Origin of the sequence: Megasphaera coli (genome assembly GCF_900095855.1) — a bacterium.
Taxonomy (GTDB): domain Bacteria; phylum Bacillota; class Negativicutes; order Veillonellales; family Megasphaeraceae; genus Megasphaera; species Megasphaera massiliensis_A.
In genome coordinates, this window is record NZ_FMIY01000002.1 from 1380132 (window position 1) to 1610000 (window position 229869).

General features: G+C 49.2%; 218 protein-coding genes, 1 tRNA gene, 1 other RNA gene and 1 pseudogene (1 of these 221 cut by a window edge). 162 read left to right on the plus strand and 59 right to left on the minus strand.

All coding sequences use genetic code 11. From position 1 onward, the window contains the following. Positions 1-1280: the beginning of an S-layer homology domain-containing protein gene (locus tag BQ2674_RS08345; protein WP_083222320.1), read on the minus strand. It extends 4150 nt beyond the left edge of the window; only the first 1280 of its 5430 coding nucleotides appear in the window; the start codon lies at positions 1278-1280; the stop codon falls past the left edge of the window. Positions 1281-1647: 367 nt separating this feature from the next. Between BQ2674_RS08345 and BQ2674_RS07225 the strand changes: the two genes are divergently transcribed. The 13 genes from BQ2674_RS07225 to BQ2674_RS07285 all read left to right on the plus strand — a co-directional run bounded on the left by BQ2674_RS07225 (position 1648) and on the right by BQ2674_RS07285 (position 10474). After that, positions 1648-1872 (plus strand): hypothetical protein, encoded by a 225-nt coding sequence (locus BQ2674_RS07225; protein WP_075573117.1) that lies wholly within the window; start codon positions 1648-1650, stop codon positions 1870-1872. Between the two features lie 72 nt (positions 1873-1944). Further along, positions 1945-2157 carry a DUF1659 domain-containing protein gene (locus tag BQ2674_RS07230; protein WP_075573118.1) on the plus strand — a complete coding sequence of 71 codons (213 nt, stop codon included), beginning with the start codon at positions 1945-1947 and terminating at the stop codon, positions 2155-2157. A 22-nt stretch (positions 2158-2179) separates the two neighbouring features. After that, positions 2180-2407: a DUF2922 domain-containing protein gene (locus BQ2674_RS07235; protein WP_075573119.1), complete on the plus strand. Its 228-nt coding sequence runs from the start codon at positions 2180-2182 to the stop codon at positions 2405-2407. An 86-nt stretch (positions 2408-2493) separates the two neighbouring features. Then, positions 2494-3102: a sigma-70 family RNA polymerase sigma factor gene (locus tag BQ2674_RS07240; protein ID WP_205407619.1), complete on the plus strand. Its 609-nt coding sequence runs from the start codon at positions 2494-2496 to the stop codon at positions 3100-3102. A 172-nt stretch (positions 3103-3274) separates the two neighbouring features. Next, positions 3275-3374: signal recognition particle sRNA small type (gene ffs / locus BQ2674_RS07245), an RNA gene on the plus strand. 77 nt (positions 3375-3451) lie between these two features. Then, positions 3452-5221 (plus strand): DNA polymerase III subunit gamma/tau, encoded by a 1770-nt coding sequence (gene dnaX, locus BQ2674_RS07250; RefSeq protein ID WP_075573121.1) that lies wholly within the window; start codon positions 3452-3454, stop codon positions 5219-5221. Between the two features lie 24 nt (positions 5222-5245). Next, complete coding sequence (locus BQ2674_RS07255) at positions 5246-5563, plus strand: YbaB/EbfC family nucleoid-associated protein (protein ID WP_075573122.1); 318 nt, start codon at positions 5246-5248, stop codon at positions 5561-5563. Continuing rightward, positions 5563-6153 carry a recombination mediator RecR gene (recR, locus tag BQ2674_RS07260; RefSeq protein ID WP_075573123.1) on the plus strand — a complete coding sequence of 197 codons (591 nt, stop codon included), beginning with the start codon at positions 5563-5565 and terminating at the stop codon, positions 6151-6153. Before BQ2674_RS07255 ends, recR begins: the two co-directional genes overlap by 1 nt. A 7-nt stretch (positions 6154-6160) precedes the next feature. Next, positions 6161-6406 carry a pro-sigmaK processing inhibitor BofA family protein gene (locus BQ2674_RS07265; protein WP_075573124.1) on the plus strand — a complete coding sequence of 82 codons (246 nt, stop codon included), beginning with the start codon at positions 6161-6163 and terminating at the stop codon, positions 6404-6406. A 13-nt stretch (positions 6407-6419) separates the two neighbouring features. After that, positions 6420-7511: an efflux RND transporter periplasmic adaptor subunit gene (locus BQ2674_RS07270; RefSeq protein WP_075573125.1), complete on the plus strand. Its 1092-nt coding sequence runs from the start codon at positions 6420-6422 to the stop codon at positions 7509-7511. A 19-nt stretch (positions 7512-7530) separates the two neighbouring features. Next, a complete protein-coding gene (locus BQ2674_RS07275) occupies positions 7531-8295 on the plus strand; it encodes an IclR family transcriptional regulator (RefSeq protein ID WP_075573126.1) in 765 nt (254 codons plus the stop codon). Positions 8296-8338: 43 nt separating this feature from the next. Then, positions 8339-9283, plus strand: a complete 945-nt coding sequence (locus BQ2674_RS07280; RefSeq protein ID WP_328585488.1) for a DUF2156 domain-containing protein — start codon at positions 8339-8341, stop codon at positions 9281-9283. Between the two features lie 18 nt (positions 9284-9301). Then, entirely contained in the window at positions 9302-10474 is a 1173-nt protein-coding gene (locus BQ2674_RS07285; protein WP_075573388.1) for a GNAT family N-acetyltransferase, read from the plus strand. Positions 10475-10584: 110 nt separating this feature from the next. Here the strand turns inward: BQ2674_RS07285 and BQ2674_RS07290 are convergent, their stop codons facing one another. From BQ2674_RS07290 to BQ2674_RS07300, 3 genes are read right to left on the minus strand one after another with little or no spacing between them, the layout of a single operon-like run. After that, positions 10585-11493 (minus strand): phosphotransferase, encoded by a 909-nt coding sequence (locus tag BQ2674_RS07290; RefSeq protein WP_075573127.1) that lies wholly within the window; start codon positions 11491-11493, stop codon positions 10585-10587. A gap of 30 nt (positions 11494-11523) precedes the next feature. Further along, positions 11524-12315, minus strand: coding sequence for a response regulator transcription factor (locus tag BQ2674_RS07295; RefSeq protein WP_075573128.1), 792 nt, complete (start codon positions 12313-12315; stop codon positions 11524-11526). A 15-nt stretch (positions 12316-12330) separates the two neighbouring features. Continuing rightward, positions 12331-13533 (minus strand): histidine kinase, encoded by a 1203-nt coding sequence (locus BQ2674_RS07300; RefSeq protein WP_075573129.1) that lies wholly within the window; start codon positions 13531-13533, stop codon positions 12331-12333. 340 nt (positions 13534-13873) lie between these two features. Between BQ2674_RS07300 and BQ2674_RS07305 the strand changes: the two genes are divergently transcribed. The 26 genes from BQ2674_RS07305 to BQ2674_RS07430 all read left to right on the plus strand — a co-directional run bounded on the left by BQ2674_RS07305 (position 13874) and on the right by BQ2674_RS07430 (position 35814). Further along, the gene (locus BQ2674_RS07305; RefSeq protein ID WP_075573130.1) at positions 13874-14173 is read left to right on the plus strand and encodes a BMC domain-containing protein; all 300 of its coding nucleotides are present in this window, start codon (positions 13874-13876) and stop codon (positions 14171-14173) included. Between the two features lie 22 nt (positions 14174-14195). Continuing rightward, a complete protein-coding gene (locus tag BQ2674_RS07310; protein WP_075573131.1) occupies positions 14196-14489 on the plus strand; it encodes a BMC domain-containing protein in 294 nt (97 codons plus the stop codon). Between the two features lie 17 nt (positions 14490-14506). After that, on the plus strand, positions 14507-16009 hold the full coding sequence (locus BQ2674_RS07315; protein ID WP_075573132.1) for an aldehyde dehydrogenase family protein: 1503 nt from the start codon (positions 14507-14509) through the stop codon (positions 16007-16009). After that, entirely contained in the window at positions 16010-17149 is a 1140-nt protein-coding gene (locus BQ2674_RS07320) for a 1-propanol dehydrogenase PduQ (protein WP_075573133.1), read from the plus strand. Between the two features lie 97 nt (positions 17150-17246). Beyond that, the gene (gene cutC / locus BQ2674_RS07325; protein ID WP_205407620.1) at positions 17247-19724 is read left to right on the plus strand and encodes a choline trimethylamine-lyase; all 2478 of its coding nucleotides are present in this window, start codon (positions 17247-17249) and stop codon (positions 19722-19724) included. Between the two features lie 98 nt (positions 19725-19822). Next, complete coding sequence (gene cutD / locus BQ2674_RS07330; protein ID WP_075573134.1) at positions 19823-20782, plus strand: choline TMA-lyase-activating enzyme; 960 nt, start codon at positions 19823-19825, stop codon at positions 20780-20782. 20 nt (positions 20783-20802) lie between these two features. After that, positions 20803-21153 (plus strand): ethanolamine utilization microcompartment protein EutS, encoded by a 351-nt coding sequence (eutS, locus tag BQ2674_RS07335; RefSeq protein WP_075573135.1) that lies wholly within the window; start codon positions 20803-20805, stop codon positions 21151-21153. Next, positions 21150-21593, plus strand: a complete 444-nt coding sequence (locus BQ2674_RS07340; RefSeq protein WP_075573136.1) for a EutP/PduV family microcompartment system protein — start codon at positions 21150-21152, stop codon at positions 21591-21593. The genes eutS and BQ2674_RS07340 overlap by 4 nt, the downstream gene beginning before the upstream one ends. A gap of 26 nt (positions 21594-21619) precedes the next feature. Beyond that, positions 21620-22276, plus strand: coding sequence for a hypothetical protein (locus BQ2674_RS07345; protein ID WP_075573137.1), 657 nt, complete (start codon positions 21620-21622; stop codon positions 22274-22276). Beyond that, a complete protein-coding gene (gene eutJ, locus BQ2674_RS07350; RefSeq protein WP_075573138.1) occupies positions 22273-23118 on the plus strand; it encodes an ethanolamine utilization protein EutJ in 846 nt (281 codons plus the stop codon). The genes BQ2674_RS07345 and eutJ overlap by 4 nt, the downstream gene beginning before the upstream one ends. A gap of 4 nt (positions 23119-23122) precedes the next feature. After that, positions 23123-23431 carry a BMC domain-containing protein gene (locus BQ2674_RS07355; protein WP_075573139.1) on the plus strand — a complete coding sequence of 103 codons (309 nt, stop codon included), beginning with the start codon at positions 23123-23125 and terminating at the stop codon, positions 23429-23431. Beyond that, entirely contained in the window at positions 23428-23688 is a 261-nt protein-coding gene (locus tag BQ2674_RS07360; RefSeq protein ID WP_075573140.1) for a EutN/CcmL family microcompartment protein, read from the plus strand. The genes BQ2674_RS07355 and BQ2674_RS07360 overlap by 4 nt, the downstream gene beginning before the upstream one ends. A 28-nt stretch (positions 23689-23716) precedes the next feature. Continuing rightward, positions 23717-25048, plus strand: a complete 1332-nt coding sequence (locus BQ2674_RS07365) for a 4Fe-4S dicluster domain-containing protein (protein ID WP_205407621.1) — start codon at positions 23717-23719, stop codon at positions 25046-25048. Continuing rightward, the gene (locus BQ2674_RS07370; protein ID WP_075573142.1) at positions 25041-25589 is read left to right on the plus strand and encodes a BMC domain-containing protein; all 549 of its coding nucleotides are present in this window, start codon (positions 25041-25043) and stop codon (positions 25587-25589) included. The genes BQ2674_RS07365 and BQ2674_RS07370 overlap by 8 nt, the downstream gene beginning before the upstream one ends. Before the next feature lie 26 nt (positions 25590-25615). Continuing rightward, positions 25616-26245, plus strand: coding sequence for a cupin domain-containing protein (locus BQ2674_RS07375; protein WP_075573143.1), 630 nt, complete (start codon positions 25616-25618; stop codon positions 26243-26245). A gap of 24 nt (positions 26246-26269) precedes the next feature. Then, a complete protein-coding gene (locus BQ2674_RS08785; protein WP_075573144.1) occupies positions 26270-26872 on the plus strand; it encodes a BMC domain-containing protein in 603 nt (200 codons plus the stop codon). A 35-nt stretch (positions 26873-26907) separates the two neighbouring features. Beyond that, positions 26908-28395: an acetaldehyde dehydrogenase (acetylating) gene (locus tag BQ2674_RS07385; RefSeq protein WP_075573145.1), complete on the plus strand. Its 1488-nt coding sequence runs from the start codon at positions 26908-26910 to the stop codon at positions 28393-28395. Further along, entirely contained in the window at positions 28395-29033 is a 639-nt protein-coding gene (locus BQ2674_RS07390; RefSeq protein ID WP_075573146.1) for a phosphate propanoyltransferase, read from the plus strand. The genes BQ2674_RS07385 and BQ2674_RS07390 overlap by 1 nt, the downstream gene beginning before the upstream one ends. Positions 29034-29065: 32 nt before the next feature. Then, positions 29066-29362 (plus strand): ethanolamine utilization microcompartment protein EutM, encoded by a 297-nt coding sequence (gene eutM, locus BQ2674_RS07395; protein ID WP_075573147.1) that lies wholly within the window; start codon positions 29066-29068, stop codon positions 29360-29362. Between the two features lie 191 nt (positions 29363-29553). After that, positions 29554-30015: an IS200/IS605 family transposase gene (gene tnpA, locus BQ2674_RS07400; protein WP_075573148.1), complete on the plus strand. Its 462-nt coding sequence runs from the start codon at positions 29554-29556 to the stop codon at positions 30013-30015. Positions 30016-30279: 264 nt separating this feature from the next. Beyond that, positions 30280-31347 (plus strand): hypothetical protein, encoded by a 1068-nt coding sequence (locus BQ2674_RS07405; RefSeq protein WP_075573149.1) that lies wholly within the window; start codon positions 30280-30282, stop codon positions 31345-31347. Then, complete coding sequence (locus BQ2674_RS07410; protein ID WP_075573150.1) at positions 31347-31610, plus strand: hypothetical protein; 264 nt, start codon at positions 31347-31349, stop codon at positions 31608-31610. Before BQ2674_RS07405 ends, BQ2674_RS07410 begins: the two co-directional genes overlap by 1 nt. 66 nt (positions 31611-31676) lie before the next feature. Then, entirely contained in the window at positions 31677-32558 is an 882-nt protein-coding gene (locus BQ2674_RS07415) for a 5'-nucleotidase, lipoprotein e(P4) family (protein WP_075573151.1), read from the plus strand. 183 nt (positions 32559-32741) lie between these two features. After that, positions 32742-33479 (plus strand): hypothetical protein, encoded by a 738-nt coding sequence (locus BQ2674_RS07420; RefSeq protein WP_235828834.1) that lies wholly within the window; start codon positions 32742-32744, stop codon positions 33477-33479. A 206-nt stretch (positions 33480-33685) separates the two neighbouring features. After that, positions 33686-34714 carry a YadA-like family protein gene (locus tag BQ2674_RS07425; RefSeq protein WP_235828835.1) on the plus strand — a complete coding sequence of 343 codons (1029 nt, stop codon included), beginning with the start codon at positions 33686-33688 and terminating at the stop codon, positions 34712-34714. A gap of 314 nt (positions 34715-35028) precedes the next feature. Then, complete coding sequence (locus BQ2674_RS07430) at positions 35029-35814, plus strand: short-chain-enoyl-CoA hydratase (RefSeq protein ID WP_075573152.1); 786 nt, start codon at positions 35029-35031, stop codon at positions 35812-35814. A 46-nt stretch (positions 35815-35860) separates the two neighbouring features. Here BQ2674_RS07430 and BQ2674_RS07435 read toward each other — a convergent pair whose 3' ends face one another. Beyond that, complete coding sequence (locus BQ2674_RS07435) at positions 35861-36061, minus strand: zinc-ribbon domain-containing protein (RefSeq protein WP_075573153.1); 201 nt, start codon at positions 36059-36061, stop codon at positions 35861-35863. A 158-nt stretch (positions 36062-36219) separates the two neighbouring features. Here BQ2674_RS07435 and BQ2674_RS07440 point away from each other — a divergent pair, with 158 nt between their 5' ends. After that, complete coding sequence (locus BQ2674_RS07440) at positions 36220-36792, plus strand: phosphatase PAP2 family protein (RefSeq protein WP_075573154.1); 573 nt, start codon at positions 36220-36222, stop codon at positions 36790-36792. A gap of 51 nt (positions 36793-36843) precedes the next feature. On the opposite strand, the gene eno is transcribed toward BQ2674_RS07440, so the two are convergent. The 4 genes from eno to BQ2674_RS07460 all read right to left on the minus strand — a co-directional run bounded on the left by eno (position 36844) and on the right by BQ2674_RS07460 (position 42039). Further along, on the minus strand, positions 36844-38139 hold the full coding sequence (gene eno / locus BQ2674_RS07445; RefSeq protein WP_075573155.1) for a phosphopyruvate hydratase: 1296 nt from the start codon (positions 38137-38139) through the stop codon (positions 36844-36846). A 21-nt stretch (positions 38140-38160) separates the two neighbouring features. Continuing rightward, positions 38161-38529: a DUF488 domain-containing protein gene (locus BQ2674_RS07450; protein ID WP_075573156.1), complete on the minus strand. Its 369-nt coding sequence runs from the start codon at positions 38527-38529 to the stop codon at positions 38161-38163. An 86-nt stretch (positions 38530-38615) separates the two neighbouring features. Beyond that, entirely contained in the window at positions 38616-39881 is a 1266-nt protein-coding gene (locus tag BQ2674_RS07455; RefSeq protein WP_075573157.1) for an RNA polymerase factor sigma-54, read from the minus strand. 85 nt (positions 39882-39966) lie between these two features. Then, positions 39967-42039: an OPT family oligopeptide transporter gene (locus BQ2674_RS07460; protein ID WP_075573158.1), complete on the minus strand. Its 2073-nt coding sequence runs from the start codon at positions 42037-42039 to the stop codon at positions 39967-39969. A 203-nt stretch (positions 42040-42242) separates the two neighbouring features. On the opposite strand from BQ2674_RS07460, the gene pepD reads away from it, so the two are divergent. Beyond that, positions 42243-43694 (plus strand): beta-Ala-His dipeptidase, encoded by a 1452-nt coding sequence (gene pepD / locus BQ2674_RS07465; protein WP_075573159.1) that lies wholly within the window; start codon positions 42243-42245, stop codon positions 43692-43694. Positions 43695-43963: 269 nt separating this feature from the next. Continuing rightward, on the plus strand, positions 43964-47482 hold the full coding sequence (nifJ, locus tag BQ2674_RS07475; protein ID WP_075573161.1) for a pyruvate:ferredoxin (flavodoxin) oxidoreductase: 3519 nt from the start codon (positions 43964-43966) through the stop codon (positions 47480-47482). A gap of 68 nt (positions 47483-47550) precedes the next feature. Here the strand turns inward: nifJ and BQ2674_RS07480 are convergent, their stop codons facing one another. After that, positions 47551-48738, minus strand: a complete 1188-nt coding sequence (locus tag BQ2674_RS07480) for a M20 metallopeptidase family protein (protein WP_075573162.1) — start codon at positions 48736-48738, stop codon at positions 47551-47553. A gap of 259 nt (positions 48739-48997) precedes the next feature. Between BQ2674_RS07480 and BQ2674_RS07485 the strand changes: the two genes are divergently transcribed. Genes BQ2674_RS07485 through BQ2674_RS07495 form a run of 3 tightly spaced genes read left to right on the plus strand, consistent with a single transcriptional unit; the run spans position 48998 to position 51273 of the window. Further along, positions 48998-49663: an amino acid ABC transporter permease gene (locus BQ2674_RS07485; protein ID WP_075573163.1), complete on the plus strand. Its 666-nt coding sequence runs from the start codon at positions 48998-49000 to the stop codon at positions 49661-49663. A 32-nt stretch (positions 49664-49695) separates the two neighbouring features. Continuing rightward, positions 49696-50502 (plus strand): transporter substrate-binding domain-containing protein, encoded by an 807-nt coding sequence (locus BQ2674_RS07490; RefSeq protein WP_075573164.1) that lies wholly within the window; start codon positions 49696-49698, stop codon positions 50500-50502. Positions 50503-50520: 18 nt separating this feature from the next. Continuing rightward, positions 50521-51273, plus strand: a complete 753-nt coding sequence (locus BQ2674_RS07495) for an amino acid ABC transporter ATP-binding protein (protein ID WP_143696406.1) — start codon at positions 50521-50523, stop codon at positions 51271-51273. 69 nt (positions 51274-51342) lie between these two features. On the opposite strand, the gene BQ2674_RS07500 is transcribed toward BQ2674_RS07495, so the two are convergent. Beyond that, positions 51343-51954 carry a hypothetical protein gene (locus tag BQ2674_RS07500; RefSeq protein ID WP_075573165.1) on the minus strand — a complete coding sequence of 204 codons (612 nt, stop codon included), beginning with the start codon at positions 51952-51954 and terminating at the stop codon, positions 51343-51345. A gap of 156 nt (positions 51955-52110) precedes the next feature. Between BQ2674_RS07500 and BQ2674_RS07505 the strand changes: the two genes are divergently transcribed. The 7 genes from BQ2674_RS07505 (at position 52111) to tnpA (BQ2674_RS07535) (ending at position 62978) form a co-directional block, all read left to right on the plus strand. Beyond that, on the plus strand, positions 52111-52623 hold the full coding sequence (locus BQ2674_RS07505) for a nitroreductase family protein (protein ID WP_075573166.1): 513 nt from the start codon (positions 52111-52113) through the stop codon (positions 52621-52623). Between the two features lie 65 nt (positions 52624-52688). Continuing rightward, positions 52689-56435 carry a phosphoribosylformylglycinamidine synthase gene (locus BQ2674_RS07510; RefSeq protein WP_075573167.1) on the plus strand — a complete coding sequence of 1249 codons (3747 nt, stop codon included), beginning with the start codon at positions 52689-52691 and terminating at the stop codon, positions 56433-56435. Between the two features lie 25 nt (positions 56436-56460). Further along, positions 56461-57417 carry an L-lactate dehydrogenase gene (locus tag BQ2674_RS07515; protein WP_075573168.1) on the plus strand — a complete coding sequence of 319 codons (957 nt, stop codon included), beginning with the start codon at positions 56461-56463 and terminating at the stop codon, positions 57415-57417. A 119-nt stretch (positions 57418-57536) separates the two neighbouring features. Next, entirely contained in the window at positions 57537-60005 is a 2469-nt protein-coding gene (gene gyrA, locus BQ2674_RS07520) for a DNA gyrase subunit A (protein ID WP_075573169.1), read from the plus strand. 55 nt (positions 60006-60060) lie between these two features. Next, a complete protein-coding gene (locus BQ2674_RS07525) occupies positions 60061-61164 on the plus strand; it encodes a pyridoxal phosphate-dependent aminotransferase (RefSeq protein WP_075573170.1) in 1104 nt (367 codons plus the stop codon). Beyond that, a complete protein-coding gene (locus BQ2674_RS07530) occupies positions 61164-62321 on the plus strand; it encodes a YkvI family membrane protein (RefSeq protein WP_075573171.1) in 1158 nt (385 codons plus the stop codon). Before BQ2674_RS07525 ends, BQ2674_RS07530 begins: the two co-directional genes overlap by 1 nt. A gap of 192 nt (positions 62322-62513) precedes the next feature. Then, entirely contained in the window at positions 62514-62978 is a 465-nt protein-coding gene (gene tnpA, locus BQ2674_RS07535; protein WP_075573172.1) for an IS200/IS605 family transposase, read from the plus strand. A 176-nt stretch (positions 62979-63154) separates the two neighbouring features. Here the strand turns inward: tnpA (BQ2674_RS07535) and BQ2674_RS08420 are convergent, their stop codons facing one another. Continuing rightward, entirely contained in the window at positions 63155-63328 is a 174-nt protein-coding gene (locus BQ2674_RS08420) for a hypothetical protein (RefSeq protein WP_162493021.1), read from the minus strand. On the opposite strand from BQ2674_RS08420, the gene BQ2674_RS07540 reads away from it, so the two are divergent. From BQ2674_RS07540 to BQ2674_RS07565, 6 genes are all read left to right on the plus strand, one after another. Next, complete coding sequence (locus BQ2674_RS07540) at positions 63296-63997, plus strand: AzlC family ABC transporter permease (protein WP_075573173.1); 702 nt, start codon at positions 63296-63298, stop codon at positions 63995-63997. The genes BQ2674_RS08420 and BQ2674_RS07540 overlap by 33 nt on opposite strands. Beyond that, complete coding sequence (locus tag BQ2674_RS07545; RefSeq protein ID WP_302442032.1) at positions 63990-64319, plus strand: branched-chain amino acid transporter permease; 330 nt, start codon at positions 63990-63992, stop codon at positions 64317-64319. Before BQ2674_RS07540 ends, BQ2674_RS07545 begins: the two co-directional genes overlap by 8 nt. Before the next feature lie 123 nt (positions 64320-64442). Then, a complete protein-coding gene (locus tag BQ2674_RS07550; RefSeq protein ID WP_075573174.1) occupies positions 64443-65138 on the plus strand; it encodes an MBL fold metallo-hydrolase in 696 nt (231 codons plus the stop codon). A 45-nt stretch (positions 65139-65183) separates the two neighbouring features. Then, positions 65184-66455: a DUF445 domain-containing protein gene (locus BQ2674_RS07555; protein WP_075573175.1), complete on the plus strand. Its 1272-nt coding sequence runs from the start codon at positions 65184-65186 to the stop codon at positions 66453-66455. A 3-nt stretch (positions 66456-66458) separates the two neighbouring features. Further along, on the plus strand, positions 66459-67745 hold the full coding sequence (locus BQ2674_RS07560; RefSeq protein WP_075573176.1) for a DUF445 domain-containing protein: 1287 nt from the start codon (positions 66459-66461) through the stop codon (positions 67743-67745). Positions 67746-67873: 128 nt separating this feature from the next. Beyond that, the gene (locus tag BQ2674_RS07565; RefSeq protein ID WP_075573177.1) at positions 67874-69277 is read left to right on the plus strand and encodes an FAD-binding oxidoreductase; all 1404 of its coding nucleotides are present in this window, start codon (positions 67874-67876) and stop codon (positions 69275-69277) included. A 2-nt stretch (positions 69278-69279) separates the two neighbouring features. Here the strand turns inward: BQ2674_RS07565 and BQ2674_RS07570 are convergent, their stop codons facing one another. After that, positions 69280-70197 (minus strand): 4Fe-4S cluster-binding domain-containing protein, encoded by a 918-nt coding sequence (locus tag BQ2674_RS07570; RefSeq protein WP_075573178.1) that lies wholly within the window; start codon positions 70195-70197, stop codon positions 69280-69282. A gap of 104 nt (positions 70198-70301) precedes the next feature. Next, entirely contained in the window at positions 70302-72179 is a 1878-nt protein-coding gene (locus BQ2674_RS07575) for a carbon starvation CstA family protein (protein ID WP_075573179.1), read from the minus strand. 261 nt (positions 72180-72440) lie between these two features. Between BQ2674_RS07575 and BQ2674_RS07580 the strand changes: the two genes are divergently transcribed. The 12 genes from BQ2674_RS07580 (at position 72441) to BQ2674_RS07635 (ending at position 84391) form a co-directional block, all read left to right on the plus strand. Continuing rightward, positions 72441-72764 carry a thioredoxin family protein gene (locus BQ2674_RS07580; RefSeq protein ID WP_075573180.1) on the plus strand — a complete coding sequence of 108 codons (324 nt, stop codon included), beginning with the start codon at positions 72441-72443 and terminating at the stop codon, positions 72762-72764. Positions 72765-72913: 149 nt separating this feature from the next. Continuing rightward, on the plus strand, positions 72914-73747 hold the full coding sequence (larC, locus tag BQ2674_RS07585) for a nickel pincer cofactor biosynthesis protein LarC (RefSeq protein WP_075573181.1): 834 nt from the start codon (positions 72914-72916) through the stop codon (positions 73745-73747). A gap of 94 nt (positions 73748-73841) precedes the next feature. Beyond that, entirely contained in the window at positions 73842-74831 is a 990-nt protein-coding gene (locus BQ2674_RS07590) for a DNA polymerase III subunit (protein ID WP_075573182.1), read from the plus strand. Next, positions 74832-75680: a PSP1 domain-containing protein gene (locus BQ2674_RS07595; protein WP_075573183.1), complete on the plus strand. Its 849-nt coding sequence runs from the start codon at positions 74832-74834 to the stop codon at positions 75678-75680. It abuts the gene before it with no gap. Further along, complete coding sequence (locus BQ2674_RS07600) at positions 75670-76404, plus strand: tRNA1(Val) (adenine(37)-N6)-methyltransferase (RefSeq protein WP_187364817.1); 735 nt, start codon at positions 75670-75672, stop codon at positions 76402-76404. Before BQ2674_RS07595 ends, BQ2674_RS07600 begins: the two co-directional genes overlap by 11 nt. 12 nt (positions 76405-76416) lie before the next feature. Continuing rightward, the gene (rsmI, locus tag BQ2674_RS07605) at positions 76417-77259 is read left to right on the plus strand and encodes a 16S rRNA (cytidine(1402)-2'-O)-methyltransferase (RefSeq protein WP_075573184.1); all 843 of its coding nucleotides are present in this window, start codon (positions 76417-76419) and stop codon (positions 77257-77259) included. Between the two features lie 34 nt (positions 77260-77293). Next, positions 77294-79231, plus strand: a complete 1938-nt coding sequence (gene metG / locus BQ2674_RS07610) for a methionine--tRNA ligase (protein ID WP_235828836.1) — start codon at positions 77294-77296, stop codon at positions 79229-79231. Beyond that, a complete protein-coding gene (locus BQ2674_RS07615) occupies positions 79231-79998 on the plus strand; it encodes a TatD family hydrolase (RefSeq protein ID WP_075573186.1) in 768 nt (255 codons plus the stop codon). The genes metG and BQ2674_RS07615 overlap by 1 nt, the downstream gene beginning before the upstream one ends. A 172-nt stretch (positions 79999-80170) precedes the next feature. Next, positions 80171-81076, plus strand: coding sequence for a LysR family transcriptional regulator (locus BQ2674_RS07620; RefSeq protein ID WP_075573187.1), 906 nt, complete (start codon positions 80171-80173; stop codon positions 81074-81076). 139 nt (positions 81077-81215) lie between these two features. Continuing rightward, positions 81216-82412, plus strand: coding sequence for a DNA polymerase IV (locus BQ2674_RS07625; RefSeq protein WP_075573188.1), 1197 nt, complete (start codon positions 81216-81218; stop codon positions 82410-82412). Between the two features lie 6 nt (positions 82413-82418). Continuing rightward, complete coding sequence (locus BQ2674_RS07630) at positions 82419-82706, plus strand: hypothetical protein (protein ID WP_075573189.1); 288 nt, start codon at positions 82419-82421, stop codon at positions 82704-82706. A gap of 377 nt (positions 82707-83083) precedes the next feature. Beyond that, on the plus strand, positions 83084-84391 hold the full coding sequence (locus BQ2674_RS07635; RefSeq protein WP_075573190.1) for a branched-chain amino acid transport system II carrier protein: 1308 nt from the start codon (positions 83084-83086) through the stop codon (positions 84389-84391). 53 nt (positions 84392-84444) lie between these two features. Here the strand turns inward: BQ2674_RS07635 and BQ2674_RS07640 are convergent, their stop codons facing one another. The 3 genes from BQ2674_RS07640 to BQ2674_RS07650 all read right to left on the minus strand — a co-directional run bounded on the left by BQ2674_RS07640 (position 84445) and on the right by BQ2674_RS07650 (position 88313). Then, complete coding sequence (locus tag BQ2674_RS07640) at positions 84445-85284, minus strand: Mrp/NBP35 family ATP-binding protein (RefSeq protein WP_075573191.1); 840 nt, start codon at positions 85282-85284, stop codon at positions 84445-84447. A gap of 115 nt (positions 85285-85399) precedes the next feature. After that, positions 85400-86695: an L-cysteine desulfidase family protein gene (locus BQ2674_RS07645; RefSeq protein ID WP_075573192.1), complete on the minus strand. Its 1296-nt coding sequence runs from the start codon at positions 86693-86695 to the stop codon at positions 85400-85402. 25 nt (positions 86696-86720) lie between these two features. Then, positions 86721-88313, minus strand: coding sequence for a gamma-glutamyltransferase family protein (locus tag BQ2674_RS07650; protein ID WP_075573193.1), 1593 nt, complete (start codon positions 88311-88313; stop codon positions 86721-86723). A 138-nt stretch (positions 88314-88451) separates the two neighbouring features. Here BQ2674_RS07650 and BQ2674_RS07655 point away from each other — a divergent pair, with 138 nt between their 5' ends. After that, on the plus strand, positions 88452-89399 hold the full coding sequence (locus BQ2674_RS07655; RefSeq protein ID WP_075573194.1) for a diacylglycerol/lipid kinase family protein: 948 nt from the start codon (positions 88452-88454) through the stop codon (positions 89397-89399). 121 nt (positions 89400-89520) lie between these two features. Here BQ2674_RS07655 and BQ2674_RS07660 read toward each other — a convergent pair whose 3' ends face one another. From BQ2674_RS07660 to fusA, 8 genes are all read right to left on the minus strand, one after another. Continuing rightward, positions 89521-90135, minus strand: a complete 615-nt coding sequence (locus tag BQ2674_RS07660) for a flavodoxin family protein (protein WP_083222322.1) — start codon at positions 90133-90135, stop codon at positions 89521-89523. A 30-nt stretch (positions 90136-90165) separates the two neighbouring features. Then, positions 90166-90588: a MerR family transcriptional regulator gene (locus BQ2674_RS07665; RefSeq protein ID WP_075573396.1), complete on the minus strand. Its 423-nt coding sequence runs from the start codon at positions 90586-90588 to the stop codon at positions 90166-90168. Between the two features lie 116 nt (positions 90589-90704). After that, the gene (locus tag BQ2674_RS07670; RefSeq protein ID WP_075573195.1) at positions 90705-91562 is read right to left on the minus strand and encodes an aldo/keto reductase; all 858 of its coding nucleotides are present in this window, start codon (positions 91560-91562) and stop codon (positions 90705-90707) included. Between the two features lie 211 nt (positions 91563-91773). Beyond that, positions 91774-92004, minus strand: a complete 231-nt coding sequence (gene rpsR / locus BQ2674_RS07675) for a 30S ribosomal protein S18 (protein WP_075573196.1) — start codon at positions 92002-92004, stop codon at positions 91774-91776. Positions 92005-92050: 46 nt separating this feature from the next. Further along, positions 92051-92482 carry a single-stranded DNA-binding protein gene (locus BQ2674_RS07680; RefSeq protein ID WP_075573197.1) on the minus strand — a complete coding sequence of 144 codons (432 nt, stop codon included), beginning with the start codon at positions 92480-92482 and terminating at the stop codon, positions 92051-92053. Between the two features lie 17 nt (positions 92483-92499). Continuing rightward, positions 92500-92784 (minus strand): 30S ribosomal protein S6, encoded by a 285-nt coding sequence (rpsF, locus tag BQ2674_RS07685; RefSeq protein WP_075573198.1) that lies wholly within the window; start codon positions 92782-92784, stop codon positions 92500-92502. Between the two features lie 147 nt (positions 92785-92931). After that, positions 92932-94272 carry an acetyl-CoA hydrolase/transferase family protein gene (locus tag BQ2674_RS07690; protein WP_075573199.1) on the minus strand — a complete coding sequence of 447 codons (1341 nt, stop codon included), beginning with the start codon at positions 94270-94272 and terminating at the stop codon, positions 92932-92934. 117 nt (positions 94273-94389) lie between these two features. Further along, positions 94390-96462 (minus strand): elongation factor G, encoded by a 2073-nt coding sequence (gene fusA / locus BQ2674_RS07695; protein ID WP_075573200.1) that lies wholly within the window; start codon positions 96460-96462, stop codon positions 94390-94392. A 182-nt stretch (positions 96463-96644) separates the two neighbouring features. Between fusA and BQ2674_RS07700 the strand changes: the two genes are divergently transcribed. Further along, positions 96645-98012, plus strand: a complete 1368-nt coding sequence (locus BQ2674_RS07700) for an aminopeptidase (RefSeq protein ID WP_075573201.1) — start codon at positions 96645-96647, stop codon at positions 98010-98012. Between the two features lie 60 nt (positions 98013-98072). Here the strand turns inward: BQ2674_RS07700 and BQ2674_RS07705 are convergent, their stop codons facing one another. From BQ2674_RS07705 to iorA, 4 genes are read right to left on the minus strand one after another with little or no spacing between them, the layout of a single operon-like run. Further along, a complete protein-coding gene (locus BQ2674_RS07705) occupies positions 98073-99410 on the minus strand; it encodes an acetyl-CoA hydrolase/transferase family protein (RefSeq protein WP_075573202.1) in 1338 nt (445 codons plus the stop codon). Positions 99411-99444: 34 nt separating this feature from the next. After that, positions 99445-100641, minus strand: coding sequence for a pyridoxal phosphate-dependent aminotransferase (locus BQ2674_RS07710; RefSeq protein ID WP_075573203.1), 1197 nt, complete (start codon positions 100639-100641; stop codon positions 99445-99447). 39 nt (positions 100642-100680) lie between these two features. After that, positions 100681-101256, minus strand: coding sequence for an indolepyruvate oxidoreductase subunit beta (locus tag BQ2674_RS07715; RefSeq protein WP_075573204.1), 576 nt, complete (start codon positions 101254-101256; stop codon positions 100681-100683). A 1-nt stretch (position 101257) separates the two neighbouring features. Continuing rightward, positions 101258-103036: an indolepyruvate ferredoxin oxidoreductase subunit alpha gene (iorA, locus tag BQ2674_RS07720; RefSeq protein WP_075573205.1), complete on the minus strand. Its 1779-nt coding sequence runs from the start codon at positions 103034-103036 to the stop codon at positions 101258-101260. Between the two features lie 216 nt (positions 103037-103252). Between iorA and BQ2674_RS07725 the strand changes: the two genes are divergently transcribed. Further along, positions 103253-105148: a sigma-54 interaction domain-containing protein gene (locus tag BQ2674_RS07725; protein ID WP_075573206.1), complete on the plus strand. Its 1896-nt coding sequence runs from the start codon at positions 103253-103255 to the stop codon at positions 105146-105148. 91 nt (positions 105149-105239) lie between these two features. On the opposite strand, the gene BQ2674_RS07730 is transcribed toward BQ2674_RS07725, so the two are convergent. The 11 genes from BQ2674_RS07730 to BQ2674_RS07780 all read right to left on the minus strand — a co-directional run bounded on the left by BQ2674_RS07730 (position 105240) and on the right by BQ2674_RS07780 (position 116646). Then, complete coding sequence (locus BQ2674_RS07730; protein WP_075573207.1) at positions 105240-106187, minus strand: 2-hydroxyacid dehydrogenase; 948 nt, start codon at positions 106185-106187, stop codon at positions 105240-105242. 42 nt (positions 106188-106229) lie between these two features. Then, positions 106230-106784 carry a 3'-5' exonuclease gene (locus BQ2674_RS07735; RefSeq protein ID WP_075573208.1) on the minus strand — a complete coding sequence of 185 codons (555 nt, stop codon included), beginning with the start codon at positions 106782-106784 and terminating at the stop codon, positions 106230-106232. 123 nt (positions 106785-106907) lie between these two features. Beyond that, on the minus strand, positions 106908-108050 hold the full coding sequence (locus BQ2674_RS07740; protein WP_075573209.1) for an ABC transporter substrate-binding protein: 1143 nt from the start codon (positions 108048-108050) through the stop codon (positions 106908-106910). 39 nt (positions 108051-108089) lie between these two features. Then, positions 108090-108716 (minus strand): hypothetical protein, encoded by a 627-nt coding sequence (locus tag BQ2674_RS07745; RefSeq protein WP_075573210.1) that lies wholly within the window; start codon positions 108714-108716, stop codon positions 108090-108092. Positions 108717-108744: 28 nt separating this feature from the next. Continuing rightward, positions 108745-109632, minus strand: a complete 888-nt coding sequence (locus BQ2674_RS07750; RefSeq protein WP_075573211.1) for a radical SAM protein — start codon at positions 109630-109632, stop codon at positions 108745-108747. Positions 109633-109716: 84 nt separating this feature from the next. Continuing rightward, positions 109717-110430 (minus strand): uracil-DNA glycosylase, encoded by a 714-nt coding sequence (locus BQ2674_RS07755; RefSeq protein WP_075573212.1) that lies wholly within the window; start codon positions 110428-110430, stop codon positions 109717-109719. Further along, positions 110427-112055 carry an ArnT family glycosyltransferase gene (locus tag BQ2674_RS07760; protein ID WP_075573213.1) on the minus strand — a complete coding sequence of 543 codons (1629 nt, stop codon included), beginning with the start codon at positions 112053-112055 and terminating at the stop codon, positions 110427-110429. Before BQ2674_RS07760 ends, BQ2674_RS07755 begins: the two co-directional genes overlap by 4 nt. Then, positions 112052-113629 (minus strand): ArnT family glycosyltransferase, encoded by a 1578-nt coding sequence (locus BQ2674_RS07765; RefSeq protein ID WP_075573214.1) that lies wholly within the window; start codon positions 113627-113629, stop codon positions 112052-112054. The genes BQ2674_RS07760 and BQ2674_RS07765 overlap by 4 nt, the downstream gene beginning before the upstream one ends. Beyond that, entirely contained in the window at positions 113626-114219 is a 594-nt protein-coding gene (locus tag BQ2674_RS07770; RefSeq protein ID WP_075573215.1) for a DedA family protein, read from the minus strand. Before BQ2674_RS07770 ends, BQ2674_RS07765 begins: the two co-directional genes overlap by 4 nt. A 94-nt stretch (positions 114220-114313) precedes the next feature. Continuing rightward, complete coding sequence (locus tag BQ2674_RS07775; RefSeq protein WP_075573216.1) at positions 114314-115378, minus strand: acyltransferase family protein; 1065 nt, start codon at positions 115376-115378, stop codon at positions 114314-114316. An 80-nt stretch (positions 115379-115458) separates the two neighbouring features. Beyond that, entirely contained in the window at positions 115459-116646 is a 1188-nt protein-coding gene (locus BQ2674_RS07780) for an amidohydrolase (protein ID WP_075573217.1), read from the minus strand. Between the two features lie 228 nt (positions 116647-116874). On the opposite strand from BQ2674_RS07780, the gene BQ2674_RS07785 reads away from it, so the two are divergent. From BQ2674_RS07785 to BQ2674_RS07810, 6 genes are all read left to right on the plus strand, one after another. Beyond that, positions 116875-118443 carry a ClC family H(+)/Cl(-) exchange transporter gene (locus tag BQ2674_RS07785; protein WP_075573218.1) on the plus strand — a complete coding sequence of 523 codons (1569 nt, stop codon included), beginning with the start codon at positions 116875-116877 and terminating at the stop codon, positions 118441-118443. Between the two features lie 264 nt (positions 118444-118707). Then, the gene (locus tag BQ2674_RS07790) at positions 118708-119208 is read left to right on the plus strand and encodes a peptidoglycan-binding protein (RefSeq protein ID WP_075573397.1); all 501 of its coding nucleotides are present in this window, start codon (positions 118708-118710) and stop codon (positions 119206-119208) included. A 121-nt stretch (positions 119209-119329) separates the two neighbouring features. Then, positions 119330-120703, plus strand: coding sequence for a bifunctional UDP-N-acetylglucosamine diphosphorylase/glucosamine-1-phosphate N-acetyltransferase GlmU (gene glmU, locus BQ2674_RS07795; RefSeq protein WP_075573219.1), 1374 nt, complete (start codon positions 119330-119332; stop codon positions 120701-120703). A gap of 62 nt (positions 120704-120765) precedes the next feature. Then, entirely contained in the window at positions 120766-121731 is a 966-nt protein-coding gene (locus tag BQ2674_RS07800) for a ribose-phosphate diphosphokinase (RefSeq protein WP_075573220.1), read from the plus strand. A gap of 21 nt (positions 121732-121752) precedes the next feature. Next, positions 121753-122319, plus strand: a complete 567-nt coding sequence (gene pth / locus BQ2674_RS07805; protein ID WP_075573398.1) for an aminoacyl-tRNA hydrolase — start codon at positions 121753-121755, stop codon at positions 122317-122319. 48 nt (positions 122320-122367) lie between these two features. Further along, positions 122368-123195 (plus strand): D-alanyl-D-alanine carboxypeptidase family protein, encoded by an 828-nt coding sequence (locus BQ2674_RS07810; RefSeq protein WP_075573221.1) that lies wholly within the window; start codon positions 122368-122370, stop codon positions 123193-123195. A 69-nt stretch (positions 123196-123264) separates the two neighbouring features. On the opposite strand, the gene rbr is transcribed toward BQ2674_RS07810, so the two are convergent. The 3 genes from rbr to BQ2674_RS07825 form a co-directional block, all read right to left on the minus strand. Continuing rightward, complete coding sequence (gene rbr / locus BQ2674_RS07815) at positions 123265-123801, minus strand: rubrerythrin (RefSeq protein ID WP_075573222.1); 537 nt, start codon at positions 123799-123801, stop codon at positions 123265-123267. Positions 123802-124022: 221 nt separating this feature from the next. After that, complete coding sequence (locus BQ2674_RS07820; protein WP_075573223.1) at positions 124023-124613, minus strand: DUF1700 domain-containing protein; 591 nt, start codon at positions 124611-124613, stop codon at positions 124023-124025. Further along, complete coding sequence (locus BQ2674_RS07825; protein ID WP_075573224.1) at positions 124610-124891, minus strand: hypothetical protein; 282 nt, start codon at positions 124889-124891, stop codon at positions 124610-124612. The genes BQ2674_RS07820 and BQ2674_RS07825 overlap by 4 nt, the downstream gene beginning before the upstream one ends. 124 nt (positions 124892-125015) lie before the next feature. Between BQ2674_RS07825 and BQ2674_RS07830 the strand changes: the two genes are divergently transcribed. The 15 genes from BQ2674_RS07830 to uraA all read left to right on the plus strand — a co-directional run bounded on the left by BQ2674_RS07830 (position 125016) and on the right by uraA (position 138361). Further along, positions 125016-125855, plus strand: coding sequence for a mechanosensitive ion channel family protein (locus BQ2674_RS07830; RefSeq protein ID WP_075573225.1), 840 nt, complete (start codon positions 125016-125018; stop codon positions 125853-125855). A 32-nt stretch (positions 125856-125887) separates the two neighbouring features. Beyond that, the gene (locus tag BQ2674_RS07835) at positions 125888-126100 is read left to right on the plus strand and encodes a DUF951 domain-containing protein (protein WP_075573226.1); all 213 of its coding nucleotides are present in this window, start codon (positions 125888-125890) and stop codon (positions 126098-126100) included. A 122-nt stretch (positions 126101-126222) separates the two neighbouring features. Then, a complete protein-coding gene (locus BQ2674_RS07840; RefSeq protein WP_075573227.1) occupies positions 126223-127467 on the plus strand; it encodes an ATP phosphoribosyltransferase regulatory subunit in 1245 nt (414 codons plus the stop codon). 22 nt (positions 127468-127489) lie between these two features. Further along, positions 127490-128110: an ATP phosphoribosyltransferase gene (gene hisG, locus BQ2674_RS07845; RefSeq protein WP_235828837.1), complete on the plus strand. Its 621-nt coding sequence runs from the start codon at positions 127490-127492 to the stop codon at positions 128108-128110. Next, on the plus strand, positions 128085-129374 hold the full coding sequence (gene hisD / locus BQ2674_RS07850; RefSeq protein ID WP_075573229.1) for a histidinol dehydrogenase: 1290 nt from the start codon (positions 128085-128087) through the stop codon (positions 129372-129374). Before hisG ends, hisD begins: the two co-directional genes overlap by 26 nt. Continuing rightward, positions 129367-130440 (plus strand): histidinol-phosphate transaminase, encoded by a 1074-nt coding sequence (hisC, locus tag BQ2674_RS07855; protein ID WP_075573230.1) that lies wholly within the window; start codon positions 129367-129369, stop codon positions 130438-130440. Before hisD ends, hisC begins: the two co-directional genes overlap by 8 nt. Further along, positions 130433-131017 (plus strand): imidazoleglycerol-phosphate dehydratase HisB, encoded by a 585-nt coding sequence (gene hisB / locus BQ2674_RS07860; RefSeq protein WP_075573231.1) that lies wholly within the window; start codon positions 130433-130435, stop codon positions 131015-131017. The genes hisC and hisB overlap by 8 nt, the downstream gene beginning before the upstream one ends. 1 nt (position 131018) lies before the next feature. After that, positions 131019-131633, plus strand: a complete 615-nt coding sequence (gene hisH / locus BQ2674_RS07865; protein ID WP_075573232.1) for an imidazole glycerol phosphate synthase subunit HisH — start codon at positions 131019-131021, stop codon at positions 131631-131633. Positions 131634-131637: 4 nt separating this feature from the next. Continuing rightward, positions 131638-132357, plus strand: a complete 720-nt coding sequence (gene hisA / locus BQ2674_RS07870; protein ID WP_075573233.1) for a 1-(5-phosphoribosyl)-5-[(5-phosphoribosylamino)methylideneamino]imidazole-4-carboxamide isomerase — start codon at positions 131638-131640, stop codon at positions 132355-132357. Between the two features lies 1 nt (position 132358). Then, positions 132359-133123 (plus strand): imidazole glycerol phosphate synthase subunit HisF, encoded by a 765-nt coding sequence (gene hisF / locus BQ2674_RS07875; RefSeq protein ID WP_075573234.1) that lies wholly within the window; start codon positions 132359-132361, stop codon positions 133121-133123. Beyond that, the gene (gene hisIE, locus BQ2674_RS07880) at positions 133124-133831 is read left to right on the plus strand and encodes a bifunctional phosphoribosyl-AMP cyclohydrolase/phosphoribosyl-ATP diphosphatase HisIE (RefSeq protein WP_075573235.1); all 708 of its coding nucleotides are present in this window, start codon (positions 133124-133126) and stop codon (positions 133829-133831) included. A gap of 8 nt (positions 133832-133839) precedes the next feature. Next, positions 133840-134964, plus strand: coding sequence for an HAD family hydrolase (locus tag BQ2674_RS07885; protein ID WP_083222324.1), 1125 nt, complete (start codon positions 133840-133842; stop codon positions 134962-134964). A 212-nt stretch (positions 134965-135176) separates the two neighbouring features. Continuing rightward, entirely contained in the window at positions 135177-135848 is a 672-nt protein-coding gene (gene trmB / locus BQ2674_RS07890) for a tRNA (guanosine(46)-N7)-methyltransferase TrmB (protein ID WP_075573236.1), read from the plus strand. A gap of 4 nt (positions 135849-135852) precedes the next feature. Continuing rightward, complete coding sequence (locus tag BQ2674_RS07895; protein ID WP_075573237.1) at positions 135853-137082, plus strand: FtsW/RodA/SpoVE family cell cycle protein; 1230 nt, start codon at positions 135853-135855, stop codon at positions 137080-137082. A gap of 10 nt (positions 137083-137092) precedes the next feature. Beyond that, positions 137093-138361, plus strand: a complete 1269-nt coding sequence (gene uraA, locus BQ2674_RS07900) for a uracil permease (RefSeq protein WP_075573238.1) — start codon at positions 137093-137095, stop codon at positions 138359-138361. A gap of 271 nt (positions 138362-138632) precedes the next feature. Here the strand turns inward: uraA and BQ2674_RS07905 are convergent. Both BQ2674_RS07905 and BQ2674_RS07910 read right to left on the minus strand, forming a co-directional pair. Next, positions 138633-138708 (minus strand) — tRNA-Thr (locus BQ2674_RS07905). Positions 138709-138890: 182 nt separating this feature from the next. Then, a complete protein-coding gene (locus BQ2674_RS07910; protein WP_075573239.1) occupies positions 138891-139598 on the minus strand; it encodes a helix-turn-helix domain-containing protein in 708 nt (235 codons plus the stop codon). Positions 139599-139978: 380 nt separating this feature from the next. Between BQ2674_RS07910 and BQ2674_RS07915 the strand changes: the two genes are divergently transcribed. The 14 genes from BQ2674_RS07915 (at position 139979) to BQ2674_RS07980 (ending at position 154684) form a co-directional block, all read left to right on the plus strand. Beyond that, positions 139979-141271 carry an amino acid permease gene (locus tag BQ2674_RS07915; RefSeq protein ID WP_235828838.1) on the plus strand — a complete coding sequence of 431 codons (1293 nt, stop codon included), beginning with the start codon at positions 139979-139981 and terminating at the stop codon, positions 141269-141271. A gap of 243 nt (positions 141272-141514) precedes the next feature. Next, positions 141515-141865 (plus strand): hypothetical protein, encoded by a 351-nt coding sequence (locus tag BQ2674_RS07920; protein WP_075573240.1) that lies wholly within the window; start codon positions 141515-141517, stop codon positions 141863-141865. A gap of 110 nt (positions 141866-141975) precedes the next feature. Next, positions 141976-142656, plus strand: a complete 681-nt coding sequence (locus tag BQ2674_RS07925; RefSeq protein ID WP_075573241.1) for a DUF805 domain-containing protein — start codon at positions 141976-141978, stop codon at positions 142654-142656. 233 nt (positions 142657-142889) lie between these two features. After that, positions 142890-144176 carry an MFS transporter gene (locus BQ2674_RS07930; protein ID WP_075573242.1) on the plus strand — a complete coding sequence of 429 codons (1287 nt, stop codon included), beginning with the start codon at positions 142890-142892 and terminating at the stop codon, positions 144174-144176. Between the two features lie 17 nt (positions 144177-144193). Continuing rightward, positions 144194-145585, plus strand: a complete 1392-nt coding sequence (locus BQ2674_RS07935) for an FAD-binding oxidoreductase (protein ID WP_075573243.1) — start codon at positions 144194-144196, stop codon at positions 145583-145585. Between the two features lie 87 nt (positions 145586-145672). Beyond that, entirely contained in the window at positions 145673-146854 is a 1182-nt protein-coding gene (locus tag BQ2674_RS07940; RefSeq protein ID WP_075573244.1) for an aminotransferase-like domain-containing protein, read from the plus strand. Positions 146855-146930: 76 nt separating this feature from the next. Next, a complete protein-coding gene (locus BQ2674_RS07945; protein ID WP_075573245.1) occupies positions 146931-148187 on the plus strand; it encodes an MFS transporter in 1257 nt (418 codons plus the stop codon). A 60-nt stretch (positions 148188-148247) separates the two neighbouring features. Beyond that, on the plus strand, positions 148248-149711 hold the full coding sequence (locus tag BQ2674_RS07950) for an amino acid permease (protein WP_075573246.1): 1464 nt from the start codon (positions 148248-148250) through the stop codon (positions 149709-149711). A gap of 32 nt (positions 149712-149743) precedes the next feature. Then, on the plus strand, positions 149744-151081 hold the full coding sequence (locus BQ2674_RS07955) for an acetyl-CoA hydrolase/transferase family protein (RefSeq protein ID WP_075573247.1): 1338 nt from the start codon (positions 149744-149746) through the stop codon (positions 151079-151081). Between the two features lie 43 nt (positions 151082-151124). Then, on the plus strand, positions 151125-151343 hold the full coding sequence (locus BQ2674_RS07960) for a 4Fe-4S dicluster domain-containing protein (RefSeq protein WP_075573248.1): 219 nt from the start codon (positions 151125-151127) through the stop codon (positions 151341-151343). 11 nt (positions 151344-151354) lie between these two features. Then, positions 151355-152416, plus strand: a complete 1062-nt coding sequence (locus BQ2674_RS07965; RefSeq protein WP_075573249.1) for a 3-methyl-2-oxobutanoate dehydrogenase subunit VorB — start codon at positions 151355-151357, stop codon at positions 152414-152416. Position 152417: 1 nt separating this feature from the next. Then, the gene (locus tag BQ2674_RS07970) at positions 152418-153161 is read left to right on the plus strand and encodes a thiamine pyrophosphate-dependent enzyme (protein WP_075573250.1); all 744 of its coding nucleotides are present in this window, start codon (positions 152418-152420) and stop codon (positions 153159-153161) included. A gap of 15 nt (positions 153162-153176) precedes the next feature. Beyond that, on the plus strand, positions 153177-153713 hold the full coding sequence (locus BQ2674_RS07975; protein WP_075573251.1) for a 2-oxoacid:acceptor oxidoreductase family protein: 537 nt from the start codon (positions 153177-153179) through the stop codon (positions 153711-153713). 197 nt (positions 153714-153910) lie between these two features. Next, entirely contained in the window at positions 153911-154684 is a 774-nt protein-coding gene (locus tag BQ2674_RS07980) for an IclR family transcriptional regulator (RefSeq protein WP_075573252.1), read from the plus strand. A gap of 11 nt (positions 154685-154695) precedes the next feature. On the opposite strand, the gene rarD is transcribed toward BQ2674_RS07980, so the two are convergent. From rarD to BQ2674_RS08000, 4 genes are all read right to left on the minus strand, one after another. Continuing rightward, positions 154696-155643 (minus strand): EamA family transporter RarD, encoded by a 948-nt coding sequence (gene rarD, locus BQ2674_RS07985; protein WP_083222325.1) that lies wholly within the window; start codon positions 155641-155643, stop codon positions 154696-154698. Between the two features lie 37 nt (positions 155644-155680). Then, positions 155681-157048 carry a uracil-xanthine permease family protein gene (locus BQ2674_RS07990; protein WP_075573253.1) on the minus strand — a complete coding sequence of 456 codons (1368 nt, stop codon included), beginning with the start codon at positions 157046-157048 and terminating at the stop codon, positions 155681-155683. An 8-nt stretch (positions 157049-157056) separates the two neighbouring features. Next, positions 157057-158415, minus strand: a complete 1359-nt coding sequence (gene guaD, locus BQ2674_RS07995; protein ID WP_075573254.1) for a guanine deaminase — start codon at positions 158413-158415, stop codon at positions 157057-157059. Positions 158416-158566: 151 nt separating this feature from the next. Further along, positions 158567-159796 carry a dicarboxylate/amino acid:cation symporter gene (locus BQ2674_RS08000; RefSeq protein ID WP_075573255.1) on the minus strand — a complete coding sequence of 410 codons (1230 nt, stop codon included), beginning with the start codon at positions 159794-159796 and terminating at the stop codon, positions 158567-158569. Positions 159797-160116: 320 nt separating this feature from the next. Between BQ2674_RS08000 and rpmG the strand changes: the two genes are divergently transcribed. From rpmG to BQ2674_RS08115, 24 genes are all read left to right on the plus strand, one after another. Further along, a complete protein-coding gene (gene rpmG, locus BQ2674_RS08005) occupies positions 160117-160266 on the plus strand; it encodes a 50S ribosomal protein L33 (protein WP_075573256.1) in 150 nt (49 codons plus the stop codon). Between the two features lie 36 nt (positions 160267-160302). Further along, positions 160303-160539 carry a preprotein translocase subunit SecE gene (secE, locus tag BQ2674_RS08665; protein ID WP_075573257.1) on the plus strand — a complete coding sequence of 79 codons (237 nt, stop codon included), beginning with the start codon at positions 160303-160305 and terminating at the stop codon, positions 160537-160539. A gap of 13 nt (positions 160540-160552) precedes the next feature. Further along, positions 160553-161092: a transcription termination/antitermination protein NusG gene (nusG, locus tag BQ2674_RS08015; RefSeq protein ID WP_075573258.1), complete on the plus strand. Its 540-nt coding sequence runs from the start codon at positions 160553-160555 to the stop codon at positions 161090-161092. Between the two features lie 86 nt (positions 161093-161178). Then, entirely contained in the window at positions 161179-161604 is a 426-nt protein-coding gene (rplK, locus tag BQ2674_RS08020; RefSeq protein WP_075573259.1) for a 50S ribosomal protein L11, read from the plus strand. A gap of 62 nt (positions 161605-161666) precedes the next feature. After that, complete coding sequence (gene rplA, locus BQ2674_RS08025) at positions 161667-162383, plus strand: 50S ribosomal protein L1 (RefSeq protein WP_075573260.1); 717 nt, start codon at positions 161667-161669, stop codon at positions 162381-162383. A 177-nt stretch (positions 162384-162560) separates the two neighbouring features. Then, positions 162561-163109 carry a 50S ribosomal protein L10 gene (gene rplJ, locus BQ2674_RS08030; RefSeq protein ID WP_075573402.1) on the plus strand — a complete coding sequence of 183 codons (549 nt, stop codon included), beginning with the start codon at positions 162561-162563 and terminating at the stop codon, positions 163107-163109. A 47-nt stretch (positions 163110-163156) separates the two neighbouring features. Continuing rightward, positions 163157-163531 (plus strand): 50S ribosomal protein L7/L12, encoded by a 375-nt coding sequence (gene rplL, locus BQ2674_RS08035; protein ID WP_075573261.1) that lies wholly within the window; start codon positions 163157-163159, stop codon positions 163529-163531. A gap of 363 nt (positions 163532-163894) precedes the next feature. Then, positions 163895-165334 carry a glucose-6-phosphate isomerase gene (locus BQ2674_RS08040; protein WP_075573262.1) on the plus strand — a complete coding sequence of 480 codons (1440 nt, stop codon included), beginning with the start codon at positions 163895-163897 and terminating at the stop codon, positions 165332-165334. A 4-nt stretch (positions 165335-165338) separates the two neighbouring features. Next, complete coding sequence (gene galE, locus BQ2674_RS08045) at positions 165339-166331, plus strand: UDP-glucose 4-epimerase GalE (RefSeq protein WP_075573263.1); 993 nt, start codon at positions 165339-165341, stop codon at positions 166329-166331. After that, on the plus strand, positions 166328-166915 hold the full coding sequence (locus BQ2674_RS08050; protein ID WP_143696407.1) for a hypothetical protein: 588 nt from the start codon (positions 166328-166330) through the stop codon (positions 166913-166915). Before galE ends, BQ2674_RS08050 begins: the two co-directional genes overlap by 4 nt. Positions 166916-166930: 15 nt before the next feature. Further along, a complete protein-coding gene (locus BQ2674_RS08055) occupies positions 166931-168064 on the plus strand; it encodes a type II secretion system protein GspD (RefSeq protein WP_083222326.1) in 1134 nt (377 codons plus the stop codon). A gap of 88 nt (positions 168065-168152) precedes the next feature. Then, on the plus strand, positions 168153-168641 hold the full coding sequence (locus tag BQ2674_RS08060) for a QueT transporter family protein (protein WP_075573404.1): 489 nt from the start codon (positions 168153-168155) through the stop codon (positions 168639-168641). 38 nt (positions 168642-168679) lie between these two features. Then, positions 168680-169615: a CobW family GTP-binding protein gene (locus BQ2674_RS08065; RefSeq protein WP_075573265.1), complete on the plus strand. Its 936-nt coding sequence runs from the start codon at positions 168680-168682 to the stop codon at positions 169613-169615. 1 nt (position 169616) lies between these two features. Further along, positions 169617-171161, plus strand: a complete 1545-nt coding sequence (locus BQ2674_RS08070) for a permease (protein WP_075573266.1) — start codon at positions 169617-169619, stop codon at positions 171159-171161. Continuing rightward, positions 171158-171904, plus strand: coding sequence for a TIGR03943 family putative permease subunit (locus BQ2674_RS08075; protein ID WP_075573267.1), 747 nt, complete (start codon positions 171158-171160; stop codon positions 171902-171904). The genes BQ2674_RS08070 and BQ2674_RS08075 overlap by 4 nt, the downstream gene beginning before the upstream one ends. A 221-nt stretch (positions 171905-172125) precedes the next feature. After that, complete coding sequence (locus BQ2674_RS08080) at positions 172126-172749, plus strand: MotA/TolQ/ExbB proton channel family protein (RefSeq protein ID WP_075573268.1); 624 nt, start codon at positions 172126-172128, stop codon at positions 172747-172749. Then, on the plus strand, positions 172749-173153 hold the full coding sequence (locus BQ2674_RS08085) for an ExbD/TolR family protein (RefSeq protein WP_075573269.1): 405 nt from the start codon (positions 172749-172751) through the stop codon (positions 173151-173153). The genes BQ2674_RS08080 and BQ2674_RS08085 overlap by 1 nt, the downstream gene beginning before the upstream one ends. Before the next feature lie 4 nt (positions 173154-173157). Next, positions 173158-173619 carry a hypothetical protein gene (locus tag BQ2674_RS08630; protein WP_235828840.1) on the plus strand — a complete coding sequence of 154 codons (462 nt, stop codon included), beginning with the start codon at positions 173158-173160 and terminating at the stop codon, positions 173617-173619. A 70-nt stretch (positions 173620-173689) separates the two neighbouring features. Beyond that, positions 173690-173902, plus strand: coding sequence for a TonB family protein (locus tag BQ2674_RS08635; protein WP_235828841.1), 213 nt, complete (start codon positions 173690-173692; stop codon positions 173900-173902). A gap of 56 nt (positions 173903-173958) precedes the next feature. Next, positions 173959-174798 (plus strand): pyridoxamine 5'-phosphate oxidase family protein, encoded by an 840-nt coding sequence (locus BQ2674_RS08095; protein WP_075573270.1) that lies wholly within the window; start codon positions 173959-173961, stop codon positions 174796-174798. Between the two features lie 198 nt (positions 174799-174996). Next, positions 174997-179766 (plus strand): TonB-dependent receptor plug domain-containing protein, encoded by a 4770-nt coding sequence (locus BQ2674_RS08100; RefSeq protein WP_075573271.1) that lies wholly within the window; start codon positions 174997-174999, stop codon positions 179764-179766. A 307-nt stretch (positions 179767-180073) separates the two neighbouring features. Beyond that, a complete protein-coding gene (locus BQ2674_RS08105) occupies positions 180074-185023 on the plus strand; it encodes a TonB-dependent receptor domain-containing protein (protein ID WP_392397682.1) in 4950 nt (1649 codons plus the stop codon). 331 nt (positions 185024-185354) lie between these two features. Further along, positions 185355-185570 (plus strand): UPF0236 family transposase-like protein, encoded by a 216-nt coding sequence (locus BQ2674_RS08110; protein ID WP_075573273.1) that lies wholly within the window; start codon positions 185355-185357, stop codon positions 185568-185570. Positions 185571-185926: 356 nt separating this feature from the next. Next, entirely contained in the window at positions 185927-186907 is a 981-nt protein-coding gene (locus tag BQ2674_RS08115; protein WP_075573274.1) for a hypothetical protein, read from the plus strand. 75 nt (positions 186908-186982) lie between these two features. Here the strand turns inward: BQ2674_RS08115 and BQ2674_RS08120 are convergent, their stop codons facing one another. Further along, complete coding sequence (locus tag BQ2674_RS08120; RefSeq protein WP_075573275.1) at positions 186983-188425, minus strand: sodium:proton antiporter; 1443 nt, start codon at positions 188423-188425, stop codon at positions 186983-186985. Between the two features lie 201 nt (positions 188426-188626). On the opposite strand from BQ2674_RS08120, the gene BQ2674_RS08125 reads away from it, so the two are divergent. Further along, the gene (locus BQ2674_RS08125) at positions 188627-189073 is read left to right on the plus strand and encodes a universal stress protein (RefSeq protein WP_075573276.1); all 447 of its coding nucleotides are present in this window, start codon (positions 188627-188629) and stop codon (positions 189071-189073) included. A 62-nt stretch (positions 189074-189135) separates the two neighbouring features. Here the strand turns inward: BQ2674_RS08125 and BQ2674_RS08130 are convergent, their stop codons facing one another. Further along, complete coding sequence (locus BQ2674_RS08130; protein WP_075573277.1) at positions 189136-190152, minus strand: LacI family DNA-binding transcriptional regulator; 1017 nt, start codon at positions 190150-190152, stop codon at positions 189136-189138. 155 nt (positions 190153-190307) lie between these two features. Here BQ2674_RS08130 and BQ2674_RS08135 point away from each other — a divergent pair, with 155 nt between their 5' ends. Beyond that, positions 190308-191393: a nicotinate-nucleotide--dimethylbenzimidazole phosphoribosyltransferase gene (locus BQ2674_RS08135; RefSeq protein WP_075573278.1), complete on the plus strand. Its 1086-nt coding sequence runs from the start codon at positions 190308-190310 to the stop codon at positions 191391-191393. 38 nt (positions 191394-191431) lie between these two features. Here BQ2674_RS08135 and BQ2674_RS08140 read toward each other — a convergent pair whose 3' ends face one another. Beyond that, entirely contained in the window at positions 191432-193309 is a 1878-nt protein-coding gene (locus tag BQ2674_RS08140) for a PrpR N-terminal domain-containing protein (RefSeq protein ID WP_075573279.1), read from the minus strand. Positions 193310-193563: 254 nt separating this feature from the next. On the opposite strand from BQ2674_RS08140, the gene BQ2674_RS08145 reads away from it, so the two are divergent. The 6 genes and pseudogenes from BQ2674_RS08145 (at position 193564) to BQ2674_RS08170 (ending at position 200203) form a co-directional block, all read left to right on the plus strand. Continuing rightward, positions 193564-194745, plus strand: coding sequence for a CaiB/BaiF CoA transferase family protein (locus tag BQ2674_RS08145; RefSeq protein WP_235828842.1), 1182 nt, complete (start codon positions 193564-193566; stop codon positions 194743-194745). Positions 194746-194761: 16 nt separating this feature from the next. Then, complete coding sequence (locus BQ2674_RS08150; protein WP_075573281.1) at positions 194762-195661, plus strand: hydroxymethylglutaryl-CoA lyase; 900 nt, start codon at positions 194762-194764, stop codon at positions 195659-195661. A gap of 39 nt (positions 195662-195700) precedes the next feature. Beyond that, entirely contained in the window at positions 195701-196972 is a 1272-nt protein-coding gene (locus tag BQ2674_RS08155; protein WP_083222328.1) for an SLC13 family permease, read from the plus strand. A gap of 169 nt (positions 196973-197141) precedes the next feature. Beyond that, positions 197142-198071: pseudogene (locus BQ2674_RS08160) on the plus strand (IS30 family transposase). 132 nt (positions 198072-198203) lie between these two features. Continuing rightward, the gene (locus BQ2674_RS08165) at positions 198204-198944 is read left to right on the plus strand and encodes an SLC5/6 family protein (RefSeq protein WP_075573282.1); all 741 of its coding nucleotides are present in this window, start codon (positions 198204-198206) and stop codon (positions 198942-198944) included. Positions 198945-198991: 47 nt separating this feature from the next. Beyond that, a complete protein-coding gene (locus BQ2674_RS08170) occupies positions 198992-200203 on the plus strand; it encodes a pyridoxal phosphate-dependent aminotransferase (protein WP_075573283.1) in 1212 nt (403 codons plus the stop codon). Between the two features lie 71 nt (positions 200204-200274). Here the strand turns inward: BQ2674_RS08170 and BQ2674_RS08175 are convergent, their stop codons facing one another. Continuing rightward, complete coding sequence (locus tag BQ2674_RS08175) at positions 200275-201123, minus strand: aldo/keto reductase (protein ID WP_075573284.1); 849 nt, start codon at positions 201121-201123, stop codon at positions 200275-200277. A 12-nt stretch (positions 201124-201135) separates the two neighbouring features. Beyond that, a complete protein-coding gene (locus BQ2674_RS08180; RefSeq protein ID WP_205407623.1) occupies positions 201136-201786 on the minus strand; it encodes a DNA-3-methyladenine glycosylase family protein in 651 nt (216 codons plus the stop codon). Positions 201787-201984: 198 nt separating this feature from the next. On the opposite strand from BQ2674_RS08180, the gene BQ2674_RS08185 reads away from it, so the two are divergent. The 5 genes from BQ2674_RS08185 (at position 201985) to BQ2674_RS08200 (ending at position 205847) form a co-directional block, all read left to right on the plus strand. Next, positions 201985-203148 carry a PIG-L family deacetylase gene (locus BQ2674_RS08185; RefSeq protein WP_159427209.1) on the plus strand — a complete coding sequence of 388 codons (1164 nt, stop codon included), beginning with the start codon at positions 201985-201987 and terminating at the stop codon, positions 203146-203148. 64 nt (positions 203149-203212) lie between these two features. Continuing rightward, positions 203213-204238, plus strand: coding sequence for a glycosyltransferase family 2 protein (locus BQ2674_RS08190; protein WP_075573286.1), 1026 nt, complete (start codon positions 203213-203215; stop codon positions 204236-204238). A gap of 113 nt (positions 204239-204351) precedes the next feature. Next, positions 204352-204474 (plus strand): CD1871A family CXXC motif-containing protein, encoded by a 123-nt coding sequence (locus BQ2674_RS08670; protein WP_262359924.1) that lies wholly within the window; start codon positions 204352-204354, stop codon positions 204472-204474. Beyond that, entirely contained in the window at positions 204467-205312 is an 846-nt protein-coding gene (locus BQ2674_RS08195; protein ID WP_075573287.1) for a 4Fe-4S binding protein, read from the plus strand. The genes BQ2674_RS08670 and BQ2674_RS08195 overlap by 8 nt, the downstream gene beginning before the upstream one ends. Then, a complete protein-coding gene (locus tag BQ2674_RS08200; protein WP_075573288.1) occupies positions 205305-205847 on the plus strand; it encodes a TlpA family protein disulfide reductase in 543 nt (180 codons plus the stop codon). Before BQ2674_RS08195 ends, BQ2674_RS08200 begins: the two co-directional genes overlap by 8 nt. Before the next feature lie 136 nt (positions 205848-205983). On the opposite strand, the gene ychF is transcribed toward BQ2674_RS08200, so the two are convergent. Together ychF and BQ2674_RS08210 are read right to left on the minus strand one after the other, a co-directional pair. Then, positions 205984-207090 (minus strand): redox-regulated ATPase YchF, encoded by a 1107-nt coding sequence (gene ychF / locus BQ2674_RS08205; protein WP_075573289.1) that lies wholly within the window; start codon positions 207088-207090, stop codon positions 205984-205986. 20 nt (positions 207091-207110) lie between these two features. Then, complete coding sequence (locus tag BQ2674_RS08210; RefSeq protein ID WP_075573290.1) at positions 207111-208085, minus strand: diaminopimelate dehydrogenase; 975 nt, start codon at positions 208083-208085, stop codon at positions 207111-207113. A 311-nt stretch (positions 208086-208396) separates the two neighbouring features. On the opposite strand from BQ2674_RS08210, the gene BQ2674_RS08215 reads away from it, so the two are divergent. The 17 genes from BQ2674_RS08215 to BQ2674_RS08295 all read left to right on the plus strand — a co-directional run bounded on the left by BQ2674_RS08215 (position 208397) and on the right by BQ2674_RS08295 (position 227385). After that, a complete protein-coding gene (locus BQ2674_RS08215) occupies positions 208397-209122 on the plus strand; it encodes a class I SAM-dependent methyltransferase (protein ID WP_075573407.1) in 726 nt (241 codons plus the stop codon). A 13-nt stretch (positions 209123-209135) separates the two neighbouring features. Further along, positions 209136-210047, plus strand: a complete 912-nt coding sequence (locus BQ2674_RS08220) for a metal-sensing transcriptional repressor (RefSeq protein WP_075573408.1) — start codon at positions 209136-209138, stop codon at positions 210045-210047. A gap of 13 nt (positions 210048-210060) precedes the next feature. Continuing rightward, the gene (locus tag BQ2674_RS08225; RefSeq protein ID WP_075573291.1) at positions 210061-210882 is read left to right on the plus strand and encodes a CpXC domain-containing protein; all 822 of its coding nucleotides are present in this window, start codon (positions 210061-210063) and stop codon (positions 210880-210882) included. Between the two features lie 48 nt (positions 210883-210930). Beyond that, positions 210931-215781, plus strand: coding sequence for a nicotinate-nicotinamide nucleotide adenylyltransferase (locus BQ2674_RS08230; protein WP_075573292.1), 4851 nt, complete (start codon positions 210931-210933; stop codon positions 215779-215781). Further along, on the plus strand, positions 215778-216746 hold the full coding sequence (locus tag BQ2674_RS08235; RefSeq protein ID WP_235828843.1) for a lactate/malate family dehydrogenase: 969 nt from the start codon (positions 215778-215780) through the stop codon (positions 216744-216746). The genes BQ2674_RS08230 and BQ2674_RS08235 overlap by 4 nt, the downstream gene beginning before the upstream one ends. A gap of 15 nt (positions 216747-216761) precedes the next feature. Then, a complete protein-coding gene (locus tag BQ2674_RS08240) occupies positions 216762-217856 on the plus strand; it encodes a flavodoxin family protein (RefSeq protein WP_075573293.1) in 1095 nt (364 codons plus the stop codon). Between the two features lie 74 nt (positions 217857-217930). Further along, positions 217931-218947, plus strand: a complete 1017-nt coding sequence (gene pta, locus BQ2674_RS08245; protein ID WP_075573294.1) for a phosphate acetyltransferase — start codon at positions 217931-217933, stop codon at positions 218945-218947. Between the two features lie 92 nt (positions 218948-219039). Next, positions 219040-219855 (plus strand): polyphenol oxidase family protein, encoded by an 816-nt coding sequence (locus BQ2674_RS08250; protein ID WP_075573295.1) that lies wholly within the window; start codon positions 219040-219042, stop codon positions 219853-219855. A gap of 95 nt (positions 219856-219950) precedes the next feature. Next, positions 219951-220631 carry a YggS family pyridoxal phosphate-dependent enzyme gene (locus tag BQ2674_RS08255; protein WP_075573296.1) on the plus strand — a complete coding sequence of 227 codons (681 nt, stop codon included), beginning with the start codon at positions 219951-219953 and terminating at the stop codon, positions 220629-220631. 13 nt (positions 220632-220644) lie between these two features. After that, the gene (locus BQ2674_RS08260; RefSeq protein WP_075573297.1) at positions 220645-221127 is read left to right on the plus strand and encodes a cell division protein SepF; all 483 of its coding nucleotides are present in this window, start codon (positions 220645-220647) and stop codon (positions 221125-221127) included. Between the two features lie 20 nt (positions 221128-221147). After that, the gene (locus tag BQ2674_RS08265) at positions 221148-221933 is read left to right on the plus strand and encodes a YlmH family RNA-binding protein (protein ID WP_075573298.1); all 786 of its coding nucleotides are present in this window, start codon (positions 221148-221150) and stop codon (positions 221931-221933) included. Between the two features lie 29 nt (positions 221934-221962). Beyond that, entirely contained in the window at positions 221963-222463 is a 501-nt protein-coding gene (locus tag BQ2674_RS08270; RefSeq protein ID WP_075573299.1) for a DivIVA domain-containing protein, read from the plus strand. Positions 222464-222545: 82 nt separating this feature from the next. Next, complete coding sequence (locus tag BQ2674_RS08275; RefSeq protein ID WP_235828844.1) at positions 222546-222941, plus strand: hypothetical protein; 396 nt, start codon at positions 222546-222548, stop codon at positions 222939-222941. Between the two features lie 57 nt (positions 222942-222998). Then, entirely contained in the window at positions 222999-223907 is a 909-nt protein-coding gene (rapZ, locus tag BQ2674_RS08280) for an RNase adapter RapZ (RefSeq protein WP_075573301.1), read from the plus strand. 12 nt (positions 223908-223919) lie between these two features. Continuing rightward, entirely contained in the window at positions 223920-225263 is a 1344-nt protein-coding gene (locus tag BQ2674_RS08285) for a gluconeogenesis factor YvcK family protein (protein ID WP_075573302.1), read from the plus strand. Positions 225264-225271: 8 nt separating this feature from the next. After that, the gene (gene whiA / locus BQ2674_RS08290; RefSeq protein WP_075573303.1) at positions 225272-226189 is read left to right on the plus strand and encodes a DNA-binding protein WhiA; all 918 of its coding nucleotides are present in this window, start codon (positions 225272-225274) and stop codon (positions 226187-226189) included. 11 nt (positions 226190-226200) lie between these two features. Beyond that, complete coding sequence (locus tag BQ2674_RS08295) at positions 226201-227385, plus strand: hypothetical protein (RefSeq protein WP_075573304.1); 1185 nt, start codon at positions 226201-226203, stop codon at positions 227383-227385. 20 nt (positions 227386-227405) lie between these two features. Here the strand turns inward: BQ2674_RS08295 and BQ2674_RS08300 are convergent, their stop codons facing one another. The 3 genes from BQ2674_RS08300 to BQ2674_RS08310 are packed head-to-tail and all read right to left on the minus strand — an operon-like array spanning position 227406 to position 229619. Continuing rightward, positions 227406-228194 (minus strand): basic amino acid ABC transporter substrate-binding protein, encoded by a 789-nt coding sequence (locus BQ2674_RS08300; protein ID WP_075573305.1) that lies wholly within the window; start codon positions 228192-228194, stop codon positions 227406-227408. A 13-nt stretch (positions 228195-228207) separates the two neighbouring features. Then, positions 228208-228843: an HAD family hydrolase gene (locus BQ2674_RS08305; RefSeq protein ID WP_075573306.1), complete on the minus strand. Its 636-nt coding sequence runs from the start codon at positions 228841-228843 to the stop codon at positions 228208-228210. A gap of 5 nt (positions 228844-228848) precedes the next feature. Then, positions 228849-229619: a basic amino acid ABC transporter substrate-binding protein gene (locus BQ2674_RS08310; protein WP_075573307.1), complete on the minus strand. Its 771-nt coding sequence runs from the start codon at positions 229617-229619 to the stop codon at positions 228849-228851. Positions 229620-229869 lie beyond the last annotated feature (250 nt).

Consider the following 229869-nt stretch of genomic DNA (forward strand, 5'->3'; position numbering starts at 1 on the left):
GAGGAACCGAGAATAATGCTGTGATCGGACCGGCTGGTAGCGCGGCGGTTGTTCCCGATGACAACGATGTCTTCCAGCATATCGCCGGCCGTTCCGCCAACAGTATTTTCAGAACCGATCACGGTCGCATGAGTAACGTGGTGTACGTCATTTTTATAGCCGTTGATAAAATTATACTTGCTGACAGCCCCGCTGGTTCCTTTCAGCGTGTTGTTCACGCCGATGATCTGAGACGCCTGCACATAATCTGCCGTGTTGCCGGAGCCCAGGACAGTCAGGGCACCGCCGCCATTGGAATTCTTAATGGCCTCGCGGAATTTGTCCGCAACGGTTTTCGCCGAACTCATTGATTGATCCGGCGTGAACGAGATTGTGTCAACGGAATTGGTAATCGCATTTCCCGCACCCAGGACCACAGACCCGTTCGTATTGAACGTGCGGTTGGCCGTGCCGAGGATATTGTTGGCGACGCCGGCATTGGCGCCGGTCGAGCTCTTGGATTCAATCGTGTTCAGCGAGCCGGTTACGGTAGCCCCAAAATTGGCCCACTTATCCTTTGTATAGTCGCCGGTAACCGCCGTATAGGCGCCGGTTACGGTGGAGAAAGCGCCGAAATTGAAGCTGTTTGTTCCCAGCGTCGTGGAATTCATCTGCAGATTGGCGTTATGCATACTGCCGGCGGCACTGTCCGCCGCACCCGTATCGATTGTCGTGTCACCGATGACGCCGCGGTAATTATGGGCTCCTATCATCAGGCTGCCCGAACGGGCATAAGAATTTTCGCCGATAGCAATACCGCCCGCCAAATTGGAGGGGGCAGCAGGCAGACTGCCGTTAAGCGCGGTCTGTCCCATCAGCATGGATCTTTCCGTGGAGCCGAACATATTTTGTACATGCGCCTTTTGTCCGAAAACAATGCTGCCGCCTTGGTTTAAATAATTTTCGATAAGCGAATTGTTTCCAATCGCGATCTCACCTTCAGCTGTAGACGGAATGCCGCCGTGCATCCGCATATGCGCATCCTTGCCGATAGCGATACTCGTATCTCTTGAGGCATTGCTGCCGGTACCTATCGCCACGCCCGGACCTTCGCCGGCAGGATTTGTCGCCGGTGTTGCCAGTGCGGTGCCGCCAATACAAAGACAAGCAACCAAAGCTGCCAGCATCGTTTTATGTTGTCCCGAAACAGCGGTACTGTGTGCATAACGGGAAACCAACTCCGAAACGACAACGTAGCGACCTTTTGCATTGCTCCAGATAACCTTGTAAATTCGATTCATACGTTCACACTCCTTTTGGTATAATGTTTTTGAATTGACAATATAATGTCTTGACTTTGTGATAACTTCCTAAATTGTATCAAAAATTTAAAACTTGTCAATAATTAAACAATAATATGTAAGTATTAATTGCTTGATTATAAACTGAAATTGAACGCACAAAACTTTACGGATCGTCTCGTAATTATGATTTAGATGTCCAATCGGAATAAGAGCAGGCAGTGTGTCTGTGAGCCGGTCTGCTCGGACAATGTTCAATTTTGAATTGTATTTTATGATAAAAAACTAAAAAAGGTGAATAAAATGGCGACTTAGTTTGCTTTATAAGTATAGAGGGGTAATTACAGCATGAGAAAGGAGGGATAGTATGCTCGGTTTTTTACGAACGCTCGACAAGAAGCAGATTATCTACGTTTTGCAGCGCCTCGTTCGCCTTATCTTGCCGCTGCGGCCGTACAGTCTTTGCGGCTGTTCGGCCCGATGTCCCTGCCCGGCTAATCAAATGGCGCGCATGACGGGTCTTGCTATCGGTGACGAAGTCCACTTTCGCATGGACAATCGCCCCGTAACGGCAACACCTCAAGGTGCATAAGCACAATTTTGTTGACAGTTTTGTCCTGTGCCCCTCACGGCAGAATTTATAAATTGAATGGAGGATACGAATATGGCAGATAAAAAGGTAATATCCGGAAAGTTACAGCTCGTCGTCTCTTATGAGGATGGCGGTAAACAAAAAAATCGCAGCCTTTCTTTTTCCGGCGTTAAGGCCGATGCGGAGCCGGCCGGCTTATGGTCGGCGGCAAACGCGTTGGCGGGCCTTCAGAAAGATCATTTGGACAAGGTAAAAGAAACGGTTCAGTACGAAATCGTCGAATAGTCTGTAACGAGGAGGAATTACGATGAAGACAAAATCGGAAACGAAAACATTAACGCTCATCTTTACCGATGATAAAGGCAAGAAAGTGAATTACGCATTGCAGCGTCCCAAGGCGGACCTTGACAAGGCTGCTGTCGACGGGGCGGCAAGCGCGGTCATCAGTGCCAACGTCTTCGCTTCTAAGAACGGTGATTTGACGGCCCTTGCGGCAAGTCAGATTGTAACGCGCAAGGTAGAAGTCTTTGAGTAAGGCCTGAAACCGGAGCCGGGTGTATGAGCGGCGCAGGCAGCGCCGCTCGTACTCCGTTCCCGGCAGCAGCGGGGGGAGAAAAATATATGAAGGAGATGTTCAGTATGCAACATTATGACGAAACCCCGTCCGCAGTTATTTTAGCCCAACAGGGAGATATGGCAGCAAAGCAATTATTATTGGATATCTACAAACCGCTCCTTCTGGGCCAAATCCGCAAATACCGGATGTGTTTTCCCTCCTATGAAGATGCTTATCAAACGGCGGCCCTTGCCGCCTTGGAATGTATTGCCGCTTTTGATACGTACGGTTCCAAGCCTTTCGGGTACTGTCTCAAGGCGAGTGTCCACAATCGTTTTCGTGATTACGTGACGAAAAAACGACGTGATGACAGCCGGTTCATACGTTCTGTTCACTTTTTTGATGAAACGGACGGGCGGGATTTGCCCGAACCCGTTGACAGCGATCCGTATGTACAGCCGGAAACGATGCTTTTATTGAAAGATAACCGTGATCAATTGAAAACTACATTGCAAAAATTGTCGGCAGAAGAAAAATGTCTTGTTGCCTGCCGCTTCCGACGCGAATGGACGGAACGGCAAATCGCGTCGGCTTTCGGTTGGAGCCAAGCTAAAGTAAGCCGCCGCCTGCATGCCTTAGTCTGTCGGCTTTTGTACATGATAAATCAAGCATAGCTTAACATGTAACATGTCCGGGTAATCTGAGACCAGATTATCCGGATTTATTATTTTAGCGGTAAAAGATCGACAATGCCGCCAATCCCCCCTCTCCCTCGTATTACCTTGCTATTTTTTGCCCGATGGGCTATAATTAGCAGGCATATAAAAGTGTTGGTGCGTGGTAGCCTGCCGGGGCTTGTGCAATGGAGACCTATGAACCTCGTCAGGTCCGAGAGGAAGCAGCGATAAGTAGTCATCTTCATGTGCCACAAGGGAACCCGGTAAGGCTATCATGCACGAGTGCTTTTACTTGGCGCAAGGGCAGCGATTAGCTGCTTTTTTTCGTATTTGAAAGGGTATATGTATGGCCTATATGGCGTTGTACCGCAAGTGGCGTCCCCAAGACTTCGACGATGTCGTCGGACAGGAGCACATTACGGCAACTTTACAACAGGCAATTGAAAAGGACAAGGTAGCCCACGCTTACCTCTTCTCGGGGCCCCGCGGCACGGGCAAGACGAGTACGGCCAAGATTTTTGCCAAGGCCGTGAACTGCGTCCACGGTCCGACGGCGCACCCCTGCAACGACTGCGGCGTATGCCGTCACATTACAAGCGGCGAGTCGTTGGACGTGGCAGAAATCGACGCCGCGTCGAACCGCAGCATCGAAGACATTCGCCAGCTTCGCGAGACGGTGAAGTTCATGCCTGCGGAAGGGCGGCGTAAGATATACATTATCGACGAAGTCCACATGCTGACGACGGAAGCCTTCAATGCTCTGCTGAAGACATTGGAAGAGCCGCCGGCCCATGTCGTCTTTATCTTGGCGACGACCGAAGCCGAGCGGATTCCCATGACCATTCTTTCGCGCTGCCAGCGCTACGAGTTTCGGCGCCTGACGAGTACCGATATCGGTGAACGCCTCCTCTACGTGGCGGAGCGGGAAAATATCGACCTGACGGCGGGGGCTGCCCATATCATGGCCGTACAGGCAGACGGCGGTATGCGTGACGCTTTGAGTTATCTCGACCAGTGCGCCGGCACGGGTGCCGACGTCGTTGACGAAGCTCTCGTACGCTCCCTCTTCGGTCTCGTCGGCAAGGACTGGCTCTTCTCCATGGCCGCCGCCCTCTTTGCGGGGCGGAACGGAGACCTCATCAAGGGTGTTGACGATGTTATCGCTATGGGCAAGGAGCCGCAAATGTTCCTGACGGAGCTCATTACGCATTTGCGTGCTCTTTTGCTCTGCAAGGCGGCACCCGGTACGGATACGCTCTCGGCCTATGCCGATTCGGACACGGAACTGCGTGTCCAGGCGGAAGCCGTCCCGACGGGCCGCATCTTTGCCGTCCTCAATATCCTCCAGGAAGCGCTCCTGCGGGTTAAAAACTCACCCTTACCGCGTATTGCGGCGGAGACGGGTCTTCTCATGGCGGCTCGTGTTCGGACTGCCGACGGCGACGACCTTACGGCGCGCGTGAAAGAGTTGGAAGAACGGGTGTATGCCGTGCCGGCTGCACCTGTGCCGTCGGCAAAACAGGCCGAAACAGAGCCGGAGCGGCCGGTGAAAGAACCGCCGCCTCAAGCGGCTGCAGCATCGAAAGCTGCTGCAGATTCTGTGCTGTCTGTGAATGATGCAAGTGCAGCACTTGCCGTACCGGTAACCGAGGTCGTACCTGCACCGGTGCAGGCGGACTACGCCAGGATTTGGCACGATGTGTGCGCCGTTCTCGACAGGGAGCGGAAGAAAGCCGTTCTCTCCTGCGTCCGCGCCGGCCGCGTAGCCTACATCGGCGAGACCGAGTTCATCCTGGCCTTAAAGACGGAGTTCATGGTCAAGCGGGCTAACCGGGAAGACTACTATTCCTGCATTGACGCCGCATTGACGCAGGTCCTCGGTAAAGGATATCATATGCGCGGCTACCTTGAAGGCGACGCGGATCTTGCGGCATACGAAAAAAAAAACGCTGACCTCACTGTAGAGACGGCGGCAATTCCCGAAACGGCGAAAAAGACACCGCTTCGGGAAGGAAAGATTTCTCCCGCCGATATACCTGCGGAAGATCGGGAAGTTCTTTCTCCCCTGCTCAAACAAATAAATGACTTTCATCTATACGTAGAATACAAAGACTAAGTGTACAACAAGGAGGAAACTATAATGTTCGGCGGTAATATGCAAGGCATGATGAAAAAAGTGCAGAAAATGCAAAAAGACATGAAAAAGATGCAGGAAGAGCTCAAGACGCGGACCGTTGAAGCGACGGTCGGCGGCGGCACGTTGACACTTGTTATGAACGGTGAAAAGAGTGTAGAAAGCGTTTCCATCGATCCGTCCGTCATTGACCCGGAAGATAAGGAAATGCTCGAAGATCTCATCGTCGCGGCTGTCAATGAAGCAAGCAAGAAAGTGGACGACCTGATGGCTCAGGAAATGAGCAAAATTACGGGCGGCATGAATTTACCGGGGCTGTTCTGATGGAAACGCCTTTGGAACAGCTGGCCGAGCAGTTTCGTCGCCTGCCGGGCATCGGCATCAAGACGGCGCGTAAGCTTGCCTACCATGTCGTGCAGCAGCCGGAAGAAAAGACGAACGCCTTTATCGCCGCTATTCGTGAGGCAAAGGAAAAAATGCGCTTTTGTTCCGTCTGTTTCAATCTTTCGTCATCTGACCCCTGCCCTGTTTGCGCGGACTTGCACCGCGACAGGTCGGTTATTTGCGTAGTCGAAACGCCGCAGGACGTGTCGGCTATTGAGCGCAGCAAGGATTACCGCGGCCTCTACCACGTCCTGCACGGCGCCTTGTCCCCCTTGGACGGCATCGGCGCCGAAGACCTGCGCATTCGGGAACTCTTGCAGCGCTTGGGCAATGCGGACGTGGCGGAAGTCATTATTGCCACGGATCCCGACGTGGAAGGCGAGGCGACGGCTCTCTATCTGGCGCGGCTCTTGAAACAGACCGGCGTCAAAGTAACGCGCATTGCCAGAGGCTTGCCCATGGGTGGTGACATCGAATTTGCCGATGAAGCGACCTTGGCCGGCGCCGTAGCTAATCGCCGGGAAATGTGAGGTTCTTATGGAATACGCATCTATTGCAGCGGGGATTATTCTTCTTTTTATTATTAATAAATTTATATTGGCACCGATGCGCCGCCTGGTCGTCAATACGGTGTCGGGCCTCTTTTTGTTGTATCTTGTCAACACATACGGTTCTCTCGTCGGCCTGGCCCATGTGACGATTACGCCTCTCGTCGGCATAATCATCGGTTTTTTCGGCATTCCCGGCGTGGCCGTTGTGACTGCGTACTATACGCTTATGTAAGGACTGAATCAGTATGAACGGAAAACAAGTACTCGGCCTTTGCGGTGCCGCCCTTTTATCCCTCGCCGTTCTCACGGGCTGCGGCAACACGGTGTCGACGAAGACCGAAAAGGTAACAATGTCGGCGCATCCCGTTGTCCTGACGTTGGATGCCAACATTACGGCCCTGCACGCGGCGGAAATCATGCCGAAAGTGTCGGGCAAGCTCGTCTCGGCTCCTCTCGCGGTAGGACAGGAAATCAAAGCGGGCGAAGTAGTTGCCCAAGTGGATGCCGCGCCGTACCAACAGAGTGTGAGCCAGGCCGAAGCGGAACTCATGGCGGCAGCGGCTACAGCAACGCCTTCTTATACGGCGGCAGCCGATACGGGCGAGCGGGCCAAACTTGATGTATGGTATGATATGGGTGCCATTTCCCGCGTTGAATACGAACAGATGCGTTCCCGCAGCGCGCCTGCCGTTGTGCCTGCCGTAGATACGGAAAAAATTGCCCAATTGCAGCAGACCATCCAGACGGCGCGGGAAATGCTGAGCAATGCGACCATTTACTCGCCCATTGACGGGCGCGTCACGGCCGTATCGGAAAACTCGTCCGTCGCCGTGGCAGGCAATATATTGGCGACGATTCAGCAAATGACCCCCCTCGTTGCGACCTTTGCCGTGCCCAAAGCTTATGTTGACGCCATTCGCGAGGCCCGCGGCAACGGCAGTCTGCGCGTGCAGATACTGACGCCTGCAGGCGAGACGGAAGCGGGAGAGTTGACCTTTTTGGCGACTGAAGAAGACGGTGCAACCGAGTCGTACCTTGCTAAAATCACCTTTAACAATACGAAAAACCTCTTCGTGCCGGGCGAATTTTACTCTATTCGTCTCTCGGCGCCGCAGGAAATCGACCAGATTACAGTACCCAAAGAAGCGGTACGCACGAAAGACAGCGGCGACTTCGTTTATGTCGTGAACAACGACGGACTCGTCGACGCCCGCGCCGTCCTTACGGGGGATGAAGAGAACGGTCGGGTCGTCGTCCTGAACGGTCTTCGTGAAGGCGAAACCATTGTCTCGGATCCGCCCGGTTCGCTGGAAATCGGCATGAAAGTTTCAGGCTAATGCAAAGAAGGGAATTACGATGAAAGATAAATTTCATAGTGAATCCAATCGGGAAGGAAGTTTATTAAAATCACTGGAAAAAAGCCTTGACGTTCTCGACCTCTTCGTCGAGTGCAACGGCGGCATGACGCTTAAAGAAATTGCTGCCAAAACGGAGCTCAATACGTCGACGGCCTTTCGCATTGTCAACACACTGGAGCGGCGCCACTATTTGACGCGCAACGAAGATTCCAAGCAGTACCGTCTGGGCGCACGGGCCCTGGCCCTCGGCTATTCGTCCCATTGGACGGAAAACCTCGTCACCTTGGCAAAACCCTATTTGCACAGACTGCAGCAGGAGTTTAATGAAACGGCGAGTATGTACATTGCTGAAGGGGACTGCCGCATCTGTCTCGATCACGTTGAAAGCACGCACTCTCTGCGGCGCGTCATACCCATCGGCGAATCGTTGCCTATCTACAAGGGTGCGGCCGGCAAAGTTCTCGTGGCCTGGGCCGGTGCGGATGAACAGAAGCGCATCAGTGACGCCTGCGGCAATTTGACGGAAAGCGAGCTCACCATGATTCGCCACAACGGCTATGCCGTCACTCAGGATGAGAGCGAAAACGGCCTCTTTGCTCTGGCCGTGCCGATTTTTAATTTTGAGAATCAGGTCGTCGCATCCCTTACGATTGCCGGTCCGTCCATGCGTTTCTACGATTCCGTACGGCAGAAAATGCTTTTTACAATGAGCCAGTATGCCTGCGAAATTTCTTACGCCTTAGGGTATCGCAAAAAAGAATAACCCGTATAAATGAAACAACCCGTAGAGGAATGAGTAATGAATATTGAGTTTTATACCGTTAGGGGGGATTATTATCATTCAGTTTAAGGAATTTACCATTGCCGACAAGCCGGTTTTGGATGATTATTTCCATCAAAAGCGGTACGAACAGGCCGACGCGACCTTTATGAACCTCTTCGCCTGGCAGTATCCTTATGAAATCCAGTGGGCAGAAGAAGATAATGTGCTCTATATCCGTTCAGGCCGCGGCAAGCAGCAATTTTGGCTGCCGCCTTTTTCACGTCGTGACGGTGGTTTTGTCGCCGGCCTGGACCGAATGAAGGAATGGTTTGATGCGCATAACTATCCGCTTCTCATGAAGGGCGTTACGGTGCCTGTCGTTGAGCGCTTGCAAAAACTCTGTCCCGATTGTTACGTCGTCACTCCGGACCGGGACAACTACGAATATGTTTACTTGACGCAGGACTTGATTAACCTGTCGGGCAAAAAGTTTCGCCAGAAGAAGAACAATTTGAATCATTTCCGCAATCAGTACATGGGGTACGAGTACGTGCCCGTGACACCGGAAATTTTTGAAGAATGTTTGGCCGCCGACGCGCGGTGGATGGAAAACCGTATGGATCGGGAAATAGTCGGCGAGGATGGAGATGAAATGCAGGGAGAACGCTTGGCCATTGAGACGATCTTCGATAATTGGGACGCCCTTGGTGCCACAGGCGGTGCTATTCGCATTTTCAACAAGATCGCCGCCTTCTCCATCGGCGAAATGCTCAATGACGACACGGCGATCATCCACTTTGAAAAGAGCGACCCGGCCATTCGCGGCCTCTATCAGGCGATTAATCATGAGTTCATTGTCCATGCCTGGAGCCACACGACATACATCAACCGCGAAGAAGATATAGGTCTGCCGGGCCTGCGCCAGTCGAAGGAATCGTACAATCCGGACCATTACGTGGAAAAATTCAGTGTTACCTTGGCGAAATAAAGAAAAGAGGTCACTATGATACGCTTTCGTTTAGCCCGCCCCGAAGAACGGGACGTCGTGGAAAATTTGTGGGCCTACTGCTTTGAGCCGAAGGAGCACCCTTTTTTCCGCTGGTACTTTGCGAACATGTACAAACCGGAAAACGTGCTCCTCGGCCTGGACGGCGACAATGTTGTCTGCGTGACCCACCTGAATCAATATAAACTTTCTTTGCGCAGCAAAATATTGCCTGTGTCATATATTGTCGGTTTGGCCACACACCCGGCGGCACGGCGCGGCGGTATAGGCGGCATGCTCCTTGCGGCGGCCCTCGAAGAAATGAGACGGCGCGGCCAGGCCGTGCACATCCTCATGCCGTCTCGGGCGGGGTTTTATCAACAGTACGGCTACGAGCTCTATTGTCATCAGTGGCGCGATACCGTGAACCTCGATGACCTGCGTCCCCTGACGGACAAAACTGTCCGGTTCGGTTTTGTCGACTCGTCCGACCGGTGGCGTTACTTAGCCGAGGTCTACGAAAAATACACGGCTGACCTCTCGGGCTACGCCGTCCGCGACGAAGAGTCATGGCGCCGCCACATTGACGCGCAGCTGGCTGAAGGGAACATCGTCGTCGTCTTTAACGGAGACGAGCCGATTGCATACTCTTTCTACCAACTCGGTGCACCGACGATACGGTGCAGTGAATTTGTTTACGCCACATATCAGGGCAAGCGGGGCCTTTTGGAATACTTCTATAACCACCGTTCCCAAGGAGAGGCCTTGCAGTGGAACGAGGCTATGCGTGACGATGGCTACCGCTTTTACCCGGACGGCAAAAAGGGGCACGAAACCATGCCCTTCATGACGGGCCGTATCGTCGATGTCAAAGCCGCATTGGAAACTGTCACTTACGGCAAGAACGTAAACGAAAAAATTACTTTCACCGTCACGGATCCCATCGCCTCGTGGAACAACGGTACCTTCACGCTAAACGTGCAGGCAGGTAAGGGCAAGGTAACGTTGGCGGATGGCACCGACGTCGCGCCAACGGCAGCTGTTCCGGCGGGTACACTGGCCCTCCTCGTCTTCGGCACCATGAACGCGAAAGAGCTTCGCTATTACGAAAAACTCACGGCTACGGACGAAGAAGTGCAAAAACTGACACATCTCTTTCCGAAGACAGAGTGCTATATAAATGAGTGGTATTAGAGGAAGACCGTAAATTAAGATAATACGTGTAATTCAATACCGAGCCTCGGCGGGAAATGTTCCCGCCGAGGCTCAGTGTATATACCGGGGCTTCTGTATAGTTATGTGGTTTATATAAACATATGAAGAGGAACGGACATGGAAGAATCCAGCTGCTTTATATTTTTTAGAAGACGTTCATAGCGCAATGCGCAGTATTCGAGAAAATCGTCACCGTTGTAATGCCGAACCAGTGCCCATATAGTCCAAAGCAGATCCTGCTCCAACATATATATTTTTATTTTAGTGATTTCCGTCTCAGAAACGGAACGGCGGAAATATTGCTGCAGTAAATACGCGATTGCCTCTTCGGGCAATTGCGATTCCAGTATGTATGCCGCAAGATCCCAGTAGAAGCTGTTCATGCCGGAATATTCCCAGTCTATTAAATATGCTTTTCCGGACGAATTGATTAAGAAATTTTCCGGAACCGTATCGTTGTGGCAAGGCATCAGAATATCATTAGCTGCGTATTTTTCATGCAAACGTATAAGAAGATTTTTAATTTCCGTATAGTCGGAGAAGATTTCGCCGTGAAGCTCTTTTATAAGTTGCTCGTATTTGTTGAGCTCTACGAGCCAGTCAAAGCGGTTGTAAAAAGGCTGCTTCATTTGATGCAGTTTTTTCATTAAGAAAACGGCGACATCTATATTTTTCTTCAGTTGAGGATCTTCTTGTGCCAAATTCTTGCTGCCGGAAATATAATTGGTAATTTTAATACCCGTCACAGGATCAAAAAACGGACATCTGCAATTAATCCCCAGATTTATCGTGATTGTATTGTTTATGAGCTCAACCTGCCGGTTAATCATTTTTTCGGTGAGGCCGCCGGGTTGGCGGATAATATAATCCTTGCCGTGAATGGTCATGATGTAGTTATAGTTGGTTAAACCGCCGGCAAAGCGGGATTTATCAAATTTCAGGGTTTTATCGTTAAAAAATCGGCGCAGTGACTGTTGTACTAAATTTTCAATTTGCATGATAGCGGGCTCCAAAGGATAAGGTGTGAGTTATAAATCTGTAGGTAAAAATTCGAAAGAGCCTGTTCTTCCGTTTTTTTGTCTGAAAAGTTTCGGTGTCGTATTCATTTGATGGATAAACACACGATTGAAATAGGATTGCTCCGAAAAGCCGCATAGTGAAGAAATCTGACAAATTGACTTATCCGTAGTTACGAGTAATTTGCAGGCATATTCAATTTTTAGACGGTTAATGTACTCAATACAGCTTATACCCATTTCTTTTTTAAAAATCCGGCTTAAGTATTGCGGATTCATATACACATGATCGGAAACGGCCTTGAGGGAAAGCTTTTGTTTAAAGTTTTGCTGAATATATTGAACGGATTTTTCAATTACGTCCATATGAATTGATGTTTTCGGGATCGGGATATTCGGCGCAAGGACTTGTGGAAAATGAGATGTTGACGCCGCTGAATTCAGGTAAACGGATTGGAAGGTCTGACGGATTTCAATTGGACGAATGGGCTTTAATAAGTAATCTTTGACCTGGAGGCGAATCGCTTCCTGGGCGAATGAAAAATCCGAGTATGCAGATAAGATGATAACGGCCGCATTAGGGCAAAATTCCCGAATAGCCGTTAAGGCTTTAATTCCGTCAAGCTTCGGCAACCAGATGTCCATGAAGATGAAGTCGGGACGATGCTCTTTTGCCGCTTCGATGGCGGATGGACCGTTATTGCAGGTAATGATGGCATCGCTTTTGGAGACTTCTTCTTTTATGATGTCTTTCAAAAAATCCTGTTCCAGAATATCATCTTCTACGATTAAAATTGTGCGCATAAACTCACCTCTCGATTACTTTACGGGAAGAAATAAGCATACAGTACTGCCTGTGAAATCGGAATGTTTGATGGAGAGGCCGTAAGAAGAGCCGAAGAAATATTGTATTCGCTTATTGGTGCTCAGTAAGCCGATTCCCGATTTTGTCGTTGTCGTTTCAATTTTTGAAAAATCACGTTCAGTAAGGGATTTTAGCACTTCGTCAGGAAATCCGTAACCGTTATCGCTGACATAAATGAAATAGCTGTTTCCCTGTTGCTCCGCCGTAATACGGATAAGTCCGACATCATGCTTGGGTGTTATGCCGTGAAGCAGGGCATTTTCTACAATCGGTTGCAGAATCATGTTGGGGATCCGATGTTGCAGTATTGTTTCGGGAATGTCGATTTCGTAATTCAATCTGTTTTTTAAACGGATTTTTTGAATGTACAAATATTTTTTTATATTCTCTAATTCGTCTGACAAGGGGTGTAAATTATTATCTTGCTTTAAGTTGTAACGCAGTAAATCGGAGAGGCAGTAAATCAACTCTTCCGTTTTAGCGGCATGTTCGAAATAAGCTACTCTGGCAATTGTGTTCAGCGTGTTAAACAGGAAATGGGGATTGACCAGTAAGAAACTGTTTTTTGTTTCCAAGTCAATAATTTTTTTTTCTAAAAGCTCTTTTTCCAATGAAAGTCGCGCTACCGTCGTATTAGGCGTATTTATAGATTCGGAAAGATTATGCGCAATATATTTGGACATGCGTTCATAGATTTCCAACTGCGGCATTTCCATAGTGTCTATTTGTCCGATGGTCTTGGCGATGACAGCTGTGGAAAGGCCTTTTTCTTTTGCCAGTTTATCTACGGGAATCATATATTTGTGGTATTGCGCCTCTTCGCTGTAAACTTGGCCGCCGATTAGATATAAACGGGGATAGTCCTTCGGAGAAAAGATTGGAACGGCAAAATTATACAGCCCGAAAGGGCAAGAAAAGTGAAAAAAATCACTATTGTTTTTATCCTGCAGACGGCTGACGCATGTATCACAGAGAATGGAGGAAGATTTCTGACACACAAATTTACAAAAATCGGGAGCCGGATTTATTTCAACTAAAATATGACCTGTTTGAGTCGCGACTTGCAGGGGGATCTTAGCTAGAGACAAGAGATTATTCAGTTTCTTAATACCGACTCTGATTTTATTAACATGCGGTTCTTTTCCGTTGGTAATCATGATGTACAAACCCTTTCAACAAGTTTAGTAAGTGACTGCCAATGTCTCTATTTTATAAAATCTTTCAGCGGTTCCGAATAGGCACGATTTTTTCTTTATTATACTTGAAGGATTATTGTGAATACTATTTTTTGACGAGGGAAAAGAAAAACCAATCTCTATAGTGCAAAAAAGACAAAATTGTATCAAGCAACGGTGTAACAAAAATTAAAATTGCTTGTATCGATTATTCAATAAACATGTGAAATACAGTGATATGCTTTGAGCATGAATGAATTACGTAAAAGTTATGTGAGTTGCAAGTGTTCGTGAAAATCCGACGTAAAAGGAGCATAGAGTTATGAAATACTGCGGAGAAGAAGCCTTGGGGCTTGTCGAAACGAGAGGTATGGTGCCGGCGCTGTATGCATTGGACATTATGTGTAAGTCGGCGGACGTTGTATTGGTTTCTTATGAAAATATCGGTTCCGGCTTGGTAACGGTATTGGTGAAAGGCGATGTGGCGGCCGTTCGTACGGCAGTGGAAAACGGTGCGGCAGCTGCTGCAAGTATTGGGGAATTAACGGCGCAAAATGTTATGCCGCGCCCTGTCGGCAGAGTAGGGACTATTGTTTCGGTACATGATATTGATGCCCAATAAACGGTAGAGAGGTGAATTTGAAGTGGATAAATCGCGAGATGCTTTGGGGTTTATAGAAACATGCGGCCTCGTGTCCGTGTTGGAGGCGGCCGATGCAATGTGCAAGGCTGCCGACGTAGAATTGGTCGGATATGAAAATACGGCTTCGGGGCTTATCTCCGTAGTTGTACGGGGTGATGTCGGAGCTGTGCAGTCGGCCGTTGATGCCGGTGTAAAACGGGCGGAAGAGGTCGGTCCCGTATATAGCAAGGTTGTGATTGCAAATCCTCATCCGGATCTTGAGAAGATAGTCGAAAAATATGTGCTTGATTGGTAGATAAGCGGTGAATTGTTATGAATAGGTTGGATTATGATTTATGTTCCGTCCAGGAAGCAAGAATTCTTGTAGAAAACGGTTGTGAAGCACAGCATCAGCTGGCGATGTTTTCACAGCGGGAATTGGACGACATTGTGGAAGCTATGGCGAATGCCGTTTATCCGCATGCAAAGGAACTCGCGGAAATGTCGGTTCAGGAAACGGGCTTGGGCAATAGGAAAGACAAATACGTAAAAGACATTTTTGCAAGCAAATACCTTTGTCAGCGTATGAAAAGTATGAAGGTTGTCGGCATTATAAAAGAAGATGAGGAAAAAAAGACTGTCGACATCGGCATACCGGTCGGTGTTATTGTGGCGTTGCCGCCGTGTACGAGTCCCGTGTCGACAACGATTTACAATACGCTTATTGCGATAAAATCAGGGAATGCCATTATCTTCTCCCCTCATCCGCGGGCACAACACACGATTGCCGAAACCTTGTGCATCATGATGGAAGCCGGCAAAAAAGCGGGACTGCCTGACGGTGCCGTTGAGTTTTTGCGCATGGTGACGTTAAGCGGTACCAGGGAAATGATAGGCCACAAGGATACGTCGTTGGTACTTAATACGAGTGTACCCAGGCTGCTTCCCGTTGTTCATCGATCGGGCAAACCGGCTATTTACGGCGGTCCCGGAAACGGACCGGCGTTTATAGAACGAACGGCGGATATTCGGCAGGCCGTACGGGATATCATATTCAGCCGGACTTTTGATAACGGAATTATTTCGGCGGCGGAACAATCAATCGTTGCGGAGGCTTGTATTACCGACGCGGTTCGGGAAGAGCTGAAAAAACAGGGGGCATATTTTTTGAACGAAGAAGAAGCGCATCGTATCGGTGCGGCGCTTTTTCATCGCGATGGGCGTCCCAATTTGGAATGTGTCGGACGTACGGCCGTGGAGATTGCAGAGCAATATAACATCCCCGTGCCGGCCAATACGACGGTGCTTATTTCCGAGCAGAACTATGTTGATCCGTGTAATCCGTATGCAAAAGAAAAATTATGCCCCATCCTGGCGTTTTACGTTGAGAAAGATTGGCGCAATGCCTGTGAAAAGTGCATAGAGCTTTTATGTAATGAAGGTCGAGGCAATATGTTGGTCATTCATTCAAAAGACAAGGAAATTATTCGTGAATTTGCTTTAAAAAAACCCGTATCCCGTATTTTGGTGAATACGCCGGCAACAGTCGGCGGCATGGGGGCGACAACGAATTTGTTCCCATCCTTTACGCTGGGTATCGGTGCAGCCGGCGGGACAACGACGTCGGATAATGTTTCACCGTTAAACTTGATTAATATTCGTAAAGTAGGATATGGCGTGCGTACTGTTAATGATATGGTGCATAACCTCGAATGTAGTAACACTCCGGTCGGAGCGGCGGCAAATGAAGCGGATTCACCGCAATATATGGCGGAACTCGTGGAAACGATTATAGCCGAATTGGCAAAGCAGGGATTTCACGGAGGAACTGATTAAATGAAACAATTTCAAGTAAAGCCCAAAATTTATTTTGATGAAGGCTCGCTTGAATTTCTGAAGGAGATTCAAGATAAGAGCGCCTTTGTTCTGTCCGATTCTATAATGGAAAAGCTCGGATACTTGCAATCTGCGGCCGATTATTTGCAATCGGCCGGCGTACGATGCAACGTATTTACGGATGTAAAGCCGGAGCCCGATGTTATAGCGGTTATGAATGCCATATCTCGTTATATGGAATATAACGGCCAGGCGATTATTGCCTTGGGAGGCGGTTCGGCAATAGATACGGCGAAAGCAATGATTTATTTTTTGCGCCAAGCTGTAGAAAAGGCAGGGCATGCTTTTAAAAAGCCCTTGTTTATTGCCGTTCCGACGACAAGCGGTACGGGATCCGAAGTAACCGACTTTTCCGTACTCACGATTAACGGTAAAAAAACGGCCTTAATCGATAAGATAATGGTTCCGGATATTGCGATTCTGGATTCCACATGCACTAAAAACTTGCCGCCCCATGTCATTGCCGATACAGGTTTGGATGCGTTGGTCCATGCCGTTGAAGCGTATGTTTCCAAAGATGCTACGGATTGCACGGATGCATTGGCGGAAAAAGCGGTATATATCATTTATCACAACTTGGTCAGTTTCTTCAGGAATGCCGATGACAAGGACGCACGGCAACGCATACAGCGTGCATCCTGTTTGGCCGGGATGGCGTTTACAAATACGAATTTGGGCATCACGCACAGTATGGCCCATGCTTTTGGAGGCACTTTCCATCTCTCTCACGGCCGGGCAAATGCCTTATTGATGGAACGGGTAATTGAATATAATGCGGCAGCCCCCGGTGATGACGGCCGACGAGTAATTGAAAAATACGGCTGTCTTGCAAAAGCAATCGGCGTACCGGCCAGAACGGTACGGGAAGGGTATGTAAGCTTTGTGCAGGCGGTTCGGACACTGAAGCGGGACTTAAAAATTCCCGCTTCCATTAAGAACAGCGGCATAGCGGAAAACGATTTTATGGCGGCAGTTGAAACAATGGCCGAACAGGCGATGAACGACCGGTGTACGCCGACCAATCCGCGGACACCGACAAAAGATGAAATCGTTTCCATATATAAGAAAGCTTTTAATTAATTGAACGGAAAGCGAGGGAATGAAATTGGACGAGAGAGAATTTTCGAACAAATTTGCACAAGCAACACAACACTTATCTCCGGAAGAAAAACAAGCGGTGTTTAAATTGTTTGCCGGTATTTCGCAGCAATTGGCCTCCGAAAATCCTGTTCCGCAGGCTGCAGGCGGTACCGCAAATTTTAATGATGATGAAGAGATCACGGGCTTGACGCCGCGGCTGGAACGCCTGAAGAATGCGTATCTTAACGTAAGACCGAGCGTTTTCGTGCGTCGCGCTGTCGTAACGACGGAAGTGTACAGAGAAAATGCGGGCATGCCGATCAAGATATTACGGGCCTTGGCATTTAAAAAAGCCTGCGAAACGGCACCGCTCTTGATTCAGCAGGACGAACTGATTATCGGACACCCTTGCGGCAAGCCGAGAGCAGGCTGTGTGTCTCCGGAAATTTCATGGCGCTGGGTTCGCGACGAATTGGATACGATGTCCACGAGAGCACAGGACCCCTTCCAAATCAGCGAGGAAGATAAACAAACACTTCGGGAAAAGGTATTCCCCTTCTGGGAAGGTAAAAGCGTAGACGAAATTTGCCAAAAGCAATATGAAGAAGCCGGCGTTTGGTCTTTCTCGGGCGAATCCTTTGTCAGCGACTTGTCTTATCACCAAGTAAACGGCGGCGGCGATACGTGCCCGGGCTATGACGTTATTCTTGTTAAAAAGGGAATTAACGGCATTAAGCGGGAAGCGGAAGAAAAACTGGCCGCCTTGTCCATGGAAAAGCCGGAAGATATTGACAAGATTTACTTCTATAAGGCCGAAATTTTAGTATGCGAAGGCGTATTGGCATACAGCAGAAGACTTTCCGATTATGCAAGGCAATTAGGCGATCGCGAAAACGATAATCGGCGGCGCCAGGAATTATACAAGCTGGCAGACATTATGGCGCATGTTCCGGCAAACCCGCCACGTACCTTCCATGAAGGCCTGCAGGCAGTATGGACGATGGAATCGTTGTTCAACGTGGCGGAAAACCAGACGGGTATTTCCCTCGGCCGCGTTGACCAATATTTGTATCCTGTATATAAAGCGGATCGGGAGGCGGGCCGTCTTACGAAAAAAGAGGCGTTCGAGCTTTTTTGCTGCTTTATCGTCAAATGCTCGGAAGTCATGTGGCTGTCCAGTGAAGCGGCTGCTAAATACTTTGCAGGCTATCAGCCTTTCGTCAACTGCACAATCGGCGGGCAGAAGCGCACCGGTGGAGACGCTTGCAACAATTTGACCTATTTGATTATGGATGCCGTCCGCTTTATAAAGATGTACCAGCCTTCGCTTGCGTGCCGTATTCATAACCGGTCACCGCAGAAGTACATGAAAAAAATTGTCGATGTTGTTAAAGCCGGCATGGGTTTCCCGGCATGCCACTTCGACGATACTCATATTAAGATGATGTTGGCTAAAGGTTTTTCCTTGGAAGATGCTCGCGATTACTGCCTGATGGGTTGCGTGGAACCGCAGAAGTCCGGTCGTATTTACCAGTGGACTTCCACCGGCTATACGCAGTGGCCCATTGCTATCGAATTTGTCTTTAACCGTGGCCTCATGAAATGGCACGGCAGCGTTCAGGGCTTGGATACGGGCGATATTAATCGGTTCAAAACGTACGAGGCGTTCGATCATGCTGTAAAAGAACAGGTTAAGCACATTATCCGGCTTTCCGCTGTCGGAACGGTCATCAGCCAGCGCGTTCATCGTGAATATGCTCCGAAGCCGTATATGTCATCCTTAGTGGAAGGTTGTATGGAAAAAGGCTTGGACGTGACGGAAGGCGGCGCTCTTGTAAACAGCGGCCCCGGCCTGATTTTTTCCGGCCTCAGCACGTACGCCGACTCCATGGCGGCCGTTAAAAAGTTGGTCTTTGAAGAAGGCAAATATACATTGGCACAGTTTAAGGCGGCATTGGATGCCAACTTTGAAGGGTATGAACAGTTACGGACGGATTGTCTGAATGCGCCGAAGTTCGGCAATGACGATGATTATGTCGATCAGATTGCGGCGGATATCGTCAATTGGACGGAAGACGAACATAATAAGTTCGACATGCTTTTTGCAAAATTCAGCCACGGCACCTTGTCCATTTCCAACAACACGCCGATTGGGGAATTGACGGCCGCAACGCCGAACGGTCGTCTTGCATGGACGCCGTTGTCGGACGGTATCAGCCCCACGCAAGGTGCGGATAAGCTCGGCCCGACGGCTATTATTAAGTCTGTCAGCAAGATGAATTGCGATGCCATGACAATCGGCATGGTTCATAATTTCAAGCTGCTCAAGGGTATTTTGGAAACACCGGAAGGTGAAAACGGGCTGATTACACTGTTGAGAACGGCCTCTATTCTGGGGAACGGGCAAATGCAGTTCAGCTATGTCGATAATGAAGTGTTGAAGAAGGCACAGCAGGAACCGGATAAGTATCGCGATCTGATTATTCGCGTTGCCGGGTACAGCGCATACTTTGTCGAACTGTGCAAGGAAGTGCAGGACGAAATCATCAGCAGAACGATGTTGGAGCACTTTTAAGTGATTTCCCCCCCCGGCCGTACTGCAATCAAGGCGGCTGCAGTACGGCCGGACGGGGGCGTATAACCGGTAAACCGTAAGGCGGAGATGAGGAAATAATGGAAGTCAGGCCGCTCCTGAGTTTGGAACGAAAAGCGCGTATATTCAATATGCAAAAATATTCCATTTACGATGGACCCGGCATTCGCACCATTATTTTTTTCAAAGGATGCCCGCTGCGGTGTCAATGGTGTGCGAATCCGGAAGGATTGGAAAAAAAGTACCAAGTCATGTTTCAGGAAGAACTGTGCATCCACTGCGGTAAATGTGTTGCCGTATGTCCTGTCAAAATTCATTATATGGACGACAGCGGCGACAGCATAAAACACAAGGTCCGACGTGATATTAACTGCACCGGCTGCCGCTCCTGCGAAACCGTGTGTCCGCGCCAGGCACTTAATATTGCCGGTAAGGACTTGACCATAACGGAAGTGTTGGATTTTATTCAACAGGATGCCGCTTTTTATCAAAGCTCCGGCGGCGGTGTTACCCTAAGCGGCGGCGAGGTCTGTACGCAGCCCGTGTTTGCGGTTAACTTACTGATGGAATGCAAAAAATTGGGTATTAATACGGCTATTGAAACAAGCGGATATGCGGAATTGGACGCGATTCTCGAGCTTGCACAGTTTAGCGACTTGTTTTTATACGATATTAAAAATATCAATTCGGATCAACACGAAGTACTTACGGGAGTAAGGAATGAAAAAATTCTTCGCAACCTGACGGAATTGATTCAGCGCGGTTATAAAGTAAAAGTACGCATGCCCATGATTAAAGGGCTGAATACGTCGGAAGAAATTATTCGGAAAACGATGGAATTTTTAAAGTCCTTCCACGGACGGCCGAACTTTTTAGGTGTAGACCTGTTGCCGTATCATAAGCTGGGCGTCAACAAATATAAACAGTTAGGAAAAATATACCCTATTGAAGCGGACGTAGCCATGACGGAAGATGACTTGACCCGTATTGAAGGATGGATTGGCGAATACGGGTTGGATGCCAAGATTATACGGCATTAATTTTGACGGGAGAGTGTGTGATGACAGACGGGATGGAGAGTAAAACCAGAATTATTCAGGAATACGTTCCCGGTAAGCAGGTCACGTTAGCACATATTATTGCCTCGCCGGTTCGTGATATTTACGAACGACTGGGCATTGAAGAAAGCGGTGCAATCGGGATTGCGACACTTACTCCCTGTGAAACGGCGATTATTGCGGCGGACATTGCCACAAAGGCTTCAGACGTGGAAATCGGTTTTCTGGATCGTTTTACGGGCTCCCTGGTTATTTCGGGAGATGTTGCCAGCGTCGGAACGGCCATGGAGGCCATTAATACGATCCTGGCCGACTTATTGGGATTTACGCCGGCAATGATTACGCGAACATGAAGAAGAAAATTATGATTATCGGTCCGCGGCAAGCGGGCAAGTCAACGCTGGCAAACTTGTTGGAACGGACGGCGCGACCGTTAAAAAAGACCCAGGATGCTGTTTTCGGCAAGAAAACCATCGACGTGCCTGCAGCATATTTGGAAAACACGATGATGTACAAATATATCATCGCCCTGTCTCAGATGGCCGGACACGTGTTGATGCTTGCCGATCAGTCAAACCCGACAGAAGTGTATTCTCCCGGATTTGCCAGGATATTCACGTGTCCCGTTACGGGCGTGATTACGAAAAGCGATTTACATCCGGAGAATTATGAGAAATGCGTAGTCCAGTTGAAGCGGGCCGGATTGGAAGAACCGTTTTTTTGCATGGCTGAGCAGGACGAAGAAAAGCTGAAGCTCTTGGAAACCCGATTGGAACAAGTCGCAGCCAGCTGAAGTTCTATAAAAAGGGGGGTGGTACATTGCAGTATATAACGGAAATGGACTTGCGAAGAAAATACAGAGAAGAACCGTTTGAAACGTATCGGTTGGGAAGCGGCGTAAAATTGACGCCCGAAGCAAAACAGTTTTTAACGGATCGGCGCATTACGATAGCTGCGGATTGTAAAATTGCAGAAATGCGATCGGCGTCGACGGTTGATGAAAACGGCATAACTTGCAAGGAAGAATTGACCATGCTCTTTTACCGGATAGAAGCGGTGGAGGCGGAGATGCTGTTAGCAGCCGAATGGTTTTCGGGCCATGAAGAATGCTCCGTTGCCGGTGAAATCCTTTCCTTATGCCGGATAGTGTATCATGCTCGAACGGCGTGCCTGCAGGGCAAACAGCCGGAAGCGCCGACCTTTTGGAACTGCAGCCTTGAGGAACTTCATGGAAAGGTGAATACGGAGCTGTTCCCGTTCTCTTTGGACAGCCTGCCCCATACCGGCGATTTGCGTTTGAAGGTGTTGATGTTGAATCGCCTGCGAACCGAAGCGTTGACTGCGATACTCGTAGTTCGGCAGTTGCGCGGAGCGAATGAGAATGACGGACTTTATACGGGGCTGAGAGATGTCTTGCAGACATTGGCGGATGTGCTTTGTATCATGATGGGAAAGTATATAAGAGGAAATATATGAAAGAAATGAACTCGGATTTTACGTATTGCAATAATTTGATAGAAGCCTTTGAGTCGGTTGTGAAAACTCCCGTAACGACACCGTCTCCCGCGTATTATACGGGAGTGGATCTGGGCACCGCGTTTATCGTCGTGGCCGTTTTGGATTCTGAATTTCATCCGATTGCCGGCGAATATCGTTATGCCAATGTAGTAAAGGACGGCATGGTAGTCGACTACTTAGGGGCCATCAGAATCGTACGGGAAATGAAGGAGAGCCTGGAACGGAAGCTGGGTGTTGAATTGCGGTTTGCGGCGGCAGCCTTACCGCCGGGAACTTTTGAACTTGATTCGGGCGCCATTAAGCATGTTGTTGAAGGGGCCGGGTTTGAAGTAACGGCCTTATTGGATGAACCGACTGCGGCGAATGCGGTGTTAAAAATCAGGGATGGCGCTATTGTCGATATCGGCGGCGGCACTACGGGCATTGCCGTCGTAAAAGGCGGCGAAGTCGTATATGTTGCCGATGAGCCGACAGGCGGAACGCACTTCTCGCTGGTTATATCGGGAGCTTATAAAATGGCCTTTGACGATGCGGAATTATATAAGCGGGATGAAACACATCATAAAGAGGTATTTCCCATATTACAGCCGGTCATTGAGAAAGTTGCTTCCATTATTTCGCGACATACGCAGGGAAGGGACGTAAAGGAAGTATATCTGGTCGGCGGCACATGTTGTTTAACGGGTATTGAAGACATTATTGAGAAGCGTACGGGGATTGTGACTAAAAAACCGCAGAATCCCATGTTCGTAACGCCGCTCGGCATTGCACTGAGCTGCAAACAGGGCGAACGGGAGTAGTCGGATGGAGTGGAAAATTATCAAATCGCCTGCGGAAGGGACGATGAATATACTGTTACGGCGTAAGAGCTCACCCGTTTCTCAGGGCATTCCCAAGTGTGACGCAATCGGTCTTGTCCAAGGTCGCCTGATCGATATGATTGTTGCGGCGGACATTGCCGAAAAAGCTGCCGGTGTCGTCGTTGAAGATATTCGCGGAAGCTGTCCGCAAAACCTGATTCTTATCGCTGTTTTCGGTGATACGGCGTCGGTTGAGGCGGCAATCGAGAATATCCGTAAAAAATTCAAAGAAAATAAACAGGTGACGGAATGATTGCGGCAAAAGTAATAGACAATATATGGGCGACACGAAAAGCGGATTGCCTGGTGGGTATGAAGTTTATGATTGTAGAAATTATAGACGGTAAAGATACGGGCCGCCGACTGATTGCGGCGGATTTGATTAATGCCGGCATCGGTGAAAATGTCATTGTCAGCTTGGGAAGTTCGGCACGACAGTTGTTCGAGCCGAATACGATTCCGATTGATGCCGTGATTATCGGCATCATTGATGAAGAATGTAAGTTTTGATTGGTGGAGGTGATTCCGCTTGGATGTTTTGAGCAGAGTACGGGAGGCCGGCGTTATCGGTGCCGGTGGGGCGGGCTTTCCTACTCATGTGAAATTAAATGCTGCAGCGGAATATGTTTTACTGAACGGAGCGGAGTGTGAACCCCTGCTTCGCGTGGATCAACAACTCATGGCGGTATATACCGATGAAATAATTACGGGATTGGTTGCGGCCGGCGAACAGGTGCAGGCGTCCGAGGCGATTATAGGTATTAAGGGAAAGCATAAAGACGTCATAGAAGCTCTGTCGGAACGCATTAAAGCCTTGGGTTTTGAGTCATATGTGAGCATTCACATACTGCCGGACATCTACCCTGCCGGTGACGAACATGTTCTGGTTTATGAATTAACCGGCAGAATCGTTCCGGAAGGAGGCATTCCGCTGGCCGTAAAATGCGTTGTCATTAATGCGGAAACGGCCTTGAATGTTGCCCGCGCGCTGCAAGGCCATAACGTCACGGAAACGTATATTACGTTACAAGGAGATATTCCCTGTCCTATGACCGTCAAGGCTCCTGTGGGAATTCCGGTTATGGAGGTTTTGCGCCGGAGCGGCATCGACGACTTTACGGGCTACAGCGTAATTGACGGCGGGCCGATGATGGGAGCCGTTATGAATGACTACAACGGATATATTACGAAGAAGAACAAGGGTTTTATTATTCTTCGCAAGGACCATTACCTGATTCGAAAAAAGATGATGACCGAACAGCAGGCACGGGTTATCGGGAAAACGGCCTGTGAACAGTGTCGCATGTGTACGGATTTGTGCCCGCGGTATTTGTTGGGGCACGACTTGCAGCCGCATAAGCTCATGCGTACGATGAAGTACATGCCCGGCGAGCTTGCGGAAGCGGTGACGGCATCACTTTGCAGCCAATGCAATTTATGTGAAATGTTTTCCTGTCCCGCCCACTTAAGCCCGCGAAGTATTAACGGCTGGTATAAGGGCAGGATGAAAGAGGCCGATATTAAATATACGCCGTCCGCAGCCGATTACAAAACTAAAGAAATGCGCAGTTACCGCATGGTACCCAGCAAGCGGCTTATTGCAAGATTGGGGCTTGCTGCTTTTAACGGCGATGCGCCGCTTACGAACCCGGAGTGGCATGTAAAGGAAGTTTCGATTATGCTCAGCCAGCATGCGGGAGTTCCGGCAGAACCGATTGTTTGCGAAGGCGATACGGTTAAGGCCGGCCAGGTTATCGGCAAAATTCGGGCAGGAAGTCTCGGCGCCCCGGTGCATGCAAGTCGGGACGGGCAGGTAGTAAGCGTGACGGATAAGATGATTACGATAAAGGTGGAAGCGGCTTATGTATAATGCAATCGGTATGGTGGAACTGAGCAGTATTGCCAGAGGCGTTTATATTGCCGATCAAATGATTAAAGCTGCAGCGGTGGAGCCCGTAAGCTGTACGGCAGTCTGTCCCGGCAAATACATCGTTCTCATACAAGGTGATGTGGCGGCCGTGGAAAACGCCGTCCGGGTCGGCATGACGGCTGCAGGTGAATATATTGTCGATCAGTTTGTTATTCCCAATATCCATCCGGCCATATTCCCGGCCATATCATCCACGACGATTCCGGACACGAAAGCGGCGTTGGGGATCATGGAATCTTTTTCCATGGCATCCATGATTTTTGCTGCCGATGCGGCTTTAAAAGCCGCTGAAATTCAGGGAATCGAATTGCGGTTGGGCACAGGTCTCGGAGGCAAAGCGTTTTTTACCTTTACGGGAAATGTGGCGGCAGTGGGGGCGGCGGTAGAAGCCGGAAGAGAACTTGTCAAAGAAAGCGGTCTTCTGGTTGATATAGAAATTATTCCGTCTCCGTCCGAGAGACTTTGGGATAGTTTACTGTAAAGCGAATTAATTTAGGAGGTGATAAGGTGAAGCGGTTAATTTGTATTGACCAAGTAAAGGAAGCCGCTGCGGCCGGTATTACGGAACTGCAGGTGGAGCCGAATACGCTGATTACCGATGCTGCCCGGGACTATGCCCGCAGTAAGGGCATGACCTTTGCGGAAAGGGGCATTGTCCCGGCGCAACGGGGATGCGCAAAACCCTCATCGGGCGGAAGCTCTGTCGATAAAGGTGTTGTTGCCGAAATCGTGCGCCAGGTTCTTTTGTCGCGCGGACAGGCGGCCGAGCCGTATATAGCCGAAAAAGATGTGAGCGGCTTAAAGGTCGTACGAGGTCATTCGGTTTCATATGAAGTGTTTGATACGGGCAACCCCGTAACGTGTGTCAAATATCAGGAAGTTGTCAGTAAGGCCGAGTCGCATATGAGTTCGGGATTTCTGACCATAGATCACTCGTCGTTTACATGGACGCTTTCCGGATATGAAGAAACCGATATTATTCTGGAAGGCAGTTTGTCCATAACGATTGACGGTAAGACTTACCGTGCAAGTCAGGGAGATGTTCTCTTCATTCCCAAGGATTCTACGGTTATCTGGAATGCGGAAGATCACGTTAAGCTGTTTTATACGACATATCCCGCAGATTGGGCCGGTTAATTCTGCCGGAGGAGGGCTTGATTGATGGAAGCTTTAGGGATGATTGAAACGCGGGGACTGGTGGCGGCCATAGAAAGTGCCGATGTAATGCTTAAAGCGGCGGATGTCGGTCTTGCCGGCAAAACTTTCGTCGGGGGCGGACTAGTAACCGTATGTGTCTGCGGCGAAGTGGCGGCCGTGAAGGCCGCTGTTGATGCCGGCGTAGCTGCCGTGGAAAAACTCGGTGCGACCGCCCTGATTTCGAGCCACGTTATTCCGCGACCGGATAATGCCGTCGGAATCCTATTTCCCAAAGGAGCGACGGATAACTCGGCGAAGGGCGGAAAACCGGCAATGCAACCTGCCGTTGAAGAGACAAAAGCGGAGGCACAAGGCTTGGAAGAAGCGGTACCGGAAAATCCGTCGCCCGAAGTTTCGGATATTCAGGTTTCGAGCAAAGCCGAAGCGGATGCGCTTGCCCGTAAGAGCGGCGCCGGACTGAAAATTTGCTTGCGTAATATGTCCGTTCCCGCTTTAAGGCGACTGATTCGCGAGTATGAAGATATCGGTATCAAAGGAAGAGCCGTATCGCGGGCTAAGAAAGAAGATTTGCTCAGCCTGCTGGAAAGATACTACTCTTTGTCATAAAAATAATTTAAAAGACCGGGAAAGGGGAGAGATGTTTGGACACTTTGGATTATGATTTGCAAACCGTACAGGAAGCAAGAAACCTTGTACGGAAAGCACAGGCGGCAGAAGACGTTTTTTGCAAATTCGCCGACGATCAAGTGGATAGAATTTTGCAAAACATGGTACGCGCTGCTGAAGAAAATGCGGAGAAGCTCGCCTGCATGGCTGTAGAAGAAACGGGATTCGGCAAAGCCGAAGACAAGGTTATTAAAAACCTTGTGGCGTCGAGAGATGTATATAACTACATTAAAGACATGAAGACCGTCGGCGTTATTAATGAAGATCCTGTAAATAAAATTACGGAAATCGGCGAACCTGTCGGGGTTGTCTTGGGCATTGTGCCTTCGACCAATCCGACCTCAACGGTTATTTACAAAGCGATGATTGCCCTGAAGGCGCGTAACGCAATTGTGTTCTCGCCGCATCCGTCGGCGTTGAAATGTACGTTGGAAGCAACGCGCATTATGACACAGGCGGCAGAAGCGGCAGGCGCTCCGGCCGGCATTATTTCCTGCGTGAATCACCCGTCTATGAAGGCAACCAACGAATTGATGCGTTGCGATGAAGTTAAGATGATTATCGCAACGGGCGGCGCCGGCATGGTAAAAGCGGCATACAGCTGCGGGAAACCGGCTTTGGGCGTAGGTCCCGGGAACGGGCCGTCGTATATTGAACGGACTGCGGACGTAAAAAAATCCGTTGAGGACATTATGCTCAGCAAGACCTTTGACTACGGCACTATATGCGCTTCCGAACAATCCGTTATCGTTGAAGAATGTAATAAGGCGCAGGTCACAGCGGAATTTGAGCGCCAGGGCGGTTATTTCATGACAAAGGACGAAACGGACAAGGTTTGCACACTCCTGTTTAAAAACGGGTATGACATGAATGCAAAGTTTGTCGGGCGTTCGGCACAAGTGATTGCCGATGCGGCAGGCATTACAATTCCGCCGGGAACACGCGTTCTCATCGGTGCTCAGGACGGTGTAGGCAAGGGATATCCTCTTTCGTTTGAAAAGCTTACGAGCGTGTTGGGGTTCTACACGGTGCGCGATTGGCAGGAAGCTTGTGACTTGTGCATTTGTTTGCTGAAAAACTGCGGCATGGGACATACTATGTCCATCCATACGGAAAACCCGGATATTGTACGGCATTTCTATGAAAAACCCGTATTCCGACTCATTGTGAATACGCCTGCAACACAGGGCGGCACGGGCATCAGTACGGGCTTGGCTCCAGCATTTACGCTCGGGTGCGGTACATGGGGCGGAAGTGCTACGGCCGATAACGTTACGCCGCGGCATTTGATGAATATCAAGAGAGTGGCATACGGCATCAGAGAAATAAAGCCGTCACCTCCCCTGTCGGGCGGACAGGTGTCCTATAGCGGCAGCAATAATTCCGTATCCGCGTCGGATGAACAATTGGTCGGTGTAGTCAACGAAGTATTGCAGCTCCTGAAACAAAAAGGGGAATTTTAATGGGACGCTATGATGCCCTTATCGACCTTTTGCTTGAAACGGTAAAAGAGGGCAATGTGCAGCTGCCGCCGAACTCCGTTCCCGTGGGCGTGTCCAACAGACATGTTCACCTGTCACAAGCGGATTTGGAGATATTGTTCGGTGCCGGCTATAAGCTGACAAAGACAAAGGATATCTCTCAGCCGGGGCAGTTTGCATGTAAAGAAACGGTTACCCTGGCCGGGCCGAAAGGCGCCATTGAAAAAGTGCGTGTCCTCGGACCGGTCAGAAAAGAGTCACAAGTGGAAATACTTCGGGCAGATTGCTTTAAATTAGGCATTAATGCGCCGGTACGTATGTCCGGTGAATTGGCGGATACGCCGGGAATCACCTTAATCGGACCGGCAAGCGGCCTGTACTTGCCGCGTGGGGCGATTATTGCCAAGCGACACATTCATATGTTGCCTGAAGATGCACGGCAATTCGGCGTTTCAGACGGTCAAATTGTATCTGTCGGCGTTGACGGCGATAGAGGCGGTACTTTCGCTAATGTTGTTATCCGAGTAACGACAACATCGGCATTGGAGTGTCATATAGACACGGAAGAAGCTAATGCGATGAACTTGAAGAACGGCTCCAGGATAACAATTATTAAATAAACTTTTTAATATTTATTTAGGAGGAAAATAATATGAGCACAACAGAAGCATTGGGTTTAATTGAAACAAAAGGATTGGTAGGTTCTATTGAAGCGGCGGATGCAATGGTAAAGGCGGCAAACGTTTATTTGATCGGCAAAGTCCTGGTAGGCGGCGGCTTGGTAACTGTTATGGTTCGCGGTGACGTAGGCGCCGTTAAAGCAGCCACAGATGCCGGTGCGGCAGCAGCACAACGCGTTGGTGAGCTTATTTCCGTTCACGTCATTCCGCGTCCGCACAATGATGTTGAAATGATTCTTCCTCATGACAACCTTGAAGTAAAAGAGTAAGCTCGTCATAAACGGGCTAAGGAGTTGTTGCACCTTAGCCCGTTTATTTGGCGCCGAACAGGCATGACTAAACCCCCAGTTTACTGGGGGAGCAAAAAAATACTTATAGAAAAAGAAGGAACCTCCTGTGTTAGAATGATGATGGTCTGGCAACCACATCACATAACGGATAGGAGGTTCACTGTCAATGAATGACGTACAANAGCTTATCACACAGTAAATGGAGATGCAAATACCATATCGTATTTGCGCCCAAATATAGAAGACAAGCTATATATGGGACCATAAAGGTGGATATAGGAAAAATATTGCGGGAGTTGTGCACCCGGAAGCACGTAGAAATACTGGAAGCAGAATGTTGTCCGGATCATATCCACATGCTGGTGACAATACCACCACATCTAAGTGTATTCGGTTTCATGGGATATCTAAAAAGTAAGAGCAGTTTAATGATATTTGATAAACATGCAAACTTAAAATATAAGTATGGCAATAGACATTTTTGGTGTCGGGGTTACTATGTGGACACGGTAGGAAAATACGAAGGTGCGATAAAAACCTATATCCGACAACAACTGCAGGAAGATATAGCACAGGACACGTTGGATTTCAAAGAGTATGTAGACCCGTTTACGGGTAAGAAGAGTACATAAGTAGGCAAAGAAAGAGCCCCCGAGTAGGGGGCTGCCAGTAACAGTGATGTGATTGCCGGATTTTATTCAGTGCACCATTTGGTGCTACCACAAGAGATAGACCCTTATAGGGTCAGAGCAAACCACCAGTTCTACTGGTGGTTATGATTATATCTTTGTGTATGCCTTGACTACATAACAACAATTTGGAACAGGCAAAATCAGGAGTATGCGACGATATAAATGCACTTATTGTTGCAATTAGACTATTCAGAGGTGATATCTATGGATAACCGAGCGGCAGCTGTCAAACTGAGTATTGATGCCGGTTTCAAACGCCGTGGTATAACATTTGCAATTTTTTCGGGTGTTTTTTACGGATTGTACACGGCATTCCTTACCTTGGGAATGTCAAAGGGTATTTGGGGCAATGATTGGTATGGAGCGAATATATCGGGATTAAGCGCATTTGCCGTTGCTTATTGTTTAGCTGCGTTGGGATCGGCCGTTAATGATACGATGAGCGGCATATGGGCTTTGATCAATGTCACCGTAAAAGGTGAATTGGGAGACTTCTTTCGTACCTTAAAGTCCAAGCCGGGGGTTGTTATGATTGTTTGTGCGCTTATTGGCGGTCCCCTGGCATCGACTGCCTATGTTGCGGCATTGCAGATGGGCGGTTCCATTATCGTGCCGATTTGTGCTTTAAACGCTTCTTTCGGCGCGATTATCGGACATTTCGTATTTAAACAGGCAATTAACAGACGGATGATTGCCGGTATTTTACTTTGTCTGATTGCCGCCGGCGTTATTGGCGGCACTTCTTTTTCCGACGTCGGGCCTACTGCGTTGGTTGCTTGCGGTATTGCCTTGTTTTGCGCGCTGGGTTGGGGCATTGAAGGAGCTGTTGCCGGATTTGGGACGACTCTCATTGATTACAATATTGGGATTACAATCCGGCAATGTATTTCCGGATTATCCAATATGTTGATTATGTTGCCTCTCCTTTGCTTTATTGACGGGAATATCGGCCTTGCACCCAGATTATTGTCCGGGGCATGGTCGGACTGGTCCGTTATATTTTTTGTCGTTTCCGGATTTTGTGCTATGCCGGCGTATTCTTTCTGGTATAAAGGCAACTCTATGTGCGGCGCGGCCCTGGGTATGGTTTGCAACGGCGCATATTCGTTCTGGGGACCCTTTTTCTGCATGATCATTGTCGGTATGATTGACGGGCAGCCGGGATGGATGCTGACGCCTGTTCAATGGGTTGCAGCTCTTGTCATGATTTGCGGTATTGCACTTGTGGGCAACTTGAATCCGCTGCATTTATTAAAAAAGGAGGCAAAATAATGAAACCGTTATATTATGCCATTATGAAATATATGACGACTGTAGATGAAGCCTCTAACCAAGATGTAATTAATGCGCTGAGTAATGAATATGGAAGTTTTAAAATGTTACGTTCCGATGCGGTAGAAGAAGCGCTCATGACGGCAAAAGCGAACGGCTTGTTGGACGAGTCACGATTCGAATTGGATTCGAATGATGTATTACATGTATATTACAGTGTCAATGAATACGGACGAGATTTAATTAATCATTTTATTAAGTAATGTTTACCGGGCAGTACTTGAAACAGGTTGTATATCACTGATATTTTATAAACGGAGGTATTTATTATGAACTTAAAAAGTAAACTTTGCATTGCCGCAATAACGGCAGCCTGCATGTCGACTGTTGCGGCAGCGGCGGAGCCTGCTTCGGTTACGGGGAATGCCCGTAAAGACACGTATGTGAACGGCATTGTTTATCAATATTCCGCAGAAGTGGCCGGTCTTCAAAAACAAGCCTATGAATTGGCACGTATTCGACTTGATCAGGCGTTGGCAAACAAGGCCGAACATACCAAGCCGTTGGCTATTGTCAGTGATATTGATGAAACTATTATGGATGATACTACGTATCAAGCTGAAATGATGATGAAAGAGGGCTCGTGGGACAGCGGTCCGTGGGACGGGTATTATCACGCAATTGCTTCTGAAGCGGATAAGCCGCTTCCGGGCGCAGTGGAATTTTTCAACTATGCTCAAAGTAAAGGTGTAGAAGTTTTCTACATTACAAACAGGGATTGGGATACAGAAGATCTTACAGTTGCGCAACTCAAACATGCAGGACTTCCGTATGCCGACGCGGCGCACGTGCAGGTCATGGACCGGTCCGGTTCGTCCAATAAAGACAGCCGCCGTGCTAATGTAACTAAAGACTATGATGTAGTCATGTATTTAGGCGACAATATCGGCGACTTCACATCGGCTTTCGGCCGTGAAATGGGCGCTCTTAAACGTACGGAATTAGCCATGGATCCCCGGTATAAGAATAATTGGGGCGTTGCTTGGATTGTATTGCCTAATGCCACATACGGCGATTGGATGGGTGCCGTATGGTATAAGAGAAACACTACGGATGAAGAAAAGAGTCGGTATACCCGGGATCTGCTTAATCATTGGAAATATTCCAATAAAGACTGGGATGTATGGTATAAAGGGTATGTAAAAGACTAGTGCAACATAAGTGTTGTATTTAAAAAATCAAGGACTGCAACAGAAGCGGATCAAAATCTCTTCCGGTGCGGTCCTTGATTTTACAATTAAGCCAATTAAGCGCGAGAATAAATTTGACAACAAGTATCAGAAACTATAGACTGTAACCGTATGTAAGTGTGATTCACAAAGGAGGAATGCAGTGTGAACAGGGGTACAAAGAAATCGATGGCGACCATCTTTGCGGCAGTATCTTTGGTCGGAACGTCCGCATGGGCGGCAGGTGTGCAGCAGATAGATCCGGAAGCGCATGTGTCCGTCGGAGGCGCTACGAGTGCTGAAGGGGCCGGCCGGGTTCGTGTCGATGCGACGGCCGGTGCGAGTGTGATGATTACACCGGATCAGAATTATGAACCTGCGTCGTATCCGCTCCATGACGGGAAGCGTGTACCCGATAATCTAAGTCCCGTGCCGCCGGCAACGGAAGCCCCTGCGACGGCTCGCGTCGTCATTCGCGGCCAGCGTACGGATTTCGGTCTTAACACGAATTCATCCAAAACGGGTACTGCCGTCGGGGCTAACGTGAAAGCAAAGGGGAGTTATGCTGCCGCTTTCGGCAACGGGGCGGATGTCAAGGCGGAAGAAGGCCTTGCTCTGGGGCACGGTGCCGTCGTCAGAGGTAGCGGAAGTGTAGCGCTGGGTGCAGGCAGTACGGCGACGGATGCAGATGTTATCTCCGTGGGCAATGAAAACCTTGTGCGTAAGGTGACGAATATTGCCGACGGCGCGGTAGCGGCAGGTTCGCATGATGCCGTTACGGGAAATCAGCTGTATATAACGGACCGCCGTGTACAAGAATTGGCACAACAGGTTATGGCCTTACAACAGGAGAATGGCGCATTAAAGAAAATGATTGCAGAGCTGACGTCCAAAGGTCAATAGATTTTTGTGATTTAAGTAAAGGAGACTTCTTATGATACATTAAGAAGTCTCTTTTACTATATTGCGGTTCAGGTATTATATAACAGCAGTAATAGTATACATATTCTTTTTTAAAACGCTTAAAATATTGACAATAAATATCAAAATAATAAAATATAAATGTAATTATTGATCAAATTTTTGTTTATATGACGGGAGGAGATTATATGCTGAAAATGAGCAAGTCAAAAGAGCGTTTGATTGCGGTCTTGTCTGCTGCGGCAGTTACGGGAAGTGCCGCCTTTGCGGCGGTTCCGCAAATTGATGCCGGCGCGAGTGTACTTATCGGCGGGGCGACGACGGGTGAAGCGGCAGGCCGAACCCGCGTTGATGCGACTACCGGTGCAAGTGTCATGATTACACCGGATCAAAACTATGCGCCTGATACCTATCCTGCGCATAACGGGAGACATGTTCCCGATAATCTCGGTGCGGATTCTCCTGATACGGCTCGTGTCATTATTCGCGGCGAACGGACGAATTTCGGCTTGAATACGAATACATCTAAAAACGGAAGTGCATTTGGCGCCAATGCGGTCGCAAAAGGGGATCATGCTGCGGCCTTCGGCAACAGTGCCCATGTGAAAGCAGCCGAAGGATTGGCTGTCGGGTACAATGCCTCCGTTACGGGTGCCGGCAGTGTGGCTCTCGGCGGAGGCAGTCTTGCGACGGAAGCCAATGTCGTTTCCGTCGGCAGCGATTCGTTGCAGCGCCGTATTATTAATGTGGCGGACGGCAGAATTGCCGCCGGATCGCACGATGCCGTCACGGGTAATCAGCTTTATCAGTACGGGCAATCACTGACAGGCGGACTGAGAAAAGAGCTTAAAAGTGTCGGCGCCGTATCTGCAGCCCTGGCGGGATTACATCCGCTTGATTACAGCGGTGACGCGTCGAAATTCCAGATCTCGGCAGCCCTTGGCACATATGGCGGTACAAAGGCTGTCGCCTTAGGCGGATTTTATAACGCCGGTCCGAATGTGCTCTTATCCTTCGGTATTGCATCAAACTTCGGCGATGACCACAAACTGGCCGGCAATATAGGCGCTACTTTCCGTGTCGGCAAGGGCGGTAACCGCGGTGAAGATCATTACGGTGATGCAGTAGTTTCCAGGCGTCTTGATGCGATGGAACGGGAAGTCGCCGAATTGAAGGCGCAGAATGAGGAATTGAAGAAACAAATAGGACATAAATAGAAACTTTGTGAAAATAATCCCGTAATAAAGAGCCGTTTTGCCGTATCAATCCGATGCAGGGGACGAAAAGGAGAACTGACAGGCGGCTTTTGCGCGGCAAATCTGCTGCAGTGGCGGGTTGCGGCACAGCGCTAATATTACATTTTTACATGATAAACTGAGGCGCAATCTAAAAAATGAATAGAGAACTTTTAAAAAATAGAGAAATTTCTCTATTGTTCTATTTGGAACGTGCTATACTATAAGTAACAGATTTCGTTTCTTCGGAGAGAGGAAATAAATCCGATTTTACTATCTTAAGGGAGGTCATTTCTATGTCTTATAACAACATTAAGTTTGAAAAACAAGAAGGAATCGGTGTATTGACGATCGATCGCCCGAAGGCGCTGAACGCGCTCAACTCTGAAACGTTGTTGGAATTGAATGATTGCATCGGTAAGATCGAAGCGGACAAGGAAGTAAAAGTTCTCGTAATTACAGGTGGCGGCGATAAATCTTTTGTTGCCGGCGCGGATATTAAAGAAATGTCCACGAAGAACGCTGTTGACGGCCGGAACTTCGGCAAGGTAGGCCAGGATGTATTCACTCGTATTGAAAACATGCCTCAGCCCGTCATTGCGGCCGTTAACGGTTTTGCTCTCGGCGGCGGCTGCGAACTCGCTTGCGCTTGCGACTTCCGCTATGCATCTGAAAACGCTCTCTTCGGTCAGCCGGAAGTAGGCCTCGGCATTACGCCCGGCTTCGGCGGCACACAGCGTCTCCCCCGTCTCGTAGGCCGCGGCATCGGCAAGGAACTTATTTACACGGCTGCCAACATCAAGGCTGACGAAGCATTTCGAATCGGCCTTGTCAATAAAGTTGTACCGCAGGAAGAATTGATGCCGACGGTTATGAAAGTTGCCAAGAAAATTGCCGGCAACGCTCCCATTGCCGTACAACTTTGCAAGGCTGCGATCAACCGCGGTATTCAGTGCGATGTCATTACGGGTATCGCTTACGAAGATGAAGTGTTCGGCCTGTGCTTCTCGACGGAAGACCAGAAGGAAGGCATGGCTGCATTTATGGAAAAGAGAAAAGAAAAGAATTTCCAAGGGAAATAAGCTGTTACGAAAAAACACGTTACACCGGGTGGGGTAACGTGTTTTTCTATGCCGTAATGATACGCCATAAGGCGATGAGAATGAAGGTGAGAACGCAGAGGAGGCTCAAGACGCGCTGCTTTGTAAGGACGAACTTGGCCGGCTGCATTTGCGGCAGTATCGGCGGCGTTACGACCTGTCGGGTGCCGCAAATGGGGCACGTGCGTACGCCGTCACGCAGCTCCGTGCCGCAGGTTTTACAAATCATAGATTCATCTCCTGAAAGTTCGGTTGTGTTTATCATAGCACGGCAGGGAAAAGAATGCGATATGTAAAAAGAGGCCTTGTTGCAATAACCGTCTTGTGGAAGGGCTGCACATAGTCTATAGTATAGATGTTCGGACGATGAAAAAGGAGCGGGATGATATGGTGCAGAGGTTTTTTAAAATTTTATATTACGCCTGCCGCGGTCGGCACCTCACCGAAAAAGCGGTTATCGTTCTTGCCAAGTTCGGCTTTGTCGTCTATATCCTGTACGGTGTTGTCACCTGGCTTTATCCGGGCCGGGCTGCAGAACGGTTTGAGCGGCGCAGGGCCGTTGCGGCGGCAGCGCTTTCTCTCGGCCTGACTGTCGTTGCAGCGGCTCTCCTTCGTAAAATTTGGCGCAGACCGAGGCCCTTTATGAGCGGCAAGACGGCTCTCTTGCGCCACGGAAATTCGCCGTCCTTTCCGAGCAATCACACGATCCATGCCGCCGCCATAGGTGCGGCCGTTATGGCGTATAGGCAAAAAGAAGGCACGTCTCTGCTCCTGTGGGGACTTGCCCAAGGAGCGGCCCGCGTTTACTGCGGCGTTCACTATGCGAGCGATATTATCGGCAGTGTTGTCTTGGGTGCGGCCTGCGCTCTCGCCGTTTGCCGCAGTAAGGTGCTTGCCGGAGCGGCAGAACGCTTGGCCCTCTTCGTGACAACTGTGGAAGAAGCCCTGAAAAGATATTAATATTGGACATAAAAAAGCCTGCCTCGCGTATGGGGCAGGCTTTTGCGGTTTTTAATGCTTTTGGCGGAATGCGGTGAAGCCGGCATATACGGCGCCGGTACCGAGCTCTTCTTCAATGCGCAGGAGGCGATTGTATTTGGCAACCCGTTCGCTTCGGTTGGGCGCACCCGTCTTGATTTGGTTGGCATTCAAAGCGACGACGAGATCCGCAATGGTCGTGTCTTCCGTTTCGCCCGAACGGTGGGAGACGATGGCCGTGTAGCCCGCGTGGGCGGCGAGTTTCATGGCATCGAGCGTTTCCGAGAGTGTGCCGATTTGGTTGAGCTTAATGAGAATGGAGTTGCCGCTGTCCAGACCTATCCCCTTGGCGAGGCGCTGTGTATTCGTAACGAAGAGGTCGTCTCCTACGAGCTGCACCTTGTGGCCGAGCGCGGCAGTCAGCCTTTGCCAGCCATCCCAATCTTCTTCATCCAAGCCGTCTTCAATGGAATAGATGGGATATTTTTTTACGAGTTCCTGCCAGTGGGTAATGAGTTCGTCGGAAGTATACTTCTTGCCGCACTTGGGCAGGACGTATTCACCGGCCTTGGCACCCTTCCATTCACTTGCCGCCGCGTCAAGGGCGAGACAGAAGTCGGAGCCCGGTTTGTAGCCGGCTTTTTCGACAGCCGAGAGAATGTACTGAATGGCTTCTTCATCGCTCGAAAGATTGGGCGCGAAGCCGCCTTCGTCGCCGACGGAGGTAGCCAGCCCTTTTTCTTTCAAGAGGGTTGCGAGGACATGGAAGACTTCCGTGCACCAGCGCAGACCTTCGGCAAAGGTAGGTGCACCGGCAGGCATAATCATAAATTCCTGGACGTCCACCGTGTTGGCCGCGTGGGCACCGCCGTTTAATATATTCATCATCGGTACGGGCAGGTGATTGCCGTTGCAGCCGCCAATGAAGCGGTAAAGGGGGATGTGTTCGGCCTTGGCCGCCGCTTTGGCCGCCGCTAAGGAGACGGCTAAAATGGCGTTGGCCCCCAGTTTGGACTTGTCTGTTGTGCCGTCGGCTGCGAGCATGGCCTGATCGACGGCGTACGTATTGAAGGGGGACAGACCTGTCAATGCCTGACGGAGGTGTGTGTTCACATTTTCCACGGCTTTGTCGACTCCCTTGCCGCCGTAGCGGGATTTGTCACCGTCGCGCAGTTCCAGGGCCTCGAATTGTCCCGTCGAGGCACCGCTGGGTGAGATGCCGCTGCCTACGGTACCGTCGGAGAGGATGACATCCGCTTCTACTGTCGGATTACCGCGCGAATCGATGACCTGACGGCCGATAACCGTTTCAATTGTGAGTTTTTCCATTATTGTAACACCCTTTCGATTTTATAGTTGTATGTACTTGCCGAGATAGTGTTGTAAGGTGGGAATTTGGCTCTTTTCCCGGTCTTTGCCTGCATAGAGGAGGGTTACGTTGCCTGCAGCCAAGTGCTGTTTAATGAGGTCGACAAAGGGCGGAAAAGCGTCATTTGCGGCCAGTTCGTCGCCATAGGCGGCAGCAAAGGCTTCGTACGAAATTTCTTCGTGATGGTAGCGTTTGCGCAAATCCGTTGTGGGCGCTATGTCCTTGACCCATGCGCCGAGACCGGCATTTTCCTTTTTGATTCCCCGCGGCCAGAGGCGGTCGATGAGGATGCGGAAGCCGTCCGCTTCGACCGGTTTTTCATAGATTCGTTTCCATTGTAAGGTACCCATAGAAATCATCTCCCCAAAAAACAGTATATACTAAAGTCGGCGCGGCGGCTATAAAAATTTAGAGGACCGGATATCTGCCGTTTTATTTACGTAGTTTTGCGTTGCTTGCGGACGGTGCTGTTCGGAATCCCCGCGGCGAGACGAAGTTTGGCGACAGTTCGCCTTGCGATGGGCAGCCCCTTTTCTGCCAGCATGTTTGCCAGTACCTGATCCGAATAAGGCCGGACTCTGTCTTCTGCCGCAATAAGGGCGAGCAGAGTTCGTTTGATTTCGTCGGCTGATGCCGGTTCGGTCGTACCGTTGTCGTAAGCCCGCGTAAGGAAGTCCTGTATTTTGCAGACGCGGCGGTTGAAGAGAACACAGCGGTTCTTGCAAACACGGCTGACCGTCGCTTCGCTCAGGCCCGTGATACGGGCAATTTCTTTTTGCGTCAGCGGATGAAGTGCGGCATCATGGAGAAAGAAGTCGTGCTGACGATAGCAAATAGCTTCCAGGACTAGGCGAATAGCTTTGCTGCGGAAGGTCAGTGCCGTGCGCAGATTGACATACGAGTGCCGGGCTTTTCGTAAATAGGCGAGTGTCTCCTTGTCGGCGTTCTTGCCGTAAGCCGCGTAGAGATCGTCGCGGAAGCGAAGGATTGGACAGGTCTGAAAGAGAATGACCGATACGTCGCCCCGATCCGTTACGACAAGTTTTCCTTCGGGACGGATATAGACGTCCCGCGTGTCCAACTGTCTTAAGGGCTGAAAGGAGAGGGGGCGCAGGAAGTCGATGACGGCCTGCAGATCCGCGTCGGACATGGACAACTCTTTGCGCAGGCGTTGCCAGCGCCCGTTAAGAAAAGCATCGTAGTACGCTTCCAGTACAGTCAGCGTATGCGGCGGCGCGTCACCCTTGCGCTTACATTGCAGGATGAGCGCCTCCCGCAGGGAGCGGGCGCCGATGCCCGGCGGATCGAGGGATTGGACGAGAGCCAGCGCGCAGGCGATTTCATTGTCCGAAAAACCGCGGGTGTCGCTTTTAAGGAGTTCCGGATCCGTGAAGAATCCCTTTTCGTCGAGGGCGCCGATAATCACCTTGGCTGCCGCCGTAATGCGGTCCGGCGCGTTCAATAAAGCGAGTTGCTCGAAGAGGATTTCCTGCGGCGATTTCTCTCGGACAAAGTCGGGCGGAGTGCCGTTCGTCACGGCAGTCCGCATGGGATAGTAGATTTCAAGGAGGGGGTTTTCTTCGGCCCGTCGACGCAGGAAATCGTTTAAGTCCTGTTCCTGTAAGGTGAGAAACATAGCGGAAAGCCGCTGTATTTGCGTCAGTTTATGTTGTTGTTTCAAGGACAGAGATAAGTTCAGCATAACCGTGACCTTTATCAATGCACTTTTCGCGTCCGGACAAAAAGAAACGATACGACGTGTAGCGCCGCATCGTTTCGCAGGTAAATCAGTTCTTGCCGTCTTCTGCCGAGAATTTTGTGGAGAAAACGTGATAAATAAAGTAGGCAATGGACAGAACAAAAACGGCGAGGCCGAGAATGTCGGCCGTGTTTTTAAAATCTTTACCCACCAATGCCAACGGATCTTCACTGCCGCCGGCCGTAATGGAGAATACGATGAGCATGGCGATGATGACACCGATCAGGCTTTCACCGACGATGAGGCCGGATGCAAAGAGAACACCTCTGTGCGTGCACGCTTCGACGTCTTCATCTTCTTTCCCCGGGCTGCGGAGAGCTGCGCGGGCACGAAGACGCTTATGCATGATATAACCGATAACGGAACCGATAACCAAAGGGATTTCCAATGTCGGCGGCAAGTAAATACCCATGCCGACAGCCAACGGAGGCAGGGCGAGAGATTTTGTATTTTTCGTCAGGATGAGATCGACGATAATGGCGGCGATGCCTACGCCGATGCCGAAGAGGATGTAGTTCCAGTCGAGCTGGGAACTGAAAATACCTTGGGCGATCGTCGTCATAAGCGTTGCCTGCGGCGCTGCCAATGCTTGACTCGGATCCATGCTGGCGCGGGGCAGTGCGCCTGTAAAGCCGTAAGCTTGATACAGAAGGTTCAATACAGGTGCGATTGCAAAAGCGCCGACGACGGAACCGAGAATCAAGGCGACCTGCTGTTTCCAGGGCGTTGCTCCGACGATATAGCCCGTCTTTAAATCCTGGAGATTATCGTTGGAAATGGAGGCGATGCTGACGATAACACTGGTAATAAAAATCGCCAATGCCGTTGCGAATTTTGTGCCTTCCGGCGTATCGAAGATACCGAAGGACTGACCGATGCCGAGGACAACCAATGATGAAACGATGATGCCGAGAATACCGATGCCTGAAATCGGGCTGGCAGATGTGCCGATAAGACCGGCCATGTAACCGCAGGCTGCAGCGACAAAGAAGCCCATGAGAACGGCGACAAGAACGCCGACAACGATGTAAATGGTCGTTATCGTGCCGGGCAGGCCCGCTTCGGAAACGAAATTATAGAACGTAAAGAGCAGGCCGAGAATGACCGCTATAAAGACGATGCCTACGGACTTGGGACTCATGTCGATATCCGTATGGTGAAGAGCCTGTTTTTCCGCAGTATTATTGGCGCGGATCGCGTTGACAGACATCTTGATGCCGTCAATAACAGGTCCCAGAAGTTTAATGAGTGTCCATACGGCGGCAATACCGATACAGCCGGCACCAATAAAGCGGACTTTTTGAGCCCAAATGACTTTTGCGAAAGCAGCGGCCGTCTGTCCGTCAGCCGGTGTAAGCGTAGATGTCAGGTAAGGCACGAAGATACCCCACGCGAGCAGTGTCCCCACCAGTATGGCCGCACCGCTGGCAATGCCAATCAGGTAGCCTGCGCCGAGAAGTGCCATAGAAAAGCCGAGCGGGATCTGGGTCGTCGCTTTACCGAAGTTGAGCCAATAGCTGAATTCGGACGAAAGGACATGGAATCCGTTGGCGCACAGCCCGATGATACCGGCAAGAGCCGTACCTTTGACGATGTCCCGCATGCCTGTCGCCTTTTTGTTTGCTTCCCCTTCTTCGTGCGATTCACTGCCGACTTTGAGGATTTCCGCCGCCGCACGGCCTTCCGGATAAGGAAGATCCGTATTAACGACCATGGCACGACGCAGGGGAATCGTGAAAAGGACGCCCAGGGAGCCGCCGCACGTACAGAGGATCATGGTCTGCCAGAAGGGAAAACCCTGCCAGTAGCCGAGCATCAAAAGGCCCGGAAGAATAAAAATGATTGCCGACAATGTTCCGGCAGCCGATGCCTGTGTCTGTACCATGTTGTTTTCCAAGATATTGGAGTGTTTGAACATGCGCAGAATTGCCATAGAAATGACCGCAGCAGGAATGGATGATGAGAACGTTAGGCCGACCTTCAATCCCAAATAGACATTGGAAGCCGTGAAAATGACCGTAATAAGCATCCCCAGGAACATGCCTCTAAAGGTTAATTCCGGAAGGGACGGATATACGGTCCGGTCGTTTTGTGAGATCATATACTCTCCTCCTTTTTGGTGAAAAAACGAACTTTCATACTTCTGCTGACTACAAGTATACTATATATTTTTTGCATTTGTCATCATTTTGCGCATAAAGCATGGACTGAGATGAACCCTTGAGAAAAATAATCGGTTTCCAAGGAAGAAATTCTCCTTTATAATAAAAGTAAATGTATTTATTTCACAAGGAGGTTGCCTGTATGACGGAAAAAGAAATTATTGAAGGTGTATTGAGCGAGTTTGAAGGATTGGCGAAACATCCTCGTCCGTCTCATCATGAAAAGAATGTAAGCGATTATATTGTCGCTCGCTTGGCGGAGCTCGGTATTACGGCAAAACAGGATAGCGTATACAATATTGTCGCCGATGTGCCGGCGACGAAGGGTTTTGAAAAAGCTCCTTTAACGGTATTGCAGGGACATATGGACATGGTTTGCGTCGCCAAACCGGGTGTTTCTTACGATCCCTTGAAAGATCCGATTAGACTTGTTCGGGAAGGCAATATTCTGCGTGCCGACGGGACGAGCCTCGGTGCTGATGACGGCATTGCCGTGGCCGTCGCTCTCTATCTAATTCAGCAGAAAATAAATCACGGTCCGCTGCGGCTGATCTTTACGGTTGATGAAGAAACGGGAATGACCGGAGCGACCAACTTGGATGCGGCTCACGTGAAGGACGCGAAGTACGTCATTAATTGTGACTCCGAGTCGATCGATGTTATTTGCGTCGCATCCGCCGGCAGCACGCACATGCACTTTATGCGGCAGCTCCATCGGGAAGTACCGGCCGGGGATGTGGCTCTTGCCGTACGGGTACACCGTCTCTTGGGCGGCCATTCAGGCGAAGTTATCAATGAAGGCCGGGGCAACGCCATTAAGGCGGTCTCGTCCGTCTTGCGCCGCCTTGCCGATAAGGGCGCTGATTATCGGTTGGCCGATTTCAGCGGCGGCATAGCGGCAAATGCCATTCCTGCAGATGCGACGGCAATAATCGTTATCGCCTCAAAGGATAAGGGCCTTGTAGAAAAAACGGTGCAAGAAGCGGAAAAGGAATTCCGTCTCACCTACGAAGGCCTTGAAGACAAGGCCGTATTTGAAGTGACGCCGAGCGCCATGGCGCAGTCGGTCTTTTCAAAAGAAGACACGGAAGCCGTCGTCGACTTGATCAGTCTCCTTCACTGCGGCGTCTTCTCCATGAACTGCGCCATTCCGACCTTGCCGGACCTTTCCTCAAGTTTGGGCACGATCGTCACAACGGATAAGGACGTTGCCATTCAGTACTTCCCGCGTTCGTCGGCCGATGCGCGTCTGCGCGAGTTTCTCCTGTCCATGCCCGTCATTGCGCGGCTTACGGGAACGGATGTGCATATTGACGAACCCATGCCGGCATGGACTGAAAATATGCACAGCAGGCTGCAGCCTCTTATGGCCGGCGTCTATGAAGAGCTCATGGGCAAAAAACCGCGCATTGAAGCTATGCACGGCGGCCTGGAAACAGGCTATCTTTATGCTATGAATCCGGACCTCGATATTGTTGCCGTCGGCCCGGAAACGCACGACATTCACAGCGCCGACGAATGCGTGGAACTAGATACGGTGGCACAACTGGTGCAGGTCATTGCGGGCACATTGGAAAAATTGGCACAATTATAAGTATAAGTATACGGTTATTGCAATTTAATGAATCTTGAGAAGGTGGTACTTTTTTTAGTACCACGAACGTAAAACAGGGAGGACGTGGCAGTTATCACGTTCTCCCTGTTTTTTCGGCAGACGAGGTTTGAATATACGGGAGAAAAAGGGAGCCTTGTTCTTGAGGGCCTCCTTTTTTTTAGCTACAATAAAGATGAGAATAAGGCATATTCCATATGCTTTGCTGGAGCATACACTATGTGTGTTTATATTACAAAGGAGTGAACTATATGACAGCAAAAAAAATATTCAAGACGATGGACGGCAACGAAGCGGCAGCCCACATAGCCTACGCTTTCACGGAAATTGCCCCCATTTTTCCGATTACACCGTCGTCGCCCATGGCGGAACACGTGGACGAATGGTCCGCCCACGGCCGTAAGAATCTTTTCGGCGTGCCCGTTCTCGTACAGGAAATGCAGTCGGAAAAAGGAGCTGCCGGCGCATTGCACGGTGCTCTCAACGCAGGTGCTCTGACGACAACCTTTACATCGTCTCAAGGGATGATGATCATGCTTTCCAACATGTTCAAGGTAGCAGGTGAATTATTGCCGGCCGTCTTCCATGCGGCATCCCGTACGATTGCGTCCAACGGGTATACGATTTTTGCCGGGCACGACGACGTCATGGCTATGCGTGGTACCGGTATCTGTATGATGGCCGAATCGAGTGTACAGGAGGTTATGGACTTGTCGGCCGTTGTCCATGCGACGGCTATTTCCTGTCGCGTGCCGATTATCAATTTTTTCGACGGCTTCCGCACCTCTCACGAACTGCAGAAAATTGAAGTCATCGACTATGAAGACTTGCGGCCTATGCTTGATTTGGAAGCGGTTGAAGCCTTTCGTAAACGCGGCATGAACCCGGACAATCCCGAAGCGGTCGCTTTTTGCGAATCGGCGGAAGTGTACATGCAGCACAAAGAATCACTCAACAAGTTCTACGACCAAGTGCCTGAAACGGCGGAAAAATACATGCAAATGATTCATGAAATAACCGGTCGTGAATATCATCTGTTCAACTATACGGGCGCTCCCGATGCGGAATATGTCATCGTCGCCATCGGTTCGGGTGCGCAGACCGTGGAAGAAACGGTTAAGCACATGGCGGCAAACGGTGAAAAAGTAGGCTGTGTCAATGTCCACATGTTCCGTCCCTGGTCGGAAAAGCACTTCCTTGCAGCGTTACCTAAGACGACGAAGAAAATTGCCGTTCTGGAACGGACGAAAGAAACGGGCGCCAACGGTGAACCCATGTACCACAGTGTAGTCGCGTCCTTTGCGCGTGCCGACGTGCATCCGAAGATTTACAACGGCCGTTACGGCATTGCGTCAAAAGAATTTTTACCGGCCGACGTTATTGCGGCCTTCGACAATTTGAAACAGGCCGACCCGAAGACGGACTTTACGCTCAGCATCGTCGACGACGTGACCTTCAAGTCCCTGCCGCGGACGGCAGAGCTTAACTTAGCCGGTAAAGAGCTGAAAGCCTGTAAGTTCTGGGGTTTCGGATCGGACGGAACCGTCGGCGCCAACAAGAGCGCCATCAAGATTATCGGTGACAATACGGACATGTATGCTCAGGCGTATTTTGCGTATGACTCGAAGAAATCCGGCGGCGTAACGGTATCGCACCTGCGCTTCGGATCCGAACCGATTAATATGCCTTATCTCGTAAACAGTGCCGATTTCATTGCCTGCCACCGCCAGTCTTATGTGTACGCCTACGACCTGCTGAGAGGCATCAAGAAAGGCGGCACCTTCCTGCTGAACACGGTGTGGAAGCCCGAAGAATTGGAAGAAAAATTGCCTGCTCAGTTGAAACGCTCCCTGGCGCGCAATGACGTGCAATTCTATATTCTTGACGGTGTCGGCATCGCCCAGCGCATCGGCCTCGGCGGTCGTATCAACATGATCATGCAGTCGGCATTCTTCAAGTTGTCCGAAGTCATTCCTCTCGATTTGGCTATTTCCAAGTTGAAAGAAGCCGTGGTCAAATCGTACGGTAAGAAGGGTCAGGAAGTTGTCAACAAGAACTACGCCGCTATTGATGAAGGGTTGACGAACATCGTCAAAATTGACATTCCTGCCGCATGGGCGGATGCGGTCGACGAAGTAATGGACATGTCGAAATATTCGGAATTTTACAAGACCTTCGCATTGCCGACGAACCGTCTCGAAGGGGACGAATTACCTGTCAGTATCTTTGACGGCCGTGAAGACGGTCACTGGCCGACGGGAACGTGTGCCGAAGAAAAACGCGGTGTCGCTATGTTCGTACCCCGTTGGGATGCGGAAAAATGTATCGGCTGTAATCAATGTTCCTTTGTATGTCCGCATGCGGCTATTCGCCCCTTCCTCCTGACACCGGAAGAAGCGGCGAAGGCACCGGATGGCTACACGAATAAGGAAATTCGTATTGCGCCGGATTACAAATACAGTATCGTCGTTTCCGTCATGGACTGTCTCGGCTGCGGCAGCTGTACGCACGTTTGCCCGAAACAGGCACTGACCATGATGCCCTTTGATGACGAACAGCCCAAGGCGGCTATTTGGGATTATGTCATTGATTTGCCGGCAAAACCGAACCCGGGCGATAAGAAGACGGTTATCGGCAGCCAGTTCGAACAGCCCCTTCTCGAATTTACGGGCGCTTGCGCAGGTTGTGCCGAAACACCGTATTGCAAGGTTATTACGCAGCTTTACGGCGACCGTATGATGATTGCCAACGCCCACGGCTGCTCATCCGTATGGGGCGGCAGCGCGCCGACCTGCGGTTATACGAAAAACGAAAAGGGGCAGGGTCCCGCATGGGCGACGTCGCTGTTTGAAGATAACGCCGAATACGGCTTCGGCATGTTGCTTGCTGAAAAGGCGGAGCGGAAACTCCTCGTCACGTACGTGGATGCGGCTATGGACGCGGCAAGCCCGGTTCTGCGCGAAGCACTGGCCGAATGGAAGGATAAGAGAGACGTAAGCGACGGCACACGTGACCGCGCAGCAAAGGTAGTGGCCCTTTTGGAAGCGGAAAAAGACGGCAAGGCCGAGCTCGAACGGGTATATAAGATGAAACAGTTCCTCGTCAAGCGGAGTCAGTGGCTCTTCGGCGGCGACGGCTGGGCGTATGATATCGGTTACGGCGGCTTGGATCATGTTCTGGCCATGAACGAAGACATTAACGTTCTCGTCTTCGATACGGAAGTGTACTCCAACACGGGCGGCCAGGCCTCTAAGGCTACACCGACGGCGGCGGTGGCACAGTTCGCCGCATCCGGCAAGAAGACAAAGAAGAAGGATCTCGGCCTCATGCAGGCGACGTACGGGTACGTATATGTGGCCCAGGTTGCCATGGGGGCCGACAAGAATCAGTTTATGAAAGCTCTCCAGGAAGCGGAGGCTTATCCCGGACCGTCCCTTATCATCGGATATGCGCCTTGTATCAACCACGGCTTGAAGGTCGGTCAGGGCCAGAGCCAGTTGGAACAAAAGCGCGCCGTTGAAGCGGGCTATTGGCACTTGTGGCGCTACAATCCGCTTCTCAAGAAGGAAGGCAAGAATCCCTTCATTCTCGACTCGAAGCCGCCTAAGGCAAACTTCCGCGACTTCCTCATGGGTGAAACGCGTTTCGCTTCGCTTCTGCGCACCTTCTCCGATTCGGCGGAAGCTCTCTTCGCCAAGACCGAGGAAGACGCTCGCGACAGATACGAATCGTACGTGCAGATGGAACGATCTTTCGTTGCGGAGAAATAAAACAGGTTACATGCCGCAGAGCATGGAAAAAGGACAACAGCCGAAAGACTGTTGTCCTTTTCGCATTCTTAGGAAAGTTTATTTGCGGCTTTGCAGTAAAGTGTGAGCATGTACGTCAGTGCAAGAGGCAGCCCTTCTTCGTCGGAAAGATAGAAACCGGGGCTGTGATGGGGCGTCGGCGCGTGCCTGCCCGTCGAGTCGGCCAGGCCGAACCAGGCGATAGCCGCCGGTTTTTGTTCGGCGAAGTACGAAAAATCTTCGGCACCCAAGCGGGGCGGCACGTGCTGCCGCATGATGCCGACCTCGTCGGCCGCTTCGCTCATGACGGCAACGCAGTCCGGGTGGTTGATGACGGCCGGATAGCCGTAGACCATGGAGACGTCAATGTCGCAGTTGCAGGCTGCACAGACGGACCGGCCCAAGCGCTTTACTTCGGCCATGATGAAGTCGCGCAGCTCCGTGTCCAAGGCGCGGACACAGCCGCCCATGCTGACCTTTTCGGGAATGACGTTGGCCACGCCTTCTACGCCGCAGTGGAGGTAACTGACCGTCAAGGTGCAGCTCGCTAGGGGATCGCATTTTAAGGCGGGAATGAGGTTTAACGAGGAAATGAGCTGACTTGCCGGAATGAGCGGATTATTGGCCGTATGCGGGAAGCCGCCGTGGCCGCCTCTGCCGGTAATTTTAAAGTCGTACGTACCGACGGCGGCAAAGCGGACGCCCTCTTCGATGTCGATGGTGCCGGTCGGATTTTCCGCGTCCACGTGGATGGCAAAGAGGTAGTCAATTTTGTCCATGATGCCGTCCTTTACGAGCTGTACGGCACCGCCGGGCAGAAATTCCTCGGCCTGTTCAAAGATAAAATATACCGTTCCCTTGATGAGCTCCCTGTGTGCCGCAAGAATTTCGGCGACTGCCAATAAGATCGCCGTATGCGCATCGTGGCCGCAGGCATGCATGACGCCGGGTACCGTGCTTTTGAAGGAAAGGTCCCCTTCTTCGATGAGGCCGAGGGCGTCAATATCGGCGCGCAGGCCGACGGACGGGCCTGACGTATCTCCCTTCAGAAAGCCGACCGTACTGTTGCCGCCGATGCCGGTCAGCATGGGAATTCCGGCATCATGCAGGCGGCTGCGAATCCATTCGGCCGTTTTAAACTCTTTAAAGGACAATTCCGGATGAGCGTGTAAATAACGCCTGTTTTCCACTATCTTTTGACCGTACTGCGCAACAAGTTCTTTTATCAATTCATTCATGCAGGCTTCCTCCTCTAACGAGCTATGTTGTAATGGATATGTTTTGCAGCTATTATATCATGCCCGTACGGAAGGGGGAAAAGCATGATTTATGCACTTCGCCGATAAGGCGGATGTAAGAAAATAACATAATAAAAGGATATGTGTTAAGCCGTATTTATGAAATTTTCTGATAACTGAGAGCCTTTTATAGGCGAGGCAACGGCAATACGCTATAATGAGAAAAGTTTTATCTGCATTTTGGGGGTGACATAACTGCGTGGATTTTCAATTTGATTATTTCGCGGAAGTATTTCCGAAGGTATTGGAACATTTGGACGTAACGCTGGCCCTGACCGGTTCGTCGACGGTATGTGCCCTCGTTATCGGGCTTGTCATAGCCGTTATTTCGTATTATAAGGTTCCCGGATTTTATCAGGTCGCCGGAGTCTTCGTTTTTCTCATGCGCGGGACGCCGGCAGTAGTTCAGCTCTACTTCTTTTATTACGGTATTGCCACCGTCAGTGAACTCGTACGCGGCATGAATCCGACTATGGCCGTTGCCGTCGTCATAAGCTTGAACATCGGCGCTTTCATGTCCGAAAGTATTCGCGGCGCCCTGCTCTCGGTTGATTCGGGGCAAAAAGAAGCGGCCTATTCCCTGGGCATGTCCAACCTGCAGCTCGTGCGGCGCATCATCATTCCGCAGGCGGCACGTGTAGCCTTGCCGGCACTGTTTAACGATATGATCAACATCGTCAAGCTGTCGTCTTTAGCTTTTATGCTCGGTGTAATTGACATCATGGGTGCCGCTAAAATCGAAGGCAGCTACACATTCCGCTATTTTGAAATATATGCGGCAGTCATGGTTGTTTATCTTGTCATTATCGGCTTGTTGACTCTCGTGCAGCGCTATTTGGATAAGCGGTGTTCCGCAGCATATTAAAGTGCAGCACACATATTCAGGAGGGGTGTTTAATGAAAAAACGCGTATTATGTATTGTTACGGCTTTATCTGTCGCCGTTGCGGCGTTGACCGGCTGCGGCGGCAATTCCGACGGCGGACGGAACGCGTCCGAAGAACGGACGATTACCATTGCTACGACGGGAACCAACGTACCCTATACGGTCGTCGATGAAAACGGCAAGTGGACCGGTATTGACGGTGATATTTGGAATGAGCTGGCAAAGCGCAAAGGGTGGAGAATTGAGCTGAAGCGTGCCGCTTTCGACTCGCTCTTCGGCGAGCTCGATACAAGGCGTGCCGACCTTGCGGCCAACGCCTTTGCCGTAAAAAAGGAACGGACCGACAAGTACTATGCGTCCATTCCGTATTACGGTGACGCACAGTCCGTCGTTGTGAAAGAAGGCAGCGACATTAAGAACATTGAAGACCTGCGCGGCAGGACCATCGGTATTACGAACGGGCAGGCAAGCCAGACGATTATTATGGACATGGCCAAAGAATATAATTTCAACGTCAAGACCTATGAAGAATCGGACGCAGGCCTTTTGGACGTGGCCCTGGGCCGTATTGACGCACAGGCTTGCGCCGTAACGACGGCACGGATGTTCATGGAAAAGACGGGAAACAGGCTGACCATACTCGACAAGAGATTGAAAGCGAACAATGTGGCTTATTTCTTCCCGAAAACGGAGGATGGCGCAAAACTTCGTGATGAAGTAAACGAAGAATTGAAGAAAATGCTTGATGACGGCACGATTGCGAAAATTACGGAAAAGTACTTCGGCAGCGATATGACGAAGTACATTATCAACGAATAAGATGGGAACGGAGCGAGTATGGATAATCATCGGCCGCTGGTTCAAATAAAACACCTGAGCAAACGATTCGACAAGCATACAGCCGTTCTGGACGATATATCTCTCAACCTGTATAAAAGCGACGTCGGCGCTTTTATCGGACCGTCCGGCACAGGCAAATCGACGCTGCTCAGATGTTTGAATTACTTAACAATTCCCGACAAGGGAACCATTACCATAGACGGTCTGACTGTTGACGCACGGCGCCATACGGCGGCGGAAGTACGTAAGCTGCGCACGCATACGGCCATGGTATTTCAGAATTACAACTTGTTTAAAAACAAGACGGCCGTCCAAAATGTTATGGAAGCGCTGATGATCGTACATAACAAGTCCAAGCATGAAGCGAAAGAAACGGCGCTCCACTGGCTTGCCAAGGTGGGCATGCTGGACAGGCAGGACTACTATCCGTCCAAACTCTCGGGCGGACAGCAGCAGCGCGTTGCCATTGCCCGGGCCCTGGCCGTGAACCCGTCGGTCCTTCTCTTGGACGAACCGACGTCGGCTCTCGACCCGGAGCTCGTCGGCGATGTGCTGAATACGATTAAAGAGCTGGCGAAGGAAGGTATTACGATGATTCTCGTGACTCATGAAATCTCTTTTGCCCGGGAAGTGGCCAACCGCATTATCTTCATGGAAGGCGGCAAAATCGCTGCAGACGGGACGCCGGAAGAAATTCTCATCAATCCGGAGAATCCGCGGCTGGTGCAGTTTTTAAAGCACGTAAAATAAGCATATGTGACCTGTCGGGAACGATAGGAGGAGACAAAAACGGAAAAGCCGCGGCTTTTCCGTTTTTCATCAGAAGAGGTATTTTGTATCGTAACTGATATCCATGTACTGGGCAAGGATCTCGTCGTCAAAATCGCAGGGTGCGCTGCCGTGGAAAAGGCCGTTCATTTTGCGGCGCATTTTCTTTTGCGCCGTTATGGGGGGCTCGTATTCGATACGCAGCCGGCGCGCCTGTTCGGAGCGGTCTTCAACATGTATGAAGCGGCCGTCTTCAAAGGTCAGTTCGTAAAGGGTCTTAAAGGCGTGGGGCAGCTGAAAGCCACAGGGCATGTAGTAAGTGTGGTCGAAGTCGTAGGCGATGAGAAAGGAACCCGTATAGGACAGGGGTAGGTCGAGATCATAGCGCAAATCACCGGCCGGCGAATGAAAGCTGACCGGTTTCTTTTCGTATAAACGGGGCCCGCCCTCATCGCCGTTGTTCGTGAAGAGCTGCGCCAAAATCAGTTGCCTGTCCCCGTTTAAGGCGTAATTACATGCATAGCCGCGCAGACATGATTCGTCGAACATGACCGGGCGCAGGGGCAGGTCGTTTATAGAAAAAAGGTTCTGAGGCTTTTCAACGGCCACAATGCTGTATTTGCGGTTATGAAAGTTGAAACCGTCAAAAAATTGAGGCTGCATATATTCCTCCTTTGGTGTATTGATTTTTATCTTACACATTTGACACCTTTTTGTCTACTTGAGGCGGCCTTTTGTTTTACATTTTTTCCCGACTTGGGTATACTACAGGTATGAACTTATATTGTGTTGTAAAGGATTATATAAGGAGACGAGATCATGGAATTTACAAAAGTTCTTACCGAGCGGTATGCATGCAAAAAATATGACGGCCGGAAGGTGGAAAGAGAGGCGTTGGCGGCTATTTTGGAAGCGGGGCGTGTGGCGCCGACGGCGAAAAATCTGCAAGAGCAGAGAATTTATGTCGTTGAATCCGAGGCGGGATTGGCGAAGATCGATAAAGTCACTCCCTGCCGTTATGGTGCGGGCACGTGCCTTGTTGTAGCCTTTGATAAGAATAATGTATTCACTTATCCCGGCGAGAAGCGTGACTCGGGCGTAGAGGATGCAAGTATTGTTGCTACCCACATGATTTTGGCTGCAGCTAATGAAGGCGTAAACAGCTGCTGGATTAATTTCTTTGATCCGGAGGTTATGGCAAAAGAGCTCGGTCTTCCGGAGAATGAGGAAGTCCTCATGATTATGGATCTGGGCTATGCGGCGCCGGATGCGCCTATGAATCCGAAGCACACTGTGCGCAAAAATTTGTCCGAAACGGTAACTTATATGTAAGTGAGCGCAGCAGTGCAGGCGGAAAAACAGCGGGAATATGATTTTTGCCTTCGGGAGGGTATTTGATGCAATCGATTCGGCGTGTATATGTTGTAAAAAAAGACGTATTTGCAGATGAAGCCAGGCGTATACTGGTGGATTTACGGGAAAACTTGCAGATTGGCGGTCTGACGGGAGTCCGTCTTTACAATCGCTATGACATAGCCGGTTTGGACGATGCCGCGTTCGAGACGGCGAAGGAAACGATTTTTTCCGAACCGCCTGTAGACGAAATTTGCGGCGAATTGCCGACGGACGGGGCAGACATGATTCTGGCCATTGAGTACTTGCCCGGCCAATACGACCAGCGCGCCGATTCAGCCATGCAGTGCCTTCAAATGTTGACCATGAAAAGCGAGGCCGTCGTGCGTACAGCACGGGTCTTTATTTTTACGGGTGCCCTCTCCGCTGCCGACAAAGAGGCCATTAAGCAGTACTGCATCAATCCCGTCGAAGCGCGGGAAGCGTCTTTGGCGCCGGCAACGTCTTTGGATGTCCCTTGGGAGCGGCCGGCCGACGTGGAACGCATCGAAGGCTTTACGACTATGGACGACGCGGCTTTGGCAGAGTTGCGCCGCCGCTTGGGGCTTGCCATGAGCGGCCCGGATCTTGCTTTTTGCCGAGATTATTTCCGGGACGAAGAAAAACGAAATCCTACGATTACGGAAATTCGCGTTATCGACACGTATTGGTCCGACCATTGCCGTCATACGACGTTTATGACGGAACTCACGCATATCGACTTTGCCGGCGGTTCCTTTACGGCACCTGTGCGCAAGGCTTATGAAGTCTATGCAAAGTCGCATGCACTCGTGCGCGCTGACCGGCCGCAGACTCTGATGGACATGGCGACACTTGCCGTGAAGGAACTCAAAGCGGCAGGCAAGCTGCGGAACCTGGATGAGTCCGACGAAATCAACGCCTGCACGATTATCATTCCCGTTGACGTGGACGGAACGGAAGAAGAATGGCTTCTTCTCTTTAAAAACGAAACGCACAACCATCCGACGGAGATCGAACCCTTCGGCGGTGCCGCGACCTGTCTCGGCGGCTGCATTCGCGATCCCTTGAGCGGCCGGGCCTATGTTTATCAGGCCATGCGCGTCACCGGCTCCGGCGATCCGCGGCAGGCCGTTAAGGATACGCTGCCCGGCAAGTTGCCGCAGCGGACGATTACGACGGGCGCAGCTAAGGGATACAGCTCGTACGGCAACCAGATCGGTCTGGCGACGGGCGAAGTAAAAGAATACTATCATCCCGGCTTTATTGCCAAGCGCATGGAAATCGGTGCCGTTCTGGGAGCTGCACCGCGGGAAAACGTCATTCGCGAAGCACCGCAGCCGGGTGATGTCATCATTCTTCTCGGCGGCAGGACGGGCCGTGACGGTATGGGCGGTGCAACGGGTTCGTCGAAGAAACATACCCTGACCTCCCTTGAAACAAGCGGCGCTGAAGTACAAAAGGGAAATGCCCTGACGGAACGAAAAATTCAACGATTCTTCAGGCGGCGTGAAGTGACGACCCTTATCAAGCGCTGCAATGATTTCGGCGCCGGCGGCGTGTCCGTCGCCATCGGCGAATTGGCGGACGGCTTGGACATCAATCTGGATGTGGTGCCGAAAAAATATGAAGGACTGGACGGGACGGAATTGGCCATTTCGGAATCGCAGGAACGGATGGCTGTCGTCGTCGCACCCGAAGCGGCAGACACGTTCATGAAATATGCCGCCGAAGAAAATCTGGAAGCGACGGCCGTCGCCAAAGCGACGGATACGAACCGTCTGGTCATGAACTGGCGCGGCAGTAAAATCGTCAATATTTCGCGGGACTTTTTAAATACGAACGGCGTCATGCAGCAACGCGAAGCTTATGTGGCGTGCCCGGCGGGCAAGAGCGCTTTTGTGCAGGCTTCGGCAGATGATATTCGGGAGACGTGGCTCCGTACGCTGGGCGAGCTCAACGTCGCGTCCGAACAGGGCCTGGCCGAATGCTTTGACAGCACTGTCGGCGCCCGGACCGTACTCATGCCTTTCGGCGGCAAGTATCAGAAGACGCCCGTTGAAGGTATGGCAGCCGAAATTCCCGTACCCGTCGGTACAAAGACCGATACGGCCAGTATCTTTACGCACGGCTACGATCCGGACCTTGCCGCGTGGAGCCCCTTTCACGGCGCCCTTTACGCGGTCGTCCAATCCGTGGCGAAATTGGTCGCTCTCGGCGGCGACCGGCGCCGAGCATACTTGACGCTGCAGGAATTTTTCCAAAGTCTCGGTACGGATAAAACGGCATGGGGAAAGCCGGTTGCCGCATTGCTCGGCGCCTATACGGCGCAGCGTGAATTGCAAATTGCCGCAATCGGCGGTAAGGACAGCATGAGCGGCACCTTTGAAAACCTTACCGTGCCGCCGACGCTCGTTTCTTTTGCAGTCGTTACCGAAAAGGCGAAGCGCATCATCTCGCCCGAATTAAAGGATGCCGGCAGCGCCGTCGTCCTTCTCGACGTGCCGCGCGATAAAGATGAAATTCTCGATTGGGACGTCTTTCGCAGGCAATGTGACTTCCTATATGAACAGAGTGCGGCCGGTACGGTCAAGGCGGCGCACGCCGTCGGCCGCGGCGGCATGGGGACGACACTGGCGAAGATGGCCTTCGGCAACGGTATCGGCTTTACGGTTACCGACAATATAAAGGGGGAAGAACTTTTCGCCTTGAAATACGGTGCCTTTCTTGTCGAAACGGATGAGGCAAGGGCTGAAATTTGGGCGAAGCGGGAGCATACGCGTGTCGTAGCGACGACCAACAGTACGGCCGAAGCCGTAACGGGTGATGTGCGTATTTCTCTGGCGGAACTGCAGACGGCATGGGAAAAAACCTTGAGCGGTATTTTCCCCATAAAAGGCGCAAGTGCGAACGAAGACGATACGCTGCCTCTCTGTACGACATATGGGCCGAAACGGAGCGAGTCCTTCGGCAAGCCGCGCGTCTTTATTCCCGTATGCCCGGGGACGAACTGCGAATACGATTCGGCGGCAGCCTTCAGGCGGGCCGGAGCCGTGACGGACACCTTTGTCCTGCGCAACGAATCGCCGCAGGAGCTGTCGGCGTCCATAGCGGAAATGGAAAAACGCATTGCCCGGGCGCAAATCATCATGTTCCCCGGCGGTTTCAGCGCCGGCGACGAACCGGAGGGTTCGGGCAAATTTATTGCTACGTTATTCCGCAACCCTGTTTTGGCGGAAGCCATGGAAAACCACCTCTATTCCCGTGACGGCCTGATTCTCGGCATTTGCAACGGTTTTCAGGCGCTTATCAAGTTGGGCCTCTTACCGTACGGACATGTCCGGCCGCTCAGTGAAACCAGCCCGACACTGACGTATAATACCGTCGGCCGACATCTGTCGCGCATGGTCGATACAAAGATCATCTCCGTCATGTCGCCGTGGCTCGGCAATGTTAAAGCCGGCGACATTCATACGGTTGCCGTTTCGCACGGCGAAGGCCGCTTTGTGGCATCGCCCGAAGAGATTCGCGCCCTTGCGGCAAAGGGGCAGATTGCAACGCAGTATGTTTCGCCTGACGGAGTTGCGAGCGGAGACAGCGAGTTCAATCCGAACCGTTCCGTCTTTGCCGTCGAAGGGATTACGAGCCCAGACGGGCGCGTTTTCGGCAAAATGGCCCATACGGAACGGTATACGGGCGAAAACGTGTTTAAAAATATTTCCGGAAACAAGGTGCAGCCGATCTTTACGGCCGGCGTGAACTACTTTAAGTAAAAAGGTGTAAAGGAGACGGGAAAGTATGCATAAAACACGCAAGGTCGTCATTATAGGCGCCGGCCACGTAGGCTCACACGTGGCGCTGGCGTTGGTGCAGTCGGGAGACGTCGATGACATAGTCCTCATCGACAAGGACGAAAACAAGGCTCTCGGCCAGGCATGTGATTTGGATGATGCCGTTACGGGTGCAGCCTGCGGCAGAGATACGGTCGTGCGGGCCGGCGATTATACGGAGCTGAATAATGCCGACATTCTCGTCACGGCCTTTGGCCGCAGCCGCCGTCCCGGCGAAACGCGTCTCGACATGTTTACTGATTCTATCCGCATGGCTGATGATGTGGTCGCACACCTGCGGCAGGTCGATTTTCACGGCATTATGATCAGTATTTCCAATCCGGCCGACATTATTTGCGAATATATTCGCCGACGCATGGCGTGGGCACCGCAGCGCTGCTTTTGCACCGGTACAAGTCTGGAAACATACAGACTCCTGCGCGTTATGGGCAATCTTACGGGCTATGCACGCCGCTCCCTGCAGGGATATTGCCTGGGCGAGCACGGCAATTCCGGCTTTATTGCCTGGTCGACAGTGCGCATAAACGGACGCCTCTTTACGGAAATCATGAAAGAAAAGCCCGAATGGGGCGACCTTGATTTGGCCGACCTGCAGCTTAAGGTGAAGCGGGCCGGCGATATGGAAGTGGATTTTAAGGGCTGCACGGAATTCGGCATTGCCAACGCGACGCTTATGATCATTCGCGCCGTCCTGCATGACCAAAACCTTATTTGGCCCTGCTCGACGGTCTTGGACGGCAAGTACGGTGAAAAGGACGGCGTTGCCGGCGTGCCCTGCGTCATCGGCAGGAACGGCATTGAAGAAGTCGTGGAAATCCCGCTTTCGCCGGAAGAGCAGGAAAAATTCCACGCATCCTGCGACATTATTCGCGGTTTCCTGCAGCGGGCCGAAGAAATCGGTTGAATCGGACGGGCTCTTAATAAAACTGTTCAATTCGGTTTAAGTTTGCTATAATAAAACGAATGCGCTCGTCCTATAGAGCGCTTTATTCGTTAACGTATTAGGTAAGTAGAGGTGACATTGTGGACGAACAGCAATTTGATAAAGTGTTGCCCGTGTGTCTGGAACATGAAATGGAAAGCTCTTATATTGATTACGCCATGAGTGTTATCATTACACGGGCTTTGCCGGATGTGCGCGACGGCTTGAAACCGGTGCATCGCCGTATTTTATACGCTATGCACGAAGCCGGGATGACACCGAATAAACCGTATAAAAAGTCGGCCCGTATTGTCGGGGAAGTTTTAGGTAAGTATCACCCTCACGGCGACAGCTCCGTATATGACGCAACAGTTCGTCTGGCGCAGGATTTTTCAACGCGATATCTCCTCGTGGACGGCCACGGCAACTTCGGTTCCGTCGACGGCGACTCGGCGGCGGCCATGCGGTATACGGAAGTTCGTATGGCGAAGATTACGGGTGAAATGTTGGCCGACATTGACAAGGAAACGGTCGATTTCATGCCCAACTATGACGGCTCCCTCCAGGAACCGACAGTGCTGCCCGCGAAGATTCCGAATCTCCTCGTCAACGGCTCGGCCGGCATTGCCGTCGGCATGGCTACAAATATACCGCCGCACAACTTGGGCGAAGTTATTGACGGACTCGTCATGATGATTGATGATCCGGACGTTACTTTGGAAGAGTTGATGACAAGGATTCAGGGACCGGATTTTCCGACAGGCGCGAAAATCCTCGGGCACGAAGGTATCTTAAAGGCGTACTCCACAGGGCGCGGCAGCGTGAAAATGCGGTCATGTGCGGAAATCGAACCCATGTCGAAGGGGAAGAACCGTATTGTCATTACGGAAATCCCTTATCAGGTCAACAAGGCGCGCGTTATTGAAAGTATTGCCGATTTGTCTCGCAATAAGGACATTGACGGCATTACGGCACTGCGTGACGAATCGGACCGCAAGGGCATGCGTATTGTCATTGAACTGCGTGCTGATGTTAATCCTGATATTATTCTCAATAAATTATATAAACACACGCAGCTCCAGGAGACGTTCGGCGTCATTCTCCTCGCCCTCGTCGACGGACACCCGCGCGTACTCACATTGCAGGAAGTACTGCGGTACTACTTGGACCATCGTAAAATCGTCGTTACGCGGCGCTGCCGATTCGAGCTGGACAAGGCGCTGGCGCGGGCACACATTTTGGAAGGCTTGCTCATTGCGCTTGACCACATTGACGAAGTAATCCATACGATTCGTGAATCGGCGACGGACGAAGTGGCGAAAAACGCGCTCATGAGTAAGTTCGAACTCACCGAAAAGCAGTCCGTCGCCATCTTGGATATGCGGTTGCGCCGCCTGACCGGATTGGAGCGCGAAAAGATTCAGGAAGAATATGCGGAACTGGAAAAGACCATTGACTATTTGCGCCGCGTCTTGGCGGATGAACATAAGCTCATGGGCATTATTAAAGATGAACTGCTCGAAACGAAGAAGAAATATGGCGATGCCCGCCGTACGGTCATTGAAGCGGATACGTCGGAACTGGCCGTGGAAGATCTCATTCCGGACGAACGGATGGTGCTGACCTTGACCCGGCGCGGGTACATTAAGCGTATTAATGCCAATGTATACCACACGCAGAACAAGGGCGGCCGCGGCATCAAGGGCATGGCGACAAAGGATGAAGATGCCGTTAACCACCTGCTCTACACGTCGGCTCTGAACACGGTTCTCTTCTTTACAAACCTGGGCCGCGTTTACCGCCTTAAGGCATACGAAATTCCGGAAGCGAACAGCCGCAACTCGAAGGGTATTGCCGCCGTCAATCTCCTGCCCTTATCGCAGGGAGAAAAGGTGAATGCCCTCATCGACCTCGACCAGGTCGATCCGTCGGCGAATCTCTTTATGGCTACGGAAAAGGGCCTCGTCAAGAAGACGGCTCTCCGTGAATTCCGCAATGTACGGCGCAACGGCCTTATCGCCATTTCTCTCATGGAAGGCGATCACCTGGCCAAGGTGCGCATGACCAAAGGAGAGCAGAATATTATTCTGGCGACGAAGCAGGGCATGGCCATTTGTTTCAACGAAAAGGACGTTCGCCCTATGGGCAGAAACACGCGCGGCGTGCGCGGCATCAGCCTTGCCGCCGACGATGTCGTCATCGGTGCGGACGTGCTCGAAACGGATGCACAGGTTCTCACTGTCAGCGAAGAAGGCTTCGGCAAGCGTAACAACGTGGATGCGTACAAGGTACAACTCCGCGGCGGTAAGGGTGTGAAGAATTTCAAAATCACGCCGAAGACGGGCGTCCTGGTAGGCGTTGAAGTCGTTCGCGGTTCGCAGGAACTGATCCTGATTACGTCGAACGGCATCGTCATCCGTACGGATATTGAAAGCATCGGTATCAAAAAAGGTCGCAACACATCGGGCGTCAAGATTCAACGACTCGAAGAAAATGATAAAGTGGCGGCCTTGGATACCATTTCCGTCGAAGGCAACGACGACGCCGATGAACAGGGAACACTGTTGTAGCGTAAAATTAGACATATATTCATTGCTGAAAGCACATTCAGCGGAGGAATGAGTAATGAAATACAGGATTTCACGGGCGCTTGAACAGCTTCAGACACAAAGCTATTTAAAAGATGAAGGAGAAGCGCTTGCCGCCGATATTATTGATTGCTCATTAGGTGTCAATCCCTGCGGCTTGACGCCTACATTGACAGAAGAACTGTATTTGGAGACCTTTAAGGATATCAGTAAGTATCCGGATCACCCGTACACCGCAGATCGTCAGAAAATTTGCGAATATTTTTCTGATTTGATAACACTTTCTCCAGCACAGATCAGTATGCAGACGGGCTCAATGTCGGCCTTATGTACAATTAACCATATCTTTTTGGAAGAAAATACCCGTGTTTTGGTTCCGGAACCTTGCTTTTCTTCTTATGTAACACATGCACGAGCCTGCGGTGCGGCGATCGATGCGGTGCCGCTTTTGGAAGAAGAGCGATTCGCTTTTAACGCGGAACGGTTTATAGCGGCTCTTCATCCCTCTCAGCGGCTGGCTTATCTGGATAATCCCAATAACCCTACAGGCCAATTTATAGAACTGACCGTCTTGCGCCGAATACTGGCGGCTGCCGGAGAAAAAGATATCGTCGTTATCGTCGATGAAGCGTATGGTGATTTTCTGGACAAGAGCTGTTCGGCAGTCTCGTTGCTCCCGGAATTTGACAATCTTCTGGTGGTCAGGACCTTTTCCAAGGCCTTCGGTCTTGGCGGCCTGAGAGCAGGGTATATCGTTATGCCTGAAGAAATGGTACCCGTGATCAATACCTATCCGGGCGAGATGAATCTTAATTCTGTTGCCAGCAAGCTGGTGCCGCATGTTTTGGCTCATCCGGAATTTTTGACGGAATCTCGGAATCTGATCAGGGCTAATAAGCATAAACTGATTCAGGCATTGCGGCATATACATGTATCGGCAACAGCGGACGAAGTGCCGGTTGCCGTGTACTACACGACTGAAGATATAGATTTAGGCGGGCTTTTTTTTAAACACGGTATTCGTGTAGAAAGCGGTCCGGATTTTGCAGGCCTGACAAAACGGCATTTGCGGTTACGTGTTCCACGCCATATGACCGAACTGCTGCAGCGCCTTGCTTTGATTGAGGCGGAATTGAATTAATGTTGGGAGGGAGAGCTTTGGAAGACAAGACACAGTCCGTAAGTATACGCAATCTTATTATTTTTGCCGGTGCATATTGTGCTTTTACTATCGGCTCAGGGTATGCTACGGGACAGGAAATCTTACAGTTTTTTTGCGCTTTCGGGCCGTCCGGCCTGATCGGGTGCCTTGTCAGTATGATTCTGTTTGCTTTTCTGGGCGGTGCGCTCATGCAAAAAGGCTACGATTTGAAATTGAAATATCAGACACAAGTTTTCCGGTATTATTGCGGTACATATATCGGCATTTTTCTGGAATGGATAACGGTTATTTTCCTTTTCGGCGTAGTCTCCATCATGATAGCCGGTACGGGAGCGATGACTTCCGAATACTACGGCTTATCAAAAGAAGTCGGCAGTATCGGCATGACGGTGCTGTGCGTAATTTCTATTTTACTCGGTTTGATGCGGCTGGCCGACATTATCGGCTCTATCGGTCCGGTTATTATTATTTTCTCCATTCTTGTCGGAATACTGACCATGTTCAGCGCCTCCGGTACATGGGCGCAGAATTGGCAGATCCTGTATGAGCTGCGAGCTACCGGATCATGGTGGTTTTCCCGGTATGATATTCTCGATTCGGCATGGTTCAGCGGTATTCTGTATGCTTCCTGCATGATTTTCGGGGGCATCCCTTTTCTTACCGGCCTCGGCAGCAAGGCCAACTCTCGTAAAGAAGCCTTTTGGGGCGGATTCCTCGGCGGCGTGGCGATTATCTTGGCTGCCGGCATTTTGGTGGCGGCAATGCTGTACTTCCCCGAAGAGATCGTTGCCCTGGAGGTGCCTAATCTGTTTTTAGTGCAGCAGTTTGCGCCGGTATTGGCCGCCGTCTTTTCTATTATTCTTTTACTGGGTATATACAGTACTGCGGCTCCTATGTTTTGGGTAGTTATTAATAAGCTGGAACAGTGGATACCCAATAAAGCGGTTAAGATATCGGTTACCCTTGTTTTGGGAATCATCGCTTACTTCGGGGCGGGACTGGGTTTCGGCAGATTAATCGGTTTTTTGTATCCACTGATGGGCCAGGTCGGTGTATTTATGATCCTGGTGATTATTATTAAAGTTTATTTTATGGACGATAAAGAAATGACTTTGGAACGGGAAGAACGTAAGTAAAGATAATTCGGAAAGACACGAAGCTGACGGAAAGCCGGCTTCGTGTCTTTTATTGGCGCCGAACAGGCATGACTAAACCCCCAGTTTACTGGGGGAGCAAAAAAATACTTATAGAAAAAGAAGGAACCTCCTGTGTTAGAATGATGATGGTCTGGCAACCACATCACATAACGGATAGGAGGTTCACTGTCAATGAATGACGTACACAGCTTATCACACAGTAAATGGAGATGCAAATACCATATCGTATTTGCGCCCAAATATAGAAGACAAGCTATATATGGGACCATAAAGGTGGATATAGGAAAAATATTGCGGGAGTTGTGCACCCGGAAGCACGTAGAAATACTGGAAGCAGAATGTTGTCCGGATCATATCCACATGCTGGTGACAATACCACCACATCTAAGTGTATTCGGTTTCATGGGATATCTAAAAAGTAAGAGCAGTTTAATGATATTTGATAAACATGCAAACTTAAAATATAAGTATGGCAATAGACATTTTTGGTGTCGGGGTTACTATGTGGACACGGTAGGAAAATACGAAGGTGCGATAAAAACCTATATCCGACAACAACTGCAGGAAGATATAGCACAGGACACGTTGGATTTCAAAGAGTATGTAGACCCGTTTACGGGTAAGAAGAGTACATAAGTAGGCAAAGAAAGAGCCCCCGAGTAGGGGGCTGCCAGTAACAGTGATGTGATTGCCGGATTTTATTCAGTGCACCATTTGGTGCTACCACAAGAGATAGACCCTTATAGGGTCAGAGCAAACCACCAGTTCTACTGGTGGTTATGATTTTGGCGCCGAACAGATATAATCCGCCTCTACAGTGTGCGGTTCGACGCGGTTTGTTTGCCGCCGTTGTCTTCACTGAGACCTTGTATAACCGCATCAATAAACAGCTTATTGATTTTACGCGGTGTATGTTGTAGGCTGAATACAAGTGATAAAGGAGCGTGATCCATGTGCTTTCCCTGACGGCAAAAAGGGCATTTCATTTTGCTTTTCCTTTAACCTTGCCTATATGTGCGGGATTTTTATTCATTGGACTTTCGTACGGATTATTTGCGGCGTCACGCGGCTTGCCGCCCCATTATCCCGTCATGATGTCCGTGCTTATATTTGCGGGATCTATGGAGTTTGTAACGGTAACGCTTCTGTTTCAGCCGTTTGATCCTGTAGGGGCCTTTCTTTTGGCCGTAATGATCAACGGGCGGCACCTTTTTTACGGTATTACTATGCTCGGAAAATATCGGCATAAGGGCTGGAAGACACCGTATTTGATTTATGGCATGTGCGATGAAAGCTTTGCCGTAAACGCGACGGCGAAAGTACCGGAAGATATTGATGAAGGATGGGTGTATTTCTGGGTTACCTTGCTTAACCAGCTTTATTGGGTGGGAGGTGTCATGCTTGGCGCCGTAGCGGGAAGCTCTCTCACGTCGTTACCTCTAAAGGGGATAGGGTTTATTTTACCGGCCATGTTTGTCGTCCTTTTTGTCGATCTTTGCAGATCAAAATCGGCGGGAAGCGGCATGATGGGCCTCGCCATTACGGCAGCGACCTTATTCATATTGGGACCGGATAAATTTATCTTACCGGCTATGGGCGGTATGTTGGTTATTTTTTTGCTGAAATACGTAAAGGGAGGGACTGCATGTGAATGACTTTGAAATGATGGCAGTCATTTTTGTTGTCGCGGCAGGTACTCTGGTTACCCGTTTCGCACCGTTCGCTTTTTTTATGTCCAAAGGTGAACTGCCGCCGGTCCTTACGTATCTCGGCAACGTTTTGCCTGCAGCCGTAATGGGCCTGCTTGTCGTTTACGCTTTAAAGGATGTAAGTCCTCTCGCGTATCCCTTCGGCATTCCGGAAGCATTGTCCCTTGTCGTTACAGTCGGCATTCATTTGTGGAAGAAGCATTTTCTGGTAAGTATGTTTGCCGGGACCTTTTGCTACATGATCTTGGTGCAGACCGTATTTGTATGACCGTACCGGCTTTGTGCCCGATCGTGTTTCCCATCTGATATAGAAGGCGTGCGCCGAAACGGGACGTCTTATGTTATACTATAGCAGTAAGCTCGCTTTAACGAGAATGAAGGAGGCACCGTAATGGGCGGATTGACCGTATCATACTTGGAACACAGCGGATTTGCCGTGGAAACGGATACAAAGGTACTTGTTTTTGATTATTACAAAGATCCGGCCGGTATTGTAAATGCCTATGGGGCGGCAAAAAAGCCGCTCTGGTTTTTTATCAGTCACGGCCATGCGGATCATTTCAATCCTCGTATAGCTGATTTTTCTGCAAGCACGGCATATTATGTCTATAACAAGGACGTACCGTTTACAGGCGGCCGGCCGGAGCAACGCCGCTCCATGGCCGTGTATGAGGCCATAAGGCTCGGCGATGTACAGATTAAGCAATACGGTTCGACCGACGAAGGCGGGTCTTTTCTTATCCGCACTGACGATTATGCAATTTTTCATGCCGGCGATTTGAACCGGTGGCATTGGGACGGAGATACGGATGCCAACATAAAGGAGGCAGATGAATTGTTTGAGCGGGAATTGAAGTGCTTGGACGGACTTGTTGTGGATATCGCCTTTTTTCCCGTTGACGCGAGATTGGAACGGACGCGGGAATGGGGAGTCACGGATTTTGTCAACGTCGTAACTGTGCAAAGGGCGCTTATTCCCATGCATTACTTCGGCTCCCCTTGGACGCCGTCAAAGGCGTTCTTGCAGACTCATGGCCGGGTTCCCTTGTGGATTCCGCAGGTTGCCGGTGAGACGCAGGTATTTTAAGATGGATCTCAGGCAGAGCTAATATATTTATTCAGGGAGAACAGAATGGATCAGGACGCAGTACGGACCGAACACCGCACACATATTGCCGATTATATATTGGTCGCGGCGGCCATATGTTTACTACTTACATATCCTTTTGAAGATTTCTTTTGGGGCGGATTATTGGCCCATTTGAGCGGTGCCGCCCTAATCGGCGGGCTTGCCGACTGGTATGCCGTAACGGCGTTGTTTCGGAAGCCCTTGGGCATATCTTTTAAAACGGAGCTCATTCCGCAAAGTAAGACGCGTATTGCCGAAACGGCCCGCCATATGATTGCCAGTGAAATATTGACGGTTTCCAACATGTATTCGGTCTTAAAGAATCACCCCGTATTGGAAGCGGGTCTCGTGTATTTACATACGAGTGACGGTTTCCGTTCGGCAGAACGGGTATTGGGACAAGTGCTGAATACCTTTCTCTATACGGTAGATTTACGTGCCGTTGTGGAAGCCTTTTCCAAGTATGGCGAAGGTGCAATTGAACGGATTCATATTGCACCTATGATGGGTAAGGCCATGAAAATCGGCCTTACAGGAGAATCGGGGGCGGTATTTCTCGATTTTATCATTTTAACACTGGCCAAGGCCGTGCGGAGCAGTACGATGCATTCGTATATTGCCGATATTTATACGGAGTCTTTGCGCCAATACGAACGGCGTAATTTTGTCTACGCCTTGGCTGTCAAGGCGGCGCTTGCCAGTGATGTCTTCAGTCCGGATCGCGTTGCCGACGGCATACAACGGAAAATCGGCGAACTGTTGGACCGGGCTAAAGAACCGGATTCACCTGAACGGCAGCGCGCCTTTGAATTTATCCGGGAGCAGGCGGAGCGATTGGAAAATAATAAAATCTGGCAGGAGAGGGTTGAAAGCTATAAACTGCGTTTCTACAAACATATTATTTCGTGCCCGGACATGAAGGAAGCGTGGCAGCATTATGTTCTTGATGAAGACCGGCAGAGTCGCGTCTGTTATGCGGCCGCTACGTATGCCATAGAAAAACTTGAAACGTGGCGGACCAGCCCGGATCAAATCGATCAGCTTAATCGTTATGTTCTTGTTATTGCGGCTAAGGAGCTGAAGCGATTGCAGGTTTGGTTCAGCACGGCGGCGGAGCAGGAAATTTTGTGTTATGACGCATATGAATTGGCACGGCAGCTGGAAACGGCCATTTGGTATGACCTGCAGATGATCCGTATTAACGGCTCCCTTGTCGGCGGAGCCTTGGGCACGCTTATTTATTTGGGTATGTATGCATTAAAAGGAGGCTGGTAATAAATGACCTATCGTCAACGGGCAAACGGCATTCTGGCCTTATCTTTTTTATGTTTTTTTGCTGTCTTTTTTGTGTGGTATACGCATGAGCTTACATTGGAAGTTAAGCTGATATTTTTTGTCATACAGTCCGCTTTAATCGGCAGCATTGCCGACTGGTTCGCCGTTACGGCGCTCTTTGAGAAACCCTTGGGAGTTCCGTATCACACGGAGCTCGTTCACAGCCATCGCAGCCAAATCATTGACGGCATGACGCGCATTGTTTCGGAAAAGCTTTTACAGCCGCAGATTTGGCGGGATAAGCTGTATAGCCTGTCTTTTGTCGATAAGTTTCGGGCCTGGCTGAATACGCCGGAAGGGCGGGAGCGTTTTCGTAACATCCTCTTTGAAGGGGCGAAGCAGGTTTATGCGTATACGCATAAGGACGAGACACGGGATGTTATTATTGACCACATTCGCGTTTATTTAAAGCGGCAGCCGCTCTTATCATTTTTACAGGATCGCTTTATTGCCATGCTGGAAGATAAAGACAGCGAACTTTTGAATGATTGCATCGGTATGCTGCGGGAGTGTTTACGGACGGAAGGTTTTCGCAGCCTCGTGGCCGCGTCTTTGTCGGAGTGGTTGCGTGAATCGAAGACGACGCCGCAGGTTATTGTCATGTTGAATCGCTTTACGGGCATGGTGGATATGAATAAAATTGCGGCGGATGTGCAAAAAGGGTTGCTCGTTTGGCTGGAACGGTGGGAACACGCCGGCGCGACGGAGCGGCAATGGCTGTGCCGCAAATTGGAGATGCAGCTTTATTCGCTTAACGGGCAGTTGACCTATACAGTGCAGAGCTGGCAAGATCACTTTGTCGATTCCCTGCCGATTGAGAAATGGTTTGTCGCCACGCAGCGGACCAGTCAAAGTTATTTTACGACAGGGCCTGTCGGCAAAAAAAAGTTACAAGATTTGCTGGAAGCCGAGTTTATGAACTATCTCGAATATTGCAACGATCATCCGGAAATTAAGCAATGGCTTGACGAACAAATTCGCCGCTGCGCGGAAGTGATTTTAGAACATGAACACGCTTTAATCGGTGTGGCCGTGCGAGAAGTATTATCGGGATTTGACAAGAAGAAGTTCAACGAGTTTTTAGAAAGTAAGGTCGGCGAAGATTTGGCGTGGATTCGTATTAACGGCGCCATTGTCGGCTCGGTCATAGGATTTTTCGTATTCGCTCTTATTGAGTGGCTGTATGTGCCTTATGTGGTGCCTGCCGTGCGGGCTTTCTTTCTTTCATAATATAACGCCGCGGTATTTTGTGCCGCGGCGTTATATTATAGAAAGACAGGAAGTGCCGAGCATAGATGAGATTACGGCGTTAACCGATGCCTGCACTATGCAAGGACAATTATTAGGAGGTTCTTTTTATGCCTGTATATAATCGAATTGACGAGGATATTATTACTGCACTTAAAGCCGTTGTCGGTGATAAATACGTATTGACGGACCCCGAGCGCCTTGCTCCCTATGAAAAGGATGAAAGCGCGAATACAGCCTGTTATCGGCAGCCTGAGGCCGTGGTTTTGCCGGCACGGACAGAAGAAGTCGCTGCGATTATGAGGCTTGCCAACAACCGGAAGTTCCCCGTTATACCGCGAGGTGCCGGCACGGGACTTGAGGCGGGGGCAATTGTTAACGAATATGGCGGCATTGTACTGTCCTTGGAGAGAATGAATGCCATTTTGGAAATTAATGAAGAAAATTTGTATGCCGTCGTTGAGCCGGGAGTAATTACGGCCCGGTTGCAGGCGGAAGCGGAAAAGAAAGGACTTCTATATGCCGGCGATCCGTGCAGCGGCGGCAGCTGTTTTATCGGGGGCAACGCGGCAACCAATGCAGGCGGAAACAGAGCCGTCAAGTACGGTACAACGAGGGATCAGATATACGCTGTCGAAGTTGTCACGCCGGGCGGTGATATTGTGGAGTTGGGCGGGCGAGTAAAAAAGATGACGACGGGGTATGCGTTGGAAAAAGTCATTATCGGATCAGAAGGCACACTGGGAATCATTACGAAACTGACGCTGAAGCTTGTTCCCTTGCCGCTGCACAGTGCCCATATTTTAGCCGTATTTGAAGATGCGGATAAGGCTCTTTTCACGGTAAATGCCTTGCAAAGAGCTCGCGTGGAGGTGACCTGTCTTGAGTTTATGGATAATGAGTGCATTCGCGTTGCGGAGCGGTTTACAGGGGAAAAGCAGGTCGGTTCGGAACGGGGGAACTATATTATCATTCAAGTAGACGGGAAAAGCGAGGACGAAACGGATGGTGTATGTGTTACAGTAGACGAAATATGTCGTGCCCAAGGCGCTGCAGAAGTGTTTATAGGCAACGCTGAAAAAATTTGGTATAGCCGTAAAATTTTTTCGGAAGCCTCCGGGGCGGAAGGGGTAGTGGCAATGGAAGACTTTGTCGTGCCTCCCGATTGTATTGCCGTTCTCCTGCGAGAATTGCAGGTCATCGGGAAAGATGCAGGTCTTGCTTTTCGCAGTGTCAGTCATGCAGGTGACGGTAATATACATTTAGATGTTCTCAAAGAGAGGCTTTCTCAAGAAGTGTGGGAAGAGCGATTGGGTGCTTTTGAATCCGCCGCGTATGATGTTGTATATCGGTTGGGCGGAAAAATTTCCGGAGAGCACGGTATCGGCGGACTGCGAAAAGATATTATGAAGAGGTATACATCTCCTGTAGAGCTTCAGCTGATGAAGGCCTTAAAAAAGGCGTGGGACCCGAATTTGATTTTAAATCCGGGCAAGATATTCGACGTCGACTAGACCTACGGCACGTCGACACCGGTCCCGTCAAAGGCGGGAATAAAAGTGGAATCGGCGCTTCCCGCTTCCTGTACAAAGCCGTCTTCAACCGTACTGTCAAAAAGATAGCGTTCTACTTCGTCATATTCCGCCGTTGTCAGGAAACGATTGATTTCCGGATAGGCTGCGGACTGACCGCAGGGCACGTACTGCCGCATGAGACTGAACAACACCTGTCCTTCGGAAAAATGTGTTTCTACCCAGTCGATGACGCGTTTTGAGTTTTCTACAGCATTGGGGAGGATCAGGTGACGGATAAGTACGCCCTGCTGCAGCAATCCATCGCCATCCAGCCTATACGCGCCTGTTTGTTCGTACATATGCAGGATCGCTTTTGTCGCTATTTCCGGATAGTCGGCGGCACCGCTGTAGCGGGCGGAAAGGGTGGGATTCATGTATTTTAAATCGGGAAGATATATCTGTACCTTGTCTTTTAACAAGTTTAAAGACTCGATCTTTTCATAGGCACCGCAATTATAAATAACCGGGACGGGCAGTTTATCGCTCAAGCTGGCGGCGACGGCCTGTACGTAATGAGACGGCGTAACCAGGTTGATATTGTGTGCCCCTTGCCCTATTAAGTCGGCATATATCTTTTTCAATATTTTTGCCGTTACTGTTTTCCCGCGAGCCTCTTGGCTGATTTCGCTGTTTTGGCAAAATACGCAGCGCAGATTGCAGCCGCCGAAAAAGACCGCGCCTGAGCCGTTTGTGCCGCTGATGCAGGGCTCTTCCCACATGTGAAGGGCCGCACGGGCCACTGTCGGCTGAAACACTTTACGACAATAACCCGTTGCGGCACCGGGAGAGTATTCCAGTGCGCGAGGCAGGTTGCAGTTGCGCGGGCAATCCGAGCAGAGTTTTTCTTTTGAGGAATTCATTATTTCGTCTCCGAATTACCGGCCGGCGGTGCCGGTTTCATATAAAAATCGGCCTTCGTTATGAAGGCCGATTTGCTTTACCGTAAAACAGGCAATGTAAAAATTTAGTGAGTTTCCACTGTTTGTTCGTCGAAGCGCTTAGCCGTGGGATCGGTTAACTCCAATTCCTTCAGGCGTTGCAACTCAACAGCTTCCACTTCTTTGGATGTATCATAGTTGGCAGGAACAGTTTTAGCCAAGGTAAGGCATTTTCTGATGGATTCGACACTGATGATAATAACAAATACGGCCATAATGGCGGATACGCAGAAGAGCAGCATTTCATTTTTCGGCCAATAAATATTAAACATGTTGAGATAATCGGCCCAGAAGATAACTACCGTTAAGAATGCCCAAGGAACGGCAGTGACCCAAACGTAGCGAGCTTTTCCCATGTTGCAGATGACAACCGAGGAGATGGCGAGGGTAATAATGGCGAGTAATTGGTTGGAAACGCCGAATATAGGCCAAATTGTCGACAAATTACCTTGCAATACAATGTATCCCCATGCGCCGGAGATCAGTGCCGATGCGATTAATGCACCGGGGAGCCAATGCGGGTCGGCAAATTTCGGAATTGCACGGCCGACCAATTCTTGCAGCATGTAACGGCCGACACGAGTACCGGCGTCGAGAATGGTCATGATGAACAAGGCTTCGAACATGATGCAGAAGTGATACCAGTAATTCATTAAGTGGTCGAGACCGGGAATACTGGAGAAGATAAATGCCATGCCGACAGCCAGAGAAACGGCGCCGCCGGGACGGTGAGCAACATTTTCGCCGACCATGCTGTTGAGCTGCGGTAAATCCACGACAGGCATGTTGAGTGCCGCAAAGTGTTCAGCCGTGGAGTTAATGGCGAAATAATCGTTGGGAATCAGGCTGGTAGCGGCAATGAGAGCCATCATGCCGACAAAACTTTCCGTCAGCATAGCTCCGTAGCCGACGGGAAGAATGGAACGTTCGTTCATCAACATTTTCGGTGTCGTGCCCGTACTGATCATACAGTGGAACCCGGAAACAGCACCACAGGCGATAGTAATGAAAATATACGGTAAAACGGGGCCTGTAATAACCGGTCCGCCGCCGCCGATAAATTGTGTAACCGCAGGCATTTGGATGCTTGGCATTACAATGATAATGCCGAGTGCCAACGCGCCGATAGTACCGATTTTCATGTATGTGGACAAATAGTCGCGCGGTGCGAGTAAGAGCCAAACCGGCAAAGCTGCGGCAACAAAGCCGTAAATAATAAGGGCAATGCCGATGCCCTGCGGGCTGATGGTAAAGAGCGGAGCCAAAGTCGGAGAAGCTGCAACCGCAGGGCCTAAGACAACGGCCAATAAGGTAAGAATAACACCGATGATCGTACCCTCACGGATCTTGCCGGGACGTAAATAACGCATGTATATACCGATAAAGATCGCAATAGGGATGGTCATACCGATTGTAAATGTACCCCAAGGGCTGTCGTGCAAAGCGTTCACGATAACGACGGCCATGCCGGCCATGGCCAGGATGTTGAGAAAGAGCACGGCAAGGGATGTAACCAGGCCGATATTGCCGCCCATTTGGCTTTTTGCGATTTCGGCAATGGACTTGCCGTCATACCGCATGGATGCAAAAAGAATGACCATATCGTGGATGCCGCCGGCCAATACGCCGCCGAGAATAATCCACAATGCGCCCGGTAAATACCCGAACTGTGCGGCAATAACGGGACCGACCAAGGGGCCGGCGCCGGCAATAGCCGCAAAATGATGGCCGAAAACCACGTATTTGTTTGTCGGCACATAATCGTGTCCGTCTTCAAAACGGAATGCAGGCGTTACCTTGTATTGATTAACCGTAAGAACTTTAGCGGCAACGAATGCGCCGTAGAAACGGTATGCCAATACGAAGATCAATGCTGAAATAATGACTAAAAACAAGCCGTTCATAAATTAAACCTCCTTTGGAATTTGTATATAGTACGAACATAACTATATATCAACTATTATTATATACGGGTAAACTAAAAAGACAAGACCATTACTAAACTTTTGCTTTTATATTCAAAAATTCGGGCATAATAAAGGACTTCGGACATACGAGTATTGCAGTTGACAAAGGACAAAAAATTTGTATTCTTGTGATATAATAAGTCCATACCGGAAAAACGGTTTGTAAAATCTGTGCTTTAATAAAGGAGACACATAGATATGCTTACAGTTGTCAATCAGGAAAACTTTAAAGCTATTGTGGAAAATTCGCAGGTTCCTGTTTTATTGGATTTCAGCGCTACATGGTGCCCTCATTGCCAAGACTTGCTGCCGATTTTAAAAGAGTTGTCGGAAAAGACGGAAGGCAAGCTCATCGTTGCCGCTATTGATACGGATGAAAGCCCGGAATTGGCGGCCATGATGAAAGTCGAATATATTCCGGCCTTATTCGTTTATAAAGACGGTGTATACAGTGATATGCTGATTGCCCCCAAGTCTTTGAATGAAGTGGAAACATGGTTAAAAGGACAAGGTGCCTTATAAATCTGAGATAACTGAAAAAGGCGAGCGTGCGCGGGCACGGGCTCGCCTTTTTATTTTCGCTGGCTCCGGCCCGGCACATCGTATAGGTATAGTCCCGTATGTTATAATATTTTTATACACAAGAAGAAACGGTATGGGAGGTAATTATAGTGCGTACTTTATATTTAGATTGTTTCTCCGGCATCAGCGGAAATATGTTTGTCGGCATGATGCTGCAAAACGATATCTCTTTGGAAGGATTAAAAGAGACCTTTTCAAGACTTCCTGTAAGCGGATATTCATTGATTTGTGAACCCGTTGTGAAACAAGGGATTCAGGCACAGTATTATGATGTCGTTCTTGACGGAGAACGGGCGGAGCATGAACACTGTTGCCCCGATGAGCACGAGTATCGCCGGGAACATCATCATGAGCACGTACATGAACACCCGCATGCGCATGGACATCACCATCATGTCCATGTACATCGCGGCCTGCGGGAGATTAAAGAAATTATTGAAAAAGCCGATTTAAGTGCTGCTGTAAAAGCGAAGAGCTGTGCCGTCTTTGAGACACTGGCGATCGCGGAAGGCAAAGTGCACGGCTTGCCTCCGGAAGAGGTGCACTTTCATGAGGTCGGCGCCGTCGACTGTATTTTGGATATTGTCGGTGCCGTGTGGGCTTTGGAAGAAAGCGGTATTGAACAAATCGGTGTTTCGCCGCTGCATACGGGAAGCGGGTTTATTCAGTGTGCGCATGGTCTTATGCCCGTTCCGGCTCCGGCAACGGCGGAAATTTTGACGGGGTTACCTTTTTACGGCACCGCCATAGACGGCGAACTGGTGACGCCGACGGGTGCGGCCCTTGTCAAAACATTAGCGGCCTATGCAGGACCGAGGCCGGAAGACTTTGTTCATGAGCGCATCATTTACGGGGCGGGGACGAAGGACTTGGAAATCCCCAATGTCTTACGCGGCTATATTGGCGAATATAAGATGTTTTAATGGCGTGCTGTGTGATGAACGGCGGTATAATTGGACTTTGCCGCCGTTTTTCCTTATAATAAGTTAAATTCGTGTGTTTTTTGGAGGATGCAGGGTGGTAGACGATTTCTTTGCCGGATTAATCGGTCACGGGGAATTAAAAAAGAGATTTTCCCGGCTCATTGAAGCGGGGCGAATGCCCCAAGCATCCCTCTTTTCCGGTCCGCCGGGAGTTGGTAAAACCGTTGCCGCCGGAGCCGTTGCCTCGGCTCTCGTCGGTCATTCGGTTTTAAAAAACATCGATTTTTCTGAAGCTCATGAAAGTTTGCATGACGGCGAAGACGTTTTTTACATTGCCCCGGAAAAGGCTGTTCTGAAAACGGGGCAATTTCGCGAATTGCAGGAGATTATTGCCTTGTGCGGCAATACGGGGAGCTGTAGGGTCTTTATTATTGATCATGTGGAAACGATGAATTCCGAATTTGCCAATCGCATGCTCAAGACCTTGGAAGAGCCGGTACCCGGCGTGTATTTTATTTTAATTACGAACCGGCCGGCCATATTATTGCCGACTGTTGTTTCACGGTGTGTTTCCTTTCATTTCAAACCGGTAAGCGCACAGGAATTGTCGGCGGCGCTGGTTTTCCGCTTTGGCGGTAAGACGTCTGATTATATGCCGTTGCTTGCGTTGTGCGGCGGTAATGTGCGTGAAGTCTTGCGATATGTGAAAGACGGGAATTTACCGAGCACGGATAAGGCGTTTTTTTTCTTGAAGGCCGTAAAACAGAGCGCGATTCCTTATACTGAGTGGGCCGCTTTTGCAGCGACGTTAAAAGAGGCCGACTCCATTGAATTGTTGAAACAAATCGCCGTCATTTTGCGAGATTTATTGCTTCTCCGTACAGGGGTTGCAACGGAATATTTACAGTTGAAACAGAACGAGCGTCTTTTAATGGACCTTGCGCCGCAGTGGCCGGATAAGGCGTTGACGGACGGCGTACTCGTTATAGAAACGGCTTTGGAAGCGGCGGCAAGGCATGTCAACATATATTTGATCTGGGATTACGTTTGTATTTCTTTTCTCCAAGGAAGGGGAGACTTTTAGTTGATCGTTGTAGGTATACGTTTTAAGCCTGCCGGAAAAGTCTATTACTTTGATCCGAAGGGCATTAAACTGGACATACAGGACGGCGTTATCGTCGAGACGGCTCGCGGTATGGAGTTCGGCACAGTCGTCATTGAACCGAAAAAAGTTGAAGACATAGAAGTAATTCAGCCGTTGAAGCCTATCGTCAGACGGGCCACGGAAAAAGATTTTCAGCAGGTGGCAAAAAATAAAGAGCGGGAAAAGAAGGCTTTTTCTGTTTGTTTGGAAAAAATTGCCAAACGAAAATTGCCGATGAAGCTTATTGACGTGGATTATACCTTTGATATGGGCAAGATTATATTTTTTTTCACGGCTGACGGCCGCATTGATTTTCGCGAATTGGTGCGTGATTTGGCTTCTGTCTTTCGAACGCGCATTGAACTCAGGCAAATCGGGCTGCGCGACGAGGCAAAAATGATTGGCGGCATAAGTTATTGCGGTCGGCCCCTTTGCTGTGCGTCGTTTCTCGGAGATTTCAAACCCGTTTCCATTCGCATGGCGAAGGGGCAGGGCATGTCCTTAAATCCGACTAAAATTTCCGGTATTTGCGGGCGCTTAATGTGTTGCCTGCGCTATGAAAACTCCTTATATACGTCGGGGGAATTGAAGTGCGCCGGCTGCCAGCATAAATGTTGCGGCGAACAGGAAAAGCTGCCGGGTGTAGGCAAGAAAGTTATTACGGATGACGGCTTGGGGACCGTTTTGCGAGTGCATATGAAAGACCGTACGGTTAAGGTGCAGCTTGAGTCGGGACATACTGTGAATGTCGCTTGGAGCGATGTGGCGGAACCGGAACATGATGATTGAGCTTCGCGAAAATGAACGGTTGGATGATTTGGTGCTGGACGGAATGAAAGTGATTCAGCGAGCCGATCAGTTCTGTTTTTCGATAGATACAATTTTACTGGCTCATTTCGGTAAGGTTACGCAGGGTGCCGTGCTGGACCTTGGCACGGGAACGGCAGCAATTCCTCTTATTTTAGCGGCTCGAGGGGCGATGAATATTACGGCGATTGAATTAAATCCGGTCATGGCCGATATTGCGTCGCGCAATGTGCAGCTCAATAAAAAAGAGGCGGCCGTATCTGTCGTAGCCGGTGATTATCGGCAATTAGGACAGCTTTATGAGGCCGGGCATTTCTCTGCGGTATACGTAAATCCGCCTTATCGCGAATCCTTTCGCGGTGCGGCCAGTACAAAAGAGGGCGTGCGCCGGGCGTGTCACGAAGAAACGGTTACGTTGGAAGACGTGTTGCGTACTGCTGCATATGCGTTAAAATTTCACGGCCGCCTGCGGATGGTGCATATTGCGGAACGAATGGCGGAAATACTGTCGGTTATGCGCCGGTATGACATAGAGCCGAAGCTGCTGCGCCCCGTATACGGGCGGCGGGGAAAAGAGGCCAAGCTGTTTCTTGTCGAGGGCCTGCGCGGCGGCAGGGCGGGCTTGACGCTGCAAGACCCCCTTATTGTACATAATGAGGACGGAACATATACGGAAGAAGTCTTACGGTGGTATGGAAAAATCTGAGGAGGAAGCGGCATGGCGGAGATATTTCAAAGGGGTGCACTCTATTTATGCCCTACGCCGATCGGCAATTTGGAAGATATTACGTATCGGACCGTTCGCTGCTTAAAAGAGGCGGATCTTATTGCTGCCGAAGACACGCGGCATACAGGGCGACTACTGGCCGCCTATGCCATTGATACGCCGCTCTTCAGTTACCATGAGCACAATAAAGCGGAAAAGGGCCGTATTCTTATAGAGCGGCTGGCACAGGGGCAAATAATCGCTCTGGTCAGCGATGCGGGAATGACGGGTATTTGCGATCCCGGCAGTGACTTGGTGCGGGAGGCATTGTCGGCGAATATTCCCGTTATCTCCCTGCCCGGAGCCAATGCGGGTCTTACGGGCCTTGTCGCCTCCGGTATGGATACGGGACTGTTTACATTCATAGGCTTTTTGCCGAAGACGAAGAAGCACCGCATACCTGTCTTGGAGAAGATAAAATCCTACAAGGGGACACTTATTTTTTATGAAGCGCCCCATCGCCTTTTAGCGGTACTGCTTGAAATGGAATCCGTCCTTGGAAACAGAAGTGTCGTTTTGTGCAGGGAACTGACTAAAAAACACGAAGAGTATATACGCGGAACACTGTCATCAGTGCGGGAAAAACTGGCACATTCCGGTGTGCGCGGTGAATTCGTCATTCTTGCAGCAGGTTTTATGGAGGAGGAAACCGCACCGTGCGGAGAGACCGATTATGCGGCACTCGTCAGTCGCCTCGTAGCGGCGGGAACTGATAAAAAAGAAGCGGTTCGAGCCGTCGCGAAGCAATGCGGTGTTTCGAAGCGGGAAGTATATCAAGCTACATTGGAAGTATAATAAAAATGCTTATCGGCGACAGGAGGAATTGCTCATGCCTAAGAAAAAAAGTTACTATATTACGACCCCTATTTATTATCCCAGCGCAAAGCTTCACATCGGTCATACCTATTGCACGACCATTGCCGATTCATTGGCGCGGTTTCATCGATTGCGCGGTGATGACGTGTTTTTCCTGACCGGCTCCGATGAACACGGACAGAAAATTCAACGCGCCGCCGAAGCGAAAGGAATGAGACCGATTGAATATGTGGACGGCATTGTCATTCTGTTCAAAGAGTTGTGGAAGAAGCTTAATATATCAAATGACGACTTTATTCGTACGACCGAGGCGCGCCACGAAAAGGTGGTGCAGGATTTGATGCGGCGCTCGTACGATAACGGCGATATTTATAAATCCGAGTATGAAGGCTGGTACTGTACGCCTTGCGAGACCTTTTGGCCGGAAAACAAGCTTCCCGACGGTGAGCATGTCTGCCCCGACTGCGGACGGCCGTTGGAATTGGTCAAGGAAGAAAGCTATTTTTTGCGGATGAACAAGTATGCCGACAAATGGCTGAAGTTCATTGAAGAAAATCCTGATTTCATCCAGCCCGAATCGCGGCGTAATGAAATGATTGCATTCGTTAAGAGCGGTCTCGAAGATCTCAGCGTCTCGCGGACCTCTTTCGACTGGGGCATAAAAGTTCCGTGGGATCAGAAGCACGTCGTATACGTCTGGTTCGATGCTCTGGCAAACTACCTTACGGCTGCAGGTTATTTTGACGACCCGGAAAAATTCAAAAAATTCTGGCCTGCAGATCTTCATCTCGTAGGCAAGGAAATCGTCCGTTTTCATACGATTATTTGGCCCATTATGCTGATGAGCTGCGGCTTACCGCTGCCTAAAAAGGTGTTCGGTCACGGCTGGCTTATCGTTGACGGCACAAAAATGAGCAAATCCCTCGGCAATGTAGTCGATCCGATTCCTTTAATTGAGCGATATGGCGCCGACGCGCTGCGGTATTATTTGTTGAAAGAAGTGCGTCTCGGTCAGGACGGAAATTTTTCATTGACCACCTTTATTAATCGTATTAACTCCGATTTGGCCAATGACTTGGGGAATTTGCTGCAGCGTACGTTGGCTATGGTGGAAAAGTATGAAAAGGGTGTTGTTGCCGGCCCGACCGTAAAAGCGCCGCTTGACGATGAATTGGCAAGTCTGGCCGTTACGACGGCTAGAGAATATGAAGCCTATATGGACGACATGAAGATTGATGACGCACTTAATGTTACGTGGGGACTCATTCGGCGCAGCAATAAGTATATTGATGAAACGATGCCGTGGGTGTTGGCGAAAGATGCGGCACAACAAGGGCGCTTGGAAACGGTACTGTATAATTTATTGGAAGCGTTGCGCATTATTGCCGTCCTCGTGAGCCCCGTCGTTCCTCTCAGTGCTGCGGAAATGTGGCGCCAGCTCGGCCTGGACGATTTTGCAGCGGTAAGACTTGCAGCTGTGCAAGTATGGGGACAGTATCCTGCCGGTACTCATATAGCCAAGGGTGATGCGTTGTTCCCTCGCTATGACCTGGCGGAGGAAGTGACTGAAAGCAAACCGGAAGAAACGGCTGTCGAGCTTGTTCCGGCGGCGAAAGAACCGATTAAACCGGAGATTACGATTGATCGATTTTCCGAAACGGATTTGCGCATCGGCACGGTGCTTGCGTGTGAAAAGATGCCGAAGACCGCGAAGCTGTTAAAACTGCAGGTCGACTTGGGTTCGGAAAAACGGCAGATTGTCAGTGGAATTGCCCAATACTATAAACCGGAAGACCTCATCGGACATCAGGTTATTGTCGTTACAAATCTGAAGCCTGCAAAACTGTGCGGCGTAGAATCTTACGGAATGTTGTTGGCCGCTTCGGACGGCAACGATAATTTGCAGGTCGTCTTTGTCGACGGCATGGCTGCAGGAAGCCGGGTTCGCTGATGTTGTTTGATACGCATTGCCATATTAACGACGAGGCCTTTGCGGAGGATCGTCAGGAAATGTTGGAACGGGCCTTTGCGGCCGGCGTAGAGTATATGCTTTGCCCGGGCACGAATTTGGAAACGTCCGCTTCGGCCGTTCAGCTGGCTCACGAATATACACAGGTGTATGCGGCTGTCGGAATCCATCCGGAGGATGCCGCCTCAGTGCCGGCCGAAGCGTTTTCACAAATACGGCGGTGGATTGTTGAAGAACCGAAAGTAGTTGCCATCGGTGAAGTCGGGTTGGATTATCATTGGCCCGAACCGGTGCGGCAGGTACAGCAGGAGGTTTTTATTGAGCAAGTAGAGTTGGCGGCGGAGCTGGACGTGCCCCTTGTTATTCACGATCGGGAAGCGCATGGCGACGTAGTCGATATTTTACGCCGATACGGAAAGGGGTGCCGCGGCATTTTTCACTGTTATTCAGGCAGCTTTGAAATGGCGAAAGAATTGATTAAGATGGGATTCTATATCGGCTTCGGCGGCACCACGGTATTTCCGAAGTCGCATAAACTGAAGGATATTGCCGCCCGTTTACAGGCGGATCGGATTTTACTGGAAACGGATTGTCCGTATTTAACGCCGCCGCCTTATCGAGGTAAACGAAATGAGCCGGCATATGTTCGATTTGTGGCGAAAGAAATTGCACGTCTGCGAGGAAGGGATGAAGAAGCGGTTCAACAAATGACAATGGAAAACGGAAAACGGATTTTCTCAATTCCGTAAAAATATACCACTGTGCAGGTATATGGGTATATTTTGCAGAATGCACATAAAAGAATGAGAATTGTATAAAAATAGCGAACGAACACTTGCAGAAATGTAATAATAAAGTTAGAATGAAGGTAGATAATTTTTCGGAACGCATAAAAACAATATATTGCAAAGGGGCGGTTATATGTTGGACAGTCGGATCAATACCTTTTTAAGTGTATGTCGTCATATGAATTACACAAAGGCGGCAACGGAACTGCATATAACACAACCGACAGTAACGCAACACATTCAATACCTGGAGCAGAATTATCAAGTGAAATTATTTGATTATACGAGACATCATTTGACCTTGACCGAAGCGGGGAAACAGCTGCGCCGGATGGCTATGAGTATGCAGTATGACGTAAACATGCTGAAGCGATATCTTGCACGTACGGACTTATGGAATTGCTCTTTGTCTTTCGGCGCGACCGCGACTATTACGGAATACGGGATCGTCAAGTCCTTGTCCCAATTTTTGAATGACCATAGTGGCCTTAACGTGCAGTTGAAACTGGCAGATTCCAAAGAACTGTTGCAGGAATTGGATAAAGGACGAATTGATTTTGCCATGATTGAAGGTGGTTTTGACAAGGATAAGTATGACGGCATTCCTTTTTTTCAAGACCGTCTTGTTGCCTGTTGCGGCCCTGAGTACGGTATAAAGAACGAAGTGGAATTTGCGGATCTCATGGGGCGACGTCTCTTATTGTGTGAAAAGGGGGCTCGGTCCAGGCAATTATTGGAGCAGTGTTTTGCAGAGCGCAGCTTACGTCTTGACGAGCATTTTCTTGTTGCCGAATTGGGCACTCCCGATTTGGTGAAGCAGGTCGCCATCAGTAATAAAGGAGTAGCCTTTTTATATGAAAGTGTCGTTCGCGAAGATATTGCGGCCCATAGACTGCGGGAAATTAAAATCCGCAGTCTATCGTGCAGCGATACATTTTATTTTCTATGGCGGGTGAAAAGCGTATACGGCAATACGTTCCGTTCTCTTTGCGGTCAGCTGTGTGCAGGCGGCAATAAAGGTGAACAATTAACAATGTAAACGGAATGAATAGAAAAGCTGTGCCGAAATGCAACGCGGTCGGATGCATTCGGTACGGCTTTTTATAGTTGTTAAGGGCACTCGTATTCGTGCCTGTAGCCGTGTAGAAAGAGCTGAGTTGACTGAGGGGAGATTATATATGGGTAAACGCTGGATTATGCATGTCGATATGGATGCATTTTATGCGTCTGTTGAGCAGCGGGATAATTCTGCGCTGCGAGGACGTCCGGTTATTGTCGGCGGCATTTCGGAAAGAGGTGTCGTCGCGACTGCATCCTATGAGGCGCGGCAGTACGGTGTTCATTCCGCCTTGAGCATAAAAAAAGCAAGACGGCTTTGTCCGGACGGTGTCTTTTTGCGGCCGCGCATCGCATACTATAAGAATATATCCCTGCAAATCCGCCGTATTTTTGCTAACTACTCGCCCTATATCGAGCCGCTTTCGTTAGATGAAGCTTTTCTGGATATATCGGGAATGGAGTTGCAGTATTCGGATGTTCGGGAAATCGGTAAGGCCGTTAAGGCGGAAATAAAAGAAAAAACGGGCCTTACCGCTTCGGCCGGTATAGGTCCCAATAAATTTTTGGCAAAACTCGCGTCCGACTTGGAAAAGCCCGACGGTTTTGTTTTAATTCCTTACGGTAAAGAGCGGGAAATATTGGCACCGTTACCGATTCGTAAATTATGGGGAGTCGGCAAGGTGACGGAGAATAAGCTTATCGCCGCCGGATATAAGACAATCGGCGACATTGCGGCGGCATCTCCGGAAATGCTGCAGGCTGTAGCCGGGAATCAGGGGCGTCATCTTTTTCAACTGGCACACGGCAAGGATACTCGAACTGTAGAGTCGGAGCGACGGAGCAAGTCCGTCGGCAGCGAGCATACATATGAACATGATTTGCGTCAACGCGAAGAGATTGACGGGCAATTGAGAATTCTTGCGGCGGAAGTGGCAAGAAGGCTGCGGCGGCAAGGCTTGATGGGGAGGACGATAACGCTTAAAATCCGGTATACCGATTTTGAGACGATAACACGGTCATACACGTTTGATTCTGCAGGCGTATATTCGGAAAAACAGCTTTATTTTTCAGCGCAAAAGTTATATGCTAAGAATACGCTTGGCGCGGCAGTTCGATTGCTCGGATTAACGGTCAGTCAATTACATTCCTTGGCGGTACAGGAAAATCTTTTTTCCGAAGATGATGTGATAAAGGAAACGGTCACGACCGTAATTGATAAAATACAGCGACGTTTCGGTACGCAGGCTATTATGAAAGGGCCTCTCCAAGCAGTTTCGGATGACGGTTTTAAAGAAGATTTTGATAAAAAGGAGTAAGCGACAGTGTCCATTTATAAAGTTGCCGCTCATACGGGTGCAGATAATAACGGTTATATTCAATATGATACGGAAAGTAAGCGTGTAGATGTATTTCTGAACGATACCGAATATAATCGGCGCATATACGAGTATTTAACTAAGCCGAGGGCCTTAAAGAAATTTACGAGCCTTTCGGAGTATGAAGTAATTACGGATGCGCCTAATGCAAGTTTGGAATTGCTGAAAATCGCTTTGGGAAAGATATGGCAAGATTTAGGCGTGCATATGGATTGGAGCCGGCCGGTCGAATAATATGTTTAATCACAAGTCATACACATTTACGGCACATGCCGTGCAAAAATTGTGTATAAGTTTAATTTACCCTGTGTTTTATGCGGTTGTTGCCGGAAAAAACAAATTGACCGGTGGGAATAAATTGTGCATAACTTTGAGAGCACTAGTTATGTATAGCTATTAAATATTGTAGATAAGCGGATTTTTTCGGTAAAGAAAGAAATAGAAATCATGTGTATAACTGAAGTCGAAATGTGGACGGAGTATCGACGGCATAAGAGCAAATTGGGTGTTTTTCTGTCGTAACTGGAGAGGTCCGGAAGGATACACGATGGAGAACTTCTTGATGAAATCGTGAAGAGGAGGAGTATGTATTGAATAGGGGGAGGATTTTTATGGATAATCCGTCAAGGAATGTTGTAAAAATCAAACTGCGCGATATTTTGATTTTAGGTTTTGCTTTTTTTGCAACGTATTTCGGTGCGGGAAATCTTATTTTCCCGCCGCAGCTCGGATTGGTCAGCGGCACGTCGTACGGACCGGCTTTAGCGGGACTTACCGTGTCGGGAATTATATTGCCCGTCTTTGCGCTGATTATTATTTCTTTTCACGGCGACGTACGGCGCATAACGGAACATGTCGGTCCGTACACGTATAACGTGCTGCTTGCGATGCTTATGATTATCTGTACGTTCGTTTCCATTCCCCGTACGTGCGCAACGGCCATTCAACTGGGCATACAGGGAAATTTTCCGGAGGTGCCCTTCTTGCCGAGTGTAATCGCTTATTTTGTTGTTTCTTATTGGTTTACGTCTGATGAAGACCGCGTTCTTGATAAAATAGGCAAGTATTTGACGCCCTTTTTGGCACTTATTTTAATTGTCATCGGTATTGTCGGCGTTATATCACCTATCGGTGTACCTGTTGAAGCAAGCGTGGAGAACGCTTTCGTCAACGCCTTTCTTGGCGGATATAATACGGGTGATGTGCTCGTCAGTTTTATTATGGCCGCCGTATTTATTCAGTCCGTTCGCAACAAGGGCTATGAAGACAACCGGTCGCGCAATAAAATGATGATTGCCTGCAGTATTGTTACAGTTATTCTCTTATTTATTATTTACGGCAGCTTGCTCTACATGGGGGCCTGTGTGAGCGGCGAATTTTCATCGGATATGGGAAGAGCCGATTTACTTGTCGCCATTATTCGGCATGTCGGTAAATTTGTTATGATTCCTATGGGAATTGCCATTATCCTTGCCTGCCTGACGACGGCTGTCGGGCAGGTTGCGGCGGTTGCCGATTTCTTCCGGACGGCTTCCAAAGAGAAGTTGGGCTATAAGACGTTGGTTATCGGGACATGCATCCTTTCGGCCGCTACGGCGCTCCTCGGCGTAGACGGTATCGTTACGTACATCGGTTGGATTTACAGTATAAGTTATCCGCCTGTCCTGGCACTGATGGTATTGGGGGCCTTTGCCAAGGTCATCCCCAACGACGGGGCTTATAAAGGGGCCGTTTATTCAGTCACCGTTTATGCGTTTTTAGAAGCCTTTCCGGGGTTAAGCTCCCTCGGCTTTGCCAAGACCGTTGTTGCGGCTATGCCTCTTTCACAAGCCGGTTTCGGCTGGGTAATCCCTTTTATTGCCGGCCTTATTCTCGGTACGGCAGCGGGCTGCTTTATTGCGGATAAAAAAGCGGCATAAATCGCATACAGCAAACGGGCGCTTTTTTCGAGAAAGCGCCCGTTCAGTATTTTTTAAGATTCTAATGTCCGGGCCAAATATTCGGCCGTTTCAGAGAGATATTTTGCGCCGTACGTTTCAATGTCCCCCGCATCGCTGTGAGCGGCAAATTTCGGATCCAGCGGTAATTTTGCTACATGCGGGATATCAAATTTTTTTGCCGACTCTTCGACATGACTTTTTCCGAAGATTTCGTGCCTGCCGTGACAGTCGGGGCATTCAAAATAACTCATGTTTTCAATGATGCCGAGGATGGGAACCTTCATCAGCTCGGACATTCGCAACGCTTTTTCGACGATCATGGAGACCAGTTCCTGCGGTGATGTGACGACGAGAATACCGTCAATCGGCAAGGATTGGAATACGGTCAACGGCACGTCTCCCGTTCCGGGAGGCATGTCGACGAACATGTAATCAATGTCGCCCCAAAGGACGTCCGTCCAAAATTGCTTTACGGCGTTGCCGATGACAGGGCCGCGCCAAACGACGGGATCGCCGGCATTGTCAAGGAGGACATTCATGGACATAACCTTAATTCCCGATTTCGTTTCAACGGGAATAATACCGGTCTCATCGCCGCGAGCCCGTTCTGTAAGGCCGAATGCGGCAGGAATGGACGGGCCCGTAATATCGGCATCCAAAATAGCCGTTTTATAACCGTGGCGACACATTTGAATGGCCATCAAAGAGGTGACGAGGGATTTGCCGACACCGCCCTTGCCGCTGACTACGGCAATAACGTGCTTTACATGTGTCCCTTCATGAGGCGCCGCCAAAAGGCTTTGCGGCTCATGCTGAGCGGAGCAGCCGCTGCTGCAACCGGAGCAGTCTTGACTGCTGCATTGTTCACTCATTATAATCAATCTCCTTTAAGCTGGACTGTAATTTTTTTCTCATTACCGATTTTATTATAGGAGCGTAATCTGTCCGTGTCAATTATAGACTAAAATTGACATGAATGGATAAGGACTACTTATTTTTTGAAAGCATGATTTGCAGAATTTCTTTATCCGCCGCTTTCATGCCTGTCGTTGCCAGTCTGCCTATATTGTGAATCGATTCGTCGGCACTGTTGCTGACCAGCCCTTCCGTGCCGTTTACGCGAATTCCCTTGCGGGAGAGGAATACGGCGCGGTAAGCGGCATCTACGGCGGTGGCGATTTTTAGTGAACAGCCGTCGCCGGCACCGTCGCAGACCATGCCGATGTGCTCGCCGGTCATGTTGGAAATGGTCGCCTCTATTTCAGCCGGGCCGCCGCCGAAGAGGTAGGTCATTCCCGTTGCCGCGCCCATGGCGGCAGTGGCGGTCGCACACAGTCCGGACAGTTTCGGATAAAAGCTGTGAATATACATGGATGTAATATGCGCTAAGGCAAGTGCGCGTATATGTTGTTCCCGGGATGCGTGCAAGAATCGAGCCGTCACATTGACGGGGAGTGTTGTCGTAATTCCCTGATCGCCCGAACCGGCGTTGGTCATGGCCGGGAGGGGAGCACCGCCCATGCGTGCATCCGAGGCTGCCGTCGTTTCCATAATGAGGCGGTCATGAAAGTTATCTGCCGAGAGGCCTGCCTGCAGGTCGTCCAACATGGATTTTCCCAAGGAAAGGCCGTATTTTTTCGACAAACCCTCTTGCGACAAGGTGTCGTTGACAAGGCCGGCTTTTTCCATAAATTCGATTTCAGAGAAAGGCACTTCCTGCACGAAGTCATATAAATCACGTAAGCTTAAGGAATGAAGAAAGTCTTCATACGGATCTTTGGTACTTGTCGGGGTGTCGGCTTTAGCGAAACAGACTTTCCCGTCCGACTCAATGCGGACGATGTTCGTGTGGCTGCCCTTAATGACGACACGAGTTTTGTGGATACCGTGTGTAAGCGTTGCTTCCGCATAAAGGGGCAATTCCGTGTCGGCAACGGCGACGGAGACGCGCCTTTGGACTATGAGTTCTTTAGCGCGGTCGACGCTTGCGGACGAGAGTGTGTGAAGTACGTCGAGGCCACCTTCGGGGTCACCGCCGGTCACACCTACGGCAACGGCAATATCCATGCCGGGCAGCCCTGTCCCGGGGACCGTGACGGCCATACCGTTTTTCATTAAGTTGGGGGAGACGGCGGCTTCTATTTTTTCGGGCTCTGCGGCCAAGTACTTGCGCGCCACTGCGGCGGCATAGGCCAAGGCGATAGGTTCGGTACAGCCCGTTGCAGGGACGACTTCTTTCTTTAAAACGGCAATAATGGAATCGGCAATTTCTTTTTTGGTCATAGTGATATCTCCTTTGGATGTATGCTTACCAAGCGGCAACGGTGCCGTCCGCCCTGGGATCGGTTGCCCCCGTAAGGATGCCTTCTTCATTGCGCCAAATAATTTGGCCGCGGCCGAAGGACGACGTTTGCGAATTTATAGTGATCCGGTGGCCGCGTCTTCGTAATTTTTCTATAAGGTCCTTGGGGAAGGCCGTTTCCACTTCAATATTTTTTCCGCCCGTCCACTGCCAACGGGGTGCATCCAGGGCGGCTTGCGGATTGAGATGGAAATCTATCGTATTGGTGAGTACCTGTAAATGGCCCTGAGGCTGCATGAAGGCGCCCATGACACCGAAGGGACCTATCGGGATGCCGCCTTTACTGAGAAATCCCGGAATAATCGTATGATACGACCGCTTTCGCGGGCCTATGAAGTTATCGTCGCCGGGATCACTGCTGAAATTATGGCCTCTATTATTTAAAGCAATACCGTAATCGGGAATGACGACACCTGAACCGAAGCCGTCGTAGTTGCTCTGGATAAGAGAGACCATGTTGCCGTCTTTGTCGGCGCTGCAGAGGTACACCGTGCCGCCGCAGTCGACGGTCGGCATCGGTTCGAGTGCGGTCGGCCCGATTTGTTTGCGTCTGACGGCTGCATATTTTTCCGACAGCCAATACGCGACGGAGGTTTTCATGAAGTTGCGATCGGCAATATATCTTTTGCCGTCTGTAAAGGCCAGTTTGAGCGCTTCTATTTGATTATGCAGTGTCTCAGCATTACACGTATCTGCAGGAAGGCCCGCAAGGATATTAAGCGCCATGAGGACGACAAGTCCCTGACCGTTGGGCGGTAATTCCCACACGTCATAGCCTTTGTAGGTCGTGCGTATCGGTTCTACCCACTCGGGGCAGTATGCTGCCAAATCTTTTTTACGCAGAAAGCCGCCCGTTTTGACGGAAAATGTATGGACGACATCTGCCAGCTCTCCCGTATACAGACTGCGGCAGGATGTTTTTGCCAAAAGGCTTAAGGTGCGGCCGAGTTCAGGGAGTTTCAAAACGGAACCGACCGGCGGCACGCCGTTCTTATAAAAAACGGAAAAAAGGCCGAAAAAGGCAGGGTTATCTCTGTATGGTTCATATTTTTTATATTCGCCGGCCAAGAGTTGGGCCAGTGTGGGCATAACCGCATAACCTTCGGCAGCATACTCTATGGCCGGGGTAAAGAGAGTTTTAAAGGGCAGGCTGCCGAAGCGTTTATGCAGCATAGCCCACGCTGCCGGTGCACCGGGAACCATGACGGGATGCCAACCGAAGAGCGGAATCGGACTGCCCGGTGAGGGCAGGTGTATGGCTGACGGCGCAAAGCCGCTGCCGTTGAGTCCGTAAACTTTGCCGCCCATATGAATAATGGCGAAAAGATCACTGCCGATACCGTTACTCGTCGGTTCCAGAACCGTGAGGGTAATAGCCGTTGCCAAGGCCGCATCGACGGCATTGCCGCCTTTTTTTAACATACTCAGGCCCGCCTGTGCAGCCAGGGCCTGCGATGTACAGACCATACCGCCGCGGCTGAAGAGTACTTCCCGCCGTGAAGCAAATGGATAAGAGGAAGGGTCAAACTGTAAGAGCATAGCAGTATCCTCCGAACGCGTTTGTATAGCTTCACTATAGCATATGTGGAAATGCGTGGATAGACGCATATTGCATCTTCACTAAATTATGTAATATCGTTATAATAAAAGTATATGTCATGAGAAAAGGAGTATAGTATGGGGCGTTGTATGTTGATTATCAACCCGACGGCCGGAAAGGAGCGGGCGAAGTATTATAAAGACGATATTTTAAGGCAGCTTCGGAAGATGTTTACCCATGTAGAGCTGCGGGAGACGGGAAAAGCCGGCGATGCGACGCTTTGGGCTAAGGAGGCGGCCGAGAATAAGTATGAAGCCGTTTTTTGCATGGGTGGTGACGGTACGCTGAATGAGACCGTCAATGGTTTGGCGCAGGCGAATGAACCCGTAAAATTCGGCTTTATTCCCCTCGGCACGGTAAATGACCTGGCACGGGCTCTGCACATTCCCCTTCATCCGGAAGAGGCCATTCGCATGCTTGACGACTGCAAGATCGTGAAAGCGGATATTGCCAAAGTGAATGACAAGTACTTCGTCAATACGGTTGCCGCAGGGATTTTACCGGAAGCTGTAGGCAAGGTTTCGATTGAACAAAAAACACGTCTCGGACCGATGGCATATTTCTTGACGGGCATTAAGGCTCTTCAGTCGCGGGAAACATCGCTCTTTAAAATTGAAACGGACTTGGGGACCGTAATTCGGAGGTCGCCGCTCGTCGTAGCCATGCTTACGAATTCCGTCGGCAGCTTCAATAATTTGGCACCTTGCGCAAAGGTGGATGACGGTAAAATTTGGCTTGCCGTTTTTAAGGAATTCAGCTATTTTGATATTATAAAGGCAATTCCGGAAATACTGGCGGGGCTGCCCATAAATTCCGAGTTTATGACGCTTACGCAAGTGACGAGGGCGCGTATTTCTTTAGTAGATGACGAATGTCTGTCCACGAATATGGACGGCGATAAGGGGCCTGATTTCCCCTTGGAAATGGAAGTCATGCCTTCCTTTCTTACGGTCTATGTGCCGAAAAAAACAGTATCTGCCGGCTTTATACCGCTCGTCGTTCCGAAAGAACTTTTCCACGGCTGAGGTGCGCATGAAAAAGAGGCGGCAACGAAGAATTTTTTTCGTTGCCGCCTCTTGTCGCAGTAACTCTTTTACCGACGCGAAATGCCGGTAAAAAAAGAGTCGAAATTCGGTATACTTTTGTCTACTGGTTTTGACGCAACACGCTTTGCAAGTCTGCCATATTATCCGGGGCTGTTGCGGCACCCATGTATTTCATATCATATTGAGAGGCTACCCGCGAGAGGATAAACGGCGTATGTTGCAGTGTTTCTTTAGAAGGTGCCGCGCCTTGCATTAAGAAATATAACTTCTTGCCGGCCAAGGCTTTCAGGGGGCGATCCAATTCATAGAGCCTGTCAATGAAGGTTTTCAACGGACCGCTCATGGTGTGCCAATACACGGGCGTGCCGATGACGATGGTGTCGGCCTGTTCCATGGCGTTAAGGACTGTTGCCATTTGGTCGTCAGGGAAGTGTTGGCCTAATTGATAAATTTTGTAGTCGTTTAGAAATAACGTATCATGGTCGATGCCGGACAGGAAGCGTTCGCCCATTTTTTCCGTGTTTCCTTCACGATTTCGGCTTGCATTAATAAACAGTACTTTTGTTTTCAATTGCACCGTATTTGCCGCCGGCTGTTGTACCGGTGCGGAAGCGGTGTTTGTTGCTGCAGACGAAAACGGACTGCAGCCGGCGCAAAACAGTACGGCTGTGCCGAGTACGAGAAGAGACAGTTTCTTGAGAGATATTTTTTTCATGGAATTATCCTTTCATCGGTCTGTACGGTCTTATTTTGCCGGAGGCACTGCGTGGTCGTTTCCGGTGTTATCCATAGGCACCAGATTACTGGTAAAGGGAATTTCTCCCGTTAAGACGAGGTGATAAAATTCCTGTTTTTTATCGATATAATCAAGGCTGAATTGGAGTGTTTCCAGCTCGGACAGGATTTCCCGTCGCTTGTTCGATAATATTTGCTGACGCTGGGGAATAGTCTCTTTGCCTTTCAGGCAGAGCGATAAATAATTTTTCATTTCTGCAATAGATAAACGGCATCGTTTCAGTTGTGATAAATCACGAATCCATCGAACCGTGGGTTCAGGGAAAACACGCCGATTGCGACTGTCCCGTTCAATATACGGAACGAGACCTTGGTTACAATAATACTTTAACGTTTCATAGGGCATATCCAGTTCACGGCATACTTGCATCATTGTATAACGTGTATTTCGGGATTGTAAGGGCGTAGTATCGCATAAATTTTTCGCCGACCTGTACTCTTTGGGCGATTGATGGAAGTTTCTTTTCATAGTATCGCTCTTTTCTTGCATTATTTTTGTTTGCGTGTTTCCAGAAGTTGCAGGAAATACTCAATCGTTTTCGGATCGCGGTGATCGAAAAAGGCACTTTCTTTTTGATCGAGTGAAGCAATAGTCCGCATTTCCTCTTCACTTAGGGAGAAATCGAAAATATTGATATTTTCAGTCATTCGTTCTTTGCGAACCGATTTTGCCAGCGCTACAATACCCCGCTGTACAAGCCAGCGCAATACTACCTGGCCGACACTTTTACCGTGCGATTTGCCGATTTCAGACAGAACGGGGTGTGTAAACAGGCCGTTGCGGCCTTCCGCAAAGGGTGCCCATGCTTCTACCTGAACATGCCAGTGCGTATTGGTTTCCTGTGCGGCTATTTGTTGGTTGAACGGATTGACCTCAATTTGGTTCGCCATAGGCGGAATTTCGCTGAATGCGGCTAAATCGGCAAGACGGTCGGGGGCAAAATTACTTACTCCGATAGCGCGAATTTTTCCCTCTTTATAAAGCTCCGTCAATGCCCGATATGCGCCATAATAGTCTGAAAAGGGCTGATGGAGGAGCATAAGGTCGATATAGTTTAATTGTAATTTTCGCAATGACTCCGAAATGGAAGTTTTTGCCGCTTCGTATCCGTAATGTTCAATCCAGACTTTAGAAGTGATAAACAGGTCTTCTCTGGGAACGGGGGATTGCTTTAAGGCACGGCCGACTGCCTCCTCGTTAAAATACGATTGAGCTGTATCAATATGTCGGTATCCTGCGTCGATAGCATTTAATACTGCCTGTTCCGTGTCCGCCTCGGGAATTTGAAATACACCGAACCCCAAAATAGGAATTTTTACGCCGTTTGATAATGTAACTTGTTCCATAGTATTCTCCTTTGCGCCATACATAACAGGTTGAGCATAGTTAAAGCCGGATTAAGCAACGGTTTTGTCTTACTGAGAGAAAGTATACAATGCGGTAGTAACTACCTGTCAACAGGTAAATTATATGATGTCGTAATAGTTGTATCGTGTCGGCCGCTTCGGCACCGAATAATAAAAACGGTAAGAGCTCTTCGGGCTCTTACCGTTTTTATTATTCGGCCGTATACGGCAATAATGCGATTGCTCTTGCGCGTTTAATGGCAACGGTCAACTTACGTTGATGTTTTGCGCAAACACCGGATACGCGGCGCGGTAAGATTTTACCGCGTTCCGTCGTGAAGCGACGGAGTTTTGCCGTATCTTTATAATCGATTTCATCAAGATGGTCTACACAGAAATTGCAGACTTTTCTTCTCGGTCTTCTGGAACGATCTCTTCTCATTGATATAATTCCTCCCTCTGTTGAATTTGAAGGGATGTATTTGACGTTAGAATGGGATTTCTTCGTCAGATTCGCTGCCCAGGCCGTCAAAGCCTGTTCCGGCTGCGGATGGACCGGGGCGTCCCGCGGACATATCCGCAGCAGGTCTGGAATCTGAACCCAACGGTTGCGCTACAAAATCGGCGACTACTTCCGTGCGATAGCGTTTTTGGCCGTCTGCACCTTCATAGGAACGAACGGAAATGCGGCCTTCAACGAAAACACGTTTGCCTTTGGCCAAATTATTGCCACAACTTTCTGCCAAATTACCCCATGCGACACAAGGAATAAAATCAGTCAGTTCGCGCTGCTCCGTGCTTCCTGCAGGAACGTACGTACGTGTGCAGGCTACGGTAAACATTGCTACGGCTCTACCTGTCTTGGTAAAACGGATTTCCGGGTCACGAGCTAAGTTACCCATTAATTGTACTGAATTCATATCCTTTGCGCCTCCGGTTATTCGCCGATCTTAACGATTAAATGTTTTAAAATCTCTTCACGAATTTTGATGACACGGTCAATTTCGAAAATCGCCGCCGGTTCAATTTCAAAGTTAATGAGGACATAGTAGCCGTCATTTTGCTTTTTAACGGGATATGCCAAGCGGCGCTTGCCCCAAACATCAACTTTTTCAATTTTGCCGCCGTTCTTGGTAAGAAGATTGCTGACAAACTCTACAATCGGAGCTGCTTCAGCCTCTTCTAACGGCTTTGCGATAAACATGACTTCGTACTTTTTCACGAAATCACCTCCTCTTTTGGACATATGGCCCTTCACGAAAAAAGGGCAGGAAGATACTTGATGGAATCAAGCTTTTATATTTTAGCACAGGTGCAGGCAAAATACAAGAAAAAGGCCTCTCCCGCAGGAGCAGGCCTTTTCGTGTGGTTACCGTTTGTTGCTGTAGCGCCAAATCTTCATATTTTCCGCTTCCTTTATCAAGTCTTCGCGGAAGTCGGGATGGGCGAGGCCGATTAATTTTTCCGCCCGTTCCCAGGTAGAGGCGCCCATGAGGTTTTCAAGGCCGTATTCCGTTGCGACATAATGTACTTGAGAGCGCGGATCCGTTACAATCGTGCCGGGCGACAGGGTCGGCCGTACACGGGAATGTGTTTTGCCGTTTTTATCCGTAAAGGTCGAGCGGAAGGCGATGATACTCTTGCCGCCTCGAGAACGGTAAGCGCCGTCGGCGAAGTCGAGCTGTCCGCCGCTGCCGCTGATTTGCTTGGTGCCCGAGGATTCGGACGACACTTGCCCGAACAAATCGAGTTCGATACAGTTGTTTATGGAAATAAAGTTGTCGATTTGAGCGATCACGAAAGGGTCATTGACATACGATACGGGATAAGCCGCAAGGAAAGGATTGTCATCAAGCCAATCATAAAGTTCCTGCGAGCCGGCGGCAAAGGACCAGACGGCCTTGTCGCGGTCGAGGGATTTCAATTTATTCGTAAGACGGCCTTTTTTATACATTAAGTAAAAGGCATCGACGAGCATTTCCGTATGCATGCCCAAGTCCTTCAGATCCGAATCGGCGATCATGGAGCCGACAGCGTTGGGCAGGCCGCCAACACCGAGCTGCAGCGTAGCGCCGTCGGGGATTTCCTTTAAAATAAGTTTGGCAATAACTTTATCCGTATCATCTCCTTCGACAAAGGGGATGACGGGCATGGGAATATTGCCGGCTTCAACGATAAAATCGACGTCCCTGACATGAATCGCTTCGCCGCGGCCTCCGAGTACGCGCGGTGCCGCTTCATTTACTTCGACGATTACTCTTTTCGCTTTTTTTGTGATCTCTTCCGTTGCCGATACGGTCGGACCGAAAGAGAAGAAGCCGTGCTTGTCCATGGGACTGACCGTTATCATGGCGACGTCCACGTCAAGGATATCCCTGTACATGGACGGCTTGTTGCGGTAGCACATGGGAATAAAATTATTTAATCCTTCGGCACAGAGCTTGCGATCATAGCCGCTCATATGCCAGTTCATCATGGTAAAGGTCTTGCGTGTGCGGTCATTTTCAACAATTTGCCGCGGAGCCAACGAGAAAGCCGTACGGACCTTTATGTCCTCCAGTTCGTCACGGCGGGCGGCCAAAGCCTTATCCAAAACTATGGGTTGCGACGTGGCCATACCATAGTCGACCCAATCTCCGTTTTTAACGATTTTTACCGCTTCTTCGGGAGTGCGCAGTTTCTCTTTATAGAGTGCAGACCAATCCGACATTTTCTTCACCTTACCCTTCATTTATTATGCTGTTCGTGCAATTTGAGGTTGCGATTATCTAAAGCAATTATACAAAATTTAACGTATTGTAACAAGTGGGAAGGAAAATGTCGGTTGTCAATCTTTAGCAGCAGTCTTGGCGGCAATAATTTGTTCCGTTATTTTCTGGGGTGCTTCTTCGTAATCGAAAAATTCCATGTTGAATGTTCCCTTGCCTTGTGTCATGGAGCGGAGGGACGTCACATAACCCGTCATTTCGGCAAGCGGTACCTGTGCCTTGACGACAATAATACCGCTGCGGTTGCGGTGGTGTTCCATGCCGAGGATGCGGCCGCGGCGGCCGCTGAAATCGCCCATGATATCGCCCATAAATTCTTCGGGAATGACGACATCTACATTGTAAATCGGTTCCAGAATAACCGGCTTTGCATCGGGGACGCCTTTCTTTAGTGCTAAGGCGGCAGCCGTCTTGAAGGCCATTTCCGACGAGTCTACAGGGTGATAGGAGCCGTCTTTTAAGGTGACCTTGACGTTTATCATGGGATAGCCGGCGAGGAGGCCGCCTTCGAGTGTTTCGCGTACCCCTTTTTCAACGGCCGGAATATATTGACGCGGGACGGCGCCGCCGAAGATGGCGTCGACGAATTCAAAGGGTTCACCGTTTGTGGCGGGCCCGATTTCCAGGAAGACATGGCCGAATTGACCGTGGCCGCCGCTTTGCTTTTTGTGCTTTCCTTCAGCCGTGACGGCAGCACGAATCGTTTCGCGGTAAGGAATGTATAAGTCTTCCTGCACCGCTTTGACGCCGTATTTTCGTTCCATTTTGGAAAGAATGTGATCCAAGTGGACGTCGCCCATGCAGCGCAAGATGATTTGATGGCCTTCCGCATTCTTTTCAATTTGGCAGGTCGGATCTTCCTCGCTGATTTTTACGAGAGCGCCGGTCAACTTTTCTTCTTCCCCCTTTTTTGCAGGTACGAGGGCAACCGTGTGAAGGGGGTGAGGAAAACGAATACTTTCGTAGGCCACGGCAAAATCGGCGGCCGCAAAGGTGTCTCCCGTCTTTGCATTGGCCAGCTTCGGCAGGACAATGATATCGCCTGCACCGGCCTTGTCGACGGGAATCTGCTCCTTGCCGACAAGGGTGAAAATCTTGCCGATTTTTTCTTCTTTATTCTGCGTTACATTCAGGACTTTATCGCCCTCTTTGAGCTCACCCGAAAAGACGCGTACGTAGCTGAGTTTACCGGAGAAAGGATCGATAAGTGTTTTGAAGACAAAGCCCGTAAAAGGCTTGTGCGGGTATACCATGACCGGTTCGCCCGTCTTTTTATCCGTACCCATCATTACTTTTTGTGATGCGTCGGGCATGTAGCGGATGAGGCGATTCAAGAGTTCCGCCGTGCCGATGTGCTTCATTGCGCTGCCGCACATAACAGGGCAAACACGGCCGGTAAGCATGCCTTGGCGCAGACCGAAACGAAGTTCGTCGAGCGTGAGCTCATCGCCGTTCAAGTATTTTTCCAGGAGAGTATCGTCCCCTTCGGCAGCCGCTTCCATGCACATTTCGCGGACTTCACGCGCCTTGGCCATATACTGAGGGGGTACTTTTATTTCATTTATTTTATTGCCGTCCCATTCCCAGGCAACCATTTTGCAGACGTCGATAATACCGCGGAAGTCGGCTCCTTCGCCGATGGGAATCTGCAGGGGCATAATGGATTTTCCGAAAACGGAGCGCATCTTTTCAAGGGTACCGAAGAAGTCCGCATGTTCCACGTCCATCTTGTTGATGTAGATCATGCGCGGCAGCTGTAACTCCACTCCGTAATCCCAAGCCCGTTCCGTATCCATTTCAATACCCGTTTCAGCGGAGACGACGAGGAGAATCCCGTCGCAGGCGCGAAGAGCCGCCCGAACTTCACCGCAAAATTCGGAGTATCCCGGCGTGTCGAGAAAATTCAACTTATGGCCGTCCCATTCGCACGGAGCGATGCCGAGTTGAATCGTTACATTCCGTTTGATTTCTTCCGGCTCGAAGTCCATGATATGCTTATTGTCTTTGCCTACGCCTACTGCGGGAACGGCACCGCAGGCCAACAGCAAGGATTCGACGACGGCCGTTTTGCCGGCGCCGTCGTGAGAAAGTACGGCTATATTACGAATCTTATCGCTTGCATATTCTTTCATAGATCAATCGCCTCCTGAAAATCATAATTACTTATATGATTCGCTGTAAAAAGGAAAATCCCTTTCCTGCATATATAAAATAATTCTCCCTGTGTATACTATTTTTGAACAAATATTTTTGCATTAGTGTATAATAGGCATAGAAAAAAATATTGGTTCATTCGTATGTTTAGGGAGGAACGATGAAAGCATTCGATAAAGAAAATAACGCTTGGGCCCGCTTCGGTGAAGCGCAGCGCGGTAAAATGGAAGAATACTGCAGGAACTATCGCCTCTTTTTAGATACGGCCCGCACGGAACGACTGGCTGTAAAAGAGATTTTAGGACAAGCCGAAAGCGCCGGCTTTCGGCCTCTTGAAGCGTATACATCTCTGCAGGCGGGCGATAAGGTATATTGGAATCAAAAGGATAAGTCCGTCGTTCTGGCCGTTATGGGCGAAGAACCGCTGGAACGGGGCGCTAAAATCGTGGGCTCTCATATTGACTGCCCGCATTTGGATTTAAAAGCCGTGCCGGTTTTGGAAAAAAATAAAATTGTCTATTTCAAAACCCATTATTACGGCGGCATTTTAAAATATCAATGGGTCTGCCGTCCTCTCAGTCTTATAGGAATTGTATATACGACGGACGGACGCAAGGTGGAAATTTCCGTCGGTGACGGCCCGGACGATCCTGTATTCTATATTAATGACCTGCTGCCCCATTTGGGCAAAGACCAGGCTGCTAAAAAATTGAGCGAAGCCATTGAAGGTGAAATGCTCATGCCCGTCATCGGCATACACGGTGAGGGAGAAAAGACGAAGCCCGCCGTTTTGCAGCTTTTGAAGGAAAAGTACGGTATTGAGGAAGAGGATTTTGCCAGTGCGGAGCTGGAAATTATTCCGACACAGAAAAGCCGCGACGTCGGTTTTGACCGTTCCATGATTATGGCGCACGGCCACGACGATCGTGTCTGCTCTTATGCCAATCTGGCCGGCATTCTCGACGCTGAAGCGGGAACAAAGACGCAGATAGCGCTCTTTGCGGATAAGGAAGAAATCGGCTCTGTCGGCAATACGGGCGTTCAGTCGTCATACTTCCTCGATTTTATGGCTGAACTCCTGGCTTTGCAGGGAAAGCGGGAAGAGCTGTATTTACGGCGTATGTTGCGGCATAGTCAGGTTTTATCGGCCGACGTGTGCGCCGCCTTCGATCCGGTATTTCCCGGTGCTTATGAAGAAAGTAATGCCGCTCAACTCGGCTACGGTATTTGCCTTTGCAAGTATACCGGTGCCAGAGGCAAAGCCGGCAGCAACGATGCGAATGCGGAATTTTTGGCGAAAGTACGGCATGTCTTTAACGAAAATGATGTGCCCTGGCAGACGGGTGAACTGGGCAAGGTTGACCAGGGAGGCGGAGGCACAATTGCTTATATTATGGCTGATTGGGGGTGCGATGTCGTCGATTGCGGCGTAGCCATGCTCAGTATGCATGCGCCCTTAGAGCTTGTTGCCAAGGCCGATGTATATTCGGCATATTTGGCATATAAGGCTTTTTTTGAAAGCAATTAGGGTAAAATGTAAAAAGGCTTTGACGGAATCCGCTTCGTCAAAGCCTTTTACTGTTATTGCTCAGCGTTTATTGCTCTTGCGCCAAATACGTTGTTTTTCGGCAGCTTTAATCAAGTCGTCGCGGAATTCCGGATGGGCGAGAGAAATGATTTTTTCCGCCCGCTGCCAGGTAGTGAGGCCTGAGAGATTGGCAATGCCGTACTCCGTGACGATGTAAGGCGCCTGTGTGCGCGGCGTCGTAATGATATCTCCTTGTGTAAAATACGGGAAAATGTTGGAATGGCGCACGCCCTGTTTATCAACATACATGGAGGGCATGGCGAGGAAGGCCCTGCCGTGCTCGGCCATATAAGCGCCCGTGACGAAGTCGAGTTGGCCGCCCGTGCCGCTGATGTGACGCGTGCCGACGGACTCGGAAGAAATTTGTCCGTACAAGTCGATGGACAGGCAGCCGTTAATGGAAATGAAATCATCGAGCTGTGCCATGACATACGGGTTGTTTACGTAGGACATGGGGGCCGAGAGGATGTCGGCGTTGCCGTCCAGAAACTCGTATAACTCGGCCGAGCCCATGCAAATGGAGAAAACGCCCTTGCCGCGGTGGAGCGTTTTCTTTTTATTCGTAATCTTGCCAGCTTTATAAAGAGCAAGGTAGCCGTCGCTCATAAGCTCCGTGTGCATGCCAAGGTCCTTTAAGTCGGAAGATGCGATAAGGGAACCCAAGGCATTGGGTGTACCGCCGATGCCCAGCTGTAAAGTCATGCCGTCATGAAGATAAGGGAAAATATGCTCGGCAATTTTCTTGTCAATCTCACCGGCAGGCCGGTTTGGAATAACCGGTAAGGGAGAGTTCCCTTCGACAATGTAGTCTACGTCGCCGATATGGATGTGGTCGTCCGCCGTGCCGGCAATGACGGGCATTTCACTGTTGACCTCCACAATGACCGTGTCGGCGGCGTTGAGCATTTCCTGCTGGCAACAGTTGGTCAGGCCGTAGCTGAAGTTGCCGTTTTTGTCCATAGGCGCGACGGTTATCATGGCTACGTTTACGGGCGCCTGCTTTTGGTTGTAATAAGAACCGCAGTTGCGGAAGAGCATCGGCTCGTAATAGGCACGGCCTTTATCAAGATAACTTCTATCCAGACCGGAGCAGTGCCAAAGATTGTACGTGAAGGCTTTTTGCTCCGGATCGTGCTCAACAATTTGCACTTTTTTGACGGAAAGCGCGTGGCGCACGTTGACGTTCCGCAATTCATCTTTCCGTTGTGCCAAGGCCGTGTCCAAGGCTTCAGGGAAGGAGCAGCATTGGCTGTAATCAACCCAGTCTCCCGATTTTACAACTTTTACGGCTTCTTCGGGCGCAACGAATTTCTTCGTATATTCGGCGTAAATATCCATGAGAATCCCTTTCTTGCAATAGCAGTTTATTTTTCTAAAGAGGCTGTTTGTATTGCTCTATTAACTTAGCGAATGCCGGCAGGGAGCGTTTAATCATTTCCGGATTTACGCAGTACGAAACGCGAACATAGCCGGGGCAGCCGAAGCTGTCGGCCGGAACGATGAGGAGATTAAGAGCCTTCGCCTTGTTGGAAAAGGCGGCCGCATCCGGTTCGGGTGATTTTACGAAGAGATAAAAAGCACCGCTCGGATATACACAGTTATAGCCGAGCTCTTTCAATCCGGTATAAATAAGTTTTCTGTTTTCGTCGTATACGGAAATGTCGGAAGTCTTGCCCAGGCATTTCAGCACGACATCCTGAAAGAGATGGGGTGCACAGACAAAGCCCATAATGCGGCCGGCACCGCAGACTGCCGTGTACACTTCCTTGCTGTCCGCCGCAGTCGGGGGAACGAGGATATAGCCGATGCGTTCACCGGGAAGAGAGAGGGACTTGCTGTACGAATAGCAGATAATCGTATTTTCATAGTATTTTGGTACATAGAGGATGGGCAGGCCGTCGTAAATGATTTCCCGATAAGGCTCGTCGGCAATGAGATAAATAGCATGACCGACAGCCGCCGATTTTTCTTTAAGCAGAGTGCTTAGTTTTTTGTATGTTTCTTCCGAATAGACGACACCCGACGGATTGTTGGGTGAATTGATGATGACGGCGCGCGTGTGCGGCGTTATGGCCTTTTCCAAATCGGCAAAGGGAATTTGAAAGTGCTCCAAATCGGGCGGAACGACGACTTTATCAGCGCCTGCATTTTCGATAAATGCCGTGTATTCCGGGAAATACGGTGCAATGACGATGATTTCGTCGTCAGCCGACTCGACGAGGGCTTTTAAAGTAATCGTCAAGGAAGCTGCGGCGCCGCAGGTCATGTAGAAGTTTTCCGGATTTACATCGGCATCATAGGCGGCATTCATGTAGTCGGCCAATCCTTGGCGAACGGCCGTGTCGCCGGCAGCCGCCGTATAACCGTGCACGGCTACGGCTTCACGCGTGTTTATGATTTCTTCAATCGCTTCTTTGATACATGCCGGCGCAGGCACGGTCGGATTGCCGATGCTGAAATCAAATACGTTTTCGGCGCCGATTTTAGCGGCCTGTTCCTGACCGTACGTGAACAGGTCACGAATAACGGATGCCTTGGCACCCCAGGCATACATTTCTTTTGAAGCCAAAATAATCACTCCTTTATAAGATACGCCGACCGCCTTGTTTTATGTAGCGGTCATACCTGCCTCGAAGGCTTTTAAGTTGATGTCTATGAATTTGGGCTTAACCGTTTTGCTGATAATACTTTTCCAATCGAAATCCGTCAAGCCGAGGGCTTTGACGAGAGCTCCGAAGAGAACGACGTTGGCGCTTTTGGGGTTGCCCATATCCGTCGCGATTTGTGTGGCGTTAAGGGGCAGGACAGTCGCCTTTTTTTGCAGTTCCTCCATAATGCCTTGAGGATATTTCTTTTTTCCCGACAGGATTGGCATTGACGGCAGCTGCAGCGTGTTGACGACGATTTTTCCGCCGGGCTTTAAATATTTCAGGTAACGGGCGGCTTCCATTTCTTCAAAAGAGACAAGGAGATCTGCCTGGCCGTTGCCGATGATGGGTGAATATACCTTAGGGCCGAAGCGGACTTGTGTGCTGACACTGCCGCCGCGTTGACTCATGCCGTGCACTTCCGACATTTTTACATCATAGCCGCTTTCAATTAAACCGATAGTGAGGATTTTACTTGCCAGTATGGTGCCCTGTCCGCCGACGCCGACGAACAATACGCTTTTTACGCTATCCATATTAATGAGCCTCCTTCCGGGAAATTGCCTTTACCGGGCATACTTGCGCGCAAACGCCGCAACCGACGCAGTCGACGGAAATCATGGACTTTCTCTTTTCGTCGGCGAAACGAAGGGCCGGGCAGCCTGTGGAGAGACATTTTTTACAACCGATGCACTTGTCCTCCGCCACTTCGAAGGCCGTTACGTTAATATCAAACTGCTCGCGGTCTTCCTTTGAGAATTTCTTCAGGACACACGGCCACTTGGTGATGATCACGGACGGTCCGTCCGTAATGGCGTAGGCCCAGTCGAGGGTTTCTTTCATGGCCTTTAAATCCAGGGGATTGACGGTGCGCACATTGGTCAGACCTAAGGCGCGAACGACCGTTTCAATGTCGATCAGAGTTGCCGTATCGCCTTTTATATTGTAGCCCGTGCCGGGATTCTCCTGATGCCCCGTCATGCCGGTAATGCGGTTATCCAGAATGACATTGATCGTCGTCGAACCGTTATAGGCCACTTCCGTCAGGGAGTTGATGCCCGTGTGGAAGAATGTCGAATCGCCCATGACGCTGACGACGCGCTTGTTTTGTCCGCTCTTTTCAAAGGCGTGGAACATGCCGTGGCCGACGGCAAAAGCACTGCCCATACATACGGCAAGGTCGATGGCATTGAGCGGTTCGGCGCCGCCTAAGGCATAACAGCCGATATCGCCGATCATGACCGTATCCTTGCGTTTGCCCAATTCGTAGAAGAAGCCGCGATGAGGACAGCCGGCACAGAAGGTTGGCGGTCTGGGAACGAGGAGTTCGGCCGGTACATCGCTGTATTCAAACTCTTTGCCGAGAATGGCCTCTGCGATGATATTCGGATTGAGTTCATCGATTTTCGGAATGACATCCTTGCCGTGACAGTCGATGCCGGCGGAGCGGATAAGTTCTTCCATAAAGGGATCCAGCTCTTCGATGACGTACATTTCATTGACGGCATCGCGAAATTCTCTGATTTTTTTTAAAGGCATGGGGTAAGTCAGGCCTACTTTAAAATAAGAGGCATTGTCGCCGAAGACTTCCTTTGCGTAGGTGTATGCGGCGCCGGCAGCGACAATGCCGATTTTCGTGTCGTGCATTTCGCTGTAATTCCAAGGACAGTCATTTGTATAGGACTTCAGTTTCTCTTCCCGTTCTTCTACGACGTAACGGCGAACTTTGGAGACTGCCGGAATGGCGTCGTTCCGCTCGGGATGCTTTTCGTAGAGAACGGGCGGCTCTTCATGCCGCACGCCCTCCTGCACGAGGCTTTTGGAATGACAGACCCGCGTGGTCATGCGAATCATGACGGGCACTTCAAATTCCCGGCTCAACCGATAGGCCTCTTTTGTCATATCGAGGCATTCTTGAGAGTCCGACGGCTCGACCATGGCGATTTTCATGAATTTTGCATAGTTGCGGTTATCCTGCTCATTTTGGGACGAGTGCATGCCCGGATCGTCTGCGGAGACAAAGGCGAAGCCGCCGTTTACGGCGAGATAGGCGAAGGTGAACAGCGGGTCCGCCGCCACATTGACACCGACCATTTTCATAGCCGCAAAAGAGCGGACACCTGCCATGGATGCCCCGACAGCCGCTTCCATGGCGACCTTTTCATTAGGGGCCCATTCGGTATAGATTTCATCGTATTGCGAAGCATTTTCCAGTATTTCCGTACTGGGCGTACCGGGATAAGCGGAAGCGAAGGAGACGCCCGCCTCGTATAGGCCTCTGGCTACGGCTTCGTCACCGGTCATTAATTTTTTCATAATAAACCTCCTTTATACGGTGTAGATAAGTAAAGCTCTGTTGATAAAACATACTGCTCTTATTGACATACAATGAAATTAGTATGCCAATTTTTTGATTAAGGCCGGTCATGGCTTTAAGGCATATGAAGGATGAGGAAAAACGATTGCCGTGTAAAAAAATTGGACATGAATTTACAATTTGCTAAAATAGAAGTAACTTGGGAGGTGAGGCGAATGGAACGAATAGCGTTTCTTCTTGCCGATGAGTTGTTAAAGCGGGAAGTGGAACAGATTTTATGGATTTACAGGCCGGAGCGGAAAATTGAAACGGAAATAGAAATTATCGACATTGAACACGTCGTGCGGCAAGCGAGGAGCTTAATAAAAAAGGGAGCCCAGGTTATTATTACGAACAGCGGCTCCTATCAGATACTGAGTCAAGCCGTTACGGAAGTGCCCGTTCTTTGCCTTTACAGCTCGACGAGTGATACGATTTACACACTCAATCAGGTAGAAAACTATAAGCTTATTCACTTATTATTGAACAAGAATTTTCTTTTTAATGTAGACGCCTGTTCGGAGCGATTGAAAAAGAAGCTGAAAATACACAGCGCTTATGAGTTGGATACGACCTATCAGGAACTGCGAACCATGGTTAACCGCATCCCCGTCACTCCGGACACGGTAATCGTGGGCTGCACTTTGTTGCCGCAAATTGCCAATACGACCTTGCCCATCATGCCCATTCGGCCGAGTGAATCCGCTATTTTATCGGTATATCAATATGCGTGTGAGCTCATTAATTTTCGGCGCCAAGGGCAAAATTGGGGCGCCATGATCAGCGCCGTGCTGGAGAATTTTAATGACGGTATTATTATTTGTGATGCTGCGGGAGAGATTTACCACATTAACAAGCGGGCACAGCGGTTTTTGCGTATTGACGGTCGCGTGCGCCGTCTCGGTGATATTTTTGCGGACTTCTCGAAAGACGGTATCGCCATGTTCGGTGAAAAGGAAAAGCTGATTACTGTCGGGCCGTATACACTGATCCTTACGACGACGACATTTCGCGTAAATCAGGATATGCACTATGCCGTGAATATTCGTGACGTAACGGAGTTGCAGCATTTGGAGAAAAGTATTCGTTACAAAATGGCGAAAACGGGACTTCGGGCACAGCATCATTTTTCGGATATTAAGACGACGGCGCCGGGAATGAAAAAGCTGATTAAGACGGCTGAGCGGATGGCGACCTTTGATGCGCCCGTTCTGATTCAGGGGCAGAGCGGCACGGGAAAGGAGCTTTTTGCACAAAGTATCCACAACCACAGTTCGCGCCGTAACGGTCCCTTTGTGGCCGTCAACTGTGCAGCCTTGCCGGCGGACTTATTGGAAAGTGAGCTTTTCGGTTATGTGGGCGGCGCTTTTACAGGCGCTCGGAAAGAAGGAAAGGCCGGCCTTTTTGAGCTGGCTCATAAGGGTACTATTTTTCTCGATGAAATAAACAGCATGTCGCCCAATATACAGTCAAAACTGCTGCGCGTCCTGGAGACGCAGGAGGTTATGCGTATCGGCTCGGACTATGTTATCCCCTTGGATATTCGCATTATTTCAGCGGGCAATACGGAACTCATAAAAGAAGTGGGAACTCAAACATTTCGAAACGACCTCTTTTTCCGCCTCAATACGTTAATTTTGAATTTGCCGCCCTTAGATGAGCGAAAAGAAGATATTGCCTATCTTTTTGCGGAATTCATGACAGAACTGGACGGTCGGGCATGGACTGCAAATGATATTCCCGTAAAGCTGCGCACGGCTTTGGAGGAGCACAATTGGTGGGGGAATATTAGAGAACTGCGCAGTGTGGCCGTGCGCTATCATATTTTCGGCCGGGCGACGCAGGGAGATTATGCTTTTCTCTTTGACACCATACGGGAAACACCGAAGAGAAAAGGCAGGGATTTGCCGGATATGGACATGAAGAAGTTGCAGCAGTCCTTCCAGCAAACCGTAATTCACGATTTGCTGAATCAGGGATATACGCAAAGCCAGATCGCTAAAATTTTGCATCTCAGTCGGCAGACCGTTTTCAGCCGTCTGAAAGAAGAAGTACGGGATAAAACGGACTAGCTTCGGAGCTTTTCCGGCCGGCCGGATTCCTGTTGCCCGGAAAAATCGGGTATATAAAAATTGAGGCTGCCTGAGAGGCAGCCCCGGAGAATTACAGGATTATGTTTTGTTGTTTTCCCCGGAGGAAGGCGTGGATATTATCGAAAACGATAGCTGCCCGCTTGCGCATGGATTCTTCCGTAGCGAAGGCGGCGTGGGGAGTTACAATTGTATTTTTTGCGTGAAGGAGCGGATGGTCCGTAGGGATTGGCGGCTCCGTTTCAAAGACGTCAATGCCGGCGCCGGCAATTTTTCCTTCGTTCAGGGCCTTTGCCAGAGCCGTGGAATCGACAACCGGTCCGCGTGCTTCGTTAATGAGATACGCCGTCGGTTTCATATAAGACAGGCTTTCGGCATTAATGATATGGCGTGATTCTTCCGTTACGGGACAATGGAGGGAGACTATGTCCGCCCGGGAAAGGAGTTCTTTTAAGGGCAAGTACGTAATCAGGTCGGTGTCGGCTTTTTCCGAAAAGCCGTTGTATGCCGTTACGGTTGCGCCGAAGGCATGTACCAGCTGTGCTACCTTGGAGCCGATGGCACCGGTTCCGAAAAGAGCGACGGTCTTGCCTTCCAGCTCGGTACCGATAAGGCCCGCCTTGGTCTTGCCGGCACGGCAGGCGGCATCCGCCTGGGGGATATGGCGGAGGAGATCCAGCATCATGGCGACGGTTAATTCGGCGACGGCGACGGTAGAATAGCCGGACGCGTTGCTTACTTTTATGCCCCTTGCCTTGGCGGCCGCAAGATCTACATGGTCTACGCCTGTAAAGGCTATATTAATGTATTTAAGCTTTGTGCACGCGTTGATCACTTCCGCCTTTAAGGGCATATTGGCGATGCAGAGAATATCTGCATCCTTGGCTTCCTTAATTTGTTCGTCCGTATCGTCGGTCCGTTCGCAGGCCGCAAATTCATGACCGTATTTTTCCAAGGATGCCGCATAGGTTCGGAGCTCTTCGGCCGGTATTCCCAGCGATTCGAGTAAAACGACTTTCATGGTACTGTACCTCCTATGGTGAATGTAGTTCTATGACATATATTATAGATTTTTTAAAGATAAATTCAATCGGTCGAGCAACTCCTCTACAGACTCGGCACCGACTTTTGACGCTGCCGCCTGAACGATGAAGGCGCAGGCACGGGCATCGTCGAGGGCTTGATGATGGTGAAAGGGATAGTCAAGATAAGCAGCGACCGTGTCAAGCTTATGATTCTTCAGCTCCGGCCATACTTTGCGGGAAATTTCGACAGAACAGGTGTATGTTGCATGCGGCGCCTGTAATCGGTATGTTTTGATCAGACTGCGCAGGACGCGCGTATCGAAGACGGCGTAATGGGCGATTAGAACCGCTCCGTCGAGGCGTTTTTTTATGGACGGCCAGAGACTTGCAAAATCAGGCTTCTCCCGTACCATTTGCGGTGTAATGCCGTGGATGCGGACATTTTCCTCGTCAAAGGTTAAAAAGGGCGGTCTGATTAGAGCGTAACCCTCGTGAATCGTTCGGTTGCCTTCAACGGATACGGCCGCCAGAGAGCAGGCGCTGTTGGCATATTTGTTTGCCGTTTCAAAATCAAAGGCTGTAAATTTCAGCATGGCTTACTCCTCAAATACAATGATAAATGACGAATCGGCTTTTCTGGCCCAATCACATGCGTCGGGGACGGGCGTTCATGCCTGATTGGCATCAGCGGCAAGGAACTGTGAAAATATATGTGTCTATTGTTTATGAGAAATGGTCTGCCTGTCCGAGAGGGCCGGCTCGCCCTGCCAGAAGGAGAGTATATGCACGGCTCTGTCAATGCCGTGATCGCTGCACACGGTCATGACACCGGCCGCACCGGGAAGATTGCGTACGGATGCCAACGCCGCTGCGACGGCGCTGCTGTTGACAGAACCGGCCGTTTTTATGGCGGCGGCGATGAGGACGCCCGCATCGTAACCGAGAGCTGCGTATTTATCGGGCAGAAGTCCGTATTTCTCGTAATATCGTTCGGCAAAAGTTTCACCTGCCGTGTAGAGCGGGTCGTTGGCGTATTGGTCCGAATAGAAGAGATTGGTCAGGCAGGCCGGCGGCAAGAGCGCCGTAAGATCGTCCGTCGTCCAAAGGGAAGACCCTAAAACGGGGAGATCATGATGTCCCCTGCGCAAGTTTGTAATATAGGCGGCCGCCGTTTTTCCCGGTACGGGTAAGTAAATGACATCAGGCTTTTCGTTCTCCAGGAGGGTAAAAACGTCTTCACATGATACCGCCTTTATATCCGTAACGCTGCCGGGTGCGGATTCGTTATAGGCGAGGGCCGCTGCGGCAGAGGCCTCGTTGCGGCTGTCATAGATAATGAGCGGATGTTTTTTGTGCAGCTTTGCTTGAGCGTATGCGGCCATGGCCCGGCCTTCCTGTACCGGCGTAAGGGCAAGCTGGAATACGTGCGGGTACGGGCGCGGCGACTCTGCGCCGCGCCAAGAGGCCGGCGTAACGGCAGGGCTGATGAGCGCCAGTTTTTCAGCCTCCGCTACGGGAACGGCAGAATCGGCAAGGGCTTTTTCATTCGGTCCGATAACGGCCGATACGTGGCGCAGGGATAAGACTTCCATTGCCGTCTCTGCCATGGCGGCGGAGTTCTTATTGTCGATGGTAATCAGTTTGACCGGTTTGCCGAGGAGTCCGCCCGACTCGTTTATCATGTCGGCGGCCAGTTCAATGCCCTGCTCCGTGTGAACGGCCGCCGTCGCGTCGGTAAAGTTCAGGTTTATGCCGATGCGGACCGTCGCATGGGTTTGCTCATAGTGGAAATAGGTGCTTGCGGCAAGCAGGGCGAGAAATGAAAATAAAAGAAGAACCGTTCTTTTAGTACAGTTCATAAAAACTCCTTACGGACTTGAGCAAAAAGGAATAAATAATCAAATGGACACGGCGCTGTAAGGAGATTTATAAATTCTGGCTCCTCCTTCTGTCGTGTGAAGTTGTAAATTCGGCGTGTCCGGATTGGTGTAGCGCCGTTCTTTAGGAATACGTTTATAGGGTATCTTTTCCAAGAGGCGCGCTAAAGCGGGGCGAAGGACGTCGTCCGGATCGTGGAGCACAATGGCTTCGTCGCGTCCCCTTCCGGAGACTTCATAAGATTCCATCTCTTTCGTATTGTGATTGTATATATAGATGCTGAAGCGGTAGCTGTATTCCGTGTACAGTTCATCGTTAAAGCGGAAAAAAGTGTGATATGTCCGCCAATACCAGTGGTTTACGAAGGGGACAATAACGAGGTCACCGTCATAGCGGGTTGCCAACGCTTCCAAACCGTCGAGGGTAATATCCTTCGAAGACAGTACTTCGGCGGCGTCAATACGATTCCAATAAGGGATGCGAAAGGGCTCACGGATGCCGCGCCGCAAGTAACGGGCAGCATAATTATCCTGTGTCGTCGTCACGATAACGACGTTGAGGCTGTCGTCAAAGGTAACTGCGTCGGCAGCGAAGGCGGAAAATATCAGGCATTGTATCATGACTATGGAGAGCAGCAGCTTTTTCATTGACTTACCTTCTTCCGTTAACAATGTATTAGAAGTTTCCCGTATTATTACGTAAGGGCAGTGCGTTGTCCAAACGCGGAATGGCCGATCTTAATTGAGCCAGAAGGGCTTCTTTGTCTTTGGGTAAGGTGCCGGCAAGGGCGAGCAGGTTAGACACGTGATTACTGCGGAAAATACAGGGCGCGCTTACATGGATGTGTTCCAGCATCAGCTGCAATTCCGCCAAGAAACCGCGTGCCGTCAAAGGCAGAAACTCTCTCTTATTTACGGCGGCTGCCAGCGGTGCGTCATCGGGAATCATAAGTGTCAGGGCGCTGAGCATGGTCGGGTTGACGGCGGAAATGACTTCCGCCGTTTCCAAGGCATGAACGTGCGAATACGTTTGGCCGCCCAGGCCGAGGAGTACCATGACGGACAACTTCATGTCCGCTGTCAATATGTTGTGACAGGCCCGTATAGTTTCTTCTTTTGTTACTCCCTTGTTGATATACGAAAGGACCGCATTGCTGCCGCTTTCAATGCCGACATAGACAATTTTCAGGCCGCCCTTTTTTAAGGCGGTCAATTCTTCCGCCGTTTTTCGGTTGATGTCGGCAGTTGTCGCATATGTACCGACGCGCGTCAAGTTCGGAAAGGCGGTGTAACATTCCTTAAGAATGCGCAAAAGGAACGGCGTCGGCAGGACGAGAGCATCACCGTCGGCTAAGAAAACGCGGCGTATATAAGGCATAGCGGCTTTTGCACGGTGAATGATTCCCTTTATTTCATCCCAGCTGCGAATGCGAAACTTTGAATCTTTGTACATCGTGCAAAAGAGGCATGAATTATGAGAGCAGCCGATGGTCACGCGCAAAATGAAGCTGCGGGCCTCGCTGGGCGGCCGGAAGACCATGCCGCCGGCATCGTCGATTATCATGGCATCACCTGTCAATACGTTTAATTAAGTATAGTATAGACAAATTATACCATTACGACATAAAAAAGACAGACTTATCAAATCCTATGTATTGCTCGGAGCGGTGAGAGCTTTCATCCAGGCGGAAAAATTTTCTTTGAATGTATTGCCGCCGCCGTTGGCGGGATGGCGCATGGCCGTAGCATTCAGGCCTGCCGCTTGCAGCGTTTCTGCCGACTTGCGGCCGACTGCGGCAATATGAACATTCTTTTTACAGAGAGTCAGCAGATCTTTTGTATAGGCCAGTCCGACAACGAGTTCCTTTTCCGTCGGCGTTCGGTTGGAAAAGGGTGAAGTCTTTTTGTACGGATGGAAGGGAAAAATATTCCAGAGCAAAAAGCGATGTGTATCTAAACCGGTTGCTATAAGGGCGTTCCAAACATATGTGTCCGTCGGTTCGTTCATGCCTTTGTGCCGTTGGGCGTCTGATGTCATGTAAGGGCCGTTCGGACGGCTTGTACGTATGCCGGCACGGTCCAGGACGGCCGAGGCGGCGACGGTTTTATGAAAGCCCAGGAGCATTCGTTCACATGTAAGGGCAATACCTGTAAAACGGCAGCCCTGGTAGCCTGCAGCTTCGGCAATGATGAGAAAGTCCGCCTCTTCCAACCGTGACGATAAGTAGCTTGTCAGTTGGTCGCGTCTGATTTGCGGCGCTTGCGGACTTATGTCGCAGACCGGGTCATAATTCCGCCACGGATTAAAGACGTTTGTTCCCGTATAGTCGGCAAGGGAGCGGATAAAAGCGGCCGGTGTCATATGGTGTCCTTTCGCGGTACATATATGGAGAAGGTACCGTATATGTTTTGCAAAGTCATGTTTTCGTAAAACTCGCTGTTCTTAAAATCGTCAAGTCGGCTTTTCGGCACGATGAGCAGGAGTTTTTCCCGTGCTTTTACGAGTTCGGAGAAGGTTTGCTCATTTTCTTCTTTGAAAAGGTGTTTTTGCGTCCATACGGGGTCGCGTTTTAAACGCTTGCTTTCGTCATATCCTGACGGTGTAACGAGAAGCGCGGGTATGCCTGTATAGTAAACGAAGGACGTGCGAAATTCTTCAAAGAAATAGACTTTATACATCCCGAAGGAGGCGGCGTTTGCGGCCAGGGGAACGGTGGAGCGGTAGGAATAAAACGGGATGAGCACTTGCCACGTGAGAAGAACATACATCGTCGCCGTAGCGAAGCAGACGAGAACGGGCAGGACGATATAAGCTTTCATGCGTTGGGCGAAGAGCGTGAGTACTATGGCACAGGGCAGGAAGATAAAAAGGGGCCACAGGCTGTTCAGCCGTACATAGTCGACATGAATGAAGAGAGCTGCAAGCCAGAAAAGAAGCCAGTAGAAGATTGCCGGGCCGGTCAGGATAAAATGGATTTTCCGCGTATTCGCTTCACGGAGGCAACGGACCCCCAACATGGCGAAGTAGAAAAAGGGAATATGGGAGATATACGTATATGTCGGATATTTTGTTGCCATGACGGTATAGAAGAGAAGCGGTACAAACGCCCATACTGCAAGAAAGAGAGGAAATCCGTTTTTGCGAAAAAAGCGGCGCATGCCGTAAAAGGCGGCGCCCGTCCACGGCAGGAGAGCGACGGGAAGAAGCAGGAAATAGTAGTAAATAACATTTTCCTGCGGGTGTTCCGAGACGAGGGCACGTGTCATTGTATTGAAACCGAGAAGGCCGTCAATAAAAGCCGTCCCATAGAGGCGATACATGTAAACGTACCAGGGCAGGGCAAGAAGGAAAAAGAGAAGTATGCCTTCCGGCCGAAAGAGGCGGCGTAAATATACACTTTTTTGCTCACAAACGATATAAAGAAGAATGATAAGGCCCGGTAAGATGATGCCGACAGGTCCTTTAGTCAGTACGGCACAAGCGGCGGCGCCATAAGCTATACATGTGTGGAGACGACTGTTCTCGTTCATGCCGATGTAAATGCTGAAAAGAGAAATCTCCGTAAAAAGAAGAAGATACTGATCGGTCAATACGGAGTGCGTAACGGCCCAAAAGAGAAGCGATGTCGCCGCTATTGCCGCAATGAGGCAGGATAAGGCAATGCCGTTTTGCCGCCGCCGCGTATAATAGGCGAGAACCGTGACAGAGAGGGCGCCGCACAAGGCAAAGGGCAAGCGCGTTGCGAAATCGGAGAAACCGAAGAGGGTATAAGCGATATAGAGAACCCAGTAGGTGAATATAGGTTTGTCAAACCAGACAGTATCATAAATTCGCGGCGACAGAGGAGCGCCGGAAAGGACCATTTCTTTTGCCGTCAGGGCGTAGTTCGACTCGACCGGATCCGTTACGGCCAAATAACTGTTGCCGACGGTTAAAAAGATAAATGTCGTTATAAATAGCGGCAGCAGAAAGCGATACTGTTTCATAAATCCTCCGGATGATTGACGAGAATTATGTGCCCCGCTTCAGTTGTAACGGAATAATAGTTCTGCAGGGCGGGCTGCGTTTTCAGCAGTTTCCTGTACGTCGATTGAAGCATGACGATATACGTTTTCTGCGGCATGGTGCGCAGACCGGTAAAGTCCGGTGTTTGCGGCATTTCCCAACTGTCGCCGACAGTATTGCCGTAAAACGCCATGGCCGGGCAGAGGAATTTTTCAATATAAACAGGATTCTCCTGCGTATGGAGCTGCGCATAAACAAGAGCAATGTCTTTTCCCGAAATATATTTTTCCAGTTGAGGCAGGACCTGTGTAAAGGCGACCGTCATGAGGGCAAACATGGAAACAACAGCCCCTATGAGGGCGGCGCGCCAGTATTTAAGCTGCATGCAGACGGCAGGAATAATAAGCGCCGCCGAAAGGAGGAGCGAACCCCATAAAATAGGCGCTTTGTAAAAAAGGGCCGTATCATGTAAGGGAATGGCATTACAGGCGAGAAGGATGACGGAACCGGCGTAAGACGAGGCTATCCACAGGCGCGGCAGGCTGCCGAGGCGTTTAAGGGCGTATGTGTACCAGCCGAGAATAACCGCCAGCGGCGGAAATAGAGGTGCAATATAGGTAACGAGCTGTGTTTTTGAAGCGGAAAAAAAGGCAAATATAAAAAGAGCCCAAATGAGACAGAAAAGAAGTCCGTCCTTATAGGGGCTGTTATTTCGCAAAATACGGTACATAGCTTGGAAGAGCGCGCCTGTCCAAGGCATCATGGAGCCGAGGACAACGGGTATAAAAAAGAAAAAACTGTTTTTGCCGGGATGCTCCGGTGCGGCAAAACGGATAATATTGTGATAGCCGATGAACGTATCGAGAAAATCAGAGCCGTGAACGGCATACATGGCGACGTACCAAGGCAGCCCGACGAGGAAGGCCAGAAGAATGCCCCTCGGAATTTTCATCTCTTTCAGCAGGCGGAGCTGCTTCGTCAGGATAATATAAAGCAGCATGATAAGTGCCGGAAAGGCGTAACCGACGGGGCCCTTTGCCAAGAGAGACAAGCCGCAGCCCAGATAGGCCGTATAATATTGCTTGCGATAAAATGCAAACATCGTCAAGGTCAGCGTAAAGAGGAGGGTCATATCCGTAATGGCGGCCTTACCGATGTACATAAAACCGAGAGACGTTATTAAGACGACAGCGGCGCGAAAGGCGATATGCTTATTGAAAATAGCGCGGCACTGTATGTAAACCGTGCCGACAGTCGCCAAGCCCATAACGGCGCTGGGCAGGCGTGATGAGTATTCGCTAATGCCGAAAAGAGAATAAGAAATCATTTCGAGCCAGTAAAATAAAGGCGGCTTATCATACCAAAACCGCCCGTAAATGCGGGGAGAAAGCCAGTCCGAAGCTAGGAGCATTTCTCGGGCAGTTTGGCCGTATACGGGTTCGTCCGGGTCAATGAGAGGGAACATGCCGAGAAAGGGCAATAAAAAAATTGCCCCTAAAAAGATGACGGCCAAGCCGTAACGGTTTTTATGAATGAAGTTGAAGAGCGGGTTCATTTGTTTTTTCTCCGCATATAGCGCCTTGTAAAGAAGAAAGCCGCCATGAGCGCACAAATCAGAACGAGCGCAATGGTAAAGATATGATTGTACTGGATGAGATCATGCCAGCGGCTGCCTAAAACGGAACCGGCCCAGACGAGGAGAAAGGTCCACGGAATGGTGCCGATAATCGTTAAAATGAGAAACTTTACAAAGGGATAGCGGGCGACACCGGCAGGAAAAGAAATGAATGTGCGTACGCCGGGAAGACAACGGCAAATGAGGACGGCCAGGCCGCCGTACTTGGTGAATAAGCGCTCCGCCAGAGCAAATTTTTTTTCATTGAAAAAAATGTATTTTCCGTATTTCAATAAAAGCGGTCTGCCGCCGTAAGAACCGAGCCAATAACTGATGACGGAACCGAAAACGCCGGCAATACAGGCGATAATGAAGGTCGGCCAAAATGAAAATATTTGTTGGGAGATTAAAAAGCCGGCGAAGCCCAAGATGATTTCGCTGGGAATAGGAATATTGGCATTTTCTGCTGCCATAGCCAAGAACATGGCGGCATACCCGTAGGTTTCCATTAACTGTAATAGCGTGTCCAAAATGTCAACTCTCTTCCTGCAGGGTGATAGTGTTTAAGGAATTAAAATTGCTTTTATCATATCATATGACCGGAAGCCTTGCCAAACCGGCCGGCTATTGACGCTTAAAGGATGGCAGGCGCAAGAGAATATGAGTGTTTAAGAAATAAGCATATATACCGCCCGGGATAAGCAGAACGGCAATGGCGACAAGAGTTGGAACCTGCAGGTATTTGAGAAAATAGGCGCCGTTGAAAAAGAGGAAGGAACAGGTAAAATAGGCGCCGTAGGCATGGTCTGATGCCGTTCGCCAAACTTTTGCCGCCTTGCTCCGATAGGCGGCGAAAAAAGATAAGACTGCAAACACGCCGCTTGTCGTTATAAGGAAGGAAAAGTTCCACATAAAATAATGGATATCCGTGAAGAGAAATAAGAGGGAGACAATTACAAAAAAATATAGCCAGCGACGGGAGGGGATATAGCCGTCATGAACGAACCATTTACGTTTGAATGCATAGATGCCGATGAAGAAATAGAGAGTCCAGCCGCTTATAAGGAACAAATCAAAAGGATAGATGAATTTGCCGAATATGTAAATAATATAAAAAAGCAGAAATGATACGACGCCGTGAAGCATCGTTATAAGAACAAAGAATAATATTGTCGGAGAAGACTTATTTTGACGAAAAAACTTCGGCCGGAGTTTTTTTATGAGGAGGGAAAATACGGACAGGGTCAAGGCTGCAGTTATAAAAATGTAGGTGCCCTCCGTGTAATACTTATAAAAAAGAGCTGACGTGAAAAACGAGATGACCGACGCCGTGCCGCCGTTGCTTAGGTAGTTGAGATAGGACATTTCCGGTGCCGCTATTAAGCCGCCGATGAGACAGGGACCGGCAAGACGGATGAATTTATGACGCAAAAAGTATGCATCGCTGCGAATGCGCAAGGTGGCTGCAGTGCAGTAGCCGCAAATAAAGAACACCACTTCCGGTGTAAATGAATAGAGCCAGTTGCTGAGGCGGTTCAGCCCGTCCGATAAGAAAAGCCCGCCCGAATGAGCCAGCGGCGGAACCATGACGGTGCCGGGGAATGCGTAAAGGGTACAAAGTGAGGCCAAAAGTGCCGCATAGACGGAGAAGGTGCGGGCATTGTCGAGAAAGGGAATACGTTTATTCACGGTACCAGTCCTTTCATATAAAAAAACTTCCGTTTACACGGCTATTATAGCACGGGTAAACGGAAGAAAAAGGGCTTGGATTATATTGTTTTTTCCTGTTTTACATAAGAGGGCAAGTAGTAAACTAAGAGTGCCAATGCTTCGCAGGCGTACTTCAGTAAACTGCTGTCCCAGAGGAATCCGGAATAATGACTGGGCAAGGGAATGTTCTCCGCTATGCCGGCAAAGCAGGAGAGCGTAGGCAGAAACTCGGCAAAACGGGAAAAATCATCGGCACGAAAATCGGGAACCAGCGGAACCGGCGTGATTCGATCTCCGCCGTAGGCGCGGAGAATTTCTTCGCCTGCCGCGCACAAGGCTTCGTTGTTTCTGCCGACAGGCGATACAAAGCAGTGCTGCCACCGGCAATCTTCATCGCACAGATCCCTGAGTCGGGCTAGAATGCGTTGCCGCAGGTCATCGTCATAGGTACGGACGGTCCCTTTTATTTCCGCTGTTTCGGGAATCGTTGTGGACAAGTTGCCGCATTGGAATTGTCCGAAGGAGACGAGAGCGACAGGTCGCTCTTTATTTACTTGCTCCATGTAGGCGTTGACGGTATTCAGGAAAATTACCCCTTTTTGCAAAACGCTGTCCGTTGCCGACACTTGTGTGCAATGGCCGCCCTTGCCGACAAAGGTAATTGTAAAATCATCACGGGAAGCAAGGCAGACGTCCGAACCAAAGCCGATTCTCCCTTTGCCGAGTGTACTGTCCAGTTTTAAGTTTACGGCGTAGTCGCAGCGCGGCTGCGCTAAAATACCGTTGTCAATCAGCTTGGTTACACTGCCGTATTTTTCCGATTCCGGTTCAAAAACGAGGCGAATTGTCCCGCGAAGACAATCCTTGTGACGCAGCAGCAGCTTTGCCAAACCGAGCAGTGTCGCCGTGTCGCCGTCATGACCGGAAGCGTGCATGATTCCGGGAAAGAGGGACGCATAAGGGCAAGCGTCTGCTTCGTTGACGGGTAGGGCATCTATTTTTGCCGGAAGCAGCACCGTCGGACCGGGTAAATTCCCGCGGATGATGCCGGTGACACCGGTACCGGCAATTATTTTTATATCCGTAACGCCCATAAGGGACAGTTCACGGAAAATTGTTCTGCACGTATCAAATTCATTGCCGCTTAGTTCAGGCCGCGCATGGAAGTATTCCCGCATTTCCATCATATAAGGGAGTACCTTGCGAACGGCTTCGCGAATAGTGAAGTCAGGCATAAAAGTTGTCATGTATACCACCTCGTCAGGAGGCTCTTCGCAGGGAAGCCTCTGTCAGTGTATATACAATTCTTGATTGTATATACAAAATCCTGCTGCAGCAAAAAAAGATATAAGGACGGTTTACGCATATGGTATACTGGGGACAGTGAGTGCATAAATATATTTTCAATTTTTTGCACGCCCGCGAGTGCTCGGATAATAGATGTAACGGCAAATTATGGTATGAGGAGACGGATTATGCATATTTCAGGGCAATTACTTCCGACAGTGAGACAACTTAACGGCTGGCCGCGGTTTCGCCTGCGCCTTTTTGCGGAAGGCGCCTGCGTCGGCATATTGTCCGGCTCGGCAGCGGGATTTTTCCGCTGGGCTTTGGAAAAAGGTACTGTAGGACGTGAATATGTATATAGCTTGCTGACACAGGCGAACCTTTTGTGGAATTGTCTCTGGTTTTTAGTGCTAGCCCTTGCCGGCTATATTCTTTATAAGTGCGTGTCCTACGAACCCGACGCGGCAGGCAGCGGTATTCCCCAGGTAAAGGGCGCCATATCCTGTTCTCTCCATATGCGCTGGTTTCGTGTTTTCTGGGTGAAGCTTTTCAGCGGTATCCTGGGCATCGGCCTGGGCCTTTCACTCGGGCGGGAAGGTCCGTCCATTCAGCTCGGAGCCGTCACGGCACAGGGATTCAGTGAAGCGCTGAAGCGGACGCGCATGGAAGAGCGGTATCTGATTACGGCCGGCGCCAGCGCCGGGTTGGCTATGGCTTTTAACGCGCCCCTGGCAGGCGTCCTCTTCGCATTGGAAGAACTGCACCGTAATTTCTCCGGTGTCGTTTTGGCGCCGGCCATGGCGGCAGCTCTGATTGCCACCGTCATTTGCCGGCTTATGTTCGGCGCTCAGTCGGTATTTCAATTCGGCGTATTGTCTGCTTTTCCCGTGACCTATACATGGCTTGCCGTACTGCTGGGAGTCGTTCTCGGATTTTGCGGGCTTATTTTTAATAAAGGGCTTCTGTTGTCAAGCCGCTTTTATAGACTGCCTATTTTTACAAAATCCTGGATGCCCGTCGTATTTGCTCTTTTTACGGCAGGTATTTTAGGATATGTGTTTCCGCAGATTCTCGGCGGCGGCAATGAGTTGATTAACTCTCTGCATACGCTGCCGTTGTCACTTAAACTGTTTGCCGCCTTGCTGGTCGGCAAATTCGTCTTTACTCTTGTCAGTTATGGTTGCGGTGTACCCGGCGGTTTCTTCCTGCCCATACTGGTCATCGGCGCTTTATTGGGAAGTGTTATCGGCATTTGTCTTATTGACGCGGGACTGGTAGAAGAACAGTACTTATCCGATATTGTAGTCATTGCCATGGCCGCTTTTTTTACGGCTGCCGTTCATTCACCCATTACGGGAACCGTCCTGATTATGGAAATGACCGGATCTTACGAGCATCTTCTCGTCTTGTGCACGGCGGCGCTCATCGCCTTGGTAACGGCAAAACTTTGCGGCGGCAGACCTGTATATGACATGTTGCTGGAACGATTGCTGCAGAAGGGCCGGGACGGAGCGGCAGATAAAAAGCGCAATATTATTGAACTTACCGTCGGCAGCGGCTGCTTATTGGACGGCAAATCGACGCGGGAAATCCCCTGGCCCGAACACGTAGCTTTGATTGACGTCAAACGGGGTGATGGGGAAATCATTCCCGATACGAATACAGTGCTGGCCGCGGGAGATTATATTTATATATTGACCGATGATGCGGCTGCGGCGGAGGCCGTGAGACATATGACAGAAAAAGAAAATGTATAATAATAGCAATGCATACAAAGAAAATAAAAAGATAGCCGCGGAAATTGCGTAATATAGAGACAAGGTATATAAAAATGAGAATAAACAAACGCATAAAACAAGAAAAAACGATGCATAAACCTGTAAAATTTTGACTTGCTATGATTTTTTTGCTATACTGACCATGAGCAGAGCTTCACAATCATAATGTGAGGTGGTTTTTTGAAGAAGTATATTACTCTTTTATTTACCCTTTTGTTTACCTTAGCATGTTCGGTCATGGTAATGGCCAATGTATCTTTAGGAATGATAGGCACTCGTGTAGAGAGTGTTCAAAATATGTTGATCGGCACGGGATATCTGACCGGCGGGGCGGATGGTGTGTTTGGAAGCGGTACACAGTCAGCTGTACAACGGTTCCAAGCAGATCATGGGTTGGCAGCCGACGGAATCGTCGGCACGCAAACGATGAATGCGTTGTCAACTGCCAGCGGCCAGCCGATACCTGTTGATAATACTATTGTAATGGAAGCTACTGCTTATACTGCCGACGATCCCGGAAATAGCGGTTATACCGCGACAGGACAGCCGTTGGCGTATGGTGTCGTATCGGTTGACCCCGATGTAATTCCCTTGGGAAGTCAGCTGTATATTGAAGGATACGGCTATGCCGTTGCTGCCGATACAGGCGGCAGCATTGTCGGAAACAGAATTGATTTGGCAATGGATTCTGTTGATGACGCGTTGAACTTCGGTCGTCGGAACGTAGTTGTTCACGTGTTGTAAGAAGAAGACGAGGAGACGAAAGTCGCCTCGTTTTTTGTTTGCAAAGTATGTATTTCCCTTGTGTTTTGTGGTATCCTAAACAAGGATTTGAAAGTAATTCAGTGCAGGAGGCTCTTTGTATATGGAAGATGTAACAGCATTAGTCTTAGCTGCCGGTAAAGGGACGAGAATGAAGTCGGCCTTGCCCAAGGTGTTGCACAAAGTCGGCGGGATTCCCATGATCGGACAGGTTTTGCAGGCCGTGAAAGCGATCGGTACGCGACGGGAAGCGGTTGTTGTCGGCTTCGGTGCCGATGCGGTAAAAGAATACCTTGCCGGCAGGGCGGAGTCAATTGTCCAGACGGAGCAGTTGGGTACGGGTCATGCGGTTATGCAGGCGGAAAGTCTGTTGGCCGGCGAAAAGGGAACATTGCTGGTTACTTGCGGCGATACGCCTCTTGTGACGACAGAGACCTTTGCGGCACTTCTTGACTGTCATCGAAAGACCGGTGCTGCAGCCACCGTGTTGACTGCAAAAATGCCGGACCCGACGGGATACGGCAGGGTTATTCGAGATACTGCCGGCCGTGTAGCGAAGATCGTAGAACAAAAGGACGGTACGCCTGATGAGTTGGCCGTTAACGAAGTGAATGCTGGCATATACTGTTTTGAACTGCCATCCCTTTGGAATTTATTACACCGCCTCGGCAATGATAATCGGCAGGGCGAATATTATTTGACCGACGTCATCGGTATGTTTGTTGCGGAAGGCGCAACGGTCAGTGCGTTGTCGGCTCCAGATTACAGAGAAACGCTCGGCGTTAATTCGCGTCTTCAGTTGGCGGCAGCTGAAAAAATCTTACGAGAACGCAAACTGGAAGAGTTGATGACGGCAGGCGTAACGATTATAGATCCGGCCGGCACATATGTAGACACGACCGTATGTATCGGCAGCGATACGGTTCTTTATCCGGGAACAATATTGGAAGGCCGTACGGTTATCGGGAAAAACTGTGAAATAGGACCGTATACGCGTCTGACGAATGTACATATAGGTGACGGTAACCGTTTGCAATTTACCTGTGCCGATGACTGCGAAATAAAAGATGGCACGCAAGTCGGCCCGTTCGTCCATTTTAGGCCGCAAACAGTCATCGGTGCGGGCGTTAAAGTGGGCAATTTTATGGAAGTGAAAAACTCTCATATCGGCGACGGCACCAAACTGCCTCATCTCAGCTATATCGGCGACAGCGATGTAGGCGCAGGCGTAAATATCGGCTGCGGTGTCATAACGGTCAATTATGACGGCAGGGAGAAACACAGGACCAGGATTGACGACCATGCCTTTGTAGGCTGCAACAGCAATCTCGTTGCGCCTGTTGAAATCGGCGAATATGCGTATGTCGCCGCCGGTTCGACAGTGACGAAACGGGTGCCGTCCGGGGCCTTGGCCGTCGGTCGAACGAAACAGCGAAATATAGAAGATTGGGTAAAAGACGATACATATAAAAAATAAGCATTATAATATGAAGAGTGCGGCAAAGTAATTTACTATATTAACCCGGCAGGAGGGGCATAATGAGCTACGAAGACGGTAAAAAGCTTAAAATTTTTACGGGAAATGCCAACCCGAAGTTGGCAAAAGAAATTGCCGATTATTTGGGATTGGAATTGGGGAAAGCCTTTGTAGGTAAATTTAATAACGGTGAAGTACAGGTTATGATCGATGAAAGCGTTCGCGGCAAAGACGTTTTTCTCATTCAGCCGACAAGCCAGCCGGCCAATGATAATTTGATGGAGTTGCTGATTATGGCGGATGCCTTAAAACGTGCTTCGGCCAATCATATTACGGCAGTTGTTCCTTACTACGGCTATGCCCGCCAAGATCGCAAGACCCGCGGTCGGGAACCGATTACATCCAAACTCGTTGCCGATTTGATGACTACGTCCGGTATTACGCGTGTTGTGACGGTTGACCTGCATGCCGGCCAAATTCAGGGCTTTTTTGACGTCCCTGTCGATCATTTGGGTTCCGCTTCAATTATTGCGCGGTATATTAATGAAAAAAAGGAAAAGACGGATTTAGGCGAAATCGTTGTCGTCTCACCCGACTTGGGGGGCGTTACGCGCGCTCGTGATTTGGCCGATCGGGTCAACGCACCCATTGCGATTATTGAAAAACGGAGGCCCCGACCGGGTGTTGCGGAAGTGATGAATATTATCGGTGATGTAGACGGGAAAACCTGTATTATCGTTGATGATATTGTCGATACGGCCGGCTCCCTGTGCGGCGGCGCAAAAGCCCTTAAAGAAAGGGGCGCGTCCAAAATTATTGCGGCCTGTGCTCATGCGGTCCTGACGGATCCGGCAGTAGAACGTATTCAGAAATCGGATATAGCGGAATTGGTCATTACCAATACCATTCCCTTGCCGGCAGAAAAGGCGATTGACAAGATTAAAGTTCTTTCCGTCGCGCCCTTGTTGGGTGAAGCGATTATGCGTATATTTCACCAAGTATCGGTGAGCAAGTTGTTTGAGAAGTAAGAGGAGTTTTATTTCGTGCACATGATTGTCGGTTTGGGTAATCCCGGACCTGAATATGAGGGCTCAAAACATAATGCGGGATTTTCCGTTGTCGACAAGCTGGCCCGGAAGTGGGAAACGGACTTTCAGAAAAAACAAATGGACGCACTTATCGCCACGTCAACCGTTCAGGACGAGACGGTATTGCTCGTAAAACCGCAGACCTATATGAATGAAAGCGGTCGAGCCGTTGGACCGCTTATGCGTTGGTATAAAATTGCCGAAGAAGATGTATTTGTCATTTATGATGACATGGATTTACCTGTCGGCAAGCTGCGGATTCGCGAAAACGGCAGTGACGGCGGTCATAACGGTATAAAGAGCCTTTTTGCCAACGGCTGCCGTAACTTTGTGCGCTTTCGCCTCGGCATAGGCCGGCCTTTGGGGCATGACGATGTTATTGCTCACGTACTCACGCCTTTTCCGGAAGATTTGCGTGAGCGCTTTGAAGAAGGTACAGCGTATGCGGCGGAAGCTGTAGAAGGGTGTCTGGAACTGGGTATTTCCAAGGGAATGAATAGATTCAATCCGAAGCGGCACGGTTCATAAGCCGCGCCGTAACTGTTAGTTGTACAGTATGTGCAGAGGAGCGGTCTCATGATAGGTATTTATAAAAAAATTTTGGCGATCTTTGCTCTTGTCACCGTCCTTGCGGCCGGAACAGCCGGTGCTTACGTACCGCCTACAAGTGCCGAATCGGCGTGCATGATTGAGGTGGATACGGGAAAAATTTTATATCAAGTCAATCCGAATAAGTGGATTCATCCGGCGAGTACGACGAAAATCGTAACCTTTTTGACGGCTCTGGATAAGGGAAGGGACAAACTGGATGAGCCCATAAAAATATCGGCGGCTGCGGCCAACACGGAGCCGTCCGTATTGGGAATCGCACCGGGGGATAAGCTGTCACTGCGTGAAGCGATGCGCGGTATGATGGTCGTTTCCGGTAATGATGTGGCCGTTGCCGTTGCTGAAACCTTGGGCGGTTCCGTCGCGAAGTATGCGGAAATGATGAACGCCGAAGCCGTGAAGATGGGAGCAACACATACTCACTTTGTCAACCCCAACGGCCTGACAGCTGTACGTCATTACTCAACGGCCGTCGATATGGCCCGCATGACCGCATACGGCATAAAGCATTATCCCGAATTTCGCTATACCGTAAGTTTACCGACATATATGGTAAAGTATTTGGACGGACATACGAAATACGTAGAAACGACAAATAATTTTTTGAAGAGCGGATATAACGGTGCAAACGGCGTAAAAACCGGTTATACCGATGCGGCAGGTGTCTGCCTTGTCGCATCGGCGACACGCGACGGACATACGTTGGTTGTAGCTCTTTTTAATGACGACAATCGCTGGACAGATGCTCCTGCTATCCTGGATTACGGATTCAGACGATTGCAAACGGGAAAATAGAAATAATTTGCAATAAAAAACGAGGCATTAGGCCTCGTTTTTTATGTGTCAGTATGATGGAGATTATACTTAGAAATTTTCCGAGAGAAGTTCGAAGAATGCCTGCGGATGAGCGCAAACAGGACATACTTTCGGAGCTTCGTCGGCTTCTGCGATGAAACCGCAGTTACGACAGATCCAGGTGCGCTTTTCAGTACGTTTAAAAGCCGTACCGTTCTTAACGTTTGCCAAGAGAGCGCGATACCGTTCTTCATGGTGTTTTTCGATAGCGCCGACGCGTTCGAAGAGCTCCGCAATTTTATCGAAGCCTTCTTCACGGGCAACTTTGGCAAACTCCGGATACATTTCCGTGTTTTCATAGTTTTCGCCGTCTGCAGCATCGTTCAAAGCGCCGTCCAAATCGGGCATACCGCTGTGCAACAGCTTGAACCAGATTTTTGCATGCTCTTTTTCATTGTGCGATGTTTCGTTGAAGAAGCCGCTAATCTGTTCATAGCCCGCTTTTTTGGCAACACTTGCATAGTATTCGTACTTCGTATGTGCCTGAGATTCACCGGCAAATGCGGCCTGTAAATTTTGTTCCGTTTTGCTTCCTTTTAAATTCATTATAAGAATCCTCCTCAATAATCAATAATCAATATTTGTTACTGACTATATTATATAACTTATTTTTCCTAAGTCAAGAAGAATCATTACTTGTTATTTATGAATTATACATAATATTAATATGCTTAAACGCTATATATAGGCTGCTGCGGCCTCATCAATTGATGATAACATAAAAAAGGAACTATAAGAGATTTCGGTAAATCTGTCTTATAGCTCCTTCAACGGGGATAGCCATGCTGCCGCTTAACCTTCTTTTTTGTATTGGTGCGGCAGATATGGGCAATGTACCTGGCAATACACATGATTAGAAAAATGGCAACTGTTAGAAAGGAGGCCGATTCCGGGCCTAAGGTCGGAACCGGAAGGAGGCTCAGGTAGTCGGGCAGCTTGTAGAGCAGAGCCGTATACAGGCCGGCTATAAGGAACAATAGAGAAAAAACCTTGCCGATTAAGGTAAAGACGATACCGATGAGTATATAAAAGGATCGCTCTATCGGCCCGATATGCCTTTTTTCTCTATTTACATCCGGTTCGGTATGTACGTCATATGGATTTTGCTGCCGCTTATAGCTTTTTTGCCGATAGGGTGAAATGGCGGGATTTTCTTCAGGAATGACCGGCTTTCCTATGTAGTAGCGATAAATATTTTTCGGTGAGCCCAATTGACGGCAAATTTCATCTTCCGACAGGCCTTGGCGCATGCCTTTACGGAAGAGCGTTTCGCAATCCGATAAAATTTCCTGTAAATCATCTTTGTTACTGTGCCGAAAATAGTAACGTAACAGATCCATAAACTCCGTTTTTCTCACATTTTTACCTTCTGTCGTTGTAAAGTTTCCAATCGTTCCTGTAATTGAGCGCCCTTATTCCATGAAACTGCGCCGAGGATCATGATGATCACGAGGAGCGGCACGGCAAAGGGGCGAACGGGCTGCGGTAAAAAATCCAAAGCTGCAAGCGGTTCGGCATTAATAAGGATAAAATAAGCGATTCGAAAGAGTGCGGCCACAGTCAGGAGGAGAGCCGTAAATCCGCACATATATAACAATATATAGAGGCGACGCCATGTCGCTGGTGATTGAAACATAAAGAGAACTCCTTTATAATAAATTGAAATTGATTTTATATTAGCACAAAATAAAATCTTCGGCCAACCGATACCGACAGAATACACATTATGTATGAATGATAGGGGAAAGGCGGTGAACGTAATGCTGACGACAATAAATTTGCAGGATATAGTGCGAAATTACGGGGAAATACTTGTAGTTAAGGGTATTCGCATAGCTCTCATATTTGTGTGCGCTTTTCTTGCATATAAAGCTGTTGAATTTATCTTGGGGCGACTGGTTGGCTTTCCCGTTAACCGCATGAGTGACGCCGGGCGGCAGAGAGGAATGACGCTTCTGTCCATTACGCAACATATCCTTTTCAGTATTTTTTGTTTTTTTGTCCTCATAGCGGTACTGAAAGAATTGGCTATTGATACGACCTCCCTTCTTGCAGGCATAAGTATTATCGGACTGTCTATCGGTGTCGGCGCACAGAGTCTTGTCAAGGATTTCACGGCAGGCTTTTTTATTCTTGTAGAAAACCAATATGCCTTAGGCGATATTGTGAAAGTTAAAGGTATTACGGGGAGAGTAACGGAACTTACCTTGCGCACGACAAAAATTGAGTCGGCCGACCATGTTGTGAACATCATACCTAACGGCCTTATCGATACGGTAACGAACTATACGAGAGGCGTTTATTCCGGCGCCGTACGCATTGCCGTTGCACAGGACTTTGGCCCCGATATAATCATCCCCGTATTGGAAGAGGCCTTAAAAGCTGTTTCAAAAATTCCGGCTTTGAAGAACGGTGCGGTTGTCGGCGGGCTTTCAGGGATGGAAGGAGACGCGTATATATATGACGTAATATTGCCGTCGGACTGGTCGGATTCATACTCGCTCTGTACGGCTTATCGCTGTGAAGTGGCTAAGCGGTTCAGAGAAAAAGGCATTGTTCTGCGGAGTTTACGTATAGACAATGTTACAACCGGGAAATAACACAATGATTTTCTGGAATAAAGGGGCTTGCTATGAGCGATTTTGTACGTTACCGCGTCGGTGATGTCGTGCAGTTAAAAAAGGTTCATCCTTGCGGTATGAATGAATGGGAAATAATGCGTATCGGTATTGATTTTATCATTATATGCCGTGGCTGCGGTCATCGCGTAATGATACCGCGGCAAAAGTTTGAAAAAGCGGTTAAAAAAATTTTGCGATCGGCCGAAGCGGAGACGGAATTATAATTTCTCTGAATAAACTGTAGAACCCGAAAAAAATCAGTTGTTTTTTTCGGGTTTTATGATATGATAAATACAATATTTACTTTATCGAATTAAAGTAATAAAGAAAGAAGGGAATATACTCAATGAGCCGGGCCCGCTTGGACGGAGTAAAGATGCTGCATCATGATGAAATGCGCAATTATGCTCGTATACAAAGTAAGATGCTGGAAGTTTTGATGAAACACGGCTGTAAGATCGTAGAACCGCCGAGTTTTGCGGATTACGATATATATGGACAATTTTTTCCGCATTTGCGCAGAGAAATGGTTAAGACCATAGATGCCGACGGTTCTGTCCTTGTTCTGCGTCCCGATGCGACACTGCCTATCGTTGAAACGGCGGCTCGCGAATTCCCCCGAACAAATCAGCTTTTAAAGTTCGGTTATGTAAGTACGGTTTTCCGCAAATATTCCGGGAGAAGCACGTACGGTAAAGATTTCCTTCAGGGCGGGGCTGAAATTCTGGGAGACCCCGAGCCTGAATGTGACGGTGAGATCATTGCCATGGCTGCAGCGGTACTGGCGGCTGTAGGTATTTGTAATATTCATATCGATATCGGGACGGCAGCATACGCGTACGCGCTTTTTGACGAGTTGTCTCTGGATAAAGAAGCTAAACAAGTGCTGCGCCGCTATTTGGGAGAACGTAATCTTGTTGCCTACCGCGGCTATACGGCTCTTTTGCCGCTGCGATCCGACTGCCGCCGGGCTCTTGACGCCTTGCCCGTCCTTTTCGGACCGTATGCGGAAACATTGACGGCAGCCCGGACTTATTGTCTTAACAGCGGTATGAGAAATGCGTTGGCACGACTGGAAAAAACTCATCAATATCTCGGCTGTGCCGGATATACGTCGCATATCCGGCTTGATTTGGGGGTTACGGATCCGTTAGGGTATTATACGGACATGATGTTTAAAATATATGCGGACGAAGCGCTTTGCGAACTGGTAAGCGGCGGCAGATACGATCGGCTTTCAACCGCTTTCGGCATAGAACGGCCGGCTTGCGGGTTCGGTATGAATCTTAATTTATTATATGAGTTTATGAGTGATGCAGGTCTGCTGAAAGATGCTGAACCGTCATTGCAGCTGGCCGTTTCTTATTCGACTTATGATCGGCAGCTTCTCATTGACCTCTTCAATTGGCGCCGCCGGGGATTTCGCGTAGCGGCCTATCCGGATACGGCCTATATTGATGCCGGAGACTGCAGGTTATGTTGCCGTTACGGGGACGGAGTATATCATAAAGACGGAAACATACTGACTGCCCGGGAATTGGAAGAATTTATGAGGAGGTGTGATGATGGCTCTTCATATTGCCCTAGCTAAAGGACGTATACATAAAGTTGTTATGAAATATTTACAGGCCGGCGGTTATAACTTTTCATCCTATTCGGAAGACAGCCGCAAACTTATTTTTGAAGATATACAGGGACGTATAAAAGTGACGCTCGTCAAATCGCCGGATGTTGCTGTCTATGTAGAAAGAGGCGCTGCCGATATAGGCATCGTCGGTAAGGATATACTGATTGAAGAATGTAGTGAAGCGGCAGTCTATGAAATTTTCGATCTCAACATCGGCTGCTGCCGTATGGCTGTTGCCACTATTGCCGGGCGGAAGATAGAAATGAGTCGGCGCCTTACTGTCGGTACAAAATACCCGCTTATTGCACGGCAGTATTTTGAAGCGCATCATCACAGCGTCGATATTATTAAGCTCAACGGCTCCGTCGAATTGGCACCGCTTATCGGCCTGGCCGATGTTATCGTCGATATTGTCGAGACGGGCAATACGCTAAAAGCCAACGGGCTGGAAGTAGTGCGGTATTTTATGGATTTCAGTGCTCGTATGATTTGTAACCCGGTTTCTTTTAAATTAAAGTACGGAGAGATACAGGCTTTGATCCGAAATATCGAGGAACGGAGAAAGGCGGAGGGGGAGCATAATGGAGAGAATAGAAGTACCGGATAAAGGATTTACATTAAAGGAGATCAGGGAGATCACAGAGCGGGAGCAGGCCGGTGACTCCAAAATACGGGAACGGGTAGAAATGATCCTGGCAGCCGTTCGACAGGATGGAGATCGGGCGGTTCGAAATTTTACAATATGCTTTGACGGCGTAGATGTGCCGGAGTTTCGGATCACCGAGGAAGAAATTGAGGCAGCGGTGAAAGCGGTCGGCCCCGAATTTATGGAGATACTTGCGGAAGCGCGTAGTAATATTCGTACTTATCATGAGCGGCAGATAGAAGGATCGTGGTTTAAAGAAGTTCGTGACGGCGTTCATCTCGGTACTCGATTTACCCCCATTCGGCGTGTCGGTGTCTATGTTCCCGGCGGTACGGCGGCATATCCGTCTACTGTCCTTATGGATACGGTGCCGGCGCAGGTCGCGGGCGTACCGTCCATTGCCGTTTTTACTCCGCCCGGCCGGGACGGCGGTGTCAGCCCGTATATATTGGCGGCCGCTTATGTTGCAGGTGTAAAGGAACTTTATAAGGTGGGCGGCGCCCAGAGCATTGCGGCTGCCGCTTTCGGCACGGAAAGTATTGAGCCGGTTTTTAAAATTGTAGGTCCCGGTAATGCGTATGTGGCTATGGCCAAACGTCTTGTCTTCGGTGTCGTCGGCATCGATATGATTGCCGGACCCAGCGAGGTAGGTGTTTTGGCTGATGATTCGGCCGATCCTGCCTGGATTGCCGCGGACATGCTGGCACAGGCGGAGCATGATGTGCGGGCTGCAGCTTTTTTGGCAACGCCCAGCGAAAATATAGCCCGTTTTGTAGAGTCGGAAATATCCAGGCAGCTGCAAGACTTGGGGCGCTGCGAAATTGCCGAGGCCGCTCTTCGGGATTATGGCAAGATTTTTATTACAAAAAGTAAAGAACAGGCTGTAGAAATTATGAATCTCATTGCGCCGGAACACTTGGAAATACTGTTTGATCGGCCTGAAACATATGTTTCGCAGATTCTGAACGCCGGTGCAATTTTTGTGGGTCCGTACACACCCGAGCCGATAGGAGATTATTTTGCCGGTCCCAATCATACTCTCCCGACTATGGGAACGGCCGCCTTTTCGTCTCCTTTGGGCGTATATGATTTTATGAAAAGGAGCAGTCTCTTACAATATGATCGGACTGCTTTTACGGCTGTAGCGGCAAAGGTGGAACGCTTTGCCGCCGTGGAAGGGCTGCAGGCCCATGGACTGGCTGTGAGGAGGAGACTGGATGAATAAGGAATGGATTCGCACGACCTTGCGGCAGGTTGAGCCCTACAAGGTGCCGGTTATTTCGGAATCGACGGTTATCAATGCCAATGAAAGCCCGTACAGTATATTTGACTTTCCCGCTGTTAAAAGCGATTTCTTGCAGCGGCTGGAAAGACTGCCGTCATATCGCTATCCGAAACCTTATGCCGATGACTTGCGGAAGGCCCTTGGCGAATATGTCGGCTGCACTCCCGAAGAAATTCTCGTGGGCAACGGAGGCGATGAAATTATCGGCCTTGTGTGCAGCACCTTTCTGGAGCCGGGCGATACGATTCTGACGCACTGGCCGACCTTTGACATTTACGGCATTGACGCATCCATGACGGGCGCAAGGGAGGAGCGCGTTCCCGATAAAGACGGATTTGTGCGCAGCGCCGAAGCGTACGGGCAGGCCGTGAAAGAAAAAAAGCCGAAGGTCACGGTTATTTGCAATCCCAACAATCCGACAGGGCACCTGTGGAGTACGGACGAAGTGGAATCGATTGTGGCGGCTTCGGATCGGCCCGTTCTCGTCGATGAGGCCTATCTGGAATTTTCCGGGCTTGAAAGCAGTATTCCTCTCATTCGCCGATACGACAACCTCATCGTCCTGCGGACACTGTCCAAGGCCTTCGGACTGGCCGGTTACCGCATAGGCTATGCGGTCGGGCAAAAGGAGATGATTGACGCCCTGGCTCTGACCAAGGCGACGTATAACGTCAATGCCGTTTCTCAAACGGCCGGCCTTGTCGCCATGGCGCACAGGGATGAAATCTTGGGCTTTACGATTCCGCGCATTGTACGGACGCGGGATTTTCTTGCCCGAGAGCTTAAAGAGATAGACGGGATTAGGGTATATCCGAGCGCTGCCAACTTTATCCTTTGCCGCGTTCCCGATGGGGCGGCGGCGGTCAAGGCTTTGAGCGCTGCGGACATTGCCGTTCGCAGCTATAAGGCGAGTGCCTTGCGCGATTGCCTGCGTCTCACGGCGACGACGAAAGATACGGCGGAGCGGATTGTTGCCGCTCTTAGAAAGGAGTTTAGTCATGCGTAAAGCGCAGGTTGAGCGAAATACGAAAGAAACGCAGATTGTCCTTTCCCTGAATCTCGACGGCAAGGGAAGCTTTGCGGGAACGACGGGTGTGGGCTTTTTTGATCACATGCTGAATCTTTTTGCCTGCCACGGCAGTTTCGATATGGTACTGGACGTGCACGGCGACCTTGCGGTGGACTCTCATCATACTCTGGAGGATTTGGCTATTGTCCTGGGCGATGCGCTGGATCGGGCCTTGGGAAACAGAATCGGCATCAGGCGGTACGGTATTTTTTATTGTCCCATGGATGAAGCCTTGTCCCGCGTCGTCATCGACTTGAGCGGACGTCCGTATCTGGTCTATGACGTAGAGCTTAAGGCGGAACGTATCGGCGATTTTGAAACGGAAATGTTGCGTGAATTTTTATATGCCCTGTCCGTGCACGGCCGGATGAATTTGCACGTCACCAACTTGTACGGCATCAATTCGCACCACATAGCGGAATCCGTATTTAAGGCCTTGGGGCATGCTTTAAAAGGAGCCGTTTATGTGGAAGCGGATTCGGATAAGGTCTTGTCGACTAAGGGAGTGCTGTAAGATGAGAGTCGTCATTATTGATTACGGTGTCGGGAATTTGGCAAATGTCGCCTACGCATGGCAGCGGCTCGGCGTAGACCCGATTATAACAAATGCCCCCCGCCTTATCAGGCAGGCCGACTTGATTGAGCTGCCCGGCGTCGGAGCCATGCGCGATGCCATGGAAAACTTGAGAAAACGCGATTTAATTCCCGTCCTGGAGGAGGAAGTAAAAAAGGGTACTTTCTTTCTCGGCGTGTGCCTCGGCATGCAGGCGCTTTTTGAAGCGTCTCATGAAGACGGCCTTCACAAGACGCTGGGATTTTTGCCGGGTGAAGTGATGCCCTTGAAGAGGACACTTAAAGTGCCGCACATGGGGTGGAACCGGCTGGATTTCCGGCAATCCCATTGGTTGCAGGAAGGCTTACCGGCCCGACCGTATGTGTATTTCGTCCATTCATACTATAAAACGCCGACGGATACGCCCGATGTCATTGCCACTGCCGATTATGACGGGCCCGTACCGGCCGTCTGCTGTAGCGGTAACGTGGTCGGCATGCAGTTTCATCCCGAAAAGAGCGGTCCTGTCGGGGCGCGGCTCTTGCAGAATATGGCGGACTATGTCCGAAAGGAGTAGGCTCATGATTGTATTTCCTGCCATTGATATACAAAAAGGACTTGTTGTCCGTTTGCGCCAAGGCGTTGAAAACGATAGTGTCACGTATTTTGAAGACCCCGTGAAAACAGCCGTAAAATGGTATGAAGAAGGAGCGGCATATTTACATGTTGTCGACCTGGACGGCGCTTTTGCCGGAACGCCGCAAAACGGTGTCATAATCCGGCAGATTTGTGAAGCCGTGCCGATTCCCGTTGAAGTGGGCGGCGGCATCCGCTCGGCAGCGACGATTGAAGACTATTTGGAAAAAGGCGTTGCCCGCATCATCATCGGTTCCTTGGTCGTAGAAGACGAAGGCTTTTTGCAGGAAACGGCGCGGCAATACGCAAAACATCTGGCCGTTTCCATTGACGCGAAGAACGACGTCGTCGCCACGCACGGCTGGGTGGACGGCAGCGACAAGACGGTCCTGCCCTTTGCCGAGCGGGTTCTGGAGGCACGAATAAGCACGATTATTTATACGGACATCGGCCGTGACGGCATGCTCAGCGGGCCCAATTTACCCATGCTGCAAAAGTTGCAGTGCCTGCCGGGGATTCGGCTTATCGCGTCCGGCGGCATCGGTACCGTGGACGATTTGAGGAACTTACGAACTCTGGGCGTATACGGCGCCATTACGGGAAAGGCCCTGTACGAAGGAAGAATTACGATGGCCGAGATTTGCGAACTCGCGGGAGGCGCATAAAATGCTTGCAAAACGGATTATACCCTGTCTGGACGTGCGCGACGGTCGCGTTGTCAAAGGGCGGCAGTTTAAAGATATTCGCGATGTGGACGATCCCGTACGGTTGGGTGCGTTTTATTCCGCCCAAATGGCGGATGAATTGGTATTCTATGACATTACGGCCACCTACGAGGGGCGCGCCCTTTTTTTGGATGTCGTCCGCGGCGTGGCGAAGACCTTGGATATTCCCTTTACGGTCGGCGGCGGCATCCGGACGATAGATGATTTTCGCCAAGTCCTCTTGGCCGGGGCCGACAAAGTTTCCGTTAATTCCGCGGCCGTCAGGCGCCCCGAGCTGATTCGTGAAGCTGCTGAGCGCTTCGGCAGTCAGTGCGTGGTTCTTTCCATTGATGCCAAGCGCGGCCGGCAGGGGAATTGGGAGGTATACGTTTCGGGCGGCAGAGAAAACACGGGAACGGATGCCTTTACCTGGGCGCGGCAGGGCGTTGCTCTGGGAGCCGGTGAAATCTGTATCAACTCGATTGATGCGGACGGCGCAAGATCAGGCTTCGATTTGGAATTGAACAGTTTATTGGCACGGCAGTTGCCGGTTCCCGTCATCGCGTCGGGAGGGGCCGGAAAAATGAGCGATTTTAAGGATGTCCTCAATGTCGGCGCCGACGCGGCTTTGGCAGCTTCCGTTTTTCATTACGGACAGATTGCCATTCCGGAGTTGAAGCGCTATTTGTGTCATGAAGGCATTGCGATGAGGGGAGCTGAAGAATAAATGGATCGTGTCAGCGTTGAAGAGATTCGATTCGATGGGCGCGGGTTGGTACCGGCGGTTATTCAGGAAGCAAATAGCGGCAGGGTGCTGATGGTAGCGTATATGAATGCCGAATCCCTGCAAAAGACACTGGAAACGGGACAAACTTGGTTTTACAGCCGGAGCCGGCAGGAACTCTGGCATAAAGGCGAAACGTCGGGACATTTCCAGAAAGTTGTTTCTGCTGCCGTAGACTGTGATGCCGACACGCTGCTTTTTCAGGTGGAACAGACCGGAGCGGCATGCCATACAGGCAGTAAATCCTGCTTCTTTCGCGGTCTCGATACGATAGAGAGCTGCGTTACGGGCAGCCTTGCCGTCCTTGCCGATTTGGGAGAAAGAATTCGGGAAAAACGATTGCACCCGACGGAAAAATCCTATACTGCATATTTACTGAATGCCGGGATGGATAAGATCTGCAAGAAGATTGGTGAAGAGGCGGCAGAAGTAATTATTGCGGCCAAAAATGTAAATGGCTGCACTGCGGCGGAAAACTTACCGGAAATGCGGGCGGAAACGGCAAAAGAATCGGCAGATATCCTTTATCATCTGTCCGTTCTTTGGGAGGCGGCCGGGATTACGGTAAACGATGTCATGACAGTACTGGAGGAGCGTTCACGTACGCAGGGAAACAAAAAGACGGCAGGTCATGGGGACAGGACTTTTTGAGGTGACTTATGAAAACCGTAATCTTCGATGTAGATGGCGTGCTGCTTAGCGAAAAGCGCTATTTTGATGTATCCGGGCTGACCCTTTGGGAATGGTATAACAGCCCTCTCTATTTAGGCCTCGGGGAAGAGCGTTTTACATCGGCTCCGTCGGAGGAACGCATCATTGCTTTGCGCCGATATTATTGGGCAGATGACATGCTGCTGCGTAAATTTAAGTCACATGGTATTAACAGTAACTGGGATATGGTGTATCTCCACGTTCTTTTGGCTTTCCTTCTGCGGAGCAGAGAAAATAAAGAGCTCTTTGCCGGCTGGACTGCCGGTTTTACGAAAATCGAAGGAGTGCGGGCTGCCGGTGCTTTGCTGAAAAAAAGAGGCTTTACCGTAGCGCCCGGAACGGACTTGTTTCGGCTTTTTACGGCAATTGTTCCGGAAGATACCTGTAAGGATGAAGTATTTCCTTGTATGGAAAAAGCTCTGTCCGATGAAGGCGGCTTGGCGCTTCAACGCGGGTTGAGCCTGCACGGTCCCTTGTGGTGCCGCCTTTTTGAGTGCTTTCAGAACTGGTATTTGGGTGATGTTTTTTACAGGGATACATATCATGATGAACCGTATAATGTCGGCAAAAAGGGGTTTTTGCAGTGTGAAGTGCCTCTCGGCGGGGCTGCTGAAACAAAGGCTATGTTTAGAGAATTGAAGCGGCGCGGCTATCGGTTGGCCATCGGTACGGGCAGGGCGGCCAAAGAGGTGGAAGTCCCGTTTAAGACTTACGATTGGCTTACTGAATTTGATGCTGACCATATTGCTACGGAAACGGATGTAAAAAAAGCGGAAAAGCAGCTTGGCATACCGCTTGATAAGCCGAACCCCTTCGTCTATTACGCCGGTGCCTTCGGCAGATATGAAGCACGTTATCGGGATTACCTTCTACATCCCGAAGTATATAAGCAGGGAGAATACATTATTGTCGGTGATTCCCCGGCTGACGTCCGGTGTGCCAAAGCCATGGGAGCCGTAATGATTGCCGTCCTTACCGGCTTGGACGGTGAACAGGCAAGAACAGTATTTGAACGGGAAAATGCAGACTATATTGTCGGTTCGGTTTTGGATATTCCGGAAATACTGCTATAATTTTTATTGCTTTCGTCATATTTCGATAAGCTCAAAAAAGTGCGCGTAATGTACGGTGCCATTGACAGTGTCCCCTTCATTACCTATAATTAAATAACTGAATAAGAGAAATCGGGAATGTAGAGAGATGTGAACCGGGTTTCTCCGCCCGGATAATGGAAACGAGGGGCGGCTGTGTTATGAACAGCCGCCTTTTTTTACAGGAGGGAAGCATGCGTTTGCGAAGAAAGCCTTGGATTGACGAGGCTATTAAGGCGTATACGTCTTTTGTCCGTCTTCATCCGGGTGAAGAATGCAAAGGGCATTGGCGAGAATTATTTGAAAATCCGAATGTACCGCTTTGGGTGGAGCTGGGAACGGGGAAAGGCGATTTTATTTCCCGTATGGCCGAACTTCATAAGGACGTGAACTTTATTGGCATTGAAATTCAACTGGGCGTACTCTATTATGCCGCTAAAAAATGTGCTGCCGCCGAATTGACCAATGTCCGGCTATTGCAATTTGACGTCTCCCTTTTAGAGACACTCTTTTCCGCAGGCGAAACAGATAGATTTTTTATTAATTTTTGTGATCCGTGGCCCAAAAAACGCCATGCCAAACGGCGGCTGACGCATCGGGCTTTTTTGGACCGTTATGCGCGGCTGCTGGCAACAGGCGGAGAAATTCATTTTAAATCCGATAATGAGGGACTCTTCAATTTTACGCTACAAGAATTTAAAGAGAGAAATTGGGAGTTATCCGAAGTAACATATGATTTACATCACAGCGATATTATCAATGAAGCGCTGACTGAATATGAAACTAAATTCAGCGCTAAAGGGCAACCTATTTTTCACTGTGTCGCCAAACGGCCTATGGAGGTGCATTGTCATCAAGAAGGTTAAAAGAATGAATCGGCCCATGTTTGCCCTCTTAACGGCCTTTGTCCTGCTCTGGGTAATCGGTACGGTAAACGTCTTCAGCGCGACCTTTGCAGAAGATATGTCATCGGGCAGTGCTTACGGTCATCTTGTACGCCAGTTGGTGTTTTCCGCTCTCGGTCTGGTTCCGGCAATTTATATCTTTAAGCGCGGTTACATACATTTACGGAAATATGTAAAGACGCTGTATATTTTAAACCTGGTCTTATTGCTCCTGGTGCCGCTTGCGGGCATTACCGTTAACGGTGCCAGACGGTGGATCGGCTTCGGCGGATTTACGTTTCAACCGTCGGAACTGGCGAAATTAACGATTATTTTGTGTGCCGCCCACATCTTGGCGCTGCTTTTGGAAAAACATAAACCGGTTGAGTTTTTGATGCCCTTACGGACGGACAGTAAAGCATCGGTGTGGCAACGGGCCAACTTGTATCCGCATCCTGTCTTGGCTTTGGCCTTGGTCTTGGCTGTTCCCGTTATGCGTCAGCCCGATGCGGGTACAGCCATCATTATTCTGCTCATTCCCGTGTTAATGCTTTGGATCAGCGGTGCCCGCATAAAGCATGTGAAATACCAGATCCTTGTCGCGCTGGTCGCAGCCGGGATATATCTCGGGTCCGCGCCATATCGGGTGGATAGAATCATTGCCTGGTGGTATCCGTGGGAATATGAAAAAACCTTGGGCTACCAGACCGTTCAGGGACTTATCGCCATCGGCTCCGGAGGCATTATGGGCCAGGGATTGGGCGAGGGGATCAGTAAATTCAGCTACCTTCCTGAAGCGCATACGGACTTTGCCTTTGCCGTACTTGCCCAGGAATGGGGCTTGCGCGGATCTTTTATAATGCTTATCTTATTCAGCATTATTATTTATTACGGCTGCATTTGTGCCGGTCATTGCAAAGATCGTTTCGGTATGCTTACGGCTTTCGGCATTACCATGTATTTCGGCGTACAGGGGTTTATTAATATCGGTATGGTCAGCGGCGCCCTGCCGGTTGTCGGTGTACCGTTGCCTTTTATCAGTTACGGCGGGACGTCATTAATTGTAAATATTGTGACGGCGGCTGTTTTGCTTACTATATGTAAGGCCAATTACGACGAAGCGCGCAGGCGCGCGGCCGTATTGTACGAGCGGCCCGTTACGTCCATGCGTGATGAGACGCGCAGCGTTTTTCGTCCCGGCAATGTAAAAAAATAGGAGAGTAAAGATGGAACAAAGACGCATTATTCAGGTTGATGAACGGCTGCCCTTATTGCAGACCTTGCCGCTCAGCTTACAGCACTTATTTGCCATGTTCGGATCAACCGTCCTGGTCCCGTTTTTGCTGAAAGTGGATCCGGCGACGGCTCTCTTTATGAACGGCATCGGCACTATTTTATATCTCGTCATTTGCAAAGGGCGGCTGCCGGCCTATCTAGGTTCCAGCTTTGCCTTCATTTCGCCGGTCCTTGCCGTTTGCGCCACGCCGGGCATGTCATACGGTGATGCACAGGGCGGCTTTATCGTCTTCGGCCTGTCCTTCGTCGTCTTAGCGGTGCTCGTCAATAAAGTGGGCACGCGCTGGATTGATATTCTCTTTCCGCCGGCGGCCATGGGTGCCGTAGTTGCCATTATCGGTTTAGAACTGGCCCCTCTTGCTATGACCATGTCCGGCTACTTGGGTGAAGCTCAGGATATGCCGAATGAGATGGCCATCATTATTTCCACGTTTACATTGGCGGTTACGTTATTGGCAACCGTGCTGGGGCGCGGATTTATCGGCATCATCCCCATTCTTATCGGTGTTATTTCCGGCTATGTCCTGTCATGGTGCCTGGGTGTCGTCGACTTTGCCAAAGTGGCGGCAACACCGTGGTTTTCCGTACCGACTTTCTACGAACCGAAGTTTAACCTCAGCGCCATTATGATGATTATGCCGGCTCTCTTCGTAGTTTTTGCGGAACATTTGGGCCATCTCTTTGTAACCAGCGATATTGTAGGCCATGATCTCATTAAAGACCCGGGGCTGCATCGGTCTCTTTTCGCCGACGGCCTGTCCAATATCCTCTCCGGTTTTGCGGGTTCTACGCCGAATACGACGTACGGTGAAAATATGGGTGTCCTCGCCATTACGGGTGTGTACAGTACATGGGTAATCGGCGGCGCCGCCGTGTTGGCCGTTATCTTTTCTTTTGTCGGAAAAATTGCCGCCCTGATTCACGGCATTCCTGTTCCCGTCATGGGCGGTGTCTGCATTCTCCTCTTCGGCTTTATTGCGGCATCGGGCATTCGCATTCTCGTTGAGAAGCATGTCAATTACACGCGCTCGAAAAACCTCATCTTAACGGCCGTAACCATGATTTGCGGCTTGTCGGGTGCGACCGTTGTCATCGGCCCCGTTCAACTGAAGGGGATGGGATTGGCAACGGTTGTTGCCATGATTTTAAGTCTGGCCTTTCTCGCTTTTGAAAAATTGCACATTGACAATTATCATTAAACGTAAAAAAGGGCTGTAACAAAATAAGAATCCGGTATCACAGAATGATGTGGTGCCGGATTTTTGGGCTATACCGTTTTCAGTCCTCTTTCAAGGAAAAGTCCTCCGGCGTTATGCCCGAAGGTGCGGCCGTTACCGACCATTTCGACCTGAGTATGCCTTCTGAATAACCGGTTTTGAAAGCATTGAAATTATTTAGTTGTTAAGCCGTTAAAAATAAAAGAAAAGCTCGAACTCCGACAAAGAACTGTCAAAGTTCGAGCTTTTCTATTGGAGCCACTTATCGGATTTGAACCAACGACCCTCTCATTACGAATGAGATGCTCTACCAGCTGAGCTAAAGTGGCAAGTACAACACTAATTATATGAAAATAAATGCAATCTTGTCAAGCTTTTACATAAAAAGGAAAGGCGGGATGTCCCGTGTAAGCACATAAATTTTTAAAAAATACAGAAATCGGAGAAAGCGTAAAATTCATACACAAATAAAACGGCTTAAAACAAGAAAGAAGATAAAACTGAAATGTCTCTATGTAATGGAAAGCATATTGTAAAGTTTCATGAGACGAATATCTTCCTTTGAAATTTTAAGAGATTTTTGGAATTCTTCCGTTTCCTTTTGCTTCTTTTTCGACAGGCATACCTTGGTGGCAATAGGCATGAGCGGCCGCGTAGAGATACCGCCGAGAAGCCCCCACTTCGTAGGAACGTCGAGGAAGGTCGACAAAATAGTAATCGTCAGCTGTTCTGTCGGTGTATTCTGATTTTTCAATGTTATTGCCGAAAGGGAATCGTAATGGGTAAGTGTGCCCCAATAGGTGTTTTCGCAGTCCTGATAGGTCTCATACGCGTTGATGTTGGCGAAGAGCATGATTTTATAGGAGTTCATACCCGTCTTGGCCAATATGTCAATGACACCGCGGCTGATCTCATTGCAGCGCCCGTCATAGAAATACATATAGAGCTGTGACGTATCACGGAAAAAGGCGGGCAGGCGCGGGGCGGAAATATTCATGGCCTCGTCCTGAACGGGGTAGAGGAGCTGCTCTACATGAATACCCAGGACGCGGGCAATATCGTAGAGTGTCATGATGTCTAAAGAGATTTGCCCGTTTTCATATTTACTGACTGTAGCCTTACTTTTACAAATGGCTTCGGACAATTCTAATAATGTTAAATTCTTCTTTTTTCGGTAAATTTTAATCTTATTACCGATTTCTTGCGGGATATTTACCATGGGATACCTAAAAACGTTTCGTACAAATATGTTTTTTCACGAAGAACCGTAAAATTGTTTTCCCTTTTTGAGATTATACCATGAAGGACGTAAAAAATCCACTTAAAAGAAACAAAAATAGTGAAAAGTTTCTTTACATGAGAAATGTGAATTCTTGAGAGAAACGGCCGACAATGATATCATTTATACATAAACGAAATAGGTTTGCGTCATAACAAACCGTTTCAGGATTCCGTGGATTTTTAGAGAAAGGAGTCATACTTATGATTCGGATGGGTACATTTTTCGTGTTGGCTTTTTCTGTCCATGTGTTGCAAGGATTGTATATGGTGTAATGAATAATCTTAGTGTAAAAAATGTTGAGTTCGGAGGGATATTGTATGTCAATGAGCAGTTTGGCGAGACAGGCCGGCATGTCCGAGACGGAGTGGAAGCAGGCCGTAAAATTTGACAGCACCGACTGGGGCTGGATTGTCATGAGTATCGGTATGGCCATCGGTGCGGGAATCGTGTTTTTGCCCGTACAGGTCGGGTTGGTAGGTGTTTGGGTATTCTTATTATCGGCTCTTATTGCGTATCCGTCTATTTATTTGCTGCAACGCCTTTTTATCAATACCTTGGCCGATTCGCCGGATTGTAATGACTATCCGAGTGTTATCAGCGGCTATTTAGGAAAAAACTGGGGCTTCCTCCTTGGTATTTTATACTTCATGATGAGCCTTATTTGCGTCTTCATGTACTCGACGGCTCTTACCAATGACAGCGCGTCCTTCCTTCAATCCTTCGGCGTAACGGACGGCCTTCTGTCGGACAGTCCGTGGTACGGCCTGGCCGTCATCTGTTTTATGGTCGTCATCGCGTCGCGCGGTGAAAAACTGCTCTTCAAAGTATCGACACTCATGGTGCTCACGAAGCTCTGCGTCGTCGCTTGCCTGGGCCTGCTCATGGTGCAGTCATGGGATTTGGCGAACATAGGTGCTTTCCCCGATTTCGGTTACATCTTAAAGCAGACGATCATTATGCTGCCTTACACGCTTACGTCGATTATCTTCATTCCCAGCTTGAGTCCCATGGTTATTTCTTACCGGTCTCATCACAAGTCTATTTACGTAGCTCGCTATAAAGCGCTGCGAGCTATGAAAATCGCCTTTCTTGTCCTCTTTGTCACGATCTTTTCGTATGCCTTGTCCTTTAACCTGGCTATGGGACACGAACAGGCGGTGGAAGCATATACGCATAATATTTCCGCCCTTGCTATGGTTGCGAAAGGTGCCGACGGTGATGTGGTGAAGATTTTCAGCCTCGTCTTGAACATCTTTGCCGTCGTTACGGCGTATTTCAGTGTATTCCTCGGCTTTAAGGAAGCGTGTACGGGCATTGCCATCAATCTCTTGTCCCGCGCCCTGCCGGCGGAGAAAATCAATAGAGAACGCGTGGCAACGGGGATTCTTGTCTTTGCGGTCGCCGTTTCCTGGGGGGCTATCGTTCTCAACGCGCCGATTTTAAAACTCCTCTCGTTCTTGGGTCCCATTTTGGGCTGTATCGGCTGCCTCATCCCTGCATACCTCGTGTACAAGGTGGCATCGCTGCGGCAGTACAAGGGAGCAGTCCTGAACCTCATCGTCTTTTCCGGCGTCCTCCTCGTCGTTTCCCCCTTTATTGCCATGATTTAATTATCTTGATTTATGAGAAGGTTTTCCTGCGGGAGAACCTTCTTTTTGTTTACCCTGTTTTTGGATGTTCGTTCCGGCGGGTAGTGTACACGGACTTATAAGACGGCCGGCACTCGTATAGACGAGGCAATTATAAAAATAATTGTCGAATAGGAATATGTGAAACTATTTTCACATATTCCTTCTTTATGGTATACTAAAACTGTAGAGATGTATTTACTATGTATAAAGGGGGATATGATCATGGATAAAAAAGGTCTCGTCCAAGTCGTAAAGGAAATGATTGCTGCTCCGTCCTGCTATAAAGACTTGCAAAAAATCGGACAGGAATGGGTTGATGCTGTCGGTACGGATAAGGAAAAGGCCGCTGCCGAAAAGCTCTTGGCAGAAGTCAAAGCGGATATCAATACGGTTGACGACCTCATTGAATTTGCCGCATCGTCCGAAGCGGTGAAAATCTTCGGGGAAAAAGGTGCTGAAGATTTGGAAGCACACGGCAGACAAATTAAAGCCGAAGGTGCGACCTATTGCGACTGCGGTGCTTGTGCAGGTGCCGAAAAGATATTGAAAAATGAAAGTGTTCTCTTGAGTTAATAAATAAAGGCGCCATCTCAAAGCGAGGTGACGCCTTTACACGTATTGCTTTCTAAAACTTAATGTATAATTGGGAATGTATTTAAATAGTAAGAGAGGAAGTGACCTTAATGTTTTGTACAAAATGTGGAGCACAAGTGGATGATAATCAGCGGTTTTGCAGTAGTTGCGGCGCACCTACGTCAGGTGATATGCAAAATGCCGGCGGTTCCGCAGCCGGAAGCAATCCGGACGGCTGCGCGGATCCGTCAAATCTGTCCGACGCGGAGTTGGAAATCGTACGTGCCAAGGGTTTTATTGAAAATTTCCGGTATATACTCACGGAGAAATATGTGACTGTTAAGGGACGTGCTTCACGCGGTGAATATTGGAAATTTGTCGGCGTGGCGGTTATATGTAATGCGATTCTTATCTGCCTGGGTCTGGTTATACCGTTTATAGGCACTATCTTATCGAATATTTTCGGGCTTGCCGTACTTCTGCCCGGCCTGTGCCTGGCAATTCGCCGTCTTCATGATGTTCGTAAAAGCGGATGGTGGCTCTTAGGCGGCTTTATCCCGTTTGTTAACTTTTATATCCTTTTCCTTCTTCTTTCGGAAGGACCGGAAGAATATAATGAGTACGGCAGAAAGACGAACTTCGTTGCCCTGACGGCGGCTGAAGCGGCTCGTATCGGCAAGCCTGCCAGCCCGTCGAACGGAATGATTGTTGCAGTTGTTATTGTTTCGCTGATTTTATTTATGATTGTTAATTCTTTGACGGTTACGACGACATATTGGTATAAACTCTAAAAGGTATTATATATAACGAATCGGGTTCGGACATACACTCCGAACCCGATTTTTGTATGTCATCGATAAATATTATTTATAATTTATATAAATTATCGCTTATACAATTATTTTTTACTTCTTATATTATTATTTCGAAAATTATTTACTTGATTTAAAAAGTTTGATACAATTTAAGTGAAAACGAAACAATGTTCTATTTAATAGAACAAGGACGAAAGGAGGGCAATTATATGTTTACAAGTAATGAAAATACTAGGTTAACATTAAAACAATTTATTATTATTTTCTTTCTCGGGCTGGGGTATACCGTAGTTTATGCAACTCCCTTTATCCAATATGTTTTTTATGATTCCCTCGTATCAGCACTTGGCTGTTCTCAACAACAACTAGGTTATTTAATCACTATCTTTGGCATCGGTAATATACTGGCGGCCTTTGGAGGAATATTAAGTGATAAATTTAATACTAAAACTATATATATGATAGGCATTGGATTAATTTGTATCTTGAATTTCTTATTTGTATTCAATATGAATTATGAATTTGCTCTTTTCACCTGGGCCGGATTTGCTTTCGCCGGCTTGTTCCTGTATTTTCCGGCACACATTAAATTAAGCCGGCTTGTAGGCAGTGAACACCAACAGGGAACTATTTTTGGATTTGTTGAGGCTTTTTGTGGAGTAGGAAATGTCATCGTAAACTTTATTGCATTATATTTTTTTACAAAATTTGCAACTGATGCATATGGAATAAACGGATTGAAAGCAGCAATTGTCTGTTATGCCGTCATCGGAGTTTTTACGTTAATTGGATTATATTTTTTAATTCCCAAACCGGAACAACAAGGAAATAAAGATGAAGATACAGAAAAAATGACATTTTCTGACTGGATTCATGTAATGACAGATATACGGACATGGATGTCCGGTATAGCTGTCTTCGCAACATATACAATGTATTGTACTTTGTCATATTATACCCCGTATTTTACAAATGTATTAGGCACATCTGTTGCTTTTACAGGAGGATTAGCTATCATCCGTATATACGGAACTCGCTTTGTCGGAGCGCCGCTTGGAGGATGGCTGGGTGATAAAATTCATTCATTATCAGCTGTGGTCGGTTTTGCTTTATCAGGTGCTATTGTTTTTGTCATTGTATTTAAATTATTACCGGTAGGAATCGCTCCTGCTTTACTTATAGTGATGACAATTCTGACAGCTGTTTTTACATATATGGCTAGAGGTTCCATGTTTGCTGTTCCGACAGAATTGCAAATTCCCAGAAAGTATGCAGGATCCACGTCCGGTTTAGTTTGTTGCATCGGATACTGTCCTGATTTATTTATATTTGTTCTTTATGGTTATTGGCTTGATACCTATGGGAATGCCGGATTTGACAAAATATTTTTGTTTTCCACTGTGGTTATGGCAATCGGAGTCTTAAATTCTATATTGATTCAAATATACAAGAAGAAGCATAAGATTTCTAATTCTAAGGATGCCCCTATAGTATAAAGAAAGGAGAATGCCTAATGGAACAAAAAATCATTTGTCAATTGCAGAAGATTTGTGGGGAAAAATATGTCTACACCTTATCTGAAGATGTAAAAAGATATTTGTACGATGAAACAGAAGAATTAATTAGACCACAGGCCAATACGGATTGTATTGTCGTCCGTCCATCAACAAATGAAGAAGTAGCTCAAATATTACAAACAGCAAATGAAATGAATTTTTATGTAATTCCTCGTGGTGGCGGTACCGGTGCCTGTGGTGCCGTCGTTCCGACAAAGCCAAGTGTCATCTTATCAATGGAACGGTTTAAAAATATTATAGAAGTGGACCGTACAGGCATGATGATAACGGCACAATCCGGAGTTACCTTATATGAATTAAACGAATTCTTAGATAAAGAAGTACATGAACTTTATTTTCCTTGCCATCCTGGCGATGAGGGAGCACAACTTGGCGGCTTAGCCGTTGAAAATGCCGGTGGAGTCCGGGCCGTAAAACATGGTATTATGCGGAATTATGTTAAAGGCTTAAAAGTATGTCTTGCTTCCGGTGAAATTGTACAGCTTGGCGGAAAATTACTGAAAAACAACATGGGTTATGATCTTATGCATTTAATTATTGGCTCTGAAGGAACATTGTGCGTTATTTTAGAAGTTACTTTTAAACTTCATCCACGATTAGAGCATACCGGAGCCATGGTTGTATCTTTTAATAATGCCAAGGATGCAATAGATTGTGTAGCTGCAGTACAGACATCAGGCATTATTCCTTTAGCAGTAGAATATATGGATAGAGTTATAGCTTTAAAAACAGCGGAGGAAATCGGAAAACCTTGGCCACTCCATGATAGGGGTAATGTTGATATCATTTATATGCTGGAAGGGAAGTCGGAAGACGAGTTATATGAAATGGCAGAAAAAATAGATATGATTTCAGCTCAAACAGGAGCCTTAACTTGTATTATTGCAGAAGATGAAAAGAAGCAGAAGGTTATTTTAGATATTCGTTCTGCCATATATGAGGTATTTAAGCCGTATTTTGTTGATTCTCTTGATACGGCAGTGCCCATGTGCCATGTAAATGATTTACTTACCGATTTTGATAATATTGCCTCAAAATATGGAACAACGACACCGCGAGTAGGACATGTAGCAGATGGGAATTTTCACAATTTTATTTTGAGGAATAATGATGGTTCTGTCCCGGAATGGGCAGATGATATACGGCGGGAGTTTTATGAGGCGGCAATTACTTATGGCGGTACAATAACGGCAGAACACGGAACCGGGAAAACCCGAAAAGATTACATGACCATGCAATATTCCCCCGGAATATTATCAATTATGAAAGGCATTAAAAATATTTTCGACCCGAAAGGTATTTTAAATCCAAACTGCATATTAGATTAAGAAATAACTTCCGGTAAAAATAAAATCTGTAAAAAGTATTTTACTGTAAGCTTCATTAAGAATGCTGATAAAAGGAGTGTGAGTATAATGAACTTTTCTGTAAGAATGTCCAGAATCAAACCGTCTGCTATTCGTGATGTGCAAAAGAAGATCTCGCAGCGTCCGGGTGTTATCTCTTTTGCAGCAGGGCTTCCGGATCCTGATTTGTTTCCGTTAGATGATTTATCTGCAGCGACAGAGGCAACAATTCATAAACATGGAAAAATTGCTTTTCAATACGGCTTGACAAAAGGGTACGGGCCTATGATTGATACCATTATTCACCGTATGAAATCTAAAGAAAACGTGGAGGCACTGCCGGAAAATATTATTATGACGACGGGGTCGCAACAAGGGCTTGCTTTATGTGCAATGATGCTTCTTGAGGAAGGTGATATTGTTGTGGCGGAAAATCCCAGCTATTTGGGGGGAATTAATGCCTGCCGTCCTTATGGAGTATCGTTTATCGGTGTGGATACTGATGACGAAGGTATAGATACGGAGCTGTTGGATAAGAGTCTTCGTGAAAATCAGAAGGTTAAGCTGCTATATGTTATCCCGAATTTTCAAAATCCAACGGGAAAGGCTTGGTCTTTAAAGCGGCGAATAGCATTTATGGAAGTAATTAAAAAATATGATGTATTAGTCGTTGAAGATAATCCTTATGGAGAAATTCGCTTTGAAGGAAGCCCGGTCCCGTCTTTAAAATCCATGGATACAGAAGGGAAGATTGTTTATTTGGGATCATTTTCAAAAGTTTTAGCTCCCGGCTTACGATTGGCTTGGATCTGCGCAACTTCTGAAATTATTCGTCAGGCGGAACTTATTAAAGAAGGCTGGGACTTGCAGTGCAATCAATTCTGTCAGGTTCAGGCCGTGGAATATATTCAATCTTTTGACTTTGAAGCTCATATTAAAAAGATTCAACAACGATATAAAGGTAAATGCAATTTAATGTTAGAACAGATGAGCAAAGAATTTCCCGAAAACGTTTCCTTTACCCGGCCGGAGGGGGGCATGTTTATTTGGGTGACACTTCCGGAACATTTAGATGCCGGTACATTTTTGGATATTGCTTTAGAAAAAGGCGTAGCCTATGTACCCGGTGAATTTTTCTATGCCGATGAAGGACCTAAAAATACATTGAGAATGAATTTTACAACCGTATCGGAAGAAAAAATCGCAGAAGGAATTAAACTGTTAGGGCAAGCACTGCATGGCGTTTGCTAAATAAATCCTGTCGGTATACCTGCAGGTGCGGATATTCTTGTTTGAGTATAGCTGTGTTTTTTGAGGAGGTATTCATATGAGTTACAAGATAAGCCCCAAATTAGTATTTACTATGCTTATTTTAGGTGCGTGTTGGTCCATTGTTTATATTATTCCCTTTATTCAGTATATTTGGTATGACCCTTTCAAAGAATTTATTCACGGTACAAATATGGAGATGGGGTTTCTTATCACGATTTACGGTTTCGGAAATGTTTGGGGCGCCCCTTTAGGCGGCTGGTTTGCCGACCGGTTCAATTATAAATATATTTATGCCGGTTCTGTCATATTAAATGGATTAATTACCTTGGCTTTCGTTTTTAACCCGACTTATTCTTTTGCGGTAGCTATGTGGGTAGGCTTTGCATTTGCCAGTTTGTTTATGAATTATCCCGCTCATATCAAAATTATCAGGAGCCTGACTACTGATGAAAACCAGGGAAAAATCTTCGGTTTCAATGAAACCTTTATAGGTGTCTGGAATATTATTATCAATATGATGATGATGGCTATCTATGTGAAATTTATGGAAGGGATTGCCGGGCTTACGGCAGCAATGATTGGAGTTGCTATATTATCTATCATATTAGGTGCTATTGTCTGTATCGTATTGGAAAGTCCCAAAAAACAGCTTATTCGGGAAGAACAGTCCAATATTGTCAAGGATTTTATGCTTGTCGGTAAAAATCCGGCAACTTGGCTTGTTGCCATTCTTGTGTTTTCCATTTATTCTTTTTTAACGACCTTAACATATTTTACTCCTTATTTTACGAATGTTCTGGGAGTAACCATCGTTTTTACCGGATGGGTCGCGATTTTACGCCAACATGGCATGACATTGCTGGGGGCTCCGATCGGCGGTTTTCTGTCTGATTGGATCAAATCTCCTTCGAAGGTTTTGGTAGGAGTGCAGGTCCTGGGCGTGCTGGGTTTCATTTTGTTATTGACAGTTCATGAAATGAGTGCCGCGTTTATTATTGCATTAACGCTTATTTTATCGGCAGCCGTTTATATTGGACGGGGCTCTTACTATGCGACTATTACAGAAGCCGGGATTCCGAGAGAATTGACGGCATCGACTATCGGCATTGCCGCGGCGGTCGGATTTTCACCGGATCTTTTCCAATTTACATTGTTCGGATATTGGCTGGATATTTACGGCAATGCTGCCTATGCCTACATGTTTATTTTCCAAGGGATCGTTTTAATTATCGGTACATTCGCGGCTATAGGAATTTTGCGGCTCCGTAGAAAAAACAGGCCCTATATCGAAGAAGCACATACTGCTGAATAAGACTTTTTTATGAAACAATAATAGAACAATGTTCTGTTTTTCATAAAGGAGGTGCTTTATATGAAGTCCGACAGCAGTGACAGTACTTTAAAACGCACTTTAAAAGGCCGCCATATTAATATGATCGCATTGGGCGGAACGATTGGTACCGGCCTTTTCGTAGCTATGGGAGGATCCCTCAGTACTGCCGGCGCCGGCGGAACTCTTGTTGCTTATAGTGCTATCGGTTGTATGGTTTATTTTCTTATGACCAGTTTGGGGGAAATGTCTACCTATATCCCTGTATCCGGTTCATTTGAAACCTATGCTTCACGGTTTATTGATCCGGCGCTCGGATTTGCCCTGGGATGGAATTATTGGCTCAATTGGACTGTAACCGTTGCATCGGAACTCGTTGCGGCAGCCATGCTTATCCGCTTTTGGTTTCCTGATACAAGTTCTTTTTTATGGAGCGCCTTGTTTCTGACGATTTTAATTTTCCTTAATGTTTTATCGGCAAAATTGTACGGGGAATCGGAATTCTGGTTTGCCGGCATCAAGGTTATTACCGTTATTGTGTTTCTTATTGCCGGAGTAGGTCTTATTACAGGACTTATCGGCGACAAGCCGGTCGGTTTTGAGAATCTGACGGCAGGAGAAGGGCTGTTTCCCGGAGGAATTTATGCCGGCTTCAGTGTTTTTCTTATTGCAGGCTATTCTTTTATGGGAACTGAAGTTATCGGTGTTGCCGCCGGAGAATCGGAGCATCCGAAACGTGATGTCCCCAAGGCCATCCATGCGGTATTCTGGCGAATTTTTCTGTTTTATATAGGGACGATCGTCGTTGTCGGTTTGCTTATGCCATATAACGATCCCGAACTCTTGCACAGCGGTATTGAAGCTATCGGTGTCAGTCCCTTCGTTTTGGTATTTGAACGCTCGGGAATGGCAATGGCCGCGACCGTTATGAATTTTATTATATTAACGGCAGTGCTGTCCTGTGGAAATACGGGGATTTATGCCGGATCACGCATGCTTTATGCCATGGCTCGGGAAGGAAAAGCGCCTGCCCTATTGACTAAAACGAGCAGAAACGGCGTTCCTTATCTTGCGGTCCTTACTACGGCCGCTGTCGGAATGCTGTCTTTTCTTACTTCTTTTGCAGGAACCGGTACCGTTTATGTTTGGCTCGTCGATGGTGCCGGCCTGACCAGCTTTATTGCCTGGTTCGGTATTGCCTGGAGTCACTATCGCTTTCGACTGGCATATATAGCACAGGGGAAGAAGCTGGAAGAACTTCCTTACAGCAGCCGCGGGTTTCCCTTCGGGCCAATTTTAGGCATGGTTGTCTGTACCATTGTTATAGTGGGACAAGCCACATTCTTTATTACTGATGAAAGCATTGACTGGAGCGGGCTTATTGTAACATACAGCAGTGTTCCTTTATTCCTGTGTCTTTTTATGTGGTACAAAATAAAGTACCGTACGCACGGTATAAAAGCGGAAGAAGCCGATTTTTCTTCGATCAAAGAATCCCGTACATAATCAAAATAAGCGGGTTTAGAGGGAGATGAATTATGAATTATCAAGAAGAATATAAGAAAAAACTGACAACGCCGGAAGAAGCGGTAAAAGTCATACAAAGCGGAGATTGGGTGGAATACGGCTCCTTCGGCAGCCCGCTTATCGCCTTGGACAGGGCCTTGGCAGCAAGACGGGATGAATTGCATGATGTTAAGATCCGTACCGATTTTGACCCTGTCATGCCCGCTGTAGTTGAAGCGGATCCGGAAGGAAACGCTTTTACATATCACAGCTTTCAGTTTAGTGCCGTTGAACGCCATCTGATGAAGGAAGGCAAATGTTACTATATTCCAATGCTTTATCATGAGCTTCCTACATATTTCAGCAAAATTTATGACTGTTCGGTAGCCATGGTTCCCGTATCTCCGATGGACGAATTCGGAAATTTCTATTTAGGGCCGCAGGTCTCTCATAATAAAGAAATGATTGATCATGCCAAAATCGTCATTTTGGAAGTAAATGATCAGATGCCCCGCTGTTTGGGCGGTTACTACGAAACTGTCCATATTTCCGAAGCAGATCTTGTTGTTGAAACAAGCAATCCTCTTATAGAAGTACCGCCGGCAAAATCAGACGCTGTTGATGAACGGATTGCGCATCACGTTATGAATGAACTTTGTGACGGCGCTACCATTCAGCTCGGAATCGGAGGTATTCCCAATGCAATTGGTGCGATGATCTCCGTATCCGATTTGACGGACTTGGGGATTCATACGGAAATGTTTACCGATTCCATGGTGGATATGGTGCGTTCGGGGCGTGTTACAGGGAGAAAAAAGAAAATTAATTGCAGTAAACACGTTTATACTTTTGCAATGGGAATGAAGGAATGCTACGAGTTTGTAAATAACAACTCTTCTTGTGCCGCCTTTCCCGTAAATTATGTCAATGATCCGTTTGTTATTGCTCAGCATGATAATTTTATGGCTATTAACGGAGCCTTGGAGGTGGATTTGTATGGACAAGTATCGTCGGAGAGCTCCGGAATATTTCAGATTTCCGGTACCGGCGGACAAATCGATTTTATGCTCGGATCATATCGTTCTCAAGGCGGAAAAGGTTTTATCTGCCTGCCGTCGACATTTAAGAAAAAAGACGGTACAGTCATTAGCCGCATCCGAAATTGTTTTGAGCCTTACACTGTTGTAACGATGCCTCGAACTATAACAAATTATATCGTTACGGAATACGGTGCAGTTCAACTGAAGGGAAAATCAACCTGGGAAAGGGCGGAGTTGCTTATTTCTATTGCCCACCCGGATTTTAGAGAAAACTTAATCAGACAGGCAGAATATATGAAAATTTGGCGCAGAAGTCAAAAACGCATTTGATCACCATAAATATATTCTTTGTAGCATCCGAGGAGGAGCCGGAATGAATGAAACGATAAAAAGGAAAGTGTTGACACGTCTTGAGAGATGTAAACAATGTGAACTTTGTATTTTTTATTGTCCTAAAAAATGTATTTCATTCAGCGATGAAGTGAATGGCGGCGGCTATCATTATACCTGCATTGATGATACTGCATGCATCGGCTGCGGTACTTGTTATATTGTATGTCCGGACGGCGTATATGAAGTTTTGGGCAGTTAGGAGGCAGAAAAATGAAACAATTTATGCAAGGAAATGAAGCCATTGCCGAGGCGGCAGTCCGAGCCGGAGCCAGAATGTTTGCCGGATATCCTATTACGCCGACAACAGAGATATTGGAATATTTATCATGGCGTCTCCCTGAAGTCGGAGGGACCTTTGTACAAGCCGAATCAGAAGTTGCCAGCATCCATATGGTGGTGGGCGCCGCTACCTGCGGTGTCCGAGCACTTACGGCTTCCAGCGGGCCGGGGCTCAGCTTAAAGCAGGAAGGCATCTCGGTTTTGGCAGATGAACGGCTCCCGGCGCTTATTATTAATTCGGTACGGTACGGCAACGGTATCGGAACGCTCGTATCATCCCAATGCGATTATCTTAGAGATACCCGCGGCGGAGGCAATGGCGACTACCGCCCGTTCGTACTCGCCCCTTCAAGTATTCAGGAGGCCGTTGATCTTGTAGGTATCGGTTTTGATTTGGCGGAAAAATATCGAATGGTTTGTATGCTGGAGACGGAAGCGGCACTTAGCCATATGATGGAAGATTGTGAACTTCCGGAAATGCAGGATCCGCACCGATACGATTGGGGCATGGACGGGCATTATACGCATCCCCGAATCGGTATATTTGACCGCAACAGCGTGCAGGAGGCCAAGGAGTGGATGGTCGAAAAATATGCCCTTATCAAAGAAAATGAACAACGTTGGGAAGAAGGGTATCTAAATGATGCCGAATATATTTTTGTTTCCTACGGGCTGCCGGGGCGCAGTACCGTCGGTGCCGTCGAGACTCTGCGCGCACGGGGAGAAAAAGCGGGTTTTATCCGTCCTATTACTTTATGGCCATTTCCCGAAAAGGCTTTTGAAAAGATAAGTGCTCATGTAAAGGGTATTATGACCATAGAAGCAAATGCGACAGGACAACTCATTGATGATGTCGCATTAACGGTAAAACGCCAAGGCAAGGGAATGATTCCGGTATATACACATCCTTATATTTGGGGAGTCGCGCCGCGCCGAACGATTATTGACGACTATCAAAAAATGAAAGCAGGAGCCTTAAAGGAGGTATATTGATATGGCAGTTGCAAAGAAAATCCCGTACATTATCGACAAACCTATGGGGTTTTGCCCCGGCTGCGGCCATGGCGTCGTTATTCGATTGATTGCGGAGTCTTTAGAAGAATTGGGACAAGATAATAATATTATTTTTGGAATCGGTGTCGGCTGTTCCAGTCTTTTGGGCGGAGGCCTTAATGCCGATCGTCAGCATTGTCCTCACGGTCGTGCCGGAGCGGTGTGTACCGGAATGAAGCGGGTCAATCCGGAAAATATTATTATTTCTTATCAAGGAGACGGGGATGCTTACAGTATTGGTATCGGCGAAAGCACTACTGCCGCTTATCGTAATGAGCATTTTACAACGATCGTAATTAATAATACGAATTATGGGATGACCGGCGGGCAGATGAGTCAAACGACGTTGCCCGGACAAAAGACCAGTACAACGGTCGGAGGACGAGATTGTGACATAACCGGTTTTCCCATGCGATTTCCGGAGATGATTGCTCACAGCTTTAATCCTGCATATGTTGCCCGTGGCAGTATTGCCAACATCAAAGATATCCATCAGGCTAAAAAATTTATCAAGAAGGCTATTGAAGTCCAGATTTCCGGTGAAGGGTATTCCTTTGTGGAAATACTTTCTCCCTGTCCGACAAATTGGCATATGAGCCCGATACAGGCCATGAAGCATATTGAGAATGTTATTAAACCTTATTTTCCTATAGGGGAGTTTAAGTTACCCAAAGCTGATACATAAGAGGAGGATACGAAAATGAAAGAAATACTCTTAGGAGGATTAGGCGGTCAAGGCGTTCTCACGGCGGGAACAATGCTTGCCGAAATGGCTATTTATAAAGGGTATAGCGCGACCTGGAGTCCGGAATACGGATCGGCAATGCGCGGCGGCACGGCAAGTTGCGTTGTTAAATTCGGAGAAGGCCGTATTTACAGCCCGGAAAAAGAAGAGCCGGATATCCTTTTGGCAATGAATAAGGAAACGTTGAGTAAATTCGGGGATATTGTAAAAAAAGAAGGCGTAGTTATTATTAATTCCAATATGGTGTCCGTTCCTGAAGATTTTCGAAAAGACGTTCAGCTCATTGAAGTGCCATGTTTAAATTTGGCGGAAGAAATACATCATCCCAAAGGTGCCAATATTATTATGAGCGGTGTTATTATTAAAAAAACGGGAAATTTTACTATGCAGGAAGCTATCGACGGAATGAACGATACGTTTCGGCGTAAGGGCAAAGAGAAATTTGAAGCATTGAACACTGCCGCTATGAAAACAGGGTTTACATTTACATAGTATCCGGTATTTAATACTGTATTACGATGTCCAATATTTATAATATAACGCAAAGAACGAACCCTCTCTTAATTTTAAATCCACCCGGACAACTTCGTCGGTCCGGGTGGATTTAAAATGTTTTGGAAATTTATTATAGTAATGATAAAATATGAATGTATTTATTCATATTTTATCATTACTAAGGAGGGGCGGAGATGAATAATAATATTGCATCTGTAGAAAGAGCTCTCGATATATTGCTTTTATTATACGGTGAAGGAAAAGAAATGGGAGTATCTCAAATTGCAGGGACATTGGGCATATATAAAAGTACAGTTTTCAGGACCTTATATACACTGCAGGAAAAGAACTTTGTACAGAAAAACGAGCTTACAGATAAATATTGGCTGGGCCCCAGTTTATATACGATCGGAATGATGGTAGCCAATTCATACTCTTTAAGTGATATCGTTGCGCCGGAGGCCGAGGTGCTTTGCCAAAAAGTAAAAGAAGTTATTAATGTCTCCGTACTTCATGCAGATCCCATTAACGGATATCGCAGTGTCGTGGTCTTTAAGGCAAAAGGACCGCAGCAAATTTTGGGGGTCGATCCGCAAATCGGTTCCAGCACAGCCGCATATTCTTCCTCTGTCGGTAAATGTATGCTTGCTTTTAATAATATTGATTGGCAAATTATTAAGGGCACAAAATTTCAACAATTTACAGAGCATACTATTACGGATGTAGCCGAATTAAAGACGGAACTGGAGCGAATTCGTGCGCAAGGATATGCAATTGACAATGAGGAACGCGAAATAGGGTTGTTTTGTATAGGCGCACCTATTTTTAATAAACATGGGAAAGCAATTGCCGCAATTTCTGTTTCAGGACCCAAGGCACGCATTACTGACAGCCGATTTCATGAAAAAGTAAAGTTATTAAAAGAAGCGGCACGGCATATTTCTATAGCTACCAATGAATTAGCGTAAGAAGTCATTATTTATCGCCTAAATAAATTATAATGCGATTTGGTTTGCGGATTCTTTACATAGTCGATTTTGACCTGCAATGAAGAAATCGTGAAAATAATCAAGGAAACCCAAATAAAAGACAGCGCAATGAGCTTGCCGAAACCTAATTCTTCCTTAAAGAAGAAAACACTTAATAAAAAAGAAATCGTCGGACTGATATACTGAATGAAGCCGAGGACGTTCAACGGCAGGTTATTGGCGCCATAGGCAAAGAGCAGAAGCGGCACGGCCGTGACGGCGCCGCAGCCGATAAGCAGCAAAGCTGTCGGGACATCGGCTGTACTGAAGTGGCCGCCCGTACCTTGGCCCAAGTTGTAAATATAAATGACCGCCGGTGCCAGCACGATAAGTGTTTCCAGGGTAATGCCCGAGACCGGGTGCAGATGCAGACTTTTCTTTACAGCACCGTAAACGGCAAAGGATGAGGCGAGGAAAACGGATATCCACGGGAAGCGGCTGTATTGCCAGGTCATGAGGATGATACCCGTTGCAGCGAGGATGAGGCTGGCCTTTTTCGGTGTATTGAGCTTTTCGGAAAAGCAGGTGATGCCGAGGAATACGGACATGAGCGGATTCAGGTAGTAACCGATACTCGTGTCGAGAACATGGTTGTGCGTGACGGCCCAAATGTAGGTGAGCCAGTTGGCCGTAATAAGCAAGGCCGCTGCAATTAAGAAGAAAAGCTTCTTCTTTTCCGCCCACAGACGGCGGCAGTCATCACGTAAGTGCTTTTGATTCGAAAAGATGAGAATGGCCGACATGAGGACGAAGGACCAGGCAATGCGGTGTGCCAAAATCTCGTTGGCGTTCACGTGAGTGAGCAAGTGCCAGTAGAGGGGCAACAGACCCCAAATAACATAACAAAGGCACGTGGACAGTAAGCCGCGGCGATAATTTTTATATTCATTTTCGTTCAATATAGTTCACATCCCGGATAGTAAGTAATGTACGGAATTATTGCCGGTCGTTGTAAAGGTTGATTTTCTTCGGCAATGCTTTGTTCAAGATGATGGCCACGACGGCCGCCGCAGCAATAGATGAGCTCAAAAGATAGCGCAGGAGCTGCGGCAGCGTTGCCACATAGTCCGGCGGCAGGAGATAAAGGGCCAGCGTCGTGATGACGGGCAGGCCGATAATGAACATGTTGCGTTCATCCAGCTCCAGCCGACGAATGACGCGCAGGCCGCTGAGGGCGATAATGGATGAGACGATGACAAAAATGCCGCCGATGACGGGTGTCGGGATGGAGGCGATGAGAGTGGCCAGCTTGTTGGACAGACCGAAAAGCAGCATCCAGAAGGCGCAGCCGTAAAAGGCATGGCGGCTGGCAACGCCGGTAATGGAAATGAGGCCGGCATTGGTGGAGTAACCCGTGGCGGGCGTGCCGCCGAAGAGGCCTCCTAAAAAGCAGCTCAGCCCTTCACCGAGGATGCCGCGGTCGAGCTGCTCGTCCGTAAGCGGTATTTCGATGACGGAGCTTACGGCAAACCACGTGCCCGTCGTTTCCGCCAAAAGGACAATATAGATTAGAATCATCGTCACGATGGCAGGAAGCTCAAAGGCAACGGGGAAGCCGGCAAAGGCCGGATGAGGCAAAGTGAACCATTCCGCCTGGGCGACGGCATTGAGGGAGAAGCGCCCCATGGAAGCGGCCGCGAGGCAGCCTGCAATGAGGGCCATGATAACGGAGCCGATACGCAGCCAGTTCCCTTTTTTTCCCAAGTGCAGGCCGAACATGACACAGAGTGTAAGAACGCCTCCGGATACGAGAGCGAGGACGATGTTTTCCGTAATCGTGCCGCTGCCGCGGACTGTGAATATGTTGTCCTTCAGACCGATGGGAATGAGGGAAAGGCCGACGACAAAGATAATCGTGCCGCCTACGAGGGGCGGTACAAAGTAGTTGACGGCTTTGCGTACGATGCCTGTCAGGCCGAGAAGGCAGACGACAAGACTGCCCGCGAGAATGGCGCCGAAGACGGCGGCCAGACTGTCAAGGCCCGTGCCGGATGCCGCGGCAATACCGGCAATGGCGCCGATGGGAACGTACGACGGTCCCTGGGCGACGGGGAGCTTCATGAGAAAACGGGATTGAATGAGCGTGCCCAAGCCGGCGGCAATGAAGGTTGCCTGAATGAGAAATGCCGAATCCTTGACAGATAAGGCAAGGATGCCCGAAATGATGAAAGGGACGACGTAAATATCCATAGCCAGCAGGTGCTGCAACCCCAAAATGAGCGACTGCAGGGGAGGTAAAGCTTCGTCAGGCTTGACGAGAAGCGAGCCTTCATAGTGATGTACGGTCGTAGTTTCTGTAGACATATGTCCTCCTAATGAAGTGAAACGGCATTTCCCTGTATCCACAGGGCCGCAATATTTTGTCGCTGCCCGGTGAGTACTATTTTCTGCAGTACGTCGGCGAGGTTGTCGAATTCGTAGTAACGGCTGTTGCTCTGCAGCGCGTTGAAATCAAAAATAAAAGCGTCGAAATTGTACCCTGTTTCCAGCTTGCCGCTTCGAATGCGGAGCGCTTCGGCGCCGCCGACGGTTGCCATGTAAAAGGCCTGCCTGAAATCAAGGTCGCTGTCCGATACGCCGCGTCTTTCTGCGGGCAGCCGGTAATCCGTGCCGCTTGCCAGGATACGCGATGACACGATTGCCTGCCGCATGGCGTCGAACATGGATGGCGTGTAGCCGGCGGAGAGGTCTGTTGCCAGAGAGATGCGGACACCTTGGTCAAGACGCTTCTTGACGGGGCAAACGGCGCCGGCAAAGAAGGCGTTCGATAAAGGGCTGTGGGCGATGGATGCGCCGTGCTTGCGATACAATTCGGCATCGTCGTCGCTGAGATGGACCGAGTGGGCCAGGACAGTACGCTTTGTGAGGAGCCCGTAGCGAAGATGGGCTTTCGTATCACTGAGGCCCGTACGGACAAGTACATGATCGTGCTCCCAGTCGCTTTCGGAGCAGTGGGACTGAACGGGTGCGTCGTATTTCACGGCAAGCTCACCGAGGCCGTAGAGGGCGTCGTCACTGCAGGCCGGAATGAAGCGGGGTGTAACAACACCGACAATGTCCTGGACGGTTTGCTTGTTTATGTCCGCCGTATAGCGGAGAAAGGCTTCCGTATCCGCGAGAGCCTGTTCGGCCGATTTGTCGCGGCAGTAATCCGGACATTGAGCGGGCAGGTCCATGACGACCTTGCCTACAAAGGCCCGCTGCCCGGCATCCGCGCAAAGGTCGGCAAGGAGTTTGTTCGGCTCCAGGTGGACGGAGCCGAAGTATTGGGCCGTTGTTGTGCCGTTGGCAAGAAGTGTTTGCACCAAATCCCTGTAGACCGTCTCGGCAAAGTCGAGGTCCGCGTAAGCTGCTTCCAAGGGAAAGGTGTATTTGTTCAGCCAGACGGGCAGTTTTGCGTCGAGAGCCTTGCCCGTTTGCGCCCACTGCGGTGCGTGAACGTGTGTGTCCACGAAGCCGGGCAGGAGAAACTGTCCCTCCTTCAGCACGATGAGGCTGCCGTCGGTTTTGGCAGTGTCTCTCGTTTCTTCGTATGCCGCGGTGCCGGGGGCAATACAGGTTGCCAAGGTGCCGTCGTTATCGACGCAGAAGAGATGGTTCTCCAGTACGGCAAAGGAATCGGGCGACTTGCTGTAAAAACCCGTTCCCTTAATAACATATCTATAGGGCATGAGAAAAACCTGCTTTTCATTTTATAAGGATATGTAAAAATAATAGTAATAGTATAGTACTTTTTATGGCGTTAGGAAAGAATAAAATAATAAAACGGCTCCGCTTAAAAAGAGGCGGAGCCGTTTTATATTGTCTTTATTGAGAAGGGATTTATTCCAGTTCCGCACCCTCCGCACCGGCAGGAGCGGTGTCGGCGTTGCCGCTGACCTTGTCGATAATCATGGCCAGGGCCTGGTCGCCCGTTACATTCGTCGCCGTGCCGAAGCTGTCCTGTGAGAAGTGGAGAGAAATAATGAGCTGCTGCATGGGTTCCGTGAAGCCGAGCATGGAGGTGATGATGCCGAGCGCCGCCATGACACCGCCGCCGGGGACGCCGGGAGCGGCGACCATGGTGATGCCGAGCATGAAAATATACGGTGTAAAGAGAGAAAGGCTGACATCCATACCCATGGCCATCATGATACCCATCGTACCGAGGACAAGGCAAATTGTATCACCTGCCAGGTGGATGGTGGCGCATAAAGGAATGCAGAAGTTTGTAACGTCTTCGGAGATATTGCTGTTGCGGGCACATTTCAAGTTGACCGGGATGGTGGAGGCCGAAGACTGGGTACCGACAGCCGTGAAGTAGGCCGGTAAAATGCGCGGAATATAGCGGAAATTATTCTTTCTGCAAACAGCACCGGAAATGGCGAACTGCAAAGCGATGTAGAGAACTTGCAAGAGGAGAATGCAGACATAGAGTGAAATGAAGATTTTGGCTGTAGCCACAATTTTACCCTGTGCCGCGAGCTTGCAGAAGAGGCAGCCTACATAAATGGGAATGAGGGGAATGATGATTTTCGTCAAAGTCTTCGTAATGATGTCGCGCATTTCACGCAGTACTTCAAGCAGCTTGCCGGCTCTGCCGATTTTCAGGTTCGCCATGCCGATACCGAGGATAAAGGCGAGCATGAGTCCCGTCATGACGTCAAAAACGGGGGCTACTTTGATGACCAGGAACGGGTCATACGGATTTACGTCGGCAATGGAACCCGAAAAGGATTGGATAAAGTTGGGCAGGACGGCAATGCCGAAGAAGTAGGAAATGTAACCGGCCAGGATAGTTGACGCATAAGCAAGAAAAATCGTAATGCCGAAGAGTTTGTTCGCCTGTTTGCCCAGATCGGCCATACCGACAGCGACGAAAGCGACTATGAGGAGAGGTATGATGAAGGAAAGAAAAGTGCTGAATAAAGATGTAAATGTCGAAAAAAGGCGAATCATCCCTTCATATGCCGGCGCGTCGTGAAAACCGAGCCATGAACCGAGCGAACCTAAAACAATGCCGCCGACGATGCCTAAGAGCAGCTTGGTCAGCAGGCCGGAACGAAAATTCATAAAAACAACTCCTTTGATGTCCTATTCAAAAATACAAATGTATTTTTGTATTACACTGATTAGTCTAAGCATTTTAAGTTCACTTGTCAAATGCGGATTTTGATTCACGGGCAGGTTGAAGAATTCTCTTTTTGTGAAAAAATCGCATTGACAGGTGTGCCGTTCTGTAATAAGATAAACCGAGTTAGGCGTCCGGGACGCCTAGCCTTTTTAGTTGTTCCCTTTTTCTTGACGCCGGACCGCTTTTTGTGGTAAGTTATATAAGCAGTCTTGCGCAAAAAGCAGGTTTTTGACTACTCTTGTGAAGTGAGGTGTAAGGAATGCGTACAGCTATTACCATGGCGTGCACGGAATGCAAGAATCGTAATTATCGCACGAATAAAAATAAGAAAAACAATCCCGATCGCTTGGAATTGAAGAAATATTGTTCGTTCTGCAAGAAAGAAACATTACATAAAGAAACGAAGTAGCTTTCGGGCTTACATTTTTGAAACGTGAGAGGGTATATGTCACTTTCGGCGGCACAAAAAGCAGCACAAAAAAATAAGAGAAAAAAAGAGTCGGGCCGATTTCTGCAAGGCGTCAAAACGGAAATGAAAAAGGTCATCTGGCCGACGCGGAGAGAATTGCTCAGTTATACGATTATGGTTATTGTGGCAACAGTGGTCGTCATGGCGATTATTGCCGTATCGGATGCCGTATTCGCGCAATTGTTTCAATTGCTTCGCAGCGTAATCGGTTAGGAGGCTGAGCCTGATGGAATCTGAAAAAAGTTGGTATGTCATTCATACGTATTCCGGGTATGAAAAGAAGGTCAAAGACAACTTGGAGCGTAAGGTCAAATCAATGGGCCTGGAAAATGTGATTACCCGCATTCTCGTTCCTGAAGAAGATGAAATTGATATCAAAGGCGGCCAAAAGCGTACGGTAAGACGTAAAATTTTTCCGGGCTACGTCTTTGTCGAAATGGATGTCAACGATCGCTCCTGGTACGTCGTCCGCAATACGCCGGGCGTAACCGGCTTTGTAGGTTCGGCGACGAAACCGGTTCCTTTGGATCCCGATGAAGTCAAACGCATCTTGAGGTCGCAAGGCATAGAAAAGGAAGTAAAGCCTCAAATTACCGTGGAAATCGGCGAACAGGTCCGCATTACGTCGGGACCTTTTGAAAATTTTTATGCTACCATTACAGAGGTCAACAGCGAAAAGGGCACCTTAAAGGGCCTTATCGACATGTTCGGCCGCGAAACGACTGTAGAAGTCGACTACTCTCAAATAGAGAGCAGTCTGAAATAAATACTTCTAATGCGGTTTACGCCGCGAGTGGGAGGAGCGGAGCTCCGTCGAACCACATCTTGTAACGTAAGGAGGTGTGTAACACCATGGCAAAAAAAGTGGCAAAAATGGTAAAGCTTCAGTGTGAAGCAGGGAAGGCAACTCCGGCGCCTCCTATCGGCCCTGCATTAGGCCAGGCCGGCGTCAATATTATGGCTTTTGTCAAAGAATTTAACGAACGTACGGCAAAACAGGCCGGTTACATCATTCCTGTTGAAATTACCGTATACGATGACAGATCCTTTACCTTTATTACCAAGACTCCGCCGGCGGCAGTGCTTCTGAAAAAAGCGGCAGGCCTGGATAAAGCTTCGGGCGAACCGAATAAGAAAAAGGTTGCCAAACTCGGCCGCGATAAGGTGCGGGAAATCGCCGAAACGAAGATGCCCGACCTCAACGCCAACGACGTTGAACAGGCTATGAAGATGATTGAAGGAACTGCTCGCAGCATGGGCATCGATATCGTCGACTGAGACGACGGGATGCCGTGGAAGGGGATATTCTCCGTAGACCACAAAAGGAGGAAACAAGTAAGATGGCAAAAGCAGGCAAGAAATATGCCGAAGCCGTGAAAGCTTTCGATCAGGCAAAATTGTATGATGCGGCTGAGGCAATTGATATCTTGAAAAAACTGGATACGGCCCAATTTGATGAAACCGTTGAATTGGCTGTCAATCTTAACGTTGATCCGAAATATGCGGATCAGCAGGTGCGCGGTGCGTTAGTATTGCCGCACGGCATCGGTAAAACAAAGCGAGTTCTCGTCTTTGCACAGGGCGAAAAGGAGAAAGAAGCCTTGGAGGCAGGTGCCGATTTCGTCGGCGGTGACGATTTGGTAGAAAAGATCAAGGGCGGTTGGCTCGACTTCGACGTAGCGGTTGCAACTCCCGATATGATGGGTAAAGTAGGCCGCCTCGGCAAAGTGCTCGGGCCTAAAGGCCTCATGCCCAACCCGAAGGTCGGCACCGTAACGATGGACGTTGCCCGTGCCGTAAGCGAAAGCAAGGCCGGCAAGGTTGAATATCGTACGGATAAAGCCGGCAATATTCATTCCCCTATCGGCAAAAAATCTTTTGATGCGAACAAGCTCGTCGAAAATTTGACGACCCTTGTAGATACGCTTATTAAGGTGAAACCGTCCGGTGCGAAAGGCCAGTACATCAAATCGATTACGGTCAGCTCCACTATGAGCCCGGGCATTCGCATTAACCAGTTCAGCATTAAAGACGCTGTAAAAGCGGAAGAAAAATAATATCTCTCTTAGCTGTAGACTGAAGGTATGTATAATGGACGCAAGTCCGCCCTCTGAGGCTATGAAACGGGTTCATTCTGTTGACCTCGATTCGGCCTCACATGCGGTTGCATAGGAGGCCGTTTTTATTGCTAAGATGATATAAAAATTACTTGCAAGGAGGTGTGTCTGATGTCTATGCCCAAACATGGCGTATCGCCGGCGAAAGCCGCTGTCGTTGCGGAAATGAAAGAAAAGTTGGAATCGGCCAAGGGTGCCGTTCTCGTAGGCTTTACCGGCCTTAATGTTGCCGACGCGACGAAGCTGCGCCGCAAGTTCCGTGAAGGCGGTGTAGAATACAAGGTCATCAAAAATACGTTGACCCGTATTGCTGCCGATGAACTCGGTTACGATGATTTGAATGCACATTTGGAAGGCCCGACGGCCATCGCCGTTTCTACGGAAGATGCCGTAGCGCCCGCCAAGATTCTCAAGGCGTTCATTAAAGAAACGAAGACCGAAGCACTCACAGTCAAAGCCGGTATCGTTGACGGCCAGGTTATTGATGCCGCAGCGGTCAACGCATTGGCCGATTTGCCGAGCCGGGAAGAGCTTATTGCCAAATTGCTCGGCAGTATGCAGGCTCCCGTTTCCGGTTTGGTCAACGTTCTTCAGGGCAATATTCGCAATGTCGTCTATGCTCTTGAAGCCGTTCGCGCTAAGAAAGCCGAACAGGAAAGCGCTTAATTTTAAAATTACTTTTATCAACACTTATATGACGGAGGGAATTTAAAATGACAAAAGAAGAAATTTTACAAGCCATTGAAGGAATGACCGTATTGGAACTTTCCGAACTCGTTAAAGATATGGAAGAAAAATTCGGCGTATCCGCAGCAGCTCCCGTAGCAGTTGCAGCAGCTCCCGCAGCAGGCGGCGCAGCGGCCGGCGGTGAAGAAAAATCCGAATTCGATGTTGTTTTGGCATCTGCAGGCGACAAGAAGATCAACGTTATCAAGGTTGTCCGTGAAATTACGGGCCTTGGCTTGAAAGAAGCCAAAGCTTTGGTTGACGGCGCTCCCGGCACCGTAAAAGAAGGCGTTGCCAAGGCAGCTGCCGACGAAATGAAAGCTAAATTGGAAGAAGCCGGCGCAACGGTAGAATTGAAATAAGCTTCTTTTTCGGAGAACTCCCCGGTTTTTACGGCCCGGGGAGTTTTTTTTACTATTCATAGCGATAATAAGCCGAGTGTGTAGGCGGACGGAGGAGCTTTAAAATTGTATGAATAAACGTTTATATATTAATTTTTTCTGAATTATAAAGCAGGCTTCGGCGAGTGGCGAAGCCTGCTTTATTTGCGTATTATATATGCCGCAGACGCTATAAAACTTCCCGACTTCTTCGCAATCCGTATGAACGTGTTATTGCCAAGACCCGCGAATTTGTCTACAATGAATATAATAAAATCATGTATAAAGAGAAATGTTTTTAGGAATATATACGCTTGTTTTCTCCGCGAGAGGAGTTCTACCGGTATGATACAAATTTCCCTGGCGTCGGGGTTTGTTTTTGACGCTGCCAACGTATATGGCAAAATATGTGTTACGGCTGAAGAAATGGCGGTCTTCTCGCCGCAACTGAGACAAGCTCATGCGGCGATTTGCGCCATGCGGGAATCCGGCGAGGCGAAGGTACATGTGTCCAAGGACGGTGCTCCTGAAAAGGTCCTTTTTTATAGATTGCCCTATGTTAGAGACCGCGGCCTCAATACGCCTGAACGGCTGGCCTATATGGAAGCTTTTGCCGAAAAGGCGCGCGGCCGCGTAGATGCGGTCATTCTTTACGGTGTCGGCGGCTCTTATTTGGGCGGTAAAGTTCTCTTTGATGCTCACTGCGGTACATTGTGGAATCTCCTGCCCGAGGCGGAGCGGCACGGGCGGCCGAAAATATTTTTTGTCGGCAACAATGCCGATCCCCGCTCGCTCAGTGAATTATTGCGGTTCTTCCGAGCCGAGGCGGCGCAAAAAGACGAATATCGCGTCATGCACGTCGTCATCTCCAAGTCGGGCACGACCATTGAGCCCATGGCGGGATATATAATTATGGAGGCCGAACTGCAGCGCAGCGCTATTGCGACGGAGACCGTTGCCGTCACGAGTCCTGCCGGCGGTGCAGATGAAACGCTGCTGCACCGTTTGGCAAGAGAGGCGAATTGGCCCGTGTTCTTCATTCCCGACGGCGTGGGCGGCCGGTTCAGCGTCTTTTCGGAGGCGGGCCTTCTGACCGGGGCCTTGACGGGCTTTTCTCTGCGCAGCTTCCTGGACGGCGCACGGGCCATGGACAAAGCCTGCCGCAGTGATGATATCACGGAAAATCCGGCCCTGTTGAACGGTGCCTTGAAGTATTTGGCCGCCAAGAATCACGGCCGAAGCATAGAGGTATTCATGCCCTACGCGGACTGCCTGAAATCTCTGTCCGAATGGTATGTGCAGCTTCTGGCCGAATCGCTCGGCAAGCGCCTTGACCGGAACGGACAGGTCGTAAACTATGGCCGCACGCCTGTGGCTGCCGTAGGGACGACGGATATGCATGCCCAGACACAGGAACACCAGGAAGGGCCGCAGGATAAGATTATTCAGTTCGTATCGCTCGGAGACTGGCAAGACGACTTAATCGTCCCCGAGACATATAACCGGCATGCCGGCCTTGATATGCTGAGCGGCGTACCGCTCAGCCGGATTATGAGCGAAGCATGCCGCGCCAACGCGGCGGCCCTGGCCGAAGACAACAGGCCGTCGGCGAATTATATTTTACCCGAGTTGAACGCCTTTCACTTGGGTGAGCTCATGTATCTTCTCTGCCTTTCCGTCGCCTATGAGGGAGAACTCGCCGACGTGGACGCTTTTGACCAGCCGGGCGTGGAAATTTATAAACGACATTTGCGTGCAAGCTTAAAGGCATTACAAACGAGGTGATGTGATGAACGTCTTGGTAACGGGCGGTGCCGGCTACATCGGCAGCCATACGGTGCGCGCCCTCTTGGCTCAGGGCCATGAGGTTACGGTTCTTGACAACCTTTCACGCGGCCATCGTGATGCCGTTCCGGCAGAAGCCGCTTTGTGCATTGCGGATATTCGCAATGTCGAACTCGTACAGCGTCTTCTTACGGAACGGCGCATTGAAGGGATTCTCCACTTCGCCGCACACAGCTGTGTAGGCGAGTCCATGGAAAATCCGACCGTTTATTACGACAACAACGTTGTCGGTTCGTGGTCACTGTTGGAAGCGGGGCGGCGCGCTGCCGTACCGTATTTTGTCTTTTCGTCGACCGCTGCCGTTTACGGTGAGACCGATATTACGCCTATTACGGAAGACGTACCGTATAAGCCCATCAACGTGTACGGCCAGACGAAGCTCATGATCGAATGCATGCTCAAGCAGTTTGAACGGGCCTATGGCTTAAAATATGCGGCCTTGCGCTACTTTAACGCTGCCGGTGCCATGCCCGACGGCTCGTGCGGTGAAGACCACGAGCCGGAAACGCATTTAATTCCGCTTATCCTGCAGACCGCCTTGGGCCTGCGTGACCACATCAGTATTTACGGGACGAACTATCCGACGGCCGACGGCACGTGCATTCGCGACTACATTCACGTCGTCGACCTGGCCGACGCACATTGCCGTGTCCTGCAGTATTTGGCCGACGGCGGCAAGCTGCGGGCCTTTAATCTCGGTTCGCAGCGGGGATTCTCCGTGCGGGAAATGATTGAGGCGGCCCGTAAGGTGACGGGCCGTGAGTTTACGGTCATAGAAGCGTCGCGGCGGCCTGGCGATCCGGCAGTACTCGTCGCCTCATCCGAGCGTATCCGCGAGGCGACACGGTGGCAGCCGCAGTACAGTGACCCTGAAACGATTATGATCCACGCCCTGCGCTGGTATGAAACACATCCGCGCGGTTACGAGGACAGATGATGAAAGATAAAATAATATATGTTGCGCAGTCAGTACGGAATCTGTCGATTCACCACGTAAGAACGGTGCTCCCTTACGGAGTTATCCTCCTTGTTTTAGGAGGTGTCGGTTTTTTGTGGGACGGCAATCCGACGGAAATGCAGGCAGACTCGAGGGAGAAGACGCAGACGGAACATGCGTCTTCTCCCTCTTTTACGGCGACGGCGCAGCAAAACGGTGAAGACGGCCGGGAAGGAACATTGCTTTTCGGGACGGCGGCGGCCCGCAAGCGGCATCCTCTTCCGGATTTGTTTGCTTCCGCCATGCCGAAGAGGGCGGAAGCGGGGACGCCGGAAAACGGAAAGGCTTCATCCGGCGATAAGGACGAAAATGAATCTGTCGGAAAACAGCCGGCCGTCATGCAGTTTCCGCAAGTGTGCGGTCGTGTGCAGAACGGTGCGGCGACGGTAGTCATCCTGGCCTTGGGAAATGAGTCGAAAGCCTGCGTACAGGGCGAGTATTTCGGCGGTTTTTATATTTCGTATATTGCCGCGTTTTCCGTTGTTCTGGAGAAAGACGGGCAGGCTTGGGAAATTCGGGGATAAGGAGAAACGGGCGTTATGAATATACGCATATTCACGGCGGCAGCGCTGCTGGCCGTTTACGGCGGCACGGCCTGTGCCGCGGGAAATTTGCAAATCGATGTACATGAAGTGCCGACGCGAACCGTCCTGGAAGGATTGGCGCGGAGCAACAACATGAACCTTGTCGTCAACGAGACCGTGACGGGGAACTTGACGATGCACCTTCATGACGTGTCGGTGGAAGAAGCATTACAGGCGGTCGTGGACAATCAGAACCTCTTCGTTGAAGAGCACGGCGGCATTCGCGTCATCAGCGGTGCTGTAAAAGATGACGGCGCGCAGACATCGTATTCATGTGTTCTCGCCTATGCCGGGCCCGATGAAATCGGTGCGGCCCTGACGTCCCGCCTGTCTGCGGAAAAGGTAAAGGTCTACAGTGAGGGAAATGCCGTCGTCGTAAGCGGCACGCGGCGCGATGTGGAAGCGGCAAAGCGGCTTATAGGCGAATTGGATAAACCGGCCGGGCAGGTCGATGTGGAAGTGGAGATCCTTTCTCTCAACAAAGAAGCCGTAAAGGAATTGGGCATCGACTGGTCCTGGTCGGGTATAGAAGGCGGTGTCGGCCGTACGCATTTGCCTTATGCGGAGGCGCAGATTCATGCCTTTCTTTCGACGGGCAAGGCCGATGTGCTGGCACGGCCCCACATTGTCGCCAAGAACGGGCAGGAAGCGCGCATCTTTATCGGCGATAAGATCCCTGTCGTAACGGAGCACGTGTCCGGCGGCGAGCGGACGTCGACGACGGAATACAAAGATGCAGGTATCCTGTTGCAGTACACGCCGCGTATTCACCGGGACGGGACGGTGACGGCGAAGATTCACGGTGAAGTGAGTATGCCCGTGTACGTACGTGACCTCAAGGCCTACAGCATCGCCACGCGCCAAGTAGACACGGAAGTGCGCGTAAAGGCGAATGAATCGCTGGTCATCGGCGGACTTATCGGCAAGGAAGAAGTGGAGAACTTCCGTAAAATACCGATTCTCGGTGACATTCCCATTTTAGGCAAACTCTTCCAAAGCCGGTATCGTTCCAGGAAGGAAACGGAAGTGGTCATCATCATTAAATCGGCTGTTTTACCTTCTCCTTTCATGACGGGGGCCGATATGTGAATCCAACTTCATATGACAGACTGACCGCAGGCGTGGTACAATGACAATAATCGCGATTTTGTATTTTTATGGAGAGGTCGTTATTATAATGTCTCAAACACGCCTGCTTATGTTGAACGCCGCCGTTGCAGCCCTCTACGCGGCGCTTACGATAGGCCTTGCGCCCGTCAGCTATGGTCCCGTACAGGTGCGCCTGTCCGAATGTATGACGCTTCTCGCCTTTGGCAGCAGACGGTATGTGCCGGGCCTCATATCGGGCTGTTTTATTGCCAACTTCGGCAGCCCTCTGGGTGTTGCCGATATTTTCGTCGGCACGGCCGCGACGGCCCTGTCCGTATATATCATGTCCCGTTGCAGAAACCTCTGCTTGGCTTCGCTCGTTCCGGTTGTCGTGAACGGTGCCGTCATCGGGTTGGAACTCTTCGGCCTTGATATTATTCCGGCCGAAGCGCTGGTGCCGACGGCCCTTTACATCGGTGCCGGCGAGCTCTTGTCCGTCACGGTCTTGGGCGTGATTTTATACTCCGTATTAAGACGCAACGATGTCATCCGGCAGTATATAGAGCCTCGCAAGTAGGCGGACGGCGGAGGCGATTCCCTTTTGGAGGTGTATTTATGGCTATTCCCGTATATATTGTTTCCGGCTTTTTAGGAAGCGGTAAAACGACGTTTATACAGACTTGGATCTCGCAGATGGAAAATTCGCGCCATGTCATGGTTATTGAAAATGACTTCGGCGAAGTCGGTTTCGACTCGGCTCTCTTGCAAAAGCAGGGGATCCGTTTTGAAGAATTGGCATCCGGGTGCATTTGCTGTACTCTTGTCGGCGATTTTAAGAAGTCCCTGCACAAGGTGCTGCAAAATGCCGATACGGACTGCATAATTATCGAGCCGTCAGGCGTGGCGAAGTTGTCGGATATCATTGCCGTCTGTAAAGATGTGGAAAAGTCCGGCGCCATTGCCTTGGCCGAACCGATAACAATCGTCGACGGCAGGCAGGGGTACATGTATGTCGAAAACTTCGGCGAGTTTTTTGTCGACCAGATTCGGCACAGCCGTCATATCTTCATCAGTCACGGCGACGAAAGCCCGGCTGAGACGGAAAAGACCGTCACCGCCGTGCGGGCTGAAAATAAGGCGGCCCCCGTTCATTGCGAACCGTGGCAGGACCTGGATTTGCCGGCGTACCTGCAGGGTATCGGCCCTGACAAGCACGATTGCTCCTGCAGCGACCGGTGCAGCTGCGGTCATCACCATGACCATGATCACGGGCATGACCACGGCGCCGCTGCAATTTTTCAAGCGTATACAGTCTATCCCCGCTCGCCGCGGACTGCTGTGGCCTGGACGGAAAGGACCCGTAATTTTTTGGCGGCTGCAGGAAATTGCGTGCTGCGCATAAAGGGTGTTTTGCCCGTGGAGGGCGGTTACATAGAGCTTCAGTACAGCGGCAGAGAAATAGAGACGGTACCTACGACGTTGGCGCCGTCCGCCCTGACCGTCATCGGTACGGCCTTGGATGAAGAAGCCGTCCGGAAGGCGTGGGCTTAGGATGAAGCCTATTCCCGTATACGTCGTCACCGGCTTTTTAGGCAACGGCAAGACGACCTTTATTAACAGTATATTACCGACGCGGCCTGCCGGTGCCGCCGTCGTGCAAATAGAACGGGGACGGTGCACCGCAGCTTGCAGCGAAATCCTCTCCTTGCCGCCCGTTACGGCGGAAAACGCCAAGGGGACGGCCTTTCTGCTGGAGCAGTTCGGCCGCGAAAGGCGGCCGTCCGAAGTTTGGATCGAATGGAACGGCATGTCGCCCTTCGCGGCGTTGGAAAAAATCTTTTCCCGTAAGGCCGTAAGAGAAATGTACGACCTGAAGGAAATCCTTTTTGTCGCAACACCCCGTTTTTGCCTGCATATGTTGGGTGCTACGGGCGAGGCCGTATACGGTCAGCTCGTACAGGCGGACCGCTTTATCATGACCGGTCATGACAAAGGGGAGTACAAAAAAGCGGTTCAGCTCATACGGGCCGTGCGGCCGGATATTCCCGTTACGCCCTTGCAGGAAGCGGTATCCGGCAAGATGAGCAAGGTCATTGCCAAGCGGCCACTGCACATCGGCGCGACTGCCGTGACCATAGGGCTCGTCCTCTTGGCGGCGGTCTATGCCTTCGTCATAACGGACGGTGACCCGGCGACGGGCAACTGGCGCCTGGCCCTGTCCTTCTGGACGGCTACGCTTTTACAGGCGCTGCCTTTTCTCGTCGTCGGTATTGTGGCGGCATCTCTCTTGCAGCTGGTTTTATCACCGGCTTTTTTAGAGCGGTCGTTGCGGAAGAATCATTTTACCGGTACGGCGGCAGCCTTGGCGGGTGCTTTCCTTTTTCCAGTTTGCGACTGTGCGGCCGTTCCCGTCTTTCGCAGCCTTGTCGCCGCACGGGTTCCCGTCTCGACGGCTCTGGCCTTCATGCTTGCCGGGCCGCTCATCAACCCGGTCGTCCTCGTTTCGACGTACGTCGCCTTCGCCGGAAATATGGAGATATTTTTATGGCGTACCGTAGGAGGGATCGCGGCGGTCCTTTTTATTTCCCTGACATTTTTCGCCTATACGGATCTTGACGGTATAAGCGGCGGAAAAATACCGCTGTTCCCGGGTGACACGCTTGACGGGGGAAATACGAATAACGTGATCCGCCTTATATTGCACGGCAGGCGGGAATTTTTGCGCATGGCACCGTACGTCTTGGCAGGTACGTTTTTGTCGTCTCTCTTTCAGGTATACGGCAGCACGCTCTTACAGGATTTCGGCATTTGGCCGAGTGCGATCCTGATGATTCCGCTCATGCTGCTCATTGCCTTTTTCCTCTCCGTCTGCTCGACTGCCGATGCCATGGTGGCCCGCAACTTCTCGGCCCATATTCCGACGGCCGGTATCATCGCCTTTCTCTTGTTCGGGCCTATGATGGATTTGAAAAACTTCCTCTTGCTGCGTGCGCTCTTTCCCAAGGCGTTTGTGTACCGATTGGCGGCAACGACCTTTTGTATCTGTGCGTTTATAGCGGCAATGTATGCTTTAATGACAGGAGGCGGTTTACGATGAGGCGTTCTTTTTCCGGGCGTGCTTCCATAGCGGAATCAGCGGCCTTCCTTATTTTGGCCGGGCTCGATATTTGTCTGCTGGTGACGCAGCGATATATGGCCTTTGTTACTCCTCTCCTGATGCCCGTATTGGGATTTATGGCGGTCGTCTTTATCCTTTGGGGAATTGTCGGCCTCCGGCAAAGCATATCGTCTTATCGCCGCGTCTATACGAACGCTGCCGGTCTGTTTATCGCCGCCCTGCTTCTTGTAGGCCCGGCCGTGTTCGGCATCGTGCCTGTCGTGTTTCAGGCGGCGGCTCAGCACGACGACGGCGAGGGGGAAGCCAGGCCTTTCGGCATGGACCTTGAGAGTGTGGACGGTGACGGCATCGACACGGCTCATAAACGGATTATTTTAAATACTAAAAATTGGTATAAGACCATATTCAAGCTGACAAAGCACAATGAAGAGTACGTGGGCTACGAAGTGTATATGACGGGTTTCGTATCATATCACGACGACAGTCTGAACGGCAACGACTTCACACCGTCGCGGTACCTTATGCTCTGTTGTGTCAACGATATGTCGCCTTTCGGCATTGCCTGCCGCGTGCAGGGTGATACGCATTACCCTGAATTTACGTGGCTTGCCGTCAAGGGCAAGCTTGAGACCGGTGACTACCACGGCATGGCAAGACCGGTTCTCGTCGTCGAAGACGTGCGGCGCGCCCGCAAGGTGGACGGATATGTATATCCCTATTGACAAAATAGGGATTTTTTTTGCCCTGAAAAAGAAAATTTTATAAAAGTTGCTGTCCGAATGGATTATTTACGGACTGAATGGAGTAGAAATAAGCAACACATTTTGCTATTATATATACAGCTATTGATGACCAATATCAAAATTAGGTGCGCAAAATACCGGGCCTTGATTCCGCAATCGCGTGCAAGGTCGTGGGGCGCAGACAAGGAGTGTTCAAGAAGATGGAAAGAATTTACGCGGCAATACAATTATTGGAAAGTGGCGGCCCCGTTATGATACCGCTCTTTATTTTATCTGTAATCACAATTGCCATTGCTTTTGAACGGGGTATGTACTACCGTCGTCATCGCAAAAACTCGCGGTCCTTTTTTGAGAAGGTGGCGGCATCGGCGAAGAGCGGCGATTGGGCCGGCGTAAAACAGGCGTGCGCCGGATCGAAGACGGCAATTGCGAAAATTGTCGGTGCCGGTCTCGAACGGGACGGGTCGGAAGAAGAAATGAAGTCGGCCTTCATGGAAACGATGACCCTCGAATCGGCAGGTTTCCAACGTTATCTCGACTACCTGAGCGCCATCGTTACGGTTGCGCCTCTCCTCGGCCTGTTGGGGACGGTTACGGGCATGATCTCGTCGTTCAGCGTTCTCGACAGCGGTGCCGGCGCGACAGCTATCTCCGGCGGGGTAGGTGAAGCCCTGGTGGCAACGGCGACGGGCCTTTGCGTGGCGATTATCGCCTTTGCCGTGTATACCTTCTTTACGCACCAGCTCGACACGATTGTAGCTGATACGGAACGGCTCTGCATTACAGTAGTAAATGCGAAAAAAAGCGGTTGGGGGCGTGACTGATGTTTAGCAATTACAAGACGAAAAAGAAACCTCAGTTCATGATTATACCCATGATCGATATCATCTTTTTCCTGCTCGTCTTCTTCATGATGAACAGCTTGCAGACTGTAGCGCAAAAGGCCCTGTCCGTGCAGCTGCCGCAGGCGCAGAACGCATCGAATCAGGTGCAGATGCCTGTTATCATTACTGTCGACGAAGTGGGGCATATTACAATGGATAATCGGCCTGTCACGATTGACGAGGCTTCACAGGTCATGACTGAGCGCATGGCGGCCAATCCGAATGCGGCCGTAATATTACAGGCAGATAAGCGGACGGCACACGGCCAGGTCGTAGCCGTTATGGACATGCTGAAAACGGCCGGCGTAAAACGTCTTGCCGTAGCTGCGGAACAGAAGGGATAGGTATATGAGAGACTATACGCGAGCGAAATCGTTTGCCCTGTCAATCATCGTCAATATTCTTTTGCTGCTCGCCGTAGCTGTGTTTATTGTGCCGAAAATTATACAGTATCAGGAAGAACAACTGTATGTGATCGACTTGGAATCCGATTGGGAACCGGACAACGGCGGCGGTCATGCCGGCGGTGGCGGCGGCGGCAATCTCTTTCCTGACAAATTGAGTGATGAAGATATGGCCAAACGGATAAATCAGGTTGTGCAGGCCCAATCTACGGCAGTGACCCCCGTCAGTGACGCGCCGGAAGACGCGGTCAACGTACCCGAAGCGTCGGCGACGGGAGATAAAAACAGCAGTTCCAGTTCGCAAGGCGGCTCGCAGAGCGGCAGCGGTCCGGGAACGGGCGGCGGCAGCGGCGGGCAACGGCAGCGGTTACGGAGACGGCAGCGGCGACGGTACGGGTACCGGTGAAGCCGCACATGAACCCTTTGATACGGAAGGATTCAGACAGGCCATTGAAGCCAATAAGGTCTATCCGCCTATGGCGACGAGAAGAAGATTGGAAGGATATGCGACTATTGAATCGACCATCGAAACGAGCGGTGCCATCAGCAACGTTTCCGCCGTGGATTCAACCGATTCCCTCTTTGCCCAGGCGGCTGTGGCTGCGGCCTATGCTGTCGGCAGCTATCCGAATCCGACAGGCGAAACCATGCATGTGACGACGACAGTTCGATTTGAATTGATCGAATAGTACGGGATACAGGCTGTAACAAGAAATTGTTGCAGCTTTCTTTTCAGGAGGAGAATATGGGAAACACGCTGTTTATCTACCGTGATGCCGTGACAAAGAAGGTTGCCGTCACGGCCGGGAGCGTCCTTGCCATGAGTGCCTATAAAGCTGCAGGTGAAACTGCGGACGCACAGAAATACGCGCGCCTCATCCTCGTCGTAAGTGCCGGTGCAAGGACGGCGGACTATGCGGTGCCGGTACGGGCCTTTGCCGGAAAAGAAATTATTTGCTTCTTTGTCGGCCTGACGAAAGATGAGGGGACGTCTTTTCAGGCGGCCGTGGCCGGCAGCAGCGGCAAAACCTTTTATATTAGCGCCGAATCCCTTACGGAGGATACGTTGGCCGCTGCAAGTGCGCTCCTGCCGAAAAAGACGGAAACGGCGGATCCGGCGGATGTCGTCATCGCGGCGATACAGCGGTTTTTGCACGGCCATAATACGGGCGTCCTGGCAACGGGCCACGGTGATACGGTTCGGGCCACGCCCATTGAGTACCTTTGGCATGACGGCAGGCTATGGCTCTTTACGGAAGGTGGCCGCAAATTCCTCAACATCTATCGTAACCGAAACGTTTCCTTTTCCGTCTTCGATCCCTTTGCGGGACTTTCGAGTTTGGCAGGTCTGCAAATACACGGGCAGGCAGCAGTGCACGTACCCGGTGAAGATATATATGAAACCATACGTAAAGTAAAGGGAATTTCCGATAAAACCATGGCGACCATGCCCGTTGTCCTTCATCTCGTTGAAATCGTGCCGGAGCACATGACTTTTCTGTGCGGTGCCTTTATTAAAGAGGGCCTGGCCGTGCAGCAGCATATATGCGGCGACTGGACGAGAATCGGGAACGGGGTCAAATAAATTACATATTATTTCGTTTTATGTACTGCTTTTCTTGAGGACGATTGTCTCGGGAAAAGCAGTTCTTTTGAAAAAAAGTAAAATAAATGTCTGTTTGGAGCATTTAAAGACTGATTGGAGTAGAAGAACCAGGTATCTTCCTGATAAAATTAAGAAAATCTATCATTGCATAAACATGAGGGGGAAGAGGACGCACACATGAATAAAAAGGAAAGAAGGACCCGTTACATGAGCCGATACATTGCCTTGACCTGCGCCGTTGTGACATGGCTTGCCATGCCCGTCTGCGCCGATAACGGCGGCAAGGCGACGACGAAAGATGTCATCGTTCAGGCGACGGCTGCCGAAGAAGCGGCGAAGTACGAGTCGCAGCAGACGACGATTATCACAAAGGCCGATATCGAAAAAAAGCAGGCTAAATCCGTAGAGGATATCATTTTCAATGAAACCGGCGTGTCCCGTACCGTCGATGCCATGGGCCGCGTGGGGGTCTCCATTCGCGGCGCCGAACCGCGTCATACGCTCATCCTCGTGGACGGGCAACGTGTCATGGGGGATCTTGCCAAATATTATGGTGCAAGTGATGAAGTTATGCGCCTCGGTGCAGAAAATGTCGATCACATTGAAGTTATTCAAGGTGCTGCCAGCGCCAAATACGGTGCCGATGCTATCGGTGGTGTTATCAATGTTGTCACGAAGAAGGCCGCTAAAAAACCGACACTGCAGTTTAATGCGGAAGGCCGCCGCGTTAACGGCAACGGTGATATTGCGCCGTATCAGAACTTCTTCCTTCGGGCCGACTCGGGCGACCTCGGCAACTTGAGACTGGGATTATACGGCAGTAAGCGGGATATCATGCCCGTCTATGCATCCCGTCAACGTTCGAGCAGCGTTATGAAATCGAATGTAAGCAATTTTGAAAAAAACTCTTTGCGTTTTTACGGGACGGCAGCCGATACGGGTCTTACCGGTACGTATAAGATTAATTCACTAAACAGTATCGACTTTCGCGTAGATAGATATACGGAAGACCTGGAACGGTATTTAAAGCGTAGCGACAGCATGATGGAGCCGCAGCAACACTTTAAGCGCAATATGAGTCGCAATACATACGGTATTACATGGTCCGGTCGGGATAAGGGAAAAACGGACTGGACAGTGGACGCCAATTATACGCGGACTAAAGAAGACGATATAACACTTGACAGTTACTATGGCAAGTCCTCATATGAAGGGAAAAATAAACTTGACTACGTCGACGATGTGGACCATAAGCAAATCAGTATTTCCGCCACGGCGAATACGCAAGTAAACGACAAGCATTTATTGACCTACAGTGTGGGATATTCGCGCGAAGACGGCTCGGGGAGCCGTGTGAAAAGTGCGCCTAATGTCCATTTAAAGACCATAGACCCGTGGGATTATGACAAAAACCTGTTTGTCATTTCTAAAGAAAGCCCCCTTGTGGAAGGCAAGGTGGGCGACGTTGCGTCTGATGTTCATGCTTACGAAATGGTGCGCGGCGCAGACGGAATCCCTCGTTGGAACAATGATTTTGAGTGGTATAACTACGACCGCAATGTAGCAGGGAGCAAGAAACCGGATTTTACGTATACGGAATACAAGCAGTATTTCCCGAACGGAGCATCCGTTGTAGCTTATGACAATTTGCCAAGTGATGTAAAACGCCGTGCCGATGCCTTTGCGGGTAAGATTATTGCTGAAAACCCCGGTAAATTCGATTCGATTTATGCCTACAGTAGAAATATGACGGCTATTGCCAATTATTTCGAAAAGCTGAATATATCCGACGTTACATTTAACGGCAAAGTGTTTAAAGGTGCCTATACGGATAGAAATAATAAGGTTTTTGTCGGCGAAGCGACGATTAAGAAAGAGTTTGTAGTTCTGCAGGATCTGTGGCAGATCAATAAAGATACGACTGTCAGTCCGACTCTGCGTCTCGACCATAGCGACCTTTTCGGCTCGCATGTGACGGCCAACCTGGGTATGACCCATAATGTGGGCGGCAATGTTCATCGCCGTTTCAAAGCGAATATCGGTACGGGCTATGCTGAGCCGGGTATGGGTGAACTGTACTACAACTGGGAAATGTACGGAGGCAGTCCTGTCGGCTCCGATACAGCTCGGTTAGGATGGTACTTTATCGGCAATCCGGACTTAAAGCCTGAAAAATCCTTGAACTTTGATATCAGTATTGAAGGGGAGAATAAAAACACAACGGCTCGCTTGAATCTTTTTCACAATCGCATCAAAGACTATATGAGCATTTATTTTACCGGCGCTCTCATGGATTTCCATCCGGAGCTGAATGAGTCGTCCACGTGGGGCGCAAGTAAATTCTTATATGCTCCCGATATGATTTACAGCTTTAAGAATATCGGCAAGGCTGAAATTACGGGCCTTGAATTGGAAGTAAAGCAAAAGTTTAATAAGCATTGGAGCGGTAAACTCGGTTATACATATTTGCATGCCATAAATAAAACGGATCCGACCATGCCGCGGCAGCTCTTGGATAAGCCTGTTCACAAAGTGGATATCGGTCTTTCTTACGAAAATGAAAAGAGCGGTTGGAGCGGCAGTATTTGGGGAGATTACTATATTCGCATGCTCGACAGCAACACCATCGGCAATAACGGCAATTACATGGAATCCTATATTGCACCGGACAGCGTACATTCGGAAATCCACTACAACTTTGCGCGGCAGGGTGCTCAAACGTACGAACGCAAGACCTTCGGCGTTTGGAATTTCATGATTCAAAAGAAATTTAATAAAGATTCGCTGGCTTATTTTGGCATTGACAATATTTTTGCTCATCGCGATGATGACAGAGCCTTACAGGATCGGGTATACCGTTTCGGTGTTAATATGAAGTTCGGCGCATCCGGTGAAGAAAGCGGAGATAAGGCCGCGACATCCGGCAATAAGGCAAATAAGGCCGATATTTCGGCGGCGGCAGGCGCTGCAGGCAAGGAAACGGCTGCAATCGCTAAAACAAGCGGTTTTATTACGCGTCCCTTTGAAGAAGGACGGGAAAAGGGTATCGACTTCATCGGCGATTATCGTCTGCGTTGGAACGCTCATGACGGTTCCGAACGTCCGACGGCGAAGGTTACCTTTGATTCCCGTGTCGGTAGTGCCGAGAAGAATTTGATTGATAATGATGAACACGGATTTGAACAGCGCATCCGCGTCGGCTTCGATGCGCGTCTGGGGAAAAATACGAACTTGAAGGCTCTCGGCAGCGCATCCGGTATGTCCGGTGTCGACACGTCATACGACATGTCCGAAAACAAGGGCTTAAAACACAAGCGTTTAGAGACGCTTGATTTAACGCACCACACGAATAAATGGGACTTCTCCGTAGGCCGTTTGACAGAGCCGATGGGCGTAACGGGATACTGGTTCGGCAAAGAATTTGACGGTGCGCGTGCCGTGTGGACCGGTAAACGTTCGCAAGTCCGACTGGGCTACGGCAGCTTTAAGCACAGTACGGGTATCAGTGATTCGCCGTATACGCACGTTATTCGGGAAAACTATATGCGCGTGCCCACGCTTGACGAATTTATCGGTCTCGTGTCGCGTGATGCAGGCATCAGCTTTGACGGTGAACGCCGTGTTGAAGGCGCTCCCAATACGATTAACTTCTATCAGCAGCTCGAAGCGGCAAAGGCTGCAGGTGCATCAAGTGAAGAGTTATTGGGCATTATGCGCCGCATGTACGATATTGCCAAGGCTGCATACGGGAATTACTTGAATGAAGCCGTGCTCTCGGAGACGAAATTTGAATTGGCATTATCTGAACGAGTACCGTTTAAGTATACCTATGAAGATGAAAATGGAGATGAACAGGAAGGTACATTCGTTCTTCCTCATGATCCTGCTTTTTACTATGATTCCCATCGTTTTCTTATCCCCTTTGATGATGCATCTCCCCTTCAAGGCAAAGCGTTCTTTGATTCCTGGTGGGCTGCTAATGAGGCCAAGGTTAAAGAATGGTACACCGATGCCGCTTATGGAGCCCTTGGAGAACGAGGGATCGAGGCAGATAGCGTAGATATTGATGTGAATGCTTTGAAAGATAAGATATACCGGGAAAACTTCGTGGATCCGTCGAGTAGAGACAGCTTATTCGAACGTCGGGATATGCCATATGTTATTAATCAATACTTCAGCGCGGTTGCCAAACGTATTCAAGAAACAGATCAGGGCAGCCAGCTGCCGCGTGAGGCCTTTAAGAAAGTCATTGGTGAAGTTATTCCGGCATACACGGCCGTTCTTGTAAAAGATGATATACCTTCATTGAAACGAGCCGCATTCATTCAGGCTAAACACGAGATAACACCGTCCTTCGGTGTTGCCGCATGGTATTTACGTTCCTTCGGTGATGATTATATGACCTTGCGGGCGACAGAAAGAGGAAACGAGATTCATGAGTTCGGTAAGCTGGCCAATATTATCGGTATCGGTATGAACTGGGAAATCGACAATGACGTGAACCTGTCCTTTGATTACGGTCAAAACCGCACCGATTTTGGCCGATTCATGAACGGCAATACGCAGTATAGACATAAATACGGTTCGTCAACGTATGACATTATAGGCCATCAATCAGGCGGTACGCCCCATTTCTGGGCTGTACGCTTTGACATCGGCAAGTCCGACACGGACGTGCCGGGCAGCTGGAACGCTTTTGCGGACTATAAATACTTCCAGCACGGCTCCTTCTTCGGCGGGACCGGGGCTGAAGGAGTGCCCGACCGTTACCTCGACGGTATCCGCAGCTTTACAGTCGGTGCGGGCTACGTACCGGCGAAAAACTTCCTCCTTGAAGCGTTCTACACCTTTGACGCGAAGGGGATCAACAAGCGTGACACCCTGTACGGACCGGAAAACTTCAAGCTCGGCAACTACACACGCATCCAGGCAACATATAAATTCTAATCGCCCTGTGGCGGTATATGGCAAAAGCAGCCTTCTTTTCTTCCGGAAAAGAGGCTGCTTTTTTACTCACGAAATACACATAACATAGAATGTGAAAAATTTTTGTCCGATTGGATTATTTCAGGACTGAATGGAGTAGAAGAAACAGCGCTTACTCGCTATTATAAAGATAATGATAATTGGAATTATCACGCATGTATGCAGTATTTGGGAAAACAGTTATGTAAGGGGGATGCATATGAAACGATCGTTTAGGCATGCTGAAAAGTATACTCTTTTGATGTGTGCCGTATTATCCTGGCTGTCCATGCCCGTTTATGCCGATAACGGCGGCAAGGCGACGACGAGAGACGTCATTGTGCAGGCGACGGCAGCGGAGGAAGAGGCAAAGTATGAGTCGCAGCAGAAGACAATCATTACAAAAGCCGACATTGAAAAGAAACAGGCAAAGTCTGTTGAGGATATTGTCTTCAATGAAACAGGCGTATCTCGGACGGTGGACTCAATGGGGCGCGTCGGTGTATCCATTCGCGGTGCCGAACCGCGCCATACGCTGATTCTTGTTGACGGCCAGCCCGTTATGGGGGATCTGGCGAAGTATTCCGGCGCCGGCGATGAGCTGCAGCGCCTCGGTACGGAAAATGTGGATCACATCGAGATCGTGCAGGGTGCGGCCAGTGCCAAGTACGGATCGGACGCCATCGGTGGGGTCATCAACGTCATTACGAATAAACCGCGGAAAACGGCCGGTATCCAATTTAATATTGAAGGCCGGCGGGAAAAAGGGAACGGTGACATCGCTCCTTTCTCCAATTACTTCCTTCGTGCCGATTCGGGGCAAATGGGAAAATTCCGCTTCGATATTTACGGCAGCAAGCAGGATATCATGCCGATCTATGCCAGTGAGCACCGTAAGGTCAGTGTCTTATCTTCCGATGAAGATCACGGCTTTTTGAAAAATTCGCTGCGTTTTTACGGCACGAACTCGAATATGGGAATATTCGGTATATATGATATCAATAAAAATAATTCTCTTTCCTTTCGAGCAGACAGGTATACGGAGGATTTAGAGCGATATGTAAAGCGCAGTACTTCGTATATGGAACCGCAGGTTCATTATAAGCGTGATTTGGACCGCAATACTATGAACCTTACGTATAACGGGAAAAACAACAAGAGTACGTGGAAGACCGAACTGAACTATGCGCGCGTTAAAGAAGACGACGTGACCTTGACGAGCGATTACGGCAACAGCACGTATGAAGGGAAAAATACGCTTAATTATGTGGATAATGTGGATCACCGGCAGTGGAGCTTCGACGTTTCCGCCGATACGCAGGTAAACGAGAAACACCTGGTGTCGTACGGCTTCGGCTATGCACTGGAAAAAGGCGAAGGGAGCCGCTTGAAGAATGCCCCTCATACATACGTGCGCAATATTGACCCGTGGGACTACGATAAAAGCCTTGCCGTCAAGAACGGAGTCCCTTCTTCAACCGTTTACCGCCATTCTTTTGCAAAAAATAATGCCGGCGTCGAACAGTGGGATAAGGAAAAGGAATGGTATAACGGCAATAAAAACGATCCGTCTACGCTGCCGCAGTTTACGTATGAAGAATACCTGCAATATCTGGATCCCGAAGCGGGAATTGATGCTGCCGCCGTCATGGGACTTGTAGACGGACCCGTGACGGAAAAGACGCTGAAAAAACGGAATCCCGAAGCATATGAAAGGTATAAACAGTTTGCCAAAACACTGCTGGAAAACAACCGGGAGTTTATTGAGGATTACCATAATAATAAAGAAGGCCGGAAAGATGAGAACGGTCACTATTATCCGGCTCTGTATGACGCGTATTTACCTAGCTTTTATTACGGCGCCGTACCGGGGTTTGATTCGACGAAGCTGAAGCTGAACGGCGCTTATTTCAAAGAAGAATACAATAAGCGCATCAATCAGCAGACCGTCGGAGAGGCAACCATCAAGAAGCAGCATTTTTTCATACAAGATATGTGGCAGGTCAACAAGGACACGATCCTGTCGCCGATCCTGCGTCTTGATCACAGCGATCTCTTCGGTTCCAACCTGACCTTCAATATGGGGATGACTCATAATTTAAGCGGTAATACGCACCGCCGTTTGAAAGCTAACATCGGTACGAGCTATACCGAACCGGGTATGGGTGAACTTTATTATAATTGGGAAATGTACGGCCCGAATATTACGAACGCCACCATTGGCGGCGGCGAAGCCCGCCTCGGCTGGTATTGGGTCGGCAATCCGAACCTGCAGCCCGAAAAATCACTGAACTTCGATATATCCGTGGAAGGAGAGAATAAGAATACCTATTCCAAGCTGACCTTGTTCCATAATAAGATCAGAAATTACATGTCCGTTTATAATACGGGTTATCTGATGGATTTTTATCCTCAGTATGATGAGTCGACGACGTACGGTGCGGCGAAATTTGCCCATGCACCCGATCTGATCTACAGCTTCCGCAATATCGGCCGTGCCGAGATCACCGGTGTCGAATGGGAGCTGAAGCAGACCTTGTCGCAACACTGGAAGGCCCGCTTCGGCTACACCTATCTTCACGCCGTGAACAAGAGCGACGCCGATATGCCGCGCCAGCTCTTGGATAAGCCGCAGCATAAGATAGATATCGGTATCGATTACATCAATGAGAAGAGCGGCTGGAGCGGCAGCCTTTGGGGCGATTACTACATTCGTATGCTTGACAGCAACTCGCTGAGCGGGGGGGGGAATTATATGGTTTCGTATATCGATCCGAACAATTCCGACCGTTCCGTCATCCGCTATAATTTTAACAACAGGCGTACTGCCGATATGTATGAGCGCAAGACCTTCGGCATTTGGAATCTGATGATTCAAAAGAAGATCAATAAGGATTCACTTGTCTACTTCGGCATCAATAATCTCTTCGGCCACCGCGATGATGACCGCGCCTTTTCCGGCCGGGTCTATCGTATCGGCGCCAACCTGAAGATCGGCAGCGATGCGAATACGAAAAAAGGGGCGGCCGTGGCGACAGACCGCGTAATGAGTCCCGTATTGCTGCTGGACTTTCTCAACCGTCCCTTTGATACTGAAAAGGCGGAAGGCGTTGAGGTTACCGGTGATTATCGGGGTCGTTGGGACAGTCATCTCGGCTCGGAACGCCCGGCTGCACGCGTTACGGCAACAAGCTATGTCGATGCCGGTGCGGCGAAGAACCTGGCAGATAAAAAAGAACACGGCTTTGAAGGTCGGCTGCGCCTTGGCGTCGATGCGCGCATCGGTGCACATACAAATGTTACCCTTCTCGGCAGTGCGTCCGGTCAAGCCGGCGTAGATTCCATGCATGAAACGGAGGGCTCTAAAGGGCTGAATCACCGGCGCCTGGAAAAGGCCGATATTACGTATAATACGGGCAAGTGGGACTTCAGTGTCGGCAGATTGAGCGAATCCATGGGCGTGACTGGATACTGGTTCGGCAAGGAATTTGACGGTGCCCGTGCCGTGTGGACGGGAAAACGTTCACAGGTTCGCGTCGGCTTCGGCGATTTCAGCCATAGCACGGGTATTACGGATTCGGCCTATACCCATCCGATTTACACGGACTTTATGCGTGTGCCGACTGTTGATGAATTTCTGGGGATCACGATGGATACGGACGGATCGAAGAAAGAGCTGACCGTAGCCGATGCGGCGCCGACAATCAACTTCTACCAGCAGCTCAAGGAATTGCGTGCTCGCGAACAGGCCTTGGCGGACCGCGTGAAGGATGCGGAGAAAAAAGCGGAAGATTTGACAAGTGATATTTGGACGAAGGAAAATCTTGAAGGTGCTCCCGAGTCGGTGCTGCAGCCCATGCGGGAGGAATTGGCGCGTATTCAGGCGTCTATTCCCGTTCTTCGGTCCGAATATACTACGCAGCTGGAACCGCTGCGGAAAGCGCAGTTCGACGTCGTCCACCGTATGCAGGACATCGTCGTCAAGGCCTACGGCAGCGACACGGCTAAGCAGACCGTGACCTTGCGAATGCCCGAAATTCCCGTTACCTATACCTATCATGAACGCTATTACGATGAAGATGACGAGCAATGGTATGATGAAGAACGGACGTTTACACAGAATCTGGCTCCCGGCGTAACGGGGCTGAATCAGAAAGATCCCCTCTTTGAACTGTCCCTTGCGGATATGTCCGTATTAGCGAACAACGGCAAGGATTATCTCGAAAGGTGGTATGACAATAATACGGCAGCTATTAAGGCGGCATATGAGCAGCGTGCCAGAGATGTGGCAAAGTTTGCATTTAACGGCAGTCCCTATACGATGCATATTGATGATACGGCACTGAATGACTTGAAAAATAAAATTTATCAGGGAAATTCCGTCGACTTGCCTGATTCAGGGACAAGCGGCAAGATTAATGTCAAGACAAGTGAGTACTATCCCACCTTATTGGCCGATTATTTCAATGCCTTGGCGCGTGTGCTGGAATCGACCGACGGTTACAGCAAACTGCCGCGTGAAGCCTTGGGCAAATACACGGGCAATGTTATCCCGTCCCGGGGCGTCGTCCTGCAGCGTGACTATATCCCGCCTATCGACAGGGCGGCTTTCCTGCAGGTGCGCCGGCTTATCGGCAACAGGCTCGGCCTTACGGCATGGTACCTGCGCTCCGTTGGCGGCGATACGTATACGTTCCGTACGGCTGTCGGCACACATACGGAAGGTCGGGATTTCAGCAGTCTTGCCAATGTCTTTGGCATCGGGGCGAAATATCAATTAGGACGGAACGCTTCCGTTTCCTTCGACTACGGTCAAAACCGCACCGATTTCGGCCGGTATATGAACGGGCACACGCGGTATGATCATACGGCAGGTTTATCGGATTTCGTTATTCAAGGCAGAGACATGGGCGGCACGCCGCACTTCTGGGCTGTACGCTTTGACATCGGCAAGTCCGACACGGACGTGCCGGGCAGCTGGAATGCTTTTGCGGACTATAAATACTTCCAGCACGGTTCCTTCTTCGGCGGGACCGGGGCTGAAGGAGTGCCCGACCGTTACCTCGACGGTATCCGCAGCTTTACGGTCGGTGCGGGTTACGTGCCGGCGAAAAACTTCATCCTTGAAGCGTTCTACACCTTTGACGCGAAGGGGATCAACAAGCGTGACACCCTGTACGGACCGGAAAACTTCAAGCTCGGCAACTACACACGCATCCAGGCAACATATAAATTCTAATCGCCCTGTGGCGATATATGGCAAAAGCAGCCTTCTTTCCTTTCGGAAAAGAGGCTGCTTTTTGGGATTCAAGCCCAATTTATAATTTAACGTTACTGTAAATAACATGGTTTGTCAAGGCTGGAAAAATAACAAAAAAATATGTTAGTGTAAGATAATTGTGGGAAAACTTTATCGGGGTAAAGTATAGGCATACAAAAAGAGAAGGAATCCTTCGGTATAATTAAGTATCAACATCCCAACGCAAAGGAGACCTTCTCATGAACAACATTATACAACAAATTGCAGATAACAGCACAACTTTCTTCAATAAAACGATGGAAGATATTTTATGGGTAAAACCGCGTTGTCCGGTATTACGGAGAGTGTGGAAGCCTATTCACGGCGGCTTGGCATGGAGCTGTTTCGCGCGGTACTGCAGGAAGTAGATGAGGCAATTTACGAAAGTGTAAAACAAACACAAGCGTATCACGTAAAAGATAAGGAGCGTCCACGCACGTTAGTTACCCCGTTTGGAGAATTAACCTTTTCGCGCCGCTACTACTAACACAAGCAAAGCTGAAGTACCCGTAGCGGTGGTAAGCGAGCCTGTATTACAGAAACAGTGCGTACGGCGCAAGTTGGCTTACTGTACGTATGAAGCCGCGCAAAAATTCCGGATGCCCGGAAGCGAAGTGGCAACATATGGCAGTTGGATGCGCAACATACAAAATGGAGGCTATCATTATCTAAATTAGTTTTAGTTCCAAAGGAGTCCCTGTCAATCCATTTCCCACAACAACTTGACACTGTCAAAAATATCGAAACTATTGACGTGCTGCGCCGCAAAATGTTACGTTATACACAAATGAGCAACTTGCAGTTGCAACAACATTAAAATTTATTTGTGAGGAGTGTGTCAGTATGCGATTGTCTCGACGGATTCATATTTTATTAGGTGCGGCCGTTCTTTCTTTGTGCACTGCCGTTCCGGGATTTGCTTCGTTTGTGCCCGTTCATTCGGTAGTATTCGGCCCGGAAAGAAACAATTACGATGATTCTTTTAAAGATCACGGCAACAAATTTCATATTTCCTATACTCGTGAGAACGGTGTACCTCAAATTATTGTAAAATCACACGGCAAGGTGATTTACACGAAGGAAGTTCCTTCACTGGGACGTTTTTACACGATGGAAATTCATCAGATCGTAAATGAAGATGACGGCCGGAACTTCTACATCGTTCAGTCCAAGGATTCCGAATTTTCCTATCTCATGGGCTATGATGAACGAAAGAAGGAATGGCAGACCTATACGGAAGCGCAGAACTACTATTCACCTGTTCCCGGTGAAGCCGTGCATGAAGGCATTACCATTCACTACGGCGACCTGGGCGTATATCACTTCAACAACCTGAACGACAGCTATCACTGGTACAAGTTGTTCTGGGATAAGAATGCCGATTGGTTCGGTTACAGAGAAGGTGAAGAAACGCGGCGGACGACATATTTCAACAGCGCCTTGGTTTACAATCCGCAGTACCGTCCCGTTTATGCCAATGCGGACTACGAAACGTACCTTGATATGGACTCCATCGACACGGATAAGGACAAGAACGGCGTGTGGACCTTTACGGCCAGAAAATACGAAACCATTATGGAATCGGATATCCTGACGGGTGAAGGCAAAAAGGCGAAGTACCGCGTCGATACGAACGACAGCCGGGCGTATATTTACAATAAGGCTACGAAGAGCTGGGATGAGCTGCCCGTTCATACGACGCCGTCAAGCTCCGAAATGGCGGACAGCGTTGCCGTCAACTGGGCGTGCAAGCATCATTTCGGTTATTTCCTCGGTGACCTCGGCGGTGCCATGGACCGCTATGTGGCCGATTATAAAGGCTAAGGCTGCAGCAGTTCATTATAATGCGAACAGAAAAAGGGCGCTCTTTTGCGGGAGCGCCCTTTTAGCTGTGTACGTTTACAGGAAGAAGACAAGCGTGTTCAAGATGAACACCGGGACGAGGATGGCGCAGGACCAACCCATATAACCGAAAAAGCTGGGCATTTTAATGCCGTTCTCTTCGGCAATTGCCTTGACCATGAAGTTAGGTGCATTGCCGATGTATGTATTGGCACCCATGAAGACGGCACCGGCCGAAACGGCGAGGAGCATGTGCTGCGTAATCGTGCCGACTGCCGTGGGGATGCCGACGGTCGCACCGAGAGCGCCGGCTGTCTGCATGAAGACGAGATACGTCGGCGTGTTGTCGAGGAAGGACGAAAGGAATCCCGTCGTCCAGAAGAGCTGCCACGGTTCGGTCAGACCGAGCTGGCTGCCGTGGATTTTAAGGAAGATGAGGGCCGGAATCATGGTGATGAAAATGCCCATGAAGAGAACCGCCACTTCGATAATCGGCGCGTGAGAGAATTCGTTCAGTTCGCGCGTCGAGTCTTTTGTCGTTTTTAAAGACAGGTATGCCGCAATGAGGATGATAACGACTTCGGCCAATGTCGCATAGGGGAAGACGAGCTCGTCGAAGACGGGAATACCCGCGTTATCGGCGAAGAAGGCAAACTCTTTCGGTAAAACACCGTTGGCAATGACGCCGACGATAATAAGGGCAATGAAGAGAATGTTGTGCAGCCCTTCAATACGAATGGGCTCTTTTTCCGCTTCCGCCAATTCGTCCATGGGCGAGCGGCCTTCAGCCAATTCCTGCCTGCACCGGTAACTGTCGAGGAAATAGAAGAGGACGAAGAGAAGGATCATATTGAAGATGAGGATGGGCATCAGGTGGAAGGTCCATGTAAAGGGTACGCCGCGCTGGAAACCCATGAAGAGGGGCGGGTCGCCCAGGGGTGTAAGACAGCCGCCGATGTTGGCAACGAGGAAGATGAAGAAGATGATGACATGCGTTTTTTTCCGCCGCCACTTATTGGCGCGAATAAGCGGGCGAATCATGACCATGGCCGCGCCGGTCGTGCCGATCCAGCTGGCCAGGAGCGTGCCGATGAGGAGTATGACCGTATTGACCTTAGGTGTACCCGGCAGCGTTCCTTTGACGGCAATACCGCCGGCGGCGACGAAGAGCCCGAAGAGGAGGACGATGAACGGCACGTAGTCGAGGAGAACCGATTCGAGGAGGCGGAACCATGCTTCACCGACGCCGTAGGCATAGGCAAAGGGAAGAATGAAGACCAGTGACCAAACACCGGCAGCAACGTGCATATTCTTTTCCCACCAGTGGGGATGTGTCAGCGGCATAACGGCAATGGAAAGAAGCATGCCCACGAAGGGGAGAATGCTCCAAACCGGCAAGGACGCTTCCACCTGACCGTGCATATCATTGGCCAGGACGGGTGCAGCCCAACAGACTGCCAACGTGAGAACTGAAAAAAGCGTTTTACCTGAGGTACTCATAAAAACCACCCTCCAATAAATTTATAATATTCAACCTTGAAACTTTAAAAATATTGTATCATAATACGATACGGAAATGCACTGTTTTTACTTAAACGGTTAATCCGGTTAAAATAATATGGAAATCATTCAGCCAGGCAGGAATTTACGTTCTTGCGGCGAACTTATCTTATTATATAAAATTCCTAGGAGGGGTGCATGATGAAAGATTACAAAACCATTGTCGTTCCCGTCGACGGTTCGGAAAACTCGAAACGCGCTATAGAACATGCCGTTACGCTTGCGTCCACAGTAGGGGCGGCGCTTTTGTTGGTATATGTGGCGAATATCGTATCCGTTATTTCCAATTTCGATCAGATCCCCAATGCCAGCGGCTACGTGACCGAACAAGTGGCACTGGACATGGAAGAAGAAGGAAAGAAGATTTTGGCCGAATTGGCCAAGGATATTCCCGACACGATTACGGTTAAAGAAGCTTTTGAAGTGGGTTCACCCGGGCCGGCCGTCTTGTCCGTTGCCAAGAAAAACAATGCCGATCTCATCGTCATGGGCAGCCGCGGCCTCGGACCGCTTAAGGGGCTTTTTATGGGCTCTGTCAGCAGCTTCGTCGTAACCCACGCCGCCTGCCCCGTTATGATTGTCAAATAAACCGTTCATGTAAAAAGCTGTAATCAAGCCTTTTTGATTACAGCTTTTTGCGTTTTTGACACTTATGCTTCCGGCGAAGATTGACCGATAATTTTCCGGCCGTCTATATAAATTGTTGCGGGAACAGTCGTTTTTTGTTCAATAAGATCCGTAATCAGCCGCATACAGGCTTCACCGATTTGTCCCATCGGGATGTCAACGCGGGACAGAGAAGGAATGGAAAAATCATTTATTTCGGGCATCGTAATCCCGATAGTAAATACTTCCAAGTCTTGCGGAATAGCAATGCCCAGTTTGTGGCAGGCGAAGAGTACGCCGTGAGCGAGAACGTCGGACTCGCAGAAGAGCGCCTGCGGCATACGCCCCGTGCGGTACAGTTCTTCGCAGACCGTGACGGCACTTGCCGACGACGTGTCGCAGAGAATGATGTTGTCGTCGCTGATGGGATGTCCCGCTTCGGCAAAGACGTCGAGGAAGCCGTTCATCCACATGCGCATAATCGGAAAGGACGTGTCGTGTGTCAGAACACCCGTGTGGAAGAGGTTTTTTTCCAGAAAGTGTTGTCCTACATTGCGGCCGATTTGATAGTTGTCCATAGTCACGCAGCCGTATTTGTCGGAAATTCGGTTGAAGAGGACGACCGGGCAGGTGAAGGTCGTACGGTTCAAGTAGTCCATGTCCTTGTCGGACATGTTGGCGATGATAATACCGTTAAAAAATTTATTCTGCTCCGTTTCCAGCTGCTTGTGCAGTTCGTCGACCTTATAGGGGACGACGGTCAGGTGGACGGGGTTGTTTTGCCGCATAATTTCACGCTGCAGTCCCAGGGTAATGCGCGCTAAGTAGTTAATACGAAAGTCCGTAGCCCAGTAAAAGGCGACAGAATACGAATCGGACTGGGCAACACGCAGCTTTTTGGCCGATTGATTGGGCACGTAATTCAGGTTGTGCGCAATTTCCAAAATACGCTGCTGCGTGTCGTGTGAAATTTTTCGTTCTTTTCCTTTGCCGTTCAGTACGATGGAAACCGTCGCAATCGACACATCCGCCGCTTTGGCAATATCCTTTATGGTAGGCATATATATTCACCCTCTTTTCATATATTTTGCCATAAGTATTCTTTATTTTCAATTATCCTTGCCTATTCGGTATGATATAATAGGCAAGCAGGCGCTGAGTGTCATAAAGGGCGGCGCCGTATTTAAGACGGAGCAGGCGGAAGGTGCGAACAAACATGGCTTATAGAGAAGAAGTGGACGAAAAATTACGAAATCTGGCCAAGCCGCCGGGAAGCTTGGGCCTGTTGGAAAAACAGGCCAAGCAGATTTTTCTTGCCTGGGGAGAAATGTATAGGGAACTGAAACCGAAACATATCATTTTTGCCGCCGATAATGGCATCGTCCGCTCCGGCGCGGCAGCACAATTATCGGAAATTACATACTTGCAGACGAAAAATATGGTCGACGGATTGGCGGCCGTGTCCTGTTTCTGTGACTATAACGGTATTCCTTATGAAGTCGTCGACGTGGGTATCGACAGCGAAGACGCGGTGGGGCTGGATTACAAAATCCGCCGCCGTACGCGGGACTTTGCCGTCGAGCCGGCCATGACGGCAGACGAGGTGCGGCGTGCCATGGACATCGGCGGAGAAAGAGTGAGCCTTGCGGTAAAAGAAGGTTTCAATCTTCTCTCTTTCGGTGAAATGGGCATAGGCAATACGACGACGTCCGCCGCCGTTCTGACGGCTCTTGCACCGGCACATGCGGCACTTATCGCCGGGTACGGGTCGAGCCGAGGCAATTATAAACTCTTGCGCCGCAAAGAAGCCTTAATCACGAAGGCGCTGAAGAAATACGGCGGTGCCATGAAGACGCCCGTCGATGTCCTGCAGCATGTAGGCGGATTTGATTTGGCAGCCATTTGCGGCGCCATGCTGGCCTGCGCGGACCGGCACATCCCCTTTTATGCGGACGGATTTATAACGGCCGCCGCTCTCGTCTGCGCCGTGCGTATAAACGACGGCGTGCGGCAGTACGCGCTTCTTTCTCATATGTCCTGTGAAGCCGGCATGGCCGTCGCCTTGCGTCTTATCGGCATGGATGAATCGCAAATCCCCATTCACGGCGAATTTTCCCTGGGTGAAGGCACGGGCGCAGTCCTCGCCGTTTCTCTCATGCAGTCCATGATGTACGCAATTTGGCATATGGGCACCTTGGACGGCGTTAACGAAGAAGCGGAACGGAAAAACAGGAGGAAAATACCGAAAAAAATCAAACGTAAACGTATGAACGAGCGATTTGCCGAATGGGATGCGTTTTGAAGGGAACATCCTGTTGAATGGCTGCATATAAGCTGCATTTACTTATATAATTGTCGCCAAAGCGTGGTTCTGCTTATTGATAGCGAAACGGCGATTTCATTGTATGTATATCCTAAAAGTTTTCTTATTTTTTCAACACCCGCTTGAAAATCTTTTTTGTCCGAGATTTTTTCTTTTGTCAGCTCCGGGTGTTGTTTTTTTATGTCATCCAGGATATTCGCTTCTCCAATCGCACTTACTAATACGGCATATCGATGTTCGGCAGATTTTGACCGGGAAGAATTTAATAAAAAAACATAGCGAGTACTTATAGAACGCAGCTCAAGAATATTACCGGGCCAGGAATATGTTCTCAGCAAATTACTCATTTCATCTGTTACGGCGGCCAGTTTTTTGGATGAAGAAAGATTTGAAATATATTTGGCGAACAGCAGGGGAATATCTTCAAGGCGCTCATGGAGAGTCGGAACCGAGATTTTTAAAATAGACAGCGCCTGTTTCAAATCGGGTCGGAGTTTATTGAATTCCGTCTCGGTTATAATGGTATAAAATATTATATTAAAAGTGACGGGAGAATCCATGCCGGGTAAAAAGAATTGTCGTGTATTCAGCGCCCTTAGGATAATTTCTTGGGAACGGGCTGTAGCCAGTCCTATATTTTTCAATATAATACTGCCGCCGTTGCCGGCTAATAACAAACCGGTCGTTGAATTATTTTTTGTAGTATGGCCATATAGGATTTGAATGACATTGTCATCGTTTATAGTAGCGAAATCAATCGTAATGCAAGGCATGGAAGATCTGGCCGACGCGTTATGCAGACAGTTGGCAATTTCTTCTCTGCCGGAGCCGACAGGGCCCGAAATTACAGTCTGTGTATTTATTGGAGAGAAGTTTTTGCAAGTATCCAGCAGTTTTTTCATGGCCAATGAGTGCGCTGTAATATTGTTTAAATTATGAACCGGTGAAATGCTAAAAAGCTCCTTCTTATTTTTATTTTTTAAATTATGCGGATTGGGATGAAATGTCATAATAACTCCGGCAACGGTATTATTTACCATTATTTTATCGAATACGCACCTCATCATGACTGAATTGATCAAATGGTAACGGTCACTTGACTGCAGACTGTTGCGGATAAATTTTTTTAAGGGAAGATTGGGTAATATATCCTGTACCGATAAAGATATAGCCTGGTGATGCGGGATATTAATATGTCCCTCCATTGTATGATTGATAAATTCTATATTTCCGTGTATGTCAGTAATAATAATACCCAGCTGTGATGTATTTAAAACAGAATGAAAGATCGCTTGATTACGCTTGGTTTCGTAAACCTGCTTTACAAGCTCTCCTGCTTGATGTATGGCTTCGCGAATTGTTTCTTCTCCGGCATATACCAAAATTCCTCTTTTGCCTAACAGTCGCGCCCACTTTATTGCCGCCGTGGCACCGATAATAGTATCACAATCGGATTGTTTTATTAAAGCAGGTAAGTCGGGAATATTGTCGAAGATGATGGGAATTAATTGTATATCCATTATATGGCTGTATAATGATAAATTAGGCGGCGGCGTGAAACGGTAGTAAGCAATTCCGAGTTTGTGACAGCCGATGTTTTTGGCCTGTTTTATTGCCGTAATATAATCAATATCATGAATTCGGAATGATACCAGCGGCAGGTCATAATTTCTGGTGAATTTGGCGGCACTGCCGCCTCCGGTTATAAATACTTCACAACCCATTTGTTTAGCCGCCGCAACACAGGCGTCTTGTGAATCCAAGTCGGATTCCATTACAATGTATTCAATTTCTGAAGGGGGCAATGTTAAAACTATTTTTCGAGCGAGCTGTATCATATAGGAATATCCCAATATACAGACTTTATATTTCCCGGATATATCTCCTGTATGCATAGAAAAACACCTCCTTTACCTTTTTATCATGCGAATATTTTAACATTCCTATAATGTGAAGGAAATATTATCGATTTTAGAGCTGAAAACGAGTAAATATGTTTCAAAGAATAAGAGCGGCAACTTTATGAAACAAAGTTGCCGCTCTTATTCTTTCAGTATAAACGAGTGGAGTGAAGACATGGCGGTTGATAACATAAATTACAAAGCCGGAGGTTATTACATATGGAGGTGCATTTGAAATGAATAAAGCGTTGGAAGATATTGTTGTCTTGGACTTGACCCGGGTTTTGGCCGGACCTTACTGTACGATGATGCTGGCTGATTACGGGGCCGAGGTGATTAAAATCGAGGTTCCTGAAAAAGGAGATGATACGAGAGCGTTCGGGCCGTTAAAAAATGGCGCCAGCATGTATTATGCCAATGTCAACAGAGGAAAGAAAGGCGTCACATTAAATTTAAAAAATCCTAAAGGCAGGCGGCTGTTTCTTGAGATGGTCAAGAAAGCCGATGTTGTCGTCGAAAATTATCGGCCGGGAGTTATGGAGAAGTTGGAACTGGGGTATGAAACATTGCAGAAAATAAATAGTCAGATTATTTATGCTGCCGTATCCGGTTTCGGCTGTTACGGGCCTAAGTCCCGGCGTCCCGGATATGACATTATTGCGCAGGCTACCGGCGGGCTGATGAGTATTACCGGTGAACCCGGCGGACACGGTATCAGAGTGGGGAATGCCATGGGCGATGTTCTCGGAGGGATGAATTTGACTATCGGAATTTTGATGGCACTTCATGCGCGAAATTTGACAGGGAAAGGGCAGCGGGTGGATGTCTCTTTGGTTGATTCGGTAGTGGCCAGCTTGGAAACGGGGACACAACGCTTTTTTGCTTCGGGAAAACAGCCTGAATTAATGGGAAATCGGTATGCGGCGGCTTACCCGTATGATTCATTCAAAGCTGAGGACGGAAGTTTTGTTATCGGCTGTGGGAATGACAAGTTATTTACCCTGTTTTGCACAAAGGTATTGATGCAGCCGCAATTATTGGAAGATCCTCGTTTTGCGACAAATCTGAAACGCTGTGAATATCATGATGAATTGAAGCCGATTATTGAGGAATGGAGCTGTAAGCATACTGTTGATGAGGCCGTTGACCTGCTTAATGCCGCAGGCGTTCCTGCCGCTCCGATCAATGGGTTAAAGCGGGTAACGGAAGATGAACATATTGTTAAAGCTCGTGAAATGTTTGTTGCGCTTCCGCATCCGATTATTGGCGACATGAAGGTTAATGGCAATCCGGTCAAATTATTGGCTACAAAAGCTGATATAAGCCGGCCGGCACCATCGCTGGGACAGGATAATGTGGCCGTTTATGGCAAATTATTGGGATTGGACGAGCAAACGCTGGAAGAATTGAAGAAGGAAAAAATTATCTAAGAACGGAGAAATTACAATGCAAACGGTTAAATTTATTGAAGTAGGACCGAGAGACGGATTTCAGAATGTAAAAAAATATATACCGACCGAAGTGAAGCTGAAGGTGATTGATTTGTTGATTGATGCGGGAGTGAAGTCGATGGAAATCGGTTCTTTCGTGCATCCGAAGGCAATTCCGCAAATGAAAGACGCAAAAGAGGTCGTAACTAAAACTTTAGAGACGCACCAAGATAAGGGAATTGAATTTTTTGCGTTGGTTCCCAACCTTTTTGGCGCAAAAGCGGCGGCAGAATGCGGGCTCAAAAAAATTGATACTGTTATTTCCGTCAGTGAATCACATAATAAAGCAAATATCAACAGGACAGTTGAAGAGTCATTGCAAGGTCTGGAACGGATTCGAGAGACATTACCGGATATGGAAATTATCCTGTCCATGGCGACAACATTTACTTGCCCGTTTGAGGGAATTACGCCGATAGAAAATGTGTTGAATATAATCCGGCAAGGGGTGAAGATTGGAATACATCAATTTTGCTTAGCCGATACGATCGGGCAAGCGGATCCGGCAATGGTCAGGAAAACCGTTCAGGCAGTAAAAGAAAATTTTCCGGATGAATATTTTGAGTTGCATATTCATGATACCCGAGGAATGGGTATTGCTTCTACGTTAGCCGGTATTGAAGCAGGTATTGCCAATGTTCAGGCGGCGGTGGGAGGCTTAGGCGGTTGTCCGTTTGCTCCCGGTGCCTCAGGAAATGTTGCTTCTGAAGATTTAATTTACATGTTGGATGCGATGGAAATAAAAACAGGAGTTGATTTTAATAAAATTCTTGCAGCCGCAAAATATGAAAGGCAAGTTATTGAGGGTAATTATAGCGGGCATCAAGTGCTGATCGGAGAACACTGTAATACATAGATTGCTATGGGTTGCTTCTGAGAGAGGAGTTTATTGATTATGGAAATGGATCTTTTAGCTCTGTCATTGTTTATTGCCACTATTTTTCTGGCTTTTTTCCGTAAAGTTAATGTGGGTATCGTAGCGTTGGCAGTAGGTACGGCATGTGTAAGAATTTTCGGTATGACTGATAAACAGCTTGTAAGTGCCATCAGCAGTTCTATGTTCTGTACGCTTGTCGGAATCACATTTTTATTTGCCGTAATCAAATCCACGGGGGCATTGGATTTATTGGCAAAGAAAATTGTAACGGCGACCGGTAAAAAAGTCTGGCTATTGCCGATAGCAATTTATGCAGCCGGATTTATTGTTGCCGGTGTCGGGCCGGGGGCTATTCCTGCGTTGGCTATTATTCCGGCTTTGGCCGTTACGACAGCACTGCAGGTGGGATATAATCCTTTGATGTTGGCGTTAATCGGTGAATTCGGCCTTATTGCAGGAAGGATGACGAGTGTAACTCCCGAGGCGGCGATTATATCTGCTGCTGCCGCAAGTGCCGGGATGTATAATGTAATGCCGGTTATTTTGGTATGTCAAACACTTGCGACATTGGTTTTCTCGGTTGTTGTATATATAGTTTTTAAAGGATATCAATTAAAAGAGCCGATCCGGACATATGAAGCGGTGGAGATTCCGCCCTTTACAAGGACGCAATTAACTTCTTTGAGCGGGGTACTCCTTATGCTGATATTAATGATAGTTTTCCATGTCAATATTGGCTTGGCGGCCTTTATTTCCGGCACGCTGCTTGTTTTGGGCGGAGTTGCGCAAGACGGAGAATGTTTGAAGGCTTTGCCGTGGGGAACTATTATTATGGTTTTAGGGGTAGGTGCCTTATTATCCGTGGTTGATAAAGTAGGAGGGATTAAGTTAATGAGTGCGGCCATTTCCTCCATTATGAACAGCACGACGGCAGTGCCGTTGATCGGGATATCGGCAGGGTTATTAAGCTTGGTAAGCTCCGCCTTGGGGGTCGTGTATCCGACGATGATGCCTATGTGTTATGATATTGCCGTGCAAGTCGGCGGAGTTGAACCGGTTGCGTTAATGGCAGCTGTAGGAGTCGGCGGCTCTTTGGCGGGAATATCCCCGATGTCTACCGGAGGAGCTTTGATTTTAGCTGCAATGGGGACTAACATCAAAGACTTTACAGCAACTAAGCAAACAAAACTTTTTGCCGAATTGTTGATGATGGCCTGCATTGGGTTGGTTGTTATTGCCGTAGTCTCGGGGCTTACATTCAATTTGATTGCTGAAATTATGTACGGATAACGGAATAAAAAAACTGCGACTAATGAGTGTGATGCTCACTTAGTTGCAGTTTTTTTGTGGAATTCTGACGGTGAATTGTAAAATATATTGCGACAAATAAAAAGACTCATATTGGAGATCTCGTGTAAAATGTAAATAACCACAAATACATGACACGGAGGTCTCTAATATGAGCTATATACATCTTACCATAGAAAAACGAAGTCAAATAGAAGTTTTACGAAGAGAAGGATACTCTGTTCGTAGGATTGCTAGCTTAAACGGGGTTCACCATTCTACTGTAGCAAGAGAATTAAATCGCGTTGAAGGTGAATATTCTGCGATTAAAGCACAGCAATTAGCAATTAGTAAGTCTGCTAATAAAGGCAGACCAACAAAGTTAACACCTCAATTAGCGGCTTTAATTGAATCCAGGTTACAACAAACTTGGTCTCCAGAAGAAATAGTTGGTGCTGAATTAGTTGGAGTTCTAAGCTTTAAAACAATTTATTCTTGGATCCATCGTGGTTTTCTTGCTGTAACAGAAAAAGTACTTCGCCGGAAAGGCAAAAAGCCTGGTACACAAGAAAAGCGTGGACGGTTCAATGTGAAAAAGACCATTAAGGACCGACCTCAAGAAGTTGAAAACCGTAAGACTTTTGGTCATTGGGAACTAGATACAATGGTGTCTTCCAGAGGTCAAAGTAAAGGTTGTTTAGCTATATTTGTTGAACGTAAAACTCGATTTTATGTAGCAATAAAAATGGACGACCGAACTAAGGAGTCTATGTTTTTAGCTATTAGTTCCCTATACAAAACACATTAACAAGTAAATTACTTAAAAACTTTACAGTGGACCGTGGTAAAGAATTTGCGTGCTTTGAACAGGTTGAAAACGACAATGTATTTTGCTGATGCCTATGCAGCATGGCAACGTGGCTCTAATGAAAATAGTAATGGTTTACTTCGAGAGTTTTTTCCTAAGAAAACCGATTTAGCTAAAGTAACACTAGATAAACTAACAGAAGCACTAGTGCTGATTAATAATCGACCTAGAAAATGCCTTGGGTTTAAAACACCATTTGACATGTTTAAACATGAGATTAAAAAATTGATTTAATTTTGTCGCATTACTTATTGCAATTTATCGTTTAAAATTCCGTCAGCTGAATTTCATCGCGTTTTTCCGGCTGAACCCTGGTTTGACCTTTTTGGACGCGGTGTCAGCGAGGTTTTAGGGAATTTGTTTTCTATGATAGTGGGGATTTTGTCTGCACAAGCTTATATTCAAGCATTATTTTCTGCAAGCGATGCTAAAACGGCTGCGCGTGGTGCCCTTACGGCGTCAGCTATAATTATCCCGTTTGGATTGCCTATCGTTGCCATCGGTATGTACATGCATTATGCGCACCCTGAAATAGTGCCTATTACGGCATTGCCTACGTTCTTTTTGACATATCTTCCGGACTGGCTGGGCGGTATTGCCATTGCAGGCGTTTTATTAGCTATTATCAGCTCTACGGCCGGCATGGCATTGGGTATCGGTACGTTGCTTTCGCGTGATTTTGTTGCCAACGTTTTTAATGTGCAGTCCAACTTTAAAATCCTTTGGGCCAATCGTATTACAATTTTTCTTACAATGGTGATAGGAACGCTGGTTTCATATATTAATTTGAATGCGACGATTTTGGAGCTGAACTTCCTGTCATTTATTTTACGCGGAGCGGGTGTATTTGTTCCGTTGACAATTGCCGTGTTTAAGCCCGGATGGTTGCCGCCTAAATGGGCCTTGGCTTCTATTATAATTGCTACAATTGTGCCTATCGTATCGAAAATGATACTTCACTTGACTGTCAATCCCTTGTATCTGGCGTTAAGCGTCAGCTTGGCTGTTATCGTAATCGGCATATTGGCGGGCGGCAAGAAGCAACATGAAGTATATTTGCAAAGCAAGGTGAACGCGGCCGGGATAGATAATGAAAGCGAAGCTTAATCCGGGTAATTAAAAGAGGTCGGTATTTACGGAAAGGAGTAATCAACATGGAGCGGTCCTATAATTTCAGCGTGGGAGCAAAACGGTTGGCGAATGTTCAGCCGTCGGCAATCCGTAAGGTTTTGGAAAAAGCTGTTAAATTACAAGGTGAAGGGCATCATGTAATTTTTTTCAGTATCGGAGAGCCGGACTTTAATACTCCGGAGGCGATTAAATCGGCTACCATACAGGCAATAAAAGATAATTTCACGCATTATACCTCTAACAGAGGGCATGCTGGGCTAAGAAAATCTTTGCAAAATTATATATATGGTGAGACCGGTGTCAGTTATGATCCGGAAACAGAAATAATTTTAACCTCAGGAGGTGCGGAAGGATTAAATAATGTAATGCTGAGCTTTGTGGATGAGGGTGATGATGTTATTGTACTGACACCGTTTTTTGTCAACTATAAAATGCTGGTAAATATGTGTGGCGCCAATTTTATAGACGTCCCGTTAGATGATAAGGAAGGGTTTAAGCTTAATATTGCAACACTTGAAAAGGCAATTACACCAAAGGCCAAAATGTTGATCATTAATAATCCTAATAATCCCAGCGGTGTAGTATTTTCTAAAGCTGAGCTCAATGCAGTTTGTGAAATGGCTAAAAAGTACAATTTCCTGGTTTTATCAGATGAAATGTACAGCCGACTTACATATGGAGCTGCTAAGTTTTATTCTATGGCAGCCTTCCCGAATATGAAGGAGCGGACGATTATTGTCAGCGGATTCTCCAAAACCTTTGCAATGACGGGTTGGCGGGTAGGTTACCTTGCTGCTGCGAAACCGTTGGCAGATGTGTTAATTCGTACACATCAGTACTCTACTACCAGCGGAACCACTTTTATTCATGTCGGATTAACAAAATCTATGGACAGCGAAGAAACTAAAGTTGATGTGGAACATATGGTAAATACATTTGGAAAGCGCCGAGCTCTAATGCTGCAAAAGCTTTCGGAGATTCCCGGAATCTCTTATTCAAATCCTGCCGGTGCGTTTTATTTATTGATGAATGTCGCCGCATCAGGCTTGAGCGGGGAAGCCTTTTCCGAACGATTGCTTGCAGAAAAACATGTGGCGACTGTTCCGGCTAAGGCGTTTGGGGATAATTTTGCCGACTATATTCGAATATCTTATGCAACATCTGAATCCGACATAGAAGAAGGAGTTCGGCGAATAAAAGAATTAGTTAAAGAATTGAAAGACGGCAAAAACTGAAACTGAATTAAAAAAGAGGCCCGGATGAAATATCAGTATAAGTTACTTCATCCGGGTCTTTATTTTTTCTGCTATACCGTTCTTTTAATCATATTCTCCGTATAGGTCGCGTCCTGACTGTTGCCGACGAGGACGTCTTCCTTATCCAGCGCGGCGAGGGTTTTCATTTCGTCGTCCGTCAGAACGAAGTCGAAGATGTCCGCATTGTTTTTGATGCGGTCGGCATGAGAGGATTTGGGCAAGACGGAAATGCCCGACTGAACGAGGAAGCGCAGCGCGATTTGGTGCGGCGTCTTACCGTATTTTTGAGCCGCCGCCGTAACGGCATCCTCTTTATACATGTCCATGTTGCGGTTGCGGCCGAAGGGGGAGTAGGCCTGGTGGGCTACACCGTAGCGGCGCATGACGTTCTGTAATTCCCGATACTGGCAATAGAGATGCGTTTCAACCTGATTTACGGCCGGCGTGACATCGTTAAAGCAAATGAGGTCTATGAGCTGGCTGGGCATGAAGTTGGAAACGCCGATGGAACGGACGAGGCCGTCATGCTGCGCCTTTTCCAGAGAGCGCCAGGCCTGATAGACATCGTTGTACGGCCAGTGAAGAAGAACAAGGTCCACGTAATCGAGATCCAATTTACGAAGTGATTCTTCAAGGCTTTTGCGGCACTTGTCGCCGGGAAAATTGGAAAACCAAATTTTGGTCGTAATAAAAAGGTCGTTGCGCGGCACTTGGCAATGAGACAGGGCTTTGCCGACGATTTCTTCGTTTTTATAGGCCTGTGCCGTGTCGATAAGGCGATAGCCGCTTTCAATAGCTGTAATGATGGCTGTTTCATCGGCCTTCGGATCGGTCAGCTGATATGTGCCGAAGCCGACGAGAGGCATTTCATAGCCCGTATTTAAGGTGCATGTTTTCATAGTAAAGACCTCCTATTTCTTTTTCTTCAGCGCGTAATCCTTCATATCCGCAACGGCACCGCCTGCGACGGCCCATAAATACAGGGACGCAACGCTGCAGTAAGGGCTGAAGCGTCGTTTGTATTTAGCGAAAAGCTTGCGGTCGATACGGCGGCGGTGGTAAATCATGCGCAGACCGCGCTGAAGGGCCAGGTCGTCAAAGCTGAAAATATTCGGCCGCTCGAGGCAAAAAAGCAAAATCATTTCGGCCGTCCACACGCCGATTCCCTTCAGGGACGAAAGTGCTTTTATAGCCCCTTCATCAGACATTTCGGTGATGCGGGCCAAGTCGAATTCCCCGCGGTTTATTTTTTCGGCAAAGTCTTTGATGTAGGCGGCCTTGCGAAAGGAAATGCCCGCTTCCTGTAATTCGGCCTCCGTTACACCGGTAACGGTTTTTGCCGTTACCGGACCTAAGCGTTCATTCATGCGCTGCCAAATAGTCGTCTGCGCCTTCGTGGATATTTGCTGTCCCACAATATGATGAACGACGGAAGCAAATAAATTACTGTCCACTTCCCTGTCAATGTGGCCGATTTTTTCTATGACAGCCCCTAAGCGGGCATCCCTGCTTCTTAAATAAGCGACCTCATTGTCGCCGTAGCGAAAATACACGGTATTCACCTCACTCCTTGTATTGTACTGCAGGCAGGCGAAAAGAAAAAGATATTCGAAAAGCATGGGAACGGAAAAAGATGTGTTTGAATGAAATGGGATGTATAGATATAAATGATTTTGTGGTATACTATGCGTGAAGACGGTTCAATAATGTCAAAACGGTATAGAGTTTTAATCAGGCAACCGGTTGTTGGGGAGTGTATTGTGTATCAATCGAGTTTTACATATCATGACTTTTTTGGAGGCAATACATTGCTTGTCATTGTGCCTCATCAGGATGATGAGATGAATATGGCGGGAGCTGCCATATATGGCGCTTTACATGAAGGAATGACCGTATATTGCGCGTACTTTACTGACGGTGATTATGAATATCCGGCATGGCTGCGACGGCGGGAAGCGGAGCGTATGGCAGTACGGATTGGATTGCCGAAAGAAAATCTTTGTTATTTAGGATTTCCCGATCGCGGACATGAATTGGGAATATATAAAATTACCGAAGCAATTGAAGCGATGGAAACCTTGTTATTGAAAATTCAGCCTGATGCCGTAATAGCGACGGATTGTGACACACATCCGGATCATAAGATATGCTCGGAGGCATTTGACCAAGCAATTCAAAACTTGTCTTCTCGCGGCGCGTTGTTGCCGACAATGCGCGTTTTCAAGGGTTTTGCGTATGCAACGGGATATGAAACTGTTGATGATTTTAATGCGCTTAACTTGAAGTCGACTAAAATTAACAGACAATTGTTATCTGAAGGCTGTACGACGGAAAACCCGGATTTAGAGTGGGTTGATCGCATCCGGATTCCCGTACCGGAGGATTGCCGCAGCTTGGATTTAATTCATAATCCCGTTTTCTCGGGCATGTCCGCTCATGAATCGCAGCGCGCATATAAAAGAGGACGCCGCCTTATAAACGGAGATAATGTATTGTGGCAAGTGTCTTTAAGACGATATAAAGAAACTTATAAAGCGAATACGTATAAATATTGTCATATACTTGCAGGAAATGAATTTATGTACGACTGGATACTATATCCCGGAGAAACTGTGCCGGTTATCAATGCATATGTATCTAATGCCGGTATAGATGCAAAGGCGTTGCGATGGAAGATTAACGACCGCGTGATTGCGTCTGAAAAAGTACAGCCGGAGATTACCGGTCAACTTACAAAAGAGGCAATAAGAATTCGGTTGGAGATTGCAGGAACAGACGCTTTCTGTGAAGTTACGTTGAGAAAAGGGACTTATAAAGATTTATTTTACCGATGGTATGTGCGGTTACGCAATTGGTGGAATTATCAACGGGTTCGTCAAGAGTATAAACGTGCTTGGCGTACCGTACAGGCCTATCGAAAATGATGAACGCATACATAAAAGATTGCCTGAATATACTTGACGGCTGAGTAAAGGATAATGGCAGTATATGGAGACAAGTCGACAAAATCCGCTTATTTCGATTATTGTACCGGTATATCGAGTAGCAAAATATCTCGGAAGGTGCATTGAGAGTATTCAAACACAAACGTATTCCGATTGGGAACTTATATTGGTGGATGACGCCTCTTCCTCGTCTTCTTTCCCCGCTGATGAGAGCGGAATGATTTGTGATGCCTATGCAGCACAAGACAGCCGGATTCGCGTTATTCATCATGCAAAAAATCAAGGTGTCAGCGTTAGCCGGAACGATGCATTACAAGTCATGAGCGGTGATTATGTCGTATTTATTGACGGGGATGATTACGTAGCGCCTACTATGCTGGAAGAATGTTTACAGGAGCTCCTTGATAAGCAGGTGGACGTCGTGATCTTCAATGTTGCTATTGTGGAAGGCGGCGAAATCAGACCATATCCGATGAATACGAGTTGTATGATTAATCGTGATACGACATATCGTGCGTTGATTGAAGATAAAATTCCCTGTTATTTATGTAATAAGTTTTTTAAGAGGTATTTATGGGAACATATTCGTTTACCGGCAAATACATTTTATGAAGATTTACTGATTATGCCGACAGTATTTCAACAAGTCAAGACTGTTTCGTATTTACCGAAAGTATTGTATTACTATAATTGCAATAATGAAAATTCAATAACCTCCAATTTAAGCGCCAAAAGTAAATATGGCTTATTTGCCGCTTTTTTATCGCGTCAGCCTTTAGCTGCGGCTGAAGGAATGCATGGATTTGTGCAATATGCAAGACATCGCGCTATTCGCAGCGCAGTCGGATGCATGGGTTTTCATTTGGCCCGCGGGGAATTGACAGGTGTACAGGTGAAGCACTTGCTTGCGTATTTAAAGAAAGAGGAAGCGGCTCCGGATCGGCCGAAAATCGGATTGAAATATGAACTGTTACTTTATGGCGCTTTACATCGACGATGGATTCCCAAAACCTACGGATATTTCATGTTTGTTTTTGAAAAAATTAAACAGATTGCACATATAGGATAAATAATTGGAAAATATCGATTATTTTGCGGTACTTGAACGAATCGACGGGAAAAGTAGTTCTTGGCAACTAATGACATAATCAAAATATAGAGGAGGCGTGACACTTGACAAAAATGCAGGTTGGTCTGGTTATACTGGCCGCGGCGCTCGTGTCGGCCGGGCTTATGCGGGGAGAAGAACTGGCCGTTTTACAAAAGGGAGCCTTCGTTTGTTTGGAGTGTATCGGCCTTGGTTAGGCGCGGCGTCATTCAATTTATCAGTACTATCGTGTGCAATGCCAATTGGCGCAGTTTTCGGGACGGTACGGTCTATACGGGAAAGACTAAATCTTTCTGTGTGCCGGGCCTTAACTGTTATTCCTGTCCCGGCGCTCTCGGTTCCTGCCCCGTCGGTTCTCTGCAAAGCTCCCTGAGCGGCTTTCTCCCGCGCATTCCTCTTTATGTTTTGGGCCTTCTTGTCCTCTTCGGAATTCTCTTCGGCAGAGTTGTTTGCGGCTTCCTGTGCCCTTTCGGCTTTTTTCAGGAGCTTCTCTATAAGCTGCCTGTCCGAAAGGTAGGCAAATCAGCCTTGACGAGAAAGTTTACATACGGAAAATACGTATTTTTGGCACTTGTTTGTGTCGGCCCACCGGCGGCGTATGTTATTATCGGGCTGGGCGAGCCGTTGTTTTGCAAGTATATTTGTCCTGCCGGAACGATTGAGGGGGCCGTACCGCTCTTTATTGCCAATGACGGCCTTCGCAGCGCCGCCGGTATGCTGACGGCATGGAAAGGTTTTTTGGCGGCTGTTCTTGTAATGGTGAGTATTGTCATCTTTCGCCCGTTCTGCCGCTTTATTTGCCCCTTAGGTGCGCTATACGGCTTTTTTAACAAATATTCTTTACTGGGGATTGCCGTTGACAACAATCGTTGTGTTAACTGCGGCAGGTGCGCGGCAGTCTGCAAATCGGACGTGCGCATTGCCGGCGACAGAGAATGCATTTCTTGCGGCGACTGTATAACAACGTGTCCCGTAGATGCCATATATATGAAAAAACCGATATCACGTCGGATGAAGGAGGAGAAAAATGATTAAAAAATGTATTTCCATGGTGGCCGTACTTACGTGCCTCGTCTTTTTGACCGCCTGCGGTTCGGAGCAGAAGACCGATGCGGTACAACAGCAGCCTGCAGGGCAGACGGAAAAAATAGAAACCGGCATGACGGCACCGGATATGGAGCTCGTTGCCTTTGACGGGAAGAAGGAGAAGTTGTCCGCTCTTTATGCGGATGGCCCCGTATTCATGAACTTCTGGGCGTCCTGGTGCCCGCCGTGTGTACAGGAAATGCCGGATATTGAAAGGGCGTATAACGCATACGGAACGAAGATTCATTTTGTTTCCGTCAACTTGGATACGAAGCGTGAAGACGCGCAGGCCTTTTGGCAAAAAGGCCGGTTTACCATGCCCCTTTATGGCGGCGACATGAACCGTGTCGGTAAGGATTACCACATTACGGGCATTCCCGTATCGGTTCTCATCGACAAAGGCGGTAAAATTTTGGACGTTCGCGTCGGCTCCATGTCGGGAACGGAGCTGGAAGCATTTCTTAAACCGGCCGTAAACAAATAAACTTGCGGTCGGGAGCATGTTTTTGGAAGCGGCAGGAAGGTAACGGCATAAGAATGTCTTTTTGAGGGCTATACAAAACACGGAAAAAGCGTGTGCCGAAAGTAATCGGTACACGCTTTTTTTGTGTCCTATGAATTTAGACATTGAAGCGGAAGTATGTCACGTCGCCGTCCCGCATGGGATAGTTTTTTCCTTCCAGGCGGACAAGTCCCTTTTCCTTGGCGGCCTGTTCGCTGCCGCAGGCGATAAGGTCGTCATATGAGATAATTTCGGCACGAATAAAGCCGCGTTCAATATCCGTATGGATTTTGCCGGCCGCTTTTTGTGCGTGCGTTCCTTTGACGATGGTCCAGGCGCGTACTTCGTCGGCACCGGCTGTGAAGAAGTTGATGAGGCCCAAAAGGGAGTAAGCCGCCTTGATGAGTTTTGTCAGGCCCGCTTCGGGAAGACCGAGCTCTTCGAGGAACATGGCCGCTTCGTCGTCGGGGAGTTCCGCAATTTCCGCCTCAATCTTTGCCGATACGGCTACGACCTGCGCGCCTTCTTTGGCGGCAAATTCGGCAAGCTGCCGGACGTGCGGATTTTTATCGGCTGCGGCGGCCTCTTCTTCAGCCACGTTGGCAATATAAAGGATAGGCTTTAAGGTAAGCAGGTTGAGCTCTTTCAGCAGAAGCCGTTCATCCTTGGTCAACTCCGCCTTACGGGCGGGTTCACCGTTTTCCAGGCAGGCCGATATCTTTTCCAGAACTTCCAGTTCGGCTTTCGCGTTCTTGTCACCGCATTTGGCTATTTTCGTGACGCGGTCGACCCGTTTTTGCGTTGTTTCCATGTCGGCCAGGCAGAGCTCCGTGTTGATGATGTCAATATCGCGAATAGGGTCGACGGATCCGGATACGTGTGTAATGTTTTCGTCTTCAAAACAGCGCACGACCTCGGCTATGGCATCGGTTTCTCTAATATGGCTGAGAAACTTGTTGCCCAGTCCTTCGCCCTTGGAGGCGCCGGCAACGAGGCCTGCAATATCGACGAAGCGCATGAACGCCGGAACGGTACTCTTGGGGTGATACATATTCGTCAGGACCTTGACGCGTTCGTCCGGGACTTCGACGACGCCCACGTTCGGCTCAATCGTACAGAACGGGTAGTTGGCCGCTTCGGCGCCGGCCTTGGTAATGGCATTGAAAAGCGTACTTTTGCCGACATTCGGCAAGCCTACAATGCCGACTTCTAAGTTTGTGCTCATGAAGATCACCTTTATCGTTTTTATAAGGAGTGAGCGCGGAGTTCTTTGCCGCTGTGCGGAGAAATCCAAGCAGGCGGAATATCGAAGACCGTGAACGCGCCGACGGAGCCGTTAAGTGCAAGGCGATGGATGCCGCGGGCATAGGCCGTAAGGACAGCTCCCGTAAATTCGGGATTGCTGTCAAGTTTGAGGACATATTCGACAACGTGCTTTGTTCCTTCTGTCGTATCACCGCTGCGCATGACGAAACCGCCGTGAGGGATACCCTTGTGATTGCGATCCAATTCTTCCTGTGAAATGAAATGAACGACTGTTTCATAACCGACGAAGTAATTCTTCATCGTCTTGATCTCCCGTTCAATCCGATTCTTGTCGGCACCGTCCGCCGCGACGACATAGCAGTCGCGCAGGTGGGCGTCCAAGGAGGTTACATCCGGCGTTTCACCGTTGCGAATGGCGTTTAAGTACTGTTCCTTGGGCACCGTATACTGACGGGCATCGACGACGCCGTCAATGCGGCGAATGGCGTCGGAATGTCCCTGACTGACGCCGCGGCCCCAGAATGTATAGGTTCGTCCCTGGGGGAGAATACTTTCGGCAAAGACACGCTGCAGTGAAAACATACCGGGATCCCAACCGCAGGAAATGAGCGCCGCCGTGCCGCCTTCTTTAGCTGCCTTATCGACGTTGCCGAAGTGTTCCGTAATGCGCGGATGCGTATCGAAACTGTCGATGCAGGTGAAATCTTCGGCAACGGCAGGTGTCTGTTCAATTAAGTCCGTAGCCGAGCCGCCGCACAATATCATGACGTCGATTTTTCCCTTAAAGCCGGACATTTTTTCCATCGCGTAAGCGGGGACGCCGCTTACTGTTTTTATGCCGTCACGACGGGAAAAGACGCCGATTAATTCCATGTCCGGCTGCAACTTGACAGCCGCTTCCACGCCGCGGCCGAGATTGCCGTAACCGACGATACCGATGCGAATTTTATTCATTAGTTTGCCTCCTGAGATTAGTGAATTAATATTTTTAAAATCTTGGTTTATATTGTAGCACCGGGATTCTCTTTTTGTATAGAACTTAATGTAAAAGAAAGGTAAAAATGTTGCTTTTTATGCATATTTAATATTTCATGGGGTAAAACAAAGAAATCTGCAGGAAAGAACGGCAATTTCCGTATTCAGAGGACCATAATTGTGGTATCCTGAACTCAGGACATCTTAACCGGGAGGTGGGGATAGATAAGGGTATGTGCCTTTTGTATACTGAACATATATTAAGAACATACGAAAGGTCGTGTTTATACATGGAATCGTTACAAGAACGGGTGCAGGCTTATTGGGATAACCGCAGTGCCGACTTCAGTGCCGTGCGTCAAAAGGAGTTGAAAGGCATTGACGGGGCGGCGTGGCTTGATTATATACGGAAATTTTTGCCGTGTGAAGGTACGCTTGACGTTCTCGATATCGGCACGGGTCCCGGGTTTTTGGCTATTCTGGTGGCAGCCGCCGGCCATCGGGCCGTGGGTATGGACATGTCACCACTCATGCTGAAAGAGGCGAAGAAAAACAGTGAAAACTATGGTGTTCACGTTGACTTTATTCTCGGCGATGCACAAATGCCGCCTTTTGAGGAAGCTTCCTTTGACGTAATTGTCTCGCGGAACGTGACCTGGAACCTGCCGGACGTGCACGGTGCTTACACCGGCTGGTACGGTCTCTTGCGTCGCGGCGGTGTATTGCTCAACTTTGATTCCAATTACGGGCCCGTTGACTTTGCGGCCAATGCGGCCGAACCGAATAACGTCCATAACGAACTGGATCGGGAGCTCCTTCGCGAGTGCGCCGTCATTAAGGACTCGCTCGCTATCAGCAAGGAAGCACGGCCTCTGTGGGATATGTACAGGCTGAAGGAGATCGGTTTTACAGAGTGCCGCTGCTGCGGCGACATACGGGAATTCGTGCGCAAAGACGAGATGATGCGGTATGATTCGGAGCCGCTTTTCTGTCTGTATGCGCAAAAGAAAGGATAAGGAAATTTCTGCAATGGATAAGGAACAGGTGTATTTTGATAATTACGCGGAAAACTGGGATCGTGACAGGAAAGCGGATCGGGAAAAAATAGAGCGCTTACTGCGATGGTGCCGCATCGAGAAAGGCAGCCGCGTCCTGGATGCGGGCTGCGGGACAGGCATCCTTTTGCCCTATTTGCATGACCTTGTCGGCGCAGGCGGTCACATAGACGGTATGGACTATTCGGGACAAATGGTGGCAAAGGCGGTCAAGAAATTCGGTCATTATGACAATATCGACTTTATTGAAAAAGATATTTTGAAGTATGCCTTTCCCGATGAAATTTATGACACTGTCATTTGTTTTAATCTGTACCCGCATGTAAGCCGTCACAGGGAAGCGTTCGTCAAAAAAATCGCCAAGGCCGTCGTTCCGGGCGGACAGCTTGTCATTATGCACGATATTTCGCGTCGGGCCGTACAGGCCATACAAAAGCAGGGGCCTGCCGATTCGGAAGAATTGTTGCCGCCTCTTGATGTAGTCGGCACGATGCTCGTCAGTGCGGGCTTTACCGTGACTGCCGCCGTAGATGAAGGAGATCTCTATTTCATTCGAGCGAAAAAGTTGCATGACATTGAATGCGGAGATACTCCGTTGAAAGCGCACGGTCATGCGCATACTCACCCTCATACGGAGACGAAGGCCGTTTTAAACCGTCTGGCCAGAATAAGCGGTCATATAGAGGCGGTCAAGCGTATGATCGAAGGCGGCCGTGACTGCACGGAAGTGCTGACACAGCTTTCCGCCGTGGACTCGGCCGTTGTCAGTGTGAGCAAGGTCATTTTAAAGGATCACATCGACCATTGTATTGTCGACAGCGTGCGCCACAACGATATGGAAGCTGTGGAAAATTTGAAACGTGCTGTCAATACGTTTATGAAATAAGAGGAAAATCGCCATGGACATACTTTCGTCACGGTTCATTACGAAGGAAAAGAATATTCATATTTCCTGCCCGGCTTGCCGCAGAGAAGGTCGGTTTCACGGCTTTGAGCGCATTGACGGCGACTCGTTCATGCGCCTGCGCGTTCTGACGGACGGCAGCCTGTTTATGTACGACTGCCCGTACTGCGGCGAGACCGTGCGGGTGGAAGCGCCGTGTCTCTATGTGGATAAAAAGCGAAAAATCGCCGTTTGGAATATGCCCGACCGCACATTTGAGATTACGCCCGAGGCGGTGCGAAAGGAGACGGACGGTGAAACTTTGAGACTTTATGAATGCCGCTTTACGCGGACCTGGGGCGAGATGCGCGAAAAAATCGTGGAAATGGAAAGCGGCATGGACGACAGGCTTTGTGAAATCATCAAATACGGCGCTTATAATCTCGTCAAAGAAGAAGACCGCAGGCTTCTGCCTTTGGAATCGTATCATATCGACTATGCAACGGATGGGCGCGAACCGAAAAAATTATCACTTGTATTTATGCGTTCCGATAAGCCCGATGAAGGGTATATTTACACAATTACGGACAAGCTCGTCGAAGTGACGCGCGACGTATTTCAGCCTTTAATCGAAGGCGTACCGTCATTAAACGAAAAGGGCAAGTTCCAACGCTTTTCTTACGACTGGGGGCAAAAGTTTATAGAACAGGTCATTGCCGCAGCTTCGCAAAAGGAACGGCAGGAATACAACCGACTCCTCGGTTTTTGGATCCACACGCTCGGCAAGGAGCTCTTCGGCATGGATATCAAGCCCGTAGACGAAAAGAACGGCAATTAGGCGGCACGGCGGCATCTTTGGGAAGTACCTTTTGATAGAGGAGAGACTATGAACGCGTACAGCATTTCGAGTTTGAGTGAAATTTTGAGCGACGCCTTTCGTCAGGAGCGGTTTTTGCGCTTTGCCGGCATGACGGAGGCAGACATTCGGCGCCTCTTGCCCCGGGAAAAACAGGAGGCTTTAGCGGCCGCGGCAGTTACCGCCGTCGGCGAGGATGGGCGCTTTGATCTTGCCCTTATTCCGGACCTTATGGGGAAATACGTGGAAGAGATGCGCAAGGAGCCGCCTGTCGGCTGGCTGCGCTACTGCTATTACTACATATTGGCGCAAATTTACCCGGAAAACGTCGCCTTTTGGACGGATGACCGGTTGGAAGAAGTTCTGCAGGACGACCCGGTGTATAAGACGGGGCGCGTTTTATTGCTGCAGGTTCTGCGCGCACTCTTCCGCTATGAAAAGAAATATCTGCCCTTTGATCCGACGCGGGAAATGCATTTTCTTTCGGAAGAGGAAATCGTAAAACATGATTTTAATTGCGAATACCTGCGCCTGCGCGAAGTGATCACGGAGCTGTATATTTACGAGTTTATGCGCATCGGCAGCGTCATTACGCCCTTTGATACGCTCGGTCATGTCGGCGGTGTCCACTATGTGGCTACTTATGCGGCGCGGCAACTCTATCATGCCGGCATTCCCGTCGATTTGGGTCTCGTGTCCGGTGCGGCCGCGACCCACGACATCGGCAAATACGGCTCGAAAAAGAGCGAAGAACGGCGCGTGCCGTACTTGCATTATTTTTATACGGACCTTTGCTGCCGCCGTATGGGTATCCCGGTTATCGGTCATATTGCAGCCAACCACTCTGTCTGGGACTTGGAGCTGGAAAACCTCTCCGTCGAGTCGCTTCTCCTCATATATGCCGACTTCCGCGTCAAGAGCAAGCGCGCAGACGGCAAAGAAACGGTCTGCTTCTATACGCTTGCCGAAGCGTTCGACGTCATTTTGAGCAAGCTCGATAATGTGGACGAAAAGAAGAAACAGCGATATCAGAAGGTCTATGCGAAGCTTGCCGATTTTGAGGCATACATGAAGGAACTGGGCGTGCAGACGGATCTGCCGGCAGACTTTGCGGACGAACCGGCCGAATATACGCCGGCAGTGCGCCCCGAGGCGGTTCTCCTGGAAGGAGAAGACGTTGTTGCCGCCTTGAAGTACGCCGCCATTGACCACAACATAAAACTCATGAATATTTTCCAAAAGGAAAATGAGTTTTCCCGTCTTGTTGAAGCGGCGCGCAGTGAACGCAGCTGGAAAAACGTGCGCAATTACATCAGCATTTTTGAAGAGTATTCGACTTATATGACGGAACGGCAGAAGCTCATGACCTTGCAGTTCCTCTATGAAATACTGGCCTATAAAGACGTGGATATTCGCATGCAGGCGGCACGATTGATGGGCGTTATTGTTGCCAAGTTTACGGAGCATTATTCCAAAGAACTGCCCGAAGGCGTGACGCTGCCCGCAAAGGATGTAACCGGCGTGTCGCTCTTTGCCAATTACCTGGCCGTCATGATTAAGCCCGGCTGGCGGTTTACGTCACAGCACAGAACGTGGATTGCCTACTGCCTCGGCACCTTTGTGCAGGCCGTCCTGCAGCATTGTGACGATGCGGAACAGGCCGGGTACGTATCTCTCTTGCAGCCTTACTATACACGTTTCGACTATCAAAGCGAGACCTTTATCGTCCTTTTGACGGCACTCATGGAAGTGGAAGCCGTCCATGTGGACAAGTCTTTTTTGGAAACGGCCCTCGCGTTTACGGAAGCGGGTCTTTGCAGTGACGACACGAATATTAAGGTAGCCGCCCTGCGCTGCAAGGCGCACCTCATTACGAACTATGACGAAACGCGGTATTTCGAGGAGCTGTTGGCAGTCCTCAATTTGCCGGACGATGAAACTACTGTTGCCGAAAGAGAGGGCACTCTCTTTTTGGATAACCTCAAGATGGGCACTCACTGGGTCATCAAAGAGGCCAATATAGAAATTTTATTGCACTATTTGCAGGCGTCGCCCGACAGGAGCAGCGTCATGCACTTGGGAACGCATTTGGCCAATGTCCTTAAAGTGAGCGAAAATCCTTTCGTTCGCTGTGCCGCCGGGGCTGCGCTGTTGCGCGTGTCTCAGTATATGTCCTATACGCAGCGCAACGAAATTGCCGTGGAACTCGTCAACGGTCTGAAGGTCGGCGACTTGCGCATATCCAAATACGTGCCTGAATACTTGGGCCATATTATTCTGCAGTTGTCACCGCAGGAATTGGATGAATGCGTTTATACGTTGGAGATGCAAATCCTCACGTCTTCTTCACAGGTGGCGTCATCCATGATCCATACGGTCGGCGTCATGCTCGGCAGTTTCCATGAATTTTCCGAACGCTTCCCTGAAGATGCGGCGGAGCAGGAATTGCGCAAGCGGCGGCTTTTGTATATCATGCTGAAGGCTTACGCCCACTACGACAAGGAGCTCAGTCGCGATGCCTTCCGGCATTTGGGGCGCTTCGTTTTTGCCAATCCGGACCTGCCTTTAGAAGAAGTGGACTTCCTCTTTGTTCATTCGTATAAGAAGATACTCGTCCTTTTATCGGAAGAGACGGAAGAATCACTGGATTTTTACAGCAATGCTGCCGTACTGAATCATATTTACCGCTACATCGGCAATCACCAGTTCAGCACGGGCGCCTTTGTCTTTGAAGAAAAACGGAAAGTTTGTTTCTATCCGGGCACGTTTGATCCTTTCAGTCTCGGTCATAAAGCCGTGGCCGTTCAGATTCGCGATCTCGGTTTCGACGTGTACCTGGCACTCGACGAATTCTCCTGGTCGAAGCATACGCAGCCGCGCCTCATGCGGCGCAAAATCATGAATATGTCCACTGCCGACAGGGAGCGAATTTACCCCTTCCCGGACGACATTCCCATCAACATGGCCAATCCGGCGGACTTGAAGCGGTTGAAGGAAATATTTGCAGGCCGCGATTTGTATATTGCCGTCGGTACGGATGTTATTAAAAATGCGTCCGCCTATAAGGTACAGCCGACGGAAGATTCGATTCATACACTCAACCACATTGCCTTTGAAAGAGAAACGCGTGAGAATACGCAAACGGGCGGCGACATGCCGCATCCGATTAGAGGGAAGGTCATATCCCTGCTCCTCGATAAGTTTTACGAAGATATCAGTTCGACGCGGATTCGGGAAAATATCGATCTCAACAGGGATATTTCCAACCTCATTGATGCGGTGGCGCAGAATTTTATTTACGAAAACAACCTTTACCTGCGCGAACCGGCGTACAAACATGTCTTTGAAGCGAAAGACATGGGCGTCGGTACCTTTAAAGCCCGCGGGCATGAAAGCCTCTGGCCCATTCAGGATAAGCTCGTCGCCCTGGGCTATTGTGCGGAAACGGTGGAAGAGTATATTGAACGCGGTAACGTGCGGACACTGTACATTGACAGTGTTGACAAGAACAAAGCCATTATCGCATATGCGGCAGCCCACCATGTTGGGACGAAAGATCTCCATGACGAGTTCGGTGATATTCAAATCGCCTCGCATATTCGCGATGCCGCCGAAGGCAGTGTGGCGGCTATCGGCTTTATTTACGCCGATACGGCAGCGGCTATTGCCAATATCGGCGAAATCGTTATTACCGAGCTCATGTCCGAGCTCATTGCCCGCGACTATGCCTATGCCGTGTATCATCCCGTCGACCCGTCCGGCCGGAACGACGACGTCATCAAGGCTTTGAAGGATCAAGGTTTTACGGATATTGCCCCGCCCGGCGAAGAACCGCTTTATGCGGTGAGCTTGAAGGCGCCTGTCGTTATTTTCCGCGACGTCGAAACTGTGCTGAAAAATCCTTTTAATAAAAATCCGCGCGTCCTGCAGGTCCTTGATAAGGCCCATAAGCGCCTGCTTTCGGCTATGCGCCACATCTATCCGGGGAAACTCATCCTCTCTTTTAATACGAGCATCGTCCACAATAAGATCATTAAGAAGGCTGTGCGCCTGAACGGCGTGTCGGCGACACGCAGTGAAAAACGCCGCTACGGTCCGTATATGTCCGTTCCTTTCGGCAAAACGTTGAGTGATGTGCTCGTGCCCAACACGGTGACGAAGGCATTGCACCTGGAAAAATACTTCAATCGTTCCGTCCAGGGCTTTACTATGGCCGAGTCGCGCTACTATTCGTCCGTTGACAATCAGGTGCGGACCATTAAGTCTTTTAATCGGCCGGTCATTCTCATTGATGATTTGCTCCATAAGGGTTACCGTATGCAAATGCTCGTGCCCCACTTGGAACGCAATGAGATTGATATTAAGGCTGTCCTCACGGGTGTCATGACCGGGCGTGCCATGGACATGATGACGGGCCGGAAGATTAAAACGGAAAGCGCATACTTTCTGCCGACATTGGAAGTGTGGCTCAACGAACGGGACTGCTATCCCTTCCTCGGCGGCGACAGTATTGAGAGCGTCGAAGCGTTCGAAGGGTATAGCTCCAATCCCTTTATCAACCTTGTCCTGCCTTACGTGAAGCCGGGATTTATCGGCGGCGGCGATGATAATGCCATTTACATTTACTCTATGATTTGTCTGGAAAACGCTCACGACATTATGGAGGTACTCCAGGAAGAATACCAGCGCATTTATGAAAAGCGCCTGACCTTGAAGCGCCTCGGTGAGGTTGTTACGCCTCTGCGCATTCCCGACATGGATGTGGGCGTTCACTTTGACGAAAATATGAATCCGTCCCGTTTTATAGAAAATGATATTGAGCGTTTGACGCGGCTCCGCTGGAAGGGCGCGAACCGCAAACAGGAAAGGGACGGGAAATGATGTATATTCACGATTTACCCGGCGAAATCGGCGTAATTACACCCGTTTCGTTACGGGCTTTGCCGCAGCTGCGGAAAAAGAATCGTCTTCATATTGTCGCCCTCGGCGATGTGGGCATGACCATGCTCCTCGGTTTGCGACTTTTAGGCGGTGATGTCCTCGAGTATTGCGGTATTTACGACATAAATGAGAAAAATTCGGAACGGCTGGAAATGGAAATGAACCAAATTTCCTATCCCGGCGGTGAAGGGGGCCTGCCGCCCGTAAAAATCGTGGCGGAGGAAGGACTTTTCGACTGTGATGTCTTCGTTTTCTGTGCTGCTAAGGGTGTTCCCGCCTTGGACACTGTCGGAGATGTACGCATGGCGCAGCTTGCGGCTAACGGGGAGCTCGTTCGGCATTTTGCGGCCATGGCCGCGAAGGCCGCCTACAAGGGCCTTATCTGCATCGTGTCCGATCCGGTTGATCCTCTGTGTAAGGTGTTTTTGCAAACTTCAGGGTTACAGGCCGTGCAGGTGCAGGGCTACGGTCTCGGTGTCATGAACGGCAGGGCGCGTTATTATGCCGAGAGAAACCCCGAGTTCAAACAGTACTTGACGGAAGGGCGCGTCTTCGGCCCGCACGGCGGGGATCTTGTCGTTGCAAACAGTGTGGTGCACTACGATGATGACGTGTCCCGCCGTCTGACGGATCTCGTCGTTCGTGCCAATTTGGCCGTCCGCGGCCTGGGCTATAAGCCCTATATTGCGCCGGCTCTTTCGTCGGCGGCACTGTCCGTTTTACTTACCCTGCGCGGCGACAGGCATTACAGCTCCCTCTGGTTCGGTAATGCCGAAAAAGGCGCGTTCCTGGGTCTGTGCAACCGCTTTACGCCGGACGGCGTGGAATATGAAGACCTGCCTTTGCAGGACGCCTTGTACGAACGGATTAAGACTGCCTATGTCCGGCTGTGTGAATTGTCGTAGAAAGGGCGGTACACCATGCTCTATGTTATTCACCTGAGGGGGACGGGTTCATCGGAGACTCGCCTTGCCGCTATATTGCAGGCCGGCTTGAGCGGGACGGTATATGAAGAAATAAACGACCCCGATGTGTTTTTGCTCCGTGCGGCGGATTTGCAGGGGCAGGCGTGTCTCTTTGCGATTTCCCTCGGCAGGGGCGGTGCAAATGATGCATATCATCGACTCATAACGCTGCTCTATACACATACAGACTTTCTGGCCGGCGTATGTGCCGGCCTTGTTATAGACGGGCCGGATGAACTGTTCACAAAAAAAATGGGCAGAGAACTGCTCTTCATGGCCAATCGGGCAGGCTGTCTCTTTCCGGGCAAGCCTCTTGTCGAAGCGACGGGCTCCTTATATAACTTCAGCACGCAGGCAGGCCTCTTGGGCGTACATAAAAAAGAAGCCTATAAAAAGGCGGTTGCCGGGCTGATAGACAAGGTCATCTCTTTTTCCGGAACGGGTATGGGAAAAAGGGCGTGCCAACGCCTCCTTGTCTTACACGCGAGCAGTCGCGGCACGTCAAATACGCTCCTTTTGTGGGACATGGTGAAGCAAAATCTCGGTGCGTTCACAGAAATTGAAGAGATTTCTCTGCGTGACGGTGAGCTCGTCGACTGCCGCGGCTGCAGCTATGAAACGTGTCTGCATTACGGCGAAAAAGGAGACTGTTTTTACGGGGGCCTCATCGTGGACCGCGTATACCCGGCAGTAAAACGGTGCCATGCCGTTCTTCTGCTGTGTCCCAATTACAACGATGCCGTCGGCGCCAATATGACAGCTTTTTTCAATCGCCTGACCGCGCTTTTTCGCTCGGACTTTCGCGAGTTTGCGGAAAAGCGAGTCTACGCCCTGGTCGTATCCGGGTACAGCGGCGGCGATATTGTGGCCGAACAAATTGCCGATACCATGAGCTGCAACAAGAATTTTATTTTGCCGCCGCAATTTGCCATGGTGGAGACGGCCAATACACCGCGGAGCATCCTCGCCTGCCGGGGAATCAAAGGCAGGGCGGCCGCCATGGCGGCCCGTATGGAAGAGGTACTGCAGGCGGGAGCGGTCAAAAAATAGCTTGCACTGCAGCGCATTTGTATTATAATGTAGCGTGTAATGTTAATCGGTTTCATATAAGGAGTGATATATAAATGAGATTTACTGATGATTTGAAAGACCGCGTAAAGAAAGCTCAAAAAACTATCGTCTTACCGGAAACGAACAGCCGCCGCGTACTTAAGGCTGCTGAACGCGTCATGGCGGAAGGCTTTGCAAAAATTACCTTAGTCGGCAAAGAAAGTGAAGTTAAGAGCACGGCGGAAAAATTCCAAATCAATTTGGAAGGTGTAACTGTCGTCGATCCCGCGGCATATCCGAGATTGGACGAATTGTGCGCATACTTTGCAAAGCGCCGTGAAAAGAAGGGCATGACTGTAGAAAAAGCGCGTGAAATCATGACGCACAACTATACCATGTTCGCCTGCGGCCTCGTCGTCCTCGGCGATGCCGACGGTGTTGTATCCGGTGCGGCAACGACATCGGCCGACGTCATTCGTGCAGGTCTTCAGGTTGTCGGCCCGAAGCCGGGCAACAAGACCGTATCGAGTGCATTCATCCTGATTACGAATACGCCCCAATATGGTGATAACGGCATCCTTGTCCTCGGTGACTGCGGCGTTATTCCCGAACCGACGGCGGAACAGCTGGCCGACATTGCCGTGATGTGCGTCGACCGCGCACGCCGGACCGTGCAGATTTTGAATCCGAAGGTCGCTATGCTTTCATATTCCACCAAGGGAAGCGGCAGCGGCGGTACTGTGGACGTCGTACGTGAGGCTGTAGAAATATTGAAGCGGCGTAACGTGGACTTCGACTTTGACGGCGAAATCCAAGCCGACGCGGCCATCGTTCCGGCAGTCGGTGAACACAAGGCTCCGGGTTCCAAGGTGGCAGGTCACGCGAACATCCTCGTATTTCCGTCTCTTGATGCGGCTAATATCGGCTACAAACTGGTACAGCGTTTTGCCAATGCAACGGCCCTCGGCCCCTTGGTCCAAGGGTTGGCTAAACCGATTCTTGACCTTTCTCGCGGCGCATCGACGGAAGACGTTGTCGACGTCGTAGCGGTTTGCTGCTCCGATGCCATTGCGGCAGAAAAGGAAATTTAACCCGCTCCAAACTGTAAATCGGATTCGGACATGTGTGCCCGAATCCGATTTTTGCATATTTTTTAAGACTGCACATAAAAAGAGGGAGATTCATGACTGCAGAGATATACGAAGATTGCACGGGTGTTGCGTGGGAATATAGTGTGCGGCTGCATGCTGCCGGCCTTGTGCACGGTTTTACGGAACGCCGCGGCGGCGCCGGTACAGGCTTGTATGATTCATTGAATCTCTCCTTTGCCGTCGGTGATGCCGTACGGACAGTGCTGGAAAACCGCCGCCGTCTTTGCGCCGCCCTGGGATGTGACATACAGGATTTGACGACGGCGCGGCAAAACGGAGAATCTCATATTGCCGTTGTGAGCGGGCCGGAACGGGGGGCAGGTGCGGGCAGCTTCTCAGGAGCCCTGCCTCGGATAAAGGCTCTCTTGACGGAGCTCGTGCGGACGCCGCTTCTTCTCTGTGCCGCCGACAGCGTTCCGCTCGTTCTTTATGACCGGGAACGGCATGCCTGCGCTGTCGCCGTCTGTGATTTAGCGGCCTGCGCGGACGGGTTGGCCGGACGGGTCGTCGCGGCGATGGACTTCGTCTACGGTACTCGGCCGAAGCAGTTGTATGCTTGTATAGGCCCCGCCGCAACGGCGCCTTATGTAACTGTCGGCGCCCGTACGGCTGAAGCCTTGCTTAGTGCCGCAACAACGGGGCAGGCCGACTTTCTTTTTGCTGCGGACGACGGCATTCACGTCGATGCGAAAGCTTTGGTGGTACAGCAGCTTGCAGCGGCAGGTGTGGTGAGCGAAAATATAGACGTCAGCCCGTCCTGCACGGTTCAGGAAGAAGCGCGTTTTTTCTCCTTGCGGCGAGACGGCAACTTCAGCGGCAGAAACGGTATTTTCGCTCTATTGACATAAGACGGGCTTTTTTAAAAAAATGCTGGTAATTGTAAGCATAAATATATATAATAAGAACGTATAAGTTCTTTTTGTAAACGACAGGAGGATATTGCTTGATAAAAGAGAATATCGAAAGCGTACGCAAACGAATTGCCGCGGCGGCACGGCGCGCCGGCAGAGTTGATGCGGTTACGCTTGTAGCCGTCACAAAAAATCATCCTGTTGAGGATATGAAAGAGGCGGCGGCGGAAATAAGCGATGTCGGTGAAAACCGTGTGCAGGAGGCTCTGGAAAAGCAGGCCGCCTTCCCGGACAATGAGCTGAAGTGGCATCTTATCGGCCACTTGCAGACCAATAAAGCTAAGCAGGCCGTCAGGCACTTTGATCTTATTCATTCCGTCGACTCCATCCGACTTCTCGATGTTGTCGATAAAGAAGCGCAACGTATCGGCAAGGTACAGGACATACTCCTGGAAGTGAATGTTGCTCGTGAAGAAAGCAAGACCGGCATGAGTGTGGAAGACTTTCCCGTCATATGCGGACATGCGGCGGCATTGAAGCATGTATGCGTGAGAGGACTCATGTGCATGGCTCCGGATTTTGAGAATGTTGAAGACACGCGTCCCATATTTCGCATTGCAAAAGCGTTATATGATGATATGAAAATGAAGTTTCCCGACGGTCAGGTTCGTTATTTATCGATGGGCATGACTCATGATTTTGAAATAGCCGTTGAAGAAGGCGCCAATATTGTTCGCGTCGGTACGGCTATATTCGGGCCGCGAAATTACTAAGGAGGATTATATTATGGGATTGAAAAGTTTTTGGAACAAAATGACCAGCAATTTCGGCGGTGTAAACGACGAAGACGAATTTGAAACGGACGATGAGTACGAAGAAGAGGAAGAGCTTGATGAAGTACAACCCGCCCGCCGTGCCGTATCCGCGCCGCGCCGCTCTTCCTTGGGCAGTTCTCAGGCTGATCGTCCTTTAAAGATGATGATCGTCGAACCGGAAACATTTGACGACTCTCAAAACATTGCGGATTATTTGCGTGAACGAAAACCGGTAGTCATCAATTTTGAAAGCACACCGGCAGATGTGTCCAAGCGGGTCGTCGACTTTATCAGCGGTGCGACGTATGCATTGGACGGCAATATTCAAAAAGTGGGCAAAGATATTTTTCTTTGTGTGCCGAGCAATGTATCCGTAGATCACGGCAAACGGGACTACGGTGATTTTACGACACAGCTGTCGTGGAACGCGAATGACGGCGGATCGACTCATTAATAAGCGCAGGCGAAGCTTTGGTGAAAAATCGGGACAGTATTATTCGATATTATAAAAGCGGCGATAACGGGGCCTTGGCGGCGCGCCTGATTGACTTGGCCGACAGTGCCGTCAAAGGGCGGCCTTATACTGTAAGTGAGTTTGTAACGCCCGGCGCCGTGCAAATAGGCGAAACCATAAACGCTCATGTGTCGTCCTTGTTCTTGCGGACGGACGGCGGTTATAAAGGGGCCGAGCGGGTGAAGCTCTGTTTTGTGCGCGACGATTATGACGGCCCCGTACCGACGGATATTACGGCATGCCGGATTACGTGGGACGCGCGGTATCGGCTCTTGGGACATCGCGACGTATTGGGAGCTCTCATGAGTCTGGGCATTGACCGCAGCCGTTTCGGCGATATTATCATGCATGAAGACGGTGCCGTAATTTTGACGGATACGGCTCTTTTTCCTTACTTGCAGCAACATTTGGAAAAGATAGCCATGGTTTCCGTTACGGTTTCGGAAGTACCGCTTACGTCCATCCCGCCGCGGCAGGAAAAAGTAAAAGAAATCAAGACGACTGTCGCTTCATTGAGACTGGACGCCGTTGTTTCTTCGGGGTTCGGCATATCCCGCACGAAGGCGGCTGAAGCCATTAAGGGCGAACGCGTCCGGGTCAATTGGCAGCCTGCCAAAGGACCGGCTCAGGAAGTCGGCGCAGGGGCGGTTATTTCCCTGCGCGGCAAAGGCAGGATGGAATTGGTAGAGATTACGGGAACATCGCGCAAGGGGCGTACAGGTATTCTCTTAAAGCGATATATGTAACGTTTGCTGTCAGTTAGGAGGAAGTTGTCATGTTAACACCGATGGATATTCATAATAAAGAATTCAAGAAAGGGTTCCGCGGCTATGCCGAAGAAGACGTAGATACCTTTATGGAAAGTCTGGCAACGGACTACGAAAAGGTGTACCGGGAATACTGCGAATTGAAAGAACGGTGCGAATCGCTGCAAGATAAGCTCGCGCAGTATGAAAAGATGGAAGCGACTATGAACAGCACGCTCATGTTGGCCCAGCAGACTGCGGAAAATGTAAAAGTAGCGGCCCGCAAAGAAGCGGAATTGATTTTGCAGGAAGCAGAGAATAAGAAGAAGCAAATGGTCGATGAAACGTCGATTAATATGCAGACGACGCAGCAGGAAATGGACAGCCTGAAGGCCCAGGTAAATGCGTTCCGCGCAAAATGCAAGGCTATTTTGACAAGTCAGTTGCGTCTTCTCGACGATATGGCTCTTGAGGAACCGGTACCGGAAGCGCCGGAACCGGCAACGGAAACAGTGGCGGAAAACGGCTAAATAAACAGAAGTATATATGCTCTCCGGACGGCGTAAAGATGGTTGCGTCAACAGGAGAGTATATTTTTTACTGACGGAGAAGATGATGAGAAAATTACTTGTGGCTCTGGCCCTTTGCTTTATGGCGGGGAGCAGCTCGGCAGGCGCCTATAATCCGTATGCTCCCAATCCCTTCGACGCCGTGGAGAAAAACACGTGGGAATACGCGTATATAACGGAGCTGACGAAAGCGGGGCTGACAGGCGCCGGTCCGGAAAAAACAGATCCCGCTTACGGTCTTACGCGTTATGAAATGGTGCAAATGGTTGCCAATGCCGTGCGCAACCGTAATAGAGGAACGGCAGAAGAGCAGAAGAAAATTGACCGCCTGGCAAAGGAATTTGCCGACGATTTGACCTATGCGGGACTGAACCCGGAAGAAGAGGGCAATGCGGGCGTGGCCTTTGATTGGCGGGACGATACGAAGAAAAAATATTAATTATAAAAGGAAGCAGTTCGACGTGTAGACGGATAACCGTTCATAGGGGGAAATCGCATGGAACAGTTTCATTTGATTATTATTACGGGCATGTCCGGAGCGGGCAAAAGCTATTCCCTGCAGGTATTGGAAAATATGGGGTACTTTTGTATCGACAATATTCCGCCTGCGCTCATCCCCGAAATCGCTTCGCTCTGCGCCAAGAGCGGTGAGCGTGTGCGCCATGTGGCGGTGAGCGCGGATATCGGTGATGACGCTTATCTGGGCGGTTTACAGAAAGCCCTGACGGATATGCGTAAAAACGGCATTTCCTGTGAAGTCGTGTTCATGGACGCATCGGAACGGACGCTGGTTAGTCGTTATAAGGAAATGCGCCGTGTCCATCCGTTTGCTACGCAGGGGCGTATCAGCAAGGGGATTGAAGTGGAACGCGAACGGTTTGCCGCCCTGCGGCGCCATGCCGATGTATTGCTTGATACGACAGGCCTGTCGGCAAAAGAGTTAAAAGAAGTATTGCAAAAGAAATATGCTTTGCGCGGTAAGCGGGACGGTCTGTCCGTTACGGTTGTTTCTTTCGGCTTTAAATTCGGTATTCCCATTGACGCGGACATCGTGGAAGATGTTCGCTTCTTGCCGAATCCTTATTATATAGAAGAATTGCGGCACTCGTCGGGACGAGTGCCGGCCGTGCGTGAGTATATTGACGCGTCGGACGTAACGGCGGAGTTTAAAAAGCGGTGGTTTTCATTTATTGATTTCCTCCTGCCCAATTATAAAAAAGAAGGAAAAGGGCAGCTGATCATAGCTGTCGGTTGCACAGGCGGTTTGCATCGCAGTGTGGCGATGGCCGAAGCCATGTACAGGCATTTGCGCGGGCAACGTATTCCCGTAACGATTGAGCATAGAGATATGGATAAAAATGATGTCATCCATGATGCTCCCGGATATGAAGGGGAAATACGGTAGAGGAGAAGGAAAATGAAACTTTTCAGATGGCTGCGCCCGGGTGTTCATGTCAAACGGTGGCTCTTTCTCTTCGGAATCGGTATGATGATTACCAGTTTCGGACTGATTTTAACCTTTAATTACGAGTGGATCGGTGCGTTGGAAGAATGGGTTTTTCGTATGCTCTATGAAGTGACCGGTCATTATAACTATACGGTCCTCGCTTCCTTCGGCATATTCATTCTTTTGGCCGGCTTGGGTATCATGATTTGGGCGACGCGGCGGCTTATACGCACGATGATCGCCGTCGTAATGCCGAATGAATCAGGAAATCTCAGTGATTTAATCCTCGACAATCTGAAGCTTACGAAAGGACAGAAAGTTGTCGTTATCGGCGGCGGCACCGGCCTTTCCGTACTGCTGCGCGGCATGAAAAACAAAACCTATAATTTGACGGCAGTCGTCACGGTCGCTGATGACGGCGGTTCGTCCGGTCGGATTCGTCAGGACCTGGATATGATTGCGCCCGGCGACTTGCGCAACTGCCTCGTCGCTCTGGCTGATAAGGAAGGGCTCATGGAAAAGCTCTTTGCCCACCGTTTCGGCGGCAACGGCAACCTGTCGGGCCACAGCTTCGGGAATTTATTCATTGCCGCCCTCATCGAGGTCTTGGGTGATGTGGAAAGCGCCATGGATGCGACGAGCAAAATTCTCAAAGTCCGCGGTAACGTCATTCCTTCGTCGGCCCAAACAATTCGCCTTAACGCGGAAATGACGGATGGCACGGTTGTACGGGGCGAATCACAGATTCCGATTGTAAAGGGAAAGATTAAACGCGTTTTTACGACACCGGCAGAACCGCAGGCCGTCCACTCCGCCGTTGAGGCCATTGACCGGGCCGACGCGATCGTCCTGGGTCCCGGCAGTCTCTATACGAGCATTGTGCCGAACTTGCTTATTCCCGATATAGTCAAGGCCATTAAGCGCAGTAAGGCGAAGAAGGTTTATATTTGCAATGTTATGACGCAGCCCGGTGAGACGGACGGCTACAGTGTATCCGATCATGTGCGGGCTATTAACCGCCATGCAGGTGCGGACATTATCGACTTCGTCCTGGCCAATAACGGAGAGATCGATCCGGCCGTACTGCAGCATTATGCTGAAGCCGGTTCACAGCCCGTGCGTATCGATAAGAAAGAAACCGGTAAGACCGGGGCAACGGTTATCTTGGCGGATCTGGTCAGCAAGGAAACAGGATCAATGCACGATCCGAAGCGGTTGGCGACAGTGCTCTTTGACTTGATTAACGCTATGCGCAGTGATTTGTCACCTCAATTGCTGCATTACTATTTGAAGAGATATAACAGAAAGCGGTAGGATGATCCATGTCCTTTGCGGAAGATGTGAAGAATGAAATAGCCCATTACGAAGGCGGCGATAAGGACAGCCGCCGTGCCGAGCTGTCCGCTCTGCTGCGCATGGGCGGAACCGTGATTTACGGCGCTGACGGCACGACGGGAGTCGAGTTTAGCACGTCCAATAACGCCGTTGCCCGAAGGGCACTGGCAGGTTGGCGAATTATTTCGTCCGTCGTGCCGGAAGTCCGCATACGGCGCGGCTTGAAACTGCGCAAAAAAAATTATTATATTCTGCGCATGTTGCCGTCCGGTGAGACGGAGGCCGCTTTAACAGCTTTACATGTCTATCCGGTTAAACAGGACTTCTCCTCTATGCGCCTCAAAAAAAATGAGCACGGTCGGGCTTTTTTGCGCGGTGCCTTTATGGGCGGCGGTTCCGTGAATAAGCCGAGCGGTGATTACCATTTGGAACTCATGACACCGGACGGCGAGTTTGCCGCTTTTTTGTTGAAACTTATGCGCCGTTTTCGCCTGCCTGCCAAAATGACGGACCGCAAGGGCGAGTATTTGGTTTACATAAAAGAAGGTAACGGCGTATCTTCCTTTTTGCAGTATATCGGTGCCGACAGGGCGTATATGGAATTTGAAAGTGTCCGCGTCATCAAAGAAATGCGCAATAACGTGAACCGCGTCGTTAACTGCGAAACGGCAAATTTGCAAAAGACCGTTGATGCTGCAGTTGCACAAATACGGGATATTGAAAGCATACAGGCTTCGGGCCGATACGCAAATCTTACGTCGAAACTGCGGGAGACGGCGGAAATGCGCCTGGAAAATCCGGAAGCGACGCTGAGCGAATTGGCCGAGCTGTCCGGTTTGACCAAGTCCGGCCTGTCCCATCGTTTTCAGAAGATACGGAAAATTGCCAAGCAAGCGGAAAGGTAGGACCTTGTAATATGTATGGAAAAAAATTCGGTATACGTCTCGTATGGGCAGTTTTATTTTGCTTGACCGCTTCTTTTGCTCAAGCGGCAGATTTACAGACGCCCGAGGTTATGGCCCGTTTAGTGAACATGCCCATGAAATTCATGGCTTTGCGTGAACCGAAAGATACGGGCAATCTTCTGTTTTCGGACAGTCCCGAGTATGCCGAACGGGACGGCATTTTATATAGTGACCTTGTTCGCGGCGACAGCCGCATGTACTTTTATCACGTCAATCAGACAAAGGACCTGAAAAAATTTCTCGTCGTCGCCACCAATAAGGAAGCGACACCCGTCGAGATTTACGTACGCGGCAGTTGGCACAGTCGGCCGAGTACGGATTATTATGCCGTAGGACGGGAGCTGTCGGAATTATTTTACAAAGAGAGCCGCAAGGGGCGAAAGATTACGGTTCCTGCCGGCGAGACGGTCCTCCTGGATGAGAAGTTAAACGATGTAACCGTCCTCCCGGATGAACTTTTTTCGGGAATCGTTGATTTTACGGTCGACGGAGCGGCGCAAGTGGCATCGGTCATGATGCCGGCAGACGCGGATCCGCAGGCTTTTATGAAGAAGGCTTTCCTTATCGTCAGCGATGATATGAAGCTGCGCGGCCGTTTTAAGGGTAAAGACCGGTACTTGCAGGTGCAAACGCCCTATTCGACGTCAGACGGTATTTCGTATATTCGCCTGGCAGACGGCAGGACGGATCTTTTCTTAAAAGGGCCGGACATTCTCGACAATCGTTTATCCGAAAATGTAGGCAATTACGGTGTCGACTATACGGTTAAGGTCCCAACAACCGGACACGGTGCGGTGCACCTCTACTTTAATCCCGTCGGCGGTGAATATTCGGGTGTCGTCGAAGTGATTCGCACCCATAAGGACGGGTCGGACTTTGTAACACACGTGGGTTTGCCGCGCAAGGGGCACAGCATGGGTTACAATAACGCCTATGCCATGGAATATGTGACTACGTTTAAAGCCGGTGAAACCGTGCGTCTTCACTTCATGCCGCCGGGAGCGGCCAATCTGCCGGTGCAATATATTTTCGTTTCCGATAAAGTAAGTAAAGAAGTTATAAAAGAAGTGGCGGCGGAAGAACAAAAACGAAAAGAAGCAAATAAACTTATTCATGTAAAAAGGACGCTGCCTTGAGCAGCGTCCTTTTTACAGTATTACATCTTAGGTTCCGTGCCGAACCATTTCTTATAGATTTTAGCATACGTGCCGTCCGCTTTGAGCTCGGAAAGCGCCTTGTTGATTGCCTGTGTCAGTTCCCCCTTATCTTTGCTTGTCGCCATAGCGGTTCCGCGGGAATCGGTGGAATTTCCGACGAGCTTTAATTTTTCTTTGCCGCCCTGTTCCAAGTAATACATGGCAACCGCTTTATCGATGACAACGGCATCGCATGTGCCGGCTTCCAGTTCCATCCAGCCCTGTGTGTTTGTGTCGTACTGCTTTACGGTAGCACCGTGTTCCTGCGCGACTTCAACGGGCTTGGAACCGACCTGGGCGCCGACGGTTTTGCCGCTCAGCGAGTCAAACCCCGTAATATCCGTGTTGTCCTTTCGGACGACGACCGTATAGCCGCCTTTGAAGTACACATCCGTGAAGTTGACCTGTTCTGCCCGTTCCGGCGTTGCATCCATGCCTGCGGCAATGAGATCGATTTGGCCGCTCTGCAAAGCCGGGATGAGGGCATCAAAGCCGAGATTTTTCACTTCCATCTTGTAGCCGAGCTTATCGCAAATGGCTTGTGCCAAGTCGATATCAAAGCCTACGTCCTTTTCATTTTCCGTAAACTCAAAGGGCGGGAATGTCGGCTCCGTACCGACAATCAGGGTCTTTTGCTTGTCCGCGCCGTTGTCGGCGGTTGCCGTATCGTTACCGGTGCCGCAACCGGCTGCCAAGAGGGAAAGTGTAACGGCGCAGGTTGCTAAAAGAGTTGAATATATTTTTTTCATAATAAGGGCCTCCTTAGAGTAATTTCCGTAAATTGGTCAGAATCGTTTGACAGCCTGCCGAAGCAAAAGCGGCGGAAGGCGTTGCACCCGTTGTTACGGCGGCAAAATCGACGTGTCCTTTTCGGGCCGTTTCCGCGTCGATCAGACTGTCACCGATATAGAGAATATCGGAGTTGGCCAAGTTATATCGTCGCTTTATTTTATTGATTCCTTCGGGAGAAGGCTTTGGTGCCTGCACGTCTTCATAACCGATTATACAGTCGATTAAGTCCGTGATACTTTCGCGTGTTAATGTCTCCATAATACGGGACCTCGTTTTTGTGGAAACGATGCAACAGAGGGCGTTCTTATCTTTCAAGCCCTGTAAGGTAGGCACCGTATCCGGATATAAATGCGTGTTTGCGGTCATATACTTGTCGGAATAGCGTATTCGATACAGCCTGATGAGCTTTTCAATTTTTACCGGGTTCATTTCACCTGTTAAAAGGGCCATGGCGTCGTACATGGTCATACCGATAGTGGCACGTATCTTGTTTTTCGGAACGGGCGCGTATCCTTCGTCGGCAAAGAGCATTTCAAAACACATGACAATACCTTTTTCCGAGTTCGCCAGGGTGTAGTCGAAATCGAAAATATATGCCTTATACATGATTTTTACTCTTGCGGTTCCGTGCCGAACCATTTTTTATACAGCTTAGCGTAGGTTCCGTCCGCCTTTAAGTCAGCCATAGCCTTATTCACTTTTTCCTGTAAATCCTTATTATCCTTGTTGATGGCGAGAGACATACCGGAGGAAATAATCGGTTCGCCGACCATTTTGAGCTTATCGCTGCCGCCCTGCTTAAGGTAGTACATGGCAACGGCATTATCAATGACGACGGCATCGCACGTGCCGGCTTCCAATTCCATCCAGCCCTGACTGTTGGAATCGTACTGCTTTACAGTTGCGCCGTGTTCCTGGGCATAATCAACACCTTTTGTACCCACCTGGGCGCCGACGGTCTTGCCCTGTAAATCGTCAAAGCCGTTAATCGTTGTGTTGTCTTTTTTAACCACGACCGTATAACCGCCTTTAAAATACACATCCGTGAAGTTGACCTGCTCTTTTCGTTCGGGCGTTGCGTCCATGCCGGAGGCGATAATGTCGATTTGACCGCTCTGCAATGCCGGAATGAGCGCATCAAAACCGAGACTTTTAACTTCCGGTTTCATGCCCATTTTTTCGGCAATAGCCGAAGCGTAGTCAATATCAAAGCCGATATACTTGTCGTTTTCCGTAAATTCGAAGGGTGGGAAAGTGGGCTCCATGCCGATGACTAATGTGTTCTTGGAATTTTGTTGGCCTTCCTGCGTCGTGCCGCAGCCGGAAAGGGCGAAAACGGTTGTTATAGAAGCAAGAGCGAGTGCAATTAATTTTTTGTTCATAGATTCAATCTCCTTATCAATTATTTTTTCATAATTATACAACCAATAAAAATAAATAGCAAGAGAGAATCGCAAAAATATTCGAAAATAAATATGATAAAATAACATCGAAATATGAATAATAAACGTAGAGATAACAAAAAGACATAAATGGAAATATACATATTATTCGTATAAAGAAATGAAAAATTTTATTTTTCGGATATAGATACAGGGTGCAACCCCGGCCTTGACATAAGGGGAAGAAATT

Bases quoted from the DNA above. Each gene is read 5' to 3' on its own strand.
- BQ2674_RS07225 (WP_075573117.1), top strand. From the start codon at position 1,648: ATGCTCGGTTTTTTACGAACGCTCGACAAGAAGCAGATTATCTACGTT.
- BQ2674_RS07230 (WP_075573118.1), top strand. From the start codon at position 1,945: ATGGCAGATAAAAAGGTAATATCCGGAAAGTTACAGCTCGTCGTCTCT.
- BQ2674_RS07235 (WP_075573119.1), top strand. From the start codon at position 2,180: ATGAAGACAAAATCGGAAACGAAAACATTAACGCTCATCTTTACCGAT.
- BQ2674_RS07240 (WP_205407619.1), top strand. From the start codon at position 2,494: ATGAAGGAGATGTTCAGTATGCAACATTATGACGAAACCCCGTCCGCA.
- dnaX (WP_075573121.1), top strand. From the start codon at position 3,452: ATGGCCTATATGGCGTTGTACCGCAAGTGGCGTCCCCAAGACTTCGAC.
- BQ2674_RS07255 (WP_075573122.1), top strand. From the start codon at position 5,246: ATGTTCGGCGGTAATATGCAAGGCATGATGAAAAAAGTGCAGAAAATG.
- recR (WP_075573123.1), top strand. From the start codon at position 5,563: ATGGAAACGCCTTTGGAACAGCTGGCCGAGCAGTTTCGTCGCCTGCCG.
- BQ2674_RS07265 (WP_075573124.1), top strand. From the start codon at position 6,161: ATGGAATACGCATCTATTGCAGCGGGGATTATTCTTCTTTTTATTATT.
- BQ2674_RS07270 (WP_075573125.1), top strand. From the start codon at position 6,420: ATGAACGGAAAACAAGTACTCGGCCTTTGCGGTGCCGCCCTTTTATCC.
- BQ2674_RS07275 (WP_075573126.1), top strand. From the start codon at position 7,531: ATGAAAGATAAATTTCATAGTGAATCCAATCGGGAAGGAAGTTTATTA.
- BQ2674_RS07290 (WP_075573127.1), bottom strand. From the start codon at position 11,493: ATGCAAATTGAAAATTTAGTACAACAGTCACTGCGCCGATTTTTTAAC.
- BQ2674_RS07295 (WP_075573128.1), bottom strand. From the start codon at position 12,315: ATGCGCACAATTTTAATCGTAGAAGATGATATTCTGGAACAGGATTTT.
- BQ2674_RS07300 (WP_075573129.1), bottom strand. From the start codon at position 13,533: ATGATTACCAACGGAAAAGAACCGCATGTTAATAAAATCAGAGTCGGT.
- BQ2674_RS07305 (WP_075573130.1), top strand. From the start codon at position 13,874: ATGAAATACTGCGGAGAAGAAGCCTTGGGGCTTGTCGAAACGAGAGGT.
- BQ2674_RS07315 (WP_075573132.1), top strand. From the start codon at position 14,507: ATGAATAGGTTGGATTATGATTTATGTTCCGTCCAGGAAGCAAGAATT.
- BQ2674_RS07320 (WP_075573133.1), top strand. From the start codon at position 16,010: ATGAAACAATTTCAAGTAAAGCCCAAAATTTATTTTGATGAAGGCTCG.
- cutD (WP_075573134.1), top strand. From the start codon at position 19,823: ATGGAAGTCAGGCCGCTCCTGAGTTTGGAACGAAAAGCGCGTATATTC.
- eutS (WP_075573135.1), top strand. From the start codon at position 20,803: ATGACAGACGGGATGGAGAGTAAAACCAGAATTATTCAGGAATACGTT.
- BQ2674_RS07340 (WP_075573136.1), top strand. From the start codon at position 21,150: ATGAAGAAGAAAATTATGATTATCGGTCCGCGGCAAGCGGGCAAGTCA.
- eutJ (WP_075573138.1), top strand. From the start codon at position 22,273: ATGAAAGAAATGAACTCGGATTTTACGTATTGCAATAATTTGATAGAA.
- BQ2674_RS07355 (WP_075573139.1), top strand. From the start codon at position 23,123: ATGGAGTGGAAAATTATCAAATCGCCTGCGGAAGGGACGATGAATATA.
- BQ2674_RS07360 (WP_075573140.1), top strand. From the start codon at position 23,428: ATGATTGCGGCAAAAGTAATAGACAATATATGGGCGACACGAAAAGCG.
- BQ2674_RS07370 (WP_075573142.1), top strand. From the start codon at position 25,041: ATGTATAATGCAATCGGTATGGTGGAACTGAGCAGTATTGCCAGAGGC.
- BQ2674_RS08785 (WP_075573144.1), top strand. From the start codon at position 26,270: ATGGAAGCTTTAGGGATGATTGAAACGCGGGGACTGGTGGCGGCCATA.
- BQ2674_RS07390 (WP_075573146.1), top strand. From the start codon at position 28,395: ATGGGACGCTATGATGCCCTTATCGACCTTTTGCTTGAAACGGTAAAA.
- eutM (WP_075573147.1), top strand. From the start codon at position 29,066: ATGAGCACAACAGAAGCATTGGGTTTAATTGAAACAAAAGGATTGGTA.
- BQ2674_RS07405 (WP_075573149.1), top strand. From the start codon at position 30,280: ATGGATAACCGAGCGGCAGCTGTCAAACTGAGTATTGATGCCGGTTTC.
- BQ2674_RS07410 (WP_075573150.1), top strand. From the start codon at position 31,347: ATGAAACCGTTATATTATGCCATTATGAAATATATGACGACTGTAGAT.
- BQ2674_RS07415 (WP_075573151.1), top strand. From the start codon at position 31,677: ATGAACTTAAAAAGTAAACTTTGCATTGCCGCAATAACGGCAGCCTGC.
- BQ2674_RS07425 (WP_235828835.1), top strand. From the start codon at position 33,686: ATGCTGAAAATGAGCAAGTCAAAAGAGCGTTTGATTGCGGTCTTGTCT.
- BQ2674_RS07430 (WP_075573152.1), top strand. From the start codon at position 35,029: ATGTCTTATAACAACATTAAGTTTGAAAAACAAGAAGGAATCGGTGTA.
- BQ2674_RS07435 (WP_075573153.1), bottom strand. From the start codon at position 36,061: ATGATTTGTAAAACCTGCGGCACGGAGCTGCGTGACGGCGTACGCACG.
- BQ2674_RS07440 (WP_075573154.1), top strand. From the start codon at position 36,220: ATGGTGCAGAGGTTTTTTAAAATTTTATATTACGCCTGCCGCGGTCGG.
- eno (WP_075573155.1), bottom strand. From the start codon at position 38,139: ATGGAAAAACTCACAATTGAAACGGTTATCGGCCGTCAGGTCATCGAT.
- BQ2674_RS07450 (WP_075573156.1), bottom strand. From the start codon at position 38,529: ATGGGTACCTTACAATGGAAACGAATCTATGAAAAACCGGTCGAAGCG.
- BQ2674_RS07455 (WP_075573157.1), bottom strand. From the start codon at position 39,881: ATGCTGAACTTATCTCTGTCCTTGAAACAACAACATAAACTGACGCAA.
- BQ2674_RS07460 (WP_075573158.1), bottom strand. From the start codon at position 42,039: ATGATCTCACAAAACGACCGGACCGTATATCCGTCCCTTCCGGAATTA.
- pepD (WP_075573159.1), top strand. From the start codon at position 42,243: ATGACGGAAAAAGAAATTATTGAAGGTGTATTGAGCGAGTTTGAAGGA.
- nifJ (WP_075573161.1), top strand. From the start codon at position 43,964: ATGACAGCAAAAAAAATATTCAAGACGATGGACGGCAACGAAGCGGCA.
- BQ2674_RS07480 (WP_075573162.1), bottom strand. From the start codon at position 48,738: ATGAATGAATTGATAAAAGAACTTGTTGCGCAGTACGGTCAAAAGATA.
- BQ2674_RS07490 (WP_075573164.1), top strand. From the start codon at position 49,696: ATGAAAAAACGCGTATTATGTATTGTTACGGCTTTATCTGTCGCCGTT.
- BQ2674_RS07495 (WP_143696406.1), top strand. From the start codon at position 50,521: ATGGATAATCATCGGCCGCTGGTTCAAATAAAACACCTGAGCAAACGA.
- BQ2674_RS07500 (WP_075573165.1), bottom strand. From the start codon at position 51,954: ATGCAGCCTCAATTTTTTGACGGTTTCAACTTTCATAACCGCAAATAC.
- BQ2674_RS07505 (WP_075573166.1), top strand. From the start codon at position 52,111: ATGGAATTTACAAAAGTTCTTACCGAGCGGTATGCATGCAAAAAATAT.
- BQ2674_RS07510 (WP_075573167.1), top strand. From the start codon at position 52,689: ATGCAATCGATTCGGCGTGTATATGTTGTAAAAAAAGACGTATTTGCA.
- BQ2674_RS07515 (WP_075573168.1), top strand. From the start codon at position 56,461: ATGCATAAAACACGCAAGGTCGTCATTATAGGCGCCGGCCACGTAGGC.
- BQ2674_RS07525 (WP_075573170.1), top strand. From the start codon at position 60,061: ATGAAATACAGGATTTCACGGGCGCTTGAACAGCTTCAGACACAAAGC.
- BQ2674_RS07530 (WP_075573171.1), top strand. From the start codon at position 61,164: ATGTTGGGAGGGAGAGCTTTGGAAGACAAGACACAGTCCGTAAGTATA.
- tnpA (WP_075573172.1), top strand. From the start codon at position 62,514: ATGAATGACGTACACAGCTTATCACACAGTAAATGGAGATGCAAATAC.
- BQ2674_RS08420 (WP_162493021.1), bottom strand. From the start codon at position 63,328: ATGAAATGCCCTTTTTGCCGTCAGGGAAAGCACATGGATCACGCTCCT.
- BQ2674_RS07550 (WP_075573174.1), top strand. From the start codon at position 64,443: ATGGGCGGATTGACCGTATCATACTTGGAACACAGCGGATTTGCCGTG.
- BQ2674_RS07555 (WP_075573175.1), top strand. From the start codon at position 65,184: ATGGATCAGGACGCAGTACGGACCGAACACCGCACACATATTGCCGAT.
- BQ2674_RS07560 (WP_075573176.1), top strand. From the start codon at position 66,459: ATGACCTATCGTCAACGGGCAAACGGCATTCTGGCCTTATCTTTTTTA.
- BQ2674_RS07565 (WP_075573177.1), top strand. From the start codon at position 67,874: ATGCCTGTATATAATCGAATTGACGAGGATATTATTACTGCACTTAAA.
- BQ2674_RS07570 (WP_075573178.1), bottom strand. From the start codon at position 70,197: ATGAATTCCTCAAAAGAAAAACTCTGCTCGGATTGCCCGCGCAACTGC.
- BQ2674_RS07575 (WP_075573179.1), bottom strand. From the start codon at position 72,179: ATGAACGGCTTGTTTTTAGTCATTATTTCAGCATTGATCTTCGTATTG.
- BQ2674_RS07580 (WP_075573180.1), top strand. From the start codon at position 72,441: ATGCTTACAGTTGTCAATCAGGAAAACTTTAAAGCTATTGTGGAAAAT.
- BQ2674_RS07600 (WP_187364817.1), top strand. From the start codon at position 75,670: ATGATGATTGAGCTTCGCGAAAATGAACGGTTGGATGATTTGGTGCTG.
- rsmI (WP_075573184.1), top strand. From the start codon at position 76,417: ATGGCGGAGATATTTCAAAGGGGTGCACTCTATTTATGCCCTACGCCG.
- metG (WP_235828836.1), top strand. From the start codon at position 77,294: ATGCCTAAGAAAAAAAGTTACTATATTACGACCCCTATTTATTATCCC.
- BQ2674_RS07615 (WP_075573186.1), top strand. From the start codon at position 79,231: ATGTTGTTTGATACGCATTGCCATATTAACGACGAGGCCTTTGCGGAG.
- BQ2674_RS07620 (WP_075573187.1), top strand. From the start codon at position 80,171: ATGTTGGACAGTCGGATCAATACCTTTTTAAGTGTATGTCGTCATATG.
- BQ2674_RS07625 (WP_075573188.1), top strand. From the start codon at position 81,216: ATGGGTAAACGCTGGATTATGCATGTCGATATGGATGCATTTTATGCG.
- BQ2674_RS07635 (WP_075573190.1), top strand. From the start codon at position 83,084: ATGGATAATCCGTCAAGGAATGTTGTAAAAATCAAACTGCGCGATATT.
- BQ2674_RS07640 (WP_075573191.1), bottom strand. From the start codon at position 85,284: ATGAGTGAACAATGCAGCAGTCAAGACTGCTCCGGTTGCAGCAGCGGC.
- BQ2674_RS07645 (WP_075573192.1), bottom strand. From the start codon at position 86,695: ATGACCAAAAAAGAAATTGCCGATTCCATTATTGCCGTTTTAAAGAAA.
- BQ2674_RS07650 (WP_075573193.1), bottom strand. From the start codon at position 88,313: ATGCTCTTACAGTTTGACCCTTCCTCTTATCCATTTGCTTCACGGCGG.
- BQ2674_RS07655 (WP_075573194.1), top strand. From the start codon at position 88,452: ATGGGGCGTTGTATGTTGATTATCAACCCGACGGCCGGAAAGGAGCGG.
- BQ2674_RS07660 (WP_083222322.1), bottom strand. From the start codon at position 90,135: ATGAAAAAAATATCTCTCAAGAAACTGTCTCTTCTCGTACTCGGCACA.
- BQ2674_RS07665 (WP_075573396.1), bottom strand. From the start codon at position 90,588: ATGATGCAAGTATGCCGTGAACTGGATATGCCCTATGAAACGTTAAAG.
- BQ2674_RS07670 (WP_075573195.1), bottom strand. From the start codon at position 91,562: ATGGAACAAGTTACATTATCAAACGGCGTAAAAATTCCTATTTTGGGG.
- rpsR (WP_075573196.1), bottom strand. From the start codon at position 92,004: ATGAGAAGAGATCGTTCCAGAAGACCGAGAAGAAAAGTCTGCAATTTC.
- BQ2674_RS07680 (WP_075573197.1), bottom strand. From the start codon at position 92,482: ATGAATTCAGTACAATTAATGGGTAACTTAGCTCGTGACCCGGAAATC.
- BQ2674_RS07690 (WP_075573199.1), bottom strand. From the start codon at position 94,272: ATGTCGGATTGGTCTGCACTCTATAAAGAGAAACTGCGCACTCCCGAA.
- fusA (WP_075573200.1), bottom strand. From the start codon at position 96,462: ATGAAAGAATATGCAAGCGATAAGATTCGTAATATAGCCGTACTTTCT.
- BQ2674_RS07700 (WP_075573201.1), top strand. From the start codon at position 96,645: ATGAAAGCATTCGATAAAGAAAATAACGCTTGGGCCCGCTTCGGTGAA.
- BQ2674_RS07705 (WP_075573202.1), bottom strand. From the start codon at position 99,410: ATGGATATTTACGCCGAATATACGAAGAAATTCGTTGCGCCCGAAGAA.
- BQ2674_RS07715 (WP_075573204.1), bottom strand. From the start codon at position 101,256: ATGGATAGCGTAAAAAGCGTATTGTTCGTCGGCGTCGGCGGACAGGGC.
- iorA (WP_075573205.1), bottom strand. From the start codon at position 103,036: ATGAAAAAATTAATGACCGGTGACGAAGCCGTAGCCAGAGGCCTATAC.
- BQ2674_RS07725 (WP_075573206.1), top strand. From the start codon at position 103,253: ATGGAACGAATAGCGTTTCTTCTTGCCGATGAGTTGTTAAAGCGGGAA.
- BQ2674_RS07730 (WP_075573207.1), bottom strand. From the start codon at position 106,187: ATGAAAGTCGTTTTACTCGAATCGCTGGGAATACCGGCCGAAGAGCTC.
- BQ2674_RS07735 (WP_075573208.1), bottom strand. From the start codon at position 106,784: ATGCTGAAATTTACAGCCTTTGATTTTGAAACGGCAAACAAATATGCC.
- BQ2674_RS07740 (WP_075573209.1), bottom strand. From the start codon at position 108,050: ATGAACTGTACTAAAAGAACGGTTCTTCTTTTATTTTCATTTCTCGCC.
- BQ2674_RS07745 (WP_075573210.1), bottom strand. From the start codon at position 108,716: ATGAAAAAGCTGCTGCTCTCCATAGTCATGATACAATGCCTGATATTT.
- BQ2674_RS07750 (WP_075573211.1), bottom strand. From the start codon at position 109,632: ATGATAATCGACGATGCCGGCGGCATGGTCTTCCGGCCGCCCAGCGAG.
- BQ2674_RS07755 (WP_075573212.1), bottom strand. From the start codon at position 110,430: ATGACACCGGCCGCTTTTATCCGCTCCCTTGCCGACTATACGGGAACA.
- BQ2674_RS07760 (WP_075573213.1), bottom strand. From the start codon at position 112,055: ATGAAACAGTATCGCTTTCTGCTGCCGCTATTTATAACGACATTTATC.
- BQ2674_RS07765 (WP_075573214.1), bottom strand. From the start codon at position 113,629: ATGAACCCGCTCTTCAACTTCATTCATAAAAACCGTTACGGCTTGGCC.
- BQ2674_RS07780 (WP_075573217.1), bottom strand. From the start codon at position 116,646: ATGACAACTTTTATGCCTGACTTCACTATTCGCGAAGCCGTTCGCAAG.
- BQ2674_RS07785 (WP_075573218.1), top strand. From the start codon at position 116,875: ATGCATATTTCAGGGCAATTACTTCCGACAGTGAGACAACTTAACGGC.
- BQ2674_RS07790 (WP_075573397.1), top strand. From the start codon at position 118,708: ATGGCCAATGTATCTTTAGGAATGATAGGCACTCGTGTAGAGAGTGTT.
- glmU (WP_075573219.1), top strand. From the start codon at position 119,330: ATGGAAGATGTAACAGCATTAGTCTTAGCTGCCGGTAAAGGGACGAGA.
- BQ2674_RS07800 (WP_075573220.1), top strand. From the start codon at position 120,766: ATGAGCTACGAAGACGGTAAAAAGCTTAAAATTTTTACGGGAAATGCC.
- pth (WP_075573398.1), top strand. From the start codon at position 121,753: ATGATTGTCGGTTTGGGTAATCCCGGACCTGAATATGAGGGCTCAAAA.
- BQ2674_RS07810 (WP_075573221.1), top strand. From the start codon at position 122,368: ATGATAGGTATTTATAAAAAAATTTTGGCGATCTTTGCTCTTGTCACC.
- rbr (WP_075573222.1), bottom strand. From the start codon at position 123,801: ATGAATTTAAAAGGAAGCAAAACGGAACAAAATTTACAGGCCGCATTT.
- BQ2674_RS07825 (WP_075573224.1), bottom strand. From the start codon at position 124,891: ATGTTTCAATCACCAGCGACATGGCGTCGCCTCTATATATTGTTATAT.
- BQ2674_RS07830 (WP_075573225.1), top strand. From the start codon at position 125,016: ATGCTGACGACAATAAATTTGCAGGATATAGTGCGAAATTACGGGGAA.
- BQ2674_RS07835 (WP_075573226.1), top strand. From the start codon at position 125,888: ATGAGCGATTTTGTACGTTACCGCGTCGGTGATGTCGTGCAGTTAAAA.
- BQ2674_RS07840 (WP_075573227.1), top strand. From the start codon at position 126,223: ATGAGCCGGGCCCGCTTGGACGGAGTAAAGATGCTGCATCATGATGAA.
- hisG (WP_235828837.1), top strand. From the start codon at position 127,490: ATGAAATATTTACAGGCCGGCGGTTATAACTTTTCATCCTATTCGGAA.
- hisD (WP_075573229.1), top strand. From the start codon at position 128,085: ATGGAGAGAATAGAAGTACCGGATAAAGGATTTACATTAAAGGAGATC.
- hisC (WP_075573230.1), top strand. From the start codon at position 129,367: ATGAATAAGGAATGGATTCGCACGACCTTGCGGCAGGTTGAGCCCTAC.
- hisB (WP_075573231.1), top strand. From the start codon at position 130,433: ATGCGTAAAGCGCAGGTTGAGCGAAATACGAAAGAAACGCAGATTGTC.
- hisH (WP_075573232.1), top strand. From the start codon at position 131,019: ATGAGAGTCGTCATTATTGATTACGGTGTCGGGAATTTGGCAAATGTC.
- hisA (WP_075573233.1), top strand. From the start codon at position 131,638: ATGATTGTATTTCCTGCCATTGATATACAAAAAGGACTTGTTGTCCGT.
- hisF (WP_075573234.1), top strand. From the start codon at position 132,359: ATGCTTGCAAAACGGATTATACCCTGTCTGGACGTGCGCGACGGTCGC.
- hisIE (WP_075573235.1), top strand. From the start codon at position 133,124: ATGGATCGTGTCAGCGTTGAAGAGATTCGATTCGATGGGCGCGGGTTG.
- BQ2674_RS07885 (WP_083222324.1), top strand. From the start codon at position 133,840: ATGAAAACCGTAATCTTCGATGTAGATGGCGTGCTGCTTAGCGAAAAG.
- trmB (WP_075573236.1), top strand. From the start codon at position 135,177: ATGCGTTTGCGAAGAAAGCCTTGGATTGACGAGGCTATTAAGGCGTAT.
- BQ2674_RS07895 (WP_075573237.1), top strand. From the start codon at position 135,853: ATGAATCGGCCCATGTTTGCCCTCTTAACGGCCTTTGTCCTGCTCTGG.
- uraA (WP_075573238.1), top strand. From the start codon at position 137,093: ATGGAACAAAGACGCATTATTCAGGTTGATGAACGGCTGCCCTTATTG.
- BQ2674_RS07910 (WP_075573239.1), bottom strand. From the start codon at position 139,598: ATGGTAAATATCCCGCAAGAAATCGGTAATAAGATTAAAATTTACCGA.
- BQ2674_RS07915 (WP_235828838.1), top strand. From the start codon at position 139,979: ATGTCAATGAGCAGTTTGGCGAGACAGGCCGGCATGTCCGAGACGGAG.
- BQ2674_RS07920 (WP_075573240.1), top strand. From the start codon at position 141,515: ATGGATAAAAAAGGTCTCGTCCAAGTCGTAAAGGAAATGATTGCTGCT.
- BQ2674_RS07925 (WP_075573241.1), top strand. From the start codon at position 141,976: ATGTTTTGTACAAAATGTGGAGCACAAGTGGATGATAATCAGCGGTTT.
- BQ2674_RS07930 (WP_075573242.1), top strand. From the start codon at position 142,890: ATGTTTACAAGTAATGAAAATACTAGGTTAACATTAAAACAATTTATT.
- BQ2674_RS07935 (WP_075573243.1), top strand. From the start codon at position 144,194: ATGGAACAAAAAATCATTTGTCAATTGCAGAAGATTTGTGGGGAAAAA.
- BQ2674_RS07940 (WP_075573244.1), top strand. From the start codon at position 145,673: ATGAACTTTTCTGTAAGAATGTCCAGAATCAAACCGTCTGCTATTCGT.
- BQ2674_RS07945 (WP_075573245.1), top strand. From the start codon at position 146,931: ATGAGTTACAAGATAAGCCCCAAATTAGTATTTACTATGCTTATTTTA.
- BQ2674_RS07950 (WP_075573246.1), top strand. From the start codon at position 148,248: ATGAAGTCCGACAGCAGTGACAGTACTTTAAAACGCACTTTAAAAGGC.
- BQ2674_RS07955 (WP_075573247.1), top strand. From the start codon at position 149,744: ATGAATTATCAAGAAGAATATAAGAAAAAACTGACAACGCCGGAAGAA.
- BQ2674_RS07960 (WP_075573248.1), top strand. From the start codon at position 151,125: ATGAATGAAACGATAAAAAGGAAAGTGTTGACACGTCTTGAGAGATGT.
- BQ2674_RS07965 (WP_075573249.1), top strand. From the start codon at position 151,355: ATGAAACAATTTATGCAAGGAAATGAAGCCATTGCCGAGGCGGCAGTC.
- BQ2674_RS07970 (WP_075573250.1), top strand. From the start codon at position 152,418: ATGGCAGTTGCAAAGAAAATCCCGTACATTATCGACAAACCTATGGGG.
- BQ2674_RS07975 (WP_075573251.1), top strand. From the start codon at position 153,177: ATGAAAGAAATACTCTTAGGAGGATTAGGCGGTCAAGGCGTTCTCACG.
- BQ2674_RS07980 (WP_075573252.1), top strand. From the start codon at position 153,911: ATGAATAATAATATTGCATCTGTAGAAAGAGCTCTCGATATATTGCTT.
- BQ2674_RS07990 (WP_075573253.1), bottom strand. From the start codon at position 157,048: ATGTCTACAGAAACTACGACCGTACATCACTATGAAGGCTCGCTTCTC.
- guaD (WP_075573254.1), bottom strand. From the start codon at position 158,415: ATGCCCTATAGATATGTTATTAAGGGAACGGGTTTTTACAGCAAGTCG.
- BQ2674_RS08000 (WP_075573255.1), bottom strand. From the start codon at position 159,796: ATGAATTTTCGTTCCGGCCTGCTGACCAAGCTGCTCTTAGGCATCGTC.
- rpmG (WP_075573256.1), top strand. From the start codon at position 160,117: ATGCGTACAGCTATTACCATGGCGTGCACGGAATGCAAGAATCGTAAT.
- secE (WP_075573257.1), top strand. From the start codon at position 160,303: ATGTCACTTTCGGCGGCACAAAAAGCAGCACAAAAAAATAAGAGAAAA.
- nusG (WP_075573258.1), top strand. From the start codon at position 160,553: ATGGAATCTGAAAAAAGTTGGTATGTCATTCATACGTATTCCGGGTAT.
- rplK (WP_075573259.1), top strand. From the start codon at position 161,179: ATGGCAAAAAAAGTGGCAAAAATGGTAAAGCTTCAGTGTGAAGCAGGG.
- rplA (WP_075573260.1), top strand. From the start codon at position 161,667: ATGGCAAAAGCAGGCAAGAAATATGCCGAAGCCGTGAAAGCTTTCGAT.
- rplJ (WP_075573402.1), top strand. From the start codon at position 162,561: ATGCCCAAACATGGCGTATCGCCGGCGAAAGCCGCTGTCGTTGCGGAA.
- rplL (WP_075573261.1), top strand. From the start codon at position 163,157: ATGACAAAAGAAGAAATTTTACAAGCCATTGAAGGAATGACCGTATTG.
- BQ2674_RS08040 (WP_075573262.1), top strand. From the start codon at position 163,895: ATGATACAAATTTCCCTGGCGTCGGGGTTTGTTTTTGACGCTGCCAAC.
- galE (WP_075573263.1), top strand. From the start codon at position 165,339: ATGAACGTCTTGGTAACGGGCGGTGCCGGCTACATCGGCAGCCATACG.
- BQ2674_RS08050 (WP_143696407.1), top strand. From the start codon at position 166,328: ATGATGAAAGATAAAATAATATATGTTGCGCAGTCAGTACGGAATCTG.
- BQ2674_RS08055 (WP_083222326.1), top strand. From the start codon at position 166,931: ATGAATATACGCATATTCACGGCGGCAGCGCTGCTGGCCGTTTACGGC.
- BQ2674_RS08060 (WP_075573404.1), top strand. From the start codon at position 168,153: ATGTCTCAAACACGCCTGCTTATGTTGAACGCCGCCGTTGCAGCCCTC.
- BQ2674_RS08065 (WP_075573265.1), top strand. From the start codon at position 168,680: ATGGCTATTCCCGTATATATTGTTTCCGGCTTTTTAGGAAGCGGTAAA.
- BQ2674_RS08070 (WP_075573266.1), top strand. From the start codon at position 169,617: ATGAAGCCTATTCCCGTATACGTCGTCACCGGCTTTTTAGGCAACGGC.
- BQ2674_RS08075 (WP_075573267.1), top strand. From the start codon at position 171,158: ATGAGGCGTTCTTTTTCCGGGCGTGCTTCCATAGCGGAATCAGCGGCC.
- BQ2674_RS08080 (WP_075573268.1), top strand. From the start codon at position 172,126: ATGGAAAGAATTTACGCGGCAATACAATTATTGGAAAGTGGCGGCCCC.
- BQ2674_RS08085 (WP_075573269.1), top strand. From the start codon at position 172,749: ATGTTTAGCAATTACAAGACGAAAAAGAAACCTCAGTTCATGATTATA.
- BQ2674_RS08630 (WP_235828840.1), top strand. From the start codon at position 173,158: ATGAGAGACTATACGCGAGCGAAATCGTTTGCCCTGTCAATCATCGTC.
- BQ2674_RS08635 (WP_235828841.1), top strand. From the start codon at position 173,690: ATGGCGACGAGAAGAAGATTGGAAGGATATGCGACTATTGAATCGACC.
- BQ2674_RS08095 (WP_075573270.1), top strand. From the start codon at position 173,959: ATGGGAAACACGCTGTTTATCTACCGTGATGCCGTGACAAAGAAGGTT.
- BQ2674_RS08100 (WP_075573271.1), top strand. From the start codon at position 174,997: ATGAATAAAAAGGAAAGAAGGACCCGTTACATGAGCCGATACATTGCC.
- BQ2674_RS08105 (WP_392397682.1), top strand. From the start codon at position 180,074: ATGCCCGTTTATGCCGATAACGGCGGCAAGGCGACGACGAGAGACGTC.
- BQ2674_RS08110 (WP_075573273.1), top strand. From the start codon at position 185,355: ATGGGTAAAACCGCGTTGTCCGGTATTACGGAGAGTGTGGAAGCCTAT.
- BQ2674_RS08115 (WP_075573274.1), top strand. From the start codon at position 185,927: ATGCGATTGTCTCGACGGATTCATATTTTATTAGGTGCGGCCGTTCTT.
- BQ2674_RS08120 (WP_075573275.1), bottom strand. From the start codon at position 188,425: ATGAGTACCTCAGGTAAAACGCTTTTTTCAGTTCTCACGTTGGCAGTC.
- BQ2674_RS08125 (WP_075573276.1), top strand. From the start codon at position 188,627: ATGAAAGATTACAAAACCATTGTCGTTCCCGTCGACGGTTCGGAAAAC.
- BQ2674_RS08130 (WP_075573277.1), bottom strand. From the start codon at position 190,152: ATGCCTACCATAAAGGATATTGCCAAAGCGGCGGATGTGTCGATTGCG.
- BQ2674_RS08135 (WP_075573278.1), top strand. From the start codon at position 190,308: ATGGCTTATAGAGAAGAAGTGGACGAAAAATTACGAAATCTGGCCAAG.
- BQ2674_RS08140 (WP_075573279.1), bottom strand. From the start codon at position 193,309: ATGCATACAGGAGATATATCCGGGAAATATAAAGTCTGTATATTGGGA.
- BQ2674_RS08150 (WP_075573281.1), top strand. From the start codon at position 194,762: ATGCAAACGGTTAAATTTATTGAAGTAGGACCGAGAGACGGATTTCAG.
- BQ2674_RS08155 (WP_083222328.1), top strand. From the start codon at position 195,701: ATGGAAATGGATCTTTTAGCTCTGTCATTGTTTATTGCCACTATTTTT.
- BQ2674_RS08165 (WP_075573282.1), top strand. From the start codon at position 198,204: ATGATAGTGGGGATTTTGTCTGCACAAGCTTATATTCAAGCATTATTT.
- BQ2674_RS08170 (WP_075573283.1), top strand. From the start codon at position 198,992: ATGGAGCGGTCCTATAATTTCAGCGTGGGAGCAAAACGGTTGGCGAAT.
- BQ2674_RS08175 (WP_075573284.1), bottom strand. From the start codon at position 201,123: ATGAAAACATGCACCTTAAATACGGGCTATGAAATGCCTCTCGTCGGC.
- BQ2674_RS08190 (WP_075573286.1), top strand. From the start codon at position 203,213: ATGGAGACAAGTCGACAAAATCCGCTTATTTCGATTATTGTACCGGTA.
- BQ2674_RS08670 (WP_262359924.1), top strand. From the start codon at position 204,352: ATGCAGGTTGGTCTGGTTATACTGGCCGCGGCGCTCGTGTCGGCCGGG.
- BQ2674_RS08200 (WP_075573288.1), top strand. From the start codon at position 205,305: ATGATTAAAAAATGTATTTCCATGGTGGCCGTACTTACGTGCCTCGTC.
- ychF (WP_075573289.1), bottom strand. From the start codon at position 207,090: ATGAGCACAAACTTAGAAGTCGGCATTGTAGGCTTGCCGAATGTCGGC.
- BQ2674_RS08210 (WP_075573290.1), bottom strand. From the start codon at position 208,085: ATGAATAAAATTCGCATCGGTATCGTCGGTTACGGCAATCTCGGCCGC.
- BQ2674_RS08215 (WP_075573407.1), top strand. From the start codon at position 208,397: ATGGAATCGTTACAAGAACGGGTGCAGGCTTATTGGGATAACCGCAGT.
- BQ2674_RS08220 (WP_075573408.1), top strand. From the start codon at position 209,136: ATGGATAAGGAACAGGTGTATTTTGATAATTACGCGGAAAACTGGGAT.
- BQ2674_RS08225 (WP_075573291.1), top strand. From the start codon at position 210,061: ATGGACATACTTTCGTCACGGTTCATTACGAAGGAAAAGAATATTCAT.
- BQ2674_RS08230 (WP_075573292.1), top strand. From the start codon at position 210,931: ATGAACGCGTACAGCATTTCGAGTTTGAGTGAAATTTTGAGCGACGCC.
- BQ2674_RS08235 (WP_235828843.1), top strand. From the start codon at position 215,778: ATGATGTATATTCACGATTTACCCGGCGAAATCGGCGTAATTACACCC.
- BQ2674_RS08240 (WP_075573293.1), top strand. From the start codon at position 216,762: ATGCTCTATGTTATTCACCTGAGGGGGACGGGTTCATCGGAGACTCGC.
- pta (WP_075573294.1), top strand. From the start codon at position 217,931: ATGAGATTTACTGATGATTTGAAAGACCGCGTAAAGAAAGCTCAAAAA.
- BQ2674_RS08250 (WP_075573295.1), top strand. From the start codon at position 219,040: ATGACTGCAGAGATATACGAAGATTGCACGGGTGTTGCGTGGGAATAT.
- BQ2674_RS08260 (WP_075573297.1), top strand. From the start codon at position 220,645: ATGGGATTGAAAAGTTTTTGGAACAAAATGACCAGCAATTTCGGCGGT.
- BQ2674_RS08270 (WP_075573299.1), top strand. From the start codon at position 221,963: ATGTTAACACCGATGGATATTCATAATAAAGAATTCAAGAAAGGGTTC.
- BQ2674_RS08275 (WP_235828844.1), top strand. From the start codon at position 222,546: ATGATGAGAAAATTACTTGTGGCTCTGGCCCTTTGCTTTATGGCGGGG.
- rapZ (WP_075573301.1), top strand. From the start codon at position 222,999: ATGGAACAGTTTCATTTGATTATTATTACGGGCATGTCCGGAGCGGGC.
- BQ2674_RS08285 (WP_075573302.1), top strand. From the start codon at position 223,920: ATGAAACTTTTCAGATGGCTGCGCCCGGGTGTTCATGTCAAACGGTGG.
- whiA (WP_075573303.1), top strand. From the start codon at position 225,272: ATGTCCTTTGCGGAAGATGTGAAGAATGAAATAGCCCATTACGAAGGC.
- BQ2674_RS08295 (WP_075573304.1), top strand. From the start codon at position 226,201: ATGTATGGAAAAAAATTCGGTATACGTCTCGTATGGGCAGTTTTATTT.
- BQ2674_RS08300 (WP_075573305.1), bottom strand. From the start codon at position 228,194: ATGAAAAAAATATATTCAACTCTTTTAGCAACCTGCGCCGTTACACTT.
- BQ2674_RS08305 (WP_075573306.1), bottom strand. From the start codon at position 228,843: ATGTATAAGGCATATATTTTCGATTTCGACTACACCCTGGCGAACTCG.
- BQ2674_RS08310 (WP_075573307.1), bottom strand. From the start codon at position 229,619: ATGAACAAAAAATTAATTGCACTCGCTCTTGCTTCTATAACAACCGTT.